Source organism: Streptomyces coacervatus (genome assembly GCF_029223485.1).
In the GTDB taxonomy this organism is placed as follows: Bacteria; Actinomycetota; Actinomycetes; order Streptomycetales; family Streptomycetaceae; genus Streptomyces; species Streptomyces coacervatus.
Genome location: NZ_JARHTP010000011.1, coordinates 226,911 through 389,813 on the forward strand (window position 1 = coordinate 226,911; position 162,903 = coordinate 389,813).

At 68.9% G+C, this 162,903-nt stretch carries 170 protein-coding genes, 4 tRNA genes, 1 pseudogene and 1 riboswitch (1 of these 176 cut by a window edge); of the genes and pseudogenes, 58 read left to right on the plus strand and 117 right to left on the minus strand.

The genetic code is table 11. The features are described from left to right. From groL to P2Q00_RS27195, 4 genes are all read right to left on the minus strand, one after another. Positions 1 to 1,518, minus strand: partial view of a chaperonin GroEL gene (groL, locus tag P2Q00_RS27180; RefSeq protein WP_275775453.1) — the 5' portion only. It extends 108 nt beyond the left edge of the window; the window shows 1,518 of its 1,626 coding nt (coding positions 1–1,518); its start codon is at positions 1,516 to 1,518; its stop codon lies off the left edge, out of view. Positions 1,519 to 1,646: 128 nt separating this feature from the next. Beyond that, entirely contained in the window at positions 1,647 to 1,955 is a 309-nt protein-coding gene (groES, locus tag P2Q00_RS27185) for a co-chaperone GroES (RefSeq protein WP_003998759.1), read from the minus strand. 288 nt (positions 1,956 to 2,243) lie between these two features. Next, positions 2,244 to 3,059, minus strand: a complete 816-nt coding sequence (locus P2Q00_RS27190; protein ID WP_275775454.1) for a polysaccharide deacetylase family protein — start codon at positions 3,057 to 3,059, stop codon at positions 2,244 to 2,246. Then, positions 3,056 to 3,988: a polysaccharide deacetylase family protein gene (locus tag P2Q00_RS27195; protein ID WP_275775455.1), complete on the minus strand. Its 933-nt coding sequence runs from the start codon at positions 3,986 to 3,988 to the stop codon at positions 3,056 to 3,058. Before P2Q00_RS27195 ends, P2Q00_RS27190 begins: the two co-directional genes overlap by 4 nt. Before the next feature lie 90 nt (positions 3,989 to 4,078). Between P2Q00_RS27195 and P2Q00_RS27200 the strand changes: the two genes are divergently transcribed. Then, a complete protein-coding gene (locus P2Q00_RS27200; protein WP_275775457.1) occupies positions 4,079 to 5,248 on the plus strand; it encodes a class I SAM-dependent methyltransferase in 1,170 nt (389 codons plus the stop codon). On the opposite strand, the gene P2Q00_RS27205 is transcribed toward P2Q00_RS27200, so the two are convergent. The 6 genes from P2Q00_RS27205 to P2Q00_RS27230 form a co-directional block, all read right to left on the minus strand. Then, on the minus strand, positions 5,249 to 6,544 hold the full coding sequence (locus P2Q00_RS27205; protein WP_425579597.1) for an RNA polymerase sigma factor: 1,296 nt from the start codon (positions 6,542 to 6,544) through the stop codon (positions 5,249 to 5,251). Positions 6,545 to 6,597: 53 nt separating this feature from the next. Further along, the gene (locus P2Q00_RS27210) at positions 6,598 to 6,954 is read right to left on the minus strand and encodes a YciI family protein (RefSeq protein ID WP_275775458.1); all 357 of its coding nucleotides are present in this window, start codon (positions 6,952 to 6,954) and stop codon (positions 6,598 to 6,600) included. A 135-nt stretch (positions 6,955 to 7,089) separates the two neighbouring features. Beyond that, entirely contained in the window at positions 7,090 to 8,442 is a 1,353-nt protein-coding gene (locus P2Q00_RS27215) for an FG-GAP-like repeat-containing protein (protein WP_275775692.1), read from the minus strand. Between the two features lie 121 nt (positions 8,443 to 8,563). Beyond that, positions 8,564 to 9,613: an LCP family protein gene (locus P2Q00_RS27220; protein ID WP_275775459.1), complete on the minus strand. Its 1,050-nt coding sequence runs from the start codon at positions 9,611 to 9,613 to the stop codon at positions 8,564 to 8,566. 80 nt (positions 9,614 to 9,693) lie between these two features. Continuing rightward, positions 9,694 to 11,037, minus strand: coding sequence for an endo-1,4-beta-xylanase (locus P2Q00_RS27225; protein ID WP_275775461.1), 1,344 nt, complete (start codon positions 11,035 to 11,037; stop codon positions 9,694 to 9,696). Between the two features lie 102 nt (positions 11,038 to 11,139). Further along, complete coding sequence (locus P2Q00_RS27230; protein ID WP_275775462.1) at positions 11,140 to 12,201, minus strand: LacI family DNA-binding transcriptional regulator; 1,062 nt, start codon at positions 12,199 to 12,201, stop codon at positions 11,140 to 11,142. 153 nt (positions 12,202 to 12,354) lie between these two features. Between P2Q00_RS27230 and P2Q00_RS27235 the strand changes: the two genes are divergently transcribed. Together P2Q00_RS27235 and P2Q00_RS27240 are read left to right on the plus strand one after the other, a co-directional pair. Continuing rightward, positions 12,355 to 14,658: a beta-xylosidase/alpha-l-arabinosidase gene (locus tag P2Q00_RS27235; RefSeq protein WP_275775463.1), complete on the plus strand. Its 2,304-nt coding sequence runs from the start codon at positions 12,355 to 12,357 to the stop codon at positions 14,656 to 14,658. Between the two features lie 30 nt (positions 14,659 to 14,688). Next, positions 14,689 to 15,210 (plus strand): hypothetical protein, encoded by a 522-nt coding sequence (locus P2Q00_RS27240; protein WP_275775465.1) that lies wholly within the window; start codon positions 14,689 to 14,691, stop codon positions 15,208 to 15,210. On the opposite strand, the gene P2Q00_RS27245 is transcribed toward P2Q00_RS27240, so the two are convergent. Genes P2Q00_RS27245 through tsaB form a run of 4 tightly spaced genes read right to left on the minus strand, consistent with a single transcriptional unit; the run spans position 15,161 to position 17,670 of the window. Further along, positions 15,161 to 15,418: a hypothetical protein gene (locus tag P2Q00_RS27245; RefSeq protein ID WP_275775467.1), complete on the minus strand. Its 258-nt coding sequence runs from the start codon at positions 15,416 to 15,418 to the stop codon at positions 15,161 to 15,163. The two genes, P2Q00_RS27240 and P2Q00_RS27245, sit on opposite strands and share 50 nt — an antisense overlap. After that, positions 15,415 to 16,515, minus strand: coding sequence for a tRNA (adenosine(37)-N6)-threonylcarbamoyltransferase complex transferase subunit TsaD (tsaD, locus tag P2Q00_RS27250; RefSeq protein ID WP_275775468.1), 1,101 nt, complete (start codon positions 16,513 to 16,515; stop codon positions 15,415 to 15,417). The genes P2Q00_RS27245 and tsaD overlap by 4 nt, the downstream gene beginning before the upstream one ends. After that, positions 16,508 to 17,017 carry a ribosomal protein S18-alanine N-acetyltransferase gene (rimI, locus tag P2Q00_RS27255; protein ID WP_275775469.1) on the minus strand — a complete coding sequence of 170 codons (510 nt, stop codon included), beginning with the start codon at positions 17,015 to 17,017 and terminating at the stop codon, positions 16,508 to 16,510. Before rimI ends, tsaD begins: the two co-directional genes overlap by 8 nt. Further along, positions 17,014 to 17,670, minus strand: a complete 657-nt coding sequence (gene tsaB, locus P2Q00_RS27260) for a tRNA (adenosine(37)-N6)-threonylcarbamoyltransferase complex dimerization subunit type 1 TsaB (protein ID WP_275775470.1) — start codon at positions 17,668 to 17,670, stop codon at positions 17,014 to 17,016. The genes rimI and tsaB overlap by 4 nt, the downstream gene beginning before the upstream one ends. 114 nt (positions 17,671 to 17,784) lie before the next feature. On the opposite strand from tsaB, the gene P2Q00_RS27265 reads away from it, so the two are divergent. Then, on the plus strand, positions 17,785 to 18,339 hold the full coding sequence (locus tag P2Q00_RS27265) for a hypothetical protein (RefSeq protein ID WP_275775472.1): 555 nt from the start codon (positions 17,785 to 17,787) through the stop codon (positions 18,337 to 18,339). Between the two features lie 9 nt (positions 18,340 to 18,348). On the opposite strand, the gene P2Q00_RS27270 is transcribed toward P2Q00_RS27265, so the two are convergent. The 5 genes from P2Q00_RS27270 to P2Q00_RS27290 all read right to left on the minus strand — a co-directional run bounded on the left by P2Q00_RS27270 (position 18,349) and on the right by P2Q00_RS27290 (position 22,531). Then, a complete protein-coding gene (locus P2Q00_RS27270; RefSeq protein ID WP_275775473.1) occupies positions 18,349 to 18,525 on the minus strand; it encodes a hypothetical protein in 177 nt (58 codons plus the stop codon). 139 nt (positions 18,526 to 18,664) lie between these two features. After that, the gene (gene tsaE, locus P2Q00_RS27275) at positions 18,665 to 19,177 is read right to left on the minus strand and encodes a tRNA (adenosine(37)-N6)-threonylcarbamoyltransferase complex ATPase subunit type 1 TsaE (protein ID WP_275775474.1); all 513 of its coding nucleotides are present in this window, start codon (positions 19,175 to 19,177) and stop codon (positions 18,665 to 18,667) included. After that, positions 19,143 to 20,384 carry an alpha/beta fold hydrolase gene (locus P2Q00_RS27280; protein WP_275775476.1) on the minus strand — a complete coding sequence of 414 codons (1,242 nt, stop codon included), beginning with the start codon at positions 20,382 to 20,384 and terminating at the stop codon, positions 19,143 to 19,145. Before P2Q00_RS27280 ends, tsaE begins: the two co-directional genes overlap by 35 nt. 52 nt (positions 20,385 to 20,436) lie before the next feature. Beyond that, positions 20,437 to 21,606 carry an alanine racemase gene (gene alr / locus P2Q00_RS27285; protein ID WP_275775478.1) on the minus strand — a complete coding sequence of 390 codons (1,170 nt, stop codon included), beginning with the start codon at positions 21,604 to 21,606 and terminating at the stop codon, positions 20,437 to 20,439. Positions 21,607 to 21,667: 61 nt separating this feature from the next. Then, positions 21,668 to 22,531 carry a L,D-transpeptidase family protein gene (locus tag P2Q00_RS27290; RefSeq protein ID WP_275775480.1) on the minus strand — a complete coding sequence of 288 codons (864 nt, stop codon included), beginning with the start codon at positions 22,529 to 22,531 and terminating at the stop codon, positions 21,668 to 21,670. Between the two features lie 203 nt (positions 22,532 to 22,734). Here P2Q00_RS27290 and P2Q00_RS27295 point away from each other — a divergent pair, with 203 nt between their 5' ends. After that, positions 22,735 to 23,112: a VOC family protein gene (locus P2Q00_RS27295; protein WP_275775482.1), complete on the plus strand. Its 378-nt coding sequence runs from the start codon at positions 22,735 to 22,737 to the stop codon at positions 23,110 to 23,112. Between the two features lie 92 nt (positions 23,113 to 23,204). Here the strand turns inward: P2Q00_RS27295 and P2Q00_RS27300 are convergent, their stop codons facing one another. Genes P2Q00_RS27300 through P2Q00_RS27310 form a run of 3 tightly spaced genes read right to left on the minus strand, consistent with a single transcriptional unit; the run spans position 23,205 to position 25,365 of the window. Continuing rightward, positions 23,205 to 24,689 (minus strand): NAD(P)H-hydrate dehydratase, encoded by a 1,485-nt coding sequence (locus tag P2Q00_RS27300; RefSeq protein WP_275775484.1) that lies wholly within the window; start codon positions 24,687 to 24,689, stop codon positions 23,205 to 23,207. A gap of 16 nt (positions 24,690 to 24,705) precedes the next feature. Next, on the minus strand, positions 24,706 to 25,077 hold the full coding sequence (locus P2Q00_RS27305; protein WP_275775486.1) for a holo-ACP synthase: 372 nt from the start codon (positions 25,075 to 25,077) through the stop codon (positions 24,706 to 24,708). Positions 25,078 to 25,086: 9 nt separating this feature from the next. Beyond that, positions 25,087 to 25,365 carry a hypothetical protein gene (locus tag P2Q00_RS27310; RefSeq protein ID WP_275775489.1) on the minus strand — a complete coding sequence of 93 codons (279 nt, stop codon included), beginning with the start codon at positions 25,363 to 25,365 and terminating at the stop codon, positions 25,087 to 25,089. 488 nt (positions 25,366 to 25,853) lie between these two features. Here P2Q00_RS27310 and P2Q00_RS27315 point away from each other — a divergent pair, with 488 nt between their 5' ends. Next, positions 25,854 to 26,072, plus strand: coding sequence for a DUF397 domain-containing protein (locus P2Q00_RS27315; protein WP_275775491.1), 219 nt, complete (start codon positions 25,854 to 25,856; stop codon positions 26,070 to 26,072). Here the strand turns inward: P2Q00_RS27315 and glmS are convergent. Then, positions 26,033 to 27,880, minus strand: a complete 1,848-nt coding sequence (glmS, locus tag P2Q00_RS27320; RefSeq protein ID WP_275775493.1) for a glutamine--fructose-6-phosphate transaminase (isomerizing) — start codon at positions 27,878 to 27,880, stop codon at positions 26,033 to 26,035. The two genes, P2Q00_RS27315 and glmS, sit on opposite strands and share 40 nt — an antisense overlap. A gap of 353 nt (positions 27,881 to 28,233) precedes the next feature. On the opposite strand from glmS, the gene coaA reads away from it, so the two are divergent. Both coaA and P2Q00_RS27330 read left to right on the plus strand, forming a co-directional pair. After that, a complete protein-coding gene (coaA, locus tag P2Q00_RS27325; protein WP_275775494.1) occupies positions 28,234 to 29,202 on the plus strand; it encodes a type I pantothenate kinase in 969 nt (322 codons plus the stop codon). A gap of 39 nt (positions 29,203 to 29,241) precedes the next feature. After that, positions 29,242 to 30,189 (plus strand): DUF389 domain-containing protein, encoded by a 948-nt coding sequence (locus P2Q00_RS27330; RefSeq protein ID WP_275775495.1) that lies wholly within the window; start codon positions 29,242 to 29,244, stop codon positions 30,187 to 30,189. Here P2Q00_RS27330 and P2Q00_RS27335 read toward each other — a convergent pair. The 4 genes from P2Q00_RS27335 to rplM all read right to left on the minus strand — a co-directional run bounded on the left by P2Q00_RS27335 (position 30,186) and on the right by rplM (position 33,378). Further along, positions 30,186 to 30,716 carry a hypothetical protein gene (locus tag P2Q00_RS27335; RefSeq protein ID WP_275775497.1) on the minus strand — a complete coding sequence of 177 codons (531 nt, stop codon included), beginning with the start codon at positions 30,714 to 30,716 and terminating at the stop codon, positions 30,186 to 30,188. The two genes, P2Q00_RS27330 and P2Q00_RS27335, sit on opposite strands and share 4 nt — an antisense overlap. A 129-nt stretch (positions 30,717 to 30,845) precedes the next feature. After that, positions 30,846 to 32,204 (minus strand): phosphoglucosamine mutase, encoded by a 1,359-nt coding sequence (gene glmM / locus P2Q00_RS27340; protein ID WP_275775498.1) that lies wholly within the window; start codon positions 32,202 to 32,204, stop codon positions 30,846 to 30,848. A 161-nt stretch (positions 32,205 to 32,365) separates the two neighbouring features. Continuing rightward, positions 32,366 to 32,893, minus strand: a complete 528-nt coding sequence (rpsI, locus tag P2Q00_RS27345; RefSeq protein ID WP_275775499.1) for a 30S ribosomal protein S9 — start codon at positions 32,891 to 32,893, stop codon at positions 32,366 to 32,368. Positions 32,894 to 32,934: 41 nt separating this feature from the next. After that, entirely contained in the window at positions 32,935 to 33,378 is a 444-nt protein-coding gene (gene rplM / locus P2Q00_RS27350) for a 50S ribosomal protein L13 (protein WP_275775501.1), read from the minus strand. 336 nt (positions 33,379 to 33,714) lie between these two features. Between rplM and P2Q00_RS27355 the strand changes: the two genes are divergently transcribed. Further along, a complete protein-coding gene (locus P2Q00_RS27355) occupies positions 33,715 to 34,617 on the plus strand; it encodes a hypothetical protein (RefSeq protein WP_275775502.1) in 903 nt (300 codons plus the stop codon). A gap of 105 nt (positions 34,618 to 34,722) precedes the next feature. Here P2Q00_RS27355 and truA read toward each other — a convergent pair whose 3' ends face one another. The 31 genes from truA to rpsJ all read right to left on the minus strand — a co-directional run bounded on the left by truA (position 34,723) and on the right by rpsJ (position 52,040). Then, on the minus strand, positions 34,723 to 35,580 hold the full coding sequence (gene truA, locus P2Q00_RS27360; protein ID WP_275775504.1) for a tRNA pseudouridine(38-40) synthase TruA: 858 nt from the start codon (positions 35,578 to 35,580) through the stop codon (positions 34,723 to 34,725). Between the two features lie 140 nt (positions 35,581 to 35,720). Then, complete coding sequence (gene rplQ / locus P2Q00_RS27365; protein ID WP_275775506.1) at positions 35,721 to 36,230, minus strand: 50S ribosomal protein L17; 510 nt, start codon at positions 36,228 to 36,230, stop codon at positions 35,721 to 35,723. A gap of 85 nt (positions 36,231 to 36,315) precedes the next feature. Continuing rightward, positions 36,316 to 37,338, minus strand: coding sequence for a DNA-directed RNA polymerase subunit alpha (locus P2Q00_RS27370; protein WP_003966937.1), 1,023 nt, complete (start codon positions 37,336 to 37,338; stop codon positions 36,316 to 36,318). A gap of 120 nt (positions 37,339 to 37,458) precedes the next feature. Then, positions 37,459 to 37,863, minus strand: coding sequence for a 30S ribosomal protein S11 (gene rpsK, locus P2Q00_RS27375; protein WP_003956432.1), 405 nt, complete (start codon positions 37,861 to 37,863; stop codon positions 37,459 to 37,461). Between the two features lie 70 nt (positions 37,864 to 37,933). Continuing rightward, a complete protein-coding gene (gene rpsM / locus P2Q00_RS27380) occupies positions 37,934 to 38,314 on the minus strand; it encodes a 30S ribosomal protein S13 (RefSeq protein ID WP_071364953.1) in 381 nt (126 codons plus the stop codon). Positions 38,315 to 38,510: 196 nt separating this feature from the next. Continuing rightward, positions 38,511 to 38,624 (minus strand): 50S ribosomal protein L36, encoded by a 114-nt coding sequence (gene rpmJ / locus P2Q00_RS27385; protein WP_003998809.1) that lies wholly within the window; start codon positions 38,622 to 38,624, stop codon positions 38,511 to 38,513. A 59-nt stretch (positions 38,625 to 38,683) separates the two neighbouring features. After that, positions 38,684 to 38,905 carry a translation initiation factor IF-1 gene (infA, locus tag P2Q00_RS27390; protein ID WP_003948620.1) on the minus strand — a complete coding sequence of 74 codons (222 nt, stop codon included), beginning with the start codon at positions 38,903 to 38,905 and terminating at the stop codon, positions 38,684 to 38,686. 250 nt (positions 38,906 to 39,155) lie between these two features. Next, entirely contained in the window at positions 39,156 to 39,992 is an 837-nt protein-coding gene (gene map, locus P2Q00_RS27395; protein WP_275775508.1) for a type I methionyl aminopeptidase, read from the minus strand. A 105-nt stretch (positions 39,993 to 40,097) separates the two neighbouring features. Continuing rightward, the gene (locus P2Q00_RS27400) at positions 40,098 to 40,760 is read right to left on the minus strand and encodes an adenylate kinase (protein ID WP_275775511.1); all 663 of its coding nucleotides are present in this window, start codon (positions 40,758 to 40,760) and stop codon (positions 40,098 to 40,100) included. After that, the gene (gene secY / locus P2Q00_RS27405) at positions 40,760 to 42,073 is read right to left on the minus strand and encodes a preprotein translocase subunit SecY (protein WP_275775513.1); all 1,314 of its coding nucleotides are present in this window, start codon (positions 42,071 to 42,073) and stop codon (positions 40,760 to 40,762) included. The genes P2Q00_RS27400 and secY overlap by 1 nt, the downstream gene beginning before the upstream one ends. 186 nt (positions 42,074 to 42,259) lie before the next feature. After that, positions 42,260 to 42,715: a 50S ribosomal protein L15 gene (rplO, locus tag P2Q00_RS27410; protein ID WP_003974249.1), complete on the minus strand. Its 456-nt coding sequence runs from the start codon at positions 42,713 to 42,715 to the stop codon at positions 42,260 to 42,262. A 2-nt stretch (positions 42,716 to 42,717) separates the two neighbouring features. Beyond that, positions 42,718 to 42,900 carry a 50S ribosomal protein L30 gene (gene rpmD / locus P2Q00_RS27415; RefSeq protein ID WP_129307387.1) on the minus strand — a complete coding sequence of 61 codons (183 nt, stop codon included), beginning with the start codon at positions 42,898 to 42,900 and terminating at the stop codon, positions 42,718 to 42,720. 2 nt (positions 42,901 to 42,902) lie between these two features. After that, positions 42,903 to 43,508, minus strand: a complete 606-nt coding sequence (rpsE, locus tag P2Q00_RS27420) for a 30S ribosomal protein S5 (protein ID WP_019753099.1) — start codon at positions 43,506 to 43,508, stop codon at positions 42,903 to 42,905. Positions 43,509 to 43,544: 36 nt separating this feature from the next. Next, positions 43,545 to 43,928 carry a 50S ribosomal protein L18 gene (rplR, locus tag P2Q00_RS27425; RefSeq protein ID WP_007494754.1) on the minus strand — a complete coding sequence of 128 codons (384 nt, stop codon included), beginning with the start codon at positions 43,926 to 43,928 and terminating at the stop codon, positions 43,545 to 43,547. Between the two features lie 3 nt (positions 43,929 to 43,931). Then, complete coding sequence (gene rplF, locus P2Q00_RS27430) at positions 43,932 to 44,471, minus strand: 50S ribosomal protein L6 (RefSeq protein WP_275775517.1); 540 nt, start codon at positions 44,469 to 44,471, stop codon at positions 43,932 to 43,934. 24 nt (positions 44,472 to 44,495) lie between these two features. Continuing rightward, a complete protein-coding gene (gene rpsH / locus P2Q00_RS27435; RefSeq protein ID WP_030930492.1) occupies positions 44,496 to 44,894 on the minus strand; it encodes a 30S ribosomal protein S8 in 399 nt (132 codons plus the stop codon). 213 nt (positions 44,895 to 45,107) lie between these two features. Then, the gene (locus tag P2Q00_RS27440; RefSeq protein WP_003948630.1) at positions 45,108 to 45,293 is read right to left on the minus strand and encodes a type Z 30S ribosomal protein S14; all 186 of its coding nucleotides are present in this window, start codon (positions 45,291 to 45,293) and stop codon (positions 45,108 to 45,110) included. A 5-nt stretch (positions 45,294 to 45,298) separates the two neighbouring features. Then, positions 45,299 to 45,856 carry a 50S ribosomal protein L5 gene (gene rplE, locus P2Q00_RS27445; RefSeq protein WP_007384074.1) on the minus strand — a complete coding sequence of 186 codons (558 nt, stop codon included), beginning with the start codon at positions 45,854 to 45,856 and terminating at the stop codon, positions 45,299 to 45,301. Beyond that, positions 45,856 to 46,179 (minus strand): 50S ribosomal protein L24, encoded by a 324-nt coding sequence (rplX, locus tag P2Q00_RS27450; RefSeq protein ID WP_018543913.1) that lies wholly within the window; start codon positions 46,177 to 46,179, stop codon positions 45,856 to 45,858. Before rplX ends, rplE begins: the two co-directional genes overlap by 1 nt. A 2-nt stretch (positions 46,180 to 46,181) precedes the next feature. Further along, positions 46,182 to 46,550 carry a 50S ribosomal protein L14 gene (gene rplN, locus P2Q00_RS27455; RefSeq protein ID WP_003998823.1) on the minus strand — a complete coding sequence of 123 codons (369 nt, stop codon included), beginning with the start codon at positions 46,548 to 46,550 and terminating at the stop codon, positions 46,182 to 46,184. A 109-nt stretch (positions 46,551 to 46,659) separates the two neighbouring features. After that, positions 46,660 to 46,950, minus strand: a complete 291-nt coding sequence (gene rpsQ / locus P2Q00_RS27460) for a 30S ribosomal protein S17 (protein ID WP_099930779.1) — start codon at positions 46,948 to 46,950, stop codon at positions 46,660 to 46,662. After that, positions 46,950 to 47,174 (minus strand): 50S ribosomal protein L29, encoded by a 225-nt coding sequence (rpmC, locus tag P2Q00_RS27465; protein WP_030671810.1) that lies wholly within the window; start codon positions 47,172 to 47,174, stop codon positions 46,950 to 46,952. The genes rpsQ and rpmC overlap by 1 nt, the downstream gene beginning before the upstream one ends. Next, positions 47,174 to 47,593, minus strand: coding sequence for a 50S ribosomal protein L16 (rplP, locus tag P2Q00_RS27470; RefSeq protein WP_266958985.1), 420 nt, complete (start codon positions 47,591 to 47,593; stop codon positions 47,174 to 47,176). The genes rpmC and rplP overlap by 1 nt, the downstream gene beginning before the upstream one ends. A gap of 5 nt (positions 47,594 to 47,598) precedes the next feature. Beyond that, positions 47,599 to 48,426 carry a 30S ribosomal protein S3 gene (gene rpsC / locus P2Q00_RS27475; protein WP_266958983.1) on the minus strand — a complete coding sequence of 276 codons (828 nt, stop codon included), beginning with the start codon at positions 48,424 to 48,426 and terminating at the stop codon, positions 47,599 to 47,601. Further along, positions 48,426 to 48,773: a 50S ribosomal protein L22 gene (gene rplV, locus P2Q00_RS27480; RefSeq protein WP_003974262.1), complete on the minus strand. Its 348-nt coding sequence runs from the start codon at positions 48,771 to 48,773 to the stop codon at positions 48,426 to 48,428. The genes rpsC and rplV overlap by 1 nt, the downstream gene beginning before the upstream one ends. A gap of 44 nt (positions 48,774 to 48,817) precedes the next feature. Continuing rightward, on the minus strand, positions 48,818 to 49,099 hold the full coding sequence (rpsS, locus tag P2Q00_RS27485; RefSeq protein WP_275775525.1) for a 30S ribosomal protein S19: 282 nt from the start codon (positions 49,097 to 49,099) through the stop codon (positions 48,818 to 48,820). Between the two features lie 12 nt (positions 49,100 to 49,111). Beyond that, positions 49,112 to 49,948 (minus strand): 50S ribosomal protein L2, encoded by an 837-nt coding sequence (gene rplB, locus P2Q00_RS27490; protein ID WP_275775526.1) that lies wholly within the window; start codon positions 49,946 to 49,948, stop codon positions 49,112 to 49,114. A gap of 38 nt (positions 49,949 to 49,986) precedes the next feature. Then, the gene (gene rplW / locus P2Q00_RS27495; RefSeq protein WP_030930522.1) at positions 49,987 to 50,406 is read right to left on the minus strand and encodes a 50S ribosomal protein L23; all 420 of its coding nucleotides are present in this window, start codon (positions 50,404 to 50,406) and stop codon (positions 49,987 to 49,989) included. Continuing rightward, positions 50,406 to 51,062 carry a 50S ribosomal protein L4 gene (gene rplD / locus P2Q00_RS27500; RefSeq protein WP_275775528.1) on the minus strand — a complete coding sequence of 219 codons (657 nt, stop codon included), beginning with the start codon at positions 51,060 to 51,062 and terminating at the stop codon, positions 50,406 to 50,408. Before rplD ends, rplW begins: the two co-directional genes overlap by 1 nt. Before the next feature lie 7 nt (positions 51,063 to 51,069). Beyond that, entirely contained in the window at positions 51,070 to 51,714 is a 645-nt protein-coding gene (gene rplC / locus P2Q00_RS27505; RefSeq protein WP_053753931.1) for a 50S ribosomal protein L3, read from the minus strand. A gap of 17 nt (positions 51,715 to 51,731) precedes the next feature. Next, positions 51,732 to 52,040, minus strand: a complete 309-nt coding sequence (rpsJ, locus tag P2Q00_RS27510) for a 30S ribosomal protein S10 (protein WP_003948644.1) — start codon at positions 52,038 to 52,040, stop codon at positions 51,732 to 51,734. Positions 52,041 to 52,636: 596 nt separating this feature from the next. Between rpsJ and P2Q00_RS27515 the strand changes: the two genes are divergently transcribed. Beyond that, complete coding sequence (locus tag P2Q00_RS27515) at positions 52,637 to 53,809, plus strand: right-handed parallel beta-helix repeat-containing protein (RefSeq protein ID WP_338059346.1); 1,173 nt, start codon at positions 52,637 to 52,639, stop codon at positions 53,807 to 53,809. A 122-nt stretch (positions 53,810 to 53,931) separates the two neighbouring features. Continuing rightward, positions 53,932 to 55,299, plus strand: coding sequence for a S41 family peptidase (locus P2Q00_RS27520; protein ID WP_275775531.1), 1,368 nt, complete (start codon positions 53,932 to 53,934; stop codon positions 55,297 to 55,299). A gap of 81 nt (positions 55,300 to 55,380) precedes the next feature. Here P2Q00_RS27520 and P2Q00_RS27525 read toward each other — a convergent pair whose 3' ends face one another. The 6 genes from P2Q00_RS27525 to P2Q00_RS27550 form a co-directional block, all read right to left on the minus strand. Beyond that, entirely contained in the window at positions 55,381 to 56,523 is a 1,143-nt protein-coding gene (locus P2Q00_RS27525; protein WP_275775532.1) for an acyltransferase family protein, read from the minus strand. A gap of 276 nt (positions 56,524 to 56,799) precedes the next feature. Further along, positions 56,800 to 57,993, minus strand: coding sequence for an elongation factor Tu (tuf, locus tag P2Q00_RS27530; RefSeq protein WP_275775534.1), 1,194 nt, complete (start codon positions 57,991 to 57,993; stop codon positions 56,800 to 56,802). Positions 57,994 to 58,172: 179 nt separating this feature from the next. Beyond that, positions 58,173 to 60,299, minus strand: coding sequence for an elongation factor G (fusA, locus tag P2Q00_RS27535; RefSeq protein WP_275775536.1), 2,127 nt, complete (start codon positions 60,297 to 60,299; stop codon positions 58,173 to 58,175). Positions 60,300 to 60,338: 39 nt separating this feature from the next. After that, positions 60,339 to 60,809, minus strand: a complete 471-nt coding sequence (gene rpsG / locus P2Q00_RS27540) for a 30S ribosomal protein S7 (RefSeq protein WP_003992340.1) — start codon at positions 60,807 to 60,809, stop codon at positions 60,339 to 60,341. 2 nt (positions 60,810 to 60,811) lie between these two features. Continuing rightward, positions 60,812 to 61,183, minus strand: coding sequence for a 30S ribosomal protein S12 (gene rpsL, locus P2Q00_RS27545; protein ID WP_003948652.1), 372 nt, complete (start codon positions 61,181 to 61,183; stop codon positions 60,812 to 60,814). Positions 61,184 to 61,514: 331 nt separating this feature from the next. Next, the gene (locus P2Q00_RS27550; protein ID WP_425579601.1) at positions 61,515 to 62,108 is read right to left on the minus strand and encodes a DUF1707 and DUF4190 domain-containing protein; all 594 of its coding nucleotides are present in this window, start codon (positions 62,106 to 62,108) and stop codon (positions 61,515 to 61,517) included. A 176-nt stretch (positions 62,109 to 62,284) separates the two neighbouring features. Here P2Q00_RS27550 and P2Q00_RS27555 point away from each other — a divergent pair, with 176 nt between their 5' ends. Continuing rightward, positions 62,285 to 63,472 carry an FHA domain-containing protein gene (locus P2Q00_RS27555; protein WP_275775537.1) on the plus strand — a complete coding sequence of 396 codons (1,188 nt, stop codon included), beginning with the start codon at positions 62,285 to 62,287 and terminating at the stop codon, positions 63,470 to 63,472. Beyond that, positions 63,469 to 65,169: a protein kinase domain-containing protein gene (locus P2Q00_RS27560; RefSeq protein ID WP_275775539.1), complete on the plus strand. Its 1,701-nt coding sequence runs from the start codon at positions 63,469 to 63,471 to the stop codon at positions 65,167 to 65,169. The genes P2Q00_RS27555 and P2Q00_RS27560 overlap by 4 nt, the downstream gene beginning before the upstream one ends. Before the next feature lie 13 nt (positions 65,170 to 65,182). Here the strand turns inward: P2Q00_RS27560 and P2Q00_RS27565 are convergent, their stop codons facing one another. The 13 genes from P2Q00_RS27565 to P2Q00_RS27625 all read right to left on the minus strand — a co-directional run bounded on the left by P2Q00_RS27565 (position 65,183) and on the right by P2Q00_RS27625 (position 82,436). Next, the gene (locus P2Q00_RS27565) at positions 65,183 to 67,537 is read right to left on the minus strand and encodes a serine/threonine-protein kinase (RefSeq protein WP_275775540.1); all 2,355 of its coding nucleotides are present in this window, start codon (positions 67,535 to 67,537) and stop codon (positions 65,183 to 65,185) included. Beyond that, positions 67,534 to 67,962 (minus strand): FHA domain-containing protein, encoded by a 429-nt coding sequence (locus P2Q00_RS27570; RefSeq protein WP_275775542.1) that lies wholly within the window; start codon positions 67,960 to 67,962, stop codon positions 67,534 to 67,536. The genes P2Q00_RS27565 and P2Q00_RS27570 overlap by 4 nt, the downstream gene beginning before the upstream one ends. Positions 67,963 to 68,164: 202 nt before the next feature. Next, positions 68,165 to 72,064: a DNA-directed RNA polymerase subunit beta' gene (locus P2Q00_RS27575; protein ID WP_275775543.1), complete on the minus strand. Its 3,900-nt coding sequence runs from the start codon at positions 72,062 to 72,064 to the stop codon at positions 68,165 to 68,167. A 99-nt stretch (positions 72,065 to 72,163) separates the two neighbouring features. Continuing rightward, on the minus strand, positions 72,164 to 75,649 hold the full coding sequence (rpoB, locus tag P2Q00_RS27580; RefSeq protein WP_275775544.1) for a DNA-directed RNA polymerase subunit beta: 3,486 nt from the start codon (positions 75,647 to 75,649) through the stop codon (positions 72,164 to 72,166). A gap of 612 nt (positions 75,650 to 76,261) precedes the next feature. Then, positions 76,262 to 76,645 (minus strand): 50S ribosomal protein L7/L12, encoded by a 384-nt coding sequence (gene rplL / locus P2Q00_RS27585; RefSeq protein WP_269637601.1) that lies wholly within the window; start codon positions 76,643 to 76,645, stop codon positions 76,262 to 76,264. A gap of 122 nt (positions 76,646 to 76,767) precedes the next feature. After that, positions 76,768 to 77,298, minus strand: a complete 531-nt coding sequence (gene rplJ, locus P2Q00_RS27590) for a 50S ribosomal protein L10 (protein ID WP_275775545.1) — start codon at positions 77,296 to 77,298, stop codon at positions 76,768 to 76,770. Positions 77,299 to 77,578: 280 nt separating this feature from the next. After that, positions 77,579 to 78,436, minus strand: a complete 858-nt coding sequence (locus tag P2Q00_RS27595; protein WP_275775547.1) for an SCO4651 family lipoprotein — start codon at positions 78,434 to 78,436, stop codon at positions 77,579 to 77,581. A 113-nt stretch (positions 78,437 to 78,549) separates the two neighbouring features. Then, positions 78,550 to 79,482 carry an SCO4651 family lipoprotein gene (locus tag P2Q00_RS27600; protein ID WP_275775548.1) on the minus strand — a complete coding sequence of 311 codons (933 nt, stop codon included), beginning with the start codon at positions 79,480 to 79,482 and terminating at the stop codon, positions 78,550 to 78,552. Positions 79,483 to 79,624: 142 nt separating this feature from the next. Further along, positions 79,625 to 80,350, minus strand: coding sequence for a 50S ribosomal protein L1 (rplA, locus tag P2Q00_RS27605; protein WP_275775550.1), 726 nt, complete (start codon positions 80,348 to 80,350; stop codon positions 79,625 to 79,627). Between the two features lie 83 nt (positions 80,351 to 80,433). Next, positions 80,434 to 80,868 carry a 50S ribosomal protein L11 gene (rplK, locus tag P2Q00_RS27610; RefSeq protein WP_037858373.1) on the minus strand — a complete coding sequence of 145 codons (435 nt, stop codon included), beginning with the start codon at positions 80,866 to 80,868 and terminating at the stop codon, positions 80,434 to 80,436. Positions 80,869 to 81,056: 188 nt separating this feature from the next. Further along, the gene (gene nusG / locus P2Q00_RS27615; RefSeq protein ID WP_275775553.1) at positions 81,057 to 81,887 is read right to left on the minus strand and encodes a transcription termination/antitermination protein NusG; all 831 of its coding nucleotides are present in this window, start codon (positions 81,885 to 81,887) and stop codon (positions 81,057 to 81,059) included. Positions 81,888 to 81,967: 80 nt separating this feature from the next. Continuing rightward, positions 81,968 to 82,255 carry a preprotein translocase subunit SecE gene (gene secE, locus P2Q00_RS27620; RefSeq protein ID WP_275775554.1) on the minus strand — a complete coding sequence of 96 codons (288 nt, stop codon included), beginning with the start codon at positions 82,253 to 82,255 and terminating at the stop codon, positions 81,968 to 81,970. A 108-nt stretch (positions 82,256 to 82,363) separates the two neighbouring features. Next, positions 82,364 to 82,436: transfer RNA gene (locus tag P2Q00_RS27625), tRNA-Trp, on the minus strand. A 282-nt stretch (positions 82,437 to 82,718) separates the two neighbouring features. On the opposite strand from P2Q00_RS27625, the gene P2Q00_RS27630 reads away from it, so the two are divergent. Both P2Q00_RS27630 and P2Q00_RS27635 read left to right on the plus strand, forming a co-directional pair. Next, positions 82,719 to 83,945 (plus strand): pyridoxal phosphate-dependent aminotransferase, encoded by a 1,227-nt coding sequence (locus P2Q00_RS27630; protein WP_275775556.1) that lies wholly within the window; start codon positions 82,719 to 82,721, stop codon positions 83,943 to 83,945. A gap of 115 nt (positions 83,946 to 84,060) precedes the next feature. Further along, the gene (locus P2Q00_RS27635) at positions 84,061 to 85,089 is read left to right on the plus strand and encodes an adenosine deaminase (protein ID WP_275775558.1); all 1,029 of its coding nucleotides are present in this window, start codon (positions 84,061 to 84,063) and stop codon (positions 85,087 to 85,089) included. 18 nt (positions 85,090 to 85,107) lie between these two features. Here P2Q00_RS27635 and P2Q00_RS27640 read toward each other — a convergent pair whose 3' ends face one another. Further along, positions 85,108 to 85,737, minus strand: coding sequence for a TetR/AcrR family transcriptional regulator (locus P2Q00_RS27640; RefSeq protein WP_275775560.1), 630 nt, complete (start codon positions 85,735 to 85,737; stop codon positions 85,108 to 85,110). 128 nt (positions 85,738 to 85,865) lie between these two features. Between P2Q00_RS27640 and P2Q00_RS27645 the strand changes: the two genes are divergently transcribed. Beyond that, positions 85,866 to 86,498 (plus strand): NAD(P)-dependent oxidoreductase, encoded by a 633-nt coding sequence (locus P2Q00_RS27645; RefSeq protein ID WP_275775562.1) that lies wholly within the window; start codon positions 85,866 to 85,868, stop codon positions 86,496 to 86,498. Positions 86,499 to 86,516: 18 nt separating this feature from the next. Here the strand turns inward: P2Q00_RS27645 and P2Q00_RS27650 are convergent, their stop codons facing one another. From P2Q00_RS27650 to P2Q00_RS27685, 8 genes are all read right to left on the minus strand, one after another. Next, positions 86,517 to 87,572: a UDP-N-acetylmuramate dehydrogenase gene (locus P2Q00_RS27650; RefSeq protein ID WP_275775563.1), complete on the minus strand. Its 1,056-nt coding sequence runs from the start codon at positions 87,570 to 87,572 to the stop codon at positions 86,517 to 86,519. 505 nt (positions 87,573 to 88,077) lie between these two features. Continuing rightward, a complete protein-coding gene (locus P2Q00_RS27655; RefSeq protein ID WP_275775565.1) occupies positions 88,078 to 89,520 on the minus strand; it encodes a DHA2 family efflux MFS transporter permease subunit in 1,443 nt (480 codons plus the stop codon). A 119-nt stretch (positions 89,521 to 89,639) separates the two neighbouring features. Beyond that, positions 89,640 to 90,209: a TetR/AcrR family transcriptional regulator gene (locus tag P2Q00_RS27660; protein ID WP_275775566.1), complete on the minus strand. Its 570-nt coding sequence runs from the start codon at positions 90,207 to 90,209 to the stop codon at positions 89,640 to 89,642. A gap of 151 nt (positions 90,210 to 90,360) precedes the next feature. Then, positions 90,361 to 90,789 carry a MaoC family dehydratase gene (locus P2Q00_RS27665; protein WP_275775568.1) on the minus strand — a complete coding sequence of 143 codons (429 nt, stop codon included), beginning with the start codon at positions 90,787 to 90,789 and terminating at the stop codon, positions 90,361 to 90,363. A gap of 7 nt (positions 90,790 to 90,796) precedes the next feature. Continuing rightward, positions 90,797 to 91,249, minus strand: coding sequence for a MaoC family dehydratase N-terminal domain-containing protein (locus tag P2Q00_RS27670; protein ID WP_275775570.1), 453 nt, complete (start codon positions 91,247 to 91,249; stop codon positions 90,797 to 90,799). Between the two features lie 179 nt (positions 91,250 to 91,428). Further along, on the minus strand, positions 91,429 to 91,593 hold the full coding sequence (gene rpmG, locus P2Q00_RS27675) for a 50S ribosomal protein L33 (protein WP_003948671.1): 165 nt from the start codon (positions 91,591 to 91,593) through the stop codon (positions 91,429 to 91,431). A gap of 89 nt (positions 91,594 to 91,682) precedes the next feature. Then, a tRNA-Met gene (locus P2Q00_RS27680) sits at positions 91,683 to 91,755 on the minus strand. A 46-nt stretch (positions 91,756 to 91,801) separates the two neighbouring features. Next, positions 91,802 to 91,874 (minus strand) — tRNA-Thr (locus tag P2Q00_RS27685). Between the two features lie 267 nt (positions 91,875 to 92,141). On the opposite strand from P2Q00_RS27685, the gene P2Q00_RS27690 reads away from it, so the two are divergent. The 3 genes from P2Q00_RS27690 (at position 92,142) to P2Q00_RS27700 (ending at position 94,954) form a co-directional block, all read left to right on the plus strand. Continuing rightward, positions 92,142 to 93,446, plus strand: a complete 1,305-nt coding sequence (locus tag P2Q00_RS27690; RefSeq protein ID WP_275775571.1) for an amidohydrolase family protein — start codon at positions 92,142 to 92,144, stop codon at positions 93,444 to 93,446. Between the two features lie 459 nt (positions 93,447 to 93,905). Next, complete coding sequence (locus P2Q00_RS27695; RefSeq protein ID WP_275775572.1) at positions 93,906 to 94,562, plus strand: NAD(P)H-binding protein; 657 nt, start codon at positions 93,906 to 93,908, stop codon at positions 94,560 to 94,562. Positions 94,563 to 94,564: 2 nt separating this feature from the next. Continuing rightward, positions 94,565 to 94,954, plus strand: a complete 390-nt coding sequence (locus P2Q00_RS27700) for a nuclear transport factor 2 family protein (RefSeq protein WP_275775573.1) — start codon at positions 94,565 to 94,567, stop codon at positions 94,952 to 94,954. Between the two features lie 84 nt (positions 94,955 to 95,038). Here P2Q00_RS27700 and P2Q00_RS27705 read toward each other — a convergent pair whose 3' ends face one another. Then, positions 95,039 to 95,251 carry a hypothetical protein gene (locus P2Q00_RS27705; protein ID WP_275775574.1) on the minus strand — a complete coding sequence of 71 codons (213 nt, stop codon included), beginning with the start codon at positions 95,249 to 95,251 and terminating at the stop codon, positions 95,039 to 95,041. 225 nt (positions 95,252 to 95,476) lie between these two features. On the opposite strand from P2Q00_RS27705, the gene P2Q00_RS27710 reads away from it, so the two are divergent. The 3 genes from P2Q00_RS27710 to darG all read left to right on the plus strand — a co-directional run bounded on the left by P2Q00_RS27710 (position 95,477) and on the right by darG (position 100,189). Further along, positions 95,477 to 98,089, plus strand: a complete 2,613-nt coding sequence (locus tag P2Q00_RS27710) for an MFS transporter (protein WP_275775575.1) — start codon at positions 95,477 to 95,479, stop codon at positions 98,087 to 98,089. Between the two features lie 360 nt (positions 98,090 to 98,449). Next, entirely contained in the window at positions 98,450 to 99,088 is a 639-nt protein-coding gene (gene darT / locus P2Q00_RS27715; protein WP_275775577.1) for a type II toxin-antitoxin system toxin DNA ADP-ribosyl transferase DarT, read from the plus strand. Between the two features lie 39 nt (positions 99,089 to 99,127). Continuing rightward, entirely contained in the window at positions 99,128 to 100,189 is a 1,062-nt protein-coding gene (gene darG / locus P2Q00_RS27720; protein WP_275775578.1) for a type II toxin-antitoxin system antitoxin DNA ADP-ribosyl glycohydrolase DarG, read from the plus strand. A 549-nt stretch (positions 100,190 to 100,738) separates the two neighbouring features. Here the strand turns inward: darG and P2Q00_RS27725 are convergent. Then, positions 100,739 to 101,758 carry a helix-turn-helix domain-containing protein gene (locus tag P2Q00_RS27725; RefSeq protein ID WP_338059348.1) on the minus strand — a complete coding sequence of 340 codons (1,020 nt, stop codon included), beginning with the start codon at positions 101,756 to 101,758 and terminating at the stop codon, positions 100,739 to 100,741. Between the two features lie 496 nt (positions 101,759 to 102,254). On the opposite strand from P2Q00_RS27725, the gene P2Q00_RS27730 reads away from it, so the two are divergent. Next, positions 102,255 to 102,668, plus strand: a complete 414-nt coding sequence (locus P2Q00_RS27730) for a helix-turn-helix domain-containing protein (RefSeq protein ID WP_275775580.1) — start codon at positions 102,255 to 102,257, stop codon at positions 102,666 to 102,668. Between the two features lies 1 nt (position 102,669). Further along, a complete protein-coding gene (locus tag P2Q00_RS27735; protein ID WP_275775582.1) occupies positions 102,670 to 103,236 on the plus strand; it encodes an HD domain-containing protein in 567 nt (188 codons plus the stop codon). On the opposite strand, the gene P2Q00_RS27740 is transcribed toward P2Q00_RS27735, so the two are convergent. Next, complete coding sequence (locus tag P2Q00_RS27740; RefSeq protein WP_275775584.1) at positions 103,224 to 103,697, minus strand: NUDIX domain-containing protein; 474 nt, start codon at positions 103,695 to 103,697, stop codon at positions 103,224 to 103,226. The genes P2Q00_RS27735 and P2Q00_RS27740 overlap by 13 nt on opposite strands. Before the next feature lie 2 nt (positions 103,698 to 103,699). Further along, complete coding sequence (locus P2Q00_RS27745) at positions 103,700 to 104,458, minus strand: XRE family transcriptional regulator (RefSeq protein WP_275775585.1); 759 nt, start codon at positions 104,456 to 104,458, stop codon at positions 103,700 to 103,702. A 779-nt stretch (positions 104,459 to 105,237) separates the two neighbouring features. On the opposite strand from P2Q00_RS27745, the gene P2Q00_RS27750 reads away from it, so the two are divergent. The 17 genes from P2Q00_RS27750 (at position 105,238) to P2Q00_RS27830 (ending at position 118,052) form a co-directional block, all read left to right on the plus strand. After that, positions 105,238 to 106,050: a DUF4097 family beta strand repeat-containing protein gene (locus tag P2Q00_RS27750; RefSeq protein ID WP_275775587.1), complete on the plus strand. Its 813-nt coding sequence runs from the start codon at positions 105,238 to 105,240 to the stop codon at positions 106,048 to 106,050. Between the two features lie 33 nt (positions 106,051 to 106,083). Then, positions 106,084 to 106,470 (plus strand): RapZ C-terminal domain-containing protein, encoded by a 387-nt coding sequence (locus P2Q00_RS27755; protein ID WP_275775589.1) that lies wholly within the window; start codon positions 106,084 to 106,086, stop codon positions 106,468 to 106,470. Between the two features lie 178 nt (positions 106,471 to 106,648). Continuing rightward, positions 106,649 to 106,936: a hypothetical protein gene (locus tag P2Q00_RS27760; protein WP_275775590.1), complete on the plus strand. Its 288-nt coding sequence runs from the start codon at positions 106,649 to 106,651 to the stop codon at positions 106,934 to 106,936. Further along, on the plus strand, positions 106,933 to 107,943 hold the full coding sequence (locus tag P2Q00_RS27765) for a DUF2637 domain-containing protein (protein ID WP_275775591.1): 1,011 nt from the start codon (positions 106,933 to 106,935) through the stop codon (positions 107,941 to 107,943). The genes P2Q00_RS27760 and P2Q00_RS27765 overlap by 4 nt, the downstream gene beginning before the upstream one ends. After that, entirely contained in the window at positions 107,940 to 108,590 is a 651-nt protein-coding gene (locus tag P2Q00_RS27770) for a GGDEF domain-containing protein (protein ID WP_275775593.1), read from the plus strand. Before P2Q00_RS27765 ends, P2Q00_RS27770 begins: the two co-directional genes overlap by 4 nt. Continuing rightward, positions 108,590 to 109,009, plus strand: coding sequence for an RRQRL motif-containing zinc-binding protein (locus P2Q00_RS27775; protein WP_275775594.1), 420 nt, complete (start codon positions 108,590 to 108,592; stop codon positions 109,007 to 109,009). The genes P2Q00_RS27770 and P2Q00_RS27775 overlap by 1 nt, the downstream gene beginning before the upstream one ends. Before the next feature lie 2 nt (positions 109,010 to 109,011). Continuing rightward, the gene (locus P2Q00_RS27780) at positions 109,012 to 109,329 is read left to right on the plus strand and encodes a hypothetical protein (RefSeq protein WP_275775596.1); all 318 of its coding nucleotides are present in this window, start codon (positions 109,012 to 109,014) and stop codon (positions 109,327 to 109,329) included. A 2-nt stretch (positions 109,330 to 109,331) separates the two neighbouring features. Next, positions 109,332 to 109,502 (plus strand): pRL2-8, encoded by a 171-nt coding sequence (locus tag P2Q00_RS27785; RefSeq protein ID WP_275775598.1) that lies wholly within the window; start codon positions 109,332 to 109,334, stop codon positions 109,500 to 109,502. 130 nt (positions 109,503 to 109,632) lie between these two features. Further along, a complete protein-coding gene (locus tag P2Q00_RS27790; RefSeq protein WP_275775599.1) occupies positions 109,633 to 111,849 on the plus strand; it encodes a cell division protein FtsK in 2,217 nt (738 codons plus the stop codon). Positions 111,850 to 111,990: 141 nt separating this feature from the next. Beyond that, positions 111,991 to 112,272 (plus strand): hypothetical protein, encoded by a 282-nt coding sequence (locus P2Q00_RS27795; protein WP_275775600.1) that lies wholly within the window; start codon positions 111,991 to 111,993, stop codon positions 112,270 to 112,272. Between the two features lie 4 nt (positions 112,273 to 112,276). After that, entirely contained in the window at positions 112,277 to 112,465 is a 189-nt protein-coding gene (locus tag P2Q00_RS27800) for a hypothetical protein (RefSeq protein ID WP_275775602.1), read from the plus strand. A gap of 10 nt (positions 112,466 to 112,475) precedes the next feature. Next, positions 112,476 to 113,081 carry a hypothetical protein gene (locus P2Q00_RS27805; RefSeq protein WP_275775604.1) on the plus strand — a complete coding sequence of 202 codons (606 nt, stop codon included), beginning with the start codon at positions 112,476 to 112,478 and terminating at the stop codon, positions 113,079 to 113,081. Between the two features lie 2 nt (positions 113,082 to 113,083). Then, positions 113,084 to 113,479: a hypothetical protein gene (locus P2Q00_RS27810; RefSeq protein ID WP_275775606.1), complete on the plus strand. Its 396-nt coding sequence runs from the start codon at positions 113,084 to 113,086 to the stop codon at positions 113,477 to 113,479. Positions 113,480 to 113,565: 86 nt separating this feature from the next. Then, a complete protein-coding gene (locus P2Q00_RS27815; protein ID WP_275775608.1) occupies positions 113,566 to 114,435 on the plus strand; it encodes a bifunctional DNA primase/polymerase in 870 nt (289 codons plus the stop codon). A 2-nt stretch (positions 114,436 to 114,437) separates the two neighbouring features. Next, entirely contained in the window at positions 114,438 to 115,913 is a 1,476-nt protein-coding gene (locus tag P2Q00_RS27820) for an AICE element replication initiation protein (RefSeq protein ID WP_275775609.1), read from the plus strand. A gap of 478 nt (positions 115,914 to 116,391) precedes the next feature. Next, the gene (locus P2Q00_RS27825) at positions 116,392 to 116,580 is read left to right on the plus strand and encodes a helix-turn-helix transcriptional regulator (RefSeq protein WP_275775611.1); all 189 of its coding nucleotides are present in this window, start codon (positions 116,392 to 116,394) and stop codon (positions 116,578 to 116,580) included. Positions 116,581 to 116,639: 59 nt separating this feature from the next. Next, positions 116,640 to 118,052: a site-specific integrase gene (locus P2Q00_RS27830; protein ID WP_275775612.1), complete on the plus strand. Its 1,413-nt coding sequence runs from the start codon at positions 116,640 to 116,642 to the stop codon at positions 118,050 to 118,052. A 134-nt stretch (positions 118,053 to 118,186) separates the two neighbouring features. Here the strand turns inward: P2Q00_RS27830 and P2Q00_RS27835 are convergent. Further along, positions 118,187 to 118,268: transfer RNA gene (locus tag P2Q00_RS27835), tRNA-Tyr, on the minus strand. A gap of 234 nt (positions 118,269 to 118,502) precedes the next feature. Here P2Q00_RS27835 and P2Q00_RS27840 point away from each other — a divergent pair. Beyond that, positions 118,503 to 118,991 (plus strand): YajQ family cyclic di-GMP-binding protein, encoded by a 489-nt coding sequence (locus tag P2Q00_RS27840; protein WP_030945172.1) that lies wholly within the window; start codon positions 118,503 to 118,505, stop codon positions 118,989 to 118,991. Positions 118,992 to 119,129: 138 nt separating this feature from the next. Here the strand turns inward: P2Q00_RS27840 and P2Q00_RS27845 are convergent, their stop codons facing one another. Beyond that, positions 119,130 to 119,396 (minus strand): GlsB/YeaQ/YmgE family stress response membrane protein, encoded by a 267-nt coding sequence (locus tag P2Q00_RS27845; protein ID WP_275775614.1) that lies wholly within the window; start codon positions 119,394 to 119,396, stop codon positions 119,130 to 119,132. A 204-nt stretch (positions 119,397 to 119,600) separates the two neighbouring features. On the opposite strand from P2Q00_RS27845, the gene P2Q00_RS27850 reads away from it, so the two are divergent. Beyond that, on the plus strand, positions 119,601 to 120,851 hold the full coding sequence (locus P2Q00_RS27850) for an APC family permease (protein WP_275775616.1): 1,251 nt from the start codon (positions 119,601 to 119,603) through the stop codon (positions 120,849 to 120,851). Positions 120,852 to 121,036: 185 nt separating this feature from the next. Here P2Q00_RS27850 and P2Q00_RS27855 read toward each other — a convergent pair whose 3' ends face one another. The 13 genes from P2Q00_RS27855 to P2Q00_RS27915 all read right to left on the minus strand — a co-directional run bounded on the left by P2Q00_RS27855 (position 121,037) and on the right by P2Q00_RS27915 (position 133,669). Beyond that, on the minus strand, positions 121,037 to 121,603 hold the full coding sequence (locus P2Q00_RS27855) for an SMI1/KNR4 family protein (protein WP_275775617.1): 567 nt from the start codon (positions 121,601 to 121,603) through the stop codon (positions 121,037 to 121,039). Between the two features lie 119 nt (positions 121,604 to 121,722). Then, positions 121,723 to 122,115, minus strand: a complete 393-nt coding sequence (locus tag P2Q00_RS27860) for a YccF domain-containing protein (protein ID WP_275775619.1) — start codon at positions 122,113 to 122,115, stop codon at positions 121,723 to 121,725. Beyond that, positions 122,112 to 122,975, minus strand: coding sequence for a zinc metalloprotease HtpX (gene htpX, locus P2Q00_RS27865; RefSeq protein ID WP_275775620.1), 864 nt, complete (start codon positions 122,973 to 122,975; stop codon positions 122,112 to 122,114). The genes P2Q00_RS27860 and htpX overlap by 4 nt, the downstream gene beginning before the upstream one ends. 193 nt (positions 122,976 to 123,168) lie before the next feature. Further along, positions 123,169 to 124,692, minus strand: a complete 1,524-nt coding sequence (locus tag P2Q00_RS27870; RefSeq protein WP_275775622.1) for an NADH-quinone oxidoreductase subunit N — start codon at positions 124,690 to 124,692, stop codon at positions 123,169 to 123,171. Beyond that, entirely contained in the window at positions 124,689 to 126,263 is a 1,575-nt protein-coding gene (locus tag P2Q00_RS27875) for an NADH-quinone oxidoreductase subunit M (RefSeq protein WP_275775624.1), read from the minus strand. Before P2Q00_RS27875 ends, P2Q00_RS27870 begins: the two co-directional genes overlap by 4 nt. A gap of 6 nt (positions 126,264 to 126,269) precedes the next feature. Continuing rightward, positions 126,270 to 128,261 (minus strand): NADH-quinone oxidoreductase subunit 5 family protein, encoded by a 1,992-nt coding sequence (locus P2Q00_RS27880; RefSeq protein WP_275775626.1) that lies wholly within the window; start codon positions 128,259 to 128,261, stop codon positions 126,270 to 126,272. Continuing rightward, a complete protein-coding gene (gene nuoK / locus P2Q00_RS27885) occupies positions 128,258 to 128,647 on the minus strand; it encodes an NADH-quinone oxidoreductase subunit NuoK (protein WP_275775628.1) in 390 nt (129 codons plus the stop codon). The genes P2Q00_RS27880 and nuoK overlap by 4 nt, the downstream gene beginning before the upstream one ends. Continuing rightward, a complete protein-coding gene (locus P2Q00_RS27890; RefSeq protein ID WP_275775694.1) occupies positions 128,647 to 129,372 on the minus strand; it encodes an NADH-quinone oxidoreductase subunit J family protein in 726 nt (241 codons plus the stop codon). Before P2Q00_RS27890 ends, nuoK begins: the two co-directional genes overlap by 1 nt. 5 nt (positions 129,373 to 129,377) lie before the next feature. Continuing rightward, entirely contained in the window at positions 129,378 to 129,980 is a 603-nt protein-coding gene (locus P2Q00_RS27895; protein ID WP_275775630.1) for a NuoI/complex I 23 kDa subunit family protein, read from the minus strand. Beyond that, positions 129,980 to 130,948 (minus strand): complex I subunit 1/NuoH family protein, encoded by a 969-nt coding sequence (locus P2Q00_RS27900; protein ID WP_275775632.1) that lies wholly within the window; start codon positions 130,946 to 130,948, stop codon positions 129,980 to 129,982. The genes P2Q00_RS27895 and P2Q00_RS27900 overlap by 1 nt, the downstream gene beginning before the upstream one ends. After that, positions 130,945 to 132,660 carry an NADH-quinone oxidoreductase subunit C gene (locus P2Q00_RS51160; protein WP_275775633.1) on the minus strand — a complete coding sequence of 572 codons (1,716 nt, stop codon included), beginning with the start codon at positions 132,658 to 132,660 and terminating at the stop codon, positions 130,945 to 130,947. The genes P2Q00_RS27900 and P2Q00_RS51160 overlap by 4 nt, the downstream gene beginning before the upstream one ends. Next, entirely contained in the window at positions 132,657 to 133,271 is a 615-nt protein-coding gene (locus P2Q00_RS27910; protein ID WP_275775635.1) for an NADH-quinone oxidoreductase subunit B, read from the minus strand. Before P2Q00_RS27910 ends, P2Q00_RS51160 begins: the two co-directional genes overlap by 4 nt. After that, on the minus strand, positions 133,262 to 133,669 hold the full coding sequence (locus P2Q00_RS27915; protein WP_275775637.1) for an NADH-quinone oxidoreductase subunit A: 408 nt from the start codon (positions 133,667 to 133,669) through the stop codon (positions 133,262 to 133,264). Before P2Q00_RS27915 ends, P2Q00_RS27910 begins: the two co-directional genes overlap by 10 nt. Before the next feature lie 215 nt (positions 133,670 to 133,884). Between P2Q00_RS27915 and P2Q00_RS27920 the strand changes: the two genes are divergently transcribed. The 5 genes from P2Q00_RS27920 (at position 133,885) to P2Q00_RS27940 (ending at position 140,727) form a co-directional block, all read left to right on the plus strand. Continuing rightward, positions 133,885 to 135,081, plus strand: coding sequence for a sensor histidine kinase (locus P2Q00_RS27920; RefSeq protein ID WP_275775639.1), 1,197 nt, complete (start codon positions 133,885 to 133,887; stop codon positions 135,079 to 135,081). Between the two features lie 122 nt (positions 135,082 to 135,203). Beyond that, on the plus strand, positions 135,204 to 136,562 hold the full coding sequence (locus P2Q00_RS27925; RefSeq protein WP_275775641.1) for a sensor histidine kinase: 1,359 nt from the start codon (positions 135,204 to 135,206) through the stop codon (positions 136,560 to 136,562). Between the two features lie 215 nt (positions 136,563 to 136,777). Beyond that, positions 136,778 to 137,437, plus strand: a complete 660-nt coding sequence (locus P2Q00_RS27930; protein ID WP_338059351.1) for a LuxR C-terminal-related transcriptional regulator — start codon at positions 136,778 to 136,780, stop codon at positions 137,435 to 137,437. Between the two features lie 289 nt (positions 137,438 to 137,726). Further along, complete coding sequence (locus P2Q00_RS27935) at positions 137,727 to 139,655, plus strand: 2-oxoacid:acceptor oxidoreductase subunit alpha (RefSeq protein WP_275775644.1); 1,929 nt, start codon at positions 137,727 to 137,729, stop codon at positions 139,653 to 139,655. Further along, positions 139,648 to 140,727 (plus strand): 2-oxoacid:ferredoxin oxidoreductase subunit beta, encoded by a 1,080-nt coding sequence (locus P2Q00_RS27940; RefSeq protein WP_275775645.1) that lies wholly within the window; start codon positions 139,648 to 139,650, stop codon positions 140,725 to 140,727. Before P2Q00_RS27935 ends, P2Q00_RS27940 begins: the two co-directional genes overlap by 8 nt. A gap of 128 nt (positions 140,728 to 140,855) precedes the next feature. Here the strand turns inward: P2Q00_RS27940 and P2Q00_RS27945 are convergent, their stop codons facing one another. The 3 genes from P2Q00_RS27945 to P2Q00_RS27955 form a co-directional block, all read right to left on the minus strand. Next, positions 140,856 to 141,113, minus strand: a complete 258-nt coding sequence (locus P2Q00_RS27945) for a hypothetical protein (protein WP_275775647.1) — start codon at positions 141,111 to 141,113, stop codon at positions 140,856 to 140,858. A 159-nt stretch (positions 141,114 to 141,272) separates the two neighbouring features. Then, positions 141,273 to 141,836 (minus strand): DUF6082 family protein, encoded by a 564-nt coding sequence (locus tag P2Q00_RS27950; RefSeq protein WP_275775648.1) that lies wholly within the window; start codon positions 141,834 to 141,836, stop codon positions 141,273 to 141,275. A 249-nt stretch (positions 141,837 to 142,085) separates the two neighbouring features. Continuing rightward, positions 142,086 to 142,496, minus strand: coding sequence for a winged helix-turn-helix transcriptional regulator (locus P2Q00_RS27955; protein WP_275775649.1), 411 nt, complete (start codon positions 142,494 to 142,496; stop codon positions 142,086 to 142,088). Positions 142,497 to 142,588: 92 nt separating this feature from the next. Between P2Q00_RS27955 and P2Q00_RS27960 the strand changes: the two genes are divergently transcribed. The 4 genes from P2Q00_RS27960 (at position 142,589) to P2Q00_RS27975 (ending at position 146,214) form a co-directional block, all read left to right on the plus strand. Next, the gene (locus tag P2Q00_RS27960) at positions 142,589 to 143,443 is read left to right on the plus strand and encodes an SDR family oxidoreductase (protein WP_275775651.1); all 855 of its coding nucleotides are present in this window, start codon (positions 142,589 to 142,591) and stop codon (positions 143,441 to 143,443) included. Between the two features lie 172 nt (positions 143,444 to 143,615). Further along, the gene (gene rarD / locus P2Q00_RS27965; protein WP_275775652.1) at positions 143,616 to 144,566 is read left to right on the plus strand and encodes an EamA family transporter RarD; all 951 of its coding nucleotides are present in this window, start codon (positions 143,616 to 143,618) and stop codon (positions 144,564 to 144,566) included. A gap of 101 nt (positions 144,567 to 144,667) precedes the next feature. Further along, complete coding sequence (locus P2Q00_RS27970) at positions 144,668 to 145,132, plus strand: VOC family protein (protein WP_275775653.1); 465 nt, start codon at positions 144,668 to 144,670, stop codon at positions 145,130 to 145,132. A 137-nt stretch (positions 145,133 to 145,269) separates the two neighbouring features. Next, positions 145,270 to 146,214: a M28 family metallopeptidase gene (locus P2Q00_RS27975; protein WP_275775655.1), complete on the plus strand. Its 945-nt coding sequence runs from the start codon at positions 145,270 to 145,272 to the stop codon at positions 146,212 to 146,214. A gap of 16 nt (positions 146,215 to 146,230) precedes the next feature. Here the strand turns inward: P2Q00_RS27975 and P2Q00_RS27980 are convergent, their stop codons facing one another. Next, on the minus strand, positions 146,231 to 147,643 hold the full coding sequence (locus P2Q00_RS27980) for a tetratricopeptide repeat protein (protein WP_275775657.1): 1,413 nt from the start codon (positions 147,641 to 147,643) through the stop codon (positions 146,231 to 146,233). Positions 147,644 to 147,900: 257 nt separating this feature from the next. On the opposite strand from P2Q00_RS27980, the gene P2Q00_RS27985 reads away from it, so the two are divergent. Both P2Q00_RS27985 and P2Q00_RS27990 read left to right on the plus strand, forming a co-directional pair. After that, positions 147,901 to 148,416, plus strand: coding sequence for a DUF6668 family protein (locus tag P2Q00_RS27985; RefSeq protein WP_275775658.1), 516 nt, complete (start codon positions 147,901 to 147,903; stop codon positions 148,414 to 148,416). Between the two features lie 147 nt (positions 148,417 to 148,563). Continuing rightward, positions 148,564 to 149,160 (plus strand): flavodoxin family protein, encoded by a 597-nt coding sequence (locus P2Q00_RS27990; protein WP_275775660.1) that lies wholly within the window; start codon positions 148,564 to 148,566, stop codon positions 149,158 to 149,160. A gap of 11 nt (positions 149,161 to 149,171) precedes the next feature. Here the strand turns inward: P2Q00_RS27990 and P2Q00_RS27995 are convergent, their stop codons facing one another. From P2Q00_RS27995 to P2Q00_RS28015, 5 genes are all read right to left on the minus strand, one after another. Beyond that, complete coding sequence (locus P2Q00_RS27995) at positions 149,172 to 150,050, minus strand: ABC transporter permease (RefSeq protein WP_275775661.1); 879 nt, start codon at positions 150,048 to 150,050, stop codon at positions 149,172 to 149,174. Next, positions 150,037 to 151,017, minus strand: coding sequence for an ABC transporter ATP-binding protein (locus P2Q00_RS28000; RefSeq protein WP_275775662.1), 981 nt, complete (start codon positions 151,015 to 151,017; stop codon positions 150,037 to 150,039). Before P2Q00_RS28000 ends, P2Q00_RS27995 begins: the two co-directional genes overlap by 14 nt. 100 nt (positions 151,018 to 151,117) lie before the next feature. After that, entirely contained in the window at positions 151,118 to 152,368 is a 1,251-nt protein-coding gene (locus P2Q00_RS28005) for a LolA family protein (protein ID WP_275775663.1), read from the minus strand. Between the two features lie 268 nt (positions 152,369 to 152,636). Beyond that, positions 152,637 to 153,590 (minus strand): CHRD domain-containing protein, encoded by a 954-nt coding sequence (locus tag P2Q00_RS28010; protein WP_425579596.1) that lies wholly within the window; start codon positions 153,588 to 153,590, stop codon positions 152,637 to 152,639. Between the two features lie 140 nt (positions 153,591 to 153,730). Next, on the minus strand, positions 153,731 to 154,741 hold the full coding sequence (locus P2Q00_RS28015; protein ID WP_275775665.1) for a polyprenyl synthetase family protein: 1,011 nt from the start codon (positions 154,739 to 154,741) through the stop codon (positions 153,731 to 153,733). 776 nt (positions 154,742 to 155,517) lie between these two features. Beyond that, positions 155,518 to 155,690: riboswitch (cyclic di-AMP (ydaO/yuaA leader) on the plus strand. A 4-nt stretch (positions 155,691 to 155,694) separates the two neighbouring features. Between P2Q00_RS28015 and P2Q00_RS28020 the strand changes: the two genes are divergently transcribed. Then, a complete protein-coding gene (locus tag P2Q00_RS28020; protein WP_275775666.1) occupies positions 155,695 to 156,177 on the plus strand; it encodes a transglycosylase SLT domain-containing protein in 483 nt (160 codons plus the stop codon). Positions 156,178 to 156,257: 80 nt separating this feature from the next. Here P2Q00_RS28020 and P2Q00_RS28025 read toward each other — a convergent pair whose 3' ends face one another. From P2Q00_RS28025 to P2Q00_RS28035, 3 genes are all read right to left on the minus strand, one after another. Next, complete coding sequence (locus P2Q00_RS28025) at positions 156,258 to 157,118, minus strand: HAD family hydrolase (protein WP_275775667.1); 861 nt, start codon at positions 157,116 to 157,118, stop codon at positions 156,258 to 156,260. Between the two features lie 133 nt (positions 157,119 to 157,251). Continuing rightward, positions 157,252 to 158,454: an FAD-dependent oxidoreductase gene (locus P2Q00_RS28030; RefSeq protein WP_275775668.1), complete on the minus strand. Its 1,203-nt coding sequence runs from the start codon at positions 158,452 to 158,454 to the stop codon at positions 157,252 to 157,254. A 67-nt stretch (positions 158,455 to 158,521) separates the two neighbouring features. After that, on the minus strand, positions 158,522 to 159,790 hold the full coding sequence (locus P2Q00_RS28035) for a carboxylate--amine ligase (protein WP_275775669.1): 1,269 nt from the start codon (positions 159,788 to 159,790) through the stop codon (positions 158,522 to 158,524). A gap of 231 nt (positions 159,791 to 160,021) precedes the next feature. Between P2Q00_RS28035 and fahA the strand changes: the two genes are divergently transcribed. The 3 genes and pseudogenes from fahA to P2Q00_RS28050 form a co-directional block, all read left to right on the plus strand. Next, entirely contained in the window at positions 160,022 to 161,242 is a 1,221-nt protein-coding gene (gene fahA, locus P2Q00_RS28040) for a fumarylacetoacetase (RefSeq protein WP_275775671.1), read from the plus strand. Positions 161,243 to 161,488: 246 nt separating this feature from the next. Next, entirely contained in the window at positions 161,489 to 162,430 is a 942-nt protein-coding gene (locus tag P2Q00_RS28045) for a M56 family metallopeptidase (protein WP_275775672.1), read from the plus strand. Positions 162,431 to 162,501: 71 nt separating this feature from the next. Next, positions 162,502 to 162,861, plus strand: a pseudogene (locus P2Q00_RS28050) (HEAT repeat domain-containing protein); the annotation flags it as partial. Positions 162,862 to 162,903 lie beyond the last annotated feature (42 nt).

Below are 162,903 nucleotides of genomic sequence, written 5' to 3' on the forward strand. Positions count from 1 at the left end.
GTTCTCCAGGGCGGAGCGGGTGACCTTGACCGGGTCGATGACGCCGGCCTTGACCAGGTCGCCGTACTCGCCGGTGGCGGCGTTGAAGCCCTGGCCCTTCTCGAGCTCGGCGACCTTGGAGGTGATGACGTAGCCCTCCAGGCCGGCGTTCTCGGCGATCCAGCGCAGCGGCTCGACGACCGCGCGGCGGACGACCGCGACACCGGTGGCCTCGTCGCCGGTCTTGCCGAGGTCGCCGTCCAGGACCTTGGCGGCGTGGACGAGCGCGGAGCCACCACCGGAGACGATGCCCTCCTCGACCGCGGCGCGGGTCGCGGAGATGGCGTCCTCCAGACGGTGCTTCTTCTCCTTCAGCTCCACCTCGGTGGCGGCGCCGACCTTGATCACGCACACGCCGCCGGCCAGCTTCGCGAGGCGCTCCTGGAGCTTCTCGCGGTCCCAGTCGGAGTCGGTGTTCTCGATCTCGGCCTTGATCTGGGCGACGCGGCCCACGACGTCCTCGTGGTTGCCGGCGCCGTCGACGATGGTCGTGTCGTCCTTGGTGATCGTCACGCGGCGGGCGGAGCCCAGCACGTCCAGGCCGACCTGGTCGAGCTTGAGGCCGACCTCCTCGGAGATGACCGTGGCGCCGGTGAGGACCGCCATGTCCTGCAGCATCGCCTTGCGGCGGTCGCCGAAGCCGGGGGCCTTGACCGCGACCGCGTTGAAGGTGCCGCGGATCTTGTTGACGACGAGGGTGGAGAGGGCCTCGCCCTCGACGTCCTCGGCGATGATCAGCAGCGGCTTGGAGGCACCCGCCTGGATGACCTTCTCCAGCAGCGGCAGCAGGTCCGAGATCGAGGCGATCTTGCCCTGGTTGATCAGGATGTACGGGTCGTCGAGGACGGCCTCCATACGCTCCTGGTCGGTGACGAAGTACGGGGACAGGTAGCCCTTGTCGAAGGCCATGCCCTCGGTGAAGTCCAGCTCCAGACCGAAGGTGTTGGACTCCTCGACGGTGATGACACCGTCCTTGCCGACCTTGTCCATCGCCTCGGCGATGAGCTCGCCGACCTGGGTGTCCTGGGCGGACAGACCGGCCACGGCGGCGATGTCGGACTTCTCGTCGATCGGGCGGGCGGTCGCGAGGAGCTCCTCGGAGACCGCGGCCACGGCCGCGTCGATGCCCTTCTTCAGCAGCGCCGGGGAGGCGCCCGCGGCGACGTTCCTCAGGCCCTCGCGTACGAGCGCCTGGGCCAGCACGGTGGCGGTGGTGGTGCCGTCACCCGCGATGTCGTTGGTCTTGGTCGCCACCTCCTTCACCAGCTGGGCGCCGAGGTTCTCGAACGGGTCCTCGACCTCGACCTCGCGGGCGATGGTGACGCCGTCGTTGGTGATGGTGGGGGCGCCGAACTTCTTGTCGATGACGACGTTGCGGCCCTTGGGGCCGATCGTCACCTTGACCGTGTCGGCCAGCTTGTTGACGCCGCGCTCGAGGGCGCGACGGGCGTCCTCGTCGAACTTCAGGATCTTCGCCATGGGAGCGGTTCAGCCCTCTCGGAAAACGTGGGTGAAACGAACTGCGCCCCTGACGCCCGGCTGATTAATGGTCGCGGGGGCCAGGGGCGCAGCTCAAAAGCAATGTGCTTCGGTGAGGAAGCGGTGAATTACTTCTCGATGATCGCGAGCACGTCGCGAGCCGAGAGGACGAGGTACTCCTCGCCGTTGTACTTCACCTCGGTGCCGCCGTACTTGCTGTACAGCACGATGTCGCCGGTCTTGACGTCGAGCGGCAGGCGCTCGCCGTTCTCGAAGCGGCCCGGGCCCACGGCCAGGACGACGCCCTCCTGGGGCTTCTCCTTGGCGGTGTCCGGGATGACCAGGCCAGAGGCGGTGGTCTGCTCGGCGTCGAGCGGCTGGACCACGATGCGGTCCTCGAGCGGCTTGATGGCAACCTTGGAGCTGGTGGTCGTCACGATCCGACCTCCCCCTTCGGAGATCTCACGGGGTTAACTGTCTGAGGTGGCGACCAGGTGGATCCGTCGTCGCGGGTGCCGGACCTGCCCGTCGCGTAGTTGGCACTCTCCAGTGGGGAGTGCCAGACCCGAGACTATGACCGCGATTAGCACTCGGTCAAGCGGAGTGCCAATGCCTGCGGCGCGTCGGGCGGGTTCATCGGCCTGAAGGGCCTCGTCCTCAAATGCCGGACGGGCTGGGATTGCCGACCGGGGGTTGGGAAGTCACCGGCGCTTGGAAGGTCACCGTCAGACATAGTCCTCCAGGCGTCCCACCGTCAGGCCCTGCTCCTGTACCCGTCGCAGCAGTCGTACCGTCCGTGCTCTGAGGGTCAGGCCCACGCCCTCGTCCGGGTCGACCGCCACGATGTCGCCGGGCCGCAGGTGGTGGGCGCCGCGCAGATACGTCAGCTCGCCGCTTCCCGTCATCGACGCGCGCCACAGGACGAGGGCCGAGATGCCGCAGTCGGCGGCCGCTCGGCGGGTGGTGGTGTCGTAGGTGCCGTAGGGCGGGCGGAAGAGGCGGGGGCGGCTGCCGAAGCGGGATCTGAGTTTGTCCTGCTGGCCGCAGATCTCGGCGCGCTGGCCGGCGTAGGGCAGTCCGCGCAGGGCGGGGTGGTCGAGGGTGTGGTTCTCGATGTTCGCGCCGACCGACCGGAGGCGGGCGAAGTGGCCGTACCCGGGGCCGACGACGCTGTCCGTGAGGAACATGCTGACGGGCAGGCGCAGTTCACGGACCAGGTCGACGAAGCGGGGATCCCTTTCGGCGCCGTCGTCGTAGGTCAGGAAGACGACCCTGTCGTGGGTACGGATGCGGGACACGACCGGGGGGAGGCCCGAGCCCGCCGTCCGGGCCCGCGGCGCACGGGACGGCTTCGGGGCGGGGTGCAGCGGGGCCGCGAGGCCCCAGCGGCGGTACGGCCGCTGGGGCATTCCGACGGGCCCGTACGGCCCTATGCGCCGGGCTGCCTTCTCGCCCAGCCGCTCGATGGGGTCGACGGACTGGGCGCAGCCGGTGAGGAGCGCGAACGCCAGGGCGCCGGACGCCAGGCCCCGGAGCCTCACAGGTAGTCCTCCAGGCGGGCCACCGCATATCCCTCGGCCGTGACCTTGTTCAGGAAGCGGCGCATGTCGTCGACCATCGTGCCGTCCCACTCGTCACGGCCGCGGAAGTGGGTGAGCACGATGTCGCCGGGGTGCAGGTCCCGGTCGTCCTCGCGGTACTCCCAGTGGTCGACGAAGACCTCCTCGTCCCAGATGGGCGCGTACTTGATGCCGCAGGACTTGGCGGCGCGCAGGGTGTCCTGGTTGTAGTTGCCGAAGGGCGGGCGGAAGACGGTCGGGCGCTTGCCGAACTGCTTCCTCATGATCGCCTGCATGCCGCAGATCTCGTGCTTCTGCTCCCGGTACGACAGCCCCGGAAGGTAGGGGTGGGTGAGGGTGTGGTTGTTGAGGGTCACCCCCTCGGACTGCATCCGGCGGAAGTAGGCGTAGTCGTCCTTCACCAGGAAGTTGCTGAGGAAGGCGGTGTACGGGATCTTCAGGTCGCTCATCATCCGCAGGAACGCCGGGTCCTTCTCGGCCCCGTCGTCGATGGTCAGGAACACGACCTTCTGCCTGGTGGGGATGGTGGTGAAGACGGGCGGGAGGTCCAGTTCCTCCTGGTCGTCCACCTCGAAGCCGCTGCGGGCCGTGATCCTCGGTTTCTTCGCGGGCGGCGGCGGAGCCGTCAGCGGGACCTTCGCCAGGTCCCAGTGGCGCGCCGCGGCGGCCCGGGCGGCGTGCGCGACATGCAGCTTCGCCGCGTACGAGTCCAGGGCGCGGGCCGGGGGTGCCTGCAGCGGCTGCTGCCGGCCTGGGGCCGGGTGCACCGGCGGTCCGCCGAACTGTGCACAGCCCGAGGCAATGGCCGCGACGGCGAGCACGGCGATTCCACCGCGGACCCACGGCACCCCATAAGCCCGAGTTTTGTCATTTTGTACGACTAGTCGCATGGTGCCGGATCCTCGCAGGACCGGGTCCGGATCCCCGTACGACACCGCGGCCGGAGGCACACCGTCCACCGACTGGCCCACAATGAGCCGGTGAACGACCTCGCTGACCTCCTCACCCCCGAAGGCCGTGCCCTCCTCGACGAGGTGCGCGGCACGGCCCCGGCCGACGAGCTCGCCGTCGCCACCCGGCTGCGCCGCGAGCACCCCGCCGAGCTGGTGTCGGCGGCGCTCGGGCAGGCGCGGCTGCGGCAGCGGGCGGTGGCGAAGTTCGGCGCCGAGGACGCGCAGCGGATGTTCTTCACGCCGAACGGGGTGGAGCAGTCGACGCGGGCGAGTGTCGCCACGTACCGGGCCGAGCGGCTGAAGGCGATGGGCGTCGCCTCCCTCGCCGACCTGTGCTGCGGGATCGGCGGCGATGCCATTGCGCTCGCCCGGGCCGGGATCCGGGTGCTCGCCGTGGACCGGGATCCGGCGACGGCGGCCGTGGCGCGCGCCAACGCCGACGCGCTCGGGCTCGCCGAGCTGATCGAGGTGCGGGAGGCGGACGTCATGGAGGTGGACACGTCCGGCTACGACGCCGTGTTCGTCGATCCGGCCCGGCGGGGCGGCCGCGGGCGCATCTTCGACCCGGAGGCCTACTCGCCGCCCCTGTCGTGGGCGGTCGAGGCGGCCCGCAAGGCGTCCCGCGCCGCCGCCCTGAAGGTCGCGCCCGGCATTCCGCACGAGGCCGTTCCCGCCGACGCCGAGGCCGAATGGATCTCGGACGGCGGGGATGTGAAGGAGGCCGTGCTGTGGTTCGGGACGGAGCCGGGCGCGGTGCGGGCGACGCTGCTGCCGGGGCCGCGCTCGCTGCTCGGGAAGGGACTGCCGGACCCCCAAGTCCGGCCCGTCGGGAGGTACTTGTACGAGCCGGACGGCGCCGTCATCCGTTCCCATCTGGTGGCCGAGGTGGCCGAGGAGGTCGGCGGCGGGCTGATCGACGCCACCATTGCGTACATCACCGCGGACGAGCACCACATGACCCCGTATGCGACGGCGTACGAGATCACCGACCAACTCCCCTTCAGCGTCAAGAAGTTGAAGGCGCTGCTGCGGGAGCGTGAGGTCGGCATCCTGACCGTGAAGAAGCGCGGATCGGCCGTGGAGCCGGAGGAGTTGCGCCGGAAGGTCCTCCCCAAGCCGCACGGCCCGAACGCGGCGACCGTGTTCCTGACCCGGGTGGCGGGGGCGCCGACCATGCTCCTCGGACACCCCTGCTGATCAGGACAGATCAGCTGCTCGGCGCAGCAGCAGCTCCCGCTCCCGTTCGTTGCGCGTGAGCTCCGCGGCCCGTACGAGCTCCTCGTGTGCCTCGGCCGTACGTCCGAGGCGCGCCAGCAGATCGCCGCGGACGCTGGGCAGCAAGTGGTAGTCGCGCAGGGTGGGTTCGGCGGCGAGGGCGTCGACGATCGCCAGGCCCTCCGCCGGACCTTCCGCCATGGAGACGGCGACGGCACGGTTGAGTTCGACGACCGGGGACGGGGCGCGGGCGGCGAGCAGGCCGTACAGCGTGGCGATGCTCGTCCAGTCGGTCTCCTCGTATGTGAACGCGTGCGCGTGGCAGGCGGCGATGGCCGCCTGGAGGGCGTAGGGGCCCGGGGCGCCCGTGGCGGTGGCGTCGCAGCGGTGCAGGGCCGTGATGCCGCGGGCGACGAGCATGCGGTTCCAGCGGCGGCGGTTCTGGTCCTTGAGGAGGACGGGTTCGCCGTCCGGGCCGGTGCGGGCGGCGGCGCGGGAGGCCTGGAACTCCAGCAGGGAGGTCAGGGCGTGCACCTCGGGCTCCTTGGGCATCAGGGACGACAGCACGCGGGCCAGGCGCAGCGCGTCCTCGCAGAGCGCGGGGCGCAGCCAGTCGTCGCCGGCCGTGGCGGCGTAACCCTCGTTGAAGATCAGGTAGATGACGTCCAGGACGGAGCCGAGCCGGGCCTCGCGTTCGGGGCCGTACGGCACCTCGAAGGCGATGTTCCTGGTGGCGAGGGTCTTCTTCGCGCGGACGATGCGCTGGGCGACGGTCGGTTCGGGGACCAGGAACGCGCGGGCGATCTCGGTCGTCGTCAGGCCGCCGAGCAGGCGCAGGGTGAGGGCGATACGGGCCTCGGCGGACAGGACCGGGTGGCAGGCGGTGAAGACCAGGCGGAGCAGGTCGTCGTCGATGTCGTCGGGGTCGGCGGGCTCCTCGGGCGGGGCCGTCGTCTCCAGGGTGCGGCCGATCTCCGCCAGCTTGCGGGCGTAGTTCTCCCGGCGCCGGATCAGGTCCACGGCGCGGTGCCGTGCGGTGGCCATGAGCCAGGCGCCCGGGTTGTCGGGCACGCCGTCGCGCGGCCACTGCTCCAGGGCGGCGACCAGGGCGTCCTGGGCGAGTTCCTCGGCGATGCCGACGTCGCGGACGATGCGGGCGACGGCGGCGATGATGCGAGGCGATTCGAGACGGAAGACGGTCTCGATGGCGTGGCGGGGGTCGGCTCCGGAGTCGCGCGGGGCGGCGGTGGCATGCGAGGCGGTGGGCTGTGGTTCCACAGCCCACCATGCAACACCCCCGGCGCCCTCGGGCCAAGGAAGGCTCAGGTTTCTCAGCCTTCGGCGATCTCCCGAACCTCGCAGGTCACCGTCCAGAACTCCTCGTGCACCTTCAGGAAGCGCTTGGTCCACTCCAGGGCCTCGGCCTTGTCCTTGCACTGCATGATCGCGTAGCCGCCGACGACCTCCTTGGACTCGGTGAAGGGGCCGTCGGTGACGGAGATCTGCCCGCCCTCCCAGTGCACGAGGGTGCCCTGTGCGGACGGGGTCAGGCCTGCCGTGTCGAGCATGACTCCGGCCTTGGTGATCTCCTCGATCAGTTCGCCCATGCGCTGCATCAGCTCGGGGCTGGGGCCCTCTGCGGGCGCGGTCTTCTCGTCGATCTTCACGAGCGACAGGTAACGCGGCATGGTGACTCCTCGATCGCTACGGGGCCGGTCCTTTCCGGCCTCTCACCAGTGCGTCGATCGGGAGAGGCCGGGATCGACAGCCTCCGCGGATTTCTTCGGAGTTTTTTTCCCGGAGCACTGACCTGCCAGGACCTGCTAGGACAGCTCCCAGCCGAACGCCGCCTTCGTGTACGGCGCCCCAACCGTCCGCCCGCCGAAGGTGAATGCCGCGTCCGTCACGATGCCCGTGGGACGCCCCCGCAGGGACCAGACCGCGCCGTCGCCGGCGTTCTCGTGGGGCGCCGCCGCCGCGAGGTCCGCGTAGCCGTTGCCGTTGATGTCGAGGAGGCTGACCGCGCCGCCGAAGTTGTCGCTCGTCTCGACGGCTCCGGGGACGCCCTTGGTGTTCTGGGTGAAGCCCTGGGCGCCCTTGCCGGTCAGACCGCTCCGGCTGCCGTACAGGACGTCGACCATGCCGGCCCCGTCGTTGTAGCCGAGTTCCTCGCCGGGCGCGCCCACAGCCACGTCGTCGTAGCCGTCGCCGTTGATGTCACCGACCGCCACCGCGGCGCCGAACTCGTCCACGGTCTCCTTGCCGCCGGGGACTCCGTCGGTGTTCTGGCTGTACGTCTTCCAGGTGGACTGCGGCTTCAGGCCGGAGGCCGAGCCGAGGGCCACGGTGACCGTCGAGTAGTTCTCGGCACCCCGGACGACGTCGCCGTAGCCGTCGTGGTTGATGTCGCCGAAGGCCACCCCGCCGTCGCCCTCGGGGGCCTTGACGGAGGTGAAGGCGTCTCCGGAGGCGGTGGCCAGGTAGAACCGAGAGGTGGAGGCGCCCTCGCCGATGTAGTCGGTCAGCGCGAGGTCGTCGCGTCCGTCGCCGTTGACATCGCCGGCGGCGGCGTCCAGGACGTCGTCGTACTGGAGGTCGGTCGGGCCGAAGGCCCTGGTGGCGGCCGGCTTGCCAGTGCGGGAGATCGGGCCGGTCCAGACGGTGGCCGTGGTGCCGTAGGGGTCGTCGTGCCCGGAGCGGCCCCCGCGGAACAGGACGAGGTCCTGCTTGCCGTCACCGTCGAAGTCGCCGGCCTGGGTGACCGCGGCGGGCACGGACACCCCGCCGGACAGACCGCTCTTGCCGCCCCAGACGACGACCGCGTCGCGTACCGAGGAGGTCTCCCCGACGATCAGGTCGGTGCGCCCGTCGCCGTCCAGGTCGCCCTTGGACAGCTGGATGCCGAAGTTGTCGCCCGCCTGGGGGCTGCCCGGAATGCCGCTGGTGGCACGGCTGATGACCGTGCGCCGGTCCTTGGTCAGGCCGTGCGGGCCGCCGTACATGACGACGACGTGACCCGCCCCCTTCTGGCCGCCGACCGTGGCGGTCGGGGCGCCGATGGCTAGGTCCTTGTAGCCGTCGCCGTTGAAGTCGTCCCGGACGGTCTTAGGGGCGGCGGCCGCGGCACTGCCCGCCAGCGCGGGGATACCGCCGAGCGCCAGCACACCGGCAATCATCGGCACGGACCAAGCTCTGTACGAACGCGAGATGGACATCAGAAATCCCCCTGGTTACGGCAGTGCAGTCACCGCAAGAGACCCCCTGGGGCGCCCGATGGTTGTAATCACCGGCTCACTTTCAGCGCAGGGATTCCCACAGCCTGCTCGCCGCCGGTTCCTTGGCCACCACCCGGTTGGGGTCCGAGGGCGCGGTCACCACCGGCATCATCACGGTCTTCACCCGGTCCGCCGACAGTCCCTTCAGGCTCTCGCCGAGGCTCACCAGCTCGCTCAGCGAGTCCAGGCCGGTGTCGGTGGTCAGACTGCTGGTCACCGCCTCGGCCACCGTGTACAGCTTGCCGGGGTCGGTGAACAGGCTGGTCGAGGAGATCCGTTCCAGCAGGGCCTTCACCAGCTTCTGCTGCAGCCCTATGCGGCCGAGGTCGCTGCCGTCGCCTATGCCGTGCCGGGTGCGGGCGAGGGCCAGGGCCTGCTTGCCGTTCAGGGTGTGGGTGCCCGCCTTGAGGTGCAGATGGCTGTCGTCGTCGTCGATGTCCTGGTCGGTGGTCACGGTGACGCCGCCCAGCGCGTTCACCAGCTTCGCGAAGCCCGAGAAGTCGATCTCGATGTAGTGGTCCATACGGACGTTGGTGATCGACTCGACCGTCTTCACGGCGCAGACCGCGCCGCCCACCGAGTACGCGCTGTTGAACATCGCGTTGTACGCCACCGCCGTCGACCCGCCGGACTTCAGCGGGCAGGACGGACGCGTGACGAGCGTGTCGCGCGGGATGCTCACGACGGTGGCCTTCTTCCGGCCCGCGTCGATGTGCACGACCATCGCCGTGTCGGACCGGGCGCCGGAACTGCTGCCCCCGCCGAGCTCCTTGTTCTCCTTGCCACTGCGCGAGTCCGAGCCCAGCACCAGGATGTTCAGGGAGCCGCTGGGCAGGGGGGAGGCCGACGCGGACGCCGAGGGCGTGATCATCGCCTTCGCCGGACGGTCGTCGCCGAGCGCATTGTTGATGTCGACGCTCTTGATGTTGCTGTTGAGATGCCAGTACGCCCAGCCCGCCGCACCCGCGCCCAGCACCAGCAGGCCCGCCATGGTGAGGCCGGCGATCTTCAGTACGGTCGACCGCCGGCCCTTGGGTCTGCCCGCGTCTCCGCTCTCGTCGTGTCCCGTCACGAGCAGGAACGTAAATCCGAATTATTAGGGGATTGTTAGTGACGGAGGCGTGAGACGTTTTTCTTCGGAAATTCTCACACTCAGCCCAGCGTCACCGTCGGCGCCGGATTGCTTCCGCTCCAGGACGCGTTGAACCCGAAGGTCACCGAACCGCCGTCCGGCACCGAGCCGTTGTAGGAGGCGTTCGTGCACGTCACCGCCGTACCCGACTGACTGCAGGTAGCGTTCCAGGCCTGGGTGATCTGCTGGCCCGCGCCGAACGTCCAGCTCGCCTTCCAGGACGACAGCGAGGCCCCCGAGCAGCCGATCGTCACCTGGCCCGTGAACCCGGTGTTCCACTGGCTGGTCACGCTGTACGTCGCCGTGCAGGCACCGGTGGGTGGCGTGGTCGTCGTACCGCCGAGGGCCTCCGCGATCGCGTAGTACGCCGGTTTCGGCGCGTAGTTCTCGTCGTACGGCGTCGCCGCCCCGTACCCCGGGAACGTGCCCGGCACCCAGGAGTCGGAGTCGGTGAAGCCCCAGACGGTGACGCCTGCGCACCGGGTGACCGCCACGCAGGCGTTCAGCACCGACTTGTAGTCGGCGGCCTGCTGGGCGAGTTTCGTGCTGTCCGACGGGAGCGCCATGCGCACGTCCAGCTCGGTGACCGAGACATCGACGCCGAGGTCGGCGAAACGCTGGATGTTCTGCTGCAACGACGACGGGACCTGACCGAGGATCAGATGCGCCTGCAGGCCGACGCCGTCGATCGGGACGCCCCGGCTCTTGAGGTCCTTCACCAGGTTGTACAGGGCGGTCGACTTCGCGTTGACGCCCTCGACGTTGTAGTCGTTGATGTACAGCTTGGCGGCCGGGTCGGCGGCGTGTGCCCAGGTCAGGGCGTTGGGGATGTAGTCGGCGCCGAGGCCGTTGTACCAGAGGGTGGAGCGGTAGGTGCCGTCCTCGTTGAAGGGTTCGTTGACCACGTCCCAGGCGGTGATCTTTCCCTTGTAGCGGCCGACCTCGGTGCCGATGTGGTTCTGGAGGAGGCTGCTGAGCTGGGCGGAGGTCCAGGTGCCGTTGGTCAGCCAGCTGGGGTTCTGGTTGTGCCAGACCAGGGTGTGGCCGCGCACCTGCTGGTTGTGGGCCTGGGCGAAGGCGACGATCTGGTCGGCCTCGGTCCAGTTGAAGCTGCCCTGGGTGGGCTCGACCGTGCCCCACTTCATCGCGTTGCCGGGGGTCAGCGAGTTGAACTGCGCCCCGGCTATGTCGCCGTACGTCCCGGTGAGCTTGGAGCCGGTCACCGCCGTGCCGATGACCTTGCCCTTGGCGGCGGCGAGGTCGCGCAGCGGGGTGTCGGCGGCGTGCGCCGCGGGCGCCGTGAACAGCAGCGCGGCGCCGGTGACGAGTGCCGCCAGGGATGAGCCTGTTCTCAGAGATCTCATCGCGGGTGCCTCCGAAAGTTTCGGTCGTACAACCGATTGGCTTCGGAGGAGTGTGGAGGTGCCCGCACCACCCGTCAATACGTCAACTTCCGGCCACCCGCGTCACGCCGGTGGCGGCGCCGTGCTGCTGCGCACCACCAGGCTGGTCGCCAGCTCCACCCGGGTCGCGACCGGGGCCCGGTCCTCGCGCCCCAGGTCGAGCACCAGCTTGGCCGCCGCCTCCGCCATCTCCGTCAGCGGCTGCCGTACGGAGGTCAGCGGCGGCCCCACCCAGCGTGCGATCGGCAGATCGTCGAAGCCGACCACGCTCAGGTCCTCGGGGATGCGCAGGCCCAGTTCGCGCGCGGCCTCGTACAGGCCGAGCGCCTGGAGGTCATTGAGGGCGAAGACGGCGGTGGGACGGTCCGGGCGGCGCAGCAGCTGAAGGCCCTGCCGGTAGCCGGCCTCGTGGTGGAAGTCCCCGGTCGCGATCAGCGCCGGGTCGACCGGCAGCCCGGCGGTCTCCAGCGCGGCCCGGTAGCCGTCGACGCGGGCGCGGCTGCACATCATGCGGGACGGTCCCGTGATGGCGCCGATGCGGGTGTGGCCGAGTTCGACGAGATGCCGGGTGGCGGCGAGGCCGCCCTGCCAGTTGGTGGCACCGATCGACGGGACGTCCACGCCCGGGTCGCCCGCCGGGTCCATCACCACGAACGGGATGGAGCGGCTGGTCAGCAGCGCCCGCTGGGACTCGTCGAGACCGGACAGGACGAGGATCACGCCGTGCGGGCGCCGGGCGGCGACCTGGTCCGCCCAGGTCCGCCCCGGCGTCAGCCGCCCGGCGCTCTCGCTCAGCACCACGCTCAGCCCGGCGTCCCGGGCCACGTTCTCCACGCCCCGGATGACCTCCATCGCCCACGCGCTCTCCAGCTCGTGGAAGACCAGGTCGATCAGGGGCGAGCGGCTGGCCTCGGCGCGCCTGCGCCGGTAGCCGTGGGCGCGCAGCAGTTCCTCGACGCGGCTGCGGGTGGCCGGGGCCACATCGGCACGGCCATTGAGGACCTTCGAAACAGTCGGCGCCGACACGCCGGCCTCACGGGCGATCTCGGCGAGCGTCGCGGTCTGCGCGGACCGGCCTGCCGCCGGGCCTGCCGTCCGGGTTTCAACGGGCTCCGGGGGTGTCATGGCGGCGATCGTATCCCTGCACGACCTCTTGACGAAGCCTCCGGACCGCCCTAGGTTCCCGGAACATTCGATATACATAACGAAACATTCGCCGCACAGAGCTTTCCAGCGTTCGTGAGAGGGCCACACCCACTCGACAAGAGCAGGAGTTTCATGACCACCGCCCCCTGGCGTGACCCCGCCCTGCCCGCCGCCGCCCGTGTCGACGACCTGCTCTCCCGGATGACTCTGGAGGAGAAGACCGCCCAGCTCTACGGCGTGTGGGTGGGCGCCGACACCGACGGCGACGGAGTCGCCCCGCTGCAGCGGGAGATGAGCTCCGACTACGACTGGGATCAGCTGATCACCCATGGCCTGGGCCAGCTCACCCGCCCCTTCGGCACCGCCCCCGTGGACCCGGCGCTGGGCGCGCAGGCACTGGCCCGCGCCCAGCGCCGTATCGCGGCGGCGGGCCGCTTCGGCATCCCGGCCCTCGCGCACGAGGAGTGCCTGGCCGGTTTCACGACCTGGCAGGCCACCGCCTACCCGGTGCCGCTCGCCTGGGGCGCGAGCTTCGACCCCGGGCTGGTCGAGGAGATGGCGGAGGCGATCGGCCGCGATCTGCGCTCGGTGGGCGTGCACCAGGGGCTCGCGCCCGTCCTGGACGTCGTACGGGATCCGCGCTGGGGACGGGTCGAGGAGACCATCGGCGAGGACCCGTACCTGGTCGGCACGATCGGCAGCGCATATGTGCGGGGCCTGGAGTCGGCCGGGATCGTCTCCACGCTCAAGCATTTCGCGGGGTACGCGTCCTCGGCGGGCGCCCGGAACCTCGCGCCCGTGCGGGCGGGCGTGCGTGAATTCGCGGACATCACGCTGCCGCCCTTCGAGATGGCGCTGCGCGAGGCCGGCGCCCGCTCGGTGATGGCCGCGTACACGGACACGGACGGCGTCCCGGCCTCGGCGGACCCGGGCCTGCTGACCGAGCTCCTGCGCGAGGAGTGGGGCTTCACCGGCACGGTGGTCGCCGACTACTTCGGCGTGGGCTTCCTGCAGACCCAGCACCGGGTCGCCGGCACCGAGGCGGAGGCGGCCCACGCGGCACTCGCGGCGGGCCTCGACGTCGAGCTCCCCACCCTGAAGTGCTACGGCAAACCGCTGATCGAGGCGGTACGCGCGGGCGAGATCCCCGAGGCCCTGATCGACCGGGCGGCCCGCCGAGTCCTGTTCCAGAAATGCGAGTCGGGCCTGCTCGACGAGGACTGGAACCCGGAGCCCGCCGAGCGGATCGATCTGGACTCGGCGTCGAACCGCGCGCTCGCCCGCCGCCTGGCCGAACGGTCGGTGGTCCTGCTGGACAACCCGGACGGCGTCCTCCCCCTGGCCCCCGACACCCGTATCGCGGTCGTCGGCCCGCGCGCCGCCGACGCCCTGGCCATGCTGGGCTGCTACTCCTTCCCGTCCCATGTGCTGACCCACCACCCCGAGGTCCCGATGGGCATCGGGATCCCGACGGTGCTGGAGTCCCTGCGCGCCGAACTCCCGGACGCCAAGGTGACGTTCGCGGAGGGCTGCGGGGTCGACGACCCCGACACCGGCGGCTTCGAGGAGGCGGTGGCACGGGCGTCGGAGGCGGACGTGTGCGTGGCGGTGCTCGGCGACCGGGCGGGCCTGTTCGGGCGGGGCACTTCGGGCGAGGGCTGCGACGTAACCGACCTCCAACTCCCGGGTATGCAGGCCGACTTGCTCGACGCGCTCGTATCGACCGGCGTCCCGGTGGTGCTGGTGCTCCTCACCGGCCGCCCCTACGCACTGGGCCGCTGGCACGGCCGGCTGGGCGCCGTCGTACAGGCCTTCTTCCCAGGGGAGGAGGGCGGCCCGGCGGTGGCGGGCGTGCTGTCGGGCCGCATCAACCCGTCGGGCCGCCTCCCGGTGAGCGTCCCGCGGGTCCCGGGCGGCCAGCCGTGGACCTATCTGCAGCCACCCCTGGGCCTGGCGGGCGAGGTCAGCAACCTCGACCCGACCCCGCTGTACGCCTTCGGCCACGGCCGCTCGTACACGACCTTCGCCTGGGAATCGGAGTCCGAGGGCGCCGAGATCGGGACGGACGGCTCCTACGACGTCCACGTCACCGTCCGCAACACGGGCGACCGCGCGGGCGCGGAGGTCGTCCAGCTGTATCTGCACGACCCGGTGGCGTCGGTGACCCGGCCGGACGTACGCCTGATCGGTTACCGGCGGCTGGAGTTGGAGCCCTCAGAGGCTTACCGCGTCACGTTCCGCTTCCATGCGGACCTGTCGGCCTTCACGGACCGCTCACAAACACGGGTGGTTGAACCGGGCGCTCTGGAACTACGGTTGGGAGGATCCAGCGCGGAGACACGGCACACGGCCCGGCTGAGTCTCACCGGCCGGGTGCGGGTGCTCGGCACCGACCGACGGCTGCTGTGCGAGACGGAGATCTCGAGGGCGGACTGACCCCCGCGCCTCGGACTTGGGGGAGGGACCATGGTCCGGTACGTGCATCACGAGTTGTCGGCCGCGGCGTTGATACTCGCCGGCGTGGCCGGCGGCTGGGCGGCGGCGGTCGCCACGGGCCAGAGCCCGCCGGTGCGGAGCGGAGCCGTCGGGGTGCTGGTCACCTCCGCGCTCGGCTTCCTCGTACTGTCGACGCTGGTGCGGGCGAGCCGGCTCAAGTGGGTCGGCCAGATGCGGGAGTTCGAGGCCGCGACGCCGGTGCCGGACACCGACGGGCGTCACCTCCGCACCGTCCTCGCCCCCCGCACGCTCGGGCTGTTGCTGCTGCCGGCCCTGTGCGTCTTCGTCATCAGGGACACCGGAATCGTCGTGGTCCCCCTGGCCCTGGGGCTGGACTGGCTCGGCAAGGCGCTGGTGGGCGCCAGCTGGGAACGGATGAACGGCCGACGCCTGTGGCTGACCCCCGGCCCCGACGAGCCGTCGGGGCTCCGGTACACCACCGTCAGTCCGTCCCGAGGGACTCGAACCGCCACCGGTGCACGGCCCGCATGACCAACTCCCCTGCCGGTTCCGGCAGTTCGGGCAGCTCGGCGTCGTAGGCCGCGTCCCACCACGTGATGACGAGGACGCGGTCCTGCGGGGCCCGGAAGGCCTCCCGTCGCAGCGGCTGCCCCGGCAGCTCCTGTTCCCGCGCCCAGGCGAGCAACTCCTCGCCCCGGCCCTCGGCGGCCCGCGCCTCCCACATCAACGTGACCGTCACGAGTAGAGGTTCTCCTTGCTGACCTCGTGCACATGATCGTGATGGTGCCCCGGCACATGCGGGTCGGTCACCGGCAGCGAGGAGTCCGCGGAGAGATCCCAGCCGGACGCGGCCCGGTTACGGGCCACCAGCTCCGCGCCGAGCGCCGCCACCATCGCGCCGTTGTCGGTGCACAACTTGGGCCGCGGCACCCGGAGTCGGATACCCGCCGCCTCGCACCGCTCCTGCGCCAGCGCCCGCAGCCGCGAGTTCGCAGCGACCCCGCCGCCGATCATCAGATGGTCGACGCCCTCGTCCTTGCAGGCCCGTACGGCCTTCCGGGTGAGCACGTCGACGACCGCCTCCTGGAAGGAGGCCGACACATCGCGCACCGGCACCTCCTCCCCCGCCGCCCGCTTGGCCTCGATCCAGCGGGCCACGGCCGTCTTCAGCCCGGAGAAGGAGAAGTCGTACGCCGGGTCGCGGGGGCCGGTCAGGCCGCGCGGGAACGCGATCGCCGACGGGTCGCCCTCGCGCGCGTACCGGTCGATGACCGGGCCGCCGGGGAAGCCGAGGTTCAGCACCCGCGCGATCTTGTCGAAGGCCTCGCCGGCCGCGTCGTCGATGGTCGAGCCGAGCGGCCGTACGTCCGAGGTGATGTCCGTCGACAGCAGCAGGGACGAGTGCCCGCCGGACACCAGCAGCGCCATCGTCGGCTCGGGCAGCGCCCCGTGCTCCAGCTGGTCCACGCAGATGTGCGAGGCGAGGTGGTTGACGCCGTACAACGGCTTGCCCAGCGCATACGCATACGCCTTCGCCGCCGATACGCCGACCAGCAGCGCGCCCGCCAGACCCGGACCGGCGGTGACCGCGATGCCGTCCAGGTCGCGCGCGCTCACCCCCGCCTCCTTCAGCGCGCGGTCGATCGTCGGCACCATCGCCTCCAGGTGCGCCCGGGAGGCGACCTCCGGGACGACGCCGCCGAAGCGGGCGTGCTCGTCGACGCTGGACGCGACGGCGTCGGCCAGCAGGGTGGTGCCGCGGACGATGCCGACGCCGGTCTCGTCGCAGGAGGTCTCGATCCCCAGTACGAGAGGCTCGTCGCGTGAGTCAGCCATGGATCTCGGTTCCTTGTACGGAAGTTGATGGGTCGGTCAGTCGCATGACCAGGGCGTCCACATTGCCCGGCTGGTAGTAGCCGCGTCTGAAACCGATGGCCTCGAAGCCGAAGCGCTCGTAGAGCTTCTGCGCGCGGGTGTTGTCGATGCGGCACTCCAGCATGACTTCGGCGCACTCGAAGGCGGTCGCGGCCCGCAGGAGTTCGGTGAGGAGCTGCCCGCCGAGCCCGGTGCCCCACTGCTCGCGGGCGACGGCGATGGTCTGGATGTCGGCAAGGTCGCCGGCGGCGGCGAGGCCCGCGTACCCGACCACCTGCCCCTCGCCGTCCTCGGCGACGACATAGCGGCGGGTCGCCTCGGGTCCGCGGGCATGGGCCAGTTCGGACCAGAACATGCCCCGGGACCAGGCGTCCTCGGGGAAGAGGTCCTTCTCCAGTGCGAGCACACGGTCGATGTCCCACCAGCGCATCTCGCGCAGTCGACAGGTCACGGGTTCGGTCACTTGGGGGTGACCACCTTGTAGTTCTTGGGGACCTGGGCGTCCGGGCGGCGCAGATACAGCGGCCGGGGCTCGGGAAGCTCCTCGCCCTTGTCCAGCCGCTCGGCGGCCAGACTCGCGAGCGCGGCGGCCGACACATGCTCCGGCTCGTGCGCCTTCGGGAAGGTGTCCGGGTACAGCAGCGCGCCCGCGCCGACGGCGGGCAGCCCGGCCACCCGGTCGGCGATGTCGGCGGGACGGTCCACGGCGGGGTCGGTCAGCCGGGTGCGGGAGTCGGCGTAGGTCGCCCAGTAGACCTCCTTGCGCCGGGCGTCGGTCGCCACGACGAAGGGGCCCTTCTCGATGTCGGCGGCGTACGCCAGACCGTCCAGCGTGCACACGCCGTGCACGGGGACGCCGAGCGCGAGCCCGAACGTGTCCGCGGTCATCAGGCCGACGCGCAGTCCGGTGTAGGGGCCGGGCCCGATGCCCACGACGATGCCGGTGACGGCGTCGAGCCTGAGCCCGGCCTCGGCGAGCACCCGGTCGACGGCCGGCAGCAGCAGCTCTCCGTGCCGGCGCGCGTCCACCTGGCTCGACGAGGCGATGACGTCCGTGCCGTCGTGCAGGGCGACGGTCACGGCTGGGGTTGCGGTATCCAGAGCGAGCAAGAGCACGCAAACAGCCTACGGCTCCTGCGGCGCGGCCATCGCCGCCCCGGTCGGGCGGGTGACGGCTGCTACGGTCGCCGAAAAGCACGACTTACGAGGCGAATGGGGCAGGTGGCGACGGTGGCAAGGAGTAGCTCCGGATTCGTGTTCGGGCTCACCGCGGCCGCCCTGGCCGCGGTCGGCTTCCTCGGCTACCGGTCCTACGCGACCGCCCCGGCCGGCTTCGCCAAGCCGCAGGCGAGCGCCTCGCCCACGGCGGCCGTCTCGCCGGCGCCCGGCGCCCAGCGGGACCCGGGCGTCCCGCCCGCCGCGTCCGGCGCGGGCGAACGTGTCGTCTACGCGGTGCGCGCCGGGCGCGTCTGGCTGGTCGACGCGCGCAACAAGGTCACGCGCAGCTACCCGGTCACCCCGGGCAATGTCGCCCCGGCGCCCGGCGTCTACCGGGTCACGTCCCGCTCGAATTCCGTCGTCGCCACCGACGGCACCCCCATCGAGCACGTCGTCCGCTTCACCAGCGTGGACGGTGTGGCCGTCGGGTTCAGCGCGGCGGTCGGCAATGCGCCGGCGGCAGCGGACCCGGGTGTGCGCTCGGGCGGGATCCGGGAGTCCCGCAAGGACGGCATCGCACTGTGGGAGTTCGCGACGATCGGCGCGCAGATCGCCGTGCTCCCCTGAGCAGCTTCTCTACGCAGCTTCTCGGTGCTGGGCAGGTGGCCGGGACACCTCGGGGTCCGGCAGCCGCGGCGGGGTCGAGATCGCGTTCGCCGCGGCACACGACGCCAGCAGTGCCCGCATGGAGACGCCGGCTACGACGGCGTACGGCTGCTGCTTCTGCTGCTCGTTGCTCTCGGTGGCCGACATGGACGCCTCCTGAGGACCCGGGGGCGGGCGTAGTTAGGTAGACCTAACTACGAACTGGGTACCATGTGACCACGCGCAAGACACCAAATGCAATAACTTGCCGACGTCTTGTCGGAACGTTCACGGAAACGGTCAGTAGTCAGGCCGACAGCACGCTGAGGTCCACGGCCGCCCAGCGCGCGCCGAGACCGGTGACGGTCACATGCCGCACCTCGTCCGTCGTATCTCCGACGGCGCGGTGGATGACGACGTGCAGCCGGTCGTCGGTCAGCTCCTCGACCTTGCCCTCGCCCCACTCCACGACGATCACCGAGTCGGACAGTGAGACGTCGAGGTCGAGGTCCTCCATCTCGTCGAGCCCGCCGCCCAGCCGGTACGCGTCCACGTGGACGAGCGGCGGACCGTCGCCCAGGGACGGGTGCACCCGGGCGATGACGAAGGTCGGCGAGGTGACCGCGCCCCGGACGCCCAGGCCCTCGCCGAGCCCGCGCGTGAGCGTCGTCTTGCCCGCGCCGAGCTCGCCGTTGAGCATCACGAGGTCACCGGCGCGCAGCAGCTTGGCCAGCCGGCGGCCCAGGTCCTGCATCTGCTCGGGGGAGGTGACCGTCAGCCGGGTCTCAACCGGGTTGTGCGGTGCTGCTGGTGCTTCCATAGCCACCCACGGTAGCCCCTGCCGGCACGGCACCCGCACGGGTGAGGAGGTCGGCCAGCCGGTCGGTGACCACTTCCGGGTGTTCCAGCATCACCAGGTGCCCGGCGTCCGGAACCAGCACCAGCTCGGCGTCCGGCAGCCGGTCGGCGATGGCCTCGCTGTGCTCACTGGGCGTGACGAGGTCACCGATCCCGGCCAGCACCAGCACCGGCAGGTCCGTGAAGTGGTCGAGCGCCTCGGTCTTGTCGTGCTCCGTGAACGCCGGGTAGAACTCGGCGACCACGTCGATCGGCGTGCCCTCGATCATCCGCTCGGCGAATCGCGCGACGGCCGGGTCGACGTCCCGCGACGCGAACGAGTACCGCTTGATGATCCCGGCGAACAGGTCGGCGGTCGCCCGGCGCCCCTTCTCCACCAGCGCGGCCTGCTGCCCCAGCGCCTTGAGCACTCCGGGCAGCACCCGCCGTACGGCATTCACTCCCGCGACCGGCAGCCCGAAGTTGACCTCGCCGAGCCTCCCGGACGACGTGCCGACGAAGGCGACGGCGACCACCCGGTCATGGATCAGCTCGGGATACTGGTCGGCCAGTGCCATCACCGTCATCCCGCCCATGGAGTGCCCGACGAGCACGATCGGCCCGTCCGGCGCGGCGGCGTCGATGACGGCCTTCAGATCGCGCCCCAACTGGTCGATGCTGACCGGCACGTCGTCCTGCACCTGCTGCACGCCCCGCCCGGACCGCCCGTGGCTGCGCTGGTCCCAGTGCACGGTCCGTACGACGCCGCGCAGGGCCGCGCGCTGGAAGTGCCAGGAGTCCTGGCTGAGGCAGTAGCCGTGGCTGAAGACGACGGTGACGGGAGCGGGCGCCTTCCGCCCGAACAGCCGCCGGCGGCGCGGACCGAGCGCCGGCACGGCGTCGGGATCGATGTCGTCGACCTCGTAGTACAGCTCGGTGCCGTCGTCGGACGTCGCCTTGCCGGGCGTGCCGCGCAGCGACCCGTACGGTCCGGTCGAGTCGAGCGCGAGCCGCGCCTTCTTCCGCATACCGCGGCCGACCGTCATCCGCTCTATGGCGACACCGGCCGCCGCACCCGCGGCGACCACGCCTATCGCGGCACCCGCGATGCCGGTCGCCCTGCGCCAGTTCCCGGCCGCCCCCGTGGCGGAGACGACGGCTGCGACGGCCTCCGCACTGCTCTCGCTCACGTACCGCTCCTCTTCGCCGGACTACTGCTGCTGTTGCGACGCCCTCGGACGGTCACCCGCTTTGTTCCTCATTCACGTAGACGCGAGGAACGCGCGTTCCGATCCGCGTGACAATTTCGTACGCGATGGTGCCCGCGGCCTGTGCCCAGTCCTCGGCGGTGGGCTCGCCGCGGTCGCCGGGTCCGAAGAGCACGGCTTCGGTACCGGCCTCGGGCTCGTCCCCGCCGAGGTCGACGACGAACTGGTCCATCGCGACCCGCCCCGCGACGGTCCGCCACTTGCCGCCGACCAGCACCGGACCGGTCCCGGAGGCATGCCGCGGAACGCCGTCGGCGTACCCGACGGGCACGAGTCCGAGGGTGGTTGCGCCGGGGGTGATGTAGTGATGCCCGTAACTGACGCCGTGACCCCCCGGAACGTGCTTCACGAGCGCGACGGACGCCGACAGTGTCATCACCGGCCGCAGCCCGAAGTCGGCGGGGCTGCCGAGCTCGGGACTCGGCGAGATCCCGTACAGGGCGATCCCGGTACGCACGAGGTCGAAGTGGGTCTCGGGAAGGGTGAGCGTGGCGGCCGAGTTGGCGATGTGCCGCACCTCGGGGCGCACGCCCTGCTCCTCGGCGTACGCGAGCATCTCGCGGAAGCGGGTGAGCTGGAGGGCGATGGAGGGATGTCCCGGTTCGTCGGCGCACGCGAAGTGCGACCAGAGCCCGGTGATGCGGACGAGCCCGTCGGCCTCGGCCCGCAGGGCGGCCCCGACCAGCTCGGCCCAGTCCTCCCCGGGCTGACACCCGTTCCGCCCGAGCCCGGTGTCGGCCTTGAGCTGCACGCGCGCGGGGATGCCCGCCTCCCGGGCCGCCGCCACGACCTCCGCCAGGGCCCACATCCCGCTCACCGACACATCGATGTCGGCCTCGACGGCCTGCCGCCAGGGCCCGCCCGGCGTCCACAGCCAGCACATGATGCGTCCGGGCAGCCCGGCGGCCCGCAGCGCGAGCGCCTCCTCGGGCGTGGCGGTCCCCAGCCAGTCGGCCCCCGCCTCGACGGCGGCCCGGGCACACGGCACGGCCCCGTGGCCGTACGCCTCGGACTTGACCACGGCCATGAGGGCAGCGTCCGGCGCGAGGGCGCGCAGGGTCCGCACGTTGGCGCGCAGGGCGGCCAGGTCGATCTCGGCGCGGGCCCGCAGGGGCGCGGTCGGGGCAGTTGCTGTCTCAGTCATGGCGCACCCAGTGTCGCAGAGGGGTCCGACAGCCCCGAGGCACCGGCCCCCGTTCCAGCGCCTACTTCCCGTGCCGGTGCCCCCACACATACACACGGTCGCCCTTCTTCAGCACACCCCACAGCTTCCTGGAGTCGCCCAGGCGCAGATTGATGCACCCCCAGGAGCCGACGATGGTGTAAATGCTGCCGTAGACGGCGTGAAAGGCCTGCCCGCCGCTGAAGAACTGGGCATAGGGCATGGGCGAGTGGTAGATCGTCGACCAGTGGTTCTTGTGCTTCCAGTAGATCCTGTGCCAGCCGGTCCGGGTGGCATGCCCGACCCGGCCGCTGCGCATGGGGACGGGCCCGTAGAGCACCTTTCTCCCCTTCTGCACCCAGGTCAGCTGCCGATTGAGATCGACACACGCGACGCGGTACCTCCGAACGGGGCACTTCTTCTTGGCGTTCGGATTCTTCTTCGCGGAAATGAGCTGCATGGTGGCCCAGGTGACGGGCCCGGCGAAGCCGTTCGCCGCCTTGATCCTGTGCTTCACCTGGAATTTCCGGATGGCCCGGCAGTCGGCCGCCGACTGCTTCCCGTCCACCTTCAGCTTCAGCCACTTCTCGACCGCCCGCTGATAAGGCCCGGTCCGCCTGCTGCACTTCACCTTCCCGGCGGCGTCCTCGATCGGCACGTACTCGACGGGGTCGTACGTCCCGTCGTCCGCATCCCGGGGCTCGACGGCGTCCTCCGCTGCGGTGGGCGTGTACACCTTCGGCGCCAGCGCCTGGTCGGGCGTGTCGATCTGCCAGGGCTGAGCGGGCCCGGGTGCGACACCGGGCACGAGCTCGGCCTCGGAGGCGGAGGCGGGGGGTGCGGGGGCGCCCGCGGCACCGGCGGGAGGGGCCGGAAGGGCGGGGAGGGTGATGACGGCGGCGAGCACGACCAAGACATTGCGACAGGCGATACGCCCGATACGCCTTATATGTCTGACACATCTGATACGTCCACTGATCATGCGATCAGACAAACGCGCAGGGGTGACAGGCCGGGGGCGGCGCGCGGCGGGGTCACCCTTTTCGACGAGCGCCGCCCGGGCGACGGCGCGCGGCCCCCGGCCTAGGCTGAGAACCGGAGGTGGTGGAGATGCTGGCAGACACACCACTCAACGCGGTCATCCCGGCGTCCGACATCGAAAGAGCCAAGCACTTCTACGGCGACACGCTCGGCCTCAAGCTCATCGACGACCGGCAGGACACCGCACTCTTCGAGTCCGGCGGTGCCCGGTTCGTCCTCTATCTGACACCGAGCGGCGGCCGGGCCGCCCACACCCTGGCCGGCTGGACCGTCGCCGATCTCGACGCGGAGATGATGGAACTGCGCAGCCGCGGCGTCACCTTCGAGGAGTACGACCTGCCGGGCATCAAGACGAAGAGCGGCGTGGCGGAGGGCGCGGGCATGCGCGGCGCCTGGTTCAAGGACAGCGAGGGAAACATCCTCAGCGTGGTGCAGGACCTCCGATAGAGACGACCTCCGATAGACAGGCCCTTCGATAGACAGGCCCGATCTCCGGCAGTGCTCCGGCGGACCGGACCTCGACCGCGCGGTCCGGTCGGTCAGTCCCGCACGTCCCGCCACGCCCCCGGAATCGCCTCGGCCACGTCATGTGCCCCCGCCGGTGCCCCGTCTGCCGCGAACCGCCCGGCCAGCCCGTGCAGATACGCAGCCGCACTCCCGGCGTCCAGCGCGGAGAGCCCGGACGCCAGCAACGACCCGGCCAGCCCTGACAGCACATCCCCGCTCCCGGCGGTGGCCAGCCACGGCGTCCCCGTCGCATTGACCCGCACGGCACCTCCCGCCGAGTCCAAGACGAGGGTGGTCGACCCCTTGAGCAGCACGGTCGCCCCGTACCGCGAAGCAAGCTCGCGCACCGACGCCAGCCGCGCCCTCTCGACCTCCTCCCGCGCCACACCGAGCAGCGCGGCGGCCTCCCCGGCGTGCGGGGTCATGAGCGTCGGGGCACTGCGAGCCCGTACGACATCCCGCTCGGCGAGCCGCAGCCCGTCCGCGTCGATCAGCACGGGCACGTCCGCGTCCAGCACCTCGGCCACGGTCGCGGCGTCGTCCCCCGCACCGGGCCCGACGACCCACGCCTGCACCCGCCCGGCCTTCGCGGGCCCCTGATCCGATACGAGCGTCTCCGGGAACCGCGAGACGACGGCGCCCCCGGCGGGCCCGACGTACCGGACGGCCCCCGCGCCACCCCTGAGCGCCCCGGACACGGCGAGCACGGCCGCACCGGGATACCGCGCGGACCCTGCCGCGATCCCGACCACCCCCCGCCGGTACTTGTCACTCTCGGCACCCGGCACGGGCAGGAGTCGCGCCACATCCACATGCTGCAAGGCCTCCAACTCGGCCTCGGCGGGCAGCACCTCCCCCAGCCCGATGTCGACGAACCGCACCGACCCGGCGTACTCCCGCGCGGGGTCGATCAGCAGCCCCGGCTTGTGCGTCCCGAAGGTGACGGTGAGGTCGGCCCGAATGGCGGCACCGCGCACCTCCCCCGTATCGGCGTCGACGCCGCTCGGCAGATCGACGGCGACGACGGGGGCACCGGACTCGGCGACTAGCACCACCAACTGCGCTGCATCAGGCCGCAGTCCGCCCTTGCCACCAATCCCCACGATCCCGTCGACGACAAGATCGGCCCGAAGAATCGCCTCTTCGACGGCACCGACACCGGCCGCAGCGGCGGCACCGGCGGTCGAGCCTGCGTCCGCACCCGTACCGACGACCCGCCCGCCGGCCCGCAGCAACGCCGCAAGCCCCCCGGCGTGGACGCGCTCGGGTGCGAGCAGCACGGCCGCGACCGCCGCCCCCCGCCGAGCCAGCCGCGCACCGGCATACAGCGCATCCCCGCCGTTGTCCCCGCTCCCGACGAGCAGCACGACCCGGCTGCCGTACACCCGCCCGATCAGATCGGCACAGGCGGCCGCAAGCCCCGCAGCGGCCCGCTGCATCAACGCCCCGTCGGGAAGCCGCGCCATGAGCTCCCGCTCCGCTGCCCTTACCGTCTCCACGCTGTACGCAGTACGCATGCGGTCGAGTCTGCCCTCAGCCTTCGGCGATCACCACTGCCGAGGCCACCCCGGCGTCATGGCTCAGCGACACATGCCACGACCGCACGCCCAGCTCGGCCGCCCGCGCCGCCACCGTCCCCTTCACCCGCAGCCGCGGCTGCCCGCTGTCCTCCACGACGACCTCGGCATCCGTCCACAGCAGACCGGGCGGCGCCCCGAGCGCCTTGGCCAGCGCCTCCTTGGCGGCAAACCGCGCGGCGAGCGAGGCTACACCCCGCCGCTCCCCACTGGGCAGCAGCAACTCGCTCTCCAGGAACAGCCGTTCAGCCATCCCGGGCGTCCGCTTGAGAGACGCCTCGAACCGATCGATCTCGGCCACGTCGATACCGACCCCGATGATGCTCATTCGGGCACTCTATTCGCCGGGAATCTCCGGGTCCTCGGCGAACAGGTCCTCGGCGGTCGTAGCTGTCAGGGAGCGGTCGAACCAGAGCGCCAGGGTGTCGAGGTCGGTGCACGAGGTGATGCGCTCCCGTGCCGCCTCGGGGACGGGGATGCTGCGCTTCTCCAGGACGCGCAGGACCAGAGAGGCGCGGTCTTCGACCTGGCCTTCCGTCTTGCCCTCGGCCTTGCCCTCCAGGTAGGCCGTCTCACGGACCGTCCCCCTGCCGGGGAAGTAGCTGACGAACGACATGGATCGGTGTCCTGGAGTTCCTGAAGGGCGTTACTGATTGCCTCCAGTATGGCGCCGCAGTCAGGGTTACGTGCGTGTGCCAGGGCGGAGAGCACGGCCAGGGCAAGGTTCTTCGCCGCGGTCCTGGTATCGGTGATCACCGGCAAGTTCTCCGGCCCGGCGACCAGGGGATACGTCCGCTGAGCCGTCCAGCCGCGCGTACCGCAGTCGAACGGGCCGGCCGCCCACTTCGCTGTGGCCCCGTCCTGGCAGACCACGAGAAGCAGCACGGGCAGCCGGTACATCGCCTGAAGGTAGGCGACGTAGTACGCCCAACTCGCCTCCTTGCCTTCGACCTTGCCCGACTGCGCCTCGATCGCGAGCAGAAACTCCTCACCGTCGGAAGGCCCGACGCGCAACACCGTGTCTACGCGCCGCTCCAGCGGCCTCGCCTCCGTCACATCCGTGGTGACTGCGTCCACGGTCGCCTTCGCGGATAGAGGCACCTGATGGCCACCCCCGAGAACTGGCGGAAGTCGTCCTACTCCGGCGGCGGCGACGGCAATGACTGCTTGGAGATCGCGAACTCCCCCGACCACGTCGCCGTCCGCGACTCAAAGGCCCCGGCCAGGGCAACCCTCACCTTCCCGACCGGAGCCTTCTCCGCCTTCCTCGATGACGTGAAGAACTACTCCACCGTCACCGACTTCGCCAGGTTCCGAGGCTGATCCACCTCGTTGCCGCGAGCCGTCGCCAGCTCACACGCGAACACCTGCAACGGCACCGTAGCCACCAGCGGCTGGAGCAACGTCGGCGTCGCAGGGATCCGTACGAGATGGTCGGCGTAAGGCACGACCGCCTCGTCCCCCTCCTCCGCGATCACGATCGTCCGCGCCCCCCGCGCCCGGATCTCCTGGATGTTGGACACGATCTTGTCGTGGAGGACAGACCGCCCCCGAGGCGAAGGCACGACCACCACCACCGGCAGATCGGGCTCGATCAGAGCGATCGGCCCATGCTTCAACTCCCCTGCCGCGAACCCCTCGGCATGCATGTAAGCGAGCTCCTTCAGCTTCAGAGCCCCCTCCAGCGCCACCGGATACCCCACATGCCGCCCCAGGAACAGCACCGTCTTCTTGTCGGCAAGCGACCGCGCAAGTTCCCGTACCGGCTCCATGGTCTCCAGCACCCGCTCGACCTCACCGGAGATCTGCGAGAGGTCCCGAATCACGGCGGAAATCTCGTCGCCCCACTTGGTGCCCCGCACCTGCCCCAGATACAGAGCGACCAGATAACACGCAACCAGCTGCGTCAGAAACGCCTTGGTAGAGGCAACGGCCACCTCCGGCCCTGCATGCGTGTACAGCACCGCATCCGATTCCCGAGGAATCGTCGACCCGTTGGTGTTGCAGATGGCCAGCACCTTGGAGCCCTGCTCCCGCGCATGCCGCAGCGCCATCAACGTGTCCATGGTCTCGCCGGACTGCGAAATCGCAATCACCAACGACCGCGCCCCGAGGATCGGATCCCGGTACCGGAACTCACTCGCGAGCTCGACCTCACAAGGAATCCGCGTCCAGTGCTCAATGGCGTACTTGGCGATGAGCCCCGCATGAAATGCCGTACCGCACGCCACAATCACGACCTTGTCGACTTCCCGCAGCTCAGAGGCGCTCATCCGCACCTCGTCCAGCGTCAGCGAACCACCCGCATCGATGCGCCCCAGCAAGGTATCGGCGACCGCCTTCGGCTGCTCGGCGATCTCCTTGAGCATGAAGTAGTCATAGCCCCCCTTTTCTGCCGCGGACGCATCCCAGTCCACGTGATACGAGCGCACATCGGCCGCGCGGCCGTCGAACCCCGTCACCGTCACCCCGTCGCGCCGCAGCTCGACGACCTGGTCCTGACCCAGCTCGACAGCCGACCGCGTATGGGCGATGAACGCGGCGACATCGGAAGCCAGGAACGCCTCACCCTCGCCGACACCCACCACCAGCGGCGAGTTCCGCCGCGCCCCCACCACCACATCCGGCTCGTCCGCATGCACCGCAACCAGCGTGAACGCGCCTTCCAGTCGCCGGCACACCAGCCGCATCGCTTCCGCCAGGTCCGCACACGACGAGAACTCCTCGGCGAGCAGATGAGCGACCACCTCGGTGTCGGTCTCGGAGGCCAGGTCATGTCCCCGCTCCGCCAACTCGGCGCGCAGGACAGCAAAGTTCTCGATAATCCCGTTGTGTACGACGGCGACCCGCCCGGCATTGTCGAGATGCGGATGCGCATTGGCATCCGTGGGCCCCCCATGTGTGGCCCACCGCGTATGCCCGATCCCCGTCGAGCCCGCCGGCAACGGCCGGTCCACCAGCTCCTTCTCCAGGTTCACCAGCTTCCCGGCCTTCTTCGCGGCCGCCAGCCCCCCATCCGCCAGCACGGCGACGCCCGCCGAGTCGTACCCCCGGTACTCCAGCCGCTTCAGTCCGGCCATCACGACATCGAGCGCCGACTGCGACCCCACGTATCCCACGATTCCGCACATGGGCCGCAGCCTAAGCGCGAAGAGCAGCCGAAACACGGCTCAGCTTGCCCGAAATCGGAAATTCTGCGACTCGGGGCACGGGCACGGGAGCATGGTCCACATGAAAGGAGCCTCGTGAGTTACAGCATGTACGTCTGCCGATTCATCGGCGGTCAACCGACCCCGATGGACGAGACCGCTGCCGAGTCTGTGACGTCCACCTCGCCTACGCGGACTTCACGTGATCACACCGACCACTCCGAACACGCCGATCACGCCGATCCGAGCTCGATCAGAGCAGAACGTGACCGACCCCACCCCCCACCCCGTTCAAACTCCGTTAACAATGGACTGTGATCTCTCCGGTCTCCTCGATGCCCCGGAGCGCCCACCGGCCCAGGCCGGAGGCGACTCCCTACGTCGACCTCACCCGCACGGAGTGGAGCGCGCTGCGCGAGAAGACGCCGCTCCCCCTCACCGCCGAGGAGGTCGAGAGGCTGCGCGGCCTCGGTGACGTCATCGACCTCGACGAGGTGCGGGACATCTACCTCCCGCTGTCCCGGCTCCTCAACCTCTACGTCGGGGCCACCGACGGCCTCAGAGGCGCCCTGAACACCTTCCTCGGCGAACAGGGCTCCCAGTCCGGCACACCGTTCGTCATAGGGGTCGCCGGCTCCGTGGCCGGCGGCAAATCAACCGTCGCCCGCCTCCTCCAGGCCCTGCTCTCCCGCTGGCCCGAGCACCCGCGCGTCGAACGGGTCACGACCGACGGCTTCCTGCTTCCCACCAAGGAGCTCCAGGCCCGCGGCCTGATGTCGCGGAAAGGCTTCCCGGAGTCCTACGACCGCCGCGCCCTGACCCGCTTCGTCGCCGACATCAAGGCGGGCAAGGACGAGGTGACGGCCCCCGTCTACTCCCACCTCATCTACGACATCGTCCCCGACCAGAAGCTCACGGTCCGCCGCCCGGACATCCTGATCGTCGAGGGCCTGAACGTCCTGCAGCCCGCCCTCCCCGGCAAGGACGGCCGTACCCGCGTCGGTCTCGCCGACTTCTTCGACTTCAGCGTGTACATCGACGCCAGTCCCGAGGACGTCGAACGCTGGTACCTCAACCGGTTCAAGAAACTGCGTCAGACGGCCTTCCAGGACCCGGACTCGTACTTCCGCAAGTACACACAGGTGTCCGAGGAGGAGGCGCTCGAATACGCCCGCACCCAGTGGCGCACCATCAACAAGCCCAACCTGGTGGAGAACATCGCCCCGACCCGCGGCCGCGCCACCCTGGTCGTCCGCAAGGGCCCGGACCACAAGGTCCAGCGTCTGAGGCTGCGCAAGCTGTAGACCCGCCTGCTCAGCCTGTTAAGCCTGTTAAAAAGAACCATGCTGCACCTGCGCCTGATCACGCCGTCCGACAGGACCGACGACGTGGTCCGCCTGATCGAGAAGACCGTCGGCACCACGCATCTCGTCGTGGTGCCCGGAGCCGCCCGCAACCCCGCCGGGGACGTCGTCATGTGCGACGTCGCACGCGAGGCGGGCGACGAACTCATCGGCGCACTAAGGGCGTTGGACCTGGACAAGACCGGCTCGATCGCCGTCGAGAACATCGACCTGTCGCTGTCCAGGCGCGCCGACAAGGCCGAGGCGGAAGCCCCCGGCGAAGGCGCGGACGCGGTCCTCTGGGAGCACCTCGCCGAAGCGACGCACGAGGAGTCCACGCTCTCCTTCACCTACGTCGCCTTCATCACCCTCGCCACGATGATCGCGGCCTGCGGTGTCGTACTCGACAACGCGATCCTGATCGTGGGCGCGATGGCGGTGGGCCCGGAGTTCGGCCCGCTGGCCGGCATCTGCACCGCGGCCGTGCAACGCCATCCCAGGCTCGCCCTGCGCTCCCTGACCGCCCTGCTCGTGGGCTTCGCCGTCGCCATGCTGGTGACGGTCGGCTTCACCTACTTCATGGACGGCGTCGGCCTGTTCACCAAGGTCCGACTGGCAGCCGAACGCCCCAACACCAACTTCATCTACCGCCCCGACGCGTTCTCGTTCGTCGTCGCGGTACTGGCCGGCATCGCCGGCACCCTCTCCCTCACATCGGCGAAGTCGGGCCTGCTGGTGGGTGTCGCGATCTCGGTCACGACGGTCCCTGCGGCCGCGAACGCCGCGGTGGCCTTCTCCTACGACGAGTACAGACAGGCCTGGGGCTCCACCGAGCAACTGCTCCTGAACCTGCTGGGCATCATCCTCGCCGGCACGCTGACACTGCTGGCCCAGAAACTGCTCTGGGCCAGGCAGCGTGAACGCACGGCGAAAGCCGGCGGCGTCTAGTGGCGCGTTTCGCAGTCCGCGGCGACGCTGTCGCCGGGGTCGGCGAACACCACGTCGGCCGTGCCACCGTCACAGGACACCGTGTCGACGGCGGGCGCGTCGCCGCTCACGCCGATCGTGTCGTTGCCGCTGCCGGTCGCCACTGTGTCGGAGCCCGTGCCGGCGTCGACGAGGGTGGGCAGCGAGACGCTCGTCCCGTCGAAACTGTCGCCCAGGTCGCCCAGCCCGACCGAGAGCCGGGAGGTGCCGGCCACGCTGCCGCAGTCGACGCTGGTGGCGGACAGCCGCACGCAACCCGGCCCCAGCGCGATACCCGAGGTGTCCGTGAGGATCACACGGCCGCTGGAAGTGCTGGCAGTGACCTGGTTGACCGCGCCCGAACGCGCGCTGAGCACCACCATGCCGAAGAGACGCAACGCCGTGGAGCCAGGGGTCTGGGCCGCGGCCGGGGCGGCGAGCGCAGGGACGGCAAGACTCGCAACCAGGGCCGGAACGGCCGCTCGCTTCAGGATGCTGACTGTCTTCATGCTGCGTTCCTCACTTCCGTCGGGGCCTGCCACGCGTGGGCGGCCTCGACGCCAGTGAAACAATCAGTGACCCATTCGGCACATTTTGTTACACCCATGGAGTGACGCAGCTCGACTCCAGGGCATGCCTTAACCCAGCGCCGACTTCACCGCATCCGCCAGCCGCCCGGCAACAGACCGAGCCTGGTCGATATCGGCCGCCTCGACCATCACCCGCACCAACGGCTCCGTCCCCGACGGCCGCAGCAACACCCGCCCGGTGGACCCGAGTTCCCGCTCGGCCTCGGCAACGGCAGCCGCCAGCTCCGCAGAGGTCTTCACCCGCGCCCGGTCGACGTCCGGCACATTGATGAGCACCTGCGGCAGCCGCTCCATGACGGCGGCGAGGTCCTTGAGCGTACGACCGGTCTCGGCGACCCGGGCCGCCAGCATCAGCCCGGTCAGTGTGCCGTCCCCGGTGGTCGCGTGATCGAGGATGATCACGTGCCCGGACTGCTCGCCTCCTAGCGCGTACCCGTGCTCCTTCATCTCCTCCAGCACATAACGGTCCCCGACCGCCGTCTGGACAAGATTCAGCCCCTCCCGCTCCAGCGCCAGCTTGAAGCCGAGATTGGACATGACCGTCGCGACGACGGTGTCGGCCCGCAGTACCGACCGCTCCCGCATCGCCAGCGCGATCACGGCCAGAATCTGGTCGCCGTCGACCTCCGCACCGGTGTGGTCCACGGCGAGGCACCGGTCCGCGTCACCGTCGTGCGCAATGCCGAGCGCGGCCCCGTGCTCGACGACGGCGGCCTTCAGCAGGTCCAGATGGGTCGATCCGCAGCCGTCGTTGATGTTGAGCCCGTCCGGCTCGGCACCGATCGTGATCACCTCGGCGCCGGCGCGCGAGAACGCCTCCGGCGACACCCGGGCCGCAGCACCGTGCGCCTCGTCGAGGACGATCTTCAGCCCGTCGAGCCGGTTCGGGAGTACGGCGATCAGATGCGCCACGTACTGGTCGAACCCCTCGTCGTACGACCGCACCCGCCCGACACCCGCACCCGTCGGCCGCTCCCAGGGCTCCCCGTGCCGGTGCGCCTCGTACACGCCCTCGATCCGGTCCTCCAGCTCGTCGGCCAGCTTGTGGCCGCCGCGGGCGAAGAACTTGACGCCGTTGTCGGGCATGGCGTTGTGGCTGGCGGAGAGCATGACGCCGAGGTCGGCGCCGAGCGCGCCCGTGAGATACGCCACCGCCGGAGTGGGCAGCACACCGACACGCAGGACGTCCACACCGGCGCTGGCGAGGCCGGCGACCACGGCGGCCTCCAGGAACTCCCCGGACGCGCGCGGGTCCCGTCCGACGACCGCCGTCGCCCGGTGGCCCTCGAAGGTGCCCGCCTCGGCCAGTACGTGCGCCGCGGCCACGGAGAGGCCGAGGGCCATCTCCGCCGTCAGGTCCGCGTTGGCGACGCCGCGCACGCCGTCCGTGCCGAAGAGTCGTCCCACTTGTCCTCCTGAGGAAGCGTCAGTTGTTGCAGGCGTGCCGGCATCCGATCACACAAGCCTTTGAGGGTCTTGTGCCGTTATACGCCCCCGGCGGTCATAAACGAACGCCCCGACAGCACTGAGGCGTGCCGCCGGGGCGTTCGTACGAGCAGCAGCGAAGCTTAACGCTTGCTGTACTGCGGGGCCTTGCGGGCCTTCTTCAGACCGGCCTTCTTGCGCTCGACCGCACGGTCGTCGCGCTTGAGGAAGCCGGCCTTCTTGAGCGGGCCGCGGTTGTTGTCGACGTCGGCCTCGTTCAGCGCACGGGCGACACCGAGACGGAGCGCACCGGCCTGACCGGAGACACCGCCACCCGCGATGCGGGCGATGACGTCGTAACGGCCCTCGAGCTCGAGCACCTTGAAGGGCTCGTTGACTTCCTGCTGGTGCACCTTGTTCGGGAAGTAGTCCTCGAGGGTGCGACCGTTGATCTTCCACTTGCCGGTGCCCGGGACGATCCGGACGCGGGCAATGGCGTTCTTGCGACGGCCCAGGCCGGCGGCCGGCTGGGGCTCGCCGAAGCGGGACGCGAGCGACTCCGAGGTGTACTCGCCCTCGACGGGGACCTCGGACTCGGTGGTGTAGCTGTCGATGTCGACGAGCTCGGTCTCGGTCTCTTCGACCGGCTGCTCAACAGTGGTCTCGGCCACGATGCTCCTCAGATTCTTTTCTGTCTTAGGGGTGGCCGGAACTACTGCGCGACCTGGGTGATCTCGAACGGCACCGGCTGCTGGGCAGCGTGCGGGTGCTGGTCGCCCGAGTAGACCTTCAGCTTGGAGAGCATCTGACGGCCCAGGGTGTTCTTGGGGAGCATGCCCTTGACGGCCTTCTCGACGGCCTTCTCGGGGTTCTTGTCCAGCAGCTCGTCGTAGCGGACGGAGCGCAGACCACCCGGGTAGCCGGAGTGGCGGTACGCCATCTTCTGGGTCCGCTTGTTGCCGGAGAGGTGCACCTTGTCGGCGTTGATGATGATGACGAAGTCACCGGTGTCGACGTGAGGGGCGTAGATCGGCTTGTGCTTGCCTCGCAGGAGGGACGCGGCAGTGGTGGCGAGACGGCCCAGGACAACGTCCTGAGCGTCAATGACGTGCCACTGGCGAGTCACATCGCCGGGCTTAGGGCTGTACGTACGCACTTCTCAGCCTTCTTCTTCAGGGATGGGTGCTGACACAAGGCATCCTTGAAGCGATCGTGCAGCTGGGGACGACAGTGCCGGGAACTTGCCCGTATGCCGCCCACTGGTAACTGCTCCAGGGAACCTACGTAAGGGCTTCTCTCGTGAGAACGACCAAGCCAATACGCATAACAAATCGCAAGGGTACTAGCGCAGCCCCGAACGGGTCAAAACGAGGTCGCCGCCGCACCCCGAAGAATGAACGGGGACCGAGATGTGCCCCCCTGCCGGAAAGGTCCCCGTCGGCTCCACCGGAGGCACACCGGCACCCTCCGCCTCCCGTCTAAGATGCGCCCCATGAGCTTTGGGCAGCAGGGGGGACCCCAATCCCAGTGGGACCCCTGGAAACCGCACTCCCAGCAGCCGTGGACCAGCGGCGACGACGACGGCCAGACCCCGGACTGGGCGGCGCTCGCCGAGGCCTCGGAGACGCGCAACAAGAGGCGCCGGCTGCTGTTCATCGGCGGCGGCGCGGTCGCCACGATCGCGATCGGCACCGCCGTCGCCATGGCCGTCGTATCGGCGAACGGCGACAACCAGGCCTCGGGCAACCCGTCCAACCTGCCCGCGAGCGCGTCCATCCCGGGCAGCACCGCGTCGGCCCCGTCCTTCGCGCCGACCAGCGCCCCGCCGCCGCTGAACCCGAAGGACTTCATCTCCAGCAAGGCCAAGGACACGGCCCCGCTCAGCACGGGGACCCTCTTCCCGCTCACGCAGCTGGCCATGGGCTCGACCGTGTACAAGAAGGGCACGGCGGACGACACGAAGAACTGCGCGTCGAACGCCCAGGGCACTCTCCCCAAGATCCTCACCGCCGATCACTGCACCCGCCTCCTGCGCGTCACCTACAGCAGGAAGGACGTCGCGGTGACCATCGGCGTCGCCGTCTTCGACACCGAGGCGCAGGCGAGCAAGGCCAGGGCCCAGTCGGCCGCGGCAGCCAAATCAGGCAAGAAGGGCTTCGTCAGTGCGCTGGCCGGTGACGGTGTGAAGGCCTTCTGCAACGCCGCCACCTGCCTCACGACGGCCAACTCCTACGGCCGCTACGCCTACTTCGCCACGGTCGGCTTCACCAACGGCAAGGACGCCACAAAGCAGTCCACGGCCGTCTTCGCAGCCGGCAACGACCTGCAGCTGTACACGTTCCGCCAGATCCGCAGCCGCGGCGAGGCCCAGGCATCGGCCGCGGCAAACCAGTAACCAAGCGGTTCGGCCGCGCCCTGAAGGGGCGCGGGGAACTGCGCGACCAGCCACGACGGCGCGGCAGACGACCGACGACACCCCGCGGCACCCCAAGCGGAGCGCCTAGCAGCACCCGCCCCCAGGCAGCGTCCGCTTGTTCCGCGCCTCCTTGTTCCGCGCGGCAAGCAGTTCGTCGGCCGGGTAGCCGACCTCCTCCAGGGTCAGCCCGTGCGGCCGTACGACATGCACGGCCGAATCCCGTACGCCCGCGGCGAGCACCTTGCCGGGCCAGTCCGGCCCGCGGTGCCCGTCCCCCACGAACAACAGCGCCCCGATCAGCGAACGCACCATGTTGTGGCAGAAGGCATCGGCGCGGACGGTGGCCGTGATGATCCCGTCGTCTCCGCGGACAAGGCTCAGCTCCTGCAACGTACGGATGGTCGTGGCCCCCTCCCGCCGCTTGCAGTAGGCGGCGAAGTCGTGCTCGCCCAGCAACCGTTCGGCGGCCTCGTTCATGGCCTCGGCATCGAGCGGCCAGTCGTGCCAGAGCACATGATTCCGGAGCAGCGGATCGACCCCGCCCGGATTGTCGGTGACCCGGTACGCGTATCGCCGCCAGACCGCCGAGAAACGGGCGTTGAAGCCGCTGGGCGCCTCCCTGAGGGCCCACACCCGTACGTCCCTGGGCAGCCGCCCGGCGAGCCGCTTGAGCAGCTTCTCGTGATGCTCACGCCAGACGCTCTCCGGCAGATCGACATGGGCGACCTGCCCCCGGGCATGCACCCCGGCATCGGTCCGCCCGGCCACGGTCAGCTCATACGTCGTCTCCCCCGACCGCGTCACGGTCCGCAGGGCATCCTCGATCTCCCCCTGCACGGTCCGCCGCCCACCGGCCTGCTTGGCCCACCCCGAGAACTCGGTCCCGTCGTAGGACAGATCGAGGCGTACACGAACGTAACCGGGCTCTACTTCGTCACTCACACAGAGATCCTCTCAGGTACACAAAAGCGGGCCCGCTCCTCGAAAGGAACGGACCCGCCAACGCCCTCAAGGGGCGCGGGGAACTGTGCGAGCAACCACGACGAACCCGCAGCCGCCAACAAACAGGCCCCGGCAGACGCTTACGCGTCCTTGGACTCCTCAGCCGCGTCCTCGACCTCGTCGGCCTTGGCCACGTCGACCTTGGCGTCCTCGACAACCGGAGCGGCCTCCGCGTCCTTCGCCGCACGCTTGGTGGCGGCCTCGGCCTCACCCGTCGCCTGCTGCGCAACCGTCAGCGCCTCGACCAGCTCGATGACAGCCATGGGCGCGTTGTCGCCACGGCGGTTACCGATCTTGGTGATGCGGGTGTAGCCACCCGGACGGTTCTCGTAGCGCGGGCCGATCTCGGTGAAGAGCGTGTGCACGATGCCCTTGTCCGTGATGACCTGCAGCACCTGGCGGCGGTTGTGAAGGTCGCCCTTCTTCGCCTTGGTGACCAGACGCTCGGCGTACGGCCGCAGACGGCGGGCCTTCGCCTCGGTGGTGGTGATACGGCCGTGCTCGAACAGCGCCTTCGCAAGGTTCGCGAGGAGCAGCTTCTCGTGCGCGGCACTGCCGCCCAGACGGGCACCCTTGGTGGGCTTCGGCATTTTCTTTCTCCTGTGTGTCTGCCCCGGCCGTGTCAGGTACCGGGGTCAGGAACCCGATGAGCGGATGCTCACCGGCAACGACCGATCAGTACTGCTCGGTCTCCACGAAACCCGCGTCCGCGTCGTCGTCGGCGCCGAAGGCGTCGGCAGCGGCCGTGGGGTCGAATCCGGGCGGGCTGTCCTTCAGGGCAAGGCCCATGCCGGCCAGCTTCGCCTTGACCTCGTCGATGGACTTCGCACCGAAGTTACGGATGTCCAGGAGGTCGGCCTCGGAACGAGCCACGAGCTCACCCACGGAGTGGATGCCCTCACGCTTGAGGCAGTTGTACGACCGAACGGTGAGCTCCAGCTCCTCGATCGGCAGCGCCAGATCAGCGGCAAGGGCGGCGTCCGTCGGGGACGGGCCCATGTCGATGCCCTCGGCGTCGATGTTCAGCTCGCGGGCGAGACCGAACAGCTCGACCAGGGTCTTACCGGCGGAGGCCATGGCGTCACGCGGACGCATCGCCTGCTTGGTCTCGACGTCGACGATCAGCTTGTCGAAGTCGGTGCGCTGCTCGACACGGGTCGCCTCGACCTTGTACGTGACCTTGAGAACCGGCGAGTAGATCGAGTCGACCGGAATACGACCGATCTCCTGACCGACCTGCTTGTTCTGCACGGCGGAGACATAACCGCGGCCGCGCTCGACCGTCAGCTCCATCTCCAGCTTGCCCTTGCCGTTGAGCGTGGCGAGGACGAGGTCGGGGTTGTGCACCTCGACACCGGCCGGGGGCGCGATGTCGGCGGCGGTGACCAGACCCGGGCCCTGCTTGCGCAGGTACATCACGACCGGCTCGTCGTGCTCCGAGGAGACGACCAGCTGCTTGATGTTGAGGATCAGGTCGGTGACGTCCTCCTTGACGCCCGGCACGGTGGTGAACTCGTGCAGCACGCCGTCGATACGGATGGACGTGACCGCCGCACCCGGGATCGAGGACAGGAGGGTCCGGCGAAGGGAGTTGCCGAGGGTGTAGCCGAAGCCCGGCTCCAGCGGCTCGATCACGAACCGGGAGCGGAACTCGTCGACGACCTCTTCGGTCAACGAGGGACGCTGAGCGATCAGCATGAAGTGGATCCTTCAGTCATGGGCACCCACTATTTGATGCCCTTGAGTAGTACAAGGGTACGGGCGATATGGCCCCGAAGAGCCATACCGCCCGAAAACCTCAGATCAAGCAGCCGTGCGTCAGACGCGGCGGCGCTTGGGCGGCCGGCAGCCGTTGTGCGGGGTCGGCGTGACGTCCTGGATCGAACCGACCTCGAGGCCAGTGGCCTGGAGGGAGCGGATCGCGGTCTCGCGACCGGAGCCCGGGCCCTTCACGAAGACGTCGACCTTGCGCATGCCGTGCTCCTGCGCGCGGCGGGCGGCCGACTCGGCGGCCATCTGCGCGGCGAAGGGGGTGGACTTGCGCGAGCCCTTGAAGCCGACGTGGCCGGCGGAGGCCCAGGAGATCACGTTGCCCGAGGGGTCCGTGATCGAGACGATCGTGTTGTTGAACGTGCTCTTGATGTGCGCGTGGCCGTGAGCGACGTTCTTCTTTTCCTTGCGGCGCACCTTCTTGGCAGCGCCCTGACGACCCTTGGGGGGCATCTAGTAACTCCTACGGGGAGGTGGTCGGTCCTACAGCGAAGACCGCTGATGAAGCGTTGTCCGCTGAGGACTACTTCTTGCCCGGCTTCTTCTTGCCGGCGATGGCGCGACGCGGACCCTTGCGGGTACGGGCGTTGGTGCTGGTGCGCTGACCGCGGACGGGCAGACCGCGGCGGTGCCGCAGACCCTGGTAGCAGCCGATCTCGACCTTGCGGCGGATGTCGGCCTGGATCTCGCGACGGAGGTCACCCTCGGTCTTGATGTTGTTGTCGACGTACTCGCGGATCGCGACGAGCTGCTCCTCGGAGAGGTCGCGAACGCGGGTGTTCGGGTCGACGCCGGTCGCTGCCAGCGTCGCCTGCGAGAGGGTCCGGCCGATGCCGAACACATAGGTGAGGGCGACCTCCACACGCTTTTCGCGCGGGATGTCAACACCGGAAACGCGTGCCATTCAATGGCTCCAGTTGATCCTCGGAGGTCTTCCACAGAACCGGCTCCCGGCCGCCGTACCAGGTACGACACGGGTCCCCGGCCTCCGAACCGGGGGTATCGGGCGATAGCTCGCCCGGGTCCTGCGTATGAACATTTTCAGCTCGCGTCGCGCGAATCTCTGCGATATCGATGCAGAGGGATCGGTCGATCGTGCGTCAGCCCTGGCGCTGCTTGTGGCGCGGGTTCTCGCAGATGACCATGACCCGACCGTGACGGCGGATCACCCTGCACTTGTCGCAGATCTTCTTGACGCTCGGCTTGACCTTCATGGGATTGAGGTTCTCCGGGTCAGTGCCACCACCCCGCCGAAGCGGAATGCGGGCAAGATCTACTTGTAGCGGTAGACGATCCGGCCACGCGTCAGGTCGTACGGAGACAACTCCACCACGACCCGGTCGTCAGGGAGGATGCGGATGTAGTGCATACGCATCTTGCCGCTGATGTGTGCCAGGACCTGGTGGCCGTTCTGGAGCTCGACCTTGAACATGGCGTTCGGCAGAGACTCGACGACAGTGCCCTCGATCTCGATGGCACCTTGCTTCTTGGCCACGCTTCGCCCTTCGAATCGACTACCTTGATCGACTCCCGCCAGCGCATGAAGACATGCGGGTGCACGAGAGCCGACGAGTCAGTCTACGTCAGCCCACTGAGAAAGACGAATCGAGGAAGAATGCCCCGGCGGAGAGATCCTTAAGCACGCCGGGGACAGCCGCGCCCTGAAGGGGCGCGGGGCTGTGTCGATTTGCGGCTACCGCCGCGTGGGCGCGATCAGCCCCCACGCACCCGCAGCCGCATACGACCTATGCAAGCGGGTCAGGAGCGGCGGTCACGCCATATTCGGCCAGCTTCGCCTTACCCCCGTCGGGAGCCGTCAGCACCAGCGGCCCGGCCTCGGTCAGCGCCACCGAGTGCTCCCAGTGCGACGACCATGTACCGTCCGTCGTGATCACGGTCCAGTCGTCCGACAAGACTTCCGTCTTCGGCGTACCCAGCGAAACCATCGGCTCGATCGCAAGGCAGAACCCGGGCACCAGCTTGGGCCCCTTGCCACGGCGCTTCTCGACATAGTTCAGCAGGTGCGGATCCATGTGCATCTCGGTGCCGATGCCGTGGCCGCCGTAGTCCTCGATGATCCCGTACTTGCCGCCGCCCGGCTTCGGCTGACGGCGGATGTACGTCTCGATGGCACGGGAGACGTCCACCAGGCGGTTGCCCTGCTTCATCGCCGCGATGCCGGCCCACATCGACTCTTCGGTGACCCGGGAGAGCTCGATCAGCTCCGGGGAGTGACCGGAGCCGACGAAGGCGGTGTACGCCGCGTCGCCGTGCCAGCCGTCGATGATCGCGCCGCAGTCGATGGAGATGATGTCGCCGTCCTTCAGGACGACGTCGTCGGAGGGGATGCCATGGACGACGACCTCGTTGACGGAGGTGCAGATCGTGGCCGGGAAGCCGCCGTAGCCAAGGAAGTTGGGCTTGGCGTTGTGCTCGGCGAGGACCTTGCGGGCGACCTCGTCCAGGTCCTTGGTGCTGGCTCCGGGTACCGCCGCCTCACGGGTCGCCGCGTGGATCGCGGCGACGACCAGCCCTGCCTCACGCATCTTGGCGATCTGCTCGGGGGTCTTGATCTGCACCATGGGGGCCTGCGCTCTCCGTCTGCTGCTTACTGCGTCAACCGGTTATCTGTACAACAGTACGGCCGTGACGCCCCTCGGGGTGCCACGGCCGTAACTGGCTGACGGCTACTTGCCGTCGTCCTCGCGCTTGAGGGCTTCCAGCGCCCGCTGCGTGACCTCGGCCACCGGGCCCAGGGACGAGATCGTGACGACCAGGCCCTGCGACTTGTAGTAGTCGATGATCGGCTCGGTCTGTGTGTGGTAGACCTCGAGCCGGGTGCGGACGGTGTCCTCGGAGTCGTCGTCGCGCTGGTACAGCTCGCCGCCGCAGACGTCGCAGACGCCTTCCTTCTTCGCCGGGCTGTACGTCACATGGAAGACGTGCGCCGAGTCGTTGCGGCAGATGCGCCGGCCGGCGATCCGCTTGACGACCTCTTCCTCGGGGACCTCGAGGTCGAGTACCGCGTCCAGCTTGATGCCCTCGGTCTTGAGCAGCTCGTCCAGCGCCTCGGCCTGCGAGACATTGCGCGGGAAACCGTCGAGCAGGAAGCCGTTCTCCGCGTCCGGCTGCTCCATGCGGTCCTTGGCCATCGCGATGGTGACCTCGTCGGGGACGAGGTTGCCGGCGTCCATATAGGACTTCGCGAGTTTCCCGAGTTCTGTCTGCTGGCTGATGTTGGCGCGGAACAGGTCGCCCGTGGAGATGTGCGGAACGCGCAGCTTGTCGGCAAGGCGAGTGGCCTGCGTGCCCTTCCCTGCACCCGGCGGCCCGACGAGGACGATTCGCATCAGCGGAGGAACCCTTCGTAATTGCGCTGCTGAAGCTGGCTCTCAATCTGCTTCACCGTTTCGAGGCCAACACCCACGATGATCAGGATGCTGGTACCACCGAACGGGAAGTTCTGGCTTGCCCCGAAGCCAACCAACGCCATCGTCGGTACGAGAGCGATCAGACCCAGATACAGCGAACCCGGCCAGGTGATCCGGTTGAGTACGTAGCTCAGGTACTCAGCGGTCGGTCGGCCAGCCCGGATGCCCGGGATGAAGCCACCATACTTCTTCATGTTGTCGGCGACTTCCTCGGGGTTGAAGGAGATCGCCACATAGAAGAACGCGAAGAAAACGATCAGCAGGAAGTACGTGGTGACATAGACCGGGTGATCACCCTTGGTCAGGTTGTTCTGGACCCACGTCTTCCAGCCGGAATTGCCGCCCGAGAACTGGGCGATCAGGCTCGGAATGTAGAGCAGCGAAGAGGCGAAGATCACGGGGATGACACCCGCCTGATTGACCTTCAGCGGGATGTACGTGGACGTACCACCGTACGACCGGCGTCCGATCATGCGCTTCGCGTACTGCACCGGGATCCGTCGCTGGGCCTGCTCGACGAAGACGACCAGGCCGACCATGACCAGACCGACGGCGATCACCGTGCCGAACTCGATCCAGCCGCCGGCGAGCTTGCCCTGGAGCTTGATCGTCCACAGCGCGCTCGGGAAGGTCGCGGCGATCGAGATGAACATCAGGATCGACATGCCGTTGCCGATGCCGCGGTCGGTGATGAGCTCACCGAGCCACATGACGACACAGGTGCCGGCCGTCATCGTGATGACCATCGTGATCGTGGTGAAGATCGACTGGTCCGGCACGATCTGCGACGCCACGGGGCAGCCGGTGAAGAGGGCGCCGCTGCGCGCGGTGGCCACCAGACCGGTGCCCTGCAGGATCGCGAGCGCCACCGTCAGATAGCGGGTGTACTGCGTGATCTTCGCCGTACCGGCCTGTCCCTCCTTCTTGAGGGCTTCCAGGCGCGGGATGACGACGGTCAGCAGCTGAAGAATGATGCTCGCCGTGATGTACGGCATGATGCCGAGCGCGAAAAGGGTGATCTGGAGCAGCGCGCCGCCACTGAACATGTTGATCAGACTGAACAGGCCGCGGTTCGAGCTGGCCACATCCATGCACTGCTGGACGTTCTTGTAGTCGACGCCCGGGATCGGAACGTGCGTACCGACGCGATACACCACGATGATGGCGAGCGTGAAGAGCAGCTTCTTGCGCAGGTCGGGCGTCCTGAACGCCCGGGCGAACGCGGTGAGCACGGTGCCTCCTGCGACCCCCGCGCAACTGCGTCAAGGGTGACGGTCTTGAGGTTCACGGATACAAAAAAGAACAGTGCAGGCTACCTTACCGGCGGCACGGCTCCCCTTGGAACGACCGACCGGGGATACCTCATTGTGAGGTATCCCCGGTCGGGACTTCTTACGTCATCGAGACGTCCGAAAAATTCAGACGAGCTCGGTGACGGTGCCGCCGGCGGCGGTGATCTTCTCCTTGGCGGAGCCGGAGACGGCGTCGACCGTCACCTGCAGCGCCACGGAGATCTCACCCTGGCCGAGGACCTTGACGAGGCTGTTCTTGCGAACGGCACCCTTGGCCACCAGACCCTCGACGGTGACCTCGCCACCCTCGGGGTAGAGCGCGGCCAGCTTGTCGAGGTTCACGACCTGGAACTCGGTCTTGAACGGGTTCTTGAAGCCCTTCAGCTTCGGAAGACGCATGTGGAGGGGCATCTGCCCACCCTCGAAGCGCTCCGGAACCTGGTAGCGGGCCTTCGTGCCCTTGGTACCACGACCGGCCGTCTTACCCTTCGACGCCTCACCACGACCGACACGGGTCTTGGCGGTCTTGGCGCCCGGGGCGGGACGGAGGTTGTGGATCTTGAGCGGGTTGTTCTCCGCCATGATCAGTCGACCTCCTCGACCGTCACGAGGTGACGGACATGGCGCACCATGCCGCGGAACTCGGGGCGGTCCTCCTTGACGACCTGCGTGTTGATGCCCTTGAGACCAAGGGAGCGCAGGGTGTCACGGTGGTTCTGCTTGCTGCCGATGTAGGACTTGACCTGCGTAATCTTGAGCTGCGCCATGATTACGCACCCGCCCCGGCACGCGCACGGAGAAGAGCCGCGGGGGCGACGTCCTCGAGGGGCAGACCACGGCGGGCCGCGATCTCCTCGGGACGCTGCAGACCCTTCAGGGCCTCCACGGTCGCGTGCACGATGTTGATCGCGTTGTCGGAGCCGAGCGACTTCGACAGCACGTCGTGGATACCGGCGCACTCGAGCACGGCACGCACCGGGCCACCGGCGATAACACCGGTACCGGGGGACGCGGGCTTGAGCAGGACAACGCCGGCAGCCTTCTCACCCTGGATCGGGTGCGGGATGGTGCCCTGGATACGGGGGACCTTGAAGAAGTGCTTCTTGGCCTCCTCAACACCCTTGGCGATGGCGGCCGGCACCTCCTTGGCCTTGCCGTAACCGACACCCACGGTGCCGTCACCGTCGCCCACCACGACCAGCGCGGTGAAGCTGAAGCGACGACCACCCTTCACAACCTTGGCGACACGGTTGATCGCGACGACACGCTCAACGTAAGCGGTCTTCTCGGCGGCAGCTGCGCCGCCGTCACGACCCTTACGGTCCCGCCGCTCGCCGCCACCGGCACCGCTTCCACGGCGCTGGGGTCCAGCCATTGGATTACCTCTCTCTTTCCGCTAGCTACGAGCGGCTCAGAACTTGAGCCCGGCTTCGCGGGCGGCGTCCGCCAGGGCGGCGATGCGCCCGGCGTACTGGTTGCCACCACGGTCGAATACGACGGCCTCGACACCGGCGGCCTTGGCGCGCTCGGCGACCAGGGCACCGACCTGCTTGGCCTGCGCGGACTTGTCGCCCTCGCCACCGCGGATCGAGGTGTCCAGGGTGGACGCCGACGCCAGGGTGTGACCCTTGATGTCGTCGATCACCTGGGCCACGATGTGGCGGTTGGAGCGGGTAACGACCAGACGCGGACGCTCCGCCGTTCCGTTGATGTGCTTACGGATCCGGATGTGGCGGCGCTTGATCGCGGCGCGCTTGTAGGCGTCGCCCTTGAGGATCTTCTGTCCGTATGCCATGGCTTACTTACCCGCCTTTCCGACCTTGCGGCGGATGACTTCGCCCTCGTACTTGACGCCCTTGGCCTTGTACGGGTCGGGCTTGCGCAGCTTGCGGATGTTGGCCGCAACCTCGCCGACCTTCTGCTTGTCGATGCCCTCGACCGAGAACCGGGTGGGGGCCTCCACCTTGAAGGTGATGCCCTCGGGGGCCTCGACGGTGATCGGGTGGCTGTAGCCGAGAGCGAACTCGAGGTTCGAACCCTTGGCGGTCACTCGGTAACCGACACCGCTGATCTCGAGCTTCTTCACGTAACCCTGGGTCACGCCGGTGATCATGTTCGCCACCAGCGTGCGGGACAGGCCGTGCAGGGCCTTGTTCTGACGCTCGTCGTTGGGGCGGGTGACGCTGAGCACGCCGTCCTCACCCTTGGCGATGTCGATCGGCGAAGCGACGGTGTGGGTCAGCGTGCCCTTGGGGCCCTTGACCGAGACCGTACGGCCGTCGATGGTGACGTCCACGCCGGCGGGAACCGTGATGGGGAGCTTGCCAATACGCGACATAGCTGTTTCCTCCGTTCCCTTCCGCTACCAGACGTAGGCGAGGACTTCCCCACCCACGCCCTTCTTGCCGGCCTGCTTGTCGGTCAGGAGACCGTGCGACGTGGAGATGATCGCCACGCCGAGGCCACCGAGGACCTTGGGCAGGTTGGTGGACTTCGCGTACACCCGGAGACCGGGCTTGGAGATCCGCTTGATGCCCGCGATGGAGCGCTCACGGTTCGGGCCGAACTTCAGCTCGAGAACGAGGTTCTTGCCGACCTCGGCGTCCTCGACCTTCCAGCCCGTGATGAAGCCCTCCTGCTGGAGGATCTCCGCGATGTGCGACTTGATCTTCGATGCCGGCATCGACACGGAGTCGTGGTATGCCGAGTTCGCGTTCCGCAGACGCGTAAGCATGTCTGCGATCGGATCAGTCATGGTCATGAATTGGCCTTCGGCCTCTCTCGCCGGGGTTTCCTGGTGCGCCATCCCTCTCCCCGATCCGAGACGGGGCGGGTGCGGCACGGTGGACCTACGGCGTAGTAAGTCGTAAAGGCGACCGTCAGGCGCCCAACCCTCCAAGCCTAAGCCATGGAAGGGAGGGCGCCTGACACGCCCATTGCTTACCGAGAGCCCTTGGAATCCCTAAAAGGGGGATTACCAGGAGCTCTTGGTCACGCCCGGCAGCTCGCCACGGTGAGCCATCTCACGAAGGCACACGCGGCACAGGCCGAACTTGCGGTACACGGAGTGCGGACGGCCGCAGCGCTGGCAGCGCGTGTAGCCACGCACACCGAACTTGGGCTTGCGAGCAGCCTTGGCAATCAGAGCCTTCTTCGCCATCTCGCTCACGCCTCCTTGAACGGGAAGCCGAGGTGACGAAGGAGCGCGCGGCCCTCAGCGTCGTTGGTCGCCGTGGTGACCACGGTGATGTCCATACCCCGGGTACGGTCGATCTTGTCCTGGTCGATCTCGTGGAACATGACCTGCTCCGTGAGACCGAAGGTGTAGTTGCCACGGCCGTCGAACTGCTTGGGGGACAGACCACGGAAGTCGCGGATGCGCGGGAGCGCGAGCGACAGGGTGCGGTCCAGGAACTCCCACATGCGGTCGCCACGGAGCGTGACGTGGGCACCGATCGGCTGACCCTCACGCAGCTTGAACTGCGCGATGGACTTGCGGGCCTTGGTGACGGCCGGCTTCTGACCGGTGATCGTGGTGAGGTCGCGGATGGCGCCATCGATCAGCTTGGAGTCGCGGGCGGCGTCGCCCACACCCATGTTGACCACGATCTTGACGAGGCCGGGGATCTGCATGACGTTCTCGTACTTGAACTCGTCACGCAGCTTGCCCGCGATCTCCTCGCGGTACTTCGTCTTGAGACGCGGAGTGGTGGTGGTAGCCATCAGATGTCCTCACCCGTCCGCTTGGCAACGCGGATCTTGTTGCCCTCGTCGTCGAAGCGGTAACCGACACGCGTGACGACCTTGTTGCCGTCCTTCTCAACGACCAGCTGGACGTTGGAGACGTGGATCGGCGCCTCGGTCGTGACGATGCCGCCGGCCTGCGAACCGCTGGCGGTCGGACCGGCCTTGGTGTGCTTCTTGACCCGGTTGACACCCTCGACCAGGACACGCTCGTCGCGCGGGTAAGCGGCAATGACCTTGCCCTGCTTGCCCTTGTCCTTGCCGGTGATGACCTGGACCAGGTCGCCCTTCTTGATCTTCATGCTTACAGCACCTCCGGAGCCAGCGAGATGATCTTCATGAACTTCTTCTCGCGCAGCTCACGCCCGACCGGGCCGAAGATGCGGGTGCCGCGAGGGTCGCCGTCGTTCTTCAGAATGACGGCGGCGTTCTCGTCGAAGCGGATGTACGAGCCGTCCGGACGGCGGCGCTCCTTGACGGTGCGAACGATGACCGCCTTGACGACGTCACCCTTCTTCACGTTGCCACCGGGGATCGCGTCCTTGACGGTGGCGACGATGACGTCACCGATGCCCGCGTAGCGGCGACCGGAGCCACCGAGCACACGGATGCAAAGGATTTCCTTCGCACCAGTGTTGTCGGCGACGCGCAGTCGCGACTCCTGCTGGATCACGTCTATCTCCTGTTTGTCTGCCGGTTCCCGGCAGGGGCCCTATCCCTTACGGGAGTTGAGCCCCTGCCGAGCCTGGCGGAACTGTCCTGCGGGATTACCCCCGCAGGAATTACTTGGCCTTCTCGAGGATCTCGACGACGCGCCAGCGCTTCGTCGCGGACAGCGGCCGGGTCTCCGCGAGGAGGACACGGTCGCCGACGCCCGCGGCGTTCTGCTCGTCGTGCGCCTTGAGCTTGTTCGTACGGCGGATGACCTTGCCGTACAGCGCGTGCTTCACGCGGTCCTCGACAGCGACGACGACGGTCTTGTCCATCTTGTCGCTGACGACGAGACCCTCACGGGTCTTGCGGGCGCCACGTGCCTCGGTCGTCTGCTCTTCAGTCACATTGCTCTCGCTCATCAGGCGTTCTCCACCGTTTCGATGCCCAGCTCACGCTCGCGCATCAGGGTGTAGATCCGCGCGATGTCCTTGCGGACCGCCTTCAGACGGCCGTGGTTCTCGAGCTGACCAGTCGCCGCCTGGAAGCGGAGGTTGAACAGCTCTTCCTTGGCTTCGCGGAGCTTGTTCAGCAGCTCCTCGTCACCCAGCTCGCGCAGCTCGGACGCCTTGGTACCGGCCGACATCACGCTTCACCTGCCTCGCGCTTGACGATCCGGCACTTCATCGGCAGCTTGTGCGCTGCACGAGTGAGGGCCTCACGCGCAATCTTCTCGTTGGGGTACGACAGCTCGAACATCACGCGTCCGGGCTTGACGTTGGCGATCCACCACTCCGGGGAACCCTTACCGGAACCCATGCGGGTCTCGGCAGGCTTCTTGGTGAGGGGACGGTCCGGGTAGATGTTGATCCAGACCTTGCCACCACGCTTGATGTGACGCGTCATGGCGATACGAGCGGCCTCGATCTGACGGTTCGTCACGTAGGCCGGGGTGAGCGCCTGGATGCCGTACTCGCCGAACGCAACCTGCGTGCCACCCTTGGCAGCGCCGCTGCGTCCCGGGTGGTGCTGCTTGCGGTGCTTGACCCTACGGGGGATCAGCATGTCGGTCAGGCCTCCGTTCCGGTGCTCTCAGCCGGAGCGGCGGCGGGAGCCTCGGCCTTGGGGGCCTCGGCGCCTGCAGCCTGCTGCGGCTTGCGACCGCGCCCGCCACGCTCGCCGCCACGGCCACCACGGGCCGGGCGGTCGGCGCCACCACGGGCCGGGCGGTTACCCGCACGGGCCGCAGCGTTCTCGGCGCGGACCTCGGCGATGTTCTTGACGTCGCCCTTGTAGATCCAGACCTTCACACCGATACGGCCGAAGGTCGTCTTGGCCTCGAAGAAGCCGTAGTCCACGTTCGCGCGGAGCGTGTGCAGGGGCACACGGCCCTCGCGGTAGAACTCCGAGCGGGACATCTCGGCGCCGCCGAGGCGGCCACCGCACTGGATCTTGATGCCCTTGGCGCCGGCCTTCATCGCCGACTGCATGCTCTTACGCATGGCGCGGCGGAAGGAGACGCGGGAGGAGAGCTGCTCGGCGACGGCCTGAGCAACCAGCTGAGCGTCCGTCTCGGGGTTCTTGACCTCGAGGATGTTCAGCTGGACCTGCTTGCCCGTGAGCTTCTCGAGGTCACCGCGGATGCGGTCGGCCTCGGCGCCACGGCGGCCGATGACGATGCCCGGACGAGCGGTGTGGATGTCCACACGCACGCGGTCACGGGTGCGCTCGATCTCCACCTTCGAGATGCCGGCGCGCTCCATGCCGGACGTCATCATCCGACGGATGGCGACGTCTTCCTTGACGTAGTCCTTGTACAGCTTGTCGGCGTACCAACGGGACTTGAAGTCCGTGGTGATGCCGAGCCGGAACCCATGCGGGTTAACCTTCTGGCCCATTACCGGGTTCCTTCCTTGCTGCTGACGACCACGGTGATGTGGCTGGTCCGCTTGCGGATCCGGTAGGCACGGCCCTGGGCGCGCGGCCGGAACCGCTTCAGGGTCGGGCCCTCGTCGACGTACGCCTCGGAGATGAAGAGGCTGTCGGCGTCGGTGTGGTCGTAGTTGTGCGCGGCGTTGGCGATGGCGCTGTCGAGCACCTTGCCGACGGGCACGGAGGCTGCCTGCGGAGCGAATCGCAGAACAGCCTGAGCCTCCGTGGCGTCCATGCCACGGATAAGGTCCACCACGCGGCGGGCCTTCATGGGCGTAACGCGGATGTACCGCGCCTGGGCCCTGGCTTCCATGGTTGTCCCTCTCAGTTACTTACGTGTCTGAATGCGATCCGCTACTAGCGGCGCTTCGACTTCCGGTCGTCCTTGACGTGGCCCCGGAAGGTGCGCGTCGGCGAGAACTCGCCGAGCTTGTGGCCGACCATCGACTCGGTGACGAACACCGGGATGTGGGTCTTGCCGTTGTGCACCGCGATCGTGTGGCCGAGCATGGCCGGGACGATCATCGAGCGACGGGACCAGGTCTTGATGACGTTCTTGGAACCGGCTTCGTTCTGGGCGTCCACCTTCTTTACGAGGTGGTCGTCGACGAAGGGCCCCTTCTTGAGACTGCGCGGCATCTAAACCCGCTCCTAGCGCTTCTTGTTCGTCTTGCGGCGGCGGACGATGTACTTGTTCGAAGCCTTCTTCGGCGAACGAGTACGACCTTCCTTCTGACCCCAGGGGCTGACCGGGTGGCGACCACCGGAGGTCTTGCCCTCACCACCACCGTGCGGGTGGTCAACCGGGTTCATCGCCACACCGCGAACGGTCGGGCGGACGCCCAGCCAGCGCTTGCGGCCGGCCTTGCCCCAGTTGATGTTGCTCTGCTCGGCGTTGCCGACCTCGCCGACCGTGGCGCGGCAGCGCTGGTCGACCAGGCGGATCTCACCGGACGGCATACGAAGGTGGGCCATCGTGCCCTCCTTCGCGAGCAGCTGCACGGAGGCACCGGCGGAGCGGGCGAACTTGGCGCCACCGCCCGGACGAAGCTCCACGGAGTGGATCGTCGTACCGACGGGGATGTTGCGCAGCGCCAGGTTGTTGCCGGGCTTGATGTCGGCGCCCGGACCGTTCTCGATCCGGTCGCCCTGGTTCAGGCCCTTCGGCGCCAGGATGTAGCGCTTCTCGCCGTCCACGTAGTGGAGCAGCGCGATGCGCGCGGTGCGGTTGGGGTCGTACTCGATGTGCGCGACCTTCGCCGGCACGCCGTCCTTGTCGTGACGACGGAAGTCGATCACTCGGTAGGCGCGCTTGTGTCCGCCACCCTGGTGGCGAACGGTCACACGACCGGCGTTGTTACGGCCGCCCTTGCTGTGCAGCGGGCGGACCAGCGACTTCTCCGGCGTGGACCGCGTGACCTCGACGAAGTCGGCGACGCTGGAGCCACGGCGGCCCGGCGTAGTCGGCTTGTACTTGCGGATTCCCATTTCTCAGTCCTCGTCCGATATCGGACGATCCGACCCGCTTACGCGGTCGGACCGCCGAAGATGTCGATACGGTCGCCCTCGGCGAGGGTCACGATCGCGCGCTTGGTCGCCGCACGCTGGCCGAAGCCGGTGCGGGTCCGCTTGCGCTTGCCGATGCGGTTGATCGTGTTGACCCCGGTGACCTTGACCGAGAAGACCGCCTGGACGGCCTGCTTGATCTGGGTCTTGTTGGCACTCGGGTCGACGATGAACGTGTACTTGTTCTCGTCGAGAAGCGCGTAGCTCTTCTCGGAGACGACCGGCTTCAGCAGGACGTCACGGGGGTCCGTGTACGACTTGCTCAGCGGCGTCTCGACGGTGTTCTTGCCCTCGGCCTCGTGGCGACGCGCCTTGGCGACGCGCGCGGCCTTGGCGGCCTTGGCCGCCTTGGAGGCAATGCTGGGGTGACGCGTAGCCATCAGGCTTCGCTCCCTTCGGTGTCAGCGGCCTTGGGGCCAGACACGAAGGACTCGAAAGCGGCCTGGGTGAAGACCACGTCGTCCGAGACGAGAACGTCGTACGTGTTCAGCTGGCCCGGCTCCAGGATGTGGACCTGGGGCAGGTTGCGGGCGGACAGCCACGCGGCCTCGTCGGCGCGCTCGACGACCAGGAGCAGGTTCTTGCGCTCCGAGATCTTGCCGAACAGCGTCCGGGCGGCCTTCGTCGACGGGTTCTCACCCTCGATGACGCCGGAGACGACGTGGATGCGGTTGTGGCGGGCCCGGTCGGTGAGGGCGTGGCGCAGGGCCGCGGCCTTCATCTTCTTGGGGGTCCGCTGCGAGTAGTCACGCGGCTGCGGGCCGTGGACGACGCCACCGCCGGCGAACTGCGGCGCACGGGTCGAGCCCTGACGGGCGCGGCCGGTGCCCTTCTGGCGGTACGGCTTCTTGCCGCCACCACGGACTTCACCGCGACGCTTGGTCTTGTGCGTGCCCTGGCGGGCAGCGGCGTTCTGCGCGACGACGACCTGGTGAAGCAGCGGGATGCTGATCTTCTCCACGCCGAAGATCTCCGCGGGGAGCTCGACGCTACCGGTCTTCTCGCCCGCAGGCGAAAGGATGTCAACAGTGCTCATCGGTACCTCAGGCCCCCTTGGCCGCGGTGCGGACCAGGACGAGGCCGCCGTTCGGACCGGGAACCGCGCCCTTGATGAGCAGCAGACCCTTCTCCGCGTCAACGGCGTGGACGGTCAGGTTCTGGGTGGTGACACGCTCGTTGCCCATGCGACCCGCCATGCGGAGGCCCTTGAACACACGGCCCGGGGTGGCGCAGCCACCGATGGAGCCGGGAGAGCGGTGCTTGCGCTGGGTGCCGTGTCCGGCGCCGAGGCCCTTGAAGTTGTGACGCTTCATGACACCGGCGAAGCCCTTGCCCTTGCTCTTGCCGGTCACGTCGACCTTGATGCCGGCCTCGAACACCTCGGCGGTGATCTCCTGGCCGAGGGTGTACTCGCTGGCGTCAGCGGTACGGATCTCGACGAGGTGGCGGCGGGGAGTGACGTCGGCCTTGGCGAAGTGGCCCTTGAGGGGCTTGTTCACCTTGCGCGGGTCGATCTCGCCGAAGGCGATCTGGACCGACTCGTAGCCGTCGCTGTCGTTCGTACGCACCTGGGTGACGACGTTCGGGCCGGCCTTGACGACGGTGACCGGAACAACACGGTTGTTCTCGTCCCACACCTGCGTCATGCCGAGCTTCTCGCCCAGGATGCCCTTGATCTGCTTAGCCATTCTCAGATCACCGACCCTCAGAGCTTGATCTCGATGTCGACACCGGCCGGGAGGTCGAGTCGCATCAGAGAGTCAACGGTCTTGGGCGTCGGGTCGAGGATGTCGATCAGGCGCTTGTGCGTGCGCATCTCGAAGTGCTCGCGCGAGTCCTTGTACTTGTGCGGCGACTTGATGACGCAGTACACGTTCTTCTCAGTGGGCAGCGGCACCGGGCCCGCGACCGACGCACCAGTGCGGGTCACCGTCTCGACGATCTTCTTCGCCGAGGAGTCGATGACCTCGTGGTCGTAGGCCTTGAGCCGGATGCGGATCTTCTGTCCCGCCATGGCTACTCAGTAGTCCTGTCTCTTTTACAGCTCTGGAACCCGGTGGTTCCGTACCCTTCTCCTCCGACCCACGCGGTCGGGTGTGTCGCGCTCTCACCGACACAGATGTCCCTTGTTCGAACATCCCTGCCGGGAAAACACGGCCCTTCCGGAACCGCAAGCCGAGGACGAGAAGTCCACCGGGTGCCTGGTCGGTGCCGCACTGACACTTCCCGGAAGATTCCCGTACGTCCGCCCCAGTGCTGCCTTACGGCAGTTAGGGCGACGAGTACTGTGGGACTCGCTTCCGGTCCTCCCGGCGGGAGGCGCGCAGCATCAACACTCGACCGAGCAACTCCGACAGTCTGCCATATGGGGCAGGGGCCTGGCCAATCGAGCCGGAGAGAATACCCCCGGAGTGACGCAGGTCAAACACGCGCCCTAGTCGCACACCTGACACCCCCTCATGCGTGTTCATGTCCGTGAATAAGAATCAAGTACCGATCTATTGACGCGTCCATAGCAAGCGCTTACGTTCCCGGTTGAGCACGACGGAAAGCGCTTTCCCTGCACGGCATCCGGCACCCCTGGTCACGGACGAACCCGGAGGCACCACCATGCAAGTGAGACCCGTCATCGCGTGTGTCAGCCTGCTGTCCGGCGCGCTCGTCGCGCTGTCCGGCACCCCGGCGCAGGCCGCGAGCGCCACGCAGTACGTGTCGCCGAGCGGCACCGCCGGCGCGGCCGGCACACAGTCCGCCCCGACCACGCTCGCCACGGCGATCAGCCGCATCGCATCCGGCGGCACCATCTACCTGCGCGGCGGGACGTACAACTACTCGTCGACGGTCACGATCCCGGCCGGCAGCAACGGCACCTCGAGCGCCCGTACCACCCTGTCCGCCTACCCGGGCGAGACCCCGGTGCTCAACTTCTCGGCGCAGAGCGAGAGTTCGTCGAACCGCGGGCTCCAGCTGAACGCCGATTACTGGCACGTCAACGGCCTCACCGTCGAGCACGCCGGCGACAACGGGATCTACGTCGGCGGCAGCAACAACGTCATCGAGCGCACGGTGACGGCGTACAACCGCGACACGGGCCTGCAGCTCGGCCGGATCTCCTCCAGCACCCCCAGCAGCCAGTGGCCGTCGAACAACCTGATCGTGAGCTCGGAGTCGCACGACAACGAGGACTCCGGCGGCGAGAACGCCGACGGTTTCGCCTCGAAGCTCACCACCGGCACCGGGAACGTCTTCCGTTACGACGTCTCCCACAACAACATCGACGACGGCTGGGACCTCTACACCAAGACCGACACGGGCGCCATCGGCCCGGTGACCATCGAGTACTCCCTCTCCTACGGCAACGGCACCCTCACCGACGGCACCCAGAACGCGAACGGCGACCGCAACGGCTACAAGCTCGGCGGCGACGACATCGCGGTCAACCATGTGGTCCGGCACGACATCGCGTACGGCAACGGCCATCACGGGTTCACGTACAACAGCAACCCGGGCACGATGGCCGTCTCGAACAACGTCGGCATCGACAACGCCGAGCGCAACTTCTCGTTCGACAAGGGGACGTCCGTGTTCCGGACGAACACCTCGTGCCGCTTCAACGTCAGCGGCTCGAACGACAAGACCGTCGGCGACGCCGACAGCTCCAACCAGTTCTACAGCGGCACGAACGGCTCCCGGTGCTCCTCCTACAGTGGCGCCCTCGGCTGGTCCTTCGCCTCGGACGGCCACCTCGCCGTGACCTTCGGCGGCAAGGTTGTGACGCCGTGACCAGGGGTTTCTGACTTCCCTGGGGCTTCCCCCACCCCGATACACCGGCTTGCCGGATGGTCCGGGGGAAGCCGCCCCGGCCACGGTGGTTGCACACCTTGCACCCACCGGAAGGACTGCTCGTGCGCATCGTCACGGCCACCGCCGTCATCCTGACCCTGGCGGCGGGAGCCGCACCGACCGCCGTGGCCGACGCCGGCGAACCCGGCACCGACGGCCTGTGGCGCATGGACGGCTACGGAACCGTCCTCGCCCTCGGCCACGGGGTCTACCAGGAGTACCAGACCACCGCGGTGAGCTGCCTCAAGGGCGACTCGGCGCGGCAGACGGGCCCGGGGACGTACACGGCCGACGGCACCGTGCTGACCGTACGTCTCGGGCGGGATCGCGATCATGCGCAGCTGTCGGCGGACAGTTCCGTGGGCCACCGGCAGCTGCGGCGGATCGGGGCGCTGCCCGAGGAGTGCACCCGGCGGACGCCCACGGACCCCCGTACCGCCTTCGACGTCTTCTGGCAGTCCTTCGAGGAGAACTACCCCTTCTTCGCCGCCAAGGGCATCGACTGGCATGCCGTGCGCGACCGTTACCGGTCGCTGGTCCACAAGGACACAACCCGCTCGGAGCTCTTCGACGTCTTCAGCCGCATGGTCGCCCCGCTCCACGACGCCCATGTCGCCGTACAGGACGGCAAGCGCGTCTTCGCCCAGGGCCGACCCGGCACCGAGATGCCCTCGGACACGCTGGACGCCAGGGTCAAGAAGTTCATCGTCGGGCGCGACCTCAAGGACGCCCCCTACCGACGGGACTTCGCCGCCGGCCGCATCACCTACGCCGACCTCCCCGACGGCGGCCCCGGCTACCTGCGCATCTCCGGCTTCGGCGGATACACGACCGCCGACCGCGGCTCGTACGCCGCCAACCTGGCCGAGCTCGACAAGGCACTCGACACCGTCCTCACCGCCGACCGCAGCCGCCGCCTGCCGGGCCTGATCATCGACCTGCGCATCAACGGCGGCGGCTCCGACGCCCTCGGCATCCACATCGCCGAGCGCCTCACCGACCGGCCCTACATCGCCTACGCCAAGCGCGCCCGCAACGACCCCGCCGACCCGACCCGGCACACCCGCCCCGAGCCGGTACCCGTGGTCCCCGCCCACGCGCCCCGCTACACCGGCCCCGTCGCCGTCCTGACCGGCGGCTCCACGGTGAGCGCGGGCGAGACGTTCACCCAGGCCCTCATAGACCGCCCCGGCAGGACGGTACGCATCGGACAGGCCACGCAGGGCGTCTTCTCGGACGTCATGACCCGCAAACTGCCGGACGGCATGACCGCCTGGCTGCCCAACGAGGAGTTCCTGACCCGCACCGGCCACACCTTCGACGGCACAGGTATTCCGCCACAGATCACCGAACCGGTCTTCACAAAGGAGGAGTTCACCAATAACAGGGACTCGGCATTCAACCGAGCGGTGACCCTGCTGCGCCCCTGAGGGGCGCGGGGAACTGCGCGACCAGCCACGAAGCGCCTGCAGACGACCAACGACCAATCGCGGCACTTCCCAGGGGGCAAGCTAAGCGCCGGCGTGCCGCAGGCGCGCAAACGACGCATCCAGCCCCCGCTTCAGCACCCGCGCCGCAGGCCGTTCCACCAACCGGTGAACAAGCCAGCTCAGCACCAGGAACCCGCCGATCACGCCGGCCACCAGCAACCGGGGATCCATCGTGCCGTGCAGCCGCCCGATCAACGTCGTACCGGCCACATAGTGGATCAAGTACAACGGATACGTCAGGCTGCCCGCAGTCACCAGCCACTTCCACCGGACCCGGTCCGTCGCGCCCAGCGCGATCGCGACCATGACCAGCAGGAACACGGTGTAGATCACCATGCTCCCCCGCCACCCGGAGACATGCTCGGTGTTGTCGATCCGCAGGCCCAGCTCCCGCTGCCCCATCAGCCACGCCATCGCGAGGATCCCCCACAGCAGCAGGTCCTGGCCGAAGCGGTGCATGAGGTAGAGGGCGAGGCCGGCGATGAAGAACCAGGCACCCTCCGGGTTGGCGGCCAGCGTCAGGAGGTGGAACTTCGCCACCGGCGCGAGCATCGCGGCCGCGCCCCACACACAGCAGAAGATCACGACCTTGCGGTACGTCAGCCCGGTGGCGACGACCACCATGAAGAGCAGATAGAAGCGCAGCTCCGACCAGAGCGTCCAGTAGACGCCGTCGACGCTCGCCACGCCCGAACCCGACTGCAGCATCGTGAAGTTGAGCAGAATGTCGCGCAGCTTCAGCCGGTCCCAGACCCCCGGCGCCACCACCAGCACGGCCGTGGTGAAGGCGATACCGAACCAGTACGCCGGATACAGGCGGATCACCCGGGAGACGAAGAAGTCCCGCGGGGTACGCCCCCAGCAGGACATGCAGATCACGAAGCCGCTGATCACGAAGAAGATCTCGACGCCGATCCAGCCGTAGGCGGCGAAGTGGAAGACCGTCGGCATGATGTCGGAGACCGGCCGATCCCAGACGGCGTTGGCCGGCTGGTCGACGCGCCAGCTGCCGGCGTAGTGGTGCACGGCCACCATCAGGGCGGCGACGAGGCGGATGCCGTCGATGGCGTACAGGCGAGGACGCTCGCGGCGGAACGGGGCCGCTTGACGGCGTACCTGCACCGCTCGCAACTGCTGCGTCGGCCGGTCGACCATCGTGGACATCAACGACCATCCCTGTCTCTGCCTGTTCCGACCCCTCACGCTAGGGGGTCACAACCGCCACACAGCGAACAGACAAGAACATTCTGGACATCGGAAACGGGGAGTTGGTCCAACCCTCTACGGGTGATCTCGCAAGGTTCGCCGAGACTTCACCGGGCGACCGTCGGCCCTCTCGACGCGGGACGGTCGCGGAGCAAGCGAAAGGGCCCGTACGACCGAAGTCGTACGGGCCCCTTCAGGAGCTCGCGCTGGAGCTACCAGGTCAAGCCAACAAGCTTACTTGTTGATCTTGGTGACCTGGCCGGCGCCGACCGTCCGGCCACCCTCACGGATGGCGAACTTCAGGCCCTCTTCCATGGCGACGGGCTGGATGAGCTCCACCTTCATCTCGGTGTTGTCACCCGGCATGACCATCTCGGTGCCCTCGGGGAGGGTCACGACGCCGGTCACGTCCGTCGTACGGAAGTAGAACTGCGGACGGTAGTTGTTGAAGAAGGGGGTGTGACGGCCACCCTCGTCCTTCGACAGGATGTAGGCCTGGGCCTCGAACTCGGTGTGCGGGGTGACCGAACCGGGCTTGATGATGACCTGGCCGCGCTCGACGTCCTCGCGCTTGATGCCACGGAGGAGCAGACCGACGTTCTCACCGGCCTGGCCCTCGTCGAGCAGCTTGCGGAACATCTCGATGCCGGTGACCGTGGTGGTGGTCTTCTCCTGCTTGATGCCCACGATGTCGACGGTCTCGTTGACCTTGAGGACACCACGCTCGATACGGCCGGTGACGACCGTACCGCGACCGGTGATCGTGAAGACGTCCTCGATCGGCATCAGGAACGGCTTGTCGACGTCACGCTCGGGCTGCGGGATGTTCTCGTCGACGGCCTTCATCAGGTCGAGGACGGACTGGCCCCACTCCTTGTCGCCCTCGAGGGCCTTGAGCGCCGAGACCTTGACGACCGGCAGGTCGTCGCCCGGGAACTCGTACTCGGAGAGCAGCTCGCGGACCTCGAGCTCGACGAGCTCCAGGATCTCCTCGTCGTCCACCATGTCGGCCTTGTTCAGGGCGACGACGATGTACGGAACGCCGACCTGGCGGGCCAGGAGCACGTGCTCCTTGGTCTGCGGCATCGGGCCGTCGGTGGCGGCGACCACGAGGATGGCACCGTCCATCTGCGCCGCACCCGTGATCATGTTCTTGATGTAGTCCGCGTGACCGGGGCAGTCGACGTGCGCGTAGTGACGCGTCTCCGTCTGGTACTCGACGTGCGCGATGGAGATGGTGATACCGCGCTGGCGCTCTTCGGGAGCCTTGTCGATCTGGTCGAACGCCGATGCCTCGTTCAGGTCCGGGAACGCGTCGTGCAGCACCTTGGTAATGGCGGCCGTGAGGGTCGTCTTACCGTGGTCGATGTGACCGATGGTGCCGATGTTGACGTGCGGCTTAGTCCGCTCGAACTTCGCCTTCGCCACTGGGGTCCTCCTGTGGAGTGGTTCTGGAACGCCTTGCTTCATCGGCGCCAGGTGATCTTTGCTGTTGGTGCCCGGGCCCCGGGGCACCACTCGCAAACGGTGACGAATGCGGGTGAATGCCCCGGCAGGCTCCGGAGTCAAGCCTAAAGCGTGTGAACGCAGCGCGTTAACGCAGTGCGTTACTCGCCCTTGGCCTTCGCGATGATCTCCTCGGCGACGTTCCGCGGAACCTCGGCGTAGGAGTCGAACTGCATCGAGTAGCTTGCGCGACCCGACGTCTTGCTGCGGAGGTCTCCGACGTAGCCGAACATCTCCGAGAGGGGCACGAGGCCCTTCACGACGCGGGCACCGGCCCGCTCCTCCATGGCCTGGATCTGGCCACGGCGGGAGTTGATGTCGCCGATGACCTCACCCATGTAGTCCTCGGGCGTGGTGACCTCGACGGCCATCATCGGCTCGAGCAGCACGGGGCTGGCCTTGCGCGCGGCCTCCTTGAAGGCCTGCGAACCGGCGATCTTGAAGGCGAGCTCGGAGGAGTCGACCTCGTGGTAGCCACCGTCGATGAGCGTGACGCGGACGCCCGTCATCTCGTAGCCCGCGAGGATGCCGAACTGCATGGCCTCCTGCGCACCGGCGTCCACCGAAGGGATGTACTCCTTCGGGATACGGCCACCGGTGACCTTGTTCACGAACTCGTACGACGCGTCGCCGCCCTCGATGGGCTCGATCGCGATCTGCACCTTGGCGAACTGACCGGTACCACCGGTCTGCTTCTTGTGGGTGTAGTCCACGCGCTCGACGGCCTTGCGGATCGTCTCGCGGTACGCGACCTGCGGCTTGCCGACGTTGGCCTCGACCTTGAACTCACGGCGCATACGGTCGACCAGCACCTCGAGGTGCAGCTCGCCCATACCACCGATGATGGTCTGGCCGGTCTCCTCGTCCGAGTGGACCTGGAAGGACGGGTCCTCCTCGGCCAGGCGCTGGATCGCGATGCCCAGCTTCTCCTGGTCGCCCTTCGACTTGGGCTCGATGGCGACCTGGATGACCGGCGCCGGGAAGTCCATGGACTCCAGGATCACCGGGGCCTTGTCGTCGCACAGCGTCTCACCGGTCGTGGTCTGCTTCAGACCCATCACGGCGACGATGTCGCCGGCGCCCACCGACTCGATCTCCTCACGCTTGTTCGCGTGCATGCGGTAGATCTTGCCGATGCGCTCCTTGCGGCCCTTGACGGAGTTCAGCACGGCCGTGCCGGACTCCAGGCGGCCCGAGTACACCCGGACGAAGGTGAGCTTGCCGAGGTGCGGGTCGCTCATGATCTTGAACGCCAGCGCCGACAGCGGCTCGTCGTCGGACGGCTTGCGCTTGACGACCGTCTCCGCGTCCTTGACGTCGTGGCCCTCGATGGCCTCGATGTCAACGGGAGAGGGCAGGTAGCGCACGACCGCGTCGAGCAGGGGCTGAACGCCCTTGTTCTTGAAGGCGGTGCCGCAGAACACCGGGGTGACCGTGATGTCCTTGGACTTGCCGGACGCGATGGTGATACGACGGATCGCGGCGTACAGCTGCTCCACGGAAGGCTCTTCGCCCTCCAGGTACAGCTCCATGATCTCTTCGTCGTTCTCGGCGACGGCCTCGACCAGCTTGCCGCGGTACTCCTCGGCAGCCTCGGCGTGCGTGGCCGGGATGTCGACGATGTCGTACATCTCGCCCTTGGTGGCCTCGGCGGACCACACGAACGCCTTCATCGTGACCAGGTCGACGACGCCCTTGAAGTCGGCCTCGGCACCGATCGGAAGCTGCATGACGATCGGCTGAGCGCCCAGGCGGTCAGAGATCATGTCGACGCAGCGGTGGAACTCGGCACCGGTCCGGTCGAGCTTGTTGACGAAGCAGATGCGGGGGACGCCGTAGCGGTCCGCCTGACGCCACACCGTCTCGGACTGGGGCTCAACGCCGGCGACGCCGTCGAACACCGTCACGGCACCGTCGAGCACGCGCAGGGAACGCTCCACCTCGACGGTGAAGTCGACGTGGCCCGGCGTGTCGATGATGTTGATGGTGTGGTCGACGTCTTCCAGCGGCCAGTGACAGGTGGTGGCAGCAGAGGTGATCGTGATGCCACGCTCCTGCTCCTGCTCCATCCAGTCCATGGTGGCAGCGCCGTCGTGGACCTCACCGATCTTGTAAGACACACCGGTGTAGAACAGGATCCGCTCGGTGGTGGTCGTCTTGCCCGCGTCGATGTGGGCCATGATCCCAATGTTGCGGACCTTGGCCAGGTCAAGTGAAGTGGTAGCCATAAGGCTTCAGTCTTCTCTCGGTCTCGATGTGGGTAGCGACTACCAGCGGTAGTGCGCGAAGGCCTTGTTGGACTCGGCCATCTTGTGCGTGTCCTCGCGCTTCTTCACAGCGGCACCAAGGCCGTTGGAGGCGTCGAGAAGCTCGTTGAGCAGACGCTCGGTCATGGTCTTCTCGCGACGGGCGCGGGAGTAACCGACCAGCCAGCGCAGCGCGAGCGTGTTGGCACGACCGGGCTTGACCTCGATCGGAACCTGGTACGTCGCACCACCGACACGGCGGGACTTGACCTCGAGGGTCGGCTTGATGTTCTCCAGCGCGCGCTTCAGCGTGATGATCGGGTCGTTGCCCGTCTTCTCACGCAGACCCTCCATGGCGCCGTAGACGATGCGCTCGGCGGTGGAGCGCTTGCCGTTCAGCAGCACCTTGTTGATGAGCGACGTGACCAGAGGGGAACCGTAGACCGGGTCGATGATGACCGGGCGCTTCGGGGCGGGGCCCTTACGAGGCATTTCTACTTCTCCTTCTTGGCGCCGTAGCGGGAACGGGCCTGCTTGCGGTTCTTGACACCCTGGGTGTCGAGGGAGCCACGGATGATCTTGTAGCGAACACCCGGCAGGTCCTTCACACGGCCGCCGCGCACGAGCACGATGGAGTGCTCCTGCAGGTTGTGTCCCTCACCCGGAATGTAAGCGGTGACCTCGATCCCGCTGGTCAGACGCACACGCGCGACCTTACGCAGGGCCGAGTTCGGCTTCTTCGGGGTGGTCGTGAACACACGCGTGCAGACGCCACGACGCTGAGGGGAACCCTCGAGTGCGGGCGTCTTGTTCTTCTCGACCTTGTCCTGCCGGCCCTTACGGACCAGCTGCTGGATCGTAGGCACTACTTCTCCGGTTTCTGTGTGCCGATAGGTGAAGCTAACCTGGAACGTCGCCGACCCACGCGGTCGGGTGTGTCGAATCCGGCAGACTCTCGCCGCGAAGCGAAAAGGGCGCAGATTACGGTGGCCAGTGACGGCTCGCCATGCGGTTGAAGGCACGCACGAGAGCCAGGGCACACCCCAGGCACAAGGTCTGAGCGTACCTACCTCATTCGCTGTGGTCAAAACAAATGGGCCGCGCCCGCATCGGCGTGCGGTGCATGTCAAGACCCTGTACCGTACGCGATCTTCGAATCCACGGTCCGCGATCCTCGGCGCCGGGGGTTCGCGCAGGTCAGCCGGAGGACGCCAGCCCCGCCGCGATGAGGACGGTGATGATCAGCGCCCATCCGGCCACCGACAGCCAGCCCAGGACCAACCCGGTCATCGCCAGCCCCTCGCCGCGCTCGCCGGTGCGCTGCATTTCGCTGCGGGCGGAGTGACCGAGGATGACCGCGGGTATGCCGGTGAGCCCGGCGGTGAACAGCGTGAGCAGCCCGCAGATCATGGAGCCGACAGCCTTGCCGTTCGTGGGCGGCGGCGCCGGCAGGAAGGTCGCGGGGACGGGCGGACCCGGCCGGGTGAACGGCACGGGACCCTGCGGCAGGTCGGCGACGAGCAGCGCCAGCTCTCCCACCGTGCGAGCAGCGTAGGCCCGTGCGACCCGCCGGTCGAACTCGTCCTTCTCCAGCCGCCCCTCCCCGTATCCCGCCCTGAGCACATCCACGGCCCGCTCGCGGTCGGCATGCGCGGCGAGCATGGACGGGCTGCTCTGCCCCTGCCACGGCTGCCCGAAGGCCTGCGCCGGCGGTGCGACCGGCTGCCACGACTGCGGCGGCTGCCCGAAACCCTGATGCCGCTGTGGGGCCTTCTCCCCCGGCTGCGGCACATCCTGCCCCGACTGCGGGACGTCCTGCGCCCGCAGCGGGTCACCCTGTCCGGACTGCCAGGGCTGCCATGACGGATTGGACACGAGTACCTCCCCGAACCCCCGAGTCTCTCCATGATGCGCCGAAGCGGCATTTCCGGCACAGACCGCAGCGTCTGCTTCTACGCTGACCGGTCATGGACATGAGAAGCGGGAGGGGGCCGGACGGGGAGCCGCGGCTGTCCCTCGACGCCATGACGGCGGACTTCGTCGTGGACGTCGCGAACGTGGTGCGCGAGCGGGGGCTGGTCAACGACCGGCCCGCCGATCTGTCGCGGCTCACGCTGCTCACCGGCGCACTCGCGGAGTTCGCCCGCGACGACTCCGTACGGGTCTACGGCGTCTGCGACGGCTCCCTGCTCGGCGACGGCCGGCTGTACCCGGCCGAGCGCACGCTGCTGGCCCGCTGGGCCGCCGAGGGGCGCCTGGAGGTACGGCCGGTGGCCGACCCGCGGATCCTGGAGCTCGTCGAGACCCTGGACATGCCCGCCGTGACCGGCGACAACTTCTTCGACGAGATCCCCGACCACCCCTGGATCGCCGGAAACACCGACAGCTTCCTGCGGCCGGTCCCCGACGCCTCGGGCCGGGGTGTGAGCGTGGTCCCGCGCGTGATGCCCGTACCGCAGGAGTGGCAGATCTCCCGCAAGCGCGAGGAGTCCGACCTGCTCGCCTCCGGCATGTACGACCGCCGTGGCGCCGGCGCCCGCCGCGAGCTGCTCGACCGGATCTGGCGCTGCCCCGCGGCCGCGTGCCCGCTGTTCGGTCCCGGCCGTACGACGGGACAGCCGCTGCCCCGCCACCGTCGCGGCCGGGTCCTGTGCCCCACACACGAGGTCCAGCTCACTTCATTGGGCACGGTGCCGGCCCGGGCGCAGCTGAAGGTGCGGGTGGACGGCGCGGTGCGGACCAGGTTCACGGTGGCCGAGGGCGCGGAGATCACCGTCGGCCGCGCACCGGCGCCGTCGGACGGCATCGCCCTGGCCCCGTGGATCGGCGAGGCGGCCCGTATCTGGATGAGCCGCAACCACGTGACGATCGCCCTCGACGGCGGGCAGGTCCGCGTCCGCGACACCAGCGCCAACGGCACGGTCGTCCGTCGCGCGGGCGACGACGTACGACTGCGCCGGGGCGGCGAGTGGCCCCTGCGCACCGGTCAGCTGGTCCTGCTGCACGAGACGGTCGCGCTGGAGCTGAGCGGGCGCCGGTACTTCTTCGAGGACCCGGAGCAGGGACCGGCGCGGCCGCTGTCGCCTTCGGACAGCGGGCCGACCCTGCTGCACCGTCCGGGCGAGGCGCCGCGCGGACGCCGGGGGCGGCGGTGACCGAGGCGGCGTTCACGGCCGGGGCGGGCGATCTGCTGGCCGGCCGCTACCGCCTGGAACGGATGGTGGGCAGCGGTGGCCAGGGGCGGGTGTTCGCCGGTGTCGACGAGGCGCTCGGGCGGCGGGTGGCGGTCAAGGTGCTGCAGCCGCCGCGCGCGGTGCCGGGCGGCCCGGCGGACGAGGCGGTGGCCCGGTTCGACCGGGAGGTGCGCGCGCTGGCCGCCCTCGACCACGACCACATCGTCAAGATCTTCGACCTCGGCGTGCACCGGGGCGCCCGGTTCTCCGTCATGGAGTTCCTCGACGGCCCGTCGCTCGCCCAGGAACTGCGCGAACACGGTCCGCTCCCCCTGACTCGGGCCGTGGACATCGCCGCGCGCGCCGCCGACGCGCTGGCCGCGGCGCACGCGCTCGGCATCTGGCACCGGGACGTGAAGCCCGCCAACATCCAGCTCACCGGGCGGGGCCGGCCGAAACTGTGCGACTTCGGCCTGGTCTCCGTCCTCACCCCGAACGCCCCCGCCCTGACCCGCCGGGGCGCCTCCCCCGGCTGCACGCCGGGCTTCGCCTCGCCGGAACAGGCGCGCGGCGCGGAGTTGACCGGTCCGACGGACGTGTTCTCGCTCGGCGTGACGCTGTACGCCCTGCTGGCCGGCGGCTCCCCGTTCGCCGCCGCCGACCCGGCCGCGGCCCTCCACAAAGTCCTGCACGAACAGGCACCCCCACTCACCACATACCGCCCCGACGCCCCACCCGACCTGACCGCCCTGATCTCATCGATGCTCCACCCCACCCCCGCCACCCGCCCCAGCGCGGCCGGCACGGCCATCCGCCTACGCACGGCCCTGGACCGCCTGAACGCGGCAAGCGGCCGACACGCCATCTATACGCCGACGCAGCGACCGACGCCGCCGACGCCGGGTACTGCCGGCCAACACGCCATGGCCACGCCAGGCCTGACACCCGCCACCACGGATCCGCCCGCGGGGGCACGGGACCTGGCGGCGGAACGGGAGGAGGTGACCGGAGCGACACCGGCACCCATCGACCCGACCGCCGAGCAGGAGCCGGCCACCGCAGCGACACCGGCCGACACCGACCCGACCGCCGAACGAGACGTAGCCACCGGGACGGCACCGCCCCACCCGACCGCCGAGCGAGACCCAGCCGCGCAGACGCCACCGCACCCCGCGGACCCGATCGCCCAACGGGAGCGGATGACCGGAGCGACACCAGCCAACGCCGACCCGACCCCCGGCCGAGACCCAGCCACCGAGACACCACCGCCCCACACGGACCCCGCCGCCAGGCGGGAGGCGCTCACCGGCGCCGCCCCCGGCCCCCGCGACCGCGCCTGCGCGTCGAGAACCGGTGTCCATACCCCCGGACCCGCCGAAGCCACCGACGAACAGCTCTGGCAGACCCTTGAAGACGCCGAGCGGCACCTGGACGCCGGCCGTTTCCGGGCTGCGGACGTCGCGTTCGGGCGGCTCTCGCAGCGGCTGTACGCCGAGGCCCGGCACGGGCATCCCGCGATGGTGGCCGCCCAGCTGGGCCGGGTGCGGGCGCTGGACGGACTGGGCCGACGCGGGGACGCGGAGGCCCGGCTGGCGCGGCTGCGCGGGCAGGCGGTGCGAAACCTGCCCGCCGGGCACCCGCTGCGCCTCGCGGTGGAGGGCCTGCGGCTGTCCGGCTGACGAGTCAGCCCGCTCAGCGGCGCTTCACCGTGCGTGCCCGTGGTGCGGCCTGCGGCGCGGGTCTCAGCTCAGGGTGCGACTCCTCCAACGACGCCTTCTGCGCCTCGTACTCCTGCTTTCGGCGCTCGTACGCAGGATCGCTCGAATCTGCCTCGTGCGCCCCGAGAGTCATCACCGAGAGCCACATGACGATGACACCGAGGCCGAGGGCGAAGACCCACCCGATCACGGCACTGAAGTACTCCGCAGCCTTCATCGAGCCCAGCGTGTCGTGCCAGATCGCACCGGCCAACCAGATGTACCCGCCGATGTACGCCGTTCTCCAGAGCGCCCCCAGAACGACCTTCGCCAAGGACGGCCGCTCGCAACCGAGCTTCACGGCCAGCAGAAATGGCCGGTACGCGCTGCCGAGGTCCCCCGATGTGCTCCCCACCATCAGCATGAACAGACCGATGATCCCGGTCTCCCAGCTCAGCCAGGTGGCGATACGGCCGTCGCCGTAGTAGATCCCCCAGGCCACCCAGCCACCCACCATGGCGAGCGCCAGCCAGGCCAGCACCCGGGACATGACCCGCCGTGAGGCGGCCGTCTTCTCCGCCGGCGCCAGCCGCAGCTGCTCGCTCTCCTCCCACGCGGCGACCAGATCGGCGTACTCGCGATGAACGGCCGCACGGGCCTCCTCCTGGACGCGCCGCTCGCGTTCCCGCGCCGCAAGACGACGCTCGGCCTCCAGCCGCTCCTGGTGGTCCCGCTCCGCACGAGCACCCAGATGCGCCTGTACGACCTCCCCGAGCCGCGGCGACGCCTCCCGGCAGGACCTGTGCAGCCGCCCGTACCAGGAATCCGGCTCGCGGGCCGACGGCATGCCGTTCCTGCCGAGCTCCCGCAACCGCTCCTCGGCCCGCCGCCCCGGCAGCACGGCGAGCAGGAGCAGCGGTCGCGGCGGTGCCAGGTCGAGCCCTTGGCGCTCCGTGGGATACACGGCCTGGGAGACCGCCTTGTTCCACTGCTTGACCGCCCGCTCCCAGGCCAACTCCACACCGCCGAGCCGACGCAGTCGCGTGAACCCTCTCAGCGTCTCCAGCACCGTCCGGTCCAGCGCCGCCACGAATCCGGCCTCCGGGCCCCCCGTCCGGTACGCGGCCACGCACAGGTCGGCCAGGCCGTCCAGGGTGACCTCCCGTTCCCGGAACACCACCGGCCCCTCGGGGTCGAGCCACACCAGCAGGCGCAGGAGTTTGACCTCGGGCGTCAGGTCCCCGGTCAGCCAGCGGTCGAACAGGTCCCTGCGCCCCTCACGCTCCACGGCCGTCAGGTCGTCCAACTCCCGCAGCCAGGTCGACAGTTCGCGCCACGCCTCGGAGGGCGTCTGCGGTGTGCCCATGCGCCCGAAGAAGTAGTCGGCCGCGCCCGGCCGTTCACGAAGGGCTGCCGCCAAGCCCGCGCGCGTGGTGTGCAACCGCCCGGCATAAGCCAGCCCGCGCATGCCCGTGCGCCCCGACGGGCCGGGCGGCCGGACCGGCTCCGCCTCCCGCCGGGTCGGCGCCGAGCGCGCAGACCTCGATGGCGGCGTCTGCGTGTCCCGCCCGTCCAGCCACTCCAGTACCTCCCGGCCCCTCCAGCGACGGGCGGGATCGGTCTGCAGGAGGCCCGCGCAGAGCGCCGGCAGCCGATCGCCCGGCACCTGCTCCAGGGGTACCGCTCCCCGGTCGAGCGCCTGGCGGATCCCGTGTTCGCTCAGCCCGGCGAAGGGCGGCGTCCCGGTGGCGGCCTCCCGGACGATCATCCCGAGCGCCCACCAGTCGTACGCCTCCGACGACTCGCCCTCCAGCACGAACTCGGGCGGCGCGTAGGCGAGCGTCATCGACGTGGTCCGATGGGCCCGCTCCCGGTCCCGGCTGATGCCGAAGTCGGCGATGACGACCGCGCTGTCCGAACCCGGGTCGCGGTAGAGGAGGTTGGCCGGCTTCAGGTCCCGGTGGATGATGCCGGCCGCGTGCAGACAGTTCACCCCGCCGGTCAACTGCCGTACGAGTGATACGAGTTGTGCGGCGGCCAGCGGTCCGGAGTGCAGCCGCTCGGCCAGCGCGCCGCCGCCGAGGTACTCCAGCACCTCGTAGTCCCGGCCGTCCGCCGCGCTCCCCTGCCCGGCCACCTGCACGATCGCGTGGTGCCGCAACCGCTCCAGCCGCTCCCACACCGTGCGGTCGGCCCGCAGTCCGCGGCGGTACAGCTTCACCGCGCGCAGTACCCCGTCGGCGTCCCGGGCCCGGAAGACATCGGCCTCCCCGCCCTGCCCGATCAGCTCGGCGCCGGCCGGGAAGGCGTCCGCCAGTGGCTCGGGCAGTGGGTACTCCCCCGGACTCATGCGTCGTCCCCCTCGTACCCCTCGTCCACGGCCCGGACGGCGACCGGCACATCGGACGCCAGCCTGAGCCGGTCTCCGCGGCGCAGGGCCACCCACCCGCCCGGTGCGATCCTGCGCTCCTGGTGGTAAGTGCCGTTCGTGGAGCCCTCGTCGCGGATCCAGGCCCGGCCGCCCGCGTCGACCCGCACGGTGGCGTGCCGGCGCGAGAGGTTGTCATACGGCTCCAGCAGCCGGGCCGCGTCGCCGTCCCCTTCCCGGCCGAGCACCCGCGCGGTGCCGGCCGGGATGCTCAACACGCCAGTGGGGAAGCCCAGTTCGATCCCTGCCGGGGTGTGCTCCCGGCGGGTGCGTGCGATGCCCGCGCCGCTCAGGGAGTACGGGGTGAAGCAGGCCCGGCACACCAGCTGCCGGGGCCCTTCGGCCACCGCTCCGCACGGACAACGGCGCATGCTCTCCCCCATGGCCTCGCTCCCGGCCCGCTCCGCCCGTGATCGGACACGGACAACTCCGGGCGGGCCGCATCCTAGATGATCGCCCTGTGGCCGCACCGCGAAACCGCGGGTGCAAGAACGCCGAAGGGCGGCCACCCCATAACGGAGTGACCGCCCCTCAACTCAAGCTGCTCGCTTACTGGTTGTACGGACCGTAGTCGTAGTCCTCCAGCGGAACGGCCTGGCCGGAGCCCGTGCCGAACGGCGAGTAGTCGATGTCGTCGTAGCCGACGGCCGAGTACATCGCGGCCTTGGCCTCCTCGGTCGGCTCGACCCGGATGTTGCGGTAGCGGGACAAGCCCGTACCGGCCGGGATGAGCTTACCGATGATGACGTTCTCCTTGAGGCCGATCAGGGAGTCGGACTTGGCGTTGATCGCCGCGTCCGTGAGGACCCTGGTCGTCTCCTGGAAGGACGCCGCCGACAGCCACGACTCGGTCGCCAGCGAGGCCTTGGTGATACCCATCAGCTGCGGACGGCCGGAGGCCGGGTGGCCGCCTTCCTGGACCACGCGACGGTTCTCGACCTCGAACTTCGAGCGCTCGACCAGCTCGCCGGGCAGCAGCTCGGCATCGCCGGACTCGATGATCGTCACACGGCGCAGCATCTGCCGGATGATGATCTCGATGTGCTTGTCGTGGATCGACACACCCTGCGAGTTGTAGACCTTCTGGACCTCGCCGACCAGGTGGACCTGGACGGCACGCTGGCCCAGGATGCGCAGCACGTCGTGCGGGTTGGTGGCACCCACGGTGAGCTTCTGGCCCACCTCGACGTGCTCGCCCTCGCTGACCAGAAGACGGGCACGCTTCGAGATCGGGAACGCCGTCTCGTCGCTGCCGTCGTCCGGGGTGACGACGATCTTCTTGGTCTTCTCGGTCTCCTCGATCCGGACGCGGCCGTTGGCCTCGGAGATCGGGGCGACACCCTTCGGCGTACGAGCTTCGAAGAGCTCGACGACACGGGGCAGACCCTGGGTGATGTCGTCACCGGCCACACCACCGGTGTGGAAGGTACGCATCGTCAGCTGGGTACCGGGCTCACCGATGGACTGGGCGGCGATGATGCCGACCGCCTCACCGATGTCGACCAGCTTGCCGGTGGCCAGCGAGCGGCCGTAGCAGAAGGCACAGGTGCCGACCTGGGACTCGCAGGTCAGGATCGAGCGGGTCTTCACCTGCTCGATGCCGTGGTGCACCAGCTGGTCGATGAGCACGTCGCCCAGGTCCACGTTGGCCGGCGCGATCACCTTGCCGTCGACGACGACATCCTCGGCGAGCATGCGGGCGTAGACGCTGGTCTCGACGTCGTCCGCCTTGCGCAGCACGCCGTCGGCGCCCCGCTCGGCGATCCGCAGCTTCAGACCGCGCTCGGTGCCGCAGTCCTCCTCGCGGATGATGACGTCCTGGGAGACGTCGACCAGACGACGGGTCAGGTAACCCGAGTCGGCGGTACGCAGGGCGGTGTCCGCCAGACCCTTACGGGCACCGTGCGTGGAGATGAAGTACTCCAGCACGGACAGGCCCTCACGGAAGGACGCCTTGATCGGACGCGGGATGGTCTCGTTCTTCGCGTTCGACACCAGACCGCGCATACCGGCGATCTGCCGCATCTGCATCATGTTTCCTCGGGCACCCGAGTCAACCATCATGAAGATGGGGTTGGTCTTGGGGAAGTTCTCGTTCATCGCCTCGGCGACCTCGTTGGTCGCCTTGGTCCAGATCGCGATGAGTTCCTGCGTGCGCTCTTCCTTGGTGATCAGACCGCGCTCGTACTGCTTCTGGACCTTCTCGTCCTGCGCCTCGTAGCCCTTGACGATCTCCTTCTTCGCCTCGGGAACGACGACGTCGGAGATGGCCACGGTGACACCGGAACGGGTCGCCCAGTAGAAGCCTGCCGCCTTCAGGTTGTCGAGCGTCGCCGCCACGATGACCTTGGGGTAGCGCTCGGCCAGGTCGTTGACGATCTCGGAGAGCTGCTTCTTGCCCACCGAGTAGTCGACGAACGGGTAGTCCTCGGGCAGCAGCTCGTTGAAGAGCGCGCGACCCAGGGTCGTCCGCAGGCGGAAGGTGTCACCCTGCTGCCACTCCGGCTCACCCTCTTCGCGGGCCGGGGGGGTCCAGCCGCGCGGCGGGATGGTGCCCACCGGGAAGCGGATGTCGATCGCCGACTGCAGCGCGAGCTCGCTGGCGTCGAACGCCATGATCGCCTCGGCCGTGGAGCCGAAGGACCGGCCCTCGCCCTTGACGTCACGCAGCTCGCCGTCGGTGGTGAGGAAGAACAGACCGAGGACCATGTCCTGGGTCGGCATCGTCACCGGACGGCCGTCGGCGGGCTTGAGGATGTTGTTCGAGGACAGCATCAGGATGCGGGCCTCGGCCTGCGCCTCCGCGGACAGCGGCAGGTGCACGGCCATCTGGTCACCGTCGAAGTCCGCGTTGAACGCGGTGCAGACGAGCGGGTGGATCTGGATGGCCTTGCCCTCGACCAGCTGCGGCTCGAAGGCCTGGATGCCGAGGCGGTGCAGGGTGGGAGCACGGTTCAGCAGAACCGGGTGCTCGGCGATGACCTCTTCGAGGACGTCGTACACGACCGTACGGCCGCGCTCCACCATGCGCTTGGCGCTCTTGATGTTCTGCGCGTGGTTCAGGTCGACCAGGCGCTTCATCACGAACGGCTTGAAGAGCTCCAGCGCCATCGCCTTCGGCAGACCGCACTGGTGCAGCTTCAGCTGCGGACCGACGACGATCACGGAACGCGCGGAGTAGTCCACACGCTTGCCGAGCAGGTTCTGACGGAATCGACCCTGCTTGCCCTTCAGCATGTCGCTGAGGGACTTCAGCGGGCGGTTGCCGGGACCGGTGACCGGACGGCCACGACGGCCGTTGTCGAACAGCGCGTCGACGGCCTCCTGGAGCATGCGCTTCTCGTTGTTCACGATGATCTCGGGCGCACCGAGGTCGAGAAGGCGCTTCAGTCGGTTGTTGCGGTTGATCACACGGCGGTACAGGTCGTTCAGGTCGGAGGTCGCGAAGCGGCCACCGTCCAGCTGCACCATCGGGCGGAGGTCCGGCGGGATGACCGGGACGCAGTCGAGAACCATGCCCTTGGGGCTGTTGGAGGTCTGCAGGAAGGCAGACACGACCTTCAGCCGCTTCAGCGCACGGGTCTTCTTCTGGCCCTTGCCGGTACGGATGATCTCGCGGAGGCGCTCGGCCTCCTCCTCCAGGTCGAAGGACTCCAGGCGCTTCTGCAGCGCCGCGGCACCCATCGAACCGTCGAAGTACGTGCCGAAGCGGTCACGCAGCTCGCGGTAGAGGAGCTCGTCGCCCTCCAGGTCCTGGACCTTGAGGTTCTTGAACCGGGTCCACACCTCGTCGAGGCGGTCGATCTCGCGCTGCGCACGGTCGCGCAGCTGCTTCATCTCACGCTCGGCACCCTCGCGCACCTTGCGGCGCACGTCGGCCTTGGCGCCCTCGGCCTCCAGCTCGGCCAGGTCGGACTCGAGCTTCTTGGCGCGGGCCTCCAGGTCGGAGTCGCGACGGTTCTCGACCTGCTGCCGCTCGACGGAGACATGCGCCTCCAGGGAGGGCAGGTCGCGGGTACGGCGCTCCTCGTCGACGTACGTGATCATGTACGCCGCGAAGTAGATGACCTTCTCGAGGTCCTTGGGCGCCAGGTCCAGCAGGTAGCCGAGGCGCGAAGGAACACCCTTGAAGTACCAGATGTGCGTGACGGGGGCGGCCAGTTCGATGTGGCCCATCCGCTCACGGCGCACCTTGGCGCGAGTCACCTCGACGCCGCAGCGCTCACAGATGATGCCCTTGAACCGGACACGCTTGTACTTGCCGCAGTAGCACTCCCAGTCCCGGGTCGGACCGAAGATCTTCTCGCAGAAGAGTCCGTCCTTTTCGGGCTTGAGGGTGCGGTAGTTGATGGTCTCGGGCTTCTTGACCTCGCCGTGGCTCCACTGACGGATGTCGTCAGCGGTGGCCAGGCCGATCCGGAGCTCGTCGAAGAAGTTGACGTCGAGCACTATGCGTCAATCCCTCTCAGGGTTGTAAGTCTTTGGTCTGATACGGGGGTCCAGGGGCCGGCCGGAGGTTCCTCACCAGGGCCTCCGGCCGGACTCCCGTCAGACCTCTTCGACGCTGCTCGGCTCGCGCCGGGACAGGTCGATGCCGAGCTCCTCCGCAGCGCGGAAGACATCCTCGTCGGTGTCACGCATCTCGATGGACATACCGTCGCTGGACAGCACCTCCACGTTCAGGCAGAGAGACTGCATCTCCTTGATGAGCACCTTGAAGGACTCGGGGATGCCGGGCTCGGGGATGTTCTCGCCCTTGACGATGGCCTCGTAGACCTTCACGCGGCCGGTGACGTCGTCGGACTTGATGGTCAGCAGCTCCTGGAGGGCGTAAGCGGCGCCGTAAGCCTCCAGCGCCCACACCTCCATCTCGCCGAACCGCTGGCCACCGAACTGGGCCTTACCACCCAGCGGCTGCTGGGTGATCATCGAGTACGGACCGGTCGAACGCGCGTGCAGCTTGTCGTCGACCAGGTGGTGCAGCTTCAGGATGTACATGTAGCCGACCGAGATCGGCTCCGGGAACGGCTCGCCGGAGCGGCCGTCGAACAGCGGTGCCTTGCCGGACGGGAGCACCATGCGCTCGCCGTCGCGGTTCGGGATGGTGTGGTTCAGCAGACCCGCGAGCTCGTCCTCGCGCGCACCGTCGAAGACGGGGGTCGCGACGTTCGTGCCCGGGTCGACCTGGTCGGCGCCGATGACCTGCAGGCGCTGCGCCCACTCGTCGGCGAGACCGGAGACGTCCCAGCCGCGGCTGGCGAGCCAGCCGAGGTGGATCTCCAGCACCTGTCCCGGGTTCATTCGGGACGGCACACCCAGCGGGTTGAGGATGATGTCGACCGGAGTTCCGTCCTCGAGGAACGGCATGTCCTCGATCGGAAGGATCTTCGAGATGACACCCTTGTTGCCGTGACGGCCGGCGAGCTTGTCACCGTCGGTGATCTTGCGCTTCTGCGCCACGTACACGCGCACCAGCTGGTTCACACCGGGGGGAAGCTCGTCGCCCTCCTCGCGGTCGAAGACGCGGACGCCGATGACCTTGCCGATCTCGCCGTGCGGCACCTTCAGCGAGGTGTCACGGACCTCACGGGCCTTCTCACCGAAGATCGCACGCAGCAGGCGCTCCTCCGGGGTCAGCTCGGTCTCACCCTTGGGCGTGACCTTGCCGACGAGGATGTCGCCGGCGACGACCTCGGCACCGATACGGATGATGCCGCGCTCGTCGAGGTCGGCGAGGACCTCCTCGGAGACGTTCGGGATGTCCCGGGTGATCTCCTCGGGGCCGAGCTTGGTGTCACGGGCGTCGACCTCGTGCTCCTCGATGTGGATCGAGGAGAGGACGTCGTCCTGCACGAGGCGCTGCGACAGGATGATCGCGTCCTCGTAGTTGTGACCCTCCCACGGCATGAACGCCACGAGCAGGTTCTTGCCCAGCGCCATCTCGCCGTTCTCGGTGGCCGGACCGTCGGCCAGGACCTGGCCCTCGATGATCCGGTCGCCCTCGTTGACGATGACCTTCTGGTTGACCGAGGTGCCCTGGTTGGAACGGGCGAACTTGGCCAGGCGGTACGTGATGTACGTGCCGTCGTCGTTGGCGGTGGTGATGTAGTCCGCGGAGACCTCCTGGACCACACCCGCCTTCTCGGCCTTGACCACGTCGCCGGCGTCGACGGCGGAGCGGTACTCCATGCCGGTGCCGACGAGCGGGGACTCGGACTTAATCAGGGGCACGGCCTGACGCATCATGTTCGCGCCCATGAGGGCACGGTTGGCGTCGTCGTGCTCGAGGAACGGGATCATGGCGGTCGCGACCGACACCATCTGGCGCGGCGAGACGTCCATGTAGTCCACGTCGTCACCGGCGACGTAGTCGACCTCACCGCCACGGCGGCGGACCAGGACGCGGTTCTCGGCGAAACGCATGTTGTCGTCGAGCGTGGCGTTGGCCTGCGCGATGACGAATCGGTCCTCTTCGTCGGCCGTCAGGTAGTCGACCTCGTCGGTGACGACGTCGCCGACGACCTTGCGGTACGGCGTCTCCACGAAACCGAACGCGTTGACGCGGCCGTAGGAGGCGAGCGAACCGATCAGACCGATGTTCGGGCCTTCAGGGGTCTCAATGGGGCACATACGGCCGTAGTGAGACGGGTGCACGTCACGGACCTCGAAGCCGGCCCGCTCACGGGAGAGACCACCCGGGCCAAGAGCCGACAGACGGCGCTTGTGGGTGAGACCCGACAGCGGGTTGTTCTGGTCCATGAACTGCGACAGCTGGCTGGTGCCGAAGAACTCCTTGATGGAGGCGACGACCGGCCGGATGTTGATCAGGGTCTGCGGCGTGATCGCCTCGACGTCCTGAGTCGTCATGCGCTCACGGACGACGCGCTCCATACGAGCCAGACCTGTACGGACCTGGTTCTGGATGAGCTCGCCGACGCTGCGCAGACGACGGTTGCCGAAGTGGTCGATGTCGTCGGTCTCGACAACGATCGTCTGACCGTTGTCCGCGGCCGTCTCGGTCTCGCCGGCGTGCAGCTTCACCAGGTACTTGATCGTCGAGATGACGTCCTCGACGGTCAGGATGCCCGCGTCGAGCGGAGCCTCCGCACCCAGCTTCTTGTTGACCTTGTAGCGGCCGACCTTGGCGAGGTCGTAGCGCTTCGGGTTGAAGTACAGGTTCTCCAGAAGCGTCTGCGCGGCCTCACGCGTGGGGGGCTCGCCCGGACGCAGCTTGCGGTAGATGTCGAGCAGCGCGTCGTCCTGGCCCTGGGTGTGGTCCTTCTCCAGGGTGGCGCGCATGGACTCGTACTCGCCGAACTCCTCCAGGATCTGCTCGGTGGTCCAACCGAGAGCCTTGAGCAGAACGGTCACAGACTGCTTGCGCTTGCGGTCGATGCGCACACCGACCATGTCGCGCTTGTCGATCTCCATCTCCAGCCAGGCACCCCGGGACGGGATGATCTTGGCGGAGAAGATGTCCTTGTCGGACGTCTTGTCGATGGAGGAGTCGAAGTAGACACCCGGCGAGCGAACCAGCTGGGACACCACGACACGCTCGGTGCCGTTGATGACGAAGGTGCCCTTGTGGGTCATGAGCGGGAAGTCGCCCATGAAGACCGTCTGGGACTTGATCTCGCCGGTCTCGTTGTTGGTGAACTCAGCCGTCACGAAGAGCGGAGCGGCGTACGTGAAGTCGCGCTCCTTGCACTCGTCGATGCTGTTCTTCGGCGGCTCGAAACGGTGGTCGCGGAACGTCAGCGACATCGACCCGGAGAAGTCCTCGATCGGAGAGATCTCCTCGAAGATCTCCTCCAGACCGGACTTGGTGGGGACGTCCTGACCGGACTCCAGAGCCGCCTCGACCCGACTCTGCCAGGCGGTGTTCCCGAGCAGCCAGTCAAAGCTCTCGGTCTGCAGCGCGAGCAGGTTGGGAACCTCGAGGGGCTCCTTGATCTTTGCAAAGGAGATGCGCAGCGGGGCGGTGCTGGCACCGTTGTTCGTATTCGCGGTCGAGGCAGTGCGCGAGGCGGCCAAGAGGGGGTCCTTCCGAGGGCTCGGACTCACTACGCGCGTACCGGTCCCTCTCCCGCACACAGAGACAGGACCCCCTGATTTGACCAAAAGGCCAGGTCAGAGACGTTCCGATCGTCGGTGCTCAAGCGAGGGCATGCCCCTGGTGACGGGCAGGGGACAGCTAACAGGCAGCGCAAAGGGTCAGTGTAGCCACTCGGCACACTGATGTCCAGTCCCGGTTTTCTGAGACCCTCGTTGTTCTCAACACCTGCGGCAAGCCCACGCCCTCAATGCACGTTGATACTGCCCTCTTCGCCGTCGATCCATGCCTCGGAATCGGATCCTTGTGACGACGCGTCCTGAGAATTGCGCGCTGCGTGCGGTTCGTCAAGGCCCCTCTTGCCCAAACCGGGTGCTGCCATCGTCACTTGCAGCCTGCACCGGGAGCTCTCGGAGGCACAACGAAGATCACCATACTCTCCGCGCACCCGGGTGCAAGGGAGCCGCCACCGGTGCCCCGGAACGCCGAAGAGCGACCACCCGGATGGATGATCGCTCTTCAGTGCGTCAGCGTTACAACCCTCTGCGAGGAGCTGTGTCAGCCGGCAAGGGAGTCCTGCGGACTCCGTGGGGTCACTTGACCTCGACGGAGGCGCCGGCGCCCTTGAGGGACTCGGCGGCCTTCTCGGCGGCGTCCTTGGCGACCTTCTCGAGAACGGGCTTCGGGGCGCCGTCCACGAGGTCCTTGGCCTCCTTCAGACCCAGGGAGGTCAGCTCACGCACGACCTTGATGACCTGGATCTTCTTGTCGCCGGCACCCGTGAGGATGACGTCGAACTCGTCCTGCTCCTCAGCGGCCTCGGCGGGGGCGGCCGGACCGGCCGGACCGGCGACGGCGACCGCGGCGGCGGCGGTGACGTCGAACTTCTCCTCGAACGCCTTCACGAACTCGGAGAGCTGGATGAGGGTCATGCCCTCGAACTCGGCGAGCAGTTCGTCCTGGGTGAGAGCCACGATGGCTTCCCTTCACTAATTTCGGCTGGTGCCGGTGTGTACATGTCTGGCGGGCGTACGTTCGGCCCGCTACGACCGTTGCCTCAGGCGGGAAGCCTCAGGCGGCGGTCATTTCGCGAGCCGAGTTACTCGGCACCGCCCTGCTCGGCCTGCTTGGCACGAAGCGCCTCCGCGGTGCGGACGAACTTCGACGGGAGCGCCTGGAAGACCTGGGCAGCCTGGGTCTGCTTGGCCTTGAAGGCGCCCGCCAGCTTGGCGAGCAGAACCTCGCGGGACTCGAGGTCCGCAAGCTTCTTGATCTCGTCGGCGGACAGCGCCTTGCCGTCAAGGACACCGCCCTTGATGACGAGGTTCGGGTTGTCCTTGGCGAAGTCACGAAGACCCTTCGCCGACGTCACCGGGTCACCGGTGACGAAGGCGACCGCCGTCGGACCGTTGAACAGGTCGTCGAGCGTCGAGATCCCGGCCTCGTTGGCCGCAATCTTGGTCAGCGTGTTCTTCACCACGGCGTACTGGGCGTTCTCACCGAGCGAACGACGCAGCGTCTTGAGCTGCGCCACGGTGAGACCCCGGTACTCGGTCAGCACGGCGGCGTTCGAGCTGCGGAACTGCTCCGCGAGCTCGGCTACCGCGGCAGCCTTGTCGGGCCTTGCCATGAGCGTCGGCCTCCTTCCGGGTGATGACGACCGCTCAGAAGGGGCTGGGACAAACGAAACGCCCCGGCGCAGGCGCACGGGGCGTAGCTCGACCGGGCACTCACAGCGTCAGCTGCGAACTCCGGGAGCACTTCCACAGTCACCTGCGCGGGTCGTCCGCAGTTCAGCGGATCCTTCGGCCACCGCACCCTCCAGGAGCGCACGGCAACGACCAGCGGTCTTTGGCTTCTCCAGGAGGGTACGTGACCGGATCGCTGTCAAGCAAATCCGGTCCTACGGCTCAGCTCTGGGCGCCCTTCATCATCTCGGCGAGGTCCGCCGTTTCCTTGGCCGGCGGGGCGGTGACCGTCACCGGCTTGTTGATGTCGAGGAAGGTGATCGTCATGTCGAGCGGGCCCTTGTCGGCCTGGCCGCGCATCCGGAACTGCTTGGTGTGGTTGTCGCCGTCGACCCACATGTCCATGGTCATCGAGTCGATGCCCATCTTCTCGTACTGCTGAAGGCTCTTCTCGCGCTGCTCCCGGACGGTCTTGTTCTCGCCCTTGAGGGAGGCCTTGAGGGAGGCGAGGGTGACCGTGCCCTTGTAGTGGGTGGTCTTCACGCCGCCGACCGTCTCGGTGCCGACCTTCTTCACGTCCTTGGAGCCGGTGAGGAAGGTGGAGTCCGCGGCCGGGTTCTTGTCGGCCTGCCCGCCGCCCAGCTGGTCCGCGTTCATCCCCTTGCCGGCGCCGAGCGCGGACATGTCGAACTTGATCCAGCTCTTGCCGTCCATCTCCTTGGACATGGAGGCGTTCCCGCCGATGTACATGGCCTTGTCGACGAGACGGATCTCGACCGGGCCGTTGGTCGCCTGGTCCTGGGCCGTCATCTTCATGCTCATGGCCAGCGGCTTCATGCTCATCGCCGCCTCGCCGGAGACCCGGCCCGCACCCGGGACCTTGCCCGTCATCCTGTACCGCAGGGACGTGATGTCCTCGCTGTTCTTCGCGGCCTTGGCGACAGCCGCGGCGGGCGTCATCGCGGGCAACTGCTCCGCGGCGCCCTTCTGACAGCCGACCGCTCCCCCGGCGAGCAGCAGGGCGGCGAGCCCGGCACCCGTCGCTCTACTGCGCGCTGAACCACGTACGGAAGACCTCATTTGATTCCCCCCAAAGGAAATGCATGGCCGATACACAACAAGGACGAGAGCCTAACCCCAGGAGGCAGCGGGAGTCTTCCGTATTCACGCCGACATCAGGAGCCCCACCGGCCTCAGGAGGTGCTGCTGGACCCGCTTGAGGTGTCGCTGCTGCCCGGCGTCATGCCCTGCTTCTTCAGCAGCTGCTTGAAGTCCTCGGTGTCGCTCGCCGGCGGCTTGGTGGCGGAGACCTTCACGCCGTAGTCGCTGTAGTACGCGGTCTGGGTGTAGGCGCCGTTCGTCGTCCGGCCCTTCTCGGCCTTCTTGACCAGCAGGTCCTGGCCGTCGACCCAGATGTCGACGGTCTCCGTGGTCACGCCGGCCTTGGTGAGCTGCTTCTTCAGCGCGGCGAGCTGGCTCGCGCCGAGGTTGGCGTTCTTGGCGGCGAGGTCGGCGACATCCACTGTGCCCGAGTAGTGCGTGGTGTTCACGCCGCGCACCGTCTCCGTGCCGACCTTCTTGACGTCGCCGGAGGCCAGCAGGAGCTTCACCGACTGGTTGGGCGTGGTGTTCTGCATCTGGTCCTTGAGGGCCGTACCGGATGCGCCGGCGAGACCCGCCAGGTCGGAGTACCCGTACCTGATCCAGTGCTTGCCGCCCAGCTGCTCGGCGAACTTGTCGCCCATCTTCGCGTAGTAGGCGTCGGGGAGGTAGCGGGCCTCCATCGATGTGCTGCCGAGCTGGCGCATCAGGTCGGCCGTCCTGCCACCGGTGTACGTGATCGTCACGGTGCCGGTGATGCCGTTCCCCCAGCCGAGGGCGCCGTCGGCCTTCATGGACATCACGGAGCCGATGGTGGTCGTCGACTCGACCTTGGCGGAGTCTGCACTGTCGGTGGACTTCTCGGCGGTGCGCAGGGCCGCTATGGGGCTGACGTGCGCCGCACCCTTGCCGGATGCCTTGCCGGACCCCCCGGAGGAGTCCGAAGAGCTGCAGGCGGCCACCCCCGACAGCGCGGTCACCACCGCGATCGAAAGGCCCATGCGGCGCACTGTCGTGCTCTTCATTTCGTCCCCCACCCTTATGCGGTTGCTGTGCCCGCACGCTAACGCAGGGCACTGACACTCGTCCGGGAAAAGGGACGAGCCCCGCACCTCGAAAGGTTGCGGGGCTCGTGTCAGCTACGCGTACGCGCGACTGCCGTCAGGATCAGACGGCGGCCGGGTCCTCCTCGACGAGGAGGTTGCGGGTGCGGTTGGAGTCGACCGGAATGCCGGGGCCGATCGTGGTGCTGATCGCGGCCTTCTTGATGTACCGACCCTTGGCGGCGGACGGCTTCAGACGGAGGATCTCCTCCAGCGCCGCCGCGTAGTTCTCCACCAGCTTGGTGTCGTCGAAGGACACCTTGCCGATGATGAAGTGCAGGTTCGAGTGCTTGTCGACGCGGAACTCGATCTTGCCGCCCTTGATGTCGTTGACAGCCTTGGCGACGTCCGGGGTCACGGTGCCGGTCTTCGGGTTCGGCATCAGACCACGGGGACCGAGCACGCGGCCGAGGCGGCCGACCTTGCCCATGAGGTCCGGGGTGGCGACGACGGCGTCGAAGTCCAGACGGCCCTTCGAGACCTCGTCGATCAGTTCGTCGGAGCCGACGATGTCGGCGCCGGCGGCCTCCGCGGCCGCAGCACGGTCACCGGTCGCGAAGACCAGGACCCGGGCGGTCTTACCGGTGCCGTGCGGAAGGTTCACGGTGCCACGGACCATCTGGTCGGCCTTGCGCGGGTCGACACCCAGACGGAAGGCGACCTCGACGGTGCCGTCGAACTTGGTCGTGGAGGTCTCCTTGGCGAGACGGACGGCCTCGAGCGGGGCGTAGAGCTTGTCCCGATCGACCTTGGCGTCCGCAGCGCGGAGAGACTTGCTGCGCTTGCTCACTACTGCTCCTGTGGATTCTTAGGAGTCGTGGTCCGGGCCGAGCAGGCCCTGCCACTTCTGCTGACTTGCGGGGAGGTTGGGGCTCAGCCCTCGACCGTGATGCCCATGGAACGGGCGGTGCCGGCGATGATCTTCGACGCGGCGTCCAGGTCGTTGGCGTTGAGGTCGGGGAGCTTGGTCTGGGCGATCTCGCGGACCTGCGCCTCGGTGATCTTGGCGACCTTGGTCTTGTGCGGCTCGCCGGAGCCCTTCTCCACACCCGCGGCCTTGAGGATCATCTTCGCGGCCGGCGGCGTCTTGGTGACGAAGGTGAAGGAACGGTCCTCGTAGACCGTGATCTCCACCGGGATCACCCAGCCACGCTGCGACTCGGTCGCGGCGTTGTACGCCTTGCAGAACTCCATGATGTTGACGCCGTGCTGACCCAGCGCGGGGCCGACCGGCGGAGCCGGGTTCGCCGCACCGGCGTTGATCTGGAGCTTGATGAGCCCCGTGACCTTCTTCTTCTTGGGAGGCATTACTCTCCGGGTCCTTTCGATTGAGGCGTGCCTGCGCCCGGGTCGCGTCCCGGATGAAGGCATACCGCACAACGATAACGGGTATAGATGCGCGGCTAAAAACCGAGCAGGTCAGACGGGCTGCGACAGCCTGCCTGACCTGCGCGGAAGCGGTGCGTCCAGAAGGAGCTGAACCAGAAAGTACTGAACTAGTTCTTCTGGATCTGGTCGAAGGAGAGCTCGACCGGCGTCTCGCGGCCGAAGATCTCCACCAGGCCCTTGACCTTCTTCGAGTCGGGGTTGATCTCGTTGATGGTCGCCTGGAGCGTGGCGAACGGGCCGTCGGTGACGGTGACCGAGTCGCCGACCTCGAAGTCCAGCACCTGGACCTCGACCTTGCGCTGCGGGACGGGCTTGCCCTCGGCCTCGGCGGCCTCGCGGGCGGCCTTCTCCTCGGCCTCCGGGGCGAGCATCTTGACGATCTCGTCCAGGGTCAGCGGGTACGGGTCGTAGGCGTTGCCCACGAAGCCGGTGACGCCGGGGGTGTTGCGGACGACGCCCCAGGACTCGTTCGTCAGGTCCATGCGGACGAGGACATAGCCCGGGAGCTTGTTCTGCTTGATGGTCTTGCGGTCGCCGTTCTTGATCTGGACGACCTCTTCCTGCGGCACCTCGGCCTGGAAGATGTAGTCCTCGACGTTCAGCGAGACGGCGCGCTGCTCCAGGTTGGTCTTCACCCGGTTCTCGTAACCGGCGTAGGTGTGGATGACGTACCACTCGCCGGGCAGGGAGCGCAGTTCCTCGCGGAGGGCCTCGACCGGGTCGACCGGCTCGGACTCCTCCTCGACGGCCTCTTCGGCCTCCTCGGCGATCTCTTCCTCGTCCACGACCTGCAGGGCGGCCTCTTCGGCGGGCTCCCCCGCCTCGGCCTCGGCAGCCTCGAACTCGTCCTGCTCGTCCGCGCCCTCGACGATGTCGAGTTCGTCGCCCACGGACTCGTCCGGCTCGATGGCGTCGTCGTTCAGGTTCGTGTCAGACACGGTGGCTGCTTCTTCCTGGATACATAGGGGTGGAACATGCGAAAGGGGCGCCGGGTACCTCGGCGCCCTTCGCTCTCGGCTCAGCCGAAGACGTACTTGGCCGCGTGGTTGAGCCCATAGTCAATCACGGTCACCAGGGCGATCATGACGGTCACGAAGAAGATCACCACGGTGGTGTACGAGGTCAGCTGGTTACGCGTGGGCCAGACGACCTTGCGAAGCTCGGCGATGACCTGGCGGTAGAAGAGGGCAAGCCTCTTGAACGGGCCCTTCTTGGCCCGCTTGCCGCCCTTGCGGGCCTTCTTCTGTGACTCCTGCGCCTCATCCTGGGCATCAGGCGTGTCGATGGAGCCCACGGCGTCCGCCATTCGTCCTCACCTGTTCCCGGGTCGTGGCCGTGCCGCGCCCGGTCTGAGCCGCACGGCGTTGCATTGCTGTACGTACATGCGCACACATCCTGGCGAAGGTGTGTGTAGCAGGGCCGGAGGGACTTGAACCCCCAACCGCCGGTTTTGGAGACCGGTGCTCTACCAATTGAGCTACGACCCTTTGTGTGTCCCCCAACGTACCGCATCCGACCGGGTGCTCGGTGTGCACCGTCTGCGGCGCGGCAGTTGATGGCCAACGAGGTGAGAGTGTACGTGGTCCGGAGCGCATCGTCGAACAGAAAGCGCCCGTAGGGGCCTTGACGAAGGAAGATCGCCGGAAAACCGCCGGAAGATCACCAGGCCATCGGCTGATTCCGGACGGGTGTTCAGTGGTCGACCCGCACATGTTCAGTCTGTGAAACCCGCGTGCCGGGGTCGTTTCCGGTCTGAAACGATGGGGCCCATGAGCGCTGCAACCCCTCCCACCGAGCGCCGGGTCTCCGCCCGAGTCGGCGCGATCTCCGAGTCCGCCACCCTCGCCGTGGACGCCAAGGCCAAGGCCCTCAAGGCCGCCGGGCGTCCGGTGATCGGCTTCGGCGCCGGTGAGCCCGACTTCCCGACGCCGGACTACATCGTCGAAGCCGCCATCGAGGCCTGCAAGAACCCGAAGTACCACCGGTACACCCCGGCCGGCGGTCTGCCCGAGCTGAAGGCCGCGATCGCCGCGAAGACGCTGCGCGACTCGGGCTACGAGGTCGAGGCGGCCCAGGTCCTGGTCACCAACGGTGGCAAGCAGGCCATCTACGAGGCCTTCGCCGCGATCCTCGACCCTGGCGACGAGGTCATCGTGCCGGCGCCGTACTGGACGACGTACCCGGAGTCGATCCGCCTGGCCGGCGGTGTCCCGGTCGACGTCGTCGCGGACGAGACGACCGGCTACCGGGTGAGTGTGGAGCAGCTGGAGGCGGCCCGCACCGAGAACACCAAGGTCCTGCTCTTCGTCTCCCCCTCCAACCCGACCGGCGCCGTCTACACGCGCGCGCAGATCGAGGAGATCGGCCGCTGGGCTCTCGAGAAGGGCCTGTGGGTCCTGACCGACGAGATCTACGAGCACCTGGTCTACGGCGACGCGGAGTTCCACTCCCTTCCGGTGGTCGTGCCCGAACTCGCCGACAAGACGATCGTGGTCAACGGTGTCGCGAAGACGTACGCCATGACCGGCTGGCGCGTGGGCTGGGTCATCGGCCCGAAGGACGTGGTCAAGGCCGCGACCAACCTGCAGTCGCACGCCACGTCGAACGTGTCGAACGTCGCACAGGTCGCCGCCCTGGCCGCCGTCTCCGGCAACCTGGACGCGGTCGCCAAGATGCGCGAGGCCTTCGACCGCCGCCGCAAGACCATCGTGCGGATGCTGAACGAGATCGACGGCGTGCTCTGCCCGGAGCCCGAGGGTGCCTTCTACGCGTACCCGTCGGTCAAGGGCCTGCTCGGCAAGGAGATCCGCGGCAAGCGCCCGCAGGACACGGTCGAGCTGGCCGCGCTGATCCTGGAGGAGGCCGAGGTCGCGGTCGTCCCGGGCGAGGCCTTCGGCACGCCGGGCTATCTGCGCCTGTCGTACGCCCTGGGTGACGAGGATCTCGTCGAGGGCGTCAGCCGGATCCAGAAGCTGCTGGCGGAGGCGCAGGACTGACGTCGCCGCACTGAACGGGCCCCCTCACCTGAGGGGGCCCGTTTTTTCGTGCGAGCAAGACCACGTACGGGGAATCCGCTACCGGGACGGCAGGGACGTACGGCAGGATCCTGGAATGGAGCGTGTACGTGATGTCTCTGAGCTGCCGAAGGCCCATCTCCATCTGCACTTCACCGGGTCGATGCGGCCCACCACCGTGCTGGAGCTGGCCGACAAGTACGGTGTGCGACTGCCCGAAGCCCTGACCGAGGCCCTGACCAGCGGCGAGCCGCCGAAGCTGCGGGCGACGGACGAGCGGGGCTGGTTCCGCTTCCAGCGGCTGTACGACGCGGCGCGCTCGTGCGTCAGGGAGCCCGAGGACATCCAGCGCCTGGTGCGGGAGGCCGCGGAGGAGGATCTGAAGGACGGCTCGGGGTGGCTGGAGATCCAGGTCGACCCGACCTCGTACGCGCCTCGTCTGGGCGGTCTGATCCCGGCGCTGGAGATCATCCTGGACGCAGTGGACACGACGATGCGGGAGACGGGCCTGGGCATGCGGGTGCTGGTCGCCGCGAACCGTATGAAGCACCCCCTGGACGCGCGCACGCTGGCCCGGCTGGCCGTGCGGTACGCCGACCGGGGTGTGGTCGGCTTCGGTCTGTCCAACGACGAACGCCGGGGCATGGCAAGGGACTTCGACCGGGCGTTCGCGATCGCCCGCGAGGGCGGGCTGCTGTCGGCCCCGCACGGCGGCGAGCTGACCGGCCCTTCGTCGGTACGGGACTGTCTCGACGACCTGGACGCGCACCGGATCGGGCACGGAGTAAGGGCCGCGGAGGACCCTCGGCTGCTGAAGCGGCTCGCGGAGCGGGGTGTGACGTGTGAGGTCTGCCCCGCTTCGAATGTGGCTCTGGGCGTGTACGAGAAGCCCGAGGACGTCCCGCTGCGGACGCTGTACGACGCCGGTGTCGCGATGGCCCTGGGCGCCGACGACCCGCTTCTGTTCGGCGCCCGGCTGGCCGCGCAGTACGACATCGCCCGCCGCCATCACGCCTTCACGGACGAGGAGTTGGCGGAACTGGCCCGCCAGTCGGTACGGGCTTCGGCGGCACCGGAGGATGTGAAGGCGAAGCTGCTGGCGGGGGTTGACGACTGGCTGGCCTAGGCCCGCCGGTCGGCCGCCTCAGGTTAGTCGGGTCAGGTCGGTCGACTCGGGCCGGTCGGCGATGCCTGCCAGCAGGGTTCGCGCCAGCCGCTGGGCGAACTCGTCCACCGGCGGGCGTACCGCCTCTCGCGTCGCGTCGTAGGCGAAGGCCCGCTGCGCGCAGGCGCCCAGCAGCAGCGACGCGGCCGCGAAGGTGTCCGCGTCGCGGCTCACCCGGCCGAGCTCCTGCTCGGCCCGCAGGTAGGTGTCCACGCCCTGGATCGGCTTGTGCGGGCCCGTTCCCATCTGCCGCATGACGTCGTCGTGCCGCCGCTTGAGCTGGGTCTCGGCGTACAGGGACGCGGCGATCGGGAAGCTCTGCTCGTAGAAGAGGGCGGCGTGGCGGGCGATCTCGGTCAGGTTCTCCTCCAGCGTGTTCTGTCCGGGCTCGGCGGCCAGGCTGCGCAGCAGTGGCGTCAACTGGGGCAGGCGCTCCGCGAGGACGCGGATGAACAGCTCTTCCTTGCTCGCGAAGTACTTGTAGAGCGCGGCCTCGGAGCAGCCGGCCGCCTTGGCGATCTCCTTGGTGGTGGCGCGGGCCAGCCCGACGGTGAGCATCAGCTCGTGAGCGGCATCGAGGATGCGGACACCGGCCGGCTTCGTTTCCATGTGTCGTCCAATCGTTCAGTCGTTCCATCGCGCAGTCGGGCTTGACGGGTGGGTGAGTGCTTACTCACTCTAGTGGGAGGAGAGGGTGAGTGAATACTCACCCACCGTCTACGAGCATGGGAGTACCCATGAAACTCACCGTTTTCGGCGCCACCGGCGGCATCGGCCGGGAAATCGTCCGTCAGGCCCTGGACGCAGGTCACGAGGTCACGGCGGTCGTACGGGATCCCGCGCGGCTGGCCGTGACGGGCGACCGGCTGGAGGTGTTCCGGGACGACCTGACCGACCCGGAGGTCGTGCGGCGCGCGGTGGCCGGCCGGGACGTGGTCCTGTCGGGGCTCGGTGCGCGCAGCCGCAAGGAGGCGGGGGTGGCGACCCGGCTCACGCGTACGGTGCTGGGTGCCATGGAGGCGGAGGGGGTGCGGCGGCTGCTCGTGGTGAGCGCGGGGCCGGTCGGCCCGCCGCCCGAGGGGGAGGGGGCGCTCGACCGCACGGCGCGCGGCATCGTCTCCGCGCTGCTCAAGGACGTCTACGCCGATCTGAGCGCCATGGAGGCCGAGTTGGCCCGCAGTACGACGGACTGGACCGTCGTACGGCCGCCGCGGCTGCAGAACAAGCCGGTGACGGGTGTGTACCGGACGGTGGTGGGCGGGTTCCCGGCGAAGGGCCGGTTCGTGGGGCGGGCGGATGTGGCGCACGCGATGCTGGGGATGGCCGGCGATCCGGGGACGGTGAAGCAGGGGGTGGGGGTGGCGTACTGAGGCCCTCCCGTGCGGGCCCTACAGGCTGACTCCGACCGTCACCGGCTCGTTGACCAGCGTGATGCCGAAGGCCTCGTGGACTCCGGCCACGACCTCGCGGGCGAGTGCTAGCAGGTCCTCCGTGGTGGCCTCGCCCCTGTTGGTGAGGGCGAGGGTGTGCTTGGTGGAGATACGGGCGGGGCCGGCGCCGTAGCCCTTGGTGAAGCCCGCCTTGTCGATCAGCCAGGCCGCGGAGGTCTTGGTGTGCCCCTCCGCCGCCGGGTACGCGGGCGGCTGCGTGCCGTCGCCGAGCCGCTCCTGCACGCGCGCGTGGAACGCCGCGAACTGCTCGTCGGTGAGGATCGGGTTGGTGAAGAAGGAACCGGCCGACCAGGTGTCGTGGTCCTCGGGGTCCAGGACCATGCCCTTGCCGGAGCGCAGCTTGAGGACGGTCTCGCGGGCGGCTGCGAGCGGGACGCGGTCGCCCGGCTCGACGCCCAGTGCTCGGGCTGTCTCGGCGTACTTGATGGGGCCGGAGAGCCCGTCCGCGTCCTCGAGTTCGAAGCGGACGCGCAGGACGACGTAGCGCTCGGGGTCGGCCTTGAAGCGGCTGTGGCGGTACGAGAAGGCGCAGTCGGCGTTCGGGATGGTGACCGTCTTGTGGGTGGTGCGGTCGTAGGCGGTCACTTCGGTGATGGTGGAGGAGACCTCCTGGCCGTACGCCCCTACGTTCTGGATGGGGGTCGCGCCGGCGGAGCCCGGGATGCCGGCCAGGCACTCGATGCCGGCGAGGCCGGCCTCGACGGTCCGGGCGACGGCGTCGGTCCACACCTCGCCGGCGGCGAGCTCCAGGCGTGTGCCGTCGAGGTCGAAGCCCTTGGTCGCGATGACGAGTGCGGTGCCCGCGAAGCCCTTGTCGCCGATGACCAGGTTCGAACCGCCGCCGATCAGAAGCAGCGGTGTGCCGGTGTCGTCGGCCTCGCGGACGGCTTCGATCACCTCGGCGTCGGTGGTGGCGGTGATCAGGCGGGTCGCGGGGCCGCCGAGCCGGAAGGTGGTCAGCGGGGCGAGGGGGGCGTCGTGTCGTTCCTGCACGGGCTCAAGGGTACGGGTAGGGGGTGGCGGGGGTGCGGATGCCTGCGGCGGTCTGCGCGGGGTCGGTGGGGTGCGGATGCCTGCGGCGGCCTGCGCGGGGTCGGTGGGGGTGCGCGTCGCGCCTGTCGTCTCGTCGTGGGTCGGGGCCACGGCGGGGGGTGTCCGTCCTCGGTCCGGCGGTGGCCGTTTGCTGGGCTGTGCTCGGCAGCTGACGCCGGCCGCTGCGGGCGGACACCCCCCGCCACGTCCCCTTCCCGCCGTGGGCGGGTGCGGGTGCCCTCCTCCCCGTGCGGCCTGTCGGCAGTCGTGCCCCGCGCACAGCCTGCGGGCAGGCGGGTGTTTCAATCCGCTGAGCCTGCGGGCAGTCGTGCCGCTGGGGCGGCACGGGTGGGCGCAGGCGGCACCTCGCCAGCGCGGGTGAGCGAAGCCCCCCTGCCTCAGCCCCAACGGTGGGACACGCAAAACGGCCCCACCCTTGCGGGGGAGCCGTTTCGTCGTCGTGTGGTCAGCCTGCGACGGGTTCCAGCGCCGGCGTCGCTTCCTCGGCCGGTGTCGATACCGCTGTATGCGCGGAGCGCCGCCTCGGGATGAGCAGGGCCGCTACGGCGGCAACGGCCACCACCGCCGAGCCGGTGACCAGTGCGGGCTGCAGGCCGTCGACGAAGTTCTGCGCGGACTCGTAGCCGCCCTGGGCCGAGAAGATCGACGACATGATCGCGATGCCGAGCGCTCCGCCCACCTCCCGCAGCGCGTTGTTGGCGCCGGAGGCGATGCCCTGCTCCTTGGAACCGACGCTGGACATCACCAGGTTGGCGGCCGGGGCGAAGTACAGCCCCATGCCGATGCCGCTGATGATCAGGGCGGGCAGCTGGGCGGCGTAGGAGACACCGGGCGCCACCACGGAGGCCATCCAGCCGAGGCCGACGGCCTGCAGGAAGAGGCCGGTGGCGACGACGGGGCGGCCGCCGATGCGGTCGGACAGGATGCCGGCGATCGGTGCGGCGAGCATCGGCATGCCGGTCCACGGGAGCATCCTGAGGCCCGCCTCGGTGGGCGAGTAGCCGAGGACGCCCTGCATGAATTGGCTCAGGAGGAAGATCGAGCCGAACATGCCGAGGAACATCAGCAGGCTCGCTGCGTTGATGCCGGAGAAGGCACGGGAGCGGAACAGTCGCATCGGGAGCATGGGGTTCTTGGCGCGCAGGCTGTAGCCGACGAATCCGACAAGCAGCGCGGTTCCCGCGAACAGGCCCGTGAGCACCAGGGAACTGGTCCAGCCGTCGGCGGGCCCGCGCACCAGGCCGTAGACGATCCCGAAGAGGCCGCCGCTGGCGAGCAGGGTGCCGGGGACGTCGAGCGGGGCGCCGGTGCCATAGGACTCGGCCAGGCGCAGGCGGGCCAGCGGCAGCAGGGCGAGGCCCAGCGGGACGTTCAGCCAGAAGATCCAGTGCCAGGAGACGTGCTCGGTGAGGCTGCCGCCGATCAGGGGGCCGGAGGCCACTGCGAGGCCGTTGACCGCGCCCCAGATGCCGTATGCCATTCCGCGCTTGGCGGCCGGTACTGCGGCGGTGAGCAGGGTGAGGGTGAGCGGCATCATGATTGCCGCGCCCACGCCCTGGACCGCGCGGGCGGCGATGAGGCCGTTGATGCCGGTTGCCATGGCCGCGGCGGCGGAGGCTCCGGTGAAGACGGTGAGGCCTACGAGGAAGAGGCGGCGGCGGCCGAAGCGGTCGCCGAGTGCCGCGCCGAACATCAGGAGGACCGCGAAGGTGAGGGTGTAGGCGCTCACGGTCCATTCCAGGTCGCCCAGTGCTCCGCCGAGATCCTTGCGGATGGAGGGCAGGGCGGTGGTGACGACGAGGTTGTCGAGGGCCGCCATGAATCCGGCGACGCTGGTGATGACGAGGGCCCAGACGGTTCCCCCGCGACGTGCGGTCTGCTGTGACATCGCTCCCCCAGAGGGTGATCAGTCGCTTTGGTAGGTTCGTTCGGTTAGTTATTGATGACTAACTTTCATGGGCATAAAAAGGCGGTTGCGGCGCCTTTCCCGTGAACTGCATCCGTGGACTATTTCTCCAGACGGCCTTCGAGCCGCGCCTCTGGATACAGCCCCTCCCAGACTCGATGCTCGGGAGGAAAACCCATGGCCACCAGGCAGTTGATGAGCATCCCGTACGCCATGAACGTCGTCGTCTCCTCGACGTCGGCACCCAGTGGCAGATGAACCGTGTCCCACAGGCGCATCCATCCGTTGCGCACCGCCTCGCCGAACTCGTGGTCACCGGCCTGCTCGGCGGCGGCCACGGTGACGTACATCTGCATCTGCATCAGCAACCGCTCGGGCTGCTCCGCGATGACCTTGGTGTACGCGTTCGCCATGGCGCGCAGGGCCTCCTCGCCCTCCAGCCCCTTGACGGCCTCCTCGAAGGTGCCGATGGTGTCCTCCATGCACCGCTGGGCCACCGCGAGGAAGAGTGCCTTCTTGCCCGGGAAGAGCCGGAAGAGATACGGCTGCGAGACGCCGACCCGCTTGGCGATCACCTCGGTCGACGTGCCGTAGTAGCCGCCGCGGGCGAACTCCGTGGTCGCCGCCCGAATGACGCTCTCGCGCCGTTCCTCTGCGCTCATCCTGGCCATGGAAGTAAGTTAGTACTCAATCACTAACTACGTCAAGGGGTACCGGAACGCTCGCCGGCCACGAGACGTTGTCGCAGGCAGGGGGCTACATACGGGTAAGGAGCGCTCCACAATGGAGAACGCCCCTTACACCCACGTCGGTTCTCGCCCCTCAGGCCAGCCGTACGACCGCCCGAGACATCCCCAGTACCTTCTGCCCGGCGCTGGTCGCCATGAGGTCCACGCGGACCGTGTTGTCGTCGAGCTTGGCGGCCACCTTGGCGCTGACCTCGATGACGGCGCCCTGGTCGTCGTTCGGGACGACCACGGGCTTGGTGAAGCGGACGCCGTACTCGACGACCGCGCCCGGGTCGCCGGTCCAGTCGGTGACCACCCGGATCGCCTCGGCCATGGTGAACATGCCGTGCGCGATGACGTCCGGCAGTCCGACCTCCTTGGCGAACTTCTCGTTCCAGTGGATGGGGTTGAAGTCCCCGGAGGCGCCCGCGTACTGGACGAGCATGGCGCGCGTCACGGGAAAGGTCTGGGCGGGCAGTTCGGTGCCGACCTCGACGCCGTCGTAAGCGATCTTCGCCGTCATCCTCTTCTCACGCCTCCTCTGCCGCGCGCGCGACGAGCTTCGTCCAGGCAGTCACGACGTGCTCGCCGGCCTCGTCGTGGACCTCACCCCGGATGTCGATGATGTCGTTGCCCGCCAGGGACTTGATGGCCTCGATGGTGGAGGTGACGGTGAGCCGGTCGCCGGCGCGCACCGGGCGGACGTAGGCGAACTTCTGGTCACCGTGCACCACGCGGCTGTAGTCCAGGCCGAGCTGCGGGTCCTGGACGACCTGCCCCGCGGCCTTGAAGGTGATCGCGAAGACGAAGGTCGGCGGGGCGATCACATCGGAGTGGCCGAGCGCCTTGGCGGCCTCCGGGTCCGTGTACACCGGGTTGGTGTCCCCCACCGCCTCCGCGAACTCACGGATCTTCTCCCGGCCCACCTCATAGGGCTCGGTGGGCGGGTAGCTCCGCCCCACGAAGGACTGGTCGAGCGCCATGGCTCGGCACCTCCTGATGTCTGCCTGCTGACTGATGTCTGCCTGCTGATGTCTGCGGATACCCGCCGGATATCTGCTCCGGGCGCCCTGTAATCGGCCGGAACCAGCCGGTAACCGGGGCCGAAACGACGCGAGGCCGCCCCCCGGTTAGTGGGGGCGGCCTCGCGTACGAGCCTGATTTATCGCGTCTCGCGGTGCGCGGTGTGCGCGTTGCAACGCGGGCAGTGCTTCTTCATCTCCAGTCGGTCCGGGTTGTTACGCCGGTTCTTCTTGGTGATGTAGTTCCGCTCCTTGCACTCCACGCAGGCCAGCGTGATCTTCGGGCGGACGTCGGTGGCAGCCACGTGAGTGCTCCTTGACGAACGGATAGGACGGTTTAACGCATAGAAGAGTAGCCGATCGAAGGACCGACCCCACAATCGGCTACTGTCAGTAGCGGTGACCGGACTTGAACCGGTGACACAGCGATTATGAGCCGCTTGCTCTACCGACTGAGCTACACCGCTGTGATGCGATCCGTTCCCGCCTTGCGACGGGAACCTCACACACCAGAGCCCCAATACGGAATCGAACCGTAGACCTTCTCCTTACCATGGAGACGCTCTGCCGACTGAGCTATTGGGGCGAGCGATGAAGACATTACACGCTCGGCCGCCGTTCACCCAAATCCGTTTCGCGGCCCCCGTCCCGGCCTGTTCCACGCACGCTCCCGGCCCCTGCCCCGGCCCGTTTCCCTGCTCTCCCACGAGCCGCTGAGGCCGCTCCGGCACGACGGACCACACCGGTACGACTATTGCGCTCCTCCCCGACACGAGCGGATCGCCGCCCTAGGCTCGACTCACTCTGCGTGATCTTGCGTCCCCCTGCGCAGCCCCCGAGCCCCTGGAGCGCGATGCCCGACAGCCAGCCGCAGCAGCCCCACTCGTCCTCCTCGTCGGGCTCGTCCTCCTCATCGGGCTCCTCGGGTTCTCCGGGCCCCTCGGGGCAGGTGGGCGATCCGGCCGCCCTGCTGCTGTGCGGGGCTCGGCTGACCGACGGCCGGACCGTGGACGTACGGCTGGGCGGCGGGCGTATCGAGGCGGTCGGCACGGCCGGCAGCCTGGCCGTCGGCGGAACGCGGGACTGCGGGATGCGCGTGGATCTCAGCGGCTATCTGCTGCTGCCGGCCCCTGCCGAACCGCACGCGCACGGGGACACCGCGCTGTCGGCCGAGGGCGACGGTCCGGCCTCGTACGAGCCCCAGGACGTCCAGCGCCGGGCCACCGAGGCGGCGCTGTTGCAGTTGGGGCACGGGGCGACCGCGCTGCGGGCACACGTGCGCGTGGGCGACGTCCAGGGGCTGGGCGCGCTGGCCGCCGTACTGCAGGCGCGGCGTTCGCTGCGCGGGCTGACGGAACTGACGGCGGTGGCGATGCCCAGGCTGCTGACCGGCGTGGCCGGGGCGGACGGGCTGGCGATGCTGCGGGACGCCCTGAAGATGGGCGCCTCCGTGGTGGGCGGCTGTCCCGACCTGGACCCGGATCCGACGGGGTATGTGGAGGCGGTCCTCGAGGTGGCCTCCGAACACGGCTGCCCCGTCGACCTGCACACCGACGCCGCCGATCCGGCCCGCCTCGCCCGCATCGTCGCGATGGCCGGCGGGCTGCGCCCCGGGGTGACGCTCGGCCCGTGCGGCGGCCTCGGCCGGCTGCCCGCCGAGACGGGTCGGCGCACCGCCGACCAGCTCGCGGCCGCCGGGGTGACGGTGGTGTGCCTGCCGCAGGGCGGCTGCGGCGCCACCGACCGGCGCGACACGGCTCCGGTACGGCTGCTGCGGGCGGCCGGCGTCCGGGTGGCCGCGGGCAGCGGCGCCCTGCGCGACATCTCGAACCCGGTGGGACGCGGGGACCCCTTGGAGGCGGCCTACCTGCTGTCCTCCCGGTACGGATTGCGGCCCGAGGAGTCGTACGACGCGGTGAGCTCCTCGGCGCGGGCGGTCATGGGGCTGCCGGAGGTGCGCGTGGAGGCGGGTTTCCCTGCCGAATTGCTGGCCCTGCGCGGCGATCGGCTGGCGGGGGCGCTGTCGCTGGCGTACAGCCGGATCGTGGTGCATCGGGGGCGGGTGGTGGCGCGGACGAGTGCGGTACGGGAGTACTGCAACTCGGCTGCGGCGGCGGAGCTGGGGCTGCCCCGGCAGGGGCGGGGCGAGCTGTCGTGAGGCATGCGAGCGCTGGGCGGTGAGCCTCGGTGAGTGTGGGGGTGCGCGCCGGGGCGTGCGCGAGCGTGAGGGGCGCTCGGTATTGGCTTGTGCGCGGGCGCGCAGGCCGGAGCGTGCGCGGGGGTGAGCCCTGCCGATGGGCATGGCGTCGGCGCGTGTGCCGAGGGTGGGCTTCTTCGGCTTGGGCGCTGTGTATGCGAGCCGACGGCGTGACTTCGCGTCGGTGCGCCAATGGGGCGGAGTGCTGCGTGCGAGTGGGCGGTGCGGGCTCACGGCGTACGAGGGGGTAACGCACATCCTCGGCGCACAACCCGGCGTACACCGGGGAGCGCGCAGTCAGGGCTTGTGCGCCCAGCGCGTGCTCTTTCCATGTGCGCTCCACATGCGCGCCCTGGCACACCCTGGGACATGGCTCAAGTCGTGCGGCGGATGCGGCTGTCCGGGCGTACGGTCGGAAACATGCGCATTGTCATCGCTGGTGGTCATGGTCAGATCGCGCTGCGGCTGGAGCGGCTGCTCGCTGCGCGCGGAGACGAGGTTGCGGGCATCATCCGTCACGCCGAGCAGGGCGGCGACCTGCGGGAGGCCGGCGCCGAACCGATCCTGCTGGATCTGGAGTCGGCCTCGGTCGAGGAGGTCGCGGCGCATCTGCAGGGAGCAGACGCGGCGGTCTTCGCCGCGGGTGCGGGTCCGGGCAGCGGGGCGGCCCGCAAGGACACCGTGGACAAGGGAGCGGCGATCCTGTTTGCGGACGCGGCGGTTCGGGCGGGCGTACGACGGCACGTGGTCGTCTCGTCGATGGGCGCCGATCCCGCGCACCAGGGGGACGACATCTTCGATGTGTACCTGCGCGCGAAGGGCGAGGCCGACGCGTACGTGCTGCGGCTGGACGCCCTGGACTCGACGATTCTGCGCCCCGGCATGCTGACGAACGACGCCGGAACGGGCCTCGTTCGGCTGGAGGCGCACACGGGCCGCGGCGCCGTCCCCCGCGACGACGTGGCCGCCGTACTGGCGGAGTTGGTGGACACTCCGGCGACGGCCGGTCTGACGCTGGAGCTGGTCGGTGGGTCGGCGCCGGTGTCGGTGGCGGTGAAGTCGGTGGCCGGGAACTGAGGGTGGTCGGTGAGGGGGTTCCGGCCACGCGGGAGGCCGTGCTGCGGCGGATGTACGAGGCCTTCTCGACCGACGAGCGGGACGCCTTCGTACTGCCGTGTCTGGCGCCGGACGTGGATTGGCCGAACGTACTCGACGGCGTCCGTCTGCACGGCCGCGAGGAGGTACGCGCCTACTGGGCGCGGCAGTTCGCGGCCGGCCATCCCCTCGTACGGCTGGAGGGGTTGCGGCTCGACGGCGACGGCGAGGGCGTGGTGGTGACCGTACGACCGGGCCTGCGGGACGCGTCGGGTGACCGGTGGGCGGAGGGGACGGTCGAGCACGTGTACCGGTTCGGCGGGGACGGGCTGGTGACGCGGATGGACGTGCGGGCAGGCTCGCAGGGGGCGTAGGAGCGGAATCGCAGGGGCCGTAGGAGCGGAATCGCAGGGCCGTAGGAGCTGTGGCGGCGTCTGGAATGCCGTCCGGAACTCCGCCTAGAACAGGGGCAGTTGGCCAGGCATCTCCGGGACGGCATATCCGTCCAACGACGGTTGGGCCGCGCCGAGTTGCGCCTGGCGACGGGAGCCGGGGCAGGAGACGAGTGCGCCGTTCTCGCGCGCGCCGGGCGGGTCGTGCCGAGCGAACCGTCCGGCGACGACGGCGATCTCGCGACGGCATTCGGGGCAGCGTCTGCGACGAGTGGACATGGGGTCAGTGCGCCCCGGGCGAGGGTCTGTTGTGCGCGGGGGCGCACGCCCCCGCGCGGAGCCGGGGTGGACAGCTGCCGTAGGCGGAGCGGCTCCCGACCCTGCCACCCGGATCCCTTCACCGGGTTCCCACGAAACCCGACCATGCTTGCTTAAGTCAATCAACCGGCTTAGCTTGAGGGTGTCGCGCACACCCGATGCCCACTGCCTACGGAGGCCCGGCCCATGTCCCACGCCCTTCCCCGACCCGCCGACGACGACGACGAGGGGGTGGTGTCCGCAGCGCCGCGGGCCAATGCCGTCGTAGCGGTCCTGGCCTTCGGCGGGATCGTGGTCTCGCTGATGCAGACCCTGGTGATCCCGATCGTCCCGGAGCTGCCGAAGCTCCTGAACGCCCCGGCCTCCGACACCGCCTGGGCCGTCACCGCCACACTGCTCGCCGCCGCCGTGGCCGTCCCGATGATGGGCCGGCTGGGAGACATGTACGGCAAGCGCCGCATGCTCCTGGTGAGCCTGGTCCTGCTGGTCGCCGGATCGGTCACCGCCGCGCTCAGCGACTCCCTGGCCCCGATGATCGTCGGGCGGGTGCTGCAGGGCACGGCGGGCGGTGTGATCCCGCTCGGCATCAGCATCATGCGGGACGAACTGCCCGCCGAACGGCTCGGTTCGGCCACCGCGCTGATGAGCGCCTCGCTCGGCGTGGGCGGCGCGCTGGGTCTGCCGGCGGCTGCGTTGATCGCCGACAACTTCGACTGGCACGTGCTGTTCTGGAGCTCGGCCGGGATGGGTGTGGTGGCGCTCCTGCTGGTGCTGTTCGTCGTACCCGAGTCCAAGGTGCGGACCGGCGGCCGCTTCGATGTCGTCGGCGGCCTCGGCATGGCCGCCGGTCTGGTCTGCCTGCTGCTCGGCATCTCCAAGGGCGGCGACTGGGGCTGGGGCAGCGGCACCACGCTCGGCCTGTTCGGGGCGGCCGTGGCGGTTCTGCTGCTGTGGGGCTGGTACGAGCTGCGCACCGAGCAGCCACTGGTCGACCTGCGCACCACCGCCCGCCGCCAGGTGCTGGTCACCAATCTCGCCTCGATAGCCCTCGGCTTCGGCATGTTCGCGATGTCGCTGGTGCTTCCGCAGCTCCTGCAGTTGCCTGAGGCGACCGGCTACGGTCTCGGCAAGTCGCTGCTCACCGCCGGCCTGGTCATGGCCCCCTCCGGCCTGGTGATGATGGCCGTCGCCCCCGTCTCGGCCGCCCTCTCCAAGGCCAAGGGCCCGAAGGCCAGCCTGATGCTGGGCTCGCTGATCGTCGCGGCCGGCTACGGCCTGCAGATTCTCCTGATGACCGAGGTCTGGCAGTTCGTGCTGGTGTCCTGCGTCATCGGTTCCGGTATCGGCTTCACGTACGGCGCGATGCCCGCGCTCATCATGGGCGCCGTGCCGCCGTCGCAGTCCGGCGCCGCGAACAGCCTCAACACCCTGATGCGGTCCATCGGGACGTCGACCGCCAGCGCCGTCGCCGGCGTCATCCTGTCGCAGATGACCACGAGCCTCGGCGGGGTCTCCCTCCCCTCGCAGAACGGCTTCAAGACCGTCCTCGCCATCGGCGGCGGCGCGGCGCTCCTCGCCTTCGCCGTCGCGTCCTTCATTCCGCGGCATCGGACGGCTGCGGCCGGGGGCAGCTCCGCGTCCGAGGAGAGGGCTGCCGCCGGAGGGCCGTCCGCTACGGCACCGTCCGCGGCGGGGATCGAGAAGGGTGCGCCCGGCTTGGATACAAGGGGCGCGCCCGGCCTGACTGAGGTGGGAGCGTCGGGCCTGGCTGAGGAGGGTGCGTCGGGCCTGGCTGAGGAGGGTGCGTCGGGCCTGGCTGAGGAGGGTGCGTCGGGCCGGTCCGCCGCGGCCGCGATCGAGGGGGGTGCGACCGGCCTGGCCGGGGAGGGTGCGTCGGGCTGGTCCGCCGCGGCCACGACCGTGGGCGGCGCGCCGGGCCTGTCGGCCGCGCGTTCCAACGGAGCCTCGCCGGCACCTGCGTCCTCGTCGGCTTCCGTCGCGACCGCTGCCCCCGACGGGGCGAGCGGCTCCATCGGGGGCGGAATCCCGGTGAGCGGTCATGTCCTGGGTGCGGAGCGCGTCCCCTTGGCCGGGGCCGCGGTCACCCTCATCTCGCTCGGCGGGAAGCAGCTGAGCCGGTCGGTCTCGCAGGCCGACGGCTCGTACGGTGTCGATGCGCCCGCCGCCGGTTCGTACGTTCTGATCGCCTCCGCGGACGGTTTCCAGCCGCAGGCCTCGACGCTCGTCGTCGCCGACGGACCGGTCTCGTACGACGTCCTGCTGAGCGGCACGAGCGGCCTTGCGGGGCTGGTGCGGTCCGCCGACAGCGGGACGCCGGTCGCCGATGCGGTGGTGATCGTGACCGATGTGCGCGGGGACGTGCTGACCACCGGACGGACCGACGTGCTCGGCGAGTTCACGGTCACCGACCTGGTGCCGGGGACGGTGACCCTCGCCGTCAACTCCGCCAAGCACCGCCCGCTCGCTCTGCCCGTCGAGATCGGCGGCACCGGCACCACACGCATCGAGGTCGAGCTCCGGCCCGGCGCCCATGTACGGGGCACGGTACGCGGAGCGGGCGCCCCACTGGGCGACGCCCGGGTGACCCTGGTGGACGCTGCCGGCAACGTGGTCGCCACGACCAGGACCGGGCACGACGGCGCGTACGCCTTCTCCGACCTGGACAGCGGCGCGTACACGATCACCGCGACGGGCTATCCGCCGCAGGCGGCGACGGTGACGGTGGCGGGCGGCGGCGCGGACGACCATGACATCGAACTTGCCCACAGCGGGGAGTAGTTCGGCCTGAGCCGTACCTGCGCCCTGCCTGCCCCGGAGACAGAGGGTGGCACATGAAGAGACCCCCTCCGGTCTGCGTTTCCGCAGACCGGAGGGGGTCTCTTCATCAAAGTGGCGGCGCCAGGATTCGAACCTGGGAAGGCTGAGCCGGCAGATTTACAGCGGGCCGCGTCCGATCACTCTGACCAGGCACTTCTTCCAACGCCGACCCAGTTGGGGGACGTCTGGGGGATTCTCACCGTCCACACGGCGACCGGGTGCCGCGTCTGACGTTGCGTCAAAGACCACTGCTGCATCAGCTGACTGACGATGCAACGGCTCCCGACAGCATCCCCGACTGTGGTCTACTCACCTTTTGTGATGAACGTTGGGGAACGACGACTGTTTCACTTCACGCATGTGCGTCACTTGCCGGACATCCTGTCCGACAAGCAGATGGTCTCAGACAACGTCATGCAGGGCAGGGGTGGCGTGCCTGTGGAGTGCGGAGACAGGGATGTCAAGGCCGAACGGCGAACACGGCGAATCACCGTTCCGCCCTACGGATGCCCCGCTGATTACGTCCCGTTCTACTTCGCCCCGAGGTCACCCATGCTCTACGTGATCAGTCGAGGCGGCGTATCGACGTACCAAGAAGGGCAAGCTCCACTCGTCTACCTGGTCACGTCCGTGGATGCTGTCCAGGCATCCGGAAGGCCATACGTGTTCAGCGATGGCAACTGCGCGAACGAGATCACCCGCCACTTTACCGACCTGAGCATGATGCCGAGCGTCGTTGACTGGGAGATCATAGGAGCGCGGTACTGGGCGAACACGGTTGACGATGGTGATCGCATGCGGCGCCGCATGGCAGAGCTGTTGGTGCACGAGCACCTTCCCGTGACTGCCCTGCATGAAGCCGCGGCCTACGATCATGATCACGCTGAGCGGGTGCGGCGCCTGTTCAGGGAGGTAGGCGCCGAGATTCCAGTGAGTGTCAGACGTGAGTGGTACTACTGACCTAGCGGTAACGAACGAACCCTTCAGGGAAGGACAGCGATGATCACGCGCGGCACCGGCAACCTGCTTCTGGCAGATGTCGATGCCCTTGTTAACACGGTCAATACCGTGGGCGTCATGGGCAAGGGCATCGCCTTGCAGTTCAAGCGGGCCTATCCGGATAACTTCGAGGACTACAAAGCATCCTGCGATCGCGGCGACGTCACCGTTGGCCGCATGCACGTGCATGAGGTCAAGCAGTTGGGCGGCCCAAGATTCATCGTAAACTTCCCAACAAAGCGTCACTGGCGTGCACCATCCCGAATTGAAGATATCACTTCGGGGCTCATTGCCCTACGTGACGAAATCGTCGAACGGGGAATCAAGTCCATTGCTGTGCCGCCGCTTGGATGCGGAAATGGCGGCCTAGCATGGCGCGACGTCGAACCCCTGATTCGCCAAGCATTGGGCACTATCCCCGGAGTGGAAGTTCGAGTCTGGGAGCCGTCAGGCGCTCCGAGTGCAGCGTCAATGCCGAATGCCACAAAGGCACCTGAGATGACCCGCGAGCGTGCTGCGTTCCTCGCCACACTCAACCGTTACATCCGAAGCGGTATTTCACGTGGACTAGCTTTCGAGCCCCGCGTTTCGCTACTTGAAGCACACAAGGTTGCGTATTTCCTACAGAAAATGCAACTACCCCTTGGACTCCATTTCGAAAAGGGAATCTACGGGCCGTACTCACAACGCCTGGACAGCGCAGTTTCAACGATGGAAGGTCATTTCATCACCGGGTTCGGCGACGGCACAAGTGGCGCTCAGGCGATCCTGGAGCTCAACAAAGACTCTGCGAACGATGCCGAACAGCTCCTAAAGCAGTACCCGGAATTCGAAAAAATTGCCACGAAGTTCCAAAAGCTAACAGCCGGCTTCGAGGACGCTTTCGGCATGGAGCTCTTGAGTACCGTGCTTTTTGCCGCCGAAGAACTAGTCCCGCCTCCACCCAACCCTGAATCTGTGACTGCCTGCATCAGGGGATGGAATCACCGCAAACAGCGCCTCTTCACGGAAGATCATGTCCGTACGGCGTGGCAGCGCCTGCGTGACGTGGGCCTCTTGTAACTGGCCCGACGCGCCCCGGTTCAGGCCGTTGGCCAGTCGACCGATTCGGAGTTTCAGCCTCAAGCCGTTTCGTAGGGATAAGCCCCCGCGCTCATGACGCAAGCCGGCGGGTGGCCACTCCTAGAAGGAGCCAGGCGGTAATGTGTTTCTGTCGGAACGGGCTGTCCCATTCCGATGCCGAAAGACCCAACCCGGGTGGCCGCCCAGGTCGGGCCCTCAGCACAGTAGTCACGAGCCCGGTCGCCCTGGTGTAGGCCGGGCTCGCTACATTCCTGCTTCCGCCCGCTACCGGCACTCATGCGTGGACCGCGCTACTGCACGTACTGACCTACTGTGGCGATGACCGCCACCAGCAGACCCGCCGCAGCCAGTGCCACTTGCCACCTTTCGGGCCAAGTCCAATGTTTGCGCGGTTTCTGCTCCTTCAGGCCTTCCACGAAATACTCCTCCTGCTCTTCCGGTACTTACCTAACGGGCCCGCCAAGGCAAGCCCCACCCCTTGCGACCCGATCAACGACAGGGGTACGCATTCGAATCGGGGAATTACATCTAATCGGGAGTCTCCAAGTCGCCAGTACTCTCACTCTGGCGCAGCGCTTCGAGAACAGCCTTTGTGAGCCCCCGAACAAGAGACCAGTTCACCGGGCCTCCGAAATTCTCTATCACGACGTCTTCTATAGCCTTTTCGATTACCCCTGATACATCACCGCAAGGTTGAGACACGGAGGATTTCCAAGACTTCGGGGCGTCGAGCCAATAAGTTCGCCTACCCGTCGCACGCCGCAACTTGGCACGCTGACGCATGTACATATCTGTCTCGGCACTCGAAACCCCGTAGCGTTCGCAGACGCGAAAGATTTCCTCTATGCCGAGCTCAACATATTGCCTCGCCTCGGCCGGCAGCTTGCGCACCTCACCTAGGTGCCCCTTTCGACCACGCCTATCGCCCTCGGCTCGCCGCCATGCCTCGACCCACGCCTGAACAGTGCTTTCCTCCGCTCCGCACGACCGGGCAAGCTCTTCCACCGATGCGCGGCTGAAATTCTGACGTCCACTAAGAGAATCGCTCAGAGTGCTGCGGCGGAGTTTAGCGTTTCGTTTTTCAGACAGCTTTTCAATCTGTCGAAGCGTGAGCCCTTTATGCTTTACAAGATCCTTGAGAGCCTGACGTAATTCGGCGTGATTTGTGACGTCCTCAGGATAGCTATAAGACATCCTTTGGCCCAATATCAGCTCGTTCGTCAACTTGGCCCTTTGCCACTCACTCTCGGCAATTTCGGGATCCGAGGCGCAGCCACGGACAAAAGCCTCGAAGACCTGCCGACTAGGTAGCCCAAACCCTTGCGTAGCCCGCTGCAAGGAAGATTTAGAAACGAAAGTGAGCGCAGCCAATTCTGCGAAACTAAGACCACTTCGACGCTTCTCCCCCAACAGCCAGGACTGCAAAAAACCGCCCCTCGCGTGCCGGTTTTGGAATCCGTGACGCTGCACCGGTCCCCCTAGTCCCGTGTTATTTCGATGCGTAAGTCCGCCTCTTCGGACAACCAGAGCGTGGCAATGAGGCGACACTCATGTCCAACGATGCCGAGACTTCGTCCGGGACGGCCACAGGTTATGCGCTACCTAGCGCTCGCGGGACGGGATCATTTGCGCAGCTCAGAGGGATGGAGCCCATTAACAGCGTCCCAAAACTGTCCGAAGGTCAGCGCTCTAGCGGAGCCGTCACCGCACGCCGGCCGAGGGAGGCATTGGATGCACAGGGGCTTGGATTGATGGCAAGGCGCACCGTGCGTGTGGACGGCGGGCAGAGGGCCGCACCAACGTGTCGCGCAGCTCGCAGCGGGAGGGCTGCGCGGGCCTTGACCTGCCGTTCAGTCGGCCACAGCCGGACTCACGGGACTCCTGGGCTAAACAGCCCCTGATTCCGGCCTCCGTACGGCCTGAGGTGAGACCTATGGGCACCGCCCGCTGACATGCCACGATTGGGCAGAAGCCCGAGGAGCGATGAAGGGGAGGCCACGTGCCGCAGGCCAGTCCGCGAGACACATACTTGCAGGTCGCGGAAGTGGTGAAGGCCCAGATCAAGGCGAAACCGCAGATGACGCACCTTCCACCCGCCGCCGACCTCATGCGGGATCACGACGTCTCACGGGGGGTGGTGCTTCGCGCGTTCAAGGCGTTGCAGACAGACGGTGTTGCCGAGCCGGTACGGGGCGGCCGGTGGCGCGTCGTACGCGAAGGTGAAGACGTCGACCGGCGGCCGCTTGACGAGCGCATCGCCGACCTTATCCCCGCCGAGGGGTTCGAGGTGGGCGCAGCCTTCCTGAGCGCATCGGACCTGATGGGCAGGTTCGGAGTCTCCCGCCCCACCGTGACCAAGGCACTCGACAAACTGGAGGCCGCCGGCGTGCTGGCGAGTGCTGGACAGGGCAAGGTGCGGACGGTCCGCGCCGTGCCGATTCGAGAGGAGCGTTCGTAGCTTGTCGGAGCTGACGGAGTGGGCCTACCCCCTCGCTGAGTCCCTGCTCGCCGAGCCGCTGCCGAGGCGGTGGCAGCACTCATTGGGCGTCGCCGAGCGAGCGCGGACCATCGCGCTGGTCCTCGGGGAGGATGCCGAATTGCTGGAGGCTGCGGCCGTCCTGCATGACATCGGCTACTCGCCGGACCTCGCGAAGACGGGGTTTCACCCGCTCGATGGTGCCCGCTACCTCCGTGACGTGGCGCAGGCCGACGAACGGGTCGTGAACCTGGTTGCCCACCATTCCTGTGCGTGGATGGAAGCGGAGGCTCGGGGCCTGCGTGAGGAGCTGGAGGGCGAGTTCCCGCGCGAGAACGCGCACCTGAACGACGCTCTCTGCTACTGCGACATGAACACCACGCCGGACGGCACGCCGACGAATCCCGTCGACAGGGTCAACGAGATCGCCGGACGCTACGGACCGGACAGCCTGATCGGGAAGTTCATCCGTCGCGCTGAACCGGAGATCCTGGCGTGCACGTCGCGCGTGCTCGAACGAGTCGCCGGCGCCAAGCGTCAGCCGATGTAGGGAGCCTCCCGCGTCCGGTCCATCGCGTGCTCAATGCGGAGCCGCATCGTGGGGTGGACGTCCAGTTGCGCCAGGTCCGCCGGGTCGACCCAGCGGACCTGAGTCGTCTCGTTGCTGGTACGTACGTCGCCGCCGATCGGCCGCGCGCGGAAGCAGATGCTGAACTGTTGGCGCACCTCACCGTCGTCGTACTGCATCACGTGTCCGGGGTCCGTGTAGATCCCGGACATGTCGACGACTTCAGCCTTGATGCCGGTCTCTTCCCAGACCTCTCGGACCACCGTGTCACTGATGGACTCGCCCACGTCGTGGCCACCGCCGGGTAGCGCCCAACGTCCGTTGTCGGATCGCTGAATCATGAGCACCTGTCCCGCGTCGTTCTGGACGAACGCCACGACCGAGGGCACGACCGAGTTGGCCGGCGGGGCGTCCGGGTCGTGCAGGTAGTCGATGCGTCCCATGCTCAGGCTCCCGTGATGTCGTGTTCAGTTACTGCCCTGGCGCCTTCCCAGGTCTGCTCAACGCTATTGGCAAAGGTGTGGAACAGACTGCCTCCGGGGAGCTGCCGCAGATGGAACACCGGCGCCATGTAGGCACCGAGGCCGTACACGTGCGTGTTGGCCAACATCTCGTCATCAGCGCGGTAGATCGAGTTGTAGAGCACCGTGTCGTGCAGGCGGAAGGCAATCTCGGGGTGGCTGGTGAACAGCGGGCGGTAGTTGATGAGCGCGTTGCGGATCTTGCCACCCATGATGCGATGCCCTTCGTCGATGCCGCGCCGGGTGACGGCTTCGCACTCTGGATCGCCCATGAGGACTCGGATGCGGACACCGCTCTTGGCCTTCTCCTTCAATGTCGAGAAGAAGAGAGGGTCTTCCGCCAGGTAGATGCCGGCGTACACGAGGATGTCGATGCGCTCCGTAGCGCGCTGGCACATCTCGCGCCACAGATCTGACGGCACGACGTGCCGATGAGGGTAGACGGTCACGATCTCGGCCTTGCTCAGGTCAGTTGCGGAGTCCTGAGTTCGGGAGTCCTCCCACAGCGTCGTCACGTCCACCTTGAGCGCCGCTGCTGTTGCGTACTGGTGACGTCGGTACGGCACCTTTCCCTGCGTGATCCAGCGCTCCACGGTCTTTGCGTTGACCTCGATCTCGTCCGCAAGGCTCTGAACGGTCATGCCACGGGCCAACAGAGCTGACCGCAACCGCTCGTTGGACATCTGCACCCCTTCGAGGGACATCTAGGGAGCTCTTGACGGTAGTCGGCTGATCGGGAGCTGTCCACGTAGGGGGTAACGAACTCCCCTGACCTGGGGCGATTCTGATTGTGCGCCAAGAAGTCCCGGCGCAAAACCAAGAGGTTCCGTCGCCGCACTTGACGGACCCCTATGCAGTACCTGTAAAACAGGTACTGCACCGCCGAGCGCAACAACACGGCAGAAGCGGCTCATGCCGCACGTGCTTGAAAACTGAACAGTGATCGTGCGGGGCTGACGCGAGAGCGGCGGTCACGGCAGGTGCCTAGGGCGAGGGTCCGGGGGCAAACCGCCGCGATGGACGAAGCTCTCCCCCTACGCGCCTGGCAGGCGCCACCCGATCTCGGGTGTGGGGAAGTACAGCGGGGCCCCAACGCATGCGGCGGGATGAGAAGACCGCCCCCCGAGACGACCGGGTGAAGTCGTCGGCGGCACAGCCACCTGCATCAGCTCTGGAGAACGCCCCTTCGGGGGTGCCACCTGGTGCATGCCGCCCTGCTGGCGTCAGAGCAGTGACGATGACGCGTCCGACTACCCGGCTCGGGCCGGTGCTCCTTGGTAACGGCGCACCGGTAAAGCCAGGTCACAGCCCCGGTAGCCAGCCGTGAAGGGCGCGGAATCGAATTCCGCCCGGGGCACTCACCTCGCCGCAGTCTGCGGCGCGGGGCCTCCGGAGCAGTCGCCGTCTCACCAACACGCCTGCGACTGCTCCGACTTCCAGTCCCTCCAAAACAGGAGCTTCCATGGCCGAGCGCATCATCCCCGTGGACATCGTCGGCCCGATCGCCCTCGACCTGACGATGAACACCGGCAGTATCCGCGTCGTCGTCGACCCGACACTGAAGCAGGCGCGCATGGTGCTGACGACGGAGGCGACCTCCGGCCCGTCGGCCGACGCGATCCGCGACACCGCCGTCAGCCTCAACGGGCAGAACCTCAGGGTCCGTGTCCCGGACGTGGCCGGAGGCATCGGCGGCAGCACCACGATCCGGGTGGGCGGCAACACCATGACCTTCTCCGGCGGCAACGGCGTGCAGATCGTGGGCGGCAACGTCTACGTCTCCGGCCACAGCGGCGGCAAGGTCTTCATCAACGGCCGCGAGGTCACCGCCACCGGCCCGGCCGGCGACGCGGTCACCCCGATCACCGCCGAAATCCACCTGCCCTCCAAGTCCGTGCTGATGGTCGGCACGCACACCGCCGACACCGTCATCAGGGGCACGCTGGCCCGGCTGGAGTACGACGGCACGTCCGGCGCCTTGACTGCCGAACACATCGGTGACCTGGACGCCACGGTCACCAGCGGCAGTGTCATCGTCGGCGATGTGACCGGCTCGCTGGACGTCAACCTGACCTCCGGCAACCTCAACGTCGGTGCCTACAGCGGCCACGACGCCCGGTTGAACCTCACCTCCGGCAACGTGCGGATGGCCGCTACTGCGCAGGCCTACGGCCGCCTCGCGGTCAGCGCCACCTCGGGTTGTGCGCGCATCACGGGCGCTTCGCACCTGAACGTCCGCCGCCGGGTGACCAGCGGCTACGTCCAGATCAGCTAGTCACTCCCCCGCCGACCTGCCACAGGAGCAGTCGTGTCCGACTTCGACGTTGAGATCGTCTCGTTCGGCTACCTGCACGGGGAGCCGCCCGCCGCGCACCTGACCATCGATCTGCGCCACCACTTCCGCGACCCGCACGTGTCGCCGGACCTGCGTTACATGACCGGCGAGGACGCGCCGGTACGCGTCGCGGTGATGAACACCCCCGGCATCCCGGAGCTGGTCACCGCGACCGCGCGAGCCGTCGCCGCGTTCCGTTCGGGTCCCACCGCGGGACCGGTCGTCGTTGCCGACGGCTGCGCCGGCGGGCGCCACCGCGCCCCGGTCTTCGCTTATCACCTGGCCGTGCACCTGCGGGCGGTGGGGCTGACGGTCCGCCTTGAGCACCGCGACCTGGCCAAGCCCGTCGTCGAGCGCTAGCAGCACTCGCCCCTCGTACCACCGCCTCGGCATCCCGCCGCGAGGGCGCCGGATCGAATCCGGCCCGGGGCACTCACCCCGCCGCAGTCTGCGGCTCGGGTCCTCCGGAGCAGTCGCCGTCTCACCAACACGCCTGCGACTGCTCCGACTTCCAGTCCCTCCCACTTCAGGAGCTTTCATGCGTGCGTACATCGGCCGCCAACAGGCCGTCTCCGTTGAGGACTTCGCCGAACTGGCGCTCGGAACCCCCGTTGAGCTGTGGCTCGGGGTGGAGGGCGAGAGCGAGCAGGAGCGCGCGGCCCGTCTGGACGCGGCGCGCGACATCCTTGCCGACTGCCCGGACCTTCCCGACGACCTGGTCCGCATCGCCGCGCAGGTTATCGAGGACAACCCGGACCTGTTCGACGTCGTCGCCTTCACCCGTCCCGCTCGCCGCCGTCCGGCACGCAAGGGGGTTGCGGCATGACGACGACGCCCACCCCTGAGGCGCCCGCGTCCGGGGTGCCGCCGCTGACCCGTCCGGAAATGGGGCTCGCCGGGGTCGGTGCGCTCGCCGCTGCCGGAGTCGGCGCGCTCGGTCTGATCTCGTCCTTCGACGCTGTGTCGGCTGCCGCGCTGCGCTGGGGGTTCTCCGCTCCGTGGATGCTGCCGGTCGGTATCGATGTGGCCATTCCGGTGTTCACCGTCGCCAACCTGCTGTTGATCCGCATGGATATGGCGCTGGCCTGGGTGCGGTTCGTGCCCTGGGCCCTCACTCTGATCACCTGCGGGCTGAACATCGCGGCCGGTCATTCCCTGTCGGCCAAGGTCGCGCATGGCACGATGCCGCTGCTGTGGGTGGTGTTCTCCGAGATCGGTGCGCACATCTACGCCGTGCGGATCGGCGCCGTGACCGGCCGCCGGATGGAGAAGATCCGGTTCTCCCGCTGGCTGCTCGCCTTCCCCTCCACCTTTGCGCTGTGGCGTCGCATGACGCTGTGGGAGGTCACCTCCTACTCCGAGGCGCTGGCGCGGGAGAAGGAACGGCAGTTGGCCCGCGCGGACCTGCGCGAGCGCTACGGCAAGAAGTGGCGTTCGAAGACCCCGCGGCGCGAGCGCGTGATGCTGCGCATGGGCGACCTCGCGCCCGCCGCTCTGCCGGTTGCCCCCGAGCCGCAGGCCCCGAAGGAGCCGGAAGCGCCGAAGCCCGAGGCTGCCAAGCCCGCGCGCAAGAGGCCGGTCAAGGACAAGGCCACCTCGCCGCAGCGCACGCCGGCCGAACTGCTCGCTGAAGCCCGCACGGTCACGGCCGAATGGCCCGACAGCCAGATCAACGGCGAGGCGCTGCGCAAGGCGCTGCACTGCGGCTCGGCTCCGGCCCGGCAGGTGCGGGATGCCCTGCTCGATGAGCGGGCCGCGGCATACCCCCTGTACTCCGTGGACGCGCCCGACACCACGGTGTCCGGCGACGGTACCGAGGGGGTGGCCGCGTGAACACCCTGGCCACCATCCTGCTGTCCACGCTGCCCCTCGCCGCCGGGTGGTCGGTTCACGTGTGGTGGCTGCGCGGCTGCCTGAACACGGCCCGGCGTGACCCGCTCACCGGGTTACGCACCCGCGACGGCTTCACCCGCCGCGCCACCGTCCTGCTCAAGGACCCGCGCGCGGTCGTGGTGCTGGCCGACGTCGACAGGTTCAAGCACATCAACGACACCCACGGGCACGCCGCCGGGGATGCCCTGTTGAAGGCGACGGCCGACCGGCTCGCCCACCACGTCGGCCGGTCCGGGGTCGCGGGGAGGCTCGGGGGCGATGAGTTCGCCGCCGTCCTTATTGACGACCACGGCTCTGCGGCCGACCTGCTCGCCGTGCTGCACGGCGTGCTCGCCCGCCCCGTCGACGGCCAGGACCCCGCCGTGCACACCACGGTGTCGCTGGGCTGGGTGCGCGCCGCGGACTTCCCCGCCGACGACCTGTCCGGCCTGCTGCGGCGGGCGGATGAGGCGATGTACGCAGCCAAGCAGGCCCGCGCCGGAACCCGCCGCGCGGGGCTCGGCTGGCTGTTCGCCACCGTCACCGGCCGCCGTGCCGGCCGAACGGGCGCCCGCACGGACGTCCCGGTCGTGGGGGTGGCTGCCTGATGGCCGCGTACGGCAAGTGCTTCGACCCGTCCGGCGTGCAGTTCGGGGTGCCCACGTTCCCGTGGCGGTTCGCCCCGGACGGCTACGCCACCCGCAGGCAGCTGCGGGAGCGCGGGTTACGGCCCGGCGGTCAGCCGGTCGCCGCACAGGTCATGCGGCAACACCGGGGCCGCAAGTCGGGAGTGCAGGTCGCCTACCTCTACCGCATCGACCTGGCCAAGCCCGTGCGGCCGATGACCTCCCGCAGGTGCGGCGCCCTCGCGCTGGCGATGCTCGCCCGCCGTACCTGCCCCAAGTGCCGGGTCGTCTACGGCTACTGCCTGCCGACCTCGCTCGGCATGTGCGTGCTGTGCGCCTACCCCGACAGCCCCACTGCTCCCGCTCCGACCGCCAACCACACGTACCTGAAGGGGAGTTGACCATGGGCAAGCCCGATACCCGCCGCCTGGACCGCGAGATACAGCAGACCACCCGCAAGCTCGAAGCGGTCCGCAACGAGGAGATGTGGCCGCTGACCGGCCGCGAGCGGCGCGCTGTACTCACAGCCATGGCCGGTGGCTCCGTCAAGGTCGTGCGGGGCAAGAGCCCCGGTCGCGCCGAAAGGAAGCTGGAGACCGCGTGGAACGCGGTGCAGACCCGGCTGAACGCCGAGATCACCGCCTTGCAGAGCGAGCGGCAGCGGATCGTGAACGAGGCCGCCGCCGCGAAGGCCGCCAAGAAGTCCTCGGGGTGGTGGTGACCATGGCCGCACGGGAGACGCCTCCGGGCGAGTGCCCGCAGTGCTGGCAGCACGCCCACGACCGGAGCATCCACCGGCGCCTCAAGCCCCGCGAGGACTGCCAGCCGTGCCTGGACCACATGCACAACGGCTGCCCCTACCTCGTGCCCAAGAAGAAGTCGAGCTGGTGGTGACCGCGCCGCAGTCCGGCGCCCGCACCCGCGTCTGATCTCCCCGCAACGATCCGGCGGGGCCGGTCCGCTCACCTCCTACAGCGACGGACCGGCCTCGCCATTCCTTACACCAGAAGTGGAAGGACTCTCAGTGAACCAGCCCGACGACAACGAACTGTTCAACCGGCTCGAAGCCGAGATGAACGCCGACTCCCGCCCCGACTCGGGGGGCGAGGTAGTCGACCTCGACAAGGCCCGATCCGCCCGCACCGGATCGGCTGCCCCGACTGCCGACCCGATGCCCGACTCCCGCCCGACCGAGTCGGCCGATTCGGACGATGAGGAGTCGGCCGACTCGGTCGCCCGACCGGTCGACCGGCCCGACCTTCCGGCGCCGGGTATCACCACCTACAAGCGTCGGCCGATCCTGCCGACCTGGCTGACTTCCAAGCCGGGCTTCGTGTCGACCACGCAGCGGGCGGCAAGCAACGCCTTCTACGCCACCGCCTTCCACGGCATCCGCACCCCCTGGTACGCCCTCCAGCTCACCCTCAACTCGCCGCGCGGCGGGGCCCGCTTCGTGCGGGACACCAACCGGTGGGTGTGGGATGCCGAGGGCGCCCCGCTGCGCGAGTACGAGGTGCGCAGGGAGAACACCGCCGAATACCTGAAGCTGTCGCGGCAGCGCGACGGACGGGTGCGACTGCGCGTGCTGGTCACCACGGTGGCGCTCGTCTTCGGCACCGCGTTCGCCCTGACCCTGTACGTCATGGCCCCGGGATGGCTGGGGGTGCTGGCTGCCGCCGCGGTACTGGCATGCGGGTTCTGGGGTTCCCCGCAGGATCATCCCGTGATCGGGCCCGCGGTGCTGAAGACCGAAATCCAGAAGCTCACCGGGCCGATCGTGCTGCGCGCGCTGGACAACATCGGCAACCCGAAACTGACGGCCGCCATCAAGAAGGGCGGCGACATGAACGGGATGCGCTTCACCTCCGAGATCACCCGCGACGGCCCCGGCTACCGCGCCGACTTGGACCTTCCCTGGGGTGTGACCCCGGAGGACATCATGGAGGCCCGTAAGCCGCTCGCCTCCGGGCTGCGCCGCAAGGTCGGCTGTGTGTGGCCGTCGGCCGACCCGACGGAGCACGAGGGCCGGCTGATTCTGTGGGTGGGCGACAAGCCCATGAACGAGACCACCAAGCCCGCCTGGCCGCTGCTGAAGTCGGGCAGCGTGGACCTGTTCCGGCCGGTCGTGTTCGGCAACGACCAGCGCATGGCCGACGTGTCCGTGACCCTCATGTTCGCGTCCGTGGTGGTCGGGTCCATCCCGCGTATGGGCAAGACGTTCCTGATGCGGCTGTTCCTGCTCATCGCCGCCCTGGACCCGCGCGCGGCGCTGTACGCGTTCGACTTCAAGGGCACCGGCGACTTCGGCGCCCTGGAGCCGGTCTGCCACCGCTACCGGGCCGGAGACGAGGACGAGGACATCCTCTACGTCCTCGAATCGCTGCGGGAGCTGCGGGCGGAGCTGCGCCGGCGGGCGAAGGTCATCAAGTCCCTGCCGCGCTCGCGCTGCCCGGAATCGAAGGTCACCCCGGAGCTGGCCAACGACAAGTCGCTCGGTCTGCACCCGATCGTCGCCGGATTCGATGAGTGCCAGGTCCCCTTCGAGCACGAGAAGTACGGCGCGGAAATCGAGGAAATCGCCACCGATCTGGGCAAGCGCGGTCCGGCGCTGGGCATGGTGGCGCTGTTCGGCACGCAGCGCCCGGACGCCAAGTCGCTGCCCACCGGCATCAGCGCCAACGCGGTGCTGCGGTTCTGCCTGAAGGTCATGGGGCAGCCCGCCAACGACATGGTGCTCGGCACGTCGATGTACAAGGCCGGATACCGGGCCACGATGTTCTCCCGCTCCGACCGCGGGATTTGCTGGATGGCCGGTGAGGGCGACGACCCGCGCATCGTCGCGAGCGCGTTCGTGGACGCGGTCGGCGCCGAGCAGGTGGTCGCCCGCGCCCGCCAGATGCGCGAGGCATACGGCAACATCACCGGCCACGCCATCGGCGAGAGCCCCGAGAGCGGCGAGCCCGCTTTCGACCTGCTCGCCGACATCCTCAAGGTCGTCCCGGCCGATGAGGACAAGGTGTGGAACGAGAAGGTCGCCGCCCGCCTCGCCACGCTGCGCCCGGAGATCTACGGCGGCTGGAAGGCCGAGACGGTCACCACGAACCTGCGCCCGCACAACATCAGCGCGCAGGACGTGTGGGGCACCACCGACAAGGGCAAGGGCACCACCCGCCGCGGCATCGCCCGCGCCGACCTCACCACTGCCATCACCCAGCGTGACGGAAAGCGGTCCGGAGGCTGACCGCGTACGGGTGCTAGGTCTAGCAGCCTGCGCTGCTAGACCTAGCACCCCTACTAGCACCCCATACCGGCCCTGATCAGCAACCTCGCACCTAGCATCCGACCTGCGAGAACGCCGGAAATCCCGCCTGGAAGGCACCTCATGACCCTCCTTCTCCTTGCTGGCGCCTGCCTGCTCGCCGTCACTCTCGGTTACGTGAGTCTGTGTCGGGCGAGCCCGTACGGCGACTGCCGCAAGTGCCGCGGCTTCGGCTTCGCGATGAAGACCGACCGCAAGGGCCGCATCAAGCGGGGCAAGGACTGCCGCCGCTGCAAGGGCCTCGGCAAGCGCATACGCGTCGGCCGGCACCTCTACAACCTCTGGCTGCACGTCTACCGCGACGGCAGCGACACCCCCGCCAAGACACCTGCCTCGAAGGGATAGCCCGATGGCCGTCACCGTCTCCCTGGTCGCCCTGTTCGGCCTGGTCCTGTTCTTCCTGCTGCGCTCCAACAGCCTCGGCTACGGCTCCGCGTTCGTCGCCGTGATGTTCGGCTTCTACCTCGCTTCCACCGGCGCCTCCGAGCCGGTGAACGAGCTGACCGCCGCCGTCGTCCATGCCCTCGGCAAGATCTAGGAGCCCCGCCATGAAGGAACCCATCGTCGCGCGGCACTGGCTGGCCATCACCGCGCCCAAGGCCGCGCCCGCCATCGCCACCACGACCGTGCTCGCGCTGGCCCGGATCTGGAACGCCAACGGCGCCGAACACTCCGTCCCCAACGCCGCGTTGATGACCGTCCTGTCCGCCGGGGCCGCCGCCGCAGGCATCTGCGCGGGCAGCCACACCGGAGACAGCACCCTCGTCGGGACCGCGTTCGCAGCCTCCGGCGCGCTCGCCTTCGCGGGCGTGGCCGGATACACCGACGGACTGCCGCTGCCCCTGCTGCTGTGGTCCCTGGCCACCGCCGGCGCCTACGGACTCGCCGCCCGCTACTGGCGCACCGACCGCCGCGAGCGCGTCGCCCATGAGCGGGACATGACCGAGCGGCGCGAGGAACACGCCCACATCGAACGCGTCGAGACCCTCCGCGCCACTACCCAGGTTGAGGTGGCTCGCACCGGCGCCGCCTACGCCGAACAGCTCGCGCAGGCGCTCGTCACCCGCGCCGCGCTGCCCGGCTTCGACCCCACCGCCCTTGAGCGCGCGGGCCTGCCCGCGCTCCCGTCCGGCGACCTGCGCAAGGAGCACTGACCATGGCCAACGGCCAGACGGACCCGGTCCGGCACCCCCGCAAAGCGGCTGAGGCGGTCCGCGCCTTCAACCGTGCCACCCTGCCCGCCCGCGACGGGCGCCCCGGCATCGCCTACCCGGGCACCGTGTACCGCGCCATCGGGGCCTTCACCCCGCTCGCGCACCGGCTGCCGCAAGCCTTCGATCAGATCGCCATGGCGCTGGCCGACCTCCACAAGGCCGGACACCTCACCGCCGACCACGGCACCCCTGCCCAGCACACCGCCGCCGCCTGCGCGGCCCTGCGTGAGGCGGAACGGCACGCGATCGCGATGACCGAGGCCCTGGAACGCGCCCACAGCGCCTCCAGTCCGCTCGGCTACAGCGGCCCGATCGACGACACCGACGACGACCTGTAGCTACGCCCGGGGCGGGCGCCGTCTCACCACAAGCCTGCGCCCGCCCCGGTTCTCCAGTCCCTCCAAGAGAGCAGGAGACCTCCAGCATGACCCAACGAGCGTCATTCGGCGAGGGCCGCTCAGCCCAAACCACCCCTTCGTGCACCGCGCTGGAACTCGCCTCCGTCGGCATGCCGGTGCTGCCCCTACGGCAGGGAAAGGTGCCGTTCGGGAACTGCCGCGCGTGCGCCAAGAACGCCTGCGGCGGACGGCCGAACATGAAGAACGCAGGCCCCTGCCAGTGCCCCGGCATCTGCCACGCATGGGCCGCCGCCACCACCGACCCCGACGTCATCACCTCCCCGGCATGGGCTGCGGCGTGGCGTCAGGCCGTCTGCGTCGGCTACCACCCCGGCGGCGCAGGACTGACCGTGGTCGACCTCGACAACCCGGCGGCCATCACCTGGGCACGCGAGACCCTGCCCGCCACCCGCACCGTGCCCACCACGCGCGGCCAGCACTGGCTCTACCAGGGCGTCATGCCCTCGCACAACGCCGTGCGGCCCGGCGTGGACATCAAGTCGGCCATGGCGTACGCCCGTTGGCTCGGTCCCGGCACCGGAGCCATGACCGCCCTGCCGGAGGCCGTGCGCGCGCTGGCCGTGAAGGAACCCCCGGCCCGGCCGGCGCCGCAGACCCTCGCTGTTCCCGCCGGGGGCGGGGAGTGCCGTCACCGCACGCCCACCTACCTGGAGCGTGGCATCGCCATGGCGGAGCAGCGCATCAGCGAAGCCCGCAGCGCGATCCACGCCACCGTCTACCGCACCTTCCTCGCCGTGCTGTCCGCCCACGGCCGGTGCGGCTGCCTCACCGACGACCACATCGCGCGGCTGTTCACCGCCGCGCAGGCCAAGGGCGAATCGCCCCGGCACTGCACCGACGCGTGGGCCAACGCCCGCACCAGGTTGGGACTGTAGCCATGTCCGACGACGAGAAGAACCCCGCCCGTGAGGTCATCGCCGACTACGCGCAGGCGCACTTCCGGTACTTCCGTACCGCCGACGGCACCGTGTACGCGCAGCGCAACGGCCACCCCGTGGCCCGGCCGATGCGCTCCCAGGGCACGACCGGCAGCCATCGCCAAGAACTCATCGTCGGCATGTACAGAGACGGGGTCGGCGTGTTCAACGGGACCGCCCTCAAGGAGGCACTGGACTTGATCGAAGCGCTCGCGCTGTACGAAGACACGCACGCCGTGAACATCCGCGTCGCCGCAGGGTTCGACGGAGCCACGTGGCTGGACCTGGGCCGCGATGACGGGCAGTCCGTCCGCATCCACCCGTCGGGCTGGGACATCCTCACCCCCGACCCGCAAGAGGTGTGCTGGCGGCGCACCCAGCTCACCGGCGAACTGCCCCTGCCCGCCAAGGACACCGACGGCAAGGGCATCGACCTGCTGCTGAGGCTGTGCAACTTCGCCAACGCGGAGACCGAATGCCTGGCCATCGCCTGGCTGATCGGCTGCCTTGGACCGTCCGTGCCTGTCCCGGCCCCCTTCCTCACCGGCCCGCAGGGCGCGGGCAAGTCCACCGGCGGACGCATGCTCATCAGGATCGTCGAGGGCATGAGCGGTGACCTGCGCCGCGCGCCGAAAGATGAGGAGAACCTGATCGCGGCGGTCGCGGCCGGATGGGTCACCGCCCTGGACAACCTCTCCCACATGACGCCGGATCTCTCGGACGCGATGTGCTGCATCGTCACCGGAGCCGAGAGCGTCAAGCGCGCCCTGTTCACCGACGGGGACGTGTTCCGCGTCGGCTACCGTCGCCCCCTGCTGCTGACCGGTATCGACGTGGGAGTCATCCGGCCCGACCTCGCGGAACGGCTCCTGCCGCTGCGGCTGGAACGCCCCAAAGTCCGGCGCACTGAGGCGGAGCTGTGGGCGGAGTACGCGGAGGTTCTGCCTGTCGTTCTCGGGTCTCTCCTGGACCTCACGGTCAAGGTCCGCGCTGTGGAGGCGGAGACCCCCACCGACCTGCGGATGGCGGACTTCGCGCACCTGTGCGCGCAGCTCGATGCGGCGACCGGCCTGGGGGCGCTCACCGCCTACCGGGCCAGTCTGGACGACCTCAACGACGACGTGATCGAGGGCGACCTCCTCGCGCAAACCGTCCTCAGGCACGCCGACACCCTCGAACCGGGCACAGAACAGCGGATGACCTCCACTGAGTGGCTGCACCTCCTCAGCAGCCTCTACAGCGGCGACGACTGCCGTCCGCTGCCCAAGGGGTGGCCGACCACGGGCAAAGTCCTCTCCGACCGGCTCAAGCGCCTTCAGCCGACGCTCGCGGCCCGTGGCGTCCTCATCGACTCAGGCCGCACCAGCGAGGGCCGCTACCTCGAAATGAGCCGCCTACACGCCCCACCGCCCAACGAGCAGAAGCAGATGTTCTGACCCCGTCCCGGACAAGCAAGAGGAGCACCCCCGGCCGCGCGTGCTCCTCTTGCTGTTCGGCGGAACGCCGCCCAACGGTCGTGCCGCGAAGCGGCTCCTTCTTCACGCTTGAAGCGGCACCGCACCACAACCGACGCCCCTCTTTGTCCTAAGAGGGAAGACGCTGCGTCATCTGCGTCATGCGGACGGAAATACGGCCCCCGGCCTGCGGCTACAGCTATGACGCAGACGACCGTGCCTGCGTCATCCTGCGTCATCTGCGTCATCCGATGACGCAGCCCATGACGCGCCGATGACGCACCCCCAAAACACTGCGTCACACAAAGCCACAGGTCAGAAGCCCGCATGACGCTGATGACGCAATGACGCAGAAATCCGAACCTCGGACAGACGCAGGCTCCGGCCCCGCCTGCACTCACCCCATGGCACCTGAACCCACCGTCGCAGCCCCCCACCCCGACGACTGAGGAGCCGCCGAATGGCACGCCCGCAGATGCTCAAACTCCCCGAAGTCCTCGACGAGATAGGCATGAGCCGCGCCGCCTTCTACCGCATGCGCGCCCGCGGCCAGGCCCCCCGCCTCCGCAAGCTCCCCAACGGCCAAGTCCGGATCAGCCGCGCCGACTTGGACACCTGGTGGGAGCGCTGCGAAGAGCGCGTTGCCTGACGATGCACCCCCTCAAGCCCGCCCCGTACGGGGCGGGCTTTCTTACTGCCCGGAGAGCCATGCCCCTCACCTACGACGTCCGGATCTACAGCATCGAAACCCGCCGCGACCGCCCGAAGCCTTACCGCGTCCGGTGGCTTGTGGGCCCCCAGAAGCATTCCAAGAGCTACACCGTCAAAGCCCAGGCTGACGGCCGTCGCTCGGAACTGATGACCGCCCTACGCAAGGGCGAACAGTTCGACGTGGAGACCGGCCTCCCCGCCTCCGAACTCCGCGCGCTCAACGGCTCTGTGACCTGGTACGAGCACACACGCGCCTACATCGACCGCAGGTGGGACACGCTTCCCGCCAAGTCGCGCCGCAACGACGCCGACGCCCTGGCGACCATCACTCCCGCGCTCGTGAAGACAACCATCGGGCGACCCTCTCCCCGCGTACTCCGCACCGCCCTGTACGGCTGGGCGTACAACAAGAGCCACTGGCCCCAGGAGCCCCCCACTGAGGTCGCAAACGCCCTCCGCTGGCTAGAGAAGAACTCCCTGCTCGTCTCCGCACTCGAAGACCCCGCCACACTCCGTCTCGCTCTCGACGCCCTGTCCACACTGCTCAACGGTTCCGTTGCCGCCGCACGCACGGCGCGGCGCAAGCGAGCCTGCCTCAGCGACGTCTTGGGGCTCGCGGTCGAAAGGCGTTACTTCAGCGTTCCAGTCAATCCGCTGTCCACTGTGAAGTGGTCTGCGCCGAAGTCGACCGAAGAAGTGGATCCGGCGAGCGTCCCCAACCCGCGTCAGGTCCGGGCATTGTTGGAGGGCGTGCGGAGTCAGGGCGAGCGCGGTGCACACCTTGAGGCGTTCTTCGGCTGCCTGTATTACGCCGCCATGCGGCCCGCCGAAGCAACCGGACTGACCGCGGACCAATGCCACCTGCCCGAGAGCGGCTGGGGCAAGCTCACCCTTCGCGGCGGGATCGTCCACGCCGGCCGTAACTGGACGGACGACGGTCGGGCCCACCAAGACCGCCACCTCAAGGCGCGAGCACAGCGTGACTCCCGCGTGGTCCCGATCCCTCCGCACTTCGTCGCAATGCTTCGTCAGCACATCAAGCGCTACGGCACGGCTCCGGACGGCCGCCTGTTCCGAACGAGCCGTGGCGGTGTGATTCAGGACACGGGATACGGCGAAGTCTGGGCAGGCGGCCGCGAAGCCGCGTTGATGACACACGAGTTTGAATCTCCGCTCGCCCGACGGGCGTACGACCTCCGGCTTGCCGGGGTCTCGCTGTGGCTCTACAGCAGAGTCGATCCGATGGAAGTCGCGCGACGGGCCGGACACTCGGTGGCGGTGCTGCTGCGCGTCTACGCGAAGATTCTGGCTCAAGCCGAGGAGCAAGCGAACAGCCAGATCGAGGCTGGCCTGCGCGAATGGGACGGAGCTGGCCCGTCCCCCGGGGGACGTATGGGGGACACGCGCTGATCAGGCTTGGGACTCACCCGAGACCAGGTGAGACAAGCCGCGCATTTCGACCCTTGTTCGAATGACGTTGTTCGAATACGAAAAGACCCCCTCCATTCTGCGTTTCCGCAGTTCGGAGGGGGTCTCTCTCAGCGTGGCGGCGCCAGGATTCGAACCTGGGAAGGCTGAGCCGGCAGATTTACAGTCTGCTCCCTTTGGCCGCTCGGGCACACCGCCGGGTTTGCTGCCGTTCGAACCGCTTTTCGGCGGTGCTCCGTGGCAACGACGTAAACAATACCCGATGCCGAGGGGTGCTTCGCCACCCGATTGATCTGCGCCGGGAGGACGACGGGTGGCTAGGCTTGTCCGGATGCGGCCCGGGACCACGCCGGGCTCGGCGCCCGCCCCCACGTACGCCGGTACGCACCCGTACGCACCCCCATCACGCACCGATACAAGGAGCCACAGGACATGGCCGACTCCAGTTTCGACATCGTCTCGAAGGTCGAGCGGCAGGAGGTCGACAACGCCCTCAACCAGGCCGCCAAGGAGATCTCGCAGCGCTACGACTTCAAGGGCGTGGGTGCCTCGATCTCGTGGTCCGGTGACAAGATCCTGATGGAGGCGAACTCCGAGGACCGGGTCAAGGCCGTACTCGACGTCTTCCAGTCCAAGCTGATCAAGCGCGGAATCTCGCTGAAGGCGCTGGACGCGGGCGAGCCGCAGCTCTCCGGCAAGGAGTACAAGATCTTCGCGTCGATCGAGGAGGGCATCTCTCAGGAGAACGCGAAGAAGGTGGCGAAGATCATCCGCGACGAGGGCCCGAAGGGCATCAAGGCGCAGGTGCAGGGCGACGAGCTGCGCGTCAGCTCGAAGAGCCGTGACGACCTGCAGGCCGTGATCGCCCTCCTGAAGGGCAAGGACTTCGACTTCGCGCTGCAGTTCGTGAACTACCGGTGAGCCACTGATTCATGGTCACTGAATCATGGTCACTGATTCGTCGCCGCTGACGGACAGCGCACGAGGAAGGGTGGGCACCTGGCGGGTGCCCACCCTTCTCGCCTGCTGGCTGCGGTCCGGGGGCGTGCTCGGTCGCGCTCAGTTGCGCGAGTTGCCGAACAGGATGCGGTAGGCGATCAGGAGGACCAGCGAGCCACCTATCGCCGCGGCCCAAGTCGCGCCGTCGTAGAAGTTCTTGGTGATCGGGTGGTCCAGCCAGCGGGCCGAGATCCAGCCGCCGATGAACGCGCCCGCGACGCCGATGAGAGTCGTACCGATGAAGCCGCCCGGGTCGCGGCCCGGCAGCAAGAACTTGGCGATGGCTCCGGCCAACAGCCCCAGGATGATCCAGCTGATGATGGTCATGCCGTGAACCTGCCCTTCCGCACTGTGTCTGCACTTTCCGGACAGTGTGATTTCAGTCAAGATCCGCTGTGCGTCACGTGCTCTGTTCCTGCACTTGCTTGTTCTTGGTCTTGCCTGTTCTTGGTCCTGCTTGTTCCTGCTCTGTTGATGAGCAGGACGTCACCGCGGCACTCATCGGTTGCAGTGATCAGTAGGGTGCGAGCCATGGCATCGAGCGGTTCTGCTTCTGAGCTGCGGCGCACACTGGGCGTCGGCGACGCCGTCCTCATCGGGCTCGGCTCGATGGTCGGGGCCGGGATCTTCGCCGCCCTGGGGCCTGCGGCGCGCGCGGCCGGGTCCGGGCTGCTGCTCGGCCTCGCCGTCGCCGCCGTCGTCGCTTACTGCAATGCCATGGCGTCGGCGCGGCTGGCTGCCCTGTATCCGGCCTCGGGCGGCACGTATGTGTACGGGCGTGAGCGGCTCGGCTCCTTCTGGGGTTACCTCGCGGGCTGGTCGTTCGTGGTCGGGAAGACTGCCTCCTGTGCGGCTATGGCGCTCACTGTGGGGGCGTACGTCTGGCCGGGGCAGGCGCACGCGGTGGCGGTCGCGGCTGTGGTGGCGTTGACCGCGGTGAATTACGGCGGTGTCCAGAAGTCCGCCTGGGTCACCCGGGTGATCGTGGCGGTGGTGCTGGCTGTCCTCGCTTCCGTCGTGGTCGTGTGCCTGGGGTCCGGGGCGTCCGACGCCGGGCGCCTGGACGTCGGGGTCTCGGGCGGAGTGGGCGGGGTGCTGCAGGCGGCCGGGCTGCTGTTCTTCGCGTTCGCCGGGTATGCACGCATCGCGACCCTCGGCGAGGAGGTACGGGATCCGGCGCGCACCATCCCGCGCGCGATCCCCTTGGCTCTGGGCATCGCGCTGGCGGTGTACCTGTGTGTGGCGGTGGCTGTCCTTTCCGTGCTGGGGGCCGACGGTCTCGGGCGCGCGGGTGCTCCGCTGGCCGACGCGGTGCGGGCGGCCGGGGTGCCGGGGCTGGTTCCGGTGGTGCGGGTGGGTGCCGCTGTGGCCGCGCTGGGTTCGTTGCTCGCCCTGATCCTGGGCGTCTCGCGGACGACGCTGGCCATGGCCCGGGACCGGTATCTGCCCGGCGCGCTGTCGGCCGTGCATCCGCGCTTCAAGGTGCCGCACCGGGCCGAACTGGCCGTGGGTGCAGTGGTCGCCGCCCTGGCCGCCACGGTGGACGTCCGAGGTGCGATCGGTTTCTCCTCCTTCGGTGTGCTGGCGTACTACGCCGTGGCCAATGCCTCGGCCTGGACGCTGAGTTCGGCTCCGACAGCGCGGGCGCAGCCCGCGGTGGGTCTTCTCGGATGCATGGTGCTGGCGTTCTCGCTGCCGGCGGTTTCGGTGGTCGTGGGCGCGGGAGTGCTGGCGGTGGGCGTGGGCGCCTATGGCGTACGGCGATGGGTGGCTGCCCGGTAGCCAGCTGGGCCGAATAGGGGTCGGGGCGGGTGAGCACCTGGTCAAGGCGCCGGCAAGGGGGGCATGGCCGACCGGCAGTCAGGGCCGGGCAGGGCGCGTTCTTCCGGCTCTTGGCCCGCGGGGCGGCCCCGCGGTCGCGCTGCTGGAGGAGCCCCTACAGCGTCGTACGAATGGCGTCGCGGCTGCTAGGACGCTCGCGCCTGCGTCGTGCGTATGCGGAATTCCGTCCAAGGAGCCATCTCCAGCTCCTCGTTCGTCTCCTCGTACCAGCCCGTGCCGTCGGCCCAGGAGCCCAGCCAGGCCGTAAGGCTGGGGGCGTCGACGTACCAGGCGTGATCGGCGTCGTCGGCGTTCGGCTCGAAGAGGAGGACGGTGGCTTCCGGGGCGCGGCAGTCCACGCACGCGTACATCGCGCAGCCCCAGTGGGATATCGGCAGGACGCATTCGGGCCAGGGCCAGTCGGGGTCCCTGCGGCCGCTCTCGCGGTTGGCGAGGTACTGCACGACGACGGCGGGCTCGCCGGCCGGCGGGCTGTCGAGGAGGGGCAACAGGCCGTACTCCGGGCCGAATCCGCCGTCTCCTATGCGCAGGTAGAGGTCGGCGAGCAGGGAAGGCAGGGGGAAGCCCAGGGTGGCCTCGGCACGGGCCAGCGTGGACGCGTCGGCGGGCTCCGGGAGTGAAGGCCAGCCCCACGGGCGGGTGTTGTGTGCCTTGGCTGCCACCCGTGCCAGCAACTGCGCGTTCTCGGTCATGGGTTCATGATGCAAGGCGCCACTGACAATCGGGCCGGCCTGTGGACAACCGTCGGGCTGTGGAAAACCCGGTCACTCGGAGGTGGCGGGCAGGCCGCCCCCGCCTTCGTCCCGCTCGGTCAGCGAGTCGCGAACGGCTGGTCCGTCCGCACGATTTCGCGGCCGAGCGGCAGCAGCGAGACCGGGATCAGCTTGAAGTTGGCGATGCCGAACGGGATACCGATGATCGTGATGCACAGGGCGACGCCGGTGACGATGTGCGCGAGCGCGAGCCACCAGCCCGCGAGGACCAGCCACAGAACGTTGCCGATGCAGGAGGGCGCACCGGCGTCGCGGCGCTCGACCGTCGTGTACCCGAAGGGCCACAGGGCATAGACGCCGATGCGGAACGCCGCGATGCCGAACGGGATGCCGATGATCGTGATGCAGAGCAGAATGCCCGCGGCCAGGTATCCGAGGAACAGCCAGAAGCCGCTCAGGATGAGCCAGATGACGTTCAGAATGGTTTTCACTGGGGGCGACCTGCCATCTTCTCGAGCCGGGCGATGCGCTCCGCCATCGGCGGGTGTGTCGAGAACATCTTCGAGAGTCCCTGACCCGGGCGGAAGGGGTTCGCGATCATCATATGACTCGCGGTCTCGATCCGCGGCTCGGGCGGCAACGGCAGCTGCTTGGTGCCCGCTTCGAGCTTGCGCAGCGCACTGGCGAGCGCGAGGGGGTCGCCGGTCAGCTGAGCGCCGGAGGCGTCGGCCTCGTACTCCCTGGAGCGGCTGATGGCCAGCTGGATGAGGCTGGCCGCAAGCGGGCCAAGAATCATGATCATCAGCATGCCGAGGATGCCCGGGCCGTCGTCGTCGTTGGAGCGGCCGACCGGGATCAGCCAGGCGAAGTTGACCAGGAACATGATCACGGAGGCGAGGGCGCCGGCGACCGACGAGATGAGGATGTCGCGGTTGTAGACGTGACTGAGCTCGTGGCCGATGACGCCGCGCAGTTCGCGCTCGTCCAGGATGCGCAGGATGCCTTCCGTACAGCACACCGCGGCGTTGCGCGGGTTGCGGCCCGTCGCGAAGGCGTTGGGCGCTTCCGTCGGGGAGATGTACAGGCGTGGCATGGGCTGGCGGGCCTGGGTGGAGAGGTCGCGGACCATGCGGTAGAGGGACGGGGCCTCGAACTCGCTGACCGGGCGGGCGCGCATCGCGCGCAGCGCCAGTTTGTCGCTGTTCCAGTACGCGTACGCGTTCGTGCCCAGTGCGATCACAACCGCGACGACGAGCCCCATACGGCCGAAGAAGCTGCCGATGACGATGATGAGGGCGGACAGTCCTCCGAGGAGTACTGCGGTCCTTAGCCCGTTGTGCCGGCGGTGCACGGTACGCCCTCCAAGTCGTGCAGCAGGGGAACCCTTTGCTTGCTGATCTCCGGTGCCACTGGTGCCGTGGTGTCACGTCCAGTGGACCCTCCCGTACTGGTCAACGCCAGGCGGGGGCCACTAGTTCCCTTGTGCGTACGGCGGCGTGCGTGGGCCGTCCGGGTGATGGCCGCACCGAGCAGCCGACATCGGATCAGAAAAGGGATGTGCCGGCGAAGCGCAGGACCAGCTGGGGTGCTCCGGAGAGGACGATGCCCAGGACGCCGGTGAGGGTGATCGCCGCGGTGAGGGGTGCCGGGAGACCGTGCTTGACGGGCTCGCCCTCGGGGGCGCGGAACAGCAGTGCCGTCCATTGGAGGTAGTAGAACAGGGCGATGACGACGTTGACGGCCATGACCACGGCCAGCCAGCCGAGTCCCGCGTCGACCGCCGCCGAGAACACGGTGACCTTGGCGAAGAGGCCGATGATGCCCGGGGGCAGTCCGGCCAGGCAGAGCAGGAAGAAGGCCAGCACAAGGGCGGCGAGGGGGTTGCTCGCGTAGAGGCCGCGGTAGTCCGAGATGCGGTTCGCGGACTTGGTACGGCCCACCAGTGCGGCCACCGCGAAGGCTCCGAGGTTCACGGCCGCGTACATGAGGGCGTAGGCAACGGTGGAGCCGATGGAGTGCTCGGCGTCGTCGGAGTAGGCGGCTGCGGCAATCGGCACGAGGAGGTAGCCGGCCTGGCCCACCGACGACCAGGCGAGAAGGCGAACCGCGCTGTACGCGCGCGTGGCCTGCTGGCGCAGGGCGCCGACGTTGCCGACGGTCATGGTGAGCGCGGCCAGGGCCGCGAGCGCGGGGCCCCAGACGTCGGCGTACGACGGGAAAGCGACGACCGTGACGAGGATCAGGCCGGAGAAGCCGACCGCCTTGCCGACGACCGAGAGGTAGGCGGCAATGGGCAGGGGTGCACCTACGTAGGTGTCCGGGACCCAGAAGTGGAAGGGCACGGCGGCCGTCTTGAAGGCGAAGCCGACGAGGGTGAGGACCACGCCGGTCTGGGCGAGCGTGTGGAACTGGCCGTCGACGTGCTGGATGCGGTCGGCGACCTGGGTGAGGTAGAGGGTGCCGGTGGAGGCGTACACGAAACTGACGCCCATGAGGCTGACGGCGGTGGCGGTGACCGACGACAGGAAGAACTTCAGGGCCGCTTCGGAGGACTTCTTGTCGCCGTGCCGGATGCCGACGAGGGCGAAGGCGGGCAGGGAGGCGACCTCCAGGGCGACGATCAGGGTCGCGAGGTCGCGGGAGGCGGGCAGGAGGGCGGCGCCGGCCGCGGAGGAGAGCAGCAGGAACCAGTACTCCCCTTCGGGGAGTTGTTTGTCTGCGTCCTTCAGGGCTGTCACGGACAGGAGGGCGGCAAGGAGGGCGCCGCCGAGGACCAGGAATTGGATGACCAGGGTGAAGCGGTCCGCCGTGTAGCTGCAGATGTGGGCGTGGCCGTTCAGGCAGAAGGTGGCGCGGTCGCCGTCCAGGAGGGGCAGCAACAGGAGCGCGGAGGCGGCGAGGCCGGCGACCGAGACCCAGCCGAGGAGTGCCTTCCTGGTGTCGTCGACAAACAGGTCGGCGACGAGGACGACGAGTCCGACGACCGCCGTGAGGGTGGGCGGCGCGATGGCTAGCCAGTCGACGGACTGGACGAGACTCGCGGCCAGCGGCTGGGCCAGGGAGCTCATCGGGTGCCTCCTGCGAGGAGCTGCTGCACGGCCGGGTCGGTCAGGCCGAGAAGGACCTTGGGCCACAGCCCGGCGACGACGGTGAGGGCGACGAGCGGGGTCCAGGCCGCGAACTCGTACGTGTGGACGTCGGCGAGCGTCGGGGCTTCCTGGGGTACGGCGCCCATGCAGACGCGGCGGACCACGACCAGCATGTACGCGGCCGTGAGGAGGGTGCCGAAGGCCGCGATCGCCATGAAGGTGAGGAACGCAGGGCGGCTGAGATCGGCGGCGGGCTTGAAGGCGCCGAACAGCGCCAGCATCTCGCCCCAGAACCCGGCCAGGCCCGGCAGGCCGAGTGAGGCGACCGCGCCGAAGGCGAGCAGGCCGCCGAGGCGGGGAGCCTTGCCGTAGAGCGCCGCACCGGTCTCCTCGGCAAGGGTGTCGAGGTCGGTCGTGCCCGTTCGGTCCTTCAGCGCGCCGACGAGGAAGAAGAGGAGGCCGGTGATGAGGCCGTGGGCGATGTTGGCGAACAGGGCGCCGTTCACGCCGGTCGCAGTCATGGTCGAGATGCCGAGCAGGACGAAGCCCATGTGGCCGACGGAGGAGTAGGCGATGAGCCGCTTGAGGTCGCCCTTGGCGCCCTGCTTGGCGAGAGCCAGGCAGGCCAGGGATCCGTAGATGATCCCGACGACGGCGAAAGCGGCGAGGTAGGGCGCGAAGGTGTGGAATCCGTCCGGCGCGATGGGCAGGAGGATCCGGACGAACCCGTACGTACCCATCTTCAGCAGCACACCGGCCAGCAGGACCGAGCCGACGGTGGGTGCGGCGGTGTGGGCGTCGGGCAGCCAGCTGTGCAGCGGCCACATCGGAGTCTTGACCGCAAGCCCGATCCCGATCGCCAAAACGGCGATGACCTGGACGGATGCGGTCAGCGACCGGCCGTTGTCAGTGGCGAGTGCCACCATGTCGAATGTGCCGGCCTTGATCCCGATCAGGAGCAGGCCGAGCAGCATGACGACCGAACCGAGCAGCGTGTAGAGGATGAACCGCCAGGCGGCCTGGGTCCGGCCCTCGCCGCCCCAGCGGGCGATGAGGAAGTACATCGGGACAAGGACCATCTCGAACGCGAGGAAGAACAGCAGGAGATCGAGTACGGCGAAGCTCGCGAGGGTGCCGGACTCGAGGACCAGCAGTAGTGCGACAAAGGCCTTCGGGGTCGGGCCCGAGGGCATTTTGAAGTACGAGTAGAGCGCGCACAGGAAGGTCAGCAGTGCGGTCAGGACCAGAAGGGGGAGGGAGATGCCGTCGATGCCGAGGTGGATCCGCACGTCGAGTGCGGGGATCCAGCTGATGTCGGTCGTGGCCTGCATTTTCGACGGGTGGTCGTGGTCGAAGCCGAGCGCGAGGACGATCGCGGCGATGAGAACCGCGCCGGTCACGGTCACGCCGTGGCGGAGCACGGCCTGCTCGGGCGACTTCCCCTTGAGTCCGGGCGGGGCCGGCAGGAGAGCGGCGACGGCGCCGAGGAGCGGGCCGACGACGACGAATGCCAGAAGGAACTGCATCACGGACTCGTTGATATCGATCACGCCTGCTCACACTCCCGTGGCGACGAGAAGGGCGGCGACCGCCAGGACGACGGTGCCGGCGAGCAGCGCGCTCACATAGGTCTGCACATTGCCGGTCTGGGCGCGCCGTACGGCGGCTCCCAGAAGACGGGGTAGGGCGCCCGCACCGCGTACGTAGGTCTCGACGACCTCGCGGTCCAGGAACCGGACGAGACTCGCTCCGGCCTGGACCGGGCGGACGAAAAGGGCCGCGTACACGGCGTCGACGTGGAAGCCGACGGCCGCGTGTCGGTACAGCGGGCCGAGCAGCAGTCGCCCCGGGTCCGTCAGGTCGGGCGCTGAGGCGACGCCGCCGTACGCGGGTGCGTGGCCGGCGATGGCCTCGGCCTCGACAAGTCCGGCGCCGCCCTCGGGGTGGGCCGCGACCGCGCCGAGTGGGACACGGGCTGCGACGGCGGTTGTGTGGCGCCAGGCCGCGTAGGTGAGGATGCCGCCGACCAGGGCAAGGCCCGTGCCGAGTACGGAGGTGGTGAGGGTCGGGGTGAGGTCACGGCCGTCGAACCAGTCGGGCAGCGAGCGGTAGGCGAGCCCGCCCAGCGCCAGGGACGGGACGGCGAGCACCCAGAGCACGACGGTCATGGTCAGCGGCTGGCGGCCGTGGTCGGGGGCCTCGGCACCCCGGCCGCGGAAAGCCAGCAGCCACAGGCGCATCGCGTACGCCGCGGTGAGTACGGCGGTGAGCAGGCCGGCGACCAGGGTGATCCAGCCTGCAGCGACGGGGGCGAGCTGCGTGTGGCCGGTGGCGGCGTGCTCGGCGGCGAGGACGGACTCCTTGGAGAAGAAGCCGCTGAACGGCGGGATCGCGGCGAGCGCGAGGAGCGCCACGGTCATCGTCCAGTAGGCGTCGGGGACGCGGTCGCGCAGGCCCCGCATGCGGGACATGGCGGCCAGCGAGTTGGTGCCCGCGGCGTGGATGATCACGCCGGCCGCGAGGAACAGCAGCGCTTTGAAGGCGCCGTGGGACAGGAGGTGGAAGACGGCGGCTCCGCGATCGCCGACGGCGAGGGCGCCGGTCATGTAGCCGAGCTGGCCGATCGTCGAGTAGGCGAGGACGCGCTTGATGTCGTCCTGAGCGAGCGCGGCGAGACCCGAGCCGACCATGGTGACGGCGGCCATGACGGCGAGGACCACCATCGCGGCCTGGGAGGCCTCGAAGACCGGGAGGAGACGGGCGATGAAGTAGACGCCGGCGGCGACCATCGTCGCGGCGTGGATCAGCGCGGAGACGGGTGTCGGGCCCGCCATCGCGTCGGGAAGCCAGGTGTGCAGCGGGAACTGCGCCGACTTGCCCGCCACGCCCGCCAGAAGCAGCAGGGCGACCAGTGTCGGGTGGTGGAGTCCGCCGCTCGCGACCGTGCCGAGGACCTTCGTGATGCGGAAGGAACCGGCGTCGGTGGCCAGCGCGAACAGGCCGATGAGGAAGGGGACGTCACCGAGCTTGGTCACCAGGAAGGCCTTGATGGAGGCGGCGCGGGCCTCCGGGGTCTCCCAGTAGTGGCCGACCAGGAAGTACGAGCAGATACCCATGATCTCCCAGCCGACCAGCAGCACGATCAGGTCGCCGGAGTAGACGACGAGCAGCATCGCGGAGGTGAAGAGGGAGACGAGGGCGGCGTACGAGGGGTAGCGCGGGTCGTCGCGCAGGTAGCCCGTCGAGTAGATCTGCACGCAGGAGGCGACGACGCCGACCAGGATGGCGACGAGGGCGGCGAAGCCGTCGATGTGCAGGGCGAGTTCGATGGGGACCGAGCCGGTGGGCGTGAGCTCGGTGGCGGCGTCGATCGCCTGGCCGCCGCCCTGGCGCACGGCGACCAGCACGGCCAGCACGAGGGAGGCGAGGGCCGGCACGACTGCGAGCGGGCGGACGAAGCCGGGGGCCGTACGGCCCAGGAGCAGGCCGGCCGCCGCGCCCAGGAACGGCAGGAGGGGGACGAGGACGGCGAGGGTGGTCGTGGTCACGCGGCGGCCTCAGCCTTTCCGGTCTCTTCCGCCGTCAGGGCGTCGCCGTCGGGGCCGTCGCTCTCATGGCCCTCGGCGCTGTCGCGGAGCTTGTCGATGTCCGAGGTGCCGCGGTTGCGATAGACGGCAAGGACGATCGCCAGGCCGATGCCGATCTCGGCGGCGGCGATGGCGATGGTGAACAGGGTCAGGGCCTGGCCGGAGTGCAGGGTGTCCTGGGCTGCCTTGCTGAGCCAGACGTCGAAGGCGACGAGGTTGAGGTTGACGGCGTTGAGCATCAGCTCGACGGACATGAGGACCAGGATCGCGTTGCGGCGGGCGAGGACGCCGTACAGGCCGGTGCAGAAGAGGAGGGCGGAGAGTACGGCGGGATAGGCGAGGTGCATCAGCGGGCGCCTTCCTGCTCGGCCTGAGAAGTTCCCTCGTTCAGCCTGTTTCCTTCGATCGGGTGATTACGGGAATCCGGGGCGGATGGGGAACTACCGGTCACGGCTCGGGAGTTCACAGGGGGAGAGCTCATCTCCGCCTTCGCCTTGCGGGACAGGACGATCGCGCCGACCAGGGCGGCGAGGAGGAGGACGGAGAGGGCCTCGAAGGGGAGGACCCAGTTCTGGAAAAGGCTCGCTCCGGTGACGGCGGTGGAGCCGGCAGCCGGGCCGTCCAGGTCGATCCAGGTCGTGCGGAAGGCGTCGACGACGACCCAGACCAGAGCAGCGGCCGCGGCGACGGCCACGGTGAGGGCGGCCCAGCGGTTGCCGGAGTCGGCGTCCGGGGAGCGGCCGATGGGGGCCTTGGTGAGCATCAGACCGAACAGAAGGAGCACGACGACGGAACCCACGTAGATCAGGACCTGCACCCAGGCGATGAATTCTGCGGTGAGCAGGAGGTATTCGACGGCGAGGCCACCGAGGGTCACCACTAGCCACAGGGCGGCGTGCACCAGCTGCCGGGTGGTGACGGTGACGAGGCCGGCGCCGAAGGTGGCCAGGCCGACAAGGAGGAAGGCGATCTCGACGCCGGTCGGGGAGAGGAAGCCGTGGGTGTCTGCGGCGGCCGTGGTCGCCGTGGCATGTGCCGCTGTGGCATGTGCCGCCGCCGCGGTGGCTGCGATGAGGGTCACGACGCGCCTTCCCCGGGTTCGTTCAGCTGGGTCGGTGCGGCGGGCTCGGTCTGCGCGGCCGCGAGTTTCTCCGCCGTCTTGCGGGCGGCGGCGATCTCCTTCGGTTCCTCCGCACCGGGGTCGAGGGCGGGCGGGGCCGGGACCGTCCACATCCACTCGCGGAGCTTGTCGCGTTCGTGGGTGAGTTCGTGGATGTCGGTCTCGGCGTACTCGAACTCCGGGGACCAGAACAGGGCGTCGAAAGGACAGACCTCGATGCAGATACCGCAGTACATGCACAGCGAGAAGTCGATGGCGAAGCGGTCGAGGACGTTGCGGCTGCGTTCGCGGCCGCCGGGGGCGGCGGGCGGAACCGTCTCCTTGTGGGAGTCGATGTAGATGCACCAGTCCGGGCACTCCCGGGCGCAGAGCATGCAGACCGTGCAGTTCTCCTCGAACAGGCCGATGACGCCGCGGGTGCGGGGCGGCAGGTCAGGCTGGACGTCCGGGTACTGCTCGGTGACGGTCTTCCGCATCATCGTGCGCAGGGTGACCGCAAGGCCCTTGGCCAGGCCGGAGCCGGGGATGCGGGACCGGGTGGGCGGAAGCGGCTCGGCCATCAGGAGATCACCACCTTGACGATGCCGGTGAGGGCGATCTGAGCGAGGGAGAGGGGAACGAGGAGGGTCCAGGAGAGTTTCTGGAGCTGGTCCTCGCGCAGGCGGGGATAGGTGACGCGGAGCCAGATCACGAGGAAGGCGAGGACGGCCGTCTTCAGCAGGGTCCAGACCCAGCCGAGGCCGTCGGCACCCCAGGGGCCGTGCCAGCCGCCCAGGAAGAGGACGGTGGTCAGGCCGCACAGGACGATGATTCCGGCGTACTCGGCGAGGAGGAACAGGGCGAAACGCAGGCCGGTGTACTCGGTGTAGGCGCCGAAGATGATCTCCGAGTCGGCGACGGGCATGTCGAAGGGCGGGCGCTGGAGTTCGGCGAGGCCGGCGACGAAGAAGACGATCGCGCCGACGATCTGCCAGGGCAGCCACCACCAGTGGAAGGCGTCCAGGATGCCGGGGAGGGAGACCGTGCCGGCCGCCATGGCGACGGAGGCGGCGGTGAGAAGCATCGGGAGTTCGTAGGCGAGGAGCTGCGCGGCGGTGCGGAGGCCGCCGAGGAGGGAGAACTTGTTGGCGGAGGCCCAGCCGGCCATGAGGGAGCCGAGAACGCCGACACCCATCACCGCGAGGACGAAGAAGATGCCCGCGTCCAGGACCTGGCCGACGGCGCCCTCGCCGGGGCCGATGGGGATGGCGAGGAGGACCAGGAGGTACGGGAGGAGGGCCACGGCGGGGGCGAGCTGGAAGATACGGCGGTCGGCGCCCGCCGGGACGACGTCTTCCTTCTGCGCGAACTTCACGCCGTCGGCGACGAGTTGGGCCCAGCCGTGGAAGCCGCCGGCGTACATCGGGCCGAGGCGGCCCTGCATGTGGGCCATGACCTTGTGCTCGGTCTGACCGACGATCAGGGGGAAGGTGAGGAAGACGACGAAGACGACCAGGAGTCGCAGGGCGACGTCTACGGCGTCGGTCACTGCGGGCCTCCTGCGGGGTCTTCGGGGTTCGCGGCCGGGGGTTCGGCGGCCGGGCCTTCGGGGGTGGCGTGGGGGGACTTCTCAGCGGGGGCCTCCTCGGAGGAGGTCGGCGCTGAGGGGGGTTCATCGGGGCCTGCCCCGGACGCACCCGAACCAGCCTCGGTCTCGGTCTCGGTCTCGGTCTCGGCACCAGCACCAGCACCAGCACCAGCACCAGCACCAGCACCAGCACCAGCACCAGCACCAGCACCAGCACCAGCGGACGGTTTCCGGGAGGGTGCGGCTTGGTCTGACGGTTCCGCGACGGGCTCGGCATCCGGGCGCGGCTCAGCCGTCGACTGCCGCTCGGGCACCGGGCTCGGGCTCGGCTCGGTCTCCGGCGTTGGCTCGGGGTCCGGCTTCGACTTCGTCTCCGCGCTCCGCTCCGATTCCGGGCTCGGCTCCGTTTCCGGGCTGTTCTCCGCTGCCGGGCTCCGCTCAGCCTCCGGGCTGCGCTGCGCTTCCGGAGTCGGCTTCGTGTCCGGGCTCGGCTCCGATTCCGGACTCGGCTCCGATTCCGGACTCGGCTTCGTCTCCGGGCTCCGCACCGTTGCCGCGTTCGGCTTCGTCTCCGGCTCGTCGAAAGCCGGGCGGGCGTGGTGCCACGGGGCGTCCGAGCTGCGGGGGGCGGGTGTAGGGCGGGTGGTCGGGCCCTCTGGTGACGGGGTTCGGGCGGTCTGTGAGGCCGAGCCTTCGCTCGCGCTGCGCGTGCGTCGCGGCGCAGCCGCGCCGGAGGCACCCAGCTGCCGGTCGGCCGGGGCACCCTCAGCCGGAGGCGACGCGGCCTGACCCGCCGACCCTTCCGCAACCGAACGCGCACGGCGCGGTGACACCGGGGCATCGGCAGACGCTGCAGCCGGCCGGCCACTTGCCCCTTCCGCCTGACTCACCGACCCCTCCGCAGCCGAACGCGCACGCCGCGGCGCGGCCGTGGTACCGCCCGACGCCGTAGCCGCCGCCTGACCACTCGCCCCCTCCGCCTGACTCACCGACCCCTCCGCAGCCGAACGTGCGCGGCGTACCGGGCGGTCGCCCGTGGGGCGGGGCGGGCGGTCGGTCGGGGGGCGGCCTGTGGCTCGGGGGGGGCGGGTTGGGGCCGGGGGGAGTTGGCCCTTCTGGGGGCCCCATTCGTTCGGGTCGGGGACGCCGGGGGGGAGCATCTGGCGGCGCCTGGGGCCGCCGTGGTCCGACTCGCCCGGTTCCTTGGCGCCCGGCCAGGCCTTGGCCACGCGGGCGGCCAGGACGAAGTCCTTGCGGAGGGGGTGGCCTTCGAAGGTTTCCGGGAGGAGGAGGTGGTCCAGGGCAGGGTGGCCCTCGAAGACGACGCCGAACATTTCGTGGGTCTCGCGTTCGTGCCAGGCCGCGCCCGCGTAGACGCCGACGGCGGAGGCCAGCGTCGGCGCCTCGTGCGGGACCGTGGTGCGCAGCAGCAGGCGGCGTACGGGAGACAGGGACACCACATGTGCCGCGACGCGGAAACCCGTGCCCGGTTCGTCGACCGCGCTCAGCCAGTCGAAGTAGGTACAGGACAGCCGGTCGCGGGCCGCCTCCAGTGCCACGAGCCAGGTCGACGGCGGGACGTCGACGGTGAGGACCTCGTAGGACTCCTCGGCCGTGGCCTCCGTACCGAACAACTCCTCGACGGGGGCGGGGAGCCAGCCGACCGTGGTCATCGGCCCTCCTCCGAAGGAGACCCGGCGGCCGGTGGCTTCACCAGGGCGCTCTGCAGGGCCGCGGCCGAAGGACGAGGGGTGGCATACCGCTCCCCCAGCGACTCCCGGGCGATCTTCTCCTGGAGCTTCAGGATCCCCTGGAGCAGGGCCTCGGGGCGGGGCGGGCAGCCGGGGACGTAGACGTCGACCGGGATGATCTGGTCGACGCCCTTGGTGACGGAGTAGGAGTCCCAGTAGGGGCCGCCGCAGTTGCTGCACGCGCCGAAGGAGATGACGTACTTGGGTTCCGGCATCTGTTCGTACAGGCGCTTCACGGCCGGGGCCATCTTGTCCGTGACCGTGCCGGACACGACCATCAGGTCGGCCTGGCGGGGGCCCGGTGCGAAGGGGATGACGCCGAGTCGGATGAAGTCGTGGCGGGCCATCGACGCGGCGATGAACTCGATCGCGCAGCAGGCGAGGCCGAAGTTGAAGACCCAGAGCGAGTACCGGCGGCCCCAGTTCAGGACCACCTTCATCGGCTCGGGGGCCAGGCGTGCGAGGGCGCCCAGCCGTTTCGGCTCCGGGAGGAGAACGGGCTGACCGTCGGTGTCCGGCGTCGTCACGTCCATGCCAGGACGCCCTTCTTGTATGCGTACAGCAGGCCCACGGCCAGGAAGCCGAGGAAGATGAACATCTCGACCAACGTGGTCGCGCCGTACCCATCTCCAGCAAACACCGTCGCCCAGGGGAAAAGGAAGATCGAGTCGACGGCGAAGATGACGTACAGGAAGGCGTAGACGTAGTAGCGGACCTGGGTGTGGGCCCAGCCCTCGCCGACGGGGTCGACTCCGCACTCGTACGTCAGGAGCTTCTCGGGGGTCGGGACCACGGGCCGCAGCAGTCGGCCGGCCCCGAAGGCGACCGCGACGAAGAGCACGCCGACGACGGCGAGCAGTCCGACGACCGAGTACGACTGGAAGTAGTCCGCCGCGACGACGCTCGGATCGGCGCCGGTCGATTCCCGCACGTCCGTCCCTTCGCTGCTGTTCGACGATCTGTACGCACGGGAGTCTAGGCCCTGATAAAGAGACGGTAAGCAGCCCGTCACCGCTTGGAATGTCCTTTGAGACGTCCTTGAGATGCAGGAAGCCGCCGAGGAGCTGCCGGGGTGGGGTTTTCCCCAGGGGACGGGGGCGGCCGACCTCATGGCGCGGGCGCGCGGCGCGCGGCACGCTAGCCCATATGACCGAACGACACTCGCGCCCGATGCGGGCGGCCCCGGATGGTGACGGCGACCGTCTGCCGCCTGCCCGTTTCGCCTACGACCGGCACACCTGGAAGGAGATCGCGCATCTCCTGGCGAACTTTCCGGTGTCGCTGATCGGGTTCGTCTACGTCGTGACGGTGCTGTTCACCGGCTTCTGGCTGACCGTGACGGTGATCGGGTTCCCGCTGCTGGCCGCCGGTCTCACGGGCGCGCGGCTGCTGGGCAGGATGGAGCGGGCGCGGGCCAGGAAGCTGCTCGGGGTGCGCGTGGACGAGCCGAGCCCGCTGCCCGGACGCGGCACCGGCTTCCTCCCGTGGCTGTGGATGAGGGTGAAGGACCCGGTGGGCTGGCGCACGGTGCTGTACGACTTCATCCGGCTGCCCTGGGGGATCCTGACCTTTGTCGCCACGCTGACCTCGCTGTTTGTGTTGTGGCCCGTGCTGCCGTTCATTGCTCGGGGTCTGGCCAACGCCGACCGGGCCATGGTGCGCGGGCTGCTGTCGCCCTCCGACGAGCTGGAGCGGCGTATCGCGGAGCTGGAGTCGGACCGGGGTGTCGTGGTCGACACGGCCAACGCCGATCTGCGGCGGATCGAGCGCGATCTGCACGACGGGGCGCAGGCCCGCCTGGTCAATCTGGCGATGGGGCTGGGCCTGGCAAAGGAGAAGCTCCTGGAGGACCCCGACCAGGCGGCGGAGATGGTCGCGGAGGCGCACGGCGAGGTGAAGCTGGCGCTGCAGGAGCTGCGGGACCTGGCCAGGGGGATCCACCCCGCCGTACTGACGGACCGGGGGCTCGATGCCGCTCTGTCCGCGGTCGCCTCGCGCTGCACCGTCCCCGTGAAGGTGACGGTCGACCTCGGTACAAGGCCCGCCGCGGCCATCGAGGGCATCGCCTACTTCACCGTCTCCGAGCTGCTGCAGAACATCAGCAAGCACAGCGCGGCGAGGACCGCGTCCGTCGAGGTGTGGCGGGCGAAGGACCGGCTGCTCATCCAGGTGGAGGACAACGGCCGCGGGGGTGCGCGCCTCGACGGCGGTACGGGGATGCAGGGGCTCGCCGACCGCCTGGACGCCGTCGACGGACTGTTCGTCATCGAGTCCCCGCAGGGCGGGCCGACCGTCGTCACGGCGGAGCTGCCCTGGCGCGACCGCGCCCCGGCCGAGAGGTAGGGAAAACCCCCCTGCCAAGACGCCGACGGCCTCCATGGTCCACGGACCTGCGGCGCAGGAGTGTGGGGGGTACGGCAGGACAGCCGCACGACGAACGGGACGAGCAGAAACGGACGGCGCCGATGGCCACGGAGTACGGACCAAGCTACGGGCACGACAGCGGGCTCGGGCTCACCGAAGGGACACGTCGCCGACTGCCCGCCGGGCTGCGGGCGCCGTTCGAGGCACGCAGCTGGCGAGAGTTCGGGTATGTGCTGCTGAGCCTGCCGATCGGCATCATGCTCTTCGTCTACGCCGTCACGATGGTGTCGCTCGGGGCGGGTCTGCTGGTGACGTTCCTCGGGATTCCGGTGCTGGCGGCGGGGCTGGCCGGCTGCCGGGGGTTCGGGGCGCTGGAGCGGGCGCGGGCGCGCGGGCTGCTGGGGCTGGAGGTGGGCGACCCGGAGCCGCTGCGGATGAAGAAGTCCGGCCTGATGGCCTGGATGGGGGCCGTGCTGAAGAGCGGCACGTCGTGGCGGACGCTGCTGTACGCGCTGCTGCAGTTCCCGTGGTCGGTGTTCTCGTTCGTGGTCGCCGTGAATTTCTGGGCGTACGGCTGGGGACTGCTGACGTATCCCCTGTGGTTCTGGCTCTTTCCCATGTACGGCGGTCAGGGCGGGCTTCAGCTGTACGGCGACGGCAGCCACAGCATCTACCTCGACAACCCCTTCGAGATCACCGTCACGGCGCTGGTGGGGCTGCTGTTCACGCTCGCCACGCCGTGGATCGTACGGGCGCTGACGATGGTGGATCGGCTGATGGTGCACGGGCTGCTCGGGCCGTCGCGGCTGGCGACGCGGGTGGTGGAGCTGGAGTCCGACCGGGGCGTCGTGGTGGACACGGCGGCTGCGGACCTACGGCGGATCGAGCGGGATCTGCATGACGGGGCGCAGGCTCGGCTGGTGGCGTTGGCCATGGATCTGGGGCTGGCGAAGGAGAAGCTGACGGAGGATCCACAGGCGGCGGCGCGGATGGTGGACGAGGCGCACGGTGAGGTGAAGACGGCGCTGCAGGAGCTGCGGGATCTGGCGCGCGGGATTCATCCGGCGGTGCTGACGGACCGGGGGCTGGATGCGGCGCTGTCGGCTGTTGCCTCGCGGTGCACCGTGCCGGTGCAGGTGGAGGTGGATCTGGCGGAGCGGCCGGCGCCGGCGATCGAGGGGATCGCGTACTTCACGGTGTCGGAGCTGCTGCAGAACATCAGCAAGCATGCGCGGGCCACGTGGGCTGCGGTGGATGTGTGGCGGGTGGAGAGCCGGCTGATGGTGCAGGTTGTGGACAACGGGGTGGGTGGGGCGGATGCGTCCGGTGGGTCGGGGCGGGGGGGGCTTGCGGAGCGGCTGGATGCGGTGGACGGGATTCTGGTGGTGGATTCGCCGGTGGGGGGGCCTACTCGGGTGACTGCGGAGTTGCCCTGGCGGGCGGAGCGGGCGCTGGGGTGAACGCCGGCCCGCGGCGGAGCCGCTGATGAATGCAGCTGCCGCCCCCGCCAGGGGGCTCCGCCCCCTGGACCCCCGATCGGCCTGAAAGGCCTCGTCCTCAAACGCCGGACAGGCTGAAAATGCTTGGGCCGGGCGCACCCGGGTCCGAATGCTGGAATGCTGGACTACTGGCATTCGGAGTCGGGCTGGGGGGACCGGGAATCGTGGAGGACAGGGTGCGGGTGGTCATTGCCGAGGATTCAGTGCTGCTCAGGGAGGGGCTGACCCGGCTGTTGACCGACCGTGGGCATGACGTCGTCGCCGGGGTCGGGGACGGGGACGCGCTGATCAAGACCATCACCGAGCTGGACGCGCAGGGCGAGCTGCCCGATGTCGTGGTCGCGGACGTGCGGATGCCGCCGACGCACACCGATGAAGGGGTGCGGGCCGCGGTGCTGCTGCGCAAGGCGCATCCGGGGCTCGGCGTGCTCGTGCTGTCGCAGTATGTGGAGGAGCGGTACGCCACTGAGCTGCTGGCCGGTTCCAGTCATGGCGTCGGGTATCTGCTCAAGGACCGGGTGGCCGAGGTCCGGGAGTTCGTGGATGCCGTGGTGCGGGTGGCCCAAGGGGGTACCGCGCTGGACCCGGAAGTGGTCGCGCAGCTGCTCGGGCGCAGCCGTAAGCAGGACGTGCTGGCCGGGCTCACCCCGCGGGAGCGGGAGGTGCTGGGGCTCATGGCCGAGGGCCGTACCAACTCGGCCATCGCGCGGCAGCTGGTGGTCAGCGACGGCGCCGTCGAGAAGCACGTCAGCAATATCTTCCTGAAGCTCGGACTGTCCCAGAGTGACGGGGATCACCGGCGTGTTCTTGCGGTCCTCACCTATCTGAACTCGTGACGGGCTGACACTTAGTCAGTAACCGAGTCGGCCATCACGCGTCCAGTCGTCAATCCAATGTCCGTCCGCATCCGTACAGCCCTAGAACCGAATCAAGCGCGGGGAGCGTCTTCAAAGGCAGCGCCGGGGGGCGAGAAATCATGACAAGTCTGGGCGTCGTACCGTCTCAAAACCGTGTCCATGATGCGAATGGCCACGGGAAGGCGACCCTAACGGACGTAGGGTTGATCCTGGGAAGGCCCGCGGGAAGGCCGGTCCCAGACAGCCGCCTCGAGGGAGGTCCAGTTCAGTGACCAGCCAGGTCAGCAGGACAGCGGAGCAGGCAGACGGAGCCGTCGTCGGAGAGCAGCGGGGGCCGGGCGGAACAAAGGATGTACGCAGGCTGGACCGGGTGATCATCCGGTTCGCGGGGGACTCCGGTGACGGTATGCAGCTCACCGGTGACCGTTTCACCTCCGAGACCGCGTCCTTCGGGAACGACCTGTCCACCCTTCCCAACTTCCCCGCCGAGATCCGGGCTCCTGCCGGGACCCTGCCGGGTGTGTCGTCCTTCCAGCTCCACTTCGCCGACCACGACATCCTCACCCCGGGCGACGCGCCCAATGTGCTGGTCGCCATGAACCCCGCCGCCCTCAAGGCCAACATCGCCGACCTGCCGCGCGGCGCGGAGATCATCCTCAACACGGACGAGTTCACCAAACGGGCGATGCAGAAGGTCGGCTATGCGGCTTCTCCTCTGGAGGACGGCTCGCTCGACGGGTACAGCCTGCACGAGGTGCCGCTGACCACGCTGACGGTCGAGGCGCTCAAGGAGTTCGATCTCTCCCGCAAGGAGGCCGAGCGCAGCAAGAACATGTTCGCGCTCGGGCTGCTGAGCTGGATGTACCACCGGCCGACCGAGGGGACCGAGAAGTTCCTGCGGGCCAAGTTCGCGAAGAAGCCCCAGATCGCCGAGGCCAACATCGCCGCCTTCCGCGCGGGCTGGAACTTCGGCGAGACGACCGAGGACTTCGCGGTGTCGTACGAGGTGGCGCCCGCCGCCACCGCCTTTCCGACCGGCACCTACCGCAACATCTCCGGGAATCTCGCTCTCGCCTACGGCCTGGTCGCGGCCTCGCGCCAGGCCGACCTGCCGCTGTTCCTGGGCTCGTACCCGATCACGCCGGCCTCGGACATCCTGCACGAGCTGAGCAAGCACAAGAACTTCGGTGTACGGACCTTCCAGGCGGAGGACGAGATCGCCGGCATCGGCGCCGCGCTGGGCGCGGCCTTCGGCGGCTCGCTGGGGGTCACGACCACGTCCGGCCCCGGTGTGGCGCTCAAGAGCGAGACCATCGGGCTGGCCGTCTCGCTGGAGCTGCCGCTGCTGGTCATCGACATCCAGCGCGGCGGGCCGTCCACCGGACTGCCGACCAAGACCGAGCAGGCCGACCTGCTGCAGGCCATGTTCGGGCGCAACGGCGAGGCCCCCATCCCGGTGATCGCGCCTCGCACGCCCGCCGACTGCTTCGACGCGGCCATGGAGGCGGCGCGGATCGCGCTGACGTACCGCACCCCGGTGATGCTGCTCTCCGACGGCTATCTGGCCAACGGCTCGGAGCCCTGGCGCATCCCGGAGCTGGACGAACTCCCGGACCTGACCGTGCAGTTCGCGCGAGGCCCGAACCACACCCTGGAGGACGGCACCGACGTCTTCTGGCCGTACAAGCGCGACCCGCAGACCCTCGCCCGACCCTGGGCCATCCCCGGCACGCCCGGTCTCGAACACCGCATCGGCGGCATCGAGAAGGAGGACGGCACCGGGAACATCTCGTACGCCCCCGCCAACCACGACTTCATGGTCCGCACCCGGCAGGCCAAGATCGACGGCATCGACGTACCGGATCTGGAGGTCGACGATCCGCACGAGGCCGCCACGCTGGTGCTCGGCTGGGGCTCGACCTACGGACCGATCACCGCCGCGGTACGGCGGCTGCGCGCGGCCGGGGAGTCCATCGCGCAGGCCCATCTGCGCCATCTCAACCCGTTCCCGCGGAATCTCGGCACGGTGTTGAAGCGTTACGACAAAGTGGTGATTCCCGAGATGAACCTCGGTCAGCTCGCCACGCTGATCCGGGCGAAATACCTGGTCGACGCCCACTCGTACAACCAGGTGAACGGCATGCCGTTCAAGGCTGAGCAGCTCGCCACGGCTCTCAAGGAGGCCATCGATGGCTGAGACGTCCACGGAAGGCACGGGCACGATCGAGGCGCTTTCGCTCGTTCCCAAGGCCGAGGCCCGCCAGTCCATGAGGGACTTCAAGTCCGATCAGGAAGTGCGCTGGTGCCCCGGCTGCGGTGACTACGCGATCCTGGCGGCCGTCCAGGGCTTCATGCCGGAGCTGGGTCTGGCCAAGGAGAACATCGTCTTCGTCTCGGGCATCGGCTGCTCGTCCCGCTTCCCGTACTACATGAACACGTACGGCATGCACTCCATCCACGGGCGGGCCCCGGCCATCGCGACGGGTCTGGCCTCCTCGCGCAGGGACCTGTCCGTGTGGGTGGTCACCGGCGACGGCGACGCCCTCTCCATCGGCGGCAACCACCTCATCCACGCGCTGCGCCGCAACGTCAACCTCAAGATCCTGCTCTTCAACAACCGGATCTACGGCCTGACCAAGGGGCAGTACTCGCCGACCTCCGAGGTCGGCAAGATCACCAAGTCGACGCCGATGGGGTCGCTCGACGCGCCCTTCAACCCGGTGTCCCTGGCGATCGGCGCGGAGGCGTCCTTCGTCGCGCGGACGATCGACTCCGACCGCAAGCACCTCACGTCCGTGCTGCGCGAGGCGGCCGCCCATCCGGGCACGGCGCTCATCGAGATCTACCAGAACTGCAACATCTTCAACGACGGCGCCTTCGAGGCGCTGAAAGACAAGCAGCAGGCCGAGGAGGCGGTGATCCGGCTGGAGCACGGGCAGCCGATCCGCTTCGGCGCGGACGGTTCTCGTGGCGTGGTCCGGGATGCGGTCACCGGTGACCTGAAGGTGGTCGATGTGACCGCGGACAACGAGTCTCGGATCCTGGTCCACGACGCCCACGCCGAGTCGCCGACCACCGCCTTCGCACTGTCCCGGCTGGCCGATCCGGACACCCTGCACAACACCCCGATCGGTGTGCTGCGGTCCGTGGACCGGCCGGTGTACGACACCCAGATGGCCGACCAGCTGGACACGGCGATCGTGCAGAACGGCAAGGGCGACCTGGCCGCGCTGCTGGCGGGCGGGGACACCTGGACGGTCGTCGGCTGAGGCGCCACTGACGGACAAGGGTGCCAGTGACGGATATACGGAGGGCCCGGATGCGGCGGTACGGCATCCGGGCCCTCGGTTTCGGACGTCAGGGGTCGGGGTCGGATGTCAGGGGTCGGAGGTGGATGTCAGGCGTCGGGGATGTCCTTCTTGGCGCGGATGAGGGTCTCTCGGCTGATCACGACAATGCGTTCGTAGTCGGCTCGGGCGGCGTCCTGGGGTAGGTGGGGGTCGAGGGCGGTCGTGGCTTCGGTGCCGATGACGGCAAAGTTTCCGTCACTCAGTTCGAATAGATCGGGGCAGGTTTCCTGGGTGTAGCTGCCTCTTTTACGAGGTGGATCGCCGAGGCGGCGCGCGATCCGGACGGACTGGAACTCGTCGTGCAACTGGGCCGTCCCCTCCCGGGGCCGGTAGCCCCGCCTGAGCGGGGTGCGGCCCTGTTCGGCCCACCCCGAAAAACCCGTCGCACTTATTGATGTGCTGCGACACGCACGACTATGCGGCGCGCACTGCCCCCACTTGGATCGTCGGGCGCACGGAGCGGCTCATTCATGCGCCGGGGGCTCAGGTACCGAGCCCACCACCCACCATTCGTCCGGATCGTCGGCCAGTTCCTCCAGCATGACGTCGACGACCACGCCGACCTTCGCGTCCACGGACTCCCCCGGCAGGCTCCGCCGGTGCTCGGCCGTGCGGTCCCAGTACTCGGCGAACACGGAGTTGCGGCACAGCACCCGCAGATGCCCGAGCAGTTGGTCCCAGTCGAGCGCGCCCACGCGGTGCGCGAGGACGAGAGCGCCGAACTGCCGGTTGGCGTACATCATCTGGCGGCGCCTCAGATCACTGAGGCCGTCCAGCGTGCTCGACGCGTCGGCGAGCGCGGAGTCGTCGCTGGCCCGGTCCAGCTGGTCGGTGGTGAGGCGGTAGTGCTGGATGAGGTTGGCCCGGTGGATCTCCTCGGTCATCAGCGCGAGCTGTTTCAGCAGCTCCAGCAGCAGCTCTTCCTGGCGCCGCCGGGTGCCCCGGGCGAAGGACACCCGCATCAGCCCCAGCCCCGCCGCCAGTGCAGAACCGATACTTCGCGCGGCCGCGCTCCGCCGTAAAGCCATGTCGAGGAATCCCCCTGGATCAGGTGACCGTGCACTGGCCGCCGATGCACGGTCCGGCGCACGGCAGGGCATGACATCCCTCCTCCAGCGTGCCCCGTGCCGCCAGGCGGTGCGGAAGGCGGAGAGGGGGCGCATGGAGGGACGTACCGCTCCTGCCCGTCCGCGCCCTGACACTCGTGTGCCCGGCGAGCGCCCGCCGCATGCGTCCAGCCGGTGCCGACGGTCGCGTCAGCCCTGCTCAGCCCCTGGTCAGCGCTGCCGCTTCGCCGCGTCGTACGCGTCCCGCGCCTGCTGTACGGCGTCCATCCGCTCCTGGGTCCACACCGCCAGGGCCCGCACCTGCTGCGCCGCCTCGCGCCCCAGGTCGGTCAGCGAGTAGTCGACCCTCGGCGGGATCACCGGCTTGGCGTCGCGGTTCACCAGGCCGTCGCGCTCCAGGGTCTGCAAGGTCTGGGTGAGCATCTTCTCGCTGACGCGGCCGATGGCCCGGCGCAGTTCGCTGAAGCGGTACGGGCGCTCCAGGAGTTCGATCAGGACCAGGACGCCCCAGCGGCTGGTGAGGTGTTCCAGGACGAGGCGGTACGGGCACATCGCCTCGCCGGTGTCGTACTTGCCGACGGCTACGGACTCGACGGCGACTTCCGGGTTACTTACGGCCATGCCAGTACCTTACTTCAAAGTGGGTACTTTCCAAGAGTTAGCGCACCTCCTAGGGTTAGTGGCATCCGCACCCCACAAGGAGATCGCAGATCATGAGCATCGTCGTCACCGGAGCCACCGGACACCTCGGCCGTCATGTCGTGGAGCAGCTGCTGGAGAAGGTCCCGGCAGAGCAGATCACCGCCGTCGTACGCGACGAGGCGAAGGGCGCCGACTTCGCCGCGCGCGGCGTGAAGATCGCCGTGGCCGACTACAACGCGCCCGAGACCTTCGGCAGCCTCTTCTCGGCCGGTGACAAGGTCCTGCTCATCTCGGGCAACGAGTTCGACAAGGGCCGCGTCGCCCAGCACAAGGTGGTCATCGACGCCGCGAAGGCCGCCGGTGTCGCCCTGCTCGCCTACACCAGCGCCCCGGGCAGCCTGAAGGCCGCGCTCGCCGACGACCACCGGGGCACCGAAGAGGCGCTCCTCGCGTCCGGCGTGACGTACGCGCTGCTGCGCAACGGCTGGTACCACGAGAACTACACGGAGAACCTGGCCCCCGTGCTGGAGCACGGCGCCGTCGTCCAGGCCGCCGGTGAGGGCCGCGTCTCCTCCGCCTCGCGCGCCGACTACGCGGCCGCCGCCGTCGCCGTACTGACCGGTGAGGGGCACGAGAACAAGACGTACGAGCTGGGCGGCGACGAGGCGTGGAGCTTTGCCGAGTACGCGGCCGAGCTCAGCAAGCAGACCGGCAAGGAGATCGCCTACAGCCCCGTCTCGGTCGAGGCCTTCACCGGGATCCTGGCCGGCGCCGGGCTGCCCGGTCCGCTCGCCGCGATCATCGCGGGCGTGGACACCTCCATCGAGAAGGGCGAGCTGGTCGTCTCCACCGGCGACCTGTCCCGCCTGGCCGGCCGTCCGACCACGCCGCTCGCCGACGCCATCGCGGTGGCGGTCAAGGGCTGACACCCCCGGGCAACCGGGACACCCGGGCACCTAGAGGCCGGACTCCCCCGGCGGGCCTCGGGTGCACCACCCCCGCCTGTCATGACCGTATGGCGATACGGGCATGACAGGCGGGGGTGCTCGGCGTTACCTTCTGCCTGGCACGCGTGCGCAACGAGGTGAGGAGGGCCCCGTGACCGGGAAGCCGAAGGGCGAGCAGCGCGTAGGACTGCTGAACGGCTTCGCGGCATATGGAATGTGGGGGCTCGTCCCTCTTTTCTGGCCCCTGCTGAAGCCCGCCGGAGCGGTCGAGATCCTCGCCCACCGGATGGCTTGGTCGCTCGTCTTCGTGGGCGCCGCGCTCGTCGTGATGCGGCGCTGGGCCTGGGCCGGCGAACTGCTGCGGCAGCCGCGGCGGCTGGGGCTGGTCGCGGTGGCGGCGGCGGTCATCACCGTCAACTGGGGCGTGTACATCTGGTCCGTGAACAGCGGGCACGTGGTCGAGGCCTCGCTCGGGTACTTCATCAATCCGCTGGTCACCATCGCCATGGGCGTGCTGCTCCTGAAGGAACGGCTGCGGCCCGTGCAGTGGGTGGCGGTCGGGACCGGCTTCACGGCGGTGATCGTGCTCACGGTGGGGTACGGGCAGCCGCCGTGGATCTCGCTCACGCTCGCCTTCTCGTTCGCCACGTACGGACTGGTGAAGAAGAAGGTCAATCTCGGCGGGATCGAGTCGCTGGCCGCGGAGACCGCGATCCAGTTCCTGCCCGCGGTGGGTTATCTGGTGTGGCTGAGCTCGCGGGGCGAGTCGACGTTCGCGACGGAAGGGGCGGGGCACGGGGCGCTGCTCGCCGCGACCGGGGTGGTGACCGCGTTGCCTCTGGTCTGTTTCGGGGCGGCCGCGATTCGGGTGCCGTTGTCGACGCTGGGGCTGCTGCAGTATCTGGCGCCGGTGTTTCAGTTTCTGCTCGGGGTTCTGTACTTCCATGAGTCGATGCCGGCGGATCGGTGGGCCGGGTTCGCGTTGGTGTGGGTTGCTCTGTGTTTGCTGACGTGGGATGCGGGGCGCTCCGCGCGGCGGTTTGGCCGCCGGGTGAGTGTGCCGGAGGTTGAGACGCCGGCGTCCGCTGCAGTGGACGTCTGACTGGGGGCTCTGCCCCCAGACCCCCGCTTCGGCCCTTAAGGGGCCTCGTCCTCAAACGCCGGACGGGCTGAGTGTCGTACCCGGCCGCTATAAGTGGTCCCATGACACAGACACCCGTACCCGTCCACTGGAAGCTCGTCATCGACGCTGAGGATCCGCATGCGCAGGCCGACTTCTGGGCCGCCGCGCTGCGGTACGAGGTCGAGGACAACGGTGCGCTCGTCGAGCGGCTGCTGGAGCTCGGTGCGCTGCCTGCCGCGGCCACGGTCGACTTTCATGGCCGCGCGGCCTTCCGGGACCTGATTGCCGTGCGGCATCCGGACGACCCGTACGACAAGGACCGGGGGACCGGTCTCGGGCGGCGGCTGCTGTTCCAGCGAGTGCCGGAGGCGAAGACCGTCAAGAACCGGCTGCATCTCGATCTGCACCCCGGTGACGGGCTGCGGGACGGCGAGGTCGAGCGACTGGAGGGGCTGGGGGCGAGTGTGCTGCGGCGGGTGAAGGAGCCGGCCGGGGAGTGGGTGGTGATGGCGGACCCGGAGGGGAACGAGTTCTGCGTGCAGTAGGTCACAGCGGGGAGCCCCTGCGCGCCGGATGTTCCGTTATGCGAACTCGCTGTCCTGATAACGCTCTTGACTCCTAGTTGGTAAAAGCTTCACCATCCGGGGACCCAATTCACTCCAAGGAATTCGGAGCCCCCCACATGAAGCTCTCCGTTTCCGGGCGTGCAGTGGCAGCCGTCGGTGTTTCGGCTGTCATGCTCCTGACCGGCGGATCCATAACCGGTGCGGCGCCCGCGCCGGCCGCTGCCGCCGCGCCCGACATCTCCGTGGCGAACGTCAAGGCCCACCTCGCCCAGCTGCAGTCCATCGCCACCGCCAACGGCGGCAACCGCGCGCACGGCAGCGCCGGTTACAAGGCCTCGCTCGACTATGTGAAGGCCAAGCTGGACGCGGCCGGATTCACCACCACCGTCCAGCAGTTCACGTCATCCGGCCGCACCGGCTACAACCTGATCGCCGACTGGCCGGGCGGGGACGCCGGCCAGGTCGTCATGGCGGGTTCCCACCTGGACAGCGTCAGCGCCGGTCCCGGCATCAACGACAACGGCTCCGGTTCGGCCGCCATCCTGGAGACCGCGCTCGCCGTGTCACGGGCCGGCTACCAGCCCACCAAGCATCTGCGTTTCGCCTGGTGGGGCGCGGAGGAGCTGGGCATCGTCGGCTCCGGCCACTACGTCGACAGTCTCTCCGCCGCAAATCGCTCGAAGATCAGCGGCTATCTGAACTTCGACATGATCGGCTCGCCGAACCCGGGCTACTTCGTCTACGACGACGACCCGGCGATCGAGAAGACGTTCAAGGACTACTTCACCGGCCTCGGCATCGCCACCGAGCCCGAGACCGAGGGCGACGGCCGCTCCGACCACGCACCGTTCAAGGACGCGGGCGTCCCGGTGGGCGGGCTGTTCAGCGGCGCCGACTATGTGAAGACGGCGGCCCAGGCGGCCGAGTGGGGCGGTACGTCGGGGAAGGCCTTCGACGCCTGCTACCACTCGTCCTGCGACACGACGTCCAACATCGACGACACCGCCCTGGACCACAACAGCGACGCGATCGCCCACGCGGTGTGGGAGTTGTCGGAGTAGACGTTCCGCTCGGTGGTCACTGGGCCGACTTGCGGGCGCGTTCCGTGAGCCGGCCCATACGGGCGCGGGCCGATTCCAGCCGCTCGATCTCGTCCGCCGCCGGGCCCTCCTCGGCCGTGAGCTCGGTCCACAGGGCGATCAGATCGCGGCCCAGGTCCAGGCCCTGCTGTGGGTCGCGCACGGCACGCCAGGCGGTGGCCGCGCTCTGGATGTTGCCGTAGGCCGCCTCCGCGTCCCGGGCGCGACGGTGGGTCCGGGCGAGGTCGAGCGAGAGCCGGAAGGCACGGATCGGGTCGCCCGCCAAGTAGGCGATGTACGCGCTGAGTTCGCGCAGTCGGAGCACCTCGGTGTGCTCCGGTCCGAGCGCCGCCGACGCCTCCTCGACCGTGCTCTCGGCGAGCCGCGCCGCCGTCTCTGTCCGCCCTGCCTTCACTGCCTCGTTGATCTGCGCCATCGGCTCCGCGAGGAACGCGGGGGCGGTCGGCGGTTCGTCACCGAGGACGGCCTCGGCCACGGCGTCGAAGCCGCGGACGGGGGTGGGCTTGGGGTCGGGGTCGAGGGCCGGGTCCGGCGGGACCATGAGGAGGGGGCCACCGGTCGAGCGGCCGGACCCGGGCCCGGGTGCGGGTTTTTCCGGGCGGGGGGCGGGTGCGTCCTCCGGCTCGGGGGCACGCTGCGGTACGGCGTCCATCGGCGGGGGCGGGCCGAACTCGCCCGTCGGGGCCGCGACCGTGCCGGGAGCCCTGTCCTGGGGCGGTTCCGGCAGCGCACGCAGCGCGAACGTCGGCGCGGATCCGCCGGTGCCGACCGGCGGCTCGGGGTCGGCCCGCGGGGGGAACGCCGGCACGTTCTCCCCCAGCGGCTGCGGCTCCGGCACCGCCCGGAACGGGAAGGTCGGGGCGGTCTCCCGCGCGGGTTCCGCGGTCGCCCGCAGAACGTGCGTCGGCTTGTCACGCTGCGGCGGCTGCTCGGGCTGCCGCGGTTCTACGGCGGCTGCGGCGACCTCCGGCTCGACAGGCGACCGGGGCGACGGGGACGGCGGGGGCGGCGCGGGCAGCAGGGGCGGCGGGGGCGGTGGACCCTCCGCCACGTCCCTCGGCTCCCCCGCGGCAGCAGTCATCCCTACGGGTTCCCCGGTAAAGCTGCTGGCCCCGTCCGTCTCCACCTGAAGGTGTACGACGTAACCGATCCGCTCGTCGTGGACCGTGGCGTGGACGGGGTGGCCGGTGGCGAGGGCGATGCGGTGGAGGTGGTTGAGGACGGCCTGCTGGACCTCCTCCCCGGCGGCCGCGGTGACCGGCACGCCGCCGATCCAGGCGCCGACCGGGCCGGCTGCGGGGACGCGGACGTCGATCGGTGCCGCCACAAGGGCCGCCGAGCCCTCGGCGCGCTTCTGTTCCCGCTTGTTGTCGCGGCTGAGTCGAGCCATCGGTTCCCTCACTCGGATGCGTCTGCGTCGGGGAGTCTGCGGACAGCGCGTTCGGGTTCCATGGTGCTCCCTCCCGCCGTCGGGTTCCCGCTCCCCCGGCGTCAAGATCCGTTCGTGCACGTACTGTTGAGTCTCTCCGGTAGCCCCAGGTCCTCCGGTCACCGTGGCGTCACAGACTCGTCCCAGGAGCCCGGTCCTGTCGTGTGGCCGACCGGCGCAGTGCGGACCGGTGGGCGTGACGAGGGAGGAGAGCGGGCATGCGAACGGATGTGCAGCAGGGACCGGAGATCTGGATCCGCGGTCCGGTCACCGTACCGGAGCCGGGACCGCAGGAGCCCGCCCAGTCCAGCGCCACCGCCCGCCACTACTCCTGGGTCGGTACGCACGGCGGCGCCGGTGTCTCCACACTCGCCGCCGTCTACGGCGGTCACGACTGCGGCCGTGACTGGCCCGGGCCGGAAGACCCCTGGTCCGTGCTGCTCGTCGCCCGTACGCACGCTTCGGGGCTCGCGGCCGTCCTGCGCACCCTGGAGGTCTTCCGGCTCGGGGAGGCCCCGCCGGGGCTCGACCTCGACGCCGTCGTGCTCGTCGCGGACGCGCCGGGACGGCTGCCGCGGCCGCTCGACAAGCAGGTCCGGCTGATCGAGTCGCTCGTCGACGTGTACCGGGTGCCGTGGGTGTCCGGCTGGCGCCTCGGCGACCTGGGCGGAACACCACCACGCGAGACGGAGGCGCTGGCCCGGCTCACGGGGGCGGCTGCCCGGCGTAGGTGAGGGGCCGGGGCTGCGGGCTTCGGTGCCCCTCTGGACGCCTGGGCTGCGGGCTTCGGTGCCCCCTGGACATATACATGCGTGCACATATAATGCAGATGCCTGTAATTGTTCTGCGCCTGCCATCTCGCCGATCGTCTGGGGGACCTCATGACCCACCGCCGCTTCCTGTTCGTCCTGGGCAGCAGCCGCACCGACGGCAATACCGAGCTGCTCGCCCGCCGGGCCGCCGAGCAGCTGCCCCCTGACGTCGAGCAGCAGTGGATCTCTCTCGCCGAGCACCCGCTGCCCGACTTCGTGGACCTGCGGCGCGACAGCGACCATGTGCACCCGCCCACCGGAACCACCCCCGCACTTCTGCTCGATGCCACACTGGCGGCCACCGACGTCGTGATCGCCTCCCCGTTGTACTGGTACTCGCTGTCCGGACTCACCAAGCGCTACCTGGACTACTGGTCGGGCTGGCTGCGCACCCCCGGACTCGACTTCAAGGCGGCCATGGCCGGCCGCACGCTCTGGGGCGTCGCCGCACTCGCGGACCACGAGCCGTCGGTCGCCGACCCGCTGGCCGGCACGCTCAACAACTCGGCCGCCTATCTGGGCATGCGCTTCGGAGGCGTACTGCTCGGCAACGGCAGCAGGCGCGGTGATGTACTGAACGACGAGGACGCGCTGACCCGCGCCAAGAGCTTCTTCACACGGGAAGCACCGCTCGCCCGCTTCCCGCACGAGGCAGGCGGAGCATAGAGCTCTGAGCTCTACGCCGTGATGTCCTTCGTCGTGAACCGCGCCCAGGCCGCCGAGCCGAACACGGCCGCGTACAGGGCCTGGATCTCGAGGTTCTTCACCAGGTCGTCCCAGTAGACCGGATCGCGCATCAGGTCGGCGAAGGACAGCCAGTAGTGGGAGAAGAAGTACGGCTGTATCGCGTGGAGCTGGGGGATCTGGTCGAGGATCTGGACGGTGATCAGCAGGCCCACGGTCGTCGCCATCGCCGCGATGCCACTGCCGGTCAGCGTCGAGACGAACAGGCCGAGTGCCGCGACGCCTATCAGGGACACGGCGACGATCAGGGCGATCAGCAGGGCTCTGCCCAGGCCCTCGGTGAAACTGATCTGCGTGCCCGAGATGGTCGTCAGGTCACCCAGCGGGAAGAGGAGCGCCCCGACGGTGAGCGCCGAGACGGCGACCACGAGGGTGGCGACCAGACAGAAGGCCATCACGGTCGCGTACTTGGTGAGCAGGAGGCGGGTGCGGCCGGCGGGGGCGACCAGGAGGTAGCGGAGGGTGCCCGAGTTCGCCTCGCCGGCGATGGCGTCGCCCGCGATCACGCCGATCGCCATCGGCAGGAAGAACGGGAGCGTCGCGGCCAGCGCGGTGAAGACCAGGAACAGACCGTTGTTGGTGATCTGCGAGATGAACGCGGGACCGCCGCCCCCGCCGTCCCTGCCCCCGCCGACGGACGAACCGCCACTCGTCTCGATCTTGACGGCGATCCCGACCAGAATCGGCACGCCCGCCAGCACGGCCAGCAGCGCGAGTGTGCGCCAGCGGCGGAAGGTGGTGAGCAGTTCGCTGCGGAGGAGCCCGAAGGTCCACAGCAGCCGTGGACTGCGGATGGCTTCAGCCTGCGACATCGAATCCCTCCCCCGTCAGTGCCACGAACGCGTCCTCCAGGGAGGCTCGTTCGACGCCGAACCCTCGGACGCGGACACCGGCCGTCACCAGCGCCGCGTTCACCTCGGCGAGGTCGCGGTCCGGAGGCTCCGCGGTCACCCGGTCGTCGGTGACGACGACGTCGGCGGCGCCCTGCTCCTTCAGTACACGGGCCGCGTCCCCGGTGTCGGGCGTGGTGACGACCAGCCGGCCGCGCACCCCCGCGGCCAGGTCCGCCACGGAGCCCTGGGTGATCAGTCGGCCCTGCGCCATCACCGCGGCATGGGTGCAGACCTGCTCGATCTCGTCGAGAAGGTGGGAGGAGAGGAAGACGGTCGTGCCGTCGGAGGCCAACTCCCTTACCAGTGAACGGATTTCGCGCATGCCCTGCGGGTCGAGCCCATTGGTCGGCTCGTCGAGCACGAGCAGTCTGCGCGGCTGGAGCAGCGCGGCCGCGAGACCGAGCCGCTGCTTCATGCCCAGCGAGTACGCCTTCGCCTTCTTGCCGGCTGCCGCGGTCAGGCCCACCCGGTCCAGCGCCGTCGCGACGCGGGCGCGACGGGTGCGCGGATCGGCGGTCGGGTCGGCGGCGTCGTAGCGCAGAAGGTTGTCGCGGCCGCAGAGGAAGCCGTACAGGGCGGGGCCCTCGATGAGGGCGCCGACGTGCGGGAGCACGGCGCGCGAGGACCGCGGCATGGGCCGCCCGAGCACGCGCGCCGCGCCCGACGTGGGCTCGATGAGGCCCATCAGCATGCGGATGGTGGTGGTCTTGCCCGAGCCGTTCGGACCGAGGAAGCCGAAGACGCTGCCTGCCGGGACGGTCAGATCCAGGCCGTCGACGGCGAGCTGCCCGCCGCGGTAGCGCTTGGTGAGGCCGCGGGTGGCGATCACGCTCTCCCCCGCGTCCTCCCGATCCCGCTCCGGCTCCGTGGCGGACGGCTCGTCCATCGGCTCCTCGATTCGTGCTCGTACGACCCCAACGCGACGACTACGTACAGTGATTACGTACGGCCGCCGCGCAAGGTTCCCGGCTCGCCCGGATTCCCGGCTAGCCCGCGTTCGCCGCCTTCACCAGCGCGCCCTTGCTCACCGCGCCGACGTAGACCTTGCCGTTGTCGGTGATCAGGGCGTTGATCAGGCGGGTCTTGAAGACCGTGCCCGAGCCGAACTTGCCGGTGACCTTGTCGCCGAGCGAGTCGAGGAAGCCGCCGAAGTCACCGCCGGCCTTGGAGCCGGACGGGACGCCCTGGCCACCGGTGTCGAAGGTGGCAATGGAGTTCCAGCCCTTGCCGATGACGTTCAGCCCGTCGAGCCCCTTGGCGGCGTTCTCGTCGGACCCGCCGGTCTTGTCGCCCTTCTCGCTCTTGCCGCCCTGCTCGCCCTTCCAGCTCTTCTCGCTGCCCTTCAGGCCGTGCTCGGCCTGCTTGTCCTCGGTGACCTTCGCGCCCTTGGGCGGGGTGAAGTTGAAGGTCGAGGCGCTCGGCCTGGCGAAGCTGACCTGGGTGAAGCCGGCGTCGATCACGGCGGCGCCGCCGCTCGACGGGGTCAGCGTGAACTTCAGCGGCAGCCCGGTCTTCGAGTCCACGGCCACGGTGATCTGACCGACCGTCGAGCCGGACTGCTTGGGCTTGATGACCAGCCGGTACGCGTCACGGCCCGCGACCTGGGCGGTCCCCTCGACGGTCACCGAGGTGGTGTCGTCGACCGACTTCAGGGCGTCCTTGGTGAGGTCCTTGGGCGTGGCGGGGACGTCTTCCTTCTGCTGCTTCGCCGCGCCGTCGGGGGCGGTCGAGTGGTAGACCTCGTTCGACTGGCTGTCGTAGCCCCAGACGTCCTTGCCGTTGTGGACGATGCTGTATTCGGCCGCGTTCTCCAGCAGTGACAGCTTCTGCCTGTCCTGGCCGTCGGCCGCGACGCGCAGGGTGTGCGTGCCGGTCGCGAGCTCCGTGAGCTTGGAGGTCGGGTCGGCGGACGAGCCGTCGCCCGACTTGCCGGCGCCGGACATCAGGCTGCTCTCGAGACCGCCGAGGTTCGGCAGCCCCAGATCCGTGGTGATCTTCACCGTGCCGGACATCTGCTGTACGTCCGACTTGGCGATCTTGTCGATGAGTTGCTGCGCGCTGATCTTCGGCAGGTCGGGGTCGCCCGAATCGGCGAGCGCCGGGACGAGCCCGATGGTCGCCGCCGCCACCCCCACCACCGCGACCGGGACGACGTACCGCGCGGCCTTGCGCCGGCCCGCGCGCAGGTCGTCGGCCTCCCCGGCGGTCGTGCTGTCGTCGGATTCGTTCGGTGCCATGTGTGCGCTACCTCCGTCGTCGGCGGCGGCCTGTCCAACTCGCGTGTTTCTGTTGTCCACCCCGAGCCGCCATTCTCACCCGAATCGGTGAGGAGTGGTGATTTCCGTGGTTTCCATCTCACCAAATCGGCCAGGAAGAAGCGTCAGACCCGGGAGCCAACTCCATGTACACCTGGGGTATGACACGAGAGGGCGGCGCCTCCCCCGACCCGTAGGGGTCGTAGCGGTTGCGCGGGGAAGACGCCGCCCGAGGTGAGCTCGTATCAACTCAGTTCTGTACGAAGACGTAGTCCGCCCGGTACGGGACGCCGACGATCGCGCCGGGCGTGCAGGAACCGGACGGGGCCACTCCGCCGACGGTGTTGAGCCGCAGGATCTCCGCGGTGTCCGCGAGCAGGCCGTGGTGCTTGCCCGACTGGGTGGCCTTGAGGTCGAGCTCGGGGATGTTGCCGTCCCCGTTCGGCGTCTTGGACAGGAGGGCCCCGGTCACCGCGCTTCCGTCCGGCGCGACCCACTGCGGCGTACCGGAGTTGGGCGCGACGAAGGAGTGCCGGATGCCGCCGCCGAGCAGGGCACTGACGTCCCGCTGGGCGAAGGCGTAACCGCCGCCGTCGGCCGGCTTGCACTCGTAGATCTGCTTGCCCTTGACCACGGACGCCTGGAAGTTGTGCAGGGCGTCACGGAAGTCGAAGGCGGCGACGGTGACCTTGTGGAGCTGACCGCGGACGGCCCCGCCGGGGAACTCGGTGGTGTGCAGGTTGGCGTAGAACGAACCCGGGTCGGACTTGAGAGCGGCGAGCAGGCCGGCGTCCTTGACCTTGACCGTGCCGGTGACGCTGTGTCGCTTGCTGTTCTTCAGCAGGTCGGTGAAGTCGACCCTGACGCCGCCGTTGGTGCCCTTGGCGCCCTGGTGGATGTGGAGCATGGTCGGCTTGCCGGTGCCGCGCCAGGTCACGGCGACGGACACCTTGTCGTCCTGCACCTTGATGAACTCCACAGCGGCGCCGTCCTGGTCGCCGACGGCGGGACCGCCCGCCACGGGAACCTCGTTGGCACCCCGCAGACTTGCGGCCAGGAGGGTCCCCCCGGTGCCGCCGGACGCGGTCCCTCCGGTGGCGTGGGCGGGAATCACCGCAGCGGCGATACCGCCGGCGGCGGCCACCGAGACAGCGGTGATGATCAGGCTCTTACGGCGCTTCGAGAACGTCGCGTTCATGCCCATGATTCTGTTTTCTCCCCGTAGACCGGCCGACACCCCCTGCGTCGGCCTTCTGGGTATGACTACGGAAGCGATCTTAGTTTGGACTCAGTCCAGACTTGTGACGTGTGTCACATCGCTCGAAACGCAGGTCGACCGGCAGCTCAACCGGCCCGATGCACCACGGCGTCGCACATCTCCATCAGCGCGAGCTTCGCGTCGCACTCCGCCAGCGGAGCCAGCGCCGCACGCGCATCCTCCGCGTACCGCACGGTGTCCCGGCGCGCCTGCTCCAGCGCAGGATGCGCCCGCAGTCCGGAGAGCGCCTCCGCGTGCCGTGCGTCGTCGCTCAGGTCGGAGTCCAGCAGCTCGCACAGGGCGATGTCCTCGGCGAGTCCCAGCCGCGCCGCCCGCTCCCGCAGCCGGAGCACCGGAAGGGTGGGGACCCCCTCGCGGAGGTCGGTCCCCGGCGTCTTCCCCGACTCGCGCGAGTCGGACGCGATGTCCAGCACGTCGTCCGCCAGCTGGAAGGCGACCCCGAGCCGCTCCCCGTACTGCGTCAGCACGTCCACGACCGTCTCGTCGGCGCCCGACATCATCGCCCCGAAGCGGCACGACACTGCCACCAGCGAGCCCGTCTTGCCGCCGAGCACGTCCAGGTAGTGGTCGACCGGGTCCCGCCCGTCCTGCGGCCCCGCCGTCTCCAGGATCTGCCCGGTGACCAGCCGCTCGAACGCCTCCGCCTGGACCCGGACCGCCTCGGGCCCGAGGTCGGCCAGGATGTGCGAGGCGCGCGCGAACAGGAAGTCGCCGGTGAGGACCGCGACCGAGTTGCCCCAGCGGGTGTTGGCGCTGTCCACGCCGCGCCGCACCGCCGCCTCGTCCATCACGTCGTCGTGGTACAGCGTCGCCAGATGGGTGAGCTCCACCACCACGGCAGACGGCACGACCCCCGGCGCATACGGGTCACCGAACTGGGCGGCAAGCATCACGAGCAGCGGACGAAACCGCTTTCCACCGGCCCGCACCAGGTGCTGGGCGGCCTCCGTGATGAAGGGCACCTCGCTCTTGGTGGCTTCGAGCAAACCTTCCTCGACGGCCGCCAATCCGGCCTGGACATCGGCTTCCAGAGCCTGGTCCCGCACGCTCAGCCCGAACGGCCCGACGACGGTCACGAGGGGTCTCCTGTCTGCTGGTGTCTACTGGCGGTTACACGGTTTGTCGATAGGTCGCTGACATCACTCAAGTCAGCGTATCCGGTCACCTTTCGATCACCGATGCCACCCACCCGTCCAGCCCGGGCGGTATCGGATCACGACCGGTATGTTTTTGATCGCCTGATAAGAACGGATATCCATCGACTTGTCTATCGGTGTGTCTGCCGACGCGCCTGTAGGCGTGCCGCCGGTGTGTCGTCAGCGTGCCTGCCGGCCCAGAGGGAAGCGGCGGCCTGCGCGAGGACCCCTGGGTCCTGCTCCCGGAATCGTGCCTCTACGCGCACATATGGCGCCCCCCTGACGGACGAGCCCGTACCGGCGCTCCCGAATGCCTGCCGTACCGCCTGAGCGTCCGGACCGCACCCCGGACGACCGCTATGACAACGACGTGCACCACATGAGAGGTTCCGCCCTCGCGGTGGACATCCACGCATGGGCGGCCAAGAGGGGTCGATTGACCAAGAGTTGGCATCATTGCCCGATTTGCCGCTCTTGCGGATGCCGGTGACTTGACTCACACGGCAAGCCTGGTCGGCGGGGACCCGATCCTCACCGCTTCCCCCCTCCCCGGCAAGCCAGTTGAGGCTTGGCGAACGCAAAGGATCAAGCGCCCCATAAGCCTCAGACCAAGGTCAACAGGCATGATCCGTAAACCCGGCCCTTGTTCCGGACATGTGCTCTCGCATACGTTCCCGGCCTGTCGGGCGGACGCCGAATCCTGCCGCCGCCCCGGCACGACCCATCGACCAACTCACTCGCACGGCAGGAGCGGGGGAACCAGGTAAGCCGCCGGACCGGGCATCCCCCGGACCGGCTCGGGGTGAAGCCGCGCTGCTGTACGGCCGCGCGGCCGGGCATCTCCCCGCCCGAACCCGACAGCTCACCTCGCAGGCGCCGGAGAGGAACGCGCCATGCCCGCAACAGGTCAGCACCGCCGCCCCAGAAACGCCCGCCTCGCCCGCAAGCTCGCCGTCGCCGGTACCGGCGCCGCCGTTCTCGCCCTCCCGCTCATCGGGGCGACCAGCGCCTCCGCGGCCACGCCGACCGTGGCCAACGTGAAGTCGATGGGCTACGCCGACAATCTCGACGGCTGGATCCGGGGCGCCCTCCAGGTCATGCAGCAAAACGGAATTCCTGGGACGTACAACGGCATTTACCGCAACATCATCCGCGAGTCCTCGGGCGACCCGGCCGCCATCAACAACTGGGACTCGAACGCGGTCGCCGGCACCCCGTCGAAGGGTCTGCTGCAGGTCATCGACCCGACGTTCCTCGCGTATCACGTGCCCGGCACGGCGCTCAATCCCTTCGATCCGATCGCGAACATCACGGCCGCCTGCAAGTACGCTGCCGCGCGGTACGGGTCGATCGACAATGTGTTCGGCGCGTACTGAGAGCTCCGCGACGGGGCCGCAAGGGGCCGTTGGTCATCTGCTGCGCGGTCGTGGCTGGTCGCGCAGTTCCCCGCGCCCCTTCAGGGCGCGAGCCCGACCTGCCCGAGTTCGTCGAGTTCGTCGAGCTCCCCGAACTCGACGAACAGTCGCTCGAGGACGACGGCGATGCCGTCGTCCTCGTTCGACAAGGTGATCTCGTCGGCCACCGCCTTGAGTTCGGGGTGGGCGTTGGCCATGGCGACGCCGTGGGCGGCCCAGTCGAACATGGGGATGTCGTTGGGCATGTCGCCGAAGGCGATCGTCTGCTCCGGACCGAGTCCCAGGTGTGCGGCGGCCAGTGCGAGGCCCGTCGCCTTGGTGATGCCGCATGGCTGGAGTTCGACGGTCCCCGGCCCCGACATGGTGACGGTGGCCAGCGAACCGACCACCGAGCGCGCCGTCGCCGCCAACTCGTCGTCGGACAGGTCGGGATGGCGCAGCAGCACCTTGCTGATGGGTTCGCACCACAGGTCGTCGCGCCGGTCGACCCGTACGGCCGGCAGCGTCGGATGCGGCATCAGGTAGCCCGGCTCGATGAGCGTGAGCCCCTCCACACCGTCCTGGTCGACAGCCGCGTACACCTGCCCCACCTCGGCCTCGATCTTGCCGAGGGCCGTCTCGGCCAGCTCCCGGTCCAGCGTGACGGACCACAGCAGACGGTCCGCGCCGATGTCGTACACCTGCGCGCCCTGCCCGCACACCGCGAGCCCCCTGCTGCCCAGTTCGTCGAGGAGCGGCCGCACCCTGGGGGCCGGCCGACCCGTCACGACCAGGTGCCGGGCGCCGGCCTCGGCCACCCGCGCAAGCGCGGCGAGGGACCGGTCGGAGAGCGTGTCGTCGCCTCGAAGCAGCGTGCCGTCCAGGTCGGTGGCGATGAGTGCATATGCGTTGTGCGCGGCCATGATCAGAGAATACGGACAGGACGCCCCACCGACTCATCGCGAACCGGACGACGGCGGAGTGCACCCCCGCCCCTTGCACAACTCCCCTATCCTTGTGGGCTCTTCATCATCAGGCGGGGCCTGCCGGCTCGGCCTACCCGTGCGCTGCCGCCAGGTGACCGGCCAGCCTCGGAGAGGCGAACTCCGTGCCGCACACGAAGCGCATCACCGGGCCGTACGACGCCGCGGCCGGCAGGCCGGTGAAGTACAGGCCGGGGACCGAGGAGACGTATCCCGCGCTCAGTTTGGGTGTGCCGCGGCTCACCGCCAGACGTGTGCGCAGTTCGTGGCCGAGGAAGTCCATGGCCGCGATGTCCACCCGGTATCCGGTGGCCGCGATGACGTGGTCCGCGGAGAGGTCCTCGGTACGGCCCGCGTGAGTGCGGACCGTCAGCTTCGGGCTGCCGTCGGCCGCGTCCGCCCGCACTATCCGGTCGACCTCGCTGACCTGCACCTTTCCCTCGAAGCGGTCGCGCAGCCACCAGGCGCCGAGCGGGCCGAGGACGCGGCGGACCAGATAGTGGCGGACCTCGGCCGGCAGATAGCGGTAGGGGTGCGGGTAGTAGCTGAGGGCCCACAGGGACCAGGCGCGGCCGAAGGGCGACTCGGGGCGCAGCCTCGGCTGCTTCCACGGCGGTGCGCCGAAGGCGACCCTGCCGCGGCCGCGGGAGACCACCCTCACCTGGGCGCCCGCCTCCGCCGCCAGCGCCGCGGTCTCCAGCGCGGACTGGCCGGCGCCGACCACGATCAGGTCCTTGCCGGCGTAGCGCGTGAGGTCGTGCTGCTGGGAGCTGTGGGAGACCGGGCCCGTGGGGGTGGGTCCGTCCGCCGCGGCGGTGGCCAGTTCGGCCGGCAGGTGCGCGAGGCCGGACAGGCCGGTGGCCACGACGACCGCGCGGGCGGTGAACAACTCGCCCGAGTCCAGCTTCAGTTCGAAGCCGCCGCCCTTGCGCCGGTCCACCGAGACCACCCGCACCTGCTCCAGCTCGGGCACCAGCTTCTGCTGGAACCACTCGCCGTAGGCGATGAAGGTCTCGACCGGGATGATGTCCTCGTCCGTCACCAGCCGCCTGATGCCGGCGGCGTCGCAGTAGTCGGCGAGCGTGTGACCCTGCTGCGGCGCGTCCAGGCTGGAGGCGGCGGGGGTCGACTTCAGGAGCATTCCGGCAGGCATGTGGTCGCGCCAGCTGACCATGGGTTCGCCGAAGACGCGGACCGGGAGGCCGCGTGCTCGGAGGTGGGCGGCGGTCGACAGGCCGAAGGGCCCGGCGCCGATGACTGCAACCGGTTGAATCACGAAGTCCCTCCCCAGGACGCTTACTTCGTCACTTCGTGTGGTTCGGCTCCGGCGGCTGACCGGTCGGCTAGCCCCCCGAACTGGTGGTGCGGCCGCGGCGGTTGGTCCGCCACAGCTGATACAGGTGCTTCGCGCCCGGCCGCACGAAGCGTGCGAGCATCGTGAGGAACGGCAGCGGGTCGTCACCCGCGAGCCAGGCCAGCTCCGTGCCGCTCGCCTTCGCCGGTGCGTGCGGCGTCGTATAGCCGCTGCGGCGGTAGGCGAGCAGGGCGGGCAGGTCGATGTTCTCCACGATGTACCGGTGGCCGGCCCGCTGTTCCCCCTCCGGGACGGTGCGGCCGGTCAGGTCCAGATGCATGGCGCGGACGACGTCCACCCCCGACTCGTTCTCGAAGAGCCGGAACTGGGCGCCCATGCGCGGGTTGAAGTCGAGGAGCTTGTACTGACCGTCGCGCCGGTCGAAGCGCAGGTCGAGGTCGATGACGCCGGTGAAGCCGATCTGTTTGATGAAACGCGCGGCGATGTCCGCGAGTTCCGGGTTGTCGACGACGTACGCGTTGGCCGTCATGCCCGCGTGCGGCGGCCAGGAGCGCACCTTGACGCCGGTGAACATGGCCAGCGGGGTCGAGTCCTGGTCGAAGTAGGCGTGCACGATCCAGTCCTCGGCCTCCTCCCTGGGCAGGTACTCCTGGAGGATCACCCCGGGGTGCTCGCCCCAGTCGCGGGCCAGCCGCAGCAGGCCCTCGCGGGTGCCGATCCGCGTCGTGCCGTTCACCGCGGGCTGCTTGCGCCGCAGGAACGCCTCGCGGTTCTTGGCCACCACCGGGAAGCGGGCCTTCTCGGCGAACGTGACGATGTCGTCGTACGACTGCGGGAAGGCGGCCGTCGGGCTGGGGATGCCGTGTTCCACGCACAGTTCGTGCAGGCCCTGCTTGCTCGCCAGACGGCGGGGCAGGGCGGGGTCGACACGCGGGAAGAGAAAGGAGCCGGCGAGTTCGTCCTGGTGCTCGGCGATCAGGACGGCTGCCTCCTCGTCGGTGGGGACGAGGACGGTGGGGCGCCCGATGCGCCGCCCGACGCCCAGCAGGCCCTCCACCAGATGGGCGGGGTCCTCCGTGCCGGTGGTCGGCCAGACGAAGGCTTTCTTGAGATAGCGGGAGGCGGCGGCGGGCGTGTAACGGTCCTCTGTGATCGCATACATCGGCACACCGAGGCGGCCCAGGCTGCGGATCGCCCCCACACCACCGTGGTGCAGCGGATAGTCGCCGAACTTGACGATCAGGCCGGGCACTTCACGGTCGGCCCGGAAAGGCACACTGCTCGTGCTGCTGGCCACGGGTCCCCCCACGCGTCCCCCTACGGACCGGACCCACCCCGTCCGTGTCCCCCAAAGGACGCTAAGCCGGAATTGGCACGTCCGACAAGCCCAATTCGGACATTGCAAACTCTTTAGACACTGCCCAAGACAGGCAACCCAGCCGTAACGTGTGGCGCGGCCATATGACGGTTCGCGTAGATGGCACACGACAGACGGTTCGCGACACAGGTGAGAGTGAGGCAGCACCCCATGCCCCCCTTCGATGTCCCCGAGGGCGACCCCTTCGGTCCGCACAACCTTCCGTACGGCGTCTTCTCGCACGCCGGCTCGACGCAGCGGACCGTCGGCGTCCGGCTCGGCGACCATGTCCTCGACGCGGGCGCCGCGGCACGAGCGCTCGGCTCGCCGTACGTCTCGCTGCTCGCCCAGCCCTCGCTCAACCCGCTGCTCGCCGCGGGCCGCACCGCCTGGTCGGACGTACGGCGCGCGCTGACGGCGTGGGTGACAGTGCCGGCCCACCAGGAGGCGATCGGGTCCTTCCTGCACCCGCTGTCGTCGGTGACGCTGCATCTTCCGTTCGAGGTCGCGGACTATGTCGACTTCTACGCCTCCGAGAACCACGCACGGAACGTCGGCCAGATCTTCCGCCCGGACGCCGCGGACTCGCTGACGCCGAACTGGAAGCACCTCCCGATCGGTTACCACGGGCGGTCCGGCACGGTCGTGGTGTCGGGCACGGACGTCGTACGGCCGTCCGGGCAGCGCAAGGCTCCGGCGGATGCGGCTCCCGTCTTCGGGCCGTCCGTCCGTCTGGACATCGAGGCCGAGGTCGGTTTCGTGGTGGGCGTGCCCTCGGAGCGCGGGCGGCCGGTGGTTCTCGGCGACTTCCGGGAGCACGTGTTCGGGCTGTGCCTGCTCAACGACTGGTCCGCGCGCGACGTCCAGGCCTGGGAGTACGTCCCTCTCGGCCCGTTCCTCGGCAAGTCCTTCGCCACGTCGGTGTCGGCGTGGATCACCCCGCTGGACGCACTGGAGGACGCGCGCGTGGCACCGCCGGAGCGCACCCATGCGCTGCTGCCGTATCTGGATGATGCGCAGGACGAGCCCGGCGGGTACGACCTGCGGATCTCCGTCGCGATCAACGGCTCCGTCGTCTCCGAGCCGCCGTTCTCCACCATGTACTGGACGGCTGCGCAGCAGCTGGCCCATATGACGGTGAACGGTGCCTCCCTGCGGACCGGGGACCTGTACGGGTCGGGCACGGTGAGCGGTACGGAGCCTGCGCAGCGCGGGTCGCTGCTGGAGCTCACCTGGAACGGGCGGGATCCGCTGGAACTTCCGGAGGGCAAGCGGACGTTCCTGGAGGACGGGGACGTGGTGACGTTGTCGGCGTGGGCGCCCGGGCCCGGCGGGACCCGCGTGGGCCTGGGCGACGTGAGCGGCCGGATCGTGGCAGGCACGGTGGAGTGAGTCGTGGCAAGCATGGTGGAGTGAGCGGAAGTTGCGGGGTGTGACGGCGGCCGTACGAGACGTGCGGGTACTCGTACGAGGCGTGCGGGAACTCGTACGGGACATACGAGATGGCCGTACCGGATGGCCGTCGTCCCCTGACTCCCGCGCCGTTCGCCGTCATACTGGCGGCGGGCGCCTTGTGCGCCGAGCCGCACCACCCCACCGCCCCGCCCCTTCCTCCGACCAGGATCCGGAGACCGTGGCATGACCGTCTGCCTGCTCCTGCTGAGCGTCGTCGCCCTGATGGCCGCAGTGCCGGTTCCGCGTGCCCTGGTGCGGGCCGCCTGGCCCGAGCGGGAGCCCGTGGTCGCGCTGTGGGTGTGGCAGTGCCTGGTCGCCACCGTCCTGCTGTGCTGTCTGACGGCGCTCGTGCTGGGCGCGGCCGCCGTCTTCCACACCTTCCGCGACCACGTCTTCGCGCCGGCACCCCCGGCCGTGACCGCGGCGTACGACCTGACCGCCGCCCCGGCCTGGTCCGCCGCCCTCACCCTGCTGCTGGCCTGCGGCGCCGCCTGGACGACGGCGATGCTCGCCCGGGAGCTCGTCGAGGCGCGCCGGCGCCGTGGCCAGACCCGGGCGCATCTGCGCGAACGCGCGCCCGAGCTGCCCGCCGGGCTGGAGGAGGCGGCGCGCGGCCCGCTGCTGGTGCTGGAGGACGAGTACCCGGACGCCTGGTGGATGCCCGGCAGCCCGCCCCAGCTGGTGGTCACGACCGGCGCACTGCACCGCCTCACCGACCACCAGCTCGACGCCGTCCTCACCCATGAGCGCGACCACGCCCGCGCCCACCACGACTGGCTGCTGCACCTGTCGACCGCCCTCGCCACCGGCTTCCCCCGCATCCCTCTGTTCACCCACTTCTGCGACCAGACCCACCGCCTGGTGGAGCTGGCCGCCGACGACACGGCGTCCCGCCGCTGCGGCCACCTGACGACGGCGCTCGCCCTGATCGAGCTGAACCAGCACCGCGGCGTCCTGTCCTGCGCCTCCAGCCACCGCCTCCTCGGCGAACGCGTCGACCGCCTCCTGGAGCCGCCCCCGCGGTTGGGCCGCCGACACCGCGCGCTGACGACGACGGTGGCGGCCCTGGTGCCGCTGCTGCCGCTGCTGATCGCGTTCGCGCCTGGGCTCACGGCGCTGGGGTGAGCCGTCAGGCGGGGTGACCGCTCAACTCGTAGGTCGTGGCAGATCTTGCATCCGGCGACGGCCTCGCCGTCATCCTCGCTGCCCTGGCCGACCTCACCGGCATCCCCGACGCCCTGGTCCAGGGCGCCGCCTACGAGGCGCTGGGCACCACCGGCTGTCCGGCACCGCTCGCCGCACGCGCGGTGGCCGCTCTGTCCGCGTCTGCCTGGCAGGTGAGGTCAGGTGCCGCGACCGCGCTGTCCGCCGCCGAGCCAAAGGTGGCCGTCCTTGCCCTCGCCAAGGCCCTGGCCGACCAGAACGCCGACGTACGCAAGGCAGCCGCACTGGCCCTGACCCGGCACAACGACACCGAGGACGCCCGCGCCGCCCTCGCCGAGGCCACGTCGGACCCGGACGCGGACGTCAGGGCGTATGCGGCACGGGCCCTGTGACGGTGCCTTTCGCGCTGCCGTCCGCTGCGGGCCGGGCGCAGC

Excerpts from the sequence above, each read along its gene's own strand:
- P2Q00_RS27195 (WP_275775455.1), bottom strand. The coding sequence starts at position 3,988 with ATGCGACTAGTCGTACAAAATGACAAAACTCGGGCTTATGGGGTGCCG.
- P2Q00_RS27210 (WP_275775458.1), bottom strand. The coding sequence starts at position 6,954 with ATGCCGCGTTACCTGTCGCTCGTGAAGATCGACGAGAAGACCGCGCCC.
- P2Q00_RS27215 (WP_275775692.1), bottom strand. The coding sequence starts at position 8,442 with ATGATTGCCGGTGTGCTGGCGCTCGGCGGTATCCCCGCGCTGGCGGGC.
- P2Q00_RS27225 (WP_275775461.1), bottom strand. The coding sequence starts at position 11,037 with ATGAGATCTCTGAGAACAGGCTCATCCCTGGCGGCACTCGTCACCGGC.
- P2Q00_RS27230 (WP_275775462.1), bottom strand. The coding sequence starts at position 12,201 with ATGACACCCCCGGAGCCCGTTGAAACCCGGACGGCAGGCCCGGCGGCA.
- P2Q00_RS27235 (WP_275775463.1), top strand. The coding sequence starts at position 12,355 with ATGACCACCGCCCCCTGGCGTGACCCCGCCCTGCCCGCCGCCGCCCGT.
- P2Q00_RS27240 (WP_275775465.1), top strand. The coding sequence starts at position 14,689 with ATGGTCCGGTACGTGCATCACGAGTTGTCGGCCGCGGCGTTGATACTC.
- tsaD (WP_275775468.1), bottom strand. The coding sequence starts at position 16,515 with ATGGCTGACTCACGCGACGAGCCTCTCGTACTGGGGATCGAGACCTCC.
- P2Q00_RS27270 (WP_275775473.1), bottom strand. The coding sequence starts at position 18,525 with ATGTCGGCCACCGAGAGCAACGAGCAGCAGAAGCAGCAGCCGTACGCC.
- tsaE (WP_275775474.1), bottom strand. The coding sequence starts at position 19,177 with ATGGAAGCACCAGCAGCACCGCACAACCCGGTTGAGACCCGGCTGACG.
- alr (WP_275775478.1), bottom strand. The coding sequence starts at position 21,606 with ATGACTGAGACAGCAACTGCCCCGACCGCGCCCCTGCGGGCCCGCGCC.
- P2Q00_RS27295 (WP_275775482.1), top strand. The coding sequence starts at position 22,735 with ATGCTGGCAGACACACCACTCAACGCGGTCATCCCGGCGTCCGACATC.
- P2Q00_RS27300 (WP_275775484.1), bottom strand. The coding sequence starts at position 24,689 with ATGCGTACTGCGTACAGCGTGGAGACGGTAAGGGCAGCGGAGCGGGAG.
- P2Q00_RS27305 (WP_275775486.1), bottom strand. The coding sequence starts at position 25,077 with ATGAGCATCATCGGGGTCGGTATCGACGTGGCCGAGATCGATCGGTTC.
- P2Q00_RS27310 (WP_275775489.1), bottom strand. The coding sequence starts at position 25,365 with ATGTCGTTCGTCAGCTACTTCCCCGGCAGGGGGACGGTCCGTGAGACG.
- P2Q00_RS27315 (WP_275775491.1), top strand. The coding sequence starts at position 25,854 with ATGGCCACCCCCGAGAACTGGCGGAAGTCGTCCTACTCCGGCGGCGGC.
- glmS (WP_275775493.1), bottom strand. The coding sequence starts at position 27,880 with ATGTGCGGAATCGTGGGATACGTGGGGTCGCAGTCGGCGCTCGATGTC.
- coaA (WP_275775494.1), top strand. The coding sequence starts at position 28,234 with ATGCCCCGGAGCGCCCACCGGCCCAGGCCGGAGGCGACTCCCTACGTC.
- P2Q00_RS27330 (WP_275775495.1), top strand. The coding sequence starts at position 29,242 with ATGCTGCACCTGCGCCTGATCACGCCGTCCGACAGGACCGACGACGTG.
- P2Q00_RS27335 (WP_275775497.1), bottom strand. The coding sequence starts at position 30,716 with ATGAAGACAGTCAGCATCCTGAAGCGAGCGGCCGTTCCGGCCCTGGTT.
- P2Q00_RS27355 (WP_275775502.1), top strand. The coding sequence starts at position 33,715 with ATGAGCTTTGGGCAGCAGGGGGGACCCCAATCCCAGTGGGACCCCTGG.
- rplQ (WP_275775506.1), bottom strand. The coding sequence starts at position 36,230 with ATGCCGAAGCCCACCAAGGGTGCCCGTCTGGGCGGCAGTGCCGCGCAC.
- P2Q00_RS27370 (WP_003966937.1), bottom strand. The coding sequence starts at position 37,338 with ATGCTGATCGCTCAGCGTCCCTCGTTGACCGAAGAGGTCGTCGACGAG.
- rpsK (WP_003956432.1), bottom strand. The coding sequence starts at position 37,863 with ATGCCCCCCAAGGGTCGTCAGGGCGCTGCCAAGAAGGTGCGCCGCAAG.
- rpsM (WP_071364953.1), bottom strand. The coding sequence starts at position 38,314 with ATGGCACGCGTTTCCGGTGTTGACATCCCGCGCGAAAAGCGTGTGGAG.
- rpmJ (WP_003998809.1), bottom strand. The coding sequence starts at position 38,624 with ATGAAGGTCAAGCCGAGCGTCAAGAAGATCTGCGACAAGTGCAGGGTG.
- map (WP_275775508.1), bottom strand. The coding sequence starts at position 39,992 with ATGGTGCAGATCAAGACCCCCGAGCAGATCGCCAAGATGCGTGAGGCA.
- P2Q00_RS27400 (WP_275775511.1), bottom strand. The coding sequence starts at position 40,760 with ATGCGAATCGTCCTCGTCGGGCCGCCGGGTGCAGGGAAGGGCACGCAG.
- rplO (WP_003974249.1), bottom strand. The coding sequence starts at position 42,715 with ATGGCGGAGAACAACCCGCTCAAGATCCACAACCTCCGTCCCGCCCCG.
- rpmD (WP_129307387.1), bottom strand. The coding sequence starts at position 42,900 with ATGGCGCAGCTCAAGATTACGCAGGTCAAGTCCTACATCGGCAGCAAG.
- rpsE (WP_019753099.1), bottom strand. The coding sequence starts at position 43,508 with ATGGCTGGACCCCAGCGCCGTGGAAGCGGTGCCGGTGGCGGCGAGCGG.
- rplR (WP_007494754.1), bottom strand. The coding sequence starts at position 43,928 with ATGGCATACGGACAGAAGATCCTCAAGGGCGACGCCTACAAGCGCGCC.
- rplF (WP_275775517.1), bottom strand. The coding sequence starts at position 44,471 with ATGTCGCGTATTGGCAAGCTCCCCATCACGGTTCCCGCCGGCGTGGAC.
- rpsH (WP_030930492.1), bottom strand. The coding sequence starts at position 44,894 with ATGACCATGACTGATCCGATCGCAGACATGCTTACGCGTCTGCGGAAC.
- P2Q00_RS27440 (WP_003948630.1), bottom strand. The coding sequence starts at position 45,293 with ATGGCGAAGAAGGCTCTGATTGCCAAGGCTGCTCGCAAGCCCAAGTTC.
- rplE (WP_007384074.1), bottom strand. The coding sequence starts at position 45,856 with ATGGCTACCACCACCACTCCGCGTCTCAAGACGAAGTACCGCGAGGAG.
- rplX (WP_018543913.1), bottom strand. The coding sequence starts at position 46,179 with ATGAAGATCAAGAAGGGCGACCTGGTCCAGGTCATCACCGGCAAGGAC.
- rpsQ (WP_099930779.1), bottom strand. The coding sequence starts at position 46,950 with ATGAGCGAGAGCAATGTGACTGAAGAGCAGACGACCGAGGCACGTGGC.
- rpmC (WP_030671810.1), bottom strand. The coding sequence starts at position 47,174 with ATGTCGGCCGGTACCAAGGCGTCCGAGCTGCGCGAGCTGGGTGACGAG.
- rplP (WP_266958985.1), bottom strand. The coding sequence starts at position 47,593 with ATGCTGATCCCCCGTAGGGTCAAGCACCGCAAGCAGCACCACCCGGGA.
- rpsC (WP_266958983.1), bottom strand. The coding sequence starts at position 48,426 with ATGGGCCAGAAGGTTAACCCGCATGGGTTCCGGCTCGGCATCACCACG.
- rplV (WP_003974262.1), bottom strand. The coding sequence starts at position 48,773 with ATGGAAGCCAGGGCCCAGGCGCGGTACATCCGCGTTACGCCCATGAAG.
- rpsS (WP_275775525.1), bottom strand. The coding sequence starts at position 49,099 with ATGCCGCGCAGTCTCAAGAAGGGGCCCTTCGTCGACGACCACCTCGTA.
- rplB (WP_275775526.1), bottom strand. The coding sequence starts at position 49,948 with ATGGGAATCCGCAAGTACAAGCCGACTACGCCGGGCCGCCGTGGCTCC.
- rplW (WP_030930522.1), bottom strand. The coding sequence starts at position 50,406 with ATGGCTACGCGTCACCCCAGCATTGCCTCCAAGGCGGCCAAGGCCGCC.
- rplD (WP_275775528.1), bottom strand. The coding sequence starts at position 51,062 with ATGAGCACTGTTGACATCCTTTCGCCTGCGGGCGAGAAGACCGGTAGC.
- rplC (WP_053753931.1), bottom strand. The coding sequence starts at position 51,714 with ATGGCTAAGCAGATCAAGGGCATCCTGGGCGAGAAGCTCGGCATGACG.
- rpsJ (WP_003948644.1), bottom strand. The coding sequence starts at position 52,040 with ATGGCGGGACAGAAGATCCGCATCCGGCTCAAGGCCTACGACCACGAG.
- P2Q00_RS27515 (WP_338059346.1), top strand. The coding sequence starts at position 52,637 with ATGCAAGTGAGACCCGTCATCGCGTGTGTCAGCCTGCTGTCCGGCGCG.
- P2Q00_RS27525 (WP_275775532.1), bottom strand. The coding sequence starts at position 56,523 with ATGTCCACGATGGTCGACCGGCCGACGCAGCAGTTGCGAGCGGTGCAG.
- fusA (WP_275775536.1), bottom strand. The coding sequence starts at position 60,299 with ATGGCTACCACTTCACTTGACCTGGCCAAGGTCCGCAACATTGGGATC.
- rpsG (WP_003992340.1), bottom strand. The coding sequence starts at position 60,809 with ATGCCTCGTAAGGGCCCCGCCCCGAAGCGCCCGGTCATCATCGACCCG.
- P2Q00_RS27555 (WP_275775537.1), top strand. The coding sequence starts at position 62,285 with ATGGACATGAGAAGCGGGAGGGGGCCGGACGGGGAGCCGCGGCTGTCC.
- P2Q00_RS27565 (WP_275775540.1), bottom strand. The coding sequence starts at position 67,537 with ATGAGTCCGGGGGAGTACCCACTGCCCGAGCCACTGGCGGACGCCTTC.
- rplJ (WP_275775545.1), bottom strand. The coding sequence starts at position 77,298 with ATGGCAAGGCCCGACAAGGCTGCCGCGGTAGCCGAGCTCGCGGAGCAG.
- P2Q00_RS27595 (WP_275775547.1), bottom strand. The coding sequence starts at position 78,436 with ATGAGGTCTTCCGTACGTGGTTCAGCGCGCAGTAGAGCGACGGGTGCC.
- P2Q00_RS27600 (WP_275775548.1), bottom strand. The coding sequence starts at position 79,482 with ATGAAGAGCACGACAGTGCGCCGCATGGGCCTTTCGATCGCGGTGGTG.
- rplK (WP_037858373.1), bottom strand. The coding sequence starts at position 80,868 with ATGCCTCCCAAGAAGAAGAAGGTCACGGGGCTCATCAAGCTCCAGATC.
- secE (WP_275775554.1), bottom strand. The coding sequence starts at position 82,255 with ATGGCGGACGCCGTGGGCTCCATCGACACGCCTGATGCCCAGGATGAG.
- P2Q00_RS27630 (WP_275775556.1), top strand. The coding sequence starts at position 82,719 with ATGAGCGCTGCAACCCCTCCCACCGAGCGCCGGGTCTCCGCCCGAGTC.
- P2Q00_RS27635 (WP_275775558.1), top strand. The coding sequence starts at position 84,061 with ATGGAGCGTGTACGTGATGTCTCTGAGCTGCCGAAGGCCCATCTCCAT.
- P2Q00_RS27640 (WP_275775560.1), bottom strand. The coding sequence starts at position 85,737 with ATGGAAACGAAGCCGGCCGGTGTCCGCATCCTCGATGCCGCTCACGAG.
- P2Q00_RS27645 (WP_275775562.1), top strand. The coding sequence starts at position 85,866 with ATGAAACTCACCGTTTTCGGCGCCACCGGCGGCATCGGCCGGGAAATC.
- P2Q00_RS27655 (WP_275775565.1), bottom strand. The coding sequence starts at position 89,520 with ATGTCACAGCAGACCGCACGTCGCGGGGGAACCGTCTGGGCCCTCGTC.
- P2Q00_RS27660 (WP_275775566.1), bottom strand. The coding sequence starts at position 90,209 with ATGGCCAGGATGAGCGCAGAGGAACGGCGCGAGAGCGTCATTCGGGCG.
- P2Q00_RS27665 (WP_275775568.1), bottom strand. The coding sequence starts at position 90,789 with ATGACGGCGAAGATCGCTTACGACGGCGTCGAGGTCGGCACCGAACTG.
- P2Q00_RS27670 (WP_275775570.1), bottom strand. The coding sequence starts at position 91,249 with ATGGCGCTCGACCAGTCCTTCGTGGGGCGGAGCTACCCGCCCACCGAG.
- P2Q00_RS27690 (WP_275775571.1), top strand. The coding sequence starts at position 92,142 with ATGCCCGACAGCCAGCCGCAGCAGCCCCACTCGTCCTCCTCGTCGGGC.
- P2Q00_RS27695 (WP_275775572.1), top strand. The coding sequence starts at position 93,906 with ATGCGCATTGTCATCGCTGGTGGTCATGGTCAGATCGCGCTGCGGCTG.
- P2Q00_RS27705 (WP_275775574.1), bottom strand. The coding sequence starts at position 95,251 with ATGTCCACTCGTCGCAGACGCTGCCCCGAATGCCGTCGCGAGATCGCC.
- P2Q00_RS27710 (WP_275775575.1), top strand. The coding sequence starts at position 95,477 with ATGTCCCACGCCCTTCCCCGACCCGCCGACGACGACGACGAGGGGGTG.
- darT (WP_275775577.1), top strand. The coding sequence starts at position 98,450 with ATGAACGTTGGGGAACGACGACTGTTTCACTTCACGCATGTGCGTCAC.
- darG (WP_275775578.1), top strand. The coding sequence starts at position 99,128 with ATGATCACGCGCGGCACCGGCAACCTGCTTCTGGCAGATGTCGATGCC.
- P2Q00_RS27740 (WP_275775584.1), bottom strand. The coding sequence starts at position 103,697 with ATGGGACGCATCGACTACCTGCACGACCCGGACGCCCCGCCGGCCAAC.
- P2Q00_RS27745 (WP_275775585.1), bottom strand. The coding sequence starts at position 104,458 with ATGTCCAACGAGCGGTTGCGGTCAGCTCTGTTGGCCCGTGGCATGACC.
- P2Q00_RS27750 (WP_275775587.1), top strand. The coding sequence starts at position 105,238 with ATGGCCGAGCGCATCATCCCCGTGGACATCGTCGGCCCGATCGCCCTC.
- P2Q00_RS27760 (WP_275775590.1), top strand. The coding sequence starts at position 106,649 with ATGCGTGCGTACATCGGCCGCCAACAGGCCGTCTCCGTTGAGGACTTC.
- P2Q00_RS27765 (WP_275775591.1), top strand. The coding sequence starts at position 106,933 with ATGACGACGACGCCCACCCCTGAGGCGCCCGCGTCCGGGGTGCCGCCG.
- P2Q00_RS27775 (WP_275775594.1), top strand. The coding sequence starts at position 108,590 with ATGGCCGCGTACGGCAAGTGCTTCGACCCGTCCGGCGTGCAGTTCGGG.
- P2Q00_RS27780 (WP_275775596.1), top strand. The coding sequence starts at position 109,012 with ATGGGCAAGCCCGATACCCGCCGCCTGGACCGCGAGATACAGCAGACC.
- P2Q00_RS27785 (WP_275775598.1), top strand. The coding sequence starts at position 109,332 with ATGGCCGCACGGGAGACGCCTCCGGGCGAGTGCCCGCAGTGCTGGCAG.
- P2Q00_RS27795 (WP_275775600.1), top strand. The coding sequence starts at position 111,991 with ATGACCCTCCTTCTCCTTGCTGGCGCCTGCCTGCTCGCCGTCACTCTC.
- P2Q00_RS27800 (WP_275775602.1), top strand. The coding sequence starts at position 112,277 with ATGGCCGTCACCGTCTCCCTGGTCGCCCTGTTCGGCCTGGTCCTGTTC.
- P2Q00_RS27805 (WP_275775604.1), top strand. The coding sequence starts at position 112,476 with ATGAAGGAACCCATCGTCGCGCGGCACTGGCTGGCCATCACCGCGCCC.
- P2Q00_RS27810 (WP_275775606.1), top strand. The coding sequence starts at position 113,084 with ATGGCCAACGGCCAGACGGACCCGGTCCGGCACCCCCGCAAAGCGGCT.
- P2Q00_RS27815 (WP_275775608.1), top strand. The coding sequence starts at position 113,566 with ATGACCCAACGAGCGTCATTCGGCGAGGGCCGCTCAGCCCAAACCACC.
- P2Q00_RS27820 (WP_275775609.1), top strand. The coding sequence starts at position 114,438 with ATGTCCGACGACGAGAAGAACCCCGCCCGTGAGGTCATCGCCGACTAC.
- P2Q00_RS27825 (WP_275775611.1), top strand. The coding sequence starts at position 116,392 with ATGGCACGCCCGCAGATGCTCAAACTCCCCGAAGTCCTCGACGAGATA.
- P2Q00_RS27830 (WP_275775612.1), top strand. The coding sequence starts at position 116,640 with ATGCCCCTCACCTACGACGTCCGGATCTACAGCATCGAAACCCGCCGC.
- P2Q00_RS27840 (WP_030945172.1), top strand. The coding sequence starts at position 118,503 with ATGGCCGACTCCAGTTTCGACATCGTCTCGAAGGTCGAGCGGCAGGAG.
- P2Q00_RS27845 (WP_275775614.1), bottom strand. The coding sequence starts at position 119,396 with ATGACCATCATCAGCTGGATCATCCTGGGGCTGTTGGCCGGAGCCATC.
- P2Q00_RS27850 (WP_275775616.1), top strand. The coding sequence starts at position 119,601 with ATGGCATCGAGCGGTTCTGCTTCTGAGCTGCGGCGCACACTGGGCGTC.
- P2Q00_RS27855 (WP_275775617.1), bottom strand. The coding sequence starts at position 121,603 with ATGACCGAGAACGCGCAGTTGCTGGCACGGGTGGCAGCCAAGGCACAC.
- P2Q00_RS27870 (WP_275775622.1), bottom strand. The coding sequence starts at position 124,692 with ATGAGCTCCCTGGCCCAGCCGCTGGCCGCGAGTCTCGTCCAGTCCGTC.
- nuoK (WP_275775628.1), bottom strand. The coding sequence starts at position 128,647 with ATGCACCTCGCCTATCCCGCCGTACTCTCCGCCCTCCTCTTCTGCACC.
- P2Q00_RS27895 (WP_275775630.1), bottom strand. The coding sequence starts at position 129,980 with ATGGCCGAGCCGCTTCCGCCCACCCGGTCCCGCATCCCCGGCTCCGGC.
- P2Q00_RS51160 (WP_275775633.1), bottom strand. The coding sequence starts at position 132,660 with ATGACCACGGTCGGCTGGCTCCCCGCCCCCGTCGAGGAGTTGTTCGGT.
- P2Q00_RS27910 (WP_275775635.1), bottom strand. The coding sequence starts at position 133,271 with ATGGACGTGACGACGCCGGACACCGACGGTCAGCCCGTTCTCCTCCCG.
- P2Q00_RS27920 (WP_275775639.1), top strand. The coding sequence starts at position 133,885 with ATGACCGAACGACACTCGCGCCCGATGCGGGCGGCCCCGGATGGTGAC.
- P2Q00_RS27925 (WP_275775641.1), top strand. The coding sequence starts at position 135,204 with ATGGCCACGGAGTACGGACCAAGCTACGGGCACGACAGCGGGCTCGGG.
- P2Q00_RS27940 (WP_275775645.1), top strand. The coding sequence starts at position 139,648 with ATGGCTGAGACGTCCACGGAAGGCACGGGCACGATCGAGGCGCTTTCG.
- P2Q00_RS27950 (WP_275775648.1), bottom strand. The coding sequence starts at position 141,836 with ATGGCTTTACGGCGGAGCGCGGCCGCGCGAAGTATCGGTTCTGCACTG.
- P2Q00_RS27955 (WP_275775649.1), bottom strand. The coding sequence starts at position 142,496 with ATGGCCGTAAGTAACCCGGAAGTCGCCGTCGAGTCCGTAGCCGTCGGC.
- P2Q00_RS27960 (WP_275775651.1), top strand. The coding sequence starts at position 142,589 with ATGAGCATCGTCGTCACCGGAGCCACCGGACACCTCGGCCGTCATGTC.
- P2Q00_RS27970 (WP_275775653.1), top strand. The coding sequence starts at position 144,668 with ATGACACAGACACCCGTACCCGTCCACTGGAAGCTCGTCATCGACGCT.
- P2Q00_RS27975 (WP_275775655.1), top strand. The coding sequence starts at position 145,270 with ATGAAGCTCTCCGTTTCCGGGCGTGCAGTGGCAGCCGTCGGTGTTTCG.
- P2Q00_RS27980 (WP_275775657.1), bottom strand. The coding sequence starts at position 147,643 with ATGGCTCGACTCAGCCGCGACAACAAGCGGGAACAGAAGCGCGCCGAG.
- P2Q00_RS27985 (WP_275775658.1), top strand. The coding sequence starts at position 147,901 with ATGCGAACGGATGTGCAGCAGGGACCGGAGATCTGGATCCGCGGTCCG.
- P2Q00_RS27990 (WP_275775660.1), top strand. The coding sequence starts at position 148,564 with ATGACCCACCGCCGCTTCCTGTTCGTCCTGGGCAGCAGCCGCACCGAC.
- P2Q00_RS27995 (WP_275775661.1), bottom strand. The coding sequence starts at position 150,050 with ATGTCGCAGGCTGAAGCCATCCGCAGTCCACGGCTGCTGTGGACCTTC.
- P2Q00_RS28000 (WP_275775662.1), bottom strand. The coding sequence starts at position 151,017 with ATGGACGAGCCGTCCGCCACGGAGCCGGAGCGGGATCGGGAGGACGCG.
- P2Q00_RS28005 (WP_275775663.1), bottom strand. The coding sequence starts at position 152,368 with ATGGCACCGAACGAATCCGACGACAGCACGACCGCCGGGGAGGCCGAC.
- P2Q00_RS28010 (WP_425579596.1), bottom strand. The coding sequence starts at position 153,590 with ATGGGCATGAACGCGACGTTCTCGAAGCGCCGTAAGAGCCTGATCATC.
- P2Q00_RS28020 (WP_275775666.1), top strand. The coding sequence starts at position 155,695 with ATGCCCGCAACAGGTCAGCACCGCCGCCCCAGAAACGCCCGCCTCGCC.
- P2Q00_RS28025 (WP_275775667.1), bottom strand. The coding sequence starts at position 157,118 with ATGGCCGCGCACAACGCATATGCACTCATCGCCACCGACCTGGACGGC.
- fahA (WP_275775671.1), top strand. The coding sequence starts at position 160,022 with ATGCCCCCCTTCGATGTCCCCGAGGGCGACCCCTTCGGTCCGCACAAC.
- P2Q00_RS28045 (WP_275775672.1), top strand. The coding sequence starts at position 161,489 with ATGACCGTCTGCCTGCTCCTGCTGAGCGTCGTCGCCCTGATGGCCGCA.